Source organism: Anaerocolumna sedimenticola (assembly GCF_009931695.1).
GTDB lineage: Bacteria > Bacillota > Clostridia > Lachnospirales > Lachnospiraceae > Anaerocolumna > Anaerocolumna sedimenticola.
Map to the genome: position 1 here is coordinate 742,501 of NZ_CP048000.1, position 230,686 is coordinate 973,186.

General features: G+C 37.0%; 209 protein-coding genes, 6 pseudogenes, 1 riboswitch and 1 other annotated feature. Of the genes and pseudogenes, 30 read left to right on the plus strand and 185 right to left on the minus strand.

Annotated elements, in window-relative coordinates:
* Positions 1–139: 139 nt before the first annotated feature.
* From tsaD to Ana3638_RS03340, 19 genes are all read right to left on the minus strand, one after another.
* The gene (gene tsaD / locus Ana3638_RS03250) at positions 140–1,162 is read right to left on the minus strand and encodes a tRNA (adenosine(37)-N6)-threonylcarbamoyltransferase complex transferase subunit TsaD (protein ID WP_161836754.1); all 1,023 of its coding nucleotides are present in this window, start codon (positions 1,160–1,162) and stop codon (positions 140–142) included.
* A 158-nt stretch (positions 1,163–1,320) separates the two neighbouring features.
* On the minus strand, positions 1,321–1,920 hold the full coding sequence (locus Ana3638_RS03255; protein WP_161836755.1) for a DUF6715 family protein: 600 nt from the start codon (positions 1,918–1,920) through the stop codon (positions 1,321–1,323).
* Positions 1,921–1,960: 40 nt separating this feature from the next.
* The gene (locus Ana3638_RS03260) at positions 1,961–2,875 is read right to left on the minus strand and encodes a ribonuclease Z (protein ID WP_161836756.1); all 915 of its coding nucleotides are present in this window, start codon (positions 2,873–2,875) and stop codon (positions 1,961–1,963) included.
* A gap of 365 nt (positions 2,876–3,240) precedes the next feature.
* Entirely contained in the window at positions 3,241–3,486 is a 246-nt protein-coding gene (locus Ana3638_RS03265) for a hypothetical protein (RefSeq protein WP_161836757.1), read from the minus strand.
* A 288-nt stretch (positions 3,487–3,774) separates the two neighbouring features.
* Positions 3,775–4,206 carry a ribosomal protein S18-alanine N-acetyltransferase gene (rimI, locus tag Ana3638_RS03270; RefSeq protein ID WP_161836758.1) on the minus strand — a complete coding sequence of 144 codons (432 nt, stop codon included), beginning with the start codon at positions 4,204–4,206 and terminating at the stop codon, positions 3,775–3,777.
* A gap of 82 nt (positions 4,207–4,288) precedes the next feature.
* A complete protein-coding gene (gene tsaB / locus Ana3638_RS03275) occupies positions 4,289–5,002 on the minus strand; it encodes a tRNA (adenosine(37)-N6)-threonylcarbamoyltransferase complex dimerization subunit type 1 TsaB (protein WP_161836759.1) in 714 nt (237 codons plus the stop codon).
* A gap of 102 nt (positions 5,003–5,104) precedes the next feature.
* Positions 5,105–5,536: a tRNA (adenosine(37)-N6)-threonylcarbamoyltransferase complex ATPase subunit type 1 TsaE gene (tsaE, locus tag Ana3638_RS03280; protein ID WP_161836760.1), complete on the minus strand. Its 432-nt coding sequence runs from the start codon at positions 5,534–5,536 to the stop codon at positions 5,105–5,107.
* A gap of 370 nt (positions 5,537–5,906) precedes the next feature.
* Positions 5,907–6,533, minus strand: coding sequence for an ECF transporter S component (locus tag Ana3638_RS03285; RefSeq protein ID WP_161836761.1), 627 nt, complete (start codon positions 6,531–6,533; stop codon positions 5,907–5,909).
* 177 nt (positions 6,534–6,710) lie between these two features.
* Positions 6,711–6,877, minus strand: a riboswitch (FMN riboswitch).
* Positions 6,878–7,020: 143 nt separating this feature from the next.
* Positions 7,021–8,541, minus strand: coding sequence for a TPM domain-containing protein (locus Ana3638_RS25655; RefSeq protein WP_161836762.1), 1,521 nt, complete (start codon positions 8,539–8,541; stop codon positions 7,021–7,023).
* 14 nt (positions 8,542–8,555) lie between these two features.
* Entirely contained in the window at positions 8,556–9,104 is a 549-nt protein-coding gene (locus Ana3638_RS03295; protein WP_161836763.1) for a hypothetical protein, read from the minus strand.
* Positions 9,105–9,143: 39 nt separating this feature from the next.
* On the minus strand, positions 9,144–9,764 hold the full coding sequence (locus tag Ana3638_RS03300; RefSeq protein WP_161836764.1) for a 5-bromo-4-chloroindolyl phosphate hydrolysis family protein: 621 nt from the start codon (positions 9,762–9,764) through the stop codon (positions 9,144–9,146).
* Between the two features lie 222 nt (positions 9,765–9,986).
* Positions 9,987–11,744: a class I mannose-6-phosphate isomerase gene (locus Ana3638_RS03305; RefSeq protein WP_246240744.1), complete on the minus strand. Its 1,758-nt coding sequence runs from the start codon at positions 11,742–11,744 to the stop codon at positions 9,987–9,989.
* A gap of 109 nt (positions 11,745–11,853) precedes the next feature.
* The gene (locus tag Ana3638_RS03310; RefSeq protein WP_161836765.1) at positions 11,854–12,576 is read right to left on the minus strand and encodes a GntR family transcriptional regulator; all 723 of its coding nucleotides are present in this window, start codon (positions 12,574–12,576) and stop codon (positions 11,854–11,856) included.
* Between the two features lie 29 nt (positions 12,577–12,605).
* Positions 12,606–13,514, minus strand: a complete 909-nt coding sequence (locus Ana3638_RS03315; RefSeq protein ID WP_161836766.1) for an ROK family protein — start codon at positions 13,512–13,514, stop codon at positions 12,606–12,608.
* Between the two features lie 78 nt (positions 13,515–13,592).
* Entirely contained in the window at positions 13,593–16,055 is a 2,463-nt protein-coding gene (locus Ana3638_RS03320; RefSeq protein WP_161836767.1) for a glycoside hydrolase family 38 N-terminal domain-containing protein, read from the minus strand.
* A gap of 40 nt (positions 16,056–16,095) precedes the next feature.
* Positions 16,096–16,917, minus strand: coding sequence for a carbohydrate ABC transporter permease (locus tag Ana3638_RS03325; RefSeq protein ID WP_161836768.1), 822 nt, complete (start codon positions 16,915–16,917; stop codon positions 16,096–16,098).
* A gap of 184 nt (positions 16,918–17,101) precedes the next feature.
* Positions 17,102–18,001, minus strand: coding sequence for a carbohydrate ABC transporter permease (locus tag Ana3638_RS03330; RefSeq protein WP_161836769.1), 900 nt, complete (start codon positions 17,999–18,001; stop codon positions 17,102–17,104).
* Positions 18,002–18,101: 100 nt separating this feature from the next.
* Positions 18,102–19,421, minus strand: a complete 1,320-nt coding sequence (locus Ana3638_RS03335; RefSeq protein WP_161836770.1) for an ABC transporter substrate-binding protein — start codon at positions 19,419–19,421, stop codon at positions 18,102–18,104.
* A 314-nt stretch (positions 19,422–19,735) separates the two neighbouring features.
* Positions 19,736–20,458, minus strand: coding sequence for a GntR family transcriptional regulator (locus Ana3638_RS03340; protein ID WP_161836771.1), 723 nt, complete (start codon positions 20,456–20,458; stop codon positions 19,736–19,738).
* 401 nt (positions 20,459–20,859) lie between these two features.
* Between Ana3638_RS03340 and Ana3638_RS03345 the strand changes: the two genes are divergently transcribed.
* The 6 genes from Ana3638_RS03345 (at position 20,860) to Ana3638_RS03370 (ending at position 28,373) form a co-directional block, all read left to right on the plus strand.
* Positions 20,860–23,199 carry a helix-turn-helix domain-containing protein gene (locus Ana3638_RS03345; RefSeq protein ID WP_161836772.1) on the plus strand — a complete coding sequence of 780 codons (2,340 nt, stop codon included), beginning with the start codon at positions 20,860–20,862 and terminating at the stop codon, positions 23,197–23,199.
* A 381-nt stretch (positions 23,200–23,580) separates the two neighbouring features.
* Positions 23,581–24,564, plus strand: coding sequence for an ABC transporter permease (locus Ana3638_RS03350; RefSeq protein WP_161836773.1), 984 nt, complete (start codon positions 23,581–23,583; stop codon positions 24,562–24,564).
* A gap of 14 nt (positions 24,565–24,578) precedes the next feature.
* Positions 24,579–25,505 (plus strand): carbohydrate ABC transporter permease, encoded by a 927-nt coding sequence (locus tag Ana3638_RS03355; protein WP_161836774.1) that lies wholly within the window; start codon positions 24,579–24,581, stop codon positions 25,503–25,505.
* Positions 25,506–25,629: 124 nt separating this feature from the next.
* On the plus strand, positions 25,630–25,866 hold the full coding sequence (locus Ana3638_RS03360) for a hypothetical protein (protein ID WP_161836775.1): 237 nt from the start codon (positions 25,630–25,632) through the stop codon (positions 25,864–25,866).
* Positions 25,867–26,024: 158 nt separating this feature from the next.
* Complete coding sequence (locus Ana3638_RS03365) at positions 26,025–27,323, plus strand: type 2 periplasmic-binding domain-containing protein (RefSeq protein ID WP_408609491.1); 1,299 nt, start codon at positions 26,025–26,027, stop codon at positions 27,321–27,323.
* Between the two features lie 21 nt (positions 27,324–27,344).
* Positions 27,345–28,373, plus strand: a complete 1,029-nt coding sequence (locus Ana3638_RS03370; RefSeq protein WP_161836776.1) for a glycoside hydrolase family 88/105 protein — start codon at positions 27,345–27,347, stop codon at positions 28,371–28,373.
* 117 nt (positions 28,374–28,490) lie between these two features.
* Here the strand turns inward: Ana3638_RS03370 and Ana3638_RS03375 are convergent, their stop codons facing one another.
* The 8 genes from Ana3638_RS03375 to Ana3638_RS03410 form a co-directional block, all read right to left on the minus strand.
* Positions 28,491–28,979, minus strand: a complete 489-nt coding sequence (locus Ana3638_RS03375; RefSeq protein ID WP_161836777.1) for a VanZ family protein — start codon at positions 28,977–28,979, stop codon at positions 28,491–28,493.
* A 145-nt stretch (positions 28,980–29,124) separates the two neighbouring features.
* Positions 29,125–29,763: a YesL family protein gene (locus Ana3638_RS03380; protein ID WP_161836778.1), complete on the minus strand. Its 639-nt coding sequence runs from the start codon at positions 29,761–29,763 to the stop codon at positions 29,125–29,127.
* A gap of 57 nt (positions 29,764–29,820) precedes the next feature.
* Entirely contained in the window at positions 29,821–31,761 is a 1,941-nt protein-coding gene (locus tag Ana3638_RS03385; protein ID WP_334297132.1) for a glycoside hydrolase family 31 protein, read from the minus strand.
* A 178-nt stretch (positions 31,762–31,939) separates the two neighbouring features.
* Positions 31,940–32,800: a carbohydrate ABC transporter permease gene (locus Ana3638_RS03390; RefSeq protein ID WP_161836780.1), complete on the minus strand. Its 861-nt coding sequence runs from the start codon at positions 32,798–32,800 to the stop codon at positions 31,940–31,942.
* 1 nt (position 32,801) lies between these two features.
* The gene (locus Ana3638_RS03395; RefSeq protein ID WP_161836781.1) at positions 32,802–33,695 is read right to left on the minus strand and encodes a carbohydrate ABC transporter permease; all 894 of its coding nucleotides are present in this window, start codon (positions 33,693–33,695) and stop codon (positions 32,802–32,804) included.
* Positions 33,696–33,974: 279 nt separating this feature from the next.
* Positions 33,975–35,330 carry an extracellular solute-binding protein gene (locus tag Ana3638_RS03400; RefSeq protein WP_161836782.1) on the minus strand — a complete coding sequence of 452 codons (1,356 nt, stop codon included), beginning with the start codon at positions 35,328–35,330 and terminating at the stop codon, positions 33,975–33,977.
* 136 nt (positions 35,331–35,466) lie between these two features.
* The gene (locus tag Ana3638_RS03405; protein ID WP_161836783.1) at positions 35,467–38,028 is read right to left on the minus strand and encodes a response regulator; all 2,562 of its coding nucleotides are present in this window, start codon (positions 38,026–38,028) and stop codon (positions 35,467–35,469) included.
* 211 nt (positions 38,029–38,239) lie between these two features.
* A complete protein-coding gene (locus Ana3638_RS03410; RefSeq protein ID WP_161836784.1) occupies positions 38,240–38,446 on the minus strand; it encodes a helix-turn-helix domain-containing protein in 207 nt (68 codons plus the stop codon).
* A 147-nt stretch (positions 38,447–38,593) separates the two neighbouring features.
* Here Ana3638_RS03410 and Ana3638_RS03415 point away from each other — a divergent pair, with 147 nt between their 5' ends.
* Positions 38,594–39,034 carry a helix-turn-helix domain-containing protein gene (locus Ana3638_RS03415; RefSeq protein WP_161836785.1) on the plus strand — a complete coding sequence of 147 codons (441 nt, stop codon included), beginning with the start codon at positions 38,594–38,596 and terminating at the stop codon, positions 39,032–39,034.
* Positions 39,035–39,206: 172 nt separating this feature from the next.
* Here Ana3638_RS03415 and Ana3638_RS03420 read toward each other — a convergent pair whose 3' ends face one another.
* The 3 genes and pseudogenes from Ana3638_RS03420 to namA all read right to left on the minus strand — a co-directional run bounded on the left by Ana3638_RS03420 (position 39,207) and on the right by namA (position 42,088).
* The gene (locus Ana3638_RS03420) at positions 39,207–39,680 is read right to left on the minus strand and encodes a VanZ family protein (protein ID WP_161836786.1); all 474 of its coding nucleotides are present in this window, start codon (positions 39,678–39,680) and stop codon (positions 39,207–39,209) included.
* 132 nt (positions 39,681–39,812) lie between these two features.
* Positions 39,813–40,865: an acyltransferase family protein gene (locus Ana3638_RS03425; RefSeq protein ID WP_161836787.1), complete on the minus strand. Its 1,053-nt coding sequence runs from the start codon at positions 40,863–40,865 to the stop codon at positions 39,813–39,815.
* A 201-nt stretch (positions 40,866–41,066) separates the two neighbouring features.
* Positions 41,067–42,088, minus strand: a pseudogene (gene namA, locus Ana3638_RS27000) (NADPH dehydrogenase NamA).
* Between the two features lie 282 nt (positions 42,089–42,370).
* On the opposite strand from namA, the gene Ana3638_RS03435 reads away from it, so the two are divergent.
* Positions 42,371–43,195, plus strand: a complete 825-nt coding sequence (locus Ana3638_RS03435) for an AraC family transcriptional regulator (protein ID WP_161836788.1) — start codon at positions 42,371–42,373, stop codon at positions 43,193–43,195.
* A gap of 23 nt (positions 43,196–43,218) precedes the next feature.
* Positions 43,219–44,121: a DMT family transporter gene (locus Ana3638_RS03440; protein WP_161836789.1), complete on the plus strand. Its 903-nt coding sequence runs from the start codon at positions 43,219–43,221 to the stop codon at positions 44,119–44,121.
* 9 nt (positions 44,122–44,130) lie between these two features.
* Here Ana3638_RS03440 and Ana3638_RS03445 read toward each other — a convergent pair whose 3' ends face one another.
* From Ana3638_RS03445 to Ana3638_RS03550, 23 genes and pseudogenes are all read right to left on the minus strand, one after another.
* The gene (locus tag Ana3638_RS03445; protein ID WP_161836790.1) at positions 44,131–46,503 is read right to left on the minus strand and encodes a putative bifunctional diguanylate cyclase/phosphodiesterase; all 2,373 of its coding nucleotides are present in this window, start codon (positions 46,501–46,503) and stop codon (positions 44,131–44,133) included.
* Positions 46,504–47,673: 1,170 nt separating this feature from the next.
* On the minus strand, positions 47,674–48,822 hold the full coding sequence (locus Ana3638_RS03450; protein WP_161836791.1) for a Coenzyme F420 hydrogenase/dehydrogenase, beta subunit C-terminal domain: 1,149 nt from the start codon (positions 48,820–48,822) through the stop codon (positions 47,674–47,676).
* An 11-nt stretch (positions 48,823–48,833) separates the two neighbouring features.
* Complete coding sequence (locus Ana3638_RS03455; protein ID WP_202621560.1) at positions 48,834–50,387, minus strand: lipopolysaccharide biosynthesis protein; 1,554 nt, start codon at positions 50,385–50,387, stop codon at positions 48,834–48,836.
* Positions 50,388–50,401: 14 nt separating this feature from the next.
* A complete protein-coding gene (locus Ana3638_RS03460) occupies positions 50,402–51,433 on the minus strand; it encodes a polysaccharide pyruvyl transferase family protein (protein WP_161836792.1) in 1,032 nt (343 codons plus the stop codon).
* 31 nt (positions 51,434–51,464) lie between these two features.
* Positions 51,465–51,839: an LbetaH domain-containing protein gene (locus tag Ana3638_RS03465; protein ID WP_161836793.1), complete on the minus strand. Its 375-nt coding sequence runs from the start codon at positions 51,837–51,839 to the stop codon at positions 51,465–51,467.
* A gap of 179 nt (positions 51,840–52,018) precedes the next feature.
* Positions 52,019–53,065 carry a glycosyltransferase family 2 protein gene (locus Ana3638_RS03470; RefSeq protein WP_161836794.1) on the minus strand — a complete coding sequence of 349 codons (1,047 nt, stop codon included), beginning with the start codon at positions 53,063–53,065 and terminating at the stop codon, positions 52,019–52,021.
* Positions 53,022–54,197, minus strand: a complete 1,176-nt coding sequence (locus Ana3638_RS03475) for a hypothetical protein (protein WP_161836795.1) — start codon at positions 54,195–54,197, stop codon at positions 53,022–53,024. Before Ana3638_RS03475 ends, Ana3638_RS03470 begins: the two co-directional genes overlap by 44 nt.
* 11 nt (positions 54,198–54,208) lie before the next feature.
* Complete coding sequence (locus Ana3638_RS03480) at positions 54,209–55,300, minus strand: glycosyltransferase family 4 protein (protein WP_161836796.1); 1,092 nt, start codon at positions 55,298–55,300, stop codon at positions 54,209–54,211.
* A 28-nt stretch (positions 55,301–55,328) separates the two neighbouring features.
* Positions 55,329–56,084, minus strand: a pseudogene (locus Ana3638_RS24875) (Coenzyme F420 hydrogenase/dehydrogenase, beta subunit C-terminal domain).
* Positions 56,081–56,584 carry a 4Fe-4S dicluster domain-containing protein gene (locus tag Ana3638_RS24880; RefSeq protein ID WP_246240747.1) on the minus strand — a complete coding sequence of 168 codons (504 nt, stop codon included), beginning with the start codon at positions 56,582–56,584 and terminating at the stop codon, positions 56,081–56,083. The pseudogene Ana3638_RS24875 and the gene Ana3638_RS24880 overlap by 4 nt, the downstream one beginning before the upstream one ends.
* A gap of 6 nt (positions 56,585–56,590) precedes the next feature.
* Positions 56,591–57,610 carry a Coenzyme F420 hydrogenase/dehydrogenase, beta subunit C-terminal domain gene (locus tag Ana3638_RS03490; RefSeq protein ID WP_161836797.1) on the minus strand — a complete coding sequence of 340 codons (1,020 nt, stop codon included), beginning with the start codon at positions 57,608–57,610 and terminating at the stop codon, positions 56,591–56,593.
* Between the two features lie 27 nt (positions 57,611–57,637).
* The gene (locus Ana3638_RS03495) at positions 57,638–58,699 is read right to left on the minus strand and encodes a polysaccharide pyruvyl transferase family protein (protein ID WP_246240750.1); all 1,062 of its coding nucleotides are present in this window, start codon (positions 58,697–58,699) and stop codon (positions 57,638–57,640) included.
* Complete coding sequence (locus tag Ana3638_RS03500; RefSeq protein WP_202621561.1) at positions 58,696–59,808, minus strand: glycosyltransferase family 1 protein; 1,113 nt, start codon at positions 59,806–59,808, stop codon at positions 58,696–58,698. The genes Ana3638_RS03495 and Ana3638_RS03500 overlap by 4 nt, the downstream gene beginning before the upstream one ends.
* 1 nt (position 59,809) lies before the next feature.
* Positions 59,810–60,961 carry a glycosyltransferase family 4 protein gene (locus Ana3638_RS03505; RefSeq protein WP_246240753.1) on the minus strand — a complete coding sequence of 384 codons (1,152 nt, stop codon included), beginning with the start codon at positions 60,959–60,961 and terminating at the stop codon, positions 59,810–59,812.
* 463 nt (positions 60,962–61,424) lie between these two features.
* Positions 61,425–62,141: a CpsD/CapB family tyrosine-protein kinase gene (locus Ana3638_RS03510; RefSeq protein WP_161836798.1), complete on the minus strand. Its 717-nt coding sequence runs from the start codon at positions 62,139–62,141 to the stop codon at positions 61,425–61,427.
* A gap of 6 nt (positions 62,142–62,147) precedes the next feature.
* On the minus strand, positions 62,148–62,933 hold the full coding sequence (locus Ana3638_RS03515) for a YveK family protein (RefSeq protein WP_161836799.1): 786 nt from the start codon (positions 62,931–62,933) through the stop codon (positions 62,148–62,150).
* Positions 62,934–62,943: 10 nt separating this feature from the next.
* Entirely contained in the window at positions 62,944–63,675 is a 732-nt protein-coding gene (locus Ana3638_RS03520; RefSeq protein ID WP_161836800.1) for a CpsB/CapC family capsule biosynthesis tyrosine phosphatase, read from the minus strand.
* A 71-nt stretch (positions 63,676–63,746) separates the two neighbouring features.
* Complete coding sequence (locus tag Ana3638_RS03525) at positions 63,747–64,568, minus strand: hypothetical protein (protein WP_161836801.1); 822 nt, start codon at positions 64,566–64,568, stop codon at positions 63,747–63,749.
* A 57-nt stretch (positions 64,569–64,625) separates the two neighbouring features.
* Positions 64,626–65,303: a class D sortase gene (locus Ana3638_RS03530; protein WP_161836802.1), complete on the minus strand. Its 678-nt coding sequence runs from the start codon at positions 65,301–65,303 to the stop codon at positions 64,626–64,628.
* Positions 65,304–65,320: 17 nt separating this feature from the next.
* Positions 65,321–66,091: a hypothetical protein gene (locus tag Ana3638_RS03535; protein ID WP_161836803.1), complete on the minus strand. Its 771-nt coding sequence runs from the start codon at positions 66,089–66,091 to the stop codon at positions 65,321–65,323.
* A gap of 180 nt (positions 66,092–66,271) precedes the next feature.
* Positions 66,272–68,008 (minus strand): Ig-like domain-containing protein, encoded by a 1,737-nt coding sequence (locus tag Ana3638_RS03540; RefSeq protein ID WP_161836804.1) that lies wholly within the window; start codon positions 68,006–68,008, stop codon positions 66,272–66,274.
* A gap of 92 nt (positions 68,009–68,100) precedes the next feature.
* Positions 68,101–69,513, minus strand: a complete 1,413-nt coding sequence (locus tag Ana3638_RS03545; RefSeq protein WP_161836805.1) for a sugar transferase — start codon at positions 69,511–69,513, stop codon at positions 68,101–68,103.
* The gene (locus Ana3638_RS03550; RefSeq protein WP_161836806.1) at positions 69,510–69,713 is read right to left on the minus strand and encodes a hypothetical protein; all 204 of its coding nucleotides are present in this window, start codon (positions 69,711–69,713) and stop codon (positions 69,510–69,512) included. The genes Ana3638_RS03545 and Ana3638_RS03550 overlap by 4 nt, the downstream gene beginning before the upstream one ends.
* Before the next feature lie 312 nt (positions 69,714–70,025).
* Between Ana3638_RS03550 and Ana3638_RS03555 the strand changes: the two genes are divergently transcribed.
* On the plus strand, positions 70,026–70,370 hold the full coding sequence (locus Ana3638_RS03555) for a helix-turn-helix domain-containing protein (RefSeq protein WP_161836807.1): 345 nt from the start codon (positions 70,026–70,028) through the stop codon (positions 70,368–70,370).
* Between the two features lie 60 nt (positions 70,371–70,430).
* Here Ana3638_RS03555 and Ana3638_RS03560 read toward each other — a convergent pair whose 3' ends face one another.
* From Ana3638_RS03560 to Ana3638_RS03620, 13 genes are all read right to left on the minus strand, one after another.
* Positions 70,431–71,300 (minus strand): hypothetical protein, encoded by an 870-nt coding sequence (locus Ana3638_RS03560; RefSeq protein ID WP_161836808.1) that lies wholly within the window; start codon positions 71,298–71,300, stop codon positions 70,431–70,433.
* A gap of 85 nt (positions 71,301–71,385) precedes the next feature.
* Positions 71,386–72,060: a class D sortase gene (locus tag Ana3638_RS03565; protein ID WP_161836809.1), complete on the minus strand. Its 675-nt coding sequence runs from the start codon at positions 72,058–72,060 to the stop codon at positions 71,386–71,388.
* A 21-nt stretch (positions 72,061–72,081) separates the two neighbouring features.
* Positions 72,082–72,873, minus strand: a complete 792-nt coding sequence (locus Ana3638_RS03570; RefSeq protein WP_161836810.1) for a hypothetical protein — start codon at positions 72,871–72,873, stop codon at positions 72,082–72,084.
* A 347-nt stretch (positions 72,874–73,220) separates the two neighbouring features.
* On the minus strand, positions 73,221–75,218 hold the full coding sequence (locus Ana3638_RS03575; protein WP_161836811.1) for an Ig-like domain-containing protein: 1,998 nt from the start codon (positions 75,216–75,218) through the stop codon (positions 73,221–73,223).
* Positions 75,219–75,462: 244 nt separating this feature from the next.
* Positions 75,463–76,188: a CpsB/CapC family capsule biosynthesis tyrosine phosphatase gene (locus Ana3638_RS03580; RefSeq protein WP_161836812.1), complete on the minus strand. Its 726-nt coding sequence runs from the start codon at positions 76,186–76,188 to the stop codon at positions 75,463–75,465.
* Between the two features lie 40 nt (positions 76,189–76,228).
* The gene (locus Ana3638_RS03585; protein ID WP_161836813.1) at positions 76,229–77,074 is read right to left on the minus strand and encodes a hypothetical protein; all 846 of its coding nucleotides are present in this window, start codon (positions 77,072–77,074) and stop codon (positions 76,229–76,231) included.
* A gap of 61 nt (positions 77,075–77,135) precedes the next feature.
* Complete coding sequence (locus Ana3638_RS03590) at positions 77,136–77,825, minus strand: CpsD/CapB family tyrosine-protein kinase (protein ID WP_161836814.1); 690 nt, start codon at positions 77,823–77,825, stop codon at positions 77,136–77,138.
* A complete protein-coding gene (locus Ana3638_RS03595; RefSeq protein ID WP_161836815.1) occupies positions 77,812–78,585 on the minus strand; it encodes a YveK family protein in 774 nt (257 codons plus the stop codon). The genes Ana3638_RS03590 and Ana3638_RS03595 overlap by 14 nt, the downstream gene beginning before the upstream one ends.
* Before the next feature lie 70 nt (positions 78,586–78,655).
* Positions 78,656–79,381, minus strand: coding sequence for a CpsB/CapC family capsule biosynthesis tyrosine phosphatase (locus tag Ana3638_RS03600; RefSeq protein WP_161836816.1), 726 nt, complete (start codon positions 79,379–79,381; stop codon positions 78,656–78,658).
* 13 nt (positions 79,382–79,394) lie between these two features.
* Positions 79,395–80,813 carry a sugar transferase gene (locus Ana3638_RS03605; protein WP_161836817.1) on the minus strand — a complete coding sequence of 473 codons (1,419 nt, stop codon included), beginning with the start codon at positions 80,811–80,813 and terminating at the stop codon, positions 79,395–79,397.
* A 45-nt stretch (positions 80,814–80,858) separates the two neighbouring features.
* Positions 80,859–81,464: a hypothetical protein gene (locus tag Ana3638_RS03610; RefSeq protein ID WP_161836818.1), complete on the minus strand. Its 606-nt coding sequence runs from the start codon at positions 81,462–81,464 to the stop codon at positions 80,859–80,861.
* 365 nt (positions 81,465–81,829) lie between these two features.
* Complete coding sequence (locus Ana3638_RS03615; protein ID WP_161836819.1) at positions 81,830–83,974, minus strand: Tex family protein; 2,145 nt, start codon at positions 83,972–83,974, stop codon at positions 81,830–81,832.
* A gap of 263 nt (positions 83,975–84,237) precedes the next feature.
* Positions 84,238–85,368 carry a phosphotransferase enzyme family protein gene (locus Ana3638_RS03620; RefSeq protein ID WP_202621562.1) on the minus strand — a complete coding sequence of 377 codons (1,131 nt, stop codon included), beginning with the start codon at positions 85,366–85,368 and terminating at the stop codon, positions 84,238–84,240.
* 237 nt (positions 85,369–85,605) lie between these two features.
* On the opposite strand from Ana3638_RS03620, the gene Ana3638_RS03625 reads away from it, so the two are divergent.
* On the plus strand, positions 85,606–86,433 hold the full coding sequence (locus Ana3638_RS03625) for a PocR ligand-binding domain-containing protein (RefSeq protein ID WP_161836820.1): 828 nt from the start codon (positions 85,606–85,608) through the stop codon (positions 86,431–86,433).
* Positions 86,434–86,517: 84 nt separating this feature from the next.
* Entirely contained in the window at positions 86,518–87,417 is a 900-nt protein-coding gene (locus Ana3638_RS03630; protein WP_161836821.1) for a GNAT family N-acetyltransferase, read from the plus strand.
* Between the two features lie 248 nt (positions 87,418–87,665).
* On the opposite strand, the gene Ana3638_RS03635 is transcribed toward Ana3638_RS03630, so the two are convergent.
* From Ana3638_RS03635 to Ana3638_RS03700, 14 genes are all read right to left on the minus strand, one after another.
* The gene (locus tag Ana3638_RS03635) at positions 87,666–88,853 is read right to left on the minus strand and encodes a radical SAM protein (protein WP_161836822.1); all 1,188 of its coding nucleotides are present in this window, start codon (positions 88,851–88,853) and stop codon (positions 87,666–87,668) included.
* A gap of 17 nt (positions 88,854–88,870) precedes the next feature.
* Positions 88,871–90,052 (minus strand): aliphatic sulfonate ABC transporter substrate-binding protein, encoded by a 1,182-nt coding sequence (locus Ana3638_RS03640; RefSeq protein WP_246240756.1) that lies wholly within the window; start codon positions 90,050–90,052, stop codon positions 88,871–88,873.
* Positions 90,053–90,188: 136 nt separating this feature from the next.
* Positions 90,189–90,962: an ABC transporter ATP-binding protein gene (locus Ana3638_RS03645; RefSeq protein WP_161836823.1), complete on the minus strand. Its 774-nt coding sequence runs from the start codon at positions 90,960–90,962 to the stop codon at positions 90,189–90,191.
* A gap of 1 nt (position 90,963) precedes the next feature.
* Entirely contained in the window at positions 90,964–91,824 is an 861-nt protein-coding gene (locus Ana3638_RS03650; RefSeq protein WP_246240759.1) for an ABC transporter permease, read from the minus strand.
* Positions 91,825–91,882: 58 nt separating this feature from the next.
* Entirely contained in the window at positions 91,883–93,061 is a 1,179-nt protein-coding gene (gene metK / locus Ana3638_RS03655) for a methionine adenosyltransferase (protein WP_161836824.1), read from the minus strand.
* Between the two features lie 35 nt (positions 93,062–93,096).
* Positions 93,097–94,383 (minus strand): nitrogenase component 1, encoded by a 1,287-nt coding sequence (locus Ana3638_RS03660; RefSeq protein ID WP_161836825.1) that lies wholly within the window; start codon positions 94,381–94,383, stop codon positions 93,097–93,099.
* Position 94,384: 1 nt separating this feature from the next.
* On the minus strand, positions 94,385–95,848 hold the full coding sequence (locus tag Ana3638_RS03665; RefSeq protein ID WP_161836826.1) for a nitrogenase component 1: 1,464 nt from the start codon (positions 95,846–95,848) through the stop codon (positions 94,385–94,387).
* Positions 95,849–95,900: 52 nt separating this feature from the next.
* Positions 95,901–96,776, minus strand: a complete 876-nt coding sequence (locus Ana3638_RS03670) for a nucleotide-binding protein (RefSeq protein ID WP_161836827.1) — start codon at positions 96,774–96,776, stop codon at positions 95,901–95,903.
* Positions 96,777–97,030: 254 nt separating this feature from the next.
* Complete coding sequence (locus Ana3638_RS03675) at positions 97,031–97,792, minus strand: 5'-methylthioadenosine/adenosylhomocysteine nucleosidase (RefSeq protein WP_161836828.1); 762 nt, start codon at positions 97,790–97,792, stop codon at positions 97,031–97,033.
* Between the two features lie 252 nt (positions 97,793–98,044).
* Positions 98,045–98,251 carry a sulfur carrier protein ThiS gene (gene thiS, locus Ana3638_RS03680; protein ID WP_161836829.1) on the minus strand — a complete coding sequence of 69 codons (207 nt, stop codon included), beginning with the start codon at positions 98,249–98,251 and terminating at the stop codon, positions 98,045–98,047.
* Between the two features lie 39 nt (positions 98,252–98,290).
* Entirely contained in the window at positions 98,291–99,118 is an 828-nt protein-coding gene (locus Ana3638_RS03685) for a HesA/MoeB/ThiF family protein (RefSeq protein ID WP_161836830.1), read from the minus strand.
* A 40-nt stretch (positions 99,119–99,158) separates the two neighbouring features.
* Entirely contained in the window at positions 99,159–99,530 is a 372-nt protein-coding gene (locus tag Ana3638_RS03690; RefSeq protein WP_161836831.1) for a DNA-binding transcriptional response regulator, read from the minus strand.
* A 34-nt stretch (positions 99,531–99,564) separates the two neighbouring features.
* The gene (locus Ana3638_RS03695; RefSeq protein ID WP_161836832.1) at positions 99,565–99,816 is read right to left on the minus strand and encodes a sulfurtransferase TusA family protein; all 252 of its coding nucleotides are present in this window, start codon (positions 99,814–99,816) and stop codon (positions 99,565–99,567) included.
* On the minus strand, positions 99,813–100,679 hold the full coding sequence (locus tag Ana3638_RS03700; protein ID WP_161836833.1) for a 4Fe-4S binding protein: 867 nt from the start codon (positions 100,677–100,679) through the stop codon (positions 99,813–99,815). Before Ana3638_RS03700 ends, Ana3638_RS03695 begins: the two co-directional genes overlap by 4 nt.
* 317 nt (positions 100,680–100,996) lie before the next feature.
* On the opposite strand from Ana3638_RS03700, the gene Ana3638_RS03705 reads away from it, so the two are divergent.
* The 4 genes from Ana3638_RS03705 to Ana3638_RS03715 all read left to right on the plus strand — a co-directional run bounded on the left by Ana3638_RS03705 (position 100,997) and on the right by Ana3638_RS03715 (position 103,358).
* Positions 100,997–101,410: a M67 family metallopeptidase gene (locus Ana3638_RS03705; protein ID WP_161836834.1), complete on the plus strand. Its 414-nt coding sequence runs from the start codon at positions 100,997–100,999 to the stop codon at positions 101,408–101,410.
* Positions 101,407–101,946, plus strand: a complete 540-nt coding sequence (locus Ana3638_RS03710; protein ID WP_246240761.1) for a sensor histidine kinase — start codon at positions 101,407–101,409, stop codon at positions 101,944–101,946. The genes Ana3638_RS03705 and Ana3638_RS03710 overlap by 4 nt, the downstream gene beginning before the upstream one ends.
* Before the next feature lie 23 nt (positions 101,947–101,969).
* Positions 101,970–102,164 carry an ATP-binding protein gene (locus Ana3638_RS24885; RefSeq protein ID WP_246240764.1) on the plus strand — a complete coding sequence of 65 codons (195 nt, stop codon included), beginning with the start codon at positions 101,970–101,972 and terminating at the stop codon, positions 102,162–102,164.
* A 93-nt stretch (positions 102,165–102,257) separates the two neighbouring features.
* Entirely contained in the window at positions 102,258–103,358 is a 1,101-nt protein-coding gene (locus Ana3638_RS03715) for a response regulator transcription factor (RefSeq protein ID WP_161836835.1), read from the plus strand.
* A gap of 6 nt (positions 103,359–103,364) precedes the next feature.
* Here Ana3638_RS03715 and Ana3638_RS03720 read toward each other — a convergent pair whose 3' ends face one another.
* The 12 genes and pseudogenes from Ana3638_RS03720 to trxB form a co-directional block, all read right to left on the minus strand.
* On the minus strand, positions 103,365–103,997 hold the full coding sequence (locus tag Ana3638_RS03720) for a formate/nitrite transporter family protein (protein ID WP_161836836.1): 633 nt from the start codon (positions 103,995–103,997) through the stop codon (positions 103,365–103,367).
* A gap of 175 nt (positions 103,998–104,172) precedes the next feature.
* Positions 104,173–104,823, minus strand: a complete 651-nt coding sequence (locus Ana3638_RS03725) for an MBL fold metallo-hydrolase (protein WP_161836837.1) — start codon at positions 104,821–104,823, stop codon at positions 104,173–104,175.
* A 215-nt stretch (positions 104,824–105,038) separates the two neighbouring features.
* A complete protein-coding gene (locus Ana3638_RS03730; protein WP_161836838.1) occupies positions 105,039–106,247 on the minus strand; it encodes an aspartate kinase in 1,209 nt (402 codons plus the stop codon).
* 119 nt (positions 106,248–106,366) lie between these two features.
* Positions 106,367–107,568 (minus strand): annotated as a pseudogene (locus tag Ana3638_RS26710) (cofactor-independent phosphoglycerate mutase).
* A gap of 260 nt (positions 107,569–107,828) precedes the next feature.
* Positions 107,829–109,046: a homoserine dehydrogenase gene (locus Ana3638_RS03740; protein WP_161836839.1), complete on the minus strand. Its 1,218-nt coding sequence runs from the start codon at positions 109,044–109,046 to the stop codon at positions 107,829–107,831.
* A gap of 258 nt (positions 109,047–109,304) precedes the next feature.
* A complete protein-coding gene (locus tag Ana3638_RS03745) occupies positions 109,305–109,745 on the minus strand; it encodes an ACT domain-containing protein (protein WP_161836840.1) in 441 nt (146 codons plus the stop codon).
* A gap of 374 nt (positions 109,746–110,119) precedes the next feature.
* Positions 110,120–110,605, minus strand: a complete 486-nt coding sequence (locus Ana3638_RS03750) for a chemotaxis protein CheW (RefSeq protein WP_161836841.1) — start codon at positions 110,603–110,605, stop codon at positions 110,120–110,122.
* Between the two features lie 77 nt (positions 110,606–110,682).
* Positions 110,683–111,793, minus strand: a protein-coding gene (gene prfB / locus Ana3638_RS03755; RefSeq protein WP_161836842.1) for a peptide chain release factor 2 whose coding sequence is annotated in 2 segments (ribosomal slippage) — positions 110,683–111,717 and positions 111,719–111,793 — 1,110 coding nt in all. Because the reading frame shifts where the segments join, the coding sequence is not laid out codon by codon here.
* A 214-nt stretch (positions 111,794–112,007) separates the two neighbouring features.
* The gene (gene secA, locus Ana3638_RS03760; RefSeq protein WP_161836843.1) at positions 112,008–114,578 is read right to left on the minus strand and encodes a preprotein translocase subunit SecA; all 2,571 of its coding nucleotides are present in this window, start codon (positions 114,576–114,578) and stop codon (positions 112,008–112,010) included.
* Positions 114,579–115,024: 446 nt separating this feature from the next.
* On the minus strand, positions 115,025–115,552 hold the full coding sequence (gene hpf / locus Ana3638_RS03765) for a ribosome hibernation-promoting factor, HPF/YfiA family (RefSeq protein ID WP_161836844.1): 528 nt from the start codon (positions 115,550–115,552) through the stop codon (positions 115,025–115,027).
* An 890-nt stretch (positions 115,553–116,442) separates the two neighbouring features.
* Entirely contained in the window at positions 116,443–117,738 is a 1,296-nt protein-coding gene (locus Ana3638_RS03770) for a C40 family peptidase (protein ID WP_161836845.1), read from the minus strand.
* A 231-nt stretch (positions 117,739–117,969) separates the two neighbouring features.
* On the minus strand, positions 117,970–118,893 hold the full coding sequence (gene trxB / locus Ana3638_RS03775; protein ID WP_161836846.1) for a thioredoxin-disulfide reductase: 924 nt from the start codon (positions 118,891–118,893) through the stop codon (positions 117,970–117,972).
* 212 nt (positions 118,894–119,105) lie between these two features.
* Here trxB and Ana3638_RS03780 point away from each other — a divergent pair, with 212 nt between their 5' ends.
* Complete coding sequence (locus tag Ana3638_RS03780) at positions 119,106–119,282, plus strand: YjfB family protein (RefSeq protein ID WP_161836847.1); 177 nt, start codon at positions 119,106–119,108, stop codon at positions 119,280–119,282.
* 108 nt (positions 119,283–119,390) lie between these two features.
* On the opposite strand, the gene Ana3638_RS03785 is transcribed toward Ana3638_RS03780, so the two are convergent.
* The 3 genes from Ana3638_RS03785 to Ana3638_RS03795 form a co-directional block, all read right to left on the minus strand.
* The gene (locus Ana3638_RS03785) at positions 119,391–120,491 is read right to left on the minus strand and encodes a CPBP family intramembrane glutamic endopeptidase (RefSeq protein WP_161836848.1); all 1,101 of its coding nucleotides are present in this window, start codon (positions 120,489–120,491) and stop codon (positions 119,391–119,393) included.
* A gap of 6 nt (positions 120,492–120,497) precedes the next feature.
* Positions 120,498–121,148, minus strand: a complete 651-nt coding sequence (locus Ana3638_RS03790; RefSeq protein ID WP_246240767.1) for a class I SAM-dependent methyltransferase — start codon at positions 121,146–121,148, stop codon at positions 120,498–120,500.
* Positions 121,149–121,407: 259 nt separating this feature from the next.
* The gene (locus Ana3638_RS03795; protein WP_161836849.1) at positions 121,408–121,785 is read right to left on the minus strand and encodes a RidA family protein; all 378 of its coding nucleotides are present in this window, start codon (positions 121,783–121,785) and stop codon (positions 121,408–121,410) included.
* Between the two features lie 250 nt (positions 121,786–122,035).
* On the opposite strand from Ana3638_RS03795, the gene Ana3638_RS03800 reads away from it, so the two are divergent.
* Together Ana3638_RS03800 and Ana3638_RS03805 are read left to right on the plus strand one after the other, a co-directional pair.
* The gene (locus Ana3638_RS03800; protein WP_161836850.1) at positions 122,036–122,749 is read left to right on the plus strand and encodes an acyl-[acyl-carrier-protein] thioesterase; all 714 of its coding nucleotides are present in this window, start codon (positions 122,036–122,038) and stop codon (positions 122,747–122,749) included.
* A gap of 99 nt (positions 122,750–122,848) precedes the next feature.
* Positions 122,849–123,790, plus strand: coding sequence for a CvfB family protein (locus tag Ana3638_RS03805; protein WP_161836851.1), 942 nt, complete (start codon positions 122,849–122,851; stop codon positions 123,788–123,790).
* A gap of 154 nt (positions 123,791–123,944) precedes the next feature.
* Here Ana3638_RS03805 and Ana3638_RS03810 read toward each other — a convergent pair whose 3' ends face one another.
* The 41 genes and pseudogenes from Ana3638_RS03810 to Ana3638_RS04010 form a co-directional block, all read right to left on the minus strand.
* Complete coding sequence (locus Ana3638_RS03810) at positions 123,945–124,361, minus strand: flagellar protein (RefSeq protein ID WP_161836852.1); 417 nt, start codon at positions 124,359–124,361, stop codon at positions 123,945–123,947.
* A 13-nt stretch (positions 124,362–124,374) separates the two neighbouring features.
* The gene (locus Ana3638_RS03815) at positions 124,375–125,097 is read right to left on the minus strand and encodes a ComF family protein (protein ID WP_246240769.1); all 723 of its coding nucleotides are present in this window, start codon (positions 125,095–125,097) and stop codon (positions 124,375–124,377) included.
* Between the two features lie 44 nt (positions 125,098–125,141).
* Positions 125,142–126,050 carry a nucleotidyltransferase family protein gene (locus tag Ana3638_RS03820; RefSeq protein ID WP_161836853.1) on the minus strand — a complete coding sequence of 303 codons (909 nt, stop codon included), beginning with the start codon at positions 126,048–126,050 and terminating at the stop codon, positions 125,142–125,144.
* Between the two features lie 213 nt (positions 126,051–126,263).
* A complete protein-coding gene (gene recD2, locus Ana3638_RS03825) occupies positions 126,264–128,486 on the minus strand; it encodes an SF1B family DNA helicase RecD2 (RefSeq protein ID WP_161836854.1) in 2,223 nt (740 codons plus the stop codon).
* Between the two features lie 242 nt (positions 128,487–128,728).
* The gene (locus tag Ana3638_RS03830; RefSeq protein WP_161836855.1) at positions 128,729–129,064 is read right to left on the minus strand and encodes a rod-binding protein; all 336 of its coding nucleotides are present in this window, start codon (positions 129,062–129,064) and stop codon (positions 128,729–128,731) included.
* A 12-nt stretch (positions 129,065–129,076) separates the two neighbouring features.
* Positions 129,077–129,892: a flagellar basal-body rod protein FlgG gene (gene flgG, locus Ana3638_RS03835; protein ID WP_161836856.1), complete on the minus strand. Its 816-nt coding sequence runs from the start codon at positions 129,890–129,892 to the stop codon at positions 129,077–129,079.
* A gap of 31 nt (positions 129,893–129,923) precedes the next feature.
* On the minus strand, positions 129,924–130,697 hold the full coding sequence (flgF, locus tag Ana3638_RS03840) for a flagellar basal-body rod protein FlgF (RefSeq protein WP_161836857.1): 774 nt from the start codon (positions 130,695–130,697) through the stop codon (positions 129,924–129,926).
* Positions 130,698–130,770: 73 nt separating this feature from the next.
* The gene (gene mreB / locus Ana3638_RS03845; protein WP_161836858.1) at positions 130,771–131,760 is read right to left on the minus strand and encodes a rod shape-determining protein; all 990 of its coding nucleotides are present in this window, start codon (positions 131,758–131,760) and stop codon (positions 130,771–130,773) included.
* Positions 131,761–132,247: 487 nt separating this feature from the next.
* Entirely contained in the window at positions 132,248–133,441 is a 1,194-nt protein-coding gene (gene tuf / locus Ana3638_RS03850; protein ID WP_161836859.1) for an elongation factor Tu, read from the minus strand.
* A 285-nt stretch (positions 133,442–133,726) separates the two neighbouring features.
* Positions 133,727–135,847 carry an elongation factor G gene (fusA, locus tag Ana3638_RS03855; RefSeq protein WP_161836860.1) on the minus strand — a complete coding sequence of 707 codons (2,121 nt, stop codon included), beginning with the start codon at positions 135,845–135,847 and terminating at the stop codon, positions 133,727–133,729.
* A 180-nt stretch (positions 135,848–136,027) separates the two neighbouring features.
* On the minus strand, positions 136,028–136,498 hold the full coding sequence (gene rpsG / locus Ana3638_RS03860; protein WP_202621563.1) for a 30S ribosomal protein S7: 471 nt from the start codon (positions 136,496–136,498) through the stop codon (positions 136,028–136,030).
* Between the two features lie 270 nt (positions 136,499–136,768).
* Positions 136,769–137,188 carry a 30S ribosomal protein S12 gene (gene rpsL, locus Ana3638_RS03865; protein ID WP_161836861.1) on the minus strand — a complete coding sequence of 140 codons (420 nt, stop codon included), beginning with the start codon at positions 137,186–137,188 and terminating at the stop codon, positions 136,769–136,771.
* A 224-nt stretch (positions 137,189–137,412) separates the two neighbouring features.
* The gene (nrdJ, locus tag Ana3638_RS03870; RefSeq protein ID WP_161836862.1) at positions 137,413–139,503 is read right to left on the minus strand and encodes a ribonucleoside-triphosphate reductase, adenosylcobalamin-dependent; all 2,091 of its coding nucleotides are present in this window, start codon (positions 139,501–139,503) and stop codon (positions 137,413–137,415) included.
* A gap of 648 nt (positions 139,504–140,151) precedes the next feature.
* The gene (rpoC, locus tag Ana3638_RS03875) at positions 140,152–143,889 is read right to left on the minus strand and encodes a DNA-directed RNA polymerase subunit beta' (RefSeq protein WP_161840429.1); all 3,738 of its coding nucleotides are present in this window, start codon (positions 143,887–143,889) and stop codon (positions 140,152–140,154) included.
* Positions 143,890–144,031: 142 nt separating this feature from the next.
* Positions 144,032–147,862: a DNA-directed RNA polymerase subunit beta gene (rpoB, locus tag Ana3638_RS03880; RefSeq protein ID WP_161836863.1), complete on the minus strand. Its 3,831-nt coding sequence runs from the start codon at positions 147,860–147,862 to the stop codon at positions 144,032–144,034.
* 554 nt (positions 147,863–148,416) lie between these two features.
* Positions 148,417–148,785, minus strand: a complete 369-nt coding sequence (gene rplL / locus Ana3638_RS03885; RefSeq protein WP_161836864.1) for a 50S ribosomal protein L7/L12 — start codon at positions 148,783–148,785, stop codon at positions 148,417–148,419.
* An 87-nt stretch (positions 148,786–148,872) separates the two neighbouring features.
* Positions 148,873–149,367 carry a 50S ribosomal protein L10 gene (gene rplJ, locus Ana3638_RS03890; protein WP_161836865.1) on the minus strand — a complete coding sequence of 165 codons (495 nt, stop codon included), beginning with the start codon at positions 149,365–149,367 and terminating at the stop codon, positions 148,873–148,875.
* 65 nt (positions 149,368–149,432) lie between these two features.
* Positions 149,433–149,566, minus strand: a sequence feature (ribosomal protein L10 leader region).
* A gap of 54 nt (positions 149,567–149,620) precedes the next feature.
* Positions 149,621–150,316 (minus strand): 50S ribosomal protein L1, encoded by a 696-nt coding sequence (rplA, locus tag Ana3638_RS03895; protein ID WP_161836866.1) that lies wholly within the window; start codon positions 150,314–150,316, stop codon positions 149,621–149,623.
* A gap of 123 nt (positions 150,317–150,439) precedes the next feature.
* Complete coding sequence (gene rplK, locus Ana3638_RS03900; protein ID WP_161836867.1) at positions 150,440–150,865, minus strand: 50S ribosomal protein L11; 426 nt, start codon at positions 150,863–150,865, stop codon at positions 150,440–150,442.
* 166 nt (positions 150,866–151,031) lie between these two features.
* A complete protein-coding gene (gene nusG / locus Ana3638_RS03905) occupies positions 151,032–151,547 on the minus strand; it encodes a transcription termination/antitermination protein NusG (protein WP_161836868.1) in 516 nt (171 codons plus the stop codon).
* Positions 151,548–151,562: 15 nt separating this feature from the next.
* On the minus strand, positions 151,563–151,772 hold the full coding sequence (secE, locus tag Ana3638_RS03910) for a preprotein translocase subunit SecE (protein ID WP_161836869.1): 210 nt from the start codon (positions 151,770–151,772) through the stop codon (positions 151,563–151,565).
* A gap of 164 nt (positions 151,773–151,936) precedes the next feature.
* The gene (gene rpmG / locus Ana3638_RS03915) at positions 151,937–152,086 is read right to left on the minus strand and encodes a 50S ribosomal protein L33 (RefSeq protein WP_161836870.1); all 150 of its coding nucleotides are present in this window, start codon (positions 152,084–152,086) and stop codon (positions 151,937–151,939) included.
* 361 nt (positions 152,087–152,447) lie between these two features.
* Positions 152,448–153,467 carry a LacI family DNA-binding transcriptional regulator gene (locus Ana3638_RS03920; RefSeq protein WP_161836871.1) on the minus strand — a complete coding sequence of 340 codons (1,020 nt, stop codon included), beginning with the start codon at positions 153,465–153,467 and terminating at the stop codon, positions 152,448–152,450.
* A 23-nt stretch (positions 153,468–153,490) separates the two neighbouring features.
* Positions 153,491–153,997: a Gx transporter family protein gene (locus Ana3638_RS03925; RefSeq protein WP_161836872.1), complete on the minus strand. Its 507-nt coding sequence runs from the start codon at positions 153,995–153,997 to the stop codon at positions 153,491–153,493.
* Between the two features lie 361 nt (positions 153,998–154,358).
* Positions 154,359–155,216 (minus strand): RnfABCDGE type electron transport complex subunit B, encoded by an 858-nt coding sequence (locus tag Ana3638_RS03930; RefSeq protein ID WP_161836873.1) that lies wholly within the window; start codon positions 155,214–155,216, stop codon positions 154,359–154,361.
* Between the two features lie 13 nt (positions 155,217–155,229).
* Positions 155,230–155,805, minus strand: coding sequence for an electron transport complex subunit RsxA (gene rsxA / locus Ana3638_RS03935; RefSeq protein ID WP_161836874.1), 576 nt, complete (start codon positions 155,803–155,805; stop codon positions 155,230–155,232).
* A gap of 15 nt (positions 155,806–155,820) precedes the next feature.
* Entirely contained in the window at positions 155,821–156,591 is a 771-nt protein-coding gene (locus Ana3638_RS03940) for an electron transport complex subunit E (RefSeq protein ID WP_330587843.1), read from the minus strand.
* Between the two features lie 14 nt (positions 156,592–156,605).
* Positions 156,606–157,247: an RnfABCDGE type electron transport complex subunit G gene (locus Ana3638_RS03945; RefSeq protein WP_161836875.1), complete on the minus strand. Its 642-nt coding sequence runs from the start codon at positions 157,245–157,247 to the stop codon at positions 156,606–156,608.
* A complete protein-coding gene (locus Ana3638_RS03950; protein WP_161836876.1) occupies positions 157,240–158,244 on the minus strand; it encodes an RnfABCDGE type electron transport complex subunit D in 1,005 nt (334 codons plus the stop codon). Before Ana3638_RS03950 ends, Ana3638_RS03945 begins: the two co-directional genes overlap by 8 nt.
* Positions 158,245–158,263: 19 nt before the next feature.
* Positions 158,264–159,583 (minus strand): electron transport complex subunit RsxC, encoded by a 1,320-nt coding sequence (gene rsxC / locus Ana3638_RS03955; RefSeq protein ID WP_161836877.1) that lies wholly within the window; start codon positions 159,581–159,583, stop codon positions 158,264–158,266.
* A 253-nt stretch (positions 159,584–159,836) separates the two neighbouring features.
* Complete coding sequence (locus Ana3638_RS03960; protein WP_330587845.1) at positions 159,837–160,910, minus strand: FAD:protein FMN transferase; 1,074 nt, start codon at positions 160,908–160,910, stop codon at positions 159,837–159,839.
* 226 nt (positions 160,911–161,136) lie between these two features.
* A complete protein-coding gene (locus Ana3638_RS03965; RefSeq protein ID WP_161836878.1) occupies positions 161,137–162,267 on the minus strand; it encodes a hypothetical protein in 1,131 nt (376 codons plus the stop codon).
* 249 nt (positions 162,268–162,516) lie between these two features.
* A complete protein-coding gene (locus Ana3638_RS03970) occupies positions 162,517–163,479 on the minus strand; it encodes a UbiA family prenyltransferase (protein ID WP_161836879.1) in 963 nt (320 codons plus the stop codon).
* 94 nt (positions 163,480–163,573) lie between these two features.
* Positions 163,574–164,578: a polyprenyl synthetase family protein gene (locus Ana3638_RS03975; protein WP_246240772.1), complete on the minus strand. Its 1,005-nt coding sequence runs from the start codon at positions 164,576–164,578 to the stop codon at positions 163,574–163,576.
* Complete coding sequence (locus Ana3638_RS03980) at positions 164,547–166,577, minus strand: NAD(P)/FAD-dependent oxidoreductase (RefSeq protein WP_161836880.1); 2,031 nt, start codon at positions 166,575–166,577, stop codon at positions 164,547–164,549. Before Ana3638_RS03980 ends, Ana3638_RS03975 begins: the two co-directional genes overlap by 32 nt.
* Positions 166,578–166,957: 380 nt before the next feature.
* Positions 166,958–167,125: pseudogene (locus Ana3638_RS03985) on the minus strand (sporulation transcriptional regulator SpoIIID); the annotation flags it as partial.
* A gap of 71 nt (positions 167,126–167,196) precedes the next feature.
* Positions 167,197–168,444: an HD domain-containing phosphohydrolase gene (locus Ana3638_RS03990; protein WP_161836881.1), complete on the minus strand. Its 1,248-nt coding sequence runs from the start codon at positions 168,442–168,444 to the stop codon at positions 167,197–167,199.
* 272 nt (positions 168,445–168,716) lie between these two features.
* Positions 168,717–170,213 carry a recombinase family protein gene (locus Ana3638_RS03995; RefSeq protein ID WP_161836882.1) on the minus strand — a complete coding sequence of 499 codons (1,497 nt, stop codon included), beginning with the start codon at positions 170,211–170,213 and terminating at the stop codon, positions 168,717–168,719.
* Positions 170,214–170,425: 212 nt separating this feature from the next.
* Positions 170,426–170,614 carry a hypothetical protein gene (locus Ana3638_RS04000; protein WP_161836883.1) on the minus strand — a complete coding sequence of 63 codons (189 nt, stop codon included), beginning with the start codon at positions 170,612–170,614 and terminating at the stop codon, positions 170,426–170,428.
* A gap of 206 nt (positions 170,615–170,820) precedes the next feature.
* The gene (locus Ana3638_RS26010) at positions 170,821–172,314 is read right to left on the minus strand and encodes an ABC-2 transporter permease (protein ID WP_161836884.1); all 1,494 of its coding nucleotides are present in this window, start codon (positions 172,312–172,314) and stop codon (positions 170,821–170,823) included.
* A 224-nt stretch (positions 172,315–172,538) separates the two neighbouring features.
* The gene (locus Ana3638_RS04010; protein WP_161836885.1) at positions 172,539–172,910 is read right to left on the minus strand and encodes a GntR family transcriptional regulator; all 372 of its coding nucleotides are present in this window, start codon (positions 172,908–172,910) and stop codon (positions 172,539–172,541) included.
* A gap of 341 nt (positions 172,911–173,251) precedes the next feature.
* On the opposite strand from Ana3638_RS04010, the gene Ana3638_RS04015 reads away from it, so the two are divergent.
* Positions 173,252–174,622 carry a uracil-xanthine permease family protein gene (locus Ana3638_RS04015; protein ID WP_161836886.1) on the plus strand — a complete coding sequence of 457 codons (1,371 nt, stop codon included), beginning with the start codon at positions 173,252–173,254 and terminating at the stop codon, positions 174,620–174,622.
* Positions 174,623–174,983: 361 nt separating this feature from the next.
* Here Ana3638_RS04015 and Ana3638_RS04020 read toward each other — a convergent pair whose 3' ends face one another.
* Positions 174,984–176,402 carry an NCS2 family permease gene (locus tag Ana3638_RS04020; protein WP_161836887.1) on the minus strand — a complete coding sequence of 473 codons (1,419 nt, stop codon included), beginning with the start codon at positions 176,400–176,402 and terminating at the stop codon, positions 174,984–174,986.
* 538 nt (positions 176,403–176,940) lie between these two features.
* On the opposite strand from Ana3638_RS04020, the gene Ana3638_RS04025 reads away from it, so the two are divergent.
* On the plus strand, positions 176,941–177,876 hold the full coding sequence (locus Ana3638_RS04025; RefSeq protein ID WP_161836888.1) for a magnesium transporter CorA family protein: 936 nt from the start codon (positions 176,941–176,943) through the stop codon (positions 177,874–177,876).
* Between the two features lie 146 nt (positions 177,877–178,022).
* Here the strand turns inward: Ana3638_RS04025 and Ana3638_RS04030 are convergent, their stop codons facing one another.
* The 8 genes and pseudogenes from Ana3638_RS04030 to Ana3638_RS04065 form a co-directional block, all read right to left on the minus strand.
* A complete protein-coding gene (locus tag Ana3638_RS04030; protein ID WP_161836889.1) occupies positions 178,023–178,277 on the minus strand; it encodes a hypothetical protein in 255 nt (84 codons plus the stop codon).
* Positions 178,274–178,762: a DUF3990 domain-containing protein gene (locus tag Ana3638_RS04035; protein WP_161836890.1), complete on the minus strand. Its 489-nt coding sequence runs from the start codon at positions 178,760–178,762 to the stop codon at positions 178,274–178,276. The genes Ana3638_RS04030 and Ana3638_RS04035 overlap by 4 nt, the downstream gene beginning before the upstream one ends.
* The gene (locus Ana3638_RS04040; protein ID WP_161836891.1) at positions 178,752–178,973 is read right to left on the minus strand and encodes a DUF3791 domain-containing protein; all 222 of its coding nucleotides are present in this window, start codon (positions 178,971–178,973) and stop codon (positions 178,752–178,754) included. Before Ana3638_RS04040 ends, Ana3638_RS04035 begins: the two co-directional genes overlap by 11 nt.
* A 137-nt stretch (positions 178,974–179,110) precedes the next feature.
* Positions 179,111–179,239: pseudogene (locus tag Ana3638_RS04045) on the minus strand (sporulation transcriptional regulator SpoIIID); the annotation flags it as partial.
* A 303-nt stretch (positions 179,240–179,542) separates the two neighbouring features.
* Positions 179,543–180,028, minus strand: coding sequence for a ferritin-like domain-containing protein (locus Ana3638_RS04050; RefSeq protein ID WP_161836892.1), 486 nt, complete (start codon positions 180,026–180,028; stop codon positions 179,543–179,545).
* A gap of 102 nt (positions 180,029–180,130) precedes the next feature.
* Positions 180,131–181,483 (minus strand): APC family permease, encoded by a 1,353-nt coding sequence (locus Ana3638_RS04055; protein ID WP_161836893.1) that lies wholly within the window; start codon positions 181,481–181,483, stop codon positions 180,131–180,133.
* A 170-nt stretch (positions 181,484–181,653) separates the two neighbouring features.
* Entirely contained in the window at positions 181,654–181,914 is a 261-nt protein-coding gene (spoIIID, locus tag Ana3638_RS04060) for a sporulation transcriptional regulator SpoIIID (protein WP_161836894.1), read from the minus strand.
* 225 nt (positions 181,915–182,139) lie between these two features.
* Positions 182,140–182,613: an acyl-CoA thioesterase gene (locus Ana3638_RS04065; protein ID WP_161840434.1), complete on the minus strand. Its 474-nt coding sequence runs from the start codon at positions 182,611–182,613 to the stop codon at positions 182,140–182,142.
* A 582-nt stretch (positions 182,614–183,195) separates the two neighbouring features.
* On the opposite strand from Ana3638_RS04065, the gene Ana3638_RS04070 reads away from it, so the two are divergent.
* Positions 183,196–184,374, plus strand: coding sequence for an FMN-binding protein (locus Ana3638_RS04070; RefSeq protein ID WP_161836895.1), 1,179 nt, complete (start codon positions 183,196–183,198; stop codon positions 184,372–184,374).
* A 243-nt stretch (positions 184,375–184,617) separates the two neighbouring features.
* Here Ana3638_RS04070 and Ana3638_RS26715 read toward each other — a convergent pair.
* The 4 genes and pseudogenes from Ana3638_RS26715 to deoC form a co-directional block, all read right to left on the minus strand.
* A pseudogene (locus Ana3638_RS26715) lies at positions 184,618–184,914 on the minus strand (transposase); the annotation flags it as partial.
* Between the two features lie 422 nt (positions 184,915–185,336).
* Positions 185,337–185,702, minus strand: coding sequence for a NusG domain II-containing protein (locus Ana3638_RS04080; RefSeq protein ID WP_161836896.1), 366 nt, complete (start codon positions 185,700–185,702; stop codon positions 185,337–185,339).
* Between the two features lie 284 nt (positions 185,703–185,986).
* Positions 185,987–186,919, minus strand: a complete 933-nt coding sequence (cysK, locus tag Ana3638_RS04085) for a cysteine synthase A (RefSeq protein WP_161836897.1) — start codon at positions 186,917–186,919, stop codon at positions 185,987–185,989.
* A gap of 238 nt (positions 186,920–187,157) precedes the next feature.
* Positions 187,158–187,877: a deoxyribose-phosphate aldolase gene (deoC, locus tag Ana3638_RS04090; protein WP_161836898.1), complete on the minus strand. Its 720-nt coding sequence runs from the start codon at positions 187,875–187,877 to the stop codon at positions 187,158–187,160.
* Positions 187,878–188,178: 301 nt separating this feature from the next.
* Between deoC and Ana3638_RS04095 the strand changes: the two genes are divergently transcribed.
* Positions 188,179–188,997 (plus strand): GntR family transcriptional regulator, encoded by an 819-nt coding sequence (locus tag Ana3638_RS04095; protein ID WP_246240776.1) that lies wholly within the window; start codon positions 188,179–188,181, stop codon positions 188,995–188,997.
* 31 nt (positions 188,998–189,028) lie between these two features.
* Here Ana3638_RS04095 and Ana3638_RS04100 read toward each other — a convergent pair whose 3' ends face one another.
* The 4 genes from Ana3638_RS04100 to Ana3638_RS04115 form a co-directional block, all read right to left on the minus strand.
* A complete protein-coding gene (locus Ana3638_RS04100; RefSeq protein WP_161836899.1) occupies positions 189,029–189,277 on the minus strand; it encodes a hypothetical protein in 249 nt (82 codons plus the stop codon).
* Positions 189,278–189,477: 200 nt separating this feature from the next.
* A complete protein-coding gene (locus Ana3638_RS04105) occupies positions 189,478–189,936 on the minus strand; it encodes a hypothetical protein (protein ID WP_161836900.1) in 459 nt (152 codons plus the stop codon).
* 268 nt (positions 189,937–190,204) lie between these two features.
* On the minus strand, positions 190,205–190,651 hold the full coding sequence (gene dtd, locus Ana3638_RS04110) for a D-aminoacyl-tRNA deacylase (RefSeq protein ID WP_161836901.1): 447 nt from the start codon (positions 190,649–190,651) through the stop codon (positions 190,205–190,207).
* An 8-nt stretch (positions 190,652–190,659) separates the two neighbouring features.
* The gene (locus Ana3638_RS04115; protein ID WP_161836902.1) at positions 190,660–191,829 is read right to left on the minus strand and encodes a phosphopentomutase; all 1,170 of its coding nucleotides are present in this window, start codon (positions 191,827–191,829) and stop codon (positions 190,660–190,662) included.
* A 487-nt stretch (positions 191,830–192,316) separates the two neighbouring features.
* Here Ana3638_RS04115 and Ana3638_RS04120 point away from each other — a divergent pair, with 487 nt between their 5' ends.
* Positions 192,317–192,988 carry a phosphatase PAP2 family protein gene (locus tag Ana3638_RS04120; protein WP_161836903.1) on the plus strand — a complete coding sequence of 224 codons (672 nt, stop codon included), beginning with the start codon at positions 192,317–192,319 and terminating at the stop codon, positions 192,986–192,988.
* 48 nt (positions 192,989–193,036) lie between these two features.
* Here Ana3638_RS04120 and Ana3638_RS04125 read toward each other — a convergent pair whose 3' ends face one another.
* The gene (locus Ana3638_RS04125; RefSeq protein ID WP_161836904.1) at positions 193,037–194,053 is read right to left on the minus strand and encodes a glycosyltransferase family 2 protein; all 1,017 of its coding nucleotides are present in this window, start codon (positions 194,051–194,053) and stop codon (positions 193,037–193,039) included.
* A gap of 498 nt (positions 194,054–194,551) precedes the next feature.
* Between Ana3638_RS04125 and Ana3638_RS04130 the strand changes: the two genes are divergently transcribed.
* The gene (locus tag Ana3638_RS04130; protein ID WP_281352934.1) at positions 194,552–194,827 is read left to right on the plus strand and encodes a helix-turn-helix domain-containing protein; all 276 of its coding nucleotides are present in this window, start codon (positions 194,552–194,554) and stop codon (positions 194,825–194,827) included.
* Positions 194,828–194,835: 8 nt separating this feature from the next.
* Here Ana3638_RS04130 and Ana3638_RS04135 read toward each other — a convergent pair whose 3' ends face one another.
* The 5 genes from Ana3638_RS04135 to Ana3638_RS04155 all read right to left on the minus strand — a co-directional run bounded on the left by Ana3638_RS04135 (position 194,836) and on the right by Ana3638_RS04155 (position 200,674).
* Positions 194,836–195,951 (minus strand): aminopeptidase, encoded by a 1,116-nt coding sequence (locus Ana3638_RS04135; RefSeq protein WP_161836906.1) that lies wholly within the window; start codon positions 195,949–195,951, stop codon positions 194,836–194,838.
* Between the two features lie 84 nt (positions 195,952–196,035).
* The gene (locus Ana3638_RS04140; RefSeq protein WP_161836907.1) at positions 196,036–196,368 is read right to left on the minus strand and encodes a cysteine peptidase family C39 domain-containing protein; all 333 of its coding nucleotides are present in this window, start codon (positions 196,366–196,368) and stop codon (positions 196,036–196,038) included.
* A 113-nt stretch (positions 196,369–196,481) separates the two neighbouring features.
* A complete protein-coding gene (locus Ana3638_RS04145; protein WP_161836908.1) occupies positions 196,482–198,569 on the minus strand; it encodes a hypothetical protein in 2,088 nt (695 codons plus the stop codon).
* Positions 198,570–198,586: 17 nt separating this feature from the next.
* Entirely contained in the window at positions 198,587–199,786 is a 1,200-nt protein-coding gene (locus tag Ana3638_RS04150; protein WP_161836909.1) for a class I SAM-dependent methyltransferase, read from the minus strand.
* Between the two features lie 480 nt (positions 199,787–200,266).
* Positions 200,267–200,674, minus strand: a complete 408-nt coding sequence (locus Ana3638_RS04155) for a hypothetical protein (RefSeq protein WP_161836910.1) — start codon at positions 200,672–200,674, stop codon at positions 200,267–200,269.
* Here Ana3638_RS04155 and Ana3638_RS04160 point away from each other — a divergent pair.
* On the plus strand, positions 200,661–201,977 hold the full coding sequence (locus Ana3638_RS04160; RefSeq protein WP_161836911.1) for a hypothetical protein: 1,317 nt from the start codon (positions 200,661–200,663) through the stop codon (positions 201,975–201,977). The genes Ana3638_RS04155 and Ana3638_RS04160 overlap by 14 nt on opposite strands.
* Positions 201,978–202,136: 159 nt before the next feature.
* Here Ana3638_RS04160 and Ana3638_RS04165 read toward each other — a convergent pair whose 3' ends face one another.
* Positions 202,137–202,946 (minus strand): YwmB family TATA-box binding protein, encoded by an 810-nt coding sequence (locus Ana3638_RS04165; RefSeq protein WP_161836912.1) that lies wholly within the window; start codon positions 202,944–202,946, stop codon positions 202,137–202,139.
* Positions 202,947–203,219: 273 nt separating this feature from the next.
* Between Ana3638_RS04165 and Ana3638_RS04170 the strand changes: the two genes are divergently transcribed.
* Both Ana3638_RS04170 and Ana3638_RS04175 read left to right on the plus strand, forming a co-directional pair.
* The gene (locus Ana3638_RS04170; protein WP_161836913.1) at positions 203,220–204,377 is read left to right on the plus strand and encodes an IS91 family transposase; all 1,158 of its coding nucleotides are present in this window, start codon (positions 203,220–203,222) and stop codon (positions 204,375–204,377) included.
* Positions 204,378–204,432: 55 nt separating this feature from the next.
* Positions 204,433–204,612 (plus strand): hypothetical protein, encoded by a 180-nt coding sequence (locus tag Ana3638_RS04175; protein ID WP_161836914.1) that lies wholly within the window; start codon positions 204,433–204,435, stop codon positions 204,610–204,612.
* A gap of 154 nt (positions 204,613–204,766) precedes the next feature.
* Here the strand turns inward: Ana3638_RS04175 and rpiB are convergent, their stop codons facing one another.
* The 8 genes from rpiB to Ana3638_RS04215 form a co-directional block, all read right to left on the minus strand.
* Positions 204,767–205,195, minus strand: coding sequence for a ribose 5-phosphate isomerase B (gene rpiB, locus Ana3638_RS04180; RefSeq protein ID WP_161836915.1), 429 nt, complete (start codon positions 205,193–205,195; stop codon positions 204,767–204,769).
* Positions 205,192–205,650, minus strand: coding sequence for a low molecular weight protein arginine phosphatase (locus tag Ana3638_RS04185; protein ID WP_161836916.1), 459 nt, complete (start codon positions 205,648–205,650; stop codon positions 205,192–205,194). The genes rpiB and Ana3638_RS04185 overlap by 4 nt, the downstream gene beginning before the upstream one ends.
* Positions 205,651–205,724: 74 nt before the next feature.
* Complete coding sequence (locus tag Ana3638_RS04190) at positions 205,725–206,780, minus strand: L-threonylcarbamoyladenylate synthase (RefSeq protein ID WP_161836917.1); 1,056 nt, start codon at positions 206,778–206,780, stop codon at positions 205,725–205,727.
* Between the two features lie 196 nt (positions 206,781–206,976).
* Complete coding sequence (locus tag Ana3638_RS04195) at positions 206,977–207,705, minus strand: N-acetylmuramoyl-L-alanine amidase (protein ID WP_161836918.1); 729 nt, start codon at positions 207,703–207,705, stop codon at positions 206,977–206,979.
* Between the two features lie 187 nt (positions 207,706–207,892).
* Positions 207,893–209,404, minus strand: coding sequence for a glycosyl hydrolase family 18 protein (locus tag Ana3638_RS04200; protein WP_161836919.1), 1,512 nt, complete (start codon positions 209,402–209,404; stop codon positions 207,893–207,895).
* Positions 209,365–209,598, minus strand: coding sequence for a hypothetical protein (locus Ana3638_RS04205; RefSeq protein WP_161836920.1), 234 nt, complete (start codon positions 209,596–209,598; stop codon positions 209,365–209,367). Before Ana3638_RS04205 ends, Ana3638_RS04200 begins: the two co-directional genes overlap by 40 nt.
* Before the next feature lie 545 nt (positions 209,599–210,143).
* Positions 210,144–210,773, minus strand: coding sequence for a hypothetical protein (locus Ana3638_RS04210; protein WP_161836921.1), 630 nt, complete (start codon positions 210,771–210,773; stop codon positions 210,144–210,146).
* Positions 210,774–210,789: 16 nt separating this feature from the next.
* Positions 210,790–212,145: a serine/threonine-protein kinase gene (locus Ana3638_RS04215; protein WP_161836922.1), complete on the minus strand. Its 1,356-nt coding sequence runs from the start codon at positions 212,143–212,145 to the stop codon at positions 210,790–210,792.
* A gap of 365 nt (positions 212,146–212,510) precedes the next feature.
* On the opposite strand from Ana3638_RS04215, the gene Ana3638_RS04220 reads away from it, so the two are divergent.
* A complete protein-coding gene (locus tag Ana3638_RS04220) occupies positions 212,511–213,305 on the plus strand; it encodes an adaptor protein MecA (protein WP_161836923.1) in 795 nt (264 codons plus the stop codon).
* Between the two features lie 304 nt (positions 213,306–213,609).
* On the opposite strand, the gene Ana3638_RS04225 is transcribed toward Ana3638_RS04220, so the two are convergent.
* A complete protein-coding gene (locus Ana3638_RS04225) occupies positions 213,610–213,813 on the minus strand; it encodes a DUF1858 domain-containing protein (RefSeq protein ID WP_161836924.1) in 204 nt (67 codons plus the stop codon).
* A 267-nt stretch (positions 213,814–214,080) separates the two neighbouring features.
* Between Ana3638_RS04225 and Ana3638_RS04230 the strand changes: the two genes are divergently transcribed.
* Positions 214,081–214,248 (plus strand): DUF362 domain-containing protein, encoded by a 168-nt coding sequence (locus Ana3638_RS04230; protein WP_073277858.1) that lies wholly within the window; start codon positions 214,081–214,083, stop codon positions 214,246–214,248.
* A gap of 61 nt (positions 214,249–214,309) precedes the next feature.
* On the opposite strand, the gene Ana3638_RS04235 is transcribed toward Ana3638_RS04230, so the two are convergent.
* From Ana3638_RS04235 to Ana3638_RS04310, 16 genes are all read right to left on the minus strand, one after another.
* Complete coding sequence (locus tag Ana3638_RS04235; RefSeq protein WP_161836925.1) at positions 214,310–214,966, minus strand: helix-turn-helix domain-containing protein; 657 nt, start codon at positions 214,964–214,966, stop codon at positions 214,310–214,312.
* Between the two features lie 299 nt (positions 214,967–215,265).
* Positions 215,266–216,606, minus strand: coding sequence for a replicative DNA helicase (dnaB, locus tag Ana3638_RS04240; protein ID WP_161836926.1), 1,341 nt, complete (start codon positions 216,604–216,606; stop codon positions 215,266–215,268).
* 24 nt (positions 216,607–216,630) lie between these two features.
* Entirely contained in the window at positions 216,631–217,077 is a 447-nt protein-coding gene (gene rplI, locus Ana3638_RS04245; RefSeq protein WP_161836927.1) for a 50S ribosomal protein L9, read from the minus strand.
* 52 nt (positions 217,078–217,129) lie between these two features.
* On the minus strand, positions 217,130–219,190 hold the full coding sequence (locus Ana3638_RS04250; protein ID WP_161836928.1) for a DHH family phosphoesterase: 2,061 nt from the start codon (positions 219,188–219,190) through the stop codon (positions 217,130–217,132).
* Positions 219,191–219,360: 170 nt separating this feature from the next.
* On the minus strand, positions 219,361–220,170 hold the full coding sequence (locus tag Ana3638_RS04255) for a GNAT family N-acetyltransferase (protein ID WP_161836929.1): 810 nt from the start codon (positions 220,168–220,170) through the stop codon (positions 219,361–219,363).
* A 239-nt stretch (positions 220,171–220,409) separates the two neighbouring features.
* Positions 220,410–220,748, minus strand: a complete 339-nt coding sequence (locus tag Ana3638_RS04260) for a hypothetical protein (RefSeq protein WP_161836930.1) — start codon at positions 220,746–220,748, stop codon at positions 220,410–220,412.
* Between the two features lie 70 nt (positions 220,749–220,818).
* Entirely contained in the window at positions 220,819–223,359 is a 2,541-nt protein-coding gene (locus Ana3638_RS04265; RefSeq protein ID WP_161836931.1) for an ABC transporter permease, read from the minus strand.
* The gene (locus tag Ana3638_RS04270) at positions 223,356–224,042 is read right to left on the minus strand and encodes an ABC transporter ATP-binding protein (RefSeq protein ID WP_161836932.1); all 687 of its coding nucleotides are present in this window, start codon (positions 224,040–224,042) and stop codon (positions 223,356–223,358) included. The genes Ana3638_RS04265 and Ana3638_RS04270 overlap by 4 nt, the downstream gene beginning before the upstream one ends.
* A gap of 70 nt (positions 224,043–224,112) precedes the next feature.
* The gene (locus tag Ana3638_RS04275) at positions 224,113–225,345 is read right to left on the minus strand and encodes a sensor histidine kinase (RefSeq protein WP_161836933.1); all 1,233 of its coding nucleotides are present in this window, start codon (positions 225,343–225,345) and stop codon (positions 224,113–224,115) included.
* Between the two features lie 190 nt (positions 225,346–225,535).
* On the minus strand, positions 225,536–226,231 hold the full coding sequence (locus Ana3638_RS04280) for a response regulator transcription factor (protein WP_161836934.1): 696 nt from the start codon (positions 226,229–226,231) through the stop codon (positions 225,536–225,538).
* 312 nt (positions 226,232–226,543) lie between these two features.
* A complete protein-coding gene (locus tag Ana3638_RS04285; RefSeq protein WP_161836935.1) occupies positions 226,544–227,044 on the minus strand; it encodes a DNA-binding protein in 501 nt (166 codons plus the stop codon).
* Complete coding sequence (locus tag Ana3638_RS04290) at positions 227,017–228,558, minus strand: TrkH family potassium uptake protein (protein WP_161836936.1); 1,542 nt, start codon at positions 228,556–228,558, stop codon at positions 227,017–227,019. Before Ana3638_RS04290 ends, Ana3638_RS04285 begins: the two co-directional genes overlap by 28 nt.
* A complete protein-coding gene (locus Ana3638_RS04295; RefSeq protein ID WP_161836937.1) occupies positions 228,545–228,796 on the minus strand; it encodes a hypothetical protein in 252 nt (83 codons plus the stop codon). Before Ana3638_RS04295 ends, Ana3638_RS04290 begins: the two co-directional genes overlap by 14 nt.
* Before the next feature lie 82 nt (positions 228,797–228,878).
* Positions 228,879–229,571 (minus strand): potassium channel family protein, encoded by a 693-nt coding sequence (locus Ana3638_RS04300; RefSeq protein WP_161836938.1) that lies wholly within the window; start codon positions 229,569–229,571, stop codon positions 228,879–228,881.
* Positions 229,568–230,221 carry a potassium channel family protein gene (locus Ana3638_RS04305; RefSeq protein WP_161836939.1) on the minus strand — a complete coding sequence of 218 codons (654 nt, stop codon included), beginning with the start codon at positions 230,219–230,221 and terminating at the stop codon, positions 229,568–229,570. The genes Ana3638_RS04300 and Ana3638_RS04305 overlap by 4 nt, the downstream gene beginning before the upstream one ends.
* A 17-nt stretch (positions 230,222–230,238) precedes the next feature.
* Positions 230,239–230,607, minus strand: coding sequence for a tetratricopeptide repeat protein (locus Ana3638_RS04310; RefSeq protein WP_161836940.1), 369 nt, complete (start codon positions 230,605–230,607; stop codon positions 230,239–230,241).
* Between the last annotated feature and the right edge of the window lie 79 nt (positions 230,608–230,686).

A 230,686-nucleotide genomic window follows, 5' to 3' on the forward strand; every position in this document is an offset into this window, starting at 1 on the left:
TAGCTTTTCTTCTTAACTTTGCTCTTATTATTTTTGTTCTTATTTATCTTTGTTTTATTTATCCTTGTTTTATTTATCTTTGTCCTTATTTAACTTTGCTCTTATTCCTACTTTTCCATCTGCTCTTTATCTCTGTTCTTTACCTCTGTCCAATCTTAAGATTCGGTACAGCATTTAAATCCAATCCATGTCTGGTACCATTTAAATATTCATAATAGGCAGCTGCTCCGATCATAGCCGCATTATCCGTACATAAAATGGGTGAGGGATAATATAATTTTATTCTATGTTGTTTGCAGGCTTCCCCCATAGCTTCCCTTAAGGTTGAATTTGCTGCTACACCTCCTGCAATTGCAACTTTATCCATATGATACTCACTGGCAGCGGCAATGGTCTTAGAGACCAAAACATCCACAACAGCTTCCTGAAAAGAAGCTGCAATATCAGCTGTATTTACTGGCTCATTTTTCATGGCACAGGAATTAAGATGGTTTAAAACTGCTGACTTCACCCCACTGAAACTGAAATCATAAGGGAATCCCTCTATATTGGCCCGAGGAAAAGCAACCGCATATTTATTTCCCTCTTTTGCTAATTTATCTACCTTGGGACCTCCGGGATAACCTAACCCGATAGCCCTTGCTACTTTATCAAATGCTTCTCCTGCCGCATCATCCCTTGTTCGCCCGATAATTTCATATTGGCCATATTCCTTTACGATCACCAGATGCGTATGCCCACCTGAAACAATCAGACATAAAAATGGCGGTTCCAAATCTTTACTTTCAATGAAATTAGCTGAAACATGCCCTTCAATATGATGAACACCGATTAATGGCTTTTTTGTTGCATAACTGATTGCTTTTGCTTCGGCTACACCTACTAAAAGTGCCCCTACCAGACCGGGTCCATAGGTAACACCGATCGCATCTATGTCATCTAAAGTTACTTTAGCTTCATATAAAGCTTCTTTAATTACCTGATTTATTTTCTCAATATGTTTTCTGGATGCAATCTCCGGAACAACTCCACCGTACAATGTATGCAGGGCTATCTGGGATGAGATTACATTCGATAAAACGTTACGGCCGTTTTTCACTACGGCTGCCGCTGTCTCATCACACGATGATTCGATGGCCAATATTAAAATATCTTTTTCCATAACTTATTCTCCTGGTTCCAATTTTTCTTATAAATGAACTTTACCTCAGAATGATTTTATTTCTAAAATCACCTGAGGCAAGGAATATTAGATTCTATTATCATTGAATTATTTTTATTAGATTTTTTAATTTATTATTAATAATTTAAAAAATCCTATTATTCCTCAGAATTGATTTCCTTTTTATCGGTTAATTCCCAACCCATGATTTTCCATTTATCTTCCTTATCCTGCCTGAAAAGAAAATTCTCATAAACCTTTAAATAATCATTATCTTCTTTTGTAGTAAAAGACATTACAATGGAAGCATATTTCTGATTTCCCTTATCCCAATATTTTACTGAATCGCTGTTTTCTATAACATAATTCATGATGTTTTTATTTGCATTCCTATACTCTGTTATTTCTACATTCAAATCAGATAAATAATTCTCTGTTGGATTATTCTGAAGCAGTTCTTCATCAAATAACTGACGAAGCTGATTTGCCAACTGTTCTATCTGTTCTGAATTTAGCTTTTCATTAAACAAACATTTTGTTATTCGGCTGTACAGCTTTAGAACTTCCCTGGGGGAGGGAGGATAATTGCCAGGAATATCTTTTGCCAAAAGCTTTTCTGCTTCGCTCATGGATGAAGCTGATTCTATTTGAAAAGGAGTTGTTCTGGTTCTGATAAAAAAATACAGTGTAATTAAGGTAGCAGAAAAGATACACATAAAAACGATAGTTTTCACCGTTTGTTTTTTTGATTTTTTCATAGGCTGCCTCCTTTAATGAGGTTAAAATACCATCAGGGAATTATTCTTCCGGATTAAATTCTAAAGTGGTGCTCTTTCTATCCTTTCCTGCTTTTGCGTTAGGAAAAATTCCACGGGTATCCTCCATATACATTTCAGGTTTTACTAAAGACGGGCTGAAATGGGTTAACCATAATTCCTTTACGTTTGCTGCCTTTGCTAACCTGGCAGCATCATAAAAGGTCATATGTTTATGATCTATCGCTTTATCTTCCTTATCTTTCTCCCCGTACATTCCTTCACAGATAAACAAATCAGCTTCTTTGGCATATTCGGAAATAGCTGCTATAGGCCTGGTATCGGTACAATAAGTAAGTTTAATTCCTTTTCTTGCTGGTCCTAATACCATATCGGGGGTATAAACAATATCACCTGTTTCTATGGTTTCCCCTTTCTGCAGTCGGTTCCAATACATCTGGGGTACCTTATTTTCATTGGCTTTCTGGGTAAAAAACCTGCCGCCGCGTTCTATTAATATATTATAGCCATAACAGACAACATTATGGTTTACCTTAAAAGCCTGGATAACGTAACCTTTGATCCGGATTTCTTCCATTGGGTTCGTTAATTCGATAAAATGAATATCAAACGGCAGCTCCGGAGCAATAATACGAAGTGCATTTACAACCCTTTCCAACCCTTTCGGACCAATCATGGTAACCGGCTCCGTCCTGTCGGCATTTCCCATGGTTAAAAGCAGACCCGGTAATCCGCTGATATGATCTCCGTGATAATGAGTAAAACATATAATATCTATAGGATGAAAGCTCCAACCTTTCTCTTTGACAGCTATCTGGGTTCCTTCTCCGCAATCGATTAATAAACTGGAGCCATTGAATCTGGTCATCAAAGCAGTAAGCCAGCGGTTCGGTAATGGCATCATACCACTGGTACCAAGTAAACAAACATCTAACATGTAATTTCCTCACTTATTTCTAATTCCTTTAGGTAATTGCGAAACTATTTAGTTTTTTGAATTTAAGTACTTAATACGGATTCATAGTTTAGTTGCCCTCTGGGTAAGATTTAGCTCTGAATTTGTATTAATTGCATGATTACCTTTTATTCTACCCTTTTCTAAGCAAACATACACATATTTCCAAAACCTTTTCTACCTTAATATTAACATAACCTATCTTTATAATCAAGTTATAGAGGAATAAGGTACGTTTTTTATTTATAGTGTACGATTCTTAATGTACAAAAAAGCTGCTGCAAATGCGCTCCCGGTTACTGATTAACAGACAATCCGATGAGTTTATTCGCAACAGCTTACCCCTGCTATAATACTTCTTTTTTACGAACTACTTCAATTGGTATTTTAAAAGTAGAAATTAAATTATCATAACATTCTTCACATATATTAAATTTATGGACTTCTAAGTCATATTTAGAAAAATATCCCCACTCCTTGGCAGCTTCAAAAACATCTTCCTTCATTATCCCCTGCTCCATAATTATCTTTTTTCCACACACGTTGCAACATACGTCCTTATTCATGCGGATTTTCACCTTAACCTTGTCCATGTGTTATCCCTCCTGCTAACTTGGCCCACTTCTTAGTAACATTATAACGTTTTCCATGGTATTTTTACAGTGGGAATTAATGTATCTCAATCTCCTAGTATAATCCAATGCCCTTATCCACACTTACTTTCCCTGTCCCCCTGCAAATTTAAAGGTAGAAGATTTTGGGTTTAATCATAATAGGCAATTGTATACTTCGCTATTGCATGGTATATACAAAAAGACTAAATAGTTTCTTTCATTGCCTGAAATAAATAGCGTAAAAAGCAGATTATCCTCTTTAATCATTTATTGTAACCACATAATCAGGGCATCTTCCGTCGGCTCTTCATAGAAGTTTTTTCTGATTCCGGCATCCTTAAAATCTAATTTGTGGTATAAAGCAATAGCCGATTCGTTACTTACCCTTACTTCCAGAGTAAAAGCTCCTAATCCCTTCTTTTTTCCCTGCCCGATTAGAGCAGATAACATTGCATGACCAATACCGCGACCTCTTAAGCTTTTCTTTACTGCCACATTATTAATCTGCCCTTCTCCTGCAACTCCCCATAATCCACAATAAGCTATGATTTGATCCTCTTCTTCCACAACTAGATAAATATTCTGCCGGTTTTGTATGGAATTTTTAAAATCATTAACGGTCCAGGGTTTTGAAAATATGCTGCATTCCATTTCATGAACCCTTAATAAGTCTTTTTCCTGCATTTCTCTTATTAACATTGGTACTCCTATCTTTATACCGGTTAAAATTAAAATCTTCTTAGGTCCGCTATGCTGCGTTTCTATTCTTATACCTGCTAAATTATTCCTTTTGAGCCCTTTCTTTTTCCATCAGCTCTCTTTCTGCCTGGGATAATCTAAGGTAAACCGGCTCATGGGCATCTGCATTCTCCTTAAGACCTTTCTTATAATAAATAATTCCCAGTGCACCAACTGCTCCGGCTCTTTGCTTTGAGAGATGAACCGGCGCGAAACTAAAAGGAACTGTCATAATTTCTTTTAATTTAGCTTCATGAACCTCCACGCCATCCCCTATGAAGATTACTTCTCTGCCCAGATGGTTAAGTTCTGCCGCAATATCCGTGATACCGACTGCCTTCTGGGGTGTTACAACAACAAATTCTTCACCCTGAAATTCATAAATTCCTGTATAGACCTGGTTTCTTCTGGCATCCATAATCGGACAGATTAACCGGTCAGTTCCATATAAATTATAAGCCAGGGCATCTACCGTAGGCACGTTAATAATCGGTTTATCTAACGCCAGTCCCAATCCTTTCGCGGTTGAGGAACCAATTCTTAACCCTGTAAAAGATCCAGGTCCGCCGGCAACTGCAATCGCATCTAACTCTTTTAAATCCTGTTCTAACAGTTTCATCATATCATCTAACATGGGCAATAACGTTTGTGAATGAGTTTTTTTATTATTTACCGTATATTCGGCTAATAATTTTTCTTCCGTAACTACCGCAACCGATGCTACCAGTCCTGAACTATCTATCGCTAATATCTTCATATTTACTCCATTTCTAAGCATAACTTTATTACGTCCTGACACCTTATTTATTATTTATATCAAGCCTCTTGTTAACTGTTCATCCCGAGTTTTATCTGTGAATTAAACAGTCCCATTCTCTATAGTGATTTTTCTATAATCAAACCCCTTGTCCAAATCTTTCTCAATCGTAATAACCGTGGGATTTGGCGGAAGTATTTCTTCAATTAGATTGGACCATTCTATTAAGCAGACTCCGCTTCCATAAAAATAATCTTCGTATCCCAATTCGTCCATTTCTGTAATATCTCCAATACGGTAGACATCAAAATGATAAAAAGGAAGCCTTCCTTCTTCATATTCCTGTATAATGGTAAATGTGGGGCTGCTTACTGCTTCTTCTATTCCAAGCCCTTTGGCAAATCCTTGTGTAAATACTGTTTTACCGGTTCCCAGGTCTCCTAAAAGGCAATATACCTCACCCGCTTTTGCCTGTTTTCCTAATTTTCTGCCAAGGTCATAAGTATCATCCATTTTATAACTCTCTATAATCATAACATATCTCGCTTTACTCTGGTGGATTTGTTTATCTATGTGCAATTATAGCAGATTGAACTTAAATTACAAGTAGGTCAAAATGATAACCCAAAGAAACACGGCTGCCTTAGTATCTCCGGGTTATAAAGAATAAATCTTAATCCTTTATAACTATTAAAAAAACAAATAGAGTATATCTTAATACAGCAACTGCATTTTCTTGCAGTTTCGTAACGTTAACCTTTAAATTTCTTACAAAATAAATTTTGTAATTATACTGTTAGGCGTTAATCTGTATATGATATACTCTATCATTATTTTTGTGTATGGACTTTTGATCCAAACCATGATAATACTACATATTATTTAAGTGGCCTTATTCCACTTCTTACAAACGGTTTTTTAATAATCGATATGTGTAATGTCCGATAATACCCAAGAAAATACCTTTTACCAAGTTAAAAGGTGTTATACCCAAAAGGATTAAAGTAAATTTATCTTTTATTCCGGGAATCACCGTCGCAGCGGCTAATACATTTTCCATTCCACCATAAAGGGTTGCATATAAAGGAATTGTAACAAAATAATTCATTAAAAAGCCTGCAATTGTCAAGCAAATAGTCGCTATACCAAAAGATAAGAAAGATTTATATTTATTCTTCATTCTTCTGTAGATAATAGCTGCCGGCACAACATAAGCGGCGCTTACGATAAAGTTCGCTAATTCACCGACTCCCGCAGTTTTCGTTGCAGTAATACCTTTAATTAAATTCTTTATTAACTCAATAACAAGTCCGGCCATAGGACCAAATTGAAATGCACCTATAATTGCAGGAATATCACTAAGCTCGAGTCTTAAAAAGCCAATATACGGCGGTGATTCCAATAACATTAATACGTAGGAAAGTGCTGATAGCAGGCCAATTGTTACCAATGCCCTGGTAGTAAATACGCTCCCTTTTGATTTGTTTGAGTTAGACGATTTGAACTTTGTTTCATGAGTCATAGTTGACATACTGTTCTCTCCTTTAAAATAATTTGAAAGGAAAATTCTTGGTTATTTGTATAAAAGTCCTGGGGAATGGACTGCATATCGTTTTCGCTCTTTCGTATGAACGAATTACATTAAAAAAACCTCGAATCTATTGATTCGAGGCTAATGTTTAAAAATTAGTTGCTGATAATTGCAACAATTTATCTTCTCACATCCAGACTTTACTGTCGGTTTTGGAATCTCACCAAATCAACTGATAGACTGTGTTCTCCATGATGTTAACAGTTTAACTTCATGATGTATCAGAATATCAGGTCGCGGACTATACCGCCGGTCGGGAATTTCACCCTGCCCCGAAGAATTTCCTTATTTACTTTTTTAGTTTACAACTTTTTATGATTACTGTCAATATTATTTTTTTTACAGTGTTCCTCCACTGCATTTCTCCTGTTCTTAGGCAGCTGTAAAAGTTTATTAGCATACAGCAGTCTTTACGAAATCTCCGCAATCATTTTTTCCTTCCGGCTCCGCCGCCCCGGCTGCTTCCACCGCCTCCGGTAGAACGTCCGGCACCCGAGGAATGACCTGCCGTCCTTCCTATACCTCCTGAAGATCTGCCGGCTCCGCCGCCCCGACTTGAACCTCCGCCGCCAAAACTGCTTCTGGTTGTGGATCTGCCGGCTCCCGAACTGCCTCCCCAGGAGGAGGACCTGCCTGCACCTTTACTACTTCCCCAGAAACTTCCCCCTGAAGAACTGCGTCCCGCTCCGCCATAATCCATAGGAGGCGTCCCATTTGAGCCCCAATAGCCATTTGATCCATAATGTCTGATATGTCTTCTGCTATATGGATTAAAAGGTACTCCATACTGCCTTCTAAAGCGCCTTCTGCGTCTTCCTCTTAATGATAAAAAGAATAGGAAAAGTAGAAGAAGCCCCCACATACCATAGGCCTCCGGTGGATACTGTTCTTTGTTTAAATTCTCTTGCTCTTTATTGTAACTGTTTTTACTATCTTCTTTATCGTAACTGTTCTTACTATCTTCTTTACCGTAACTATTTTTATTGTTTTTTTGTTCCTCTAAATTTTTCCTAAAAAGGTTATAAAACCGGTCCGCCGTATCCATAGCTCCCTGGCTGTATTTTTTACCTGCGAACTGCGACTCCAAAGTATTATCCAAAATATCTCTCAGAACTTCCTCCGTTGCAAAATTCTCAGCGTCTTCTCCCGGCAGCACCCAGTAATTATCATCCTCCTTATATAAAACCAATAATACATCTTTGCTGCTGCCGTTGATTTCCTGATAAATATTTACGGCATCATCCTGGAAGCTGATACCATCCTTACATTTATCTTTCGTAACAACATAAACTCCTGCTCCATATAATCCATAGGTTTCATTACTCTTTTCATTAATGTATGTTTCCGCTTTTTTACTAAGGATATCTGCTTTATCATAAGTATATTGAATAGCCGGTTCCAAGGAGGACTCCCCGGAATCTTTCGTTTCCGCGGTATCTGCCGTTTTTTCAGGCAATTGTCCGCCTAATTCCTGAATAAATGCTTTGTAGACTTTTTCCGCTCCTGCACTATAATCCTTTGCCGCAAAGTCCGGTTCCAGGTATTCATTAAGGATAGCGGATATCTTTCCGCTGGACAGACTGTCCTCCAGGCCTTCGCCCTGCATAGCCCAATAGTCGTCGTCACCTATGGATAAAAGTATAAGTAACCCGTTATTTTTTTCTTTTGATCCGATGCCCCATTTATTAAAAATCTTATATGCATAGTCTTCCAGGGAGTCTCCGTTTGTAAAATCTACCGTCACCAGGACAACCTGTGCCCCTGACTTTTCATTTAACCGGTTTCCATATTCAATCATCTCATCTTCTGCTTTCGCATCAATGACATCGGCAAAATCATTCACATAAAAAACATCCGTCGGTTTTGGCAATTTCTCCGCAGCATGAGTTCTAAGCGGCATTAACCCAAGCAATAATAAAATTATTATTATTTTATAGAATTTCTTCATTCTATTCCTCCCCATCATTCGTATAATTCCAGTGTTTTAACAAAAGTCATCCTTCTAAGCAGATTTGCAGGAAATACTTTCAAAATACGGTTAAATTCTCTGGCCTTATCATTATAAGAATTATGTGAAATAATCAATTCTCTGGACCGGACATTTACCGGAAAACTCTCCGTATAATATCGATCCCTCTCACTTAATTCCATTACCTTTAAATCATTATATAAAACCGTAGCTATTTCTATCAATTTTTTACCAGTTTTAAATTTCCTTCCCGGATTATCAGCTTTCTCCAATAACTCCCTGCTGTTTAGTATATTGATGATTCTTTCATCGTCCTTATCTATATATCTGCCGGCGACAACGGTTAAATTATAACATTCGTCGGATATGTATTCCAAATCACTGTTTATGCTCTTGCCAGATGCATTTTCTCCGTTAAAAAAGACCTCCTTGACTTCGCTTCTTAATTTTGTAAGCGAATGGTGGGAGCCATATAGAATCGATATTAAAACAAGGATGGAAGTAATAATAACAGCAGTTTTTTTACTTTTTAAATATCTCATTTCCTACCTCCTCTGCTTAAATGGTATGCGGTTCCATTCTTATAAATATTGATCCTGCTTAAGCATGGCTGCCATAACCTCCATATCAATAGAGACATCCGTTACTTCATCTTTATACAGACCATCTAAAATTTTTTGATATGCCTCCGCTAATTTAACCATAAATTCTTCTATCTGTGTCATTGCCGTAGTAAGGTTTTTCCCGCTTCGTCCGCCGGCCTCGAATTCCTTATATGAAATAAGAATTTTTACAGTTTCAGATAAATAATAATTAAAAAACTGACTGGCTTTTGAGGCTTTATTTGGCTCGTTCTTTACCAAATCTAAAATTTTAACCGAAACATTTTCCAATTGCTTAACCTGCCCCGCCATTTTAGTATTAATAATATTTTGGCTTAAAAATTTTAGCATATTAAGATTCTTAGCAGCCGTTTCAAGCATTTCATCTAAATCCCTGTCACCGGTATTAATATACTCGATACCATTTTTTTGATCCTTTATGGTAATCATGTAAGTCCCCGCAAAAAATACCGCAAAGGATAATATTGCTGCTATTACAAAATCCTGAATCCGGTATAAGGGAAAGGAAAAAGAATAAATCAACCAGACTAAACCGATAAGGTAAATGGGAATAACAGATTTTGATTTAAAACGATACAAGAGCTACACCCTTTCATATTTTATTTCATTATTTCAATAAACTATTATAGCAATATTTACCTGTTTCCACAAGTTTATTTAACTTTCGCCCAGCAGAAATGCAGAAAGGCTGTAAGCGCACCATTTCACTGGGCCTACAGCCATTTTTATTCATTTTATCCACTACATAGTACCACAAAATCTTTAAGTTTCTTAACTTGCGTCTCCTGAATGGTATATAAGTTATTTCACCGATGCGGCAATCACGGATACCTCTTTCCCCTCAGACGGACCGCTTGGGGTCATGGTATAAACCACAACACTTGCCGGGATAATAAAGGTTTCCGCATAATGGACTTCAAAAGGCTTAAACTCTCCGTTTTTGCCGGCTATGGTCACCTGCGCCCCTTCCACTAAATTCAGCATATTGACGCTGTCTTTGCAATAACAGGTAACCGTTTTATTAAAAGTATACCGGTAAGTGTCAATAAATTCACGGTTATGTAATCCGGTGTGTTCCAGTGTGAGGCCGTCTTCCTGAAAATAAACCGTTGCCTGGTCAATCAGATTATTTTTAACCCAGGTTGTATCCCTTTCCCACTGGACATTCTTTAAACCATGCTTTATATGGATTGGGCGGGGTTTGCCATCTAAGCCGGTTCTTCCCCAGTCCCATAGCTTAAAGGTAAAAATATACGGTGTTGCACTGATTTCCAGTACCATGGTATTTTTGCCGGAACAGTGGATTGTACCTGCCGGAATCAGAACATGATCATGTTTTTTAACAGGGAATTTATTTACATATTTTTCAGCCGGGAACTCATAATTTCCTTCCTGTGCCTTTCTTAGATCTTCTTCCATCTGTTTTCTGTCAATACCTTCCCTGGTTCCCAGATATACGTATGTTTCTTCGTCTTCGGATGCATCTAATATATAATAACTTTCATCCTGGGTATAATGCATACCGAAAGACTCCTGAATGTACTCCGTAAGCGGATGTACCTGCAGGGAAAGGTTGCCTCCCTCCATGGTATCAAGAAGATCAAAACGTATGGGGAATTCTGCACCAAACCGGGCATGTACCCTATCCCCAAGTAATTGTTCTGGACGGTATAATACCAGATCCATACACGGAATTTCAACCAAAACCTTGCCAAACTTAAGATTCAGGCTGTTCTCTTCCGGTACTCCGTCAAAACTCCAGGCATAATTCGGCGTATTCTGATCCAATCCAAAGACTTCTTTCATCCACTGCCCTCCCCAGACTCCCGGATCAAAATAGGGTTTTAACCGGAAAGGTTCCCTGCTCACCTGATGAAGAGCACTGCGGTAAGCTTTTCCTGTTATCATTTTAGGATAGCCGGAAGTGTTTGCATCAACGACATAATCAAAGTTTTCAAAATGAGATTTTTTATGCCTGTCTGCTAGGCGCCACTCCATAAAATACCCTCGTTTAAATTTACTTAATATCGATTCATCCCCATTGTCACATTTCCAATTAGGCATTCCTTTTCGGTAACGCAGCTGTATCTCCCATCTGGCCAGATCAAAATAAAAGTATACCTCTCCTAAGGTAATCAACCCTGCACCGACACCTGCTATAAAGATAACCCCCTGATTCGTATCCGATATTAATTTCCGTACTTTTTCTATTTTGGACGGTTCATAACAATCTTCTAATTTTTTATAAGTCATTACACCAAATACACGGTCTTCTGTTATGTTATCTTGAAATATCTCTGCAATTTTATTATTTTCAAAAGAGCATTCTTCAGAGTCAATAAATAAGGAGGGATTTAACCTCTTTAATTGACCTTCCAGCTCCTCTTTATCCACTCCGGGATATAAATCAAATACGAAAATACGCTTTCCGCCCGATATCAGTCTATTAATCTCTGACAATATGGATTCGTAACCAGCAAAAGCCTGATCGTCAAACCCATTAATTTCTTTATAAGGCAGCAAATCGTAATTATTATATATTGAATATTTTCCACCCATTTTTTTCTCCTTATATTCTGGTTATACTCCCAATCACTTAACGCCAGCCAGTTTTACTCTACAGTACATCTGACTGAGTTTCCAGAGAGCACCATTTATGCCCTGATGTCTATAATTCAATGGTATATTTATATTTATCCCCAGGGTAATAGCATACCGTATATTCTACCAGTTCATTATGCTGGTCAAAAGTTTTACGGGTTCGTTTAAAGATAGGAGAACCGGACGAAATGCTTAAAAAACTTCCTACTGTCTGACTTGCAAGTGCTGCTTCAAACGTATCCTGGCCATTTACTATTTTAACTCCGTACCCGTTATCCATTAATTTATATAAGGATTCCATATATGCGTCTGGTTCTAAGGGAAGTTCATATTTCCTTGTCAGATAAGTCATGGAATAAACCATGGGGGTACCTTTTGCACATCTGACACGCACCAGTTTATAACACTCCTCCCCTTCCTTTATATTAAGATTGGAAGCTACCGCTTTCGTTGCTTTCTGCAGGCTGATAACACAATAAGTGGTTTCCATCTTAATTCCGTGCTGCTCCATTTCTTCCGAAAAGCTGATAACTCGTTGCAGGTTCTCATCAATTTTTTCAAAGATGACAGTGGTTCCTATACCGCGGGAACACTGCAAATATCCTGCATTTACCAGAGAACTGACGGCCTGGCGGACCGTCACACGGCTGACTCCGTAACGTTCCTGAAGCTGTTTTTCACTTGGCAGAATCTCGCCGGAAAGAAATTCTCCGTTTTCAATCTGCTCTTTAATGATATTCTCAACCTGAAAATATAAAGGAGGTGCTCCCTTTTCTCGGTTTAATTCCATATATTTACCCTCGTTATTCAAACATCTTTTCAGCTTTGCATTTCCGCAAATAATCCTTTTAAAATACTCACTGAAGTATCTTCCGTTAACCGAACTGAAATCTTATGTTCCTTACAATAATCCTCCAATTGTGAACCGAAAAAATTAAAACTTTTCGATACTTGACCGCCAAGAACCAGACAATCCGGTATGAAACTTTTTAAATAAGGAACAATTGCTTCTGCCAGATTAGTTCCGAACTCTTTTAAGGTATAAAGAGCCGGTTCTTCTTTCTTTACTGCCATTTCATATAAATCGATACCCTCTACCGGCCGGTTACAATACTTTTCGGAAATTTTTAGTAACCCCCGGATAGAAATATAATCATCAATAATACTTTCTTTAAAGGGGGTTTTATAGATCCATCCGTTTTCCGGGAAATTGTCCGACTGTTTTTTTAATACCCTGCCATCCTCCGTAAAGGAAGAACCTGCCCCGGTACCAATACACAAATACATAACCCGGTGACAGTTTAAGGCAGCACCATAATGGCACTCCCCGATTGCAAAGGCTTCCACATCATGAATAAAGGTAAAGGCTAAGTCATTATGAAACCATTTTAGAGCTTTTGTTTTTTTAAGCATTTCCATAAGCTCTTTCTTAAAATCACAGTCATAAATAGCATCGTATTTGTTCAGCCCGGTCATTTTGCTGATTCCGTTTTTGTAATCAAACGGTCCTGGAAAAGCCATTCCGATTCCGGCTATCTGTTTTGCGGAATCTTTAATCTGATCAATTAAGACATTAATAATATCCGCAAAATTTTTAAATATTTCCTCTTTCGGCCGGTTTGCCCTGGAGTCAAAAGAATTTAGACCGCTTATCAGTTCGCCTGTTCCTGTCAGAATTCCTGCTTTTATTTTCGTACCGCCTACATCAAACATTAAATAATAATTCATATAATTGCTCCAAACAGGATGCCGCTTAGCAGCATCCTAATTAATTGTAGAAAATCTTAGTCTTTTCAATCAGCAAAATTAAATATAAAAGGAAACCAGCCCTTCATTTGCCGCTTCGCAAACTTTCATCGCTTCTTCTTTGGAAGTTTTATCTGTTGTTATAATCGTATAAGCAAATTCATAAAATCCGCCAAGATCAACCTTGAAATTAGTTTCCCAGTAATTATTCATTACCCAGGAATAAACGGTACTCTGATTCAGCTTACTATCCTTTCCGTCACACAGCTGTATGGGTTTTGCCTTTAAGTCTCCCAAAGTAATAAGCGGCGCATCTTTTACTGATATTATTACATCTTTATCCGCTCCCTCCATAACGACACCATTCTGTAACAGATAGAATTCCTTGTTACTTCCGGGAAGCTGATCGATACCGGGTTTTATGATACAGCCGGTTTTGTCAAGGTATTTCACTTCATCCGTTCCGGCCGTAAAAGGCAGCGATATATATAAATTCTCCGGTTCGTAAACACTTTCCTTATGTATACGTACCATTGCTTCTATCTTTGAGATTTCCTTATATACTTTTAAAAATACACTGTAAAGTTTCGTACCTTCCAGACCATAATCCAGTTGTACCGCAATATATACAGTACCATTTTCAATAACCTGTATATTTTTTAACTTTGAACCATAACGCCTGGTTGAAACACTTTTGCGGTTTCTGCCCATCTTTCTGCGTTCTTCACAGGGATTTGTTCTAATATCGGTTACTTCATAGATACCGGAGAATGGAGCATATAACGTATCCAGCCGAACTATATCTTTCTGATCCCGTTTGTCTATGATGGAACGAATACCGGATTCTTCATCAAATAAAACCTTATAAAAATCTGTTTCAATACAGGAGGTATTTTCTTCATAGGTATCCGGTACTACAACATCACGGACACCTTCGGCACCAATATGTGCATGATTTTTTACCGTATTATTATCCTGTTTTCTTGTGGGATAAATAGCAATTACTTTTTCTTCTTTCGGTTTCATGGCAACGGATACTTCAACCTGAATAGCACGGGCTATTTGCTTAATCTGATGGCTTAGAACTTCATTTGTGTTCAGATCAACCACTTTAATGGGTACATCAAGTCCAAAATCAATTCCGTCCATATATTCCCAAAATTCAATATATACCAGCGCTGTGGCTTTTATTGGAATGTCATGGGGGTTAATGATTTTATATTGCTGGGGCTTATCCTGTTTAATGGTGACTTCTCCCTTTTTTGCTAATATAAGATCAAGATTTTTGGCAATCTCCGTATTTCCATTAATTGCATAGGCAGATTTTTTTAATTCCAAATCCCCTACCATAGTCTCCCAGGGTTCTGAAACGGATGAGGAATATCCCCAGGTATGTTCTGCATATAACATTAAATTTTCGGCAGCATCCTCAATTAAGGCAGAATCTCCCTCATTAGCAGACGGATCTAATTTCTTACATAAGTCATATTTTCTCTGGGCATCCCGGAAATTCTTTACAACGGCAGGAGTGGAGCCGACTCCGTCTGCCCACCAGTCATTCCAGTCACCTTTGTAGGTAGGAATATCCGTACATTTTGCTTTCACCTGATCAAAAAATTGATCCAGAGTCACCATTTTAACAGTTAACTGTCCGGCGAATTTTTCGTTTAATAAATTGACTCTCTTTGCTATTGAGGCACTTGGGGGTGCATTATCCGTAATTGCACCCGATACCATAAACGGTACCAAATCATAAGGATAATTCTCCTCCTCCAGATTGTTAAGGTAACGTTCCAATCTCTCACACAATACCTTAAGTTCCATCTCTTCCGTATCTGCCGGACCGGATTTATACATGGTATTTGCCTGCATCTTTTTTCTATATTCATCGAAAATTAAATAAGAGGTCCCGGCATGGGGTGCAAAATGAAGTTCATTACCAAAGTGATAGTGTTCCCCGTTCCACACTAAAACTTTATTCCCTTTTGGACTTTCCCAGTAAAAAGGTATCTGTTTCTTATATAAAGGGAACATCCCATGATGGGGATGAAGACAGGAAAATAAATTTTCTACCCCGTTTTCGTATAGCGCATCTGCATAACCCCAGGCAAAGCCATTAATATCCGCAGTCATCCCGCTTTTTACCGGCATTCCTGTTTTTTCCCCATATTCTTTCGCTTTCCCTATTCTTGAATTTAAAATATCGTAATTGATAAGCTCCGTCATATTCAAATAGTTGCCGGATAACCCGATTTCACCGCTTTTTACATACTTTTCGAAATCTTCTATATCATTCTTTTTTGCATGGGTATAGAAATTACGGACCTGCCAATAATTCTCACATTGCCATACGAAACCGCTATAGTCTGTTTTATGATTAGCGTGGATGTCATTTAATATATCAATTGCCTGTTTTATAAAATCCTTGTGATAATTAATGATTTTATCCTGGCGCTCCGTATATCCGATATCTGTGTGGGAATGATGGATCAGATATATGTTCCATTTTCTGTTTAATTTCATATCATTACCTTCTTTCTATAAAATAAATATTATTTTAAAATTATTTGCTCTGATAAGCAAAACCGGCTTCAAAATTCTTTTGCAGGAATATAAATAACATTATTGTTGGAATGGACGCGATAATACATCCAACTAAAAGTGCCGGGATATGAGCTTTGCCCATCAAGGATATTGCGGCCATAACAGGCCTTATATTTGAGGATTTTGTAAAGGTGATTCCAAACATCAGGTCATTCCAAGCCCAGGTAAACTGGGATAAAAATACGACAGATAATGGTGCTTTCGCCATTGGTACAAAAATTCTGGTTAAAATCTGCATATCCTTACAACCGTCTATTTTGGCAGATTCACAAATTTCATTGGAAATTCCAATAAAGAAATTCCGAAGCACAAACATACTGAATGGAATGCATATAGCAGTATAAAATAAAATCATACCGGCTCTTGTATCATAGAGATGTAATTTGGAGAACCCTCTATATACCGGAATTAAATAGATCTGGAACGGAAAAATCGTTCCGCAGTAAATAAAAAGGAACCAGAACATTCTGAATTTGATTTCCAGCTTTGCAATTGCATAAGCTGCCAGTGTGGCAATTACTACCGAAAACAGGGCACCGCACAAAGCATAGAAAAAACTGCTTAACATACCCTGAAAAATATCAGCTCCTTTATTTAAATAGGTAAGATTATCTAACAGCATAAAGCTTTTCGGCAAGTCCCATATATTACCTAAATTATACTCCTGTTTTCCTTTTAATGCACCCATAATCGTAAATATTACCGGGAAGATCCAAAGAACTGCAAGTACTGACAGTATGCTGTTTATAATAATTTTTGTTCTCTTTTTTTGCCTTACCATAATTACCTCCTTATATTAGTCTGAATAAGGTAATTGGGAGATTATTGTTATTATATACCGTACAATTAATACAATTTAAGAGCTGAATTTTGCCTTAATAGCAACGGAAGCTATGAAATTGTATTAATTGTATGGTATATTCAAGAAACTATATAATTTCACAATTACCTACTAGTCTGATTTGTTATACTGTCAGGTTATTATCTGAAAATGTGTTTTTCAGATTAAAATATGCCAAAAATAAGATAACAACCGATAAGACAACCGCAACAGCCGAACCAACACCGAATTGATTCCTTATAAAGGATTCCTCATACATGGTTAAGGCCAAAGTTTCCGAACTGCGGTAAGGCCCGCCTTTTGTCATAACCCAGATGGAATCAAAGATCTTAAAGCTGTTGACCAGGGACATTAAAAATACAACTATTGTTGTAGGTTTTAATAAAGGAAAAATAACTTTTGTATACATACTGAATGTTCCTGCACCTTCTATAGAAGCCGCCTCAATAGGAGAAGCAGGAATATGATTCAGCCCTGAAATAAATAAAATCATATTTAATCCGATTCCCTGCCACATTCCCATTCCTATCATAATAAATGTATTTACATAGGGGATTGCGAGCCAGTCACAAACCAGACTGTCCATTCCCAGAAGTCCGAATATCTGCGGTAATCCATAAGTAGATATCATAGAGGCAATAATCATACCTCCTACTGTTGCAGATAAAGCCGTTGGAAAATAGAATATATTCTTAAAACCTGTCAACCAGGAACTCCTCGATATTAATATTGCAAAGAACAATGGAATTACCAGGGAAATCAGTAAGGAGCAGACTACCCAGATTAAGGTATTCATTACGGATATCTTGAAATTAGTATCATGGAACAGATATATGTAATTATCCAGACCTACGAATTTAATAGGTGAAAATCCATCCCAAGAATTAAAGCTTAAATAAATCGTATAAAAGATTGATGTAATGAAAAATAAACCTGTTAATAATACTGCGGGTAAAAGATATAAATAGTTTTTTAAGGTTTTGCGGCTTTTTTTTGTTCTTTTGTTTTCAATCAACTTATCCATTTACTTCCTCTTTCTTATATGGTGTATGACCGATGGATAAAACATCAGGGCCCGGCTGCCCGGGCCGCTTGATGTTACTATGGAACAATTTTGTTTCAATTTATTTTAAACTTTTGAAGACTTCATCTGCTTTCTTCTGGATGTTGTTTAAAACTTCATCCGTATCCGCACCGCTGTACATAAATCTTGACAGTTCATCCAGAGCATAATTTCTGATATCTTCAGGAGTGTTCTCATAATATCTTAAATACAATTGATAGTTGTCAGGTTCCGCACTCATCTTTAAAATATTCTGGATTGTTTTATTGCTTACATCAACTTTACTGGTATTTGCTATACCGTTTTCATTTAACATTACATTTTGCGTATCCGTCTTATAAAAATTACGGAGAGCAGCCAAAGCCGCATCTTTATCTTTACTTGCTTTTGCTACACAAATGGGAGATGCTTCAAAAAAGATTGTGCTTTTTTGTCCGTTCATACTTGGAACCACAAAAGAATCAAAATCGGTTCCAGCCTCCATTCCATATTCAACTACCATTGAATTAGCAGTCGGATTCGGTTCCAGCATAATTGCAATTTCTCCTTTTGCAAAGGTTTTAAATACATCACTGTATAATTGCGGTTTTGCAAAATACCCCTTATCAAACATACTTCTCCAGATTTCCATAACCTTTTTAACGCTTTCATCCGTATAAGCTTTGGTTCCGTTACAGATATCCACATACAGCTGAGGGTCATAAGCTGCGATTAATTGTTCAAACCATATAAAACTTGCCCAGGAATCATTTTTTAAACCAATGGGTGTAACTCCGCTTTGTTTGATTTTTTCACAAGCAGCTAAAAATTCATCAAAGGTTTTTGGCACATCCGTTACTCCTGCCTTTTCAAAAACAGTTTTATTATATAAACATGTGTTATACAAAACACTGTATGGTGCCGCATAAGCTTTTCCATCCACCGTAAAGGCTTCTTTAATATCTGCAGATACTCCATCCGCTATGTAATTATCCCACTCCGCAGTCAAATCAACTAACTTATCATTTTTAGCCAGGGTTTCTAACTGGCTTCCGCTCCACCAGGTAAACATACCAGGTGCGGATTTATCATCGATGGATTGCTGCAGAGAAGTCTGATATGCGGCTACATCCGGAAAATTCACAATTTTAACGTCAACACCGGAGTCGTTTTTCCAAACCAATGATAACTCGTCGATGATAGCCTGATCACTTAATTTGTCAAGCCAGAATTCCGTACTTCCTTCCGCTTTAGTAACTTCTGAGCTTGTGGCTTCTGCTTTTGTACTCTCGGAAGCAGAATTACTAACCCCTTCTGTTTTTGCTCCCCCACATCCGGTAACGATGATACTCATCATTGTTACACTTAATAAAAATGCTGTGATTTTTTTCATTTTGAACATGGTAATACCCTCCATTTTGATATTTATTATAACGTTATAATGTTATAACGTTATAATAAATATTAGCATAGGACCTTTGAAAAGTCAATTGTAATTATTTCTTTTTTTTATCCTATTCTATCCAGGAAAACCCTTTCTTTGCTTTCCGGTTATTGAAAATACTCGCATTGATTCCCTTTACTGGCACATAAATAAAAAACGTCCATTACCGGCACATATTCATCTAACCTTTTTTCATCTGAAAAAATGATTTGAATATATATTAGTAATGGACGTGGTTTATTCATGTGGGTTTGTAATAATCTATTGTGATATTATAGTTCAACCGAGTACTTGTATTTATCTCCCGGATAATAACAAATGGTATATTCAACGGTTTCATTTTGCTGGTCCGTTGTTTTTCTGGTTCTTTTAAAGACAGGGGAACCTACGGATATGTTCAGATGTTTACTAATCTCCTTATCGGCCAGAACTGCTTCAAAAGTATCCTGTCCTTTCACAATTTTAACTCCATACCGGGTATCCAGAAGATTATATAGGGATTCCATATACTGCTTCGGATCCAGGGGAAGTTCATAATTCTTTTTTAAATAGGTAATGGAATATACAATCGGTGAAGTTTTTACACCTCTGACACGGACTAACTTATAGGACTCTTCTCCCTCTTTTATGTCTAATTTTGCGGCTATAATTTTATTTGTTTTTTCCAATGATATTTTACAGTAACCGGTCTCCATTTTCATGCCATGCTGCTCCATCTCTTCGGAGAAGCTGATGACCCGTTTTAGTTTCTCGTCAATCTTTTCAAATACAACTATCGTACCAATACCCTGAGCGGGTTGTAAATACCCAGCATTGACCAGTGAACTTACCGCCTGTCTTACCGTTACACGGCTGACTTCAAAAAGCTCCTGAAGCTGTTTTTCACTTGGTAAAACATCACCGTAAGCGTATTCACCCTTTTCAATCTTCTCCTTAAGAATACTTTCGATTTGAGAGTATAAAGGAGCTGCGCCCTTTTCGTGATTTAATTTCATTCCGTTCATCCTTTTTCTTATAATGATAAAAAATTGCGTTGTTAAAAATACCTATCCGGGATGGCTTGTTTCAATTTACTCCCATATAATCATAACTCATTTTAATATTCTAGCATATTTATGTCTTATCAACAACTTTATTTCATAATATTTATGTGCTTTCTTATTTTAAGAAGCTTCGTCCTCAAATCCAAATTATAATTATGACAGGTGTGATTGCGAGCTGAGGCAAGGCCTGCTTATTCCAAACCTTGTTATCTACTCAATAAGTCTTTCCATATACAAGAAAATATTGTAAAATAATCTTAAAGAAACCAGCTTTACATTACTACCTGTGATTCATAGCAAATGCTTAAAGCATAACCTAATATACCCTAGGGTCAAATAGAGAGGAGTTTATTATGAAGAGAATACCGGTTCAGATCCAATTGTTTATGATACTGTTCCTGGTACTGGTTATTCCCATGTCTATCATATCTTATTACAGCAGTGCCAGCATGATGTCTTATTCGGAGCAGGAAATAGCCGATTCAGCCTTACTTAAGCTGGATTCCGGCATTGCTCTGAATGAATTTGCCTTAAATAATGTAATTGTCGATGTACTTCAGATGGTAAAAGAGAATAAATTTAATACCATAAAAAACATAACTTCTTATACTGAACTGACTTCCGACTATGATACGGTAAACAGCGCCGTCAATATTCTGAACAGTATGAACGAAATACTGTCCAATGACAGTACCGTATATTCGATTATTTTTTACCTGGATAATGCGGATTACGCCATTTCAACCAATAAAGGAATCGTCCGGCTTAAGTATTTTGAAAGCATGGACTGGCTGGAAGCCGCCATGGATAAAATCAACGGCGCCGGAGGAGTCTGGTTCCCCAGGGTGTTAAATAAGGCTACCGTTACTGAAATTGAAAAAGGCTTAAAATATTCCGAATCTATTAACGTCATATCCTACGTTTACCGGCTTAATCGCCTTACCACCTCGACGAAGGGTACTATCATAGTAAACGTAAACGAAACAAAGGTAAGCAGTTTTCTTAATTCCAATAAACATAATTCCGATTCAACCGGTTTCATCACTGATATGGATGGAAATGTAATTTCGCATAAAGATAAATCCCTGATACATAAAAATCTCAGTGAAGTTAATTATGTAAAAGACATCTTAAAGAATAAAGCGGACTCCGGATATTTTTATGTAAATACAGAGAACGAGAGAATTTTATATACTTTCTATAAAACTCCTTTCAACCACTGGATCTACATTACAACCTATTCCATGGATACTTTACTGGAGAAATCAAACGTAGTCAGAACCAATTTTATGATCCTTACCATTGTAATCATTGCCATTGGAACGGTAATAACCGTACTGGTATCCATCGGATTTTCCAAACCAATGAAACAATTGGTTAACTCTATGAAAAAACAGGCAGGTTTTGAGGACAGGGTAAATAAAAATGAACTTGCCTATCTTACGACTGCTTTTGAAAAAATCAGGGAGCAGGAGGATGGCCTGAACCAATTATTAAAAGAGAGAGAAAAGGAAACAAAATATCTGGCATTTCACAATTTACTGACCGGTGAAATTGCAAACAGTACGGAAATGGAAGAAATAAAAAAGGCCTTTCCCTACAGCCATTATATTGTTGCCCTGGTATCTGTCGATAATATAAAATCCTATTTAAAGGAAGCCAATCCCGAGACCAGAAGCTACCAGCGTTATTTATTATTTGATAAATTTGAGAACGCCTTTCCGGAAGAATACCATGTATGCTGTGCCAGATATGAGGCCGGGACCATTGCTATCATAATAAATATGGAATATTATGACCACATCCGGGTGCCGAGGACTTTAAAAAATGTTCTTAACCAGATAAAAACCATAGCACTGGAAGTCCGGGGATATACCGTAACAATCGGGGTAAGCGGAGTCCATAATAGTTATGGGGGTATTAAAGAATGCGTTTATGAAGCCGCAGAAGCGGTAAAGCAGAGATTACTCGCCGGAAGAAACAGCATTATTTTCTGGGAATCCGAAAAAAGGGAAAATAAAAAGTTCCATTATTTCTATAACAGCGAGAAAAAGATTCTGAACTTCTTAAATAACGGTGATTTTGAAAGCTTAAAATCAGAGCTTCGGAAAATCGTCAACCAGATAAAAGAAGAAAAGGATATTTCATACGACAATATCCTGCTGATCTTTAATCAGTTGGTGGGTGCAACAATTAAATTTCTGGTAGAACATAATATTAATACAAGTAAAATTTTCAGGAGTAATATTAATATTTACTCTGAAATCGCCGGTCTGGATACGGTGGATGAAATTGAAGCATATCTGACGGAAATATTCAAATCCATTATGGATTATACGGCTCCAAGCGGTAAGAATAATGAAACAAAATATTGCGAACAAATTTTTAAGTATCTCCGGGAACATTATAAAGAAGATATTATATTGGAAGATATTGCAGAAAAAGTAGGTATCAGTTATTCCTATCTAAGAAAACTTATAAAAGAAGAAACAGGAAAGAGTTTAAATGATAATGTAAATATCCTGCGTATTGAAGAAGTAAAAAACCTGCTGCTTCATTCCGATTTAAACATTTCACAAATTGCAAAAGAGGTGGGCTACCGGAATATCCAAAGCGTAATCCGTTTTTTTAAAAAATATGAGGGTATCTCTCCAAGTGAATTTAAAAACCTTAAACAGGAGGAAAGTATATAAATATACCGGGCTGTATCGTGTGAATCGTCTCGCGAAAAGTATGGGAGCCATTGGAGACTAGCATCCGGTTAAGCTATACAAAATATCCATAAAACAGATTTTAAATAACTGTTTTATGGATATTTTTTGATACTGAACTATCATTTTTGATAAAAAAATGAACTGAAATAGTCATCCGGACATGTTTTTTTCTTTCTAATTTCAGATTAATTTTCAGGAATTCTTTATGAAATTTAAGAAAAATCAACGGTTTCGACAATATCAAAAATGATAAGCAGTGACAAAATTGATACTTTACATCTCTAATAAATCATTATATAGTTCACATATATTATTTATGTATAAAACGCATAAATCCACGTGATAAGGAGGGATTAATTTATGAAAATTGCCAGAGTCACCGGCAAGGAATCCGATCATCTTACTTCTGTTCAAGAAAGTATTAAGAACCGGAATAAGAGAAAAAGTATCCTTTTCTATTTAAGAAAAGACTGGCAGTTATACATATTGTTATTAGTTCCGGTTGCTTTTGCTTTCATTTTTAAGTATGGTTCCATGTTTGGCCTGGTTGTTGCTTTTAAAGATTATAAAATCCTGAAAGGATTTTCAGGCAGTGAATGGGTGGGTCTTTCCGTATTCCGGAAAGTCTTTCAGATGAGGGATTTCGGGAAATCAATCCGGAATACACTGTTATTAAACAGTTTAACACTGATTATAGGCTTTCCGCTTCCTATTTTACTGGCCCTTTTATTAAACGAAGTAAAAAATAAGTACTTTAAAAAACTAACACAGACTTTATTATATCTGCCTCATTTTTTATCCTTTGTTATCATAGGTGCCATTGCTTACCAGATCTTCGGTCTGGCAAACGGTGTTATAAATAATCTTCTTGAAGCAACAGGCCATGTCAGGATTCCTTTTCTTCAGGAGGATAACCACTGGCTAATTACCTATGTCCTCATTAACGTATGGCAGACAATGGGTTGGGGAACCATCATTTATCTGGCTGCCATTACAAGCGTTAATCCGGAGCTGTATGAAGCGGCAACTGTAGACGGAGCCGGAAGACTTGCAAAATGTATCCATGTTACTTTGCCCTGCATCAAAAGCACCATTGTAATCCTGCTGATTATGAATCTGGGCAAAATTATGGGCGGTTCTTTTGAATCGGTAAATGCTTTAATGAACGTGGCAACTACGGAGTATACCAATACCATTCCCGTACTGGTTTACCGGTTAGGTCTCTCAAACGGCAAATACAGCGAAGCAACTGCCATTGGTTTATTCCAGTCCGTAATCGGATTACTGTTAGTAATCGGCTCTGATTTCTTCGCTAAAAAACTTGGCGAAGAAGGAATCTTATAAAGGAGGAAATGCAGATGGCATCAAGTATTAATCCGAAGACCGTTATATCCCCTAAAAAACCCTGGACCAAATCCAGGTTACATAATTTTTTTACGGATCTTTTCATTCATTCCATTTTAGCAGTTACCGCACTAACCTGCCTGCTGCCGTTCATACATGTATTTTCAAAGTCCGTCAGTGAGGAAGCATTTGTAATAGCCAATAAAATTATATTATTGCCGAAAGGTTTTACCTTGGATGCATACCGAAAAATTTTTGCCGATTTCAGTATTTTAAGATCCCTATATGTGTCCATCGTCGTTACCATAGCCTTTACTGTTTTAGGTATGATTATTACCATCTGTGCGGCATACCCCCTTTCGAGGAAAACCTTAAAGGGCCGATCCGTTTTTACCTTTTTGTTTATGTTTACCATGTATTTTGGCGGCGGGATTATCCCCGAATATTTATTGATAAACAACTTAAATTTACTGGATACCTGGTGGGCCATGATTCTCCCACTGGCTTTCAGCCCCTATAACCTGTTGATCATGAAAACCACGCTGCAAAATACCATTTCCGACAGCCTGGTTGAATCTGCAGTCATTGACGGGGCAGGTCAGTTTAGAATATTAAAAAGTATTGTACTTCCTTTATCAAAGCCAATTATCGCCACCCTCTCTTTGTTTTATGCGGTTGGCAGATGGAACGCCTATCAGGATGCCTTATTTTATATAAAGCAGAATATTGATTTAAGGCCACTTCAGTTAAAGCTTTATTATCTGGTTGTTGCGGCAACAGAATCTTTTCAGGCTGCGGCAGAGGGTTCCGCACAGTATACCAGTCCTGAAGTTTTAAAGGCTTCCTGTATTATGTTTGCAACCATTCCCATTCTATGTATTTATCCCTTTGTACAGAAATATTTCGTACAGGGAACCATGATCGGTGCTGTGAAAGGGTAATGCGGTACCAATAAATGGAGTGATGGAGGTGCTGTAAATATGAAATCTATGGTATATCCAATGACATAAGGTCTTACGCAGCACTTTCTTATAAATAATTATTATCAAAGGAGGTAAGTTTGTTATGAAAAAAGTTTTCAAAAAACTGACAACACTTTTATTGATTTGTACCCTGACCATCTTTATGACCGCAGGGTGTAAAAGCAATGAAACAGGTCCGACGGAAGAAACAGCGGCCAATGGGGCAGCAGATGCTACGGCAGAAGAAACTGCTGCAGGAGAAACTACAACAGGTGATAATGCTGCAGGGGAACTACTGGAGCTTATACCGATTATTCATCCGGCTTTAAAGATAACGTAACAATTGAAATTCCTGTATATGACAGAGCCTTTGAGGGATGGAATGTAACCGATAATTATTATACCAGATGGATTCAATCCCAGTTCGGTGATAAGTATAATATAACGGTTAAGTTTGTTGCTATCGGAAGGTCCACCGAAGTAACCGATTATACTCAAATGCTGGCAGCCGATACCGCACCGGATATTATTTTCCATTATGATATGCCCCAGATTCTGGCATACTATGGGGAAGGTGCCATGCAGAAGCTGGATCTTGATGAAATCAAATTCTATGCGCCTACCTACTGGGCTAACATGGGAGAAACCAATACTACCTATGGTAAGGTAAACGGGGATAATTATTTCTTCTTTGCCGACAGGCCGGATGCTTACAACTGGCTGACCTTAATCAGGCAGGACTGGATTGATGCCGTTGGAATGAAAATGCCAACCTGTTTGGAGGAATACAATGAGTTATTAAAAGCCTGGAAAGAAGCCGGTCTTGGAAACGGCGGAGGTAATCTGGTCCAGAACAATTTCACTTATGATTATGCTTTCCGTACCTGGCCGATTGACGAAAAAGAAAGAGCTTTATATTCGGATCTTTCCGTTCCTGCATTTACCTGGGAGCCTACACATCAATATCTAAAGAATTTAAATTATCAGTGCAATAATGGATTAATTGATCCGGAATTTTATTTAAATACGGATGATGCCTCCACCCAGGCAGATTTTGTTTCCGGCAGTTCCGGTGTTTATGCCCTGTATTTATCCAGTTCATCACCTGTAATCGAAAACCTGTTAACCAATGATCCCGATGCCAAGGTTGCCGTACTGGATCCTAAGGCATTAGTACCAAAGGGTGATGAATATAAACCCCAGGGACGTGCTTACTGGCCGTTTGGAATGATTATGGGTATTAATTCAACCTCCAGTCCCGAGGAACGGGCTGCAGTCTGGATGTACCTGGAATGGATGAGCAATACAGATAACCTGTTTTTCCTGCAAAACGGTGTGGAAGGTCAAAACTATACCCTGGATGAGAGCGGTTTAGCTGTTAAGAAAACCGATTTTACAGGCGAATCAAAATTATCGGATAACAATAACAAAGATTATTGGTGTCTGGTAACGGAAAGTGCACAGTATAAGGAGGAAGAGGTAAATTATAAGGCAAACGTCGCCAACTGGGCCCCGGCAGGCTATGAATATTTAATCGAAGATTCTTATCAATATTATAAGGATAATCTGGAATATTCCACTCCGGATGCATTATATTCCGTTGTTTTGGAATCCGTAGCCGAATATAAATCAGATTTGAATGATTTGTGGAAAGAGCTTTATGTAAAATGTGCCATGAGTCCGGAAGCCGAATTTGAGGCAACCTATAAAGAAGCCTGCCAGGAGTTCCTGGATGCAGGATACCAGGCAATTCTGGATGAAAAGACGAAAGCCATTGAGGCCGGAAATTATAATTAAACCGGCTAATGAGAGGATTCTATGCTTAAAATAAATTATGACAAAGATTATATTCTAACTGTAATTGATAAGATTGTACAAAAAACCCTGTCCATGGATTTATTGTGGGATTGGCCCTGCGGAGTTGCTTATTATGGCGTCTGTGAAGCATATAAAGCAACTAAAACGGATGGGTACATAGATATGTTACAAAAATGGACCGACGAATATTTGGAACTGGGATTACCGGACTGGACCGTAAATACCTGTGCAATGGGCCACACCATGATTACCCTTTATGAAGCAACCGGAGACGAAAAATACTGGAATGTGGTTATGAGTAAGGTAGATTATCTCCGTAATCAAACACTGCGTTTCGGTGAACAGGTAATGCAGCATACCGTATCGGTAAATAATGATTTTCCCGAACAGGCCTGGGCAGATACCTTATTTATGGCTGCTTTTTTCTTACTGAGGGTAGGCGCAAAGTTAGATAATAAGGAATTGATTGAAGATGCTTTAAATCAATATTACTGGCATATAACATATCTGCAGGATCCGGTAACAAATCTGTGGTACCACGGATATAACAATATAAACAAGGACCATATGTCAGGATTTTATTGGGGAAGAGCAAATTCCTGGGCTGCCTATACCATGGCACAGGTTAAAAAATATCTGCCGAAATGTTACCTTTATCCCAAATACATGGATATAAACTGTGCACTTAGAGACCAGCTATCCGCATTAAAAACCTTGCAGACAGAGAATGGATTATGGAGGACTTTAATCAATGATGAAGAATCCTATGAAGAAATATCCGCTTCCTGCGGAATAGCTGCTGCAATGGTGGAAAACGGCAATCCCCTTCATTCGAAATATGTCCAGAAAGCTCTGGATGGAATTCTGATTAATATTTCCGATGACGGCAGGGTACTGAACGTATCCGGCGGTACTGCAGTAATGAATGACCGGGAAGGTTACTTAAACATCTCAAAAACCTGGGCACAGGGCTGGGGCCAGGGGCTTGCCCTAGCATTCCTGACCTCAGTACTTACCATACCGAATTAAGGTGTTAGAAACAGCTGCCCCAATCCTCATTTTATCCGACTAACGTCCGGTAAGTACGATTTATTTCCGGCAGCTTATTGCCGGACCGCTAAGAGAGGGGCAGCATTGGTTTATCTTTTATATGTGACTGTTAAAATTTCTGCCAATGATCTTAAGAAAGATACAGAAAAATAATAAGCCACAAGTTATACCGATACTATCAATTAAGACATCCGTAAACTGCCCGGAGCGTTCCGGTACAAATAATTGATGAAATTCATCGGAGCAGGCGTATAAGATACTGATTCCCTCACACCACAAAAACAACCTCCATCTGCGTTTCTTGTGAAGCACATAGAGTGGAAAGGCAACTGTTATGGCTAAGATTCCATACTCCGTCAGATGCCCTAATTTACGGATAGGTGTGTGTATCGATTCTATAATAGACAATTTTTCTCCCGGGGTTAAATCAATATTAGCTATGCTGGTGACCGTATCTATAATATTTTGTGTTAATCCTAAACTTAATCCGGAGGATTGTTCTCCATTCGCAGTAGAAAACCGAAAAATAATAATCATCATAATAACAGCCGGCAGCCAATAAAACACTTTTATTCTATTTTTCATTCATTCACCTGTTATAATTTCATTTATTCTTTTAATTCGATTTAGAAACATTTATTACCGAACCCAAATTATAACAATTATAACAGGTATCCATCATTTGTCAACTTTCCATGAATACTATACGACTGTTCCAATAAAAGAAACCTTAAGTTGTTCTGTGTTTCTCCAATATTGGCTCCATTAAATAAGAAACTGCTAATATAATCCATGACGGTATTAAAATGATTAACACCGGAAAGTAATAAATCAACCCTAAACCTATAGCTAAAATTAAAAGCAAGAAAAGTGTAACGGGCAGATACCGGACCGTCATATATACTGCCAGTTTTAATATCCATCCGAAGTTCATTTCAAATCTGGATAACAGTGGATATGTATAGATTCCAATTCCTATCATCCATATATGAAGAAATAGATAAAATATTATAAAAAATAAACCGAATAAACCGTCTGTGAGTGAATATAAGATTCCTATATTTAACTGTAAAATAAAACCGGTTCCCCCCAGGATAAGTAAAAGGACTGTCCCTTCTTTCAAATTCACTTTAAATGAATGTATAAATTCCTGCAAGAGATATCCCCGGTCCTGCCTGATTACTTTATGAACGGTATAATATAAGGCTGCAGTAGAAGCACCCATAGTAACTAAGGGCAGGCTTGTTATCAGCCAAATAATACTGAGAGCAGCCATATCAAAAAATTTTTCTATGTAATTATAGATACCTCCGGAGTCCGGGGTAAAAAGCCTTTGCTTATCCCTTGTTTTTTTTCCCAATTCACTCACATCCGATCACCAAACTTTCTGAGCTATTGTTAACTGTTTGCAAAATTAATCCAAATTCTAAACAATATTAAGTTCGTATCCGTTTTTTGTAAACAAAGGAATCTCTTCCACGGGTGCGTTAATGCTAACCGTCTGACCACCCGGATAAGTTTCTTTTGTCCAGATATGTGTCCAGTCAGCACCTTTTGGCAGATAGACTTTAAGTTCTCTTACTCCCTGTTCCATAACCGGTGCAACTAATACTTCCGGTCCGAACATGTACTGGGTTTCATTCTCCCAGCAAACCTGATCCTCCGGAAAGTCATAAAACAACGGTCTCATTACCGGCGTTCCATTAGTATGTGCTTCTTCCATAATCTTTGTGATATATGGTTTCATGGCTTCCCTGATAGTTAAGTACTTTTTACATATATTGTAAACTTTGTCACCGTAGGACCAGACCTCATTGGATGCACCGGAAATACAGGTGGCTCCTCCTGTGGTACCGTACTGGGGCTGAAGCGGCCATCGGTATCCATGCAGTCTCATTACCGGGCAAAATGTTCCGTATTCAAACCAACGGATTAAGAGTTCGTGAAATTTTGGATCCCTGATATCCGCACCAAAAAATCCGCCGATATCCGTAGTCCACCAGGGAATACCGGCAATTCCCATATTAAGCCCGGCGGCAAACTGATTTCTTAAGCTGGCAAAAGTGGAGTGGATATCTCCGGACCATACCAGCGCACCATATTTTTGAGAACCAGCCCAGGCACAACGGAGGAGATTAATAATATTCTCCTGTCCTTCTTCTTTCATGCCATCAAAAAAGGTTTTTGCATACATAAGGGGATAAATATTGCCAATCTGTACATCGGGACCTAAATGATACCTGTAATTATCAAAATCATATACGGAATATTCCGGTTCCGCTTCGTCCAGCCAGAAGATTTTTACACCTTTTTTATAATAATTTTCTTTTGCCTTATTCCATACGTATTCTCTGGCTTCCGGATTCGTGGCATCATAATGAACGGTATTTCCCTGAAAATCCATAGAAATGCGAAAACCACGGTCAGTACGGATTAACAATCCCCGATTTCTCATTTCTTCAAAGTTCTCACTTCTGTAATCTACTGTCGGCCAGATGGATACCATTAATTCAATTCCCATATTTTTTAATTCTGCAATCATGGCATCCGGATCGGGCCAATATACCGGATCAAACTTCCATTCCCCCTGGAGCGGCCAATGGAAGAAGTCTACGACAATTATGGAAATAGGGAGATTTCTTCTCTTATATTCCCTGGCAACTTCCAGCAATTCCTCCTGGGTCTGGTAACGGAGCTTGCACTGCCAGAATCCCATTGCATATTCCGGCATCATAGGTACTTTACCGGTTACATTTGCATAAGCTTCTTCCAACTCCGCAGGGGTATCTCCTGCAGTAATCCAGTAATCTAACTTCTTAGTGGAATAAGCTTCCCAGGTTGTAATATTCTTGCCAAAATTTACTCTGCCAACAGCCGGGTTATTCCACAAAAATCCGTATCCCAGGGAGGATAATGCAAATGGTACGCTTGCCTGGGAATTCCGGTGTGCCAGTTCCAAGTCAGCCCCTTTTAAATCCAGAAACGGCTGCTGGTATTGTCCCATTCCAAATATCTTTTCATTAGGATTTGATACAAAACGCATGGACAGCTTATAATCACCGCCAGTGATTGGTTTGAATTCCCGCGCTTCCACTTCTATGGAACTGCAGGTATCTGCAAACATATCTTTACGGTTGCGGACATATTCCTCTAACAGTATTTCTCCTTTCTGATTATAAAAGGTAAGTTTACCGATTTTATTAATCACCGCTTTTAGTTTGCCGTTTTGTATGGAGGCCTGGTATTTTTCAATGGTTACCACAGCATTATTGTCCTCCTGTGGTATCAGTGCCCAGTCTTCTGCGGGCATTCCAGGCATCTTGCTGGCTCTGACTCTTAAACTGTTATCCCCCCAGGGCTCAATCATTACTTCTTCCGCATCATAGCGGTAATAAAGGCTGCCGCCCTGATCCTTAAAATACCCAAATAAAAAATCCTGATTTTGTCCATGATTTTGTTCTGACATACTTAAACCTCTTTTCTTTATGTTATAAAATTAATATCTTATTTTGTGTCTCTTTTAATATTCAGATTTTATTACTTATCTACTCTTTCACCGCTCCTGCTGTCAGACCGCCTATAATGTATTTCTGCAGAAATACAAAAATTAAAATTACCGGAAGGACTAATATTACACCGTAAGCCATAATACAATTCCATTTGGTTCCGTATTTACTCTGAAATTTATGGATATTGGCTGTCAAAGGACGCATTTCAGGTTTTACATTAAAGGTCATGGAATAGGCCAAGTCATTCCAACCGCTTAAAAATGATATAACGGTAACAGTTATAATCCCTGTTTTAATAGTAGGAATCATGATTTTAAAGAATGACTTTATAACGCTGCAGCCGTCAATCCGGGCCGCATCATCTAAGGAAGCGGGAATACTTTTAAAATAAGGCCGCAGTGTTATGACAATAAAAGGTACGGAACCGCTGGCAATGGCGATCGCCGGAGCAATAAAGGTTCCTAAAATACCAAGCTTATTAAAAATCAAATACATTGGGGTTAACATTAACGAAGCCGGAAGCATCTGGGTGATTAAAAATGTTAAAAGGAGAGCTTTTCTTCCGGGCACTTTGTACCGTCCCATACCGTAAGCGGCGGGAATACCAAACAACAAGGATAATGTCATGGAACAGGCTGCTATCACCACACTGTTTCTTAAGGAAACTAAAAAATCCTTATCCTTAAGATTTTCAAGCCAGGGGTCTAAGGTGAATTTGTGTGGATAATAGGTAAGTATTTTACCAAAGGTTTCGGTATCCGACTTAAAGGACATAATAATAAGCCAATAAATCGGAAAGAGGAATACAATGGTAATTAATATGGAAATGAAACAATAGATAGTATTTCTTCGCTGCTGCTTTGAAAAACTCAGGCGTTTACTGTTCCTACCGGCCATCTTAATCCTCCTCCTTTGATATCAGTCTTAAATAAAATAATCCCACCGCAAACAGGCAGATAAATAAAATAATGGCAGAAGCCGCACCTAAGGAAAATTTATATTGGGTAAAAGACAGGTTATATGCATAGGTACCCAAAACATCCGTTGAGTTTAACGGTCCTCCGCTGGTCATTACAAACATAAGGTCAAAGGCTTTAAAGGTATATATGAACCCTAACATTAAAACGGATAAAATGGCCGGGCGCATTAAAGGCAGGATAATATGCAGAAATCTTTGCCTGGGATTAGCACCGTCAACTGCCGCACTATCATAAATTTCATCGGGAATGCCGGTAAGACCGGATGTCAATAAAAGCATATTAAAGGGTATTCCTACCCAGCAGTTCATAACAATAACCGCAATCAAAGCCGTGCTTGTACTGACCAGCCATTCGACCGGTGATTTTATAATACCGATTTTCATTAATAAATCATTAATAACCCCTTCGGAGACACCGAATATATTTTTACCCATTAATGCGGTAACTGACATAGGCATCATATATGCAATCAGAATCAATCCGCGGATGGGACCGGCAAAGGTAAACTTCTTGGAAAAAAACATAGCAAAAATAAAACCTATGGTAAATTGAAAAATGAGACAGCTTATGGTAAATATAAATGTGTTTCTAAATACCAGCCGGAACGTTTCATCCTTAAACAGGAATGAATAATTTTGAAAACCGATAAATACGGAGGTAGCTTTCTTAAAATTCTTAATATCCATATTTTTAAAGCTTAAGATAAAGTTGTAAATAAGAGGATAACCCAGAATAAGTAACATATATAGAAAGCCGGGCAGAATAAAACAAAAACCTTCCAGCTTTTTCTTGGTTGCCATTTTCATTCGCATTGTTCTTACACCTCATTTCTGTATGAAGGGGCTGATGCAAAATTATAAGTTTATCTGACTCTCTGCAACTTGCATCAGCTCCTTACTGCTTCATATTAATTAGGTAATTGGGAAACTATGCAGTTTTTCGAATATACCATACAATTAATACCAATTTTATAGCTTCAGTTGCCCTCCGGGCAAGATTCAGCTCTTAAATTGTATTAATTGCATGGTATATAAATACACTATTGGAGTTTCACAATTACTTATCATATTAATTATAATTATGCTCCGTATTTATTCTGCTATTGGATTCGCAGCAATAATAGGATCCACAACAGCAGCAGCACCCGCCATAGCATCTGCCGGCGATTTTTCCCCGATGAGGGCCGCCTGAACGGAAGAATAAATTGCTTCTGAAATGGTCGGCCATTCCTCGTGAGGTCCTCTTGCTACGGCATAATTCATCCCCTCGGTAAATACGGCGTATCTTTCATCCTTGGTCCAGAAATCTTTTAACGTTGCCGCATCGCTTCGAACCGGAATCTTACCTGCAATTTCACACCAGTCTGCGTTATTTTCTGCTGACTGCATATATTTCAAGAAGTTAACACAAGCGTCCCTTGCTTCTGAGCCGACACATACACCAAAATTTTCACCGCCGATAACGCTGGAGTATTCATTATCTTTCGGCAGTAAGGTATATTTATACTTAAAAGTTCCATTTACATCCGTATCGATAGTGGATACCTGCCAGGTACCGGATTCCAACATGGCAGCTTTTCCTGCGCAGAATGCATTATAAGCATCACCCTGACTCCAGTTTACAACTTCTTTGCTCATATAACCCTGATTTACCAAATCCGTTAAGAAAGATAAGGATTTTACCGCATTGTCGGAACTTAGGGAAGAAACCGTTGCTCCTGCGGAATATAACCAAGGTATGAACTGGAAGGTACCCTCTTCATTACTGATGGCACTCATGGCAAAGCCGTATACGGAGTTAGCAGGATTGGTGGTAGCTGCTGCTATTTCTTTTAATTCATCCCAGGTCTTCGGCGGTTCGGTGAAACCTGCCGCATTTAATAGATCCATATTGCAAACTAACGCTAAACAGTTGGAATTGTTAGGAAGTCCGTAAATCCGGCCCTCCCCGTCTTTGCAGCTGCTAAGCGGACCCTCGTAGAAGTTTTTTAAATCCTCCCATCCGCTTAAATCGTCCGTAATGTCTTCAAATACTCCAAGAGCAATATAAGAAGCCATATCCGGTGAATCCACCATACCGATATCCGGCAATTCACCGGAAACTGCACCTATGGTATATTGTTTCATTAATTCTTCACGGGAAACAAAGGTGCAGGTTATGTGAATCTCGTCCTGCATCTCATTATAGGCATTTGCCAGTTTTTCCAGCGCTTCTGCTTCATTTTCAAAGTAATGCCATACGGATACTTCTATGGCATTACCGGAGTCAGCCGCTTCGGTTGGTTCCTGTGTACCGGTCTCATCAGTTGCTTTTTCAGAAGCCGTATCTTCCTTGGTTTCCGGCACACTTGTGCTTGTGCTTTCTGATTTGCTTTTGCAACCGGCCAACAGAACCAGTACAAAACAAAAAGCCATTAAAAGTGCAAATAATTTTTTAAATCTTTTCATTAATTTTACCTCCCTTTTCTTGGTGTCCTACACCTTAAGCCATGTTTAATTGTTAGCTAATTATACCGAAAAAGAAAAATCCTAAAAACTTAAGCTTTTAAGATATTGGAGATAAATTTAGAGTAAGAATTTAAGATCAGGATAATTTTTTAAGATATTCTGATACACTCATACCTGTTATCTCACGGAATACTTTGTAAAAATACTTGGGGTCGGAAAAACCCACACTGTAGGGAATATCCTCCTTAGGCAATCCTTCATTTAATAACAGTGATATTGCAACCTGGATACGGTAGTTTTTAAGGAACTTGGTAAAGGTAATTCCAATGTCCTTATGAAATAAGTAACTGAAATACTCTTTGGTCATTCCCAAACACTCCGCGAAATACTCTTCACTGATCTTCGCTGCATAATTTGCTTCAATAATCCGCAGGGCTTTTAGTATTAAGGGATGGGCCAGTGGATATTGCTTCTCCAAATCAGCAACAGCCTCTTTTAATTTCTGGTAATCTCTATTATTTAAACGTTCCAGTACGGTCTTAACCTCCTCATAAGTTACCGGTTTCACCAGGAAACCCTTAACTCCGAGAGAAATTGCCTGTCTTGCCGTTTCAAACTGCTCATAGGCACTGATTATTACAAATTCACTATTAACTCCCATGGATCGAACGGCCTTAATTAACGCGATTCCATCCATGTAAGGCATTTTAATATCTGTAAATACCACATCCGGTTTCACAGACAATATCAGCTCCAACCCTTTTCTTCCATCCATTGCTTCTGAAACCACTTCATAATCCTCTGAGATAGAGGTAATCAAATTATGTAAACCTCTTCTGGCCCTTTGCTCATCTTCCACAATCATCACACGCATATTCATCCTCCTCTGACTGTCTGTTGGGAAGGTAAAATATAAATTTTGTTCCGCCCCCTGATGGGTTATCAGTTTAATCTCCATTGCCCTGCCATAATACATGCGCATCCGGGTTACCACATTGGATATACCGATACCAACCTTATTTTTATCCGCCGCTAAAGGATTCTTTATAATACTTTGTATTACCTCCTCCGTTTTTTCATCCATTCCCTGTCCATTATCTTCAATCGTAAGTTTCAGCCTTTTGCCGGCAGCTTTCCCTCGTATGACAATTTTTCCTCCTTTCTGCTTTCCTAAAAAGCCATGTAAAATAGAATTCTCAACGAAAGGTTCCAACATGAGTTTTCTGCAGGGCCACCCCTCGAAAGCTTCCGAAAAATCTATTTCATAATCAAATACGTCTTCCAGACGAAATTTCTGCAGATACAGATACTGCTCAATCCAGGCCAGTTCCTGAAAAAAATAAACATCCTGGTGTTTCTGGTCAAAGGTATACCGCAAAATATTCGAGAGTTTTTTAATTAAAACGGATACTTTATGATTTCCCGCTTCTATGACTTCATAATTGATTGCTCCTAAGGTATTACAGATAAAATGAGCATTTATCTGGGATTCCAGGGCTGCTCTTTCCGCTCTTTGCTGTTTCTTCATGGAGATCACTTTATCCCGGTGGTGTTTTTCAACCTTTTGGTTCATTTCCTGTAAGGCATCAATCATATTGTTATATTCCTCTGCCAGTTTCCAGATTTCATTACGTCCTTCTATTATAATCTTATGGTTAAGGTTCCCTTTCTTAACTTTCAGAATAGATTGGTTAATAGCATTGACCGGCTTTAAGACCAGAAATTTAATTAAAAAGAAAAAGGCTATCATCAGAAATAAGATAATTATGTAAAATACGGTTCCCCTTAAATAAATCACATCCACCTGATGTTTCATTTTCAGCTCATCAATGGCTATATTTATGTTCCAACCAACTTTCTCAATCTTTGCACTGATATTCTGAAGATTTTCCTGAGTTAAATATTCCTCCTGCTTTTTCCCTATGTAAGCTGTGTCTTTATGGTACAATATAATCCCGCATTCGTCCGTAACGTATCCCATTGCCAGATCCTCGCTGTTTTGATGAACCGTATCCAGGAATTCACCCAATACTTTACTGTTAAAAGATAAGACTACGGAATGTGTCACATTGTCGAAAGATTTATCTCCTTTAAGAGGTACGGCAATGTGAAATACATAAAGAGATTTATCCCCCGGATGGGTGAGATAATAACTGTCCGCTTTGTATTTTGGCAGGGTATCTTGTTTTAAGAGTTCAAATAACTGATTATTAATCTGATAGAGAATATCCATGTTATCCTTGTTCCAGAATTTATAATTCGTGTAGTTCTTACGGTCATACTGAAACAGCATTCCTTTATCCGATACAATACAGATATTTTCAATCCACCTGGAGTACTGGGAATACCGGCTTAAGGCATTCATTAAATCCCTGCTGATTCTGGTACTGTTGCTGTCCTGTAACTCATAAGCCTTTACCTCTTCATAAAGATAATTGTCATTGGAAACTTCCGCTGCAATCTGTATAAATTCCTTAATAATTAAATTAAGGTTTTGATTGATCGAAGATAATACTACAATCTCCGTACTGTAAGTTTTATCTTTTAAGTACTTCTTGTACTCCTGTTTCAGATAACCTTGAATTACAATAAAGGTAAAGGTGACTAAAACAAGAAATACCAGTACAAACGAACACCATATATGGGACAGATAGTAGGTTTTTAGCTTTCGGTATAGAGAATTCTTTAAAATACTCAACTTAATCGTTACCTTTCCTTATGATAATTTTTTAATTGATTTTACGGATTTTAGTTACAATTTTATCCGGTAAATCCTCTCATCAATACATAAACAGCATGTCCTTCTTTACTAACAATATTGCGGTTTGTCCGTAAATATGTATTTATTCTTATAAAATAGTTCAGAACAATTTAAACCGCTGTCATGTCAATGACAGTTTCCTTTAACACTATGCCTTTCTGCAGATTTCAGAAACGGGACACCCTAGAACATCCGCTACAGCTTTAACTCTCAATTCACTGACTTTGTTTTCGCATTCTTCCATTCTATATACAGCGTTATTACTTAACCCGGCAAGCTTAGATAATTTATGCTGTGACAGCTTTTTTTCTCTTCTTTTTTCAATCAGTTTCCTAGAATTCACGATAACCATCATAAATCACAACTCCTTTCAACTTATACACTTGTAAAAGCTTTAATCAATTATAAGTTATGCGATTGTAAAAGTCAACGCTTTGATGCATTATTTGTTTTACATTTGTATAAATTTCTGATATACTTTTTTGGGATTGGGGGTGTTTTCATGGATGATCAAAAACAGATCATTGCTAGAAGAATAAAAGAATTACGCTTAGATAAGAGATTAACTCAGAAGGAATTAGCAAAACAAACCGGGCTGAGTGTATCTTCAATTATTGGATATGAAAATGGCTTACGAGAGCCAAATTCCAAGGCTATGGCAGCTTTGGAAAGGTTTTTTCGTGTAAGTGGCGATTACTTGCGTGGAGAAATCGACCGAGTTACTTTTCATAAAAATAGTGATGTTATTGATAATGTACTTAAAGAAAGTCTGGACTTTGTATCAAAAAAAATCATAAACACTGAATCCGACCATACTTCTTCTTTAGAAGGAGTAAGACTATTAATCAATTACTACTTAAGCCTAAATGATACGGGTAGAACAGAACTTCTCAAAAGAGCCTCTGAGCTAACCCAAATATCATCCTATACAGATATGTTTTAATAAAAACATAATATATCATTGTAATTATCTGGTCCTTATTATGTTAAAAAATACTTCCTTGGTTATGGTGATTTTTAAACGGTTATTAAAGGTGTTTCATGGGAACTGTAAAATGCCAATTGCATTTCATTGAAATACCGCATTTTCATTTAGTTTCACTCCTTTCTCATTCTTACGCTGATGTTATGGAAAAAGTAAATAAGTAAGTAAAAAATAATACTCCAAAGATCATGCCAAGACTATCAATAAGTACATCCGTAAATTGACCGGACCGCCCTAATATAAACAACTGATGAACTTCATCCGTACAGGCATAAAAAAATCCAAATGCCATACACCAGACTATTAACCTACCGTTATTGACCTGATATTGATACAACGCAAACGCCATTGAAAGTGCAAGTGCCGCATATTCTGTTACATGCCCTAATTTTCGTACAAAAATATGAAGTACCTGAAAGGATATTTTCTCCTGCGCCGGTTTAAAATCCAAAAAAGGTACACGAATAAAAAAGTTGATAATCTTCTCTGTCAGATTAGAACTCATTGCAGAAGACTGCAGGCCGTTTGCAGCCGAAAAATTATATATTAAAAATAAAATCAGTATGGCAGGCATCCATACCCAAACCCTTTTAAGCTTTTTCATTTATAATCCAATTTTCTTTCTTATTACCTTTAAATTATTTGTATGGCTTTTGCCGCATATATTATTATTCTCCCCAGCTATTTTAATTTTAATCAATATAATACAAAACCGGAAAACGCTGTCTTTCATCCACTAATTCAAACTCTCTTTCCTACGCCTAAATGATACTTTTTGTCCTACCATAAATCTTAACTTCGTATGTCTTATAATAAAATCCAAGGCTGTAAGTACGATACATATGATAACTAATGAAGTTCCCATCTTTATAAAATATAGCTTTTTTGAGAATCCCATAAATTGAAAGATATGTAACTCTTTATATACTTTTTCAATGATCGGAATCAAAATCGTCTGGTGCCATGCATAATACACTAATGAATTCTTTCCAATATACCTAATCGGTTTCATATCAATAGAGTAAGAAAAGATAATCACAAAGAAGATTCCTGCAAATGCTGCTATAAAAGTCAGTGGAGCAAATCCATATCTGCTTTCGTACATTTCCAAACCAGCACCGGCAATTCTTACTGTCTCTGCTCCACATACCAGGTTAAGTACTAAAAACAATATAAGATTAACGATTCTAAGTTTATTTCTAAAAAGAATATCTTGAATTTGATGTATATTTTTGAACAAATAACCAACATAAAAAAAAGAGATTCCGGTTAAACAAACATCTACATTCCAGGGTAATGGGCCTCCCCCAGCCTTATAATACAGTAAACCCGCAACTGTTAGGATAACGGTTATCAATCCCAGTTTTATATAATTATCCTTTACCAGTTTCACGAACAGATAAAATAAAATTTCCAGGAAAAACAGACATGCGATAAACCATAAGGTCCACATTCGGCGTTGTATGATAAAACTTTTTGCTACATTAATATAATCATTTATATTTCTTTGATAGCTTGAATACATTTCCCAATAGGTATACAGGATCATAGGGATTCCCAATGCCATATATGGAATCAGTATTGTTTGAACTTTTCTTAGCAGAAATTCTTTAAAATTATATTTACTGGCCGAGAATACGCAGCCGGATAAGAAAAAAAATAAAGGCATATGAAACGTATAAAATTCATTTCTCAAAAACGATTCTCCCAAGTGCCCAATGATAACAAATAGTATACCGTAACCTTTAGCCATATCAATCCATGTTATTCTAGCCTGTTCCTTTGACATAAAACCTCCATTGTCTTTTCTTATGTATTTAAACATACTTTGAACGATCATAACAAACCTGTTGGAAGTTAATGATTCATTCTATGTTTATTTATATGGTAAATTTTACTCTTAGATATCTGTTAAGTCAATGCGGAATTGGGTAATAACATTTGAACCGAATAAAAATGGAATATTGAGAAAGAACAAAACTATATTAAATTAAATTTTTGCCCTTTTATATGGTTCCGGCCATTCGATGTCTTCACTTAATTCCTTTGCTGCCAACAATGGCCAATACGGGCTGCGAAGAAGCTCCCTGCCTAAAAAGATAAAGTCGGCTCTTTTGTTGGAAAGGATTTCTTCAGCCATTAGAGGCGAGGTAATCAACCCTCCGGCTATGACCGGAAGACCGGTATTATTACGGATTGTTTCCGCAAATTTCACCTGGTAACCGGGATATGTTTCCGGCACTACATTAATTACCGCTCCGGAACTTACATTTACCAGGTCAATTCCTTCGTCTTTCACCAGATTAAGCATTTCTGCCATTATGGTGTCGTGATTCCCTTCTTCCGTGTAATCCTCTGCGGAAACTCTCACAATAATCGGTTTCTCTTCCGGCCACACGGTTTTTACTTCTCTAAGAACTTCCTTTAAGAACCGTACCCGGTTTGTCAGATTCCCCCCATATTCATCGGTACGTTTATTGGTAAGGGGGATAAGAATTCACTGATTAAATAGCCATGGGCCGCATGTAGTTCGATTGTATCAAACCCCGCCTTGTCTGCTCTTTTGGCAGCGTCCTTAAAAGCTGTAATCACAGTTTTAATATCCTCTTTCGTCATTTCTTTGGGATTACGGTAACGTTCGCTAAAAGCAATGGCACTGGGTGCAATACAATCTTCGGATAAAACCTCTGATTTTCTTCCGGCATGACCTAACTGGATACCCATCTTAGCACCAAACGCATGACAAGCTTCAACAATCTTACTTAATTTTTCCGCTTGATTTTCATTCCATATACCAAGATCTTTATCCGTGATCCGCCCTCTGTTCTCCACCCCGGTTGCTTCCATGATGATAAGACCTGCACCGCCTACGGCTCTGGTTGTATAATGTGTATCGTGAAAATGATTGGGCATTCCATTAAGGTCCGAGCAAAACATACACATGGGTGCCATGACAATTCTGTTTTTTAATTCCATATTCTTTAATTTCATAGTTGTAAATAGTTTAGACATAATATCCTCCTTGTTATATTACTTTTAAAATTCTGCTGACCGAATGAATAGGGGCCGCATCCATAACTATATTTTATGGGAATTAGCTATATTATTCCATATTTATTTTATCTTACTAATTTATTTTACCATACTAATTTATTTTAATAATCTATTTCTAATAATTAATTTTTTATAAATTTTATTTTTGTTTGACAAATCGGTTAGGGCAATATCATACAAGAATGTTATTGCCACTTGTGGTACACTAATATCAGATAATCAGGAAAGGCGGACAAATTCATGAAACAAGAGATAAGAACAGTAAAATATGATACCGAATTGAAAGTGGAAGCCTATCATTTTCAGGGTATTATGCAGAAATTCCCCAATCATTTTCACGAGTATTATGTGATTGGTTATATCGAAAAAGGACAGCGCTTTTTATCCTGCAAAAACAAGGAATATACCATAGAGCCGGGAGATTTACTACTGTTTAATCCACGTGATAATCATACTTGCGAACAAATTGACGGTAAAACTCTGGATTATCGTTGTATTAATATCCAACCGGAAACTATGAGCAAGACAATCTTTGAAATAACAGGAAAAGAATACCTGCCCTATTTTGCACCCCAAGTCGTTTTTCATAGCGAATTGGTTGCCGTACTCCGGGAATTACACCAGATGATTATGGATGAGGAAAGAGATTTTAGAAAAGAGGAAATCTTCTTTTTCCTTTTGGAGCAGTTGATTGAAGAATATACGGAGCAGGAAGTCCCTGCCGGAAATATGGAACCGAGCACGGAAGCAAGGGCGATCTGTGAATTTTTGGAAAACCACTACATGGAAAACATTACGCTGAATGACCTGTGCAAGCTGACCGGATTAAGCAAATACTATCTGCTTCGTTCTTTTACCAAACAAAAAGGTATTTCTCCATATAGCTACCTGGAAACCATACGAATTGACAAATCAAAGAAAATGCTGGAACAAGGTGTTTTGCCTATACAGGTGGCTCTACAGACAGGTTTTACCGACCAGAGCCACTTTACCAACTTCTTCAAGAAGTTTATAGGGCTGACACCAAAACAGTATATGAATATTTTTAAGGATACTCGCAGTTGATCTTTACATAGAAGGGATTATTCATGAATAGAAATAAAGAAATTACCGGGCATTTATTGGCATTTATTACAATCTTTATTTGGGGTACTACTTTTATCTCGACAAAGATACTTTTAAAAATCATTTCTCCAATTGAAATCCTGTTTATAAGATTTACAATTGGTTTCATTGTGCTCCTTGTGGTTTACCCTCATAGACTTAAGGTTAAGGAAAGAAAACATGAGTTGTATTTTGCCGCATCTGGTTTGTGTGGCGTCACACTATACTATTTGCTCGAAAACATTGCTCTGACTTATACCTTTGCCTCCAACGTAGGCATCATTATTTCAATCGCGCCGTTTTTTACTGCTATCTTCGCACACCTGTTATTAGATGGAGAAAAATTGAGACTGCAATTTTTTATAGGTTTTGCAGTTGCTGTTATCGGCATCTTCCTGATTAGCTTTGACGGAAGCAATCATTTAAAATTAAATCCACTGGGAGATATATTGGCTGTTTTAGCCGCCGGGGTATGGGCAGTCTATTCTGTCCTGATGAAAAAAATCAGCGGTTTTCATTATAACACCATCCAAGCAACACGGAGAATTTTCTTTTATGGATTGCTACTCCTGATACCCGCATTATTTATATTCGGGTTTGAACCAAATATCAATCAAGTGATGCAACCAGTCAATCTGTTTAACATTCTGTTCTTAGGGTTGGGCGCATCTGCCCTATGTTTTGTAACGTGGAACTCTGCGGTTAAACTATTGGGTGCGGTAAAAACCAGCGTTTATATTTATATGGTCCCGGTCATAACCGTTGTTACCTCTGTTATTGTGCTTAATGAAACGATTACCGGAATTGCTGTGTTTGGGATTGTACTTACCTTAGCCGGATTATTTATTTCGGAGATTAAACCTACTGCTAAACAAAAGGAGTTTTAAGGATGATTCTTAAGCCGTCTTAGTTATAGAATCCCCCAGAAAGAGCTCTTCAAACTGATCTGCAGGGACAGGCCTTCCAAGGAAATACCCTTGTATTTCGTCACAGCCCAATTCGACAAGGATATCAATTTGTTCCTGCGATTCCACTCCCTCTGCTATCGTTTTTATCCCAAGAGATTTTGCTAATATAATAACTGCTTTTACAATCTGAAGGTCATAATGATCCGTGGATATGGCATCAATTAACGGTTTTGCAATCTTAATCCGTTCAAACGGGAAAAACTTCAGGTAACTAAGTGAGGAATATCCGGTTCCGAAATCATCTATGGAAATCGATATTCCCAAACTGCGGAATATGGAATCTATCTGCTTAATCCGCTCTTCCCCCTCGATAGCTAAGCTCTCTGTTATTTCGATATCAATATATTCTGGCGGCACAGCATTCTCTTCCATAACTTTCTTAAGATTCGGCACAAAGGTTTTATGATCTAATTGTTTTGGTGAAACATTAATTCCTATTTTTAATCCGGATCCATAAGTATTATTCCATAAACTGATTTGTTTCACTGCCTTTACCATAACCCACTCCCCAATGGGATTTATTATGTTTAACTCTTCTGCGACAGGTATAAACTCAGCAGGCGAAACCCATCCCAGGTCCTTGTTGTTCCACCGTAAGAGGGCTTCGGCACCTATTAATTTTTTATTCGGAATACTAAACTGAGGCTGATAATATACCTGAAGTTCCTCCTCATAATTTAATCGTTTTAAATGATACTCCAGGTCACTTTTGCGGCTTAGTTTTTCAATATATTTTAAATTAAAGGAAACACAGCGGTTCTTGCCTAGCATTTTCGCCTGATACATAGCGATATCCGCATTTCTCATAAGGGTACTTCTGTCCTTAGCATCGGAAGGATAAATGGAGATACCGATACTTATGGTTAAATGGAATACGTATTGTTCCACTTCTATTTCTTTACTGCATTTATTAATAATATCATTGGATAAACGTTCCATATTGGCATAACCGTATTTGCCATGGAAGCACATAACAAACTCATCTCCGCCTAACCTGGCTAAAAATGAGTGTTCACCTGAAAAGGATTGTAAACGCCTTGCAATCTCAATTAAAACTTTATCCCCTATGTGATGACCATACATATCATTAATGGTTTTAAACCGGTCTATATCAATAAAAATAAGGGCAAGCGTTTCCTTTTCCTCCAGGGATTCCAGTTTCTTTTCCAGTGACTGAATGAAATAACGTCTATTGTAAAGCGTTGTGACGGTATCCTGTTTTGACAGGAAATTAAGCTCTTCATTCTTTTCTTCTAATTGTTTGTTCTTCTCAATAATTTCTTTTGTTCTTTCTTCTATTTTTTCTTCCAGCACCTGGTTCATCTTTTTCTCTTTCATTAAGAGCTGCTCATTATCAATATATAGCTTTACATAGTTCCCCAGTATTTGATGTATTACGATAATTGTAAGAAAGAATAATAAGTCCTTAATGACAAAACCCTCATAGGCAAATGCCAATACGGGACAAATCAGTAACAATAAATGCTTCTTGGCAAAACCTACGTTACAGGCCAGTTCTATATCCGTATTACCGGTTGTAGAATTTCTGTAAGTAAATTCAAGGAAAGCACCGATACCGATTAATATAAAGCTGCCTAAGTAAATAATATCGATTGTGGAATTGGGGTTATATAATTGATTAAAATAGATATAATAATAACGCAAATCGATCAGTGAATACATAAGGCTTCCGCTAGCGATCACTTTTAAGTGTACCGGTATCTTTCCCTTACGTACCGATATGTACCATATGCATATACTGACCATCATAATAATATCCAAGTTTATATTAAATAAATTAATGATTTCATCATTGGCTAAGATCTGGTATAGATCTATTTTCTTATGAAAGTAAATAATCCAAAATAAGAATATTAAAGATAATGCAATTGAACAGGAATCCAATAATAGCTGAAGACTGTTCCATTTTTTTACAAGGTAATATCCATATAAAACAACAGCAGCGCAGATAAAAATATTGGGTATTGTATAAAGATAGGTAAGAAGAATACTTTTCTCCGGGTCCAGGGACGGTATAAAATAATAAACCGCCCACACCACATCTGCTAAAGCCCAGAATATGCAGGCATGTCCAAATAATAACCATACGAATTTATAATGATCCCTGTTATTTTTTCTGATATCCTGATAATTTCTTATCATTATAACAAAAGAAAAGAACCCAATAAATGGAGACAATAGATTGGCCCAATTATCAGTCCGAAAGATGGTGGAAATTATATAAAGAAGATAAATAATGAAAGTAATTACTATGTAAATTTTATTACTTTTTTTCATCATCTTATAAAGGTTCCTTTCTTATAGCATAATTGACTAAAATATAAGGAAATACTTACTTGCATTTACATTATTTAACGATGATTGTTACTTTCATTATATAACAAATTATGAGAATATACAAGAAAATGTCCTATAATATTCAAATACTATAGGATTTTTTGGTATAAATATACATTTTTATAGGGTGTGCAGTCTTTCCTACACACCCCATCCCCAAGAACCTTTTCATAAATTATCAAAACCAGAAATCCGGTATAGGTATATTAATCAGGAAGATGGCAATAATTAGTATAGGTCTAACAGCACATGGCATAATATTGTAACCTGTACTATAATAATAGTATATGCAGTATATTCTCTCAACAGCCAGATTGGAGGAATACCATGCTTGTTATCGCAAGCTTAGTATCATTGATAATTATTTTTGTTTTATATTGCCTGATTAGCAATAGGTCTAGCTATGACCGTAGTATTGATGATGAAGAGCAGATGAAATATTTACAGGAGTATAAGAAGTCTGAGAAGTAATTCGTGAAAATTATTATAATGGCTTTCTTTTAATTTTGTTATGCTCTCTTTTATTATCGTATTTTTCTTTTACCTTTCACCGAACTTCTCACTAATTCATCCTCTATTTTAACCTAACTAAATAGACAAAAAACTTAAGGAAAATTTAATCACAGCTCATATAACAGAGTGTTTAGTAAAATAATTTTCCTTGATATCAACCTAAAAAGTACTTGTTGATACTACTTAAGATGATAGTAATTTTTTTGGGGGTAATCATATGTACCTACCATAGAAAAAGGTTTGGTATGCCTAAAATCAGCTCGAAAATCCCTTATATTTTATGTTTCCGGAGAATATTCATAATAAAAGATCATTTTGATGAAGTCGCCGTGGTTAAGCTTTCCCATTGGATCGCCGAATAGAAGTCATCATGTTCAGTTGATTTAATCAGACAAATTATAGGCAGTTTTTGTATCATTCCAAATCCCACCAAGTTTTTTAATTAAAAAATAAAATTCGCTTTTAGCATACGATCATAGATAACTGAAACCCATTGTTGTTGGCGAATTTTTTGGGTAGCAAGTTTTGTATCCATGTTGTGTTCCTCCGTGAGATAGTTTAAAAAGTGTGAAAAGCCTCTGGCTTTTCTCGAATACAATATCATCTAATCATTTTCTTCACAACAGCTTTGCATTTTCTAAGCACTCGTCTTAACAAACTCGGTTTTAGGACATTCTCCAACTTTAATATAGAGCTTCCATCATTTAATTCCTTGAAAAAATTTTTTCGACCAGAATGCATAGCTACCGATTTTCTGGAATCTGCTGTTGGCGGAAGAATTTTATCTACCTCTGCTTCTTTGAACAACATTTCCGACTCACATAAATCGAATAGTTTCTGTCCTTTTTCAGAATGAATCAACACTACAGATGTTCCTTTATCATCGTCCATATCCGGCATATACTGCCCTATTCCCCAGCTGTCACCGATTGTAATGTCAGAAGGACGGTCAAGACTTTTAAATTTGCAGGCATGACAAGAAGGACGTAAGCAAATGTTCGACAAGAACATTTGCATGAACAAATCTTTCTGAAAGATTTGTTCGTACGCACTTGAATTACTGAATTGTAATTTAAGCGCGTACGATTTCCAGCCAAATTCTTTTTGTCTGAAAATCGTTCGCGTCACAGCTCCGCCGTGATATTTTTCTTGATAGTTAAGATATCGTTTCCACACTTTGGGACTAGGAACTCCATGACAAAGGACATCTACCGTATAGAGTAAATCATATTCTTTTCCAAGATATTGTTTTAATCCTGCAATCTGGCACGCTGTACCGGTAAACAGAACCTTTCTTCCAGATTTCAGATACTGTTCCGCTTGCTGATATGTATTTTCAATCCGACTCTGAAGATATTTGCTTCCTTGTAATCTGCTCAATTCTTCTACTGACTCGATAGCCACATGATGTACCATGAAATCAATATCAAAAGCCGCACCAAATACCACTCCATTGTCTTTCAAAATCTGATCAGCAAACAGTGTAAATAAACCGCCGGAGGAGCTTTTCATACGAATATCATCGTCATTTGCATAAGCCGCATATGCCGCTACTTTCTGCTTATCTTCTTTTGCATTAATTACAGGGCAAACTTTTTCGCAAAAGCCACAGTCAACACACTCATTTTTATTGACGGATGGATAAAGGAAACCTTCTTCATCTTCCACCATTTTAATACAATGCTTTGGACATTTCTGCACACACGCATTGCATCCACTGCAGTACTTTTTATCTGAAATTGAAATCAATTTTATCCCTCCTACGCTCCCAACTTCTTCAGTACCTGAATTTTACCCTTCATCATTTTATCAGCCAGCTTCATACTTCCTTTAAACTCATCCATCCTGTGATAAGCAATCAAGAAAATCAGATTCGGAATGATGCAACAGATTGTTAGTCGCACTATGATAAGCGGAATGTCCGGCAATAGAATTAAGCTGCAGATCCAATAAGTAGTGCAGGTAGAAACAAACACGACTACCACATATAACATAAGTTTTCGCAAATATTCTCCCAACAACTTCTTATCAAATAACACCGTAAACAAATTGTGCAGAAGCCATGGCATACCAACAAAAAACATCGACAGCACCGTTGAAAGAATAATTCCGTAAATGCCCCAGAACTGTACCATTACTAAGTTCATTCCTAAGTTTGCCAAGGCAGTCACTAACGGTCGAAAACGGTCTTCATGCCAGATTCCTGCTGCATCTTTATAAGTATTCAGCAACTGGTTGATTTCAAGCATAAAGAAATAAATACAAAAGCAAATAACTACTGAAAAATCCAACAACAAGTTTTCGCCAACCCAAACTCTCATAAACGGTTGGAACAGACACAGGAAGCAACTAACACATACTCCGGCAATCCAGGCAATGATAAAGGTGAATTTCTGCAAATCTTTGAAGTTCTTTTCTTCGGTTTCGACAATAATGCTATTTCCAATACCGGCGGTAACCGAAGCGAAAACTGTTGTAATTAAGCCGATCATCGCCGTGATTAAATAAAAATAGTTCTGATAGATTGCAAGAACGGTCAAACCCAAAAAGGCTGAAATCACAATCGTATCAGCCGAATTTACAATTACTGCACCAATTTTAGATGTGAATAAATCCCGAATTCTGTGATTAATTTGCTGAATTTCTTCTTTGGGAAGATTGCCTTTTGCTTGAAATTTCGGATACATTTTATCTGACGCAATCGCCGTAATAATATTGGTCATAATCTGTGTCAGTAAAATGATAATCACAAAGTAATAGTAGTTATGGAAAATTGCAAGAACCGCAAATTGCAGCACATATTTTATCGTCTCAGTCAGGATCATTACCTTACTAGTAATATCTACTCTCTGATGCGCCTGAAGTATGCTGTTTTTGTAAGCAAACAGCCAATATGACAAAACCGTTGCTGCCAAGTTCATCAGATAAAGGACATAAACATTGATATCAGACGGAACATTCCCACTAATTAACTTCGGAATAAATGGAAGCAGTACAAGGCCTGCGGCACACACAACCAAGCCAATTACACGATAATATATTTTATATAAACGCATCAGTGCGCAAATTGTAGTTGTATCATCCTCTGCAATGGGCTTATACATGGAATAAACCATTGCAGAACCGACACCCAACTCAGCTAAATTTAACACTTGTAAAATGGATGTAAATAAACTATTTAAGCCTAAATACTGTACACCAAGCAAGTAAATCATTGCCGTTCGCATAACAAACGGAATAATTAGTTGATATGTTTTTAAGATGACCCCATAAATAATATTTCTAGAGGCATTTTTTGTTCGATTTATTTTCATTTTCCATTGTATCCTTAATTTTCTATTGCATCTGTTAAATAAAAAAAAGATTTATTCTTTTCTTGTTCAAGTGAAATGTTAGTATTTTTATAATCCGGATGCATCACCTTTGAAAGATCAAAATCTGGCGAAGAATATCGATGCTCTTGCAATGAAAGCATCTCACAAAGACTATCAATTCGCGATGACATATCCTTTTCCTTATCTGTTCTATCAAAAATCACGAAAGGCTTTTCAAAAATAGTAGAAAAAACTGATGCATGGAACGAATCAGTACAAATCAATTCTGCATTTTTGACAAATCCTAAAAATTCTGCCGGTCCTATTGCATTTTTCCCACCAGAAAGTAGCTTTTTTACATCAATAACAGTAATATCTCTAAACAGTTCTTTTATCATTTGATTACAAGCACTTTGATCTTCACCTAATAAATATTTAAGAACATATTTATTTTTTATTTTGGGTGCTTTTATAATTTTATCCCACTCATCTCTTGAAAGTAAGAGAGTCGGATCAAGTACGAGTTCCGCATAGCAATTCTCAAATTGTTCCACAATCTTTACTGCCTGCTTTTCTCTTACAGAAATTGCTTTAAATCCTTTCATATAATTTTCATATTTTTCGAGCAAATTACTTGGCAATTCACTTACGCCAAAACTTGCTGCATATGAGATCCTTTTCTCTTTGGAAGCAAATGTTAGAAATACATCATCATTTGTTCCTGCAAAGTTCGGATTCCACACCTGATCACTTCCCGCAACGAAAAGATCATAATTTTCAACAATTCTATCTTTATCGCCTTGAACAGCTAAAGAAAACGGACTCCAATATATCTTTTTATCAAATTTTCTAAATTTCCAATCTTTCTTTTTTAAAATTTTCTTAATGAGGTATTTAAAATGGCGAGCCAAGCTACTGTTTTTTTTCCCTCTTTGTAGCGTTTCAACCTCATAGCCAAAATTACGAATAACTTCTTGTAAAGCATAGTTTTGTAATCTATTTCCGAGATTATTATCAGTAATAGTTATAATACCTATTTTTTTCATTCTATATCTTTCTTCCCTTCCGAGCATACTGCTAAACTATCCACTTATTATTTATATATTTACCAGGATTGTTGTAATTAATTACTCGTGCATAATTTCCAACAGCTGTTGCGTTATCAGGAATATCTTTTGTTACTACACTTCCTGCACCTATGGTAACATTATTTCCAATCTTTACATTCTCTACAATACAAACATTAGGAGCAATATATGTATTATCTCCTATTATTGCTGCTTGTCCATCATTCGTACCTATAGTTGTAAATTGCGATAGGTTGACGTTGTTCCCGATAATTGCTGTTTTATTAACAACAATTGGACCTCCGTGACCAATATATAACCCATATCCTACTTTCGTAGTTCTTGGTAATTGGATATGTCTTTTAGTTCTATTTAATCCCCACATTAACAGACCTACACATCTCACCCCCCCTGATTATCATTACATAATCTAAATATATATTGAAACCGGAAGGTTTTATTGCGAATGATAGCTTTAACAAATGTAAGCATATCATATTTACCATAATACCTCATAAGATCACTCTTTATATATTCATTCATAATATTCCTCACAATATACTGTTATCTGCATTTCTGATGTCTTAACTCTCTAAATATACATAAGGCGGCTTCTACATGGTTCAATCCTTTAATCATTGTCCATGCAACCGGTATGGACTGTTTGTGAATCTTTTTCTTATCATAACACACAGATTGTTTGAAATCATAATTTCTATTTTTAATATACCGTAACATTGCACTATAGATTTCATACAAATCATTTTTCTTTTTAAACAAATTGTGTGCAAATTGATAGTCGAATTGCAAATACTGATTTAAAAGTATTGTATCAACATCCACATCTTTCGTTTGAATTTTTTGAAGCATCGCTTCCAATTCTTTGCTCTGAATCTCTTTCAGGTTACTCTTGTACTTTCCAACAGCAGAAAGAGCAGAGATTTTATAATAGCTCCAATAACAATCGACCAAAAGAACTTTGCCACATACTTGAAAGTAATCTGCCAGAAACACAGCATCCTCTCCGAGTGGTAAACCTACCGGAAACGTGATTGCATTTTTTCTAATAACATCCGCAGAAAGTAATTTTCCCCAAACCGCTCGGAACATTTGTCCCGGATAAAATTCCTTAACTCGAGTATTGTATAATGCTTCAATCAATACACTGTGCATTTGATTGCTCTGATATATTTTTTCATCTGGAACGATTGCTGGATATTTTTCTATTTTTCCGTCACAATCACTATAATAATTCCAGCAGACAGTATCACAGTCTTTCTCTTCAGCCAATATTAATGCACTTTCAATTGCTTCCGGTGCCATTCTATCATCTGCATCAAGGAAGACTATCCAAGTTCCTTTTGCTACCATTATTCCAGCATTTCTTGCTGCTGATACCCCAACATTCTCTTGATGAATAACAAAAATTTTATCATTATTTTTTTCTAATAAATCGCATATTTCCTTTGTTTTATCTGTTGAGCCATCGTCGACAATGATCACTTCATAATTTGTATATGTTTGTTCTACCAGATTATCAATGCACTTTTTTATCTCATATTCTACATTAAATGCAGGAATGACTATAGATACCAGCTCTTGCTTTTTCAACTTGTTCACCTCTCTTAAAAACAGGCTTTCCCGATCTAAATAATAGCGCAACCAGAAAAATCGGAAAGCAGTTAAACCCATTAAGACCGTGTACTTCCGTTATTCCATATAAAGCCCATATAATAATAAAAACGCTTATTTTCAAGTCCCCCTTTTTAGCAAGCAAGTAGAATAAACCAGAAAGCATTCCTATCCAAACCAATCCCTGATTTACTGCCAAGTACGTATAAAGATTGTCAAAAGTAAATCCGTTTAGCCCCCACTCTGAATCCCACACAACATTATATTTTGTAATGTCCTGTCCAAATAACGAATAACCAAAGTGTGAAACACCATATGCCCCTAACTTAATTCTACCAGTAAGTAATGTATTTATAGACATTGCAAATATGTTTCCCGACAAAATAAGTTTTACAAAAAAAAGTGTGACTCCTGCGCAAATCGGAACAATAAACTTAGCGATTATATTCATCAAATTTTTGAATGAATATTTGGTTTTTGAAACCAACAATAACATACAAAAGAAAATTGTAATTATGAAACTGGTTCTTGTCTTTGTAAAATACATAGCTACTAAAGCAACAAAAAAAATCCCGAATATATGCTTAATTTTAATTTTTTCGTAATTTAACCACGTCCATAAAATCAACAAATTAAAAAGATAAATGGAAAAAGAATTTGGATGTCTAAAACCAAAGCAATATCTATCCACCCCATTAATAAGCAATACTAATGAGAGATTTCCCAAAATAAACAGCAGTACCGCTATACACGTATGAACCACAAAAAAGAAAAATTGCAACTTAAAAATAAGCGTAAAAATTTTATCCAAATACTGCCCACGAATGGCCAGGCATACAATAATTGTAATTAAAAAACCATAGTTTCCAGTTTTTAATACGCTAAACAATGATACTAAAGTTACAATGCCATAAAGGAGTAAGGTTTTAATTGAAAATCTTTCTTGGACGATTGAAATCACAAAACAAACTACCGACATCACCGTAAATATAATATCGAAAACATCTTTATATGGTATAATTGCAGATTGCAAAAAAGAAGTTTTTAAACACATAATTAAAATCCCCCATTGCAAAGCTATCTGTACTTTGGGAACTCTCAACACACCCATAATTATCCCTCCTATTTTTGACTTAGAATTTCATCAAGATTTTCTGCAAAAGATTCAACAGAAAAACATTTAGCTGTACTAATTGCATTCCTTCTAACGATTTTCTTTTCCTCCGTATCATATTCATTAATACTAGATAACAATAATTGGGCAAGTTCTTCATATGCACCTTTTTCAAACAAATAACCATTAACCATATGTTTGATAATCTCTGGTATAGCTCCGCTTTTAGAACCAATGCAAAGTATGCCTGCTGCCATTGCCTCAACAATAGTAATTCCAAATCCTTCTTCTAGTATAGGCGCATGGACGAAAATATCTGCTTGTGCAAGTAATTCTGGAACATTACGACAATTTCCCAAAAAAGTAACTCTCTGACCTAAGCCTAAATCCAGAACTTGTCTTTCTAAATTAGAACGATACTCACCATCACCGACAATAGAAAAATTCCAATCTACAATTTCAGGCAACCTCTTTAGCGCTTTCAATATTACCTGCACGCCCTTCTGTTCAATTAGGCGTCCAACATAAATTATCTCCGCAGGGCTGTGCTTTGGATGTAGTATGGTAGCCATTTTTTCTACATCGACTCCATTGTAAATTAGGGTGATTTTATCCGCTGAAATATGAAACTGTTTTATCAAACTTTCTTCTACGAATCGTGAAATTGCAACCACACAATCTACTTTTTGAAATGATTTTTTTATCAACCATTTTTTTATAGTTAAGCCTCTATTTCCATTCCCACCCTGCATATCCCCCGCATTACAATGTGCATATGCAACAGTTTTAATTTGCGGGAACCTCTTTTTTAGTAGCACCAAATAAAAAAGTAAAATAGGTGATGTATGATGTTCTACAATCGCATCTATTTTTTCATCTTTACATACTCTATAAATAGCTCTCAATGTCCCATACAAGTCTTTCTTTGATAATTTAAGTTCAATTACGTTTAAGTTGGCATTTTTCATTTCTTCAGTTGTTGCACCGCCATTCCATGGGAAAATAAACCTATTGTCGATATTTGAAAAAACACCATAATCCTTACACAAAGTCTCAATACCACCTGTATTGCCTGATGCTAATAAGTGTAAAAATTTCATAGATAAATCTCCCTCCGTCTAAACAGCGTTACATAAACCTATTTATTATTTTCTTTAATTTCAATCTTAAACTACGCGGCAACGCATTGTATACCATATGTAATACAATCTGACTTTTAAAATTCTTCTTAAAGAACTTCTCCACCAAAGGATACTTTCCCTGCTTATACAGTTCTAGTGCCTGTTCCCTATCTCTTGCTTTTTTTGATGGTCCCACATGCTGATGATTGTGATGCTGCACCTTTTCAAAGGTCGATGGATTATCTAAAGAATTGCACAGTTCCTTCCCTTTTTCAGTATTTACCAAAACGCAGGATATACCAAACCTTTCATCATAGCTGTCTTTATTCAGTAACTCAGGATGTTCGGCTTTAATCCCCCAGTAATCGCCAATTGTCAAATCACTGATGCGATTCGGTCCAGTATATTTGCATGAATAACAATTTTCACGATATGTATAGCCATCCAAGAACAACGTGTTATACGAATTCAATTTTGCCGGCACATAGACACTACGAACTCTTCCATGATGATCTTTCATGTCTATTCTGCCATTCATTCCCTAACCTTTTTTCTTGTCACGGAATGCATAACCAGTTATTTCTTTTGCTTTTCTCTTATCTTTTTCAATTTGGTTATATCCATCAAAAAATTCCGCATTTGGAACTCCATGACAGATTAAATCAATTGTGGTTAAATTCTCATAGTTCTTTCGTAGAAATCTATATAATCCTGCTATCTGACATGGTGTACCAGAGAACAGAACCTGTCGTTCTTGCTTCAGAAACGTTTGGGCTTACTAAAACAATTTCCAATGCTACTCTGAACATACTTCGAACCTTGAAGTTTCGGCAAATTATCTACAGTTTCAATAGCAATGTGATATGGATTAGCATGACCGTTTTCAAAAGTAAGAGTAGCACCGAAAACAACTCCGCCTTCCTGCAAGAACTTGGTTGTACGAACCGCTGAGAACGCCCCGCCAGAAGCAGAATTGATTAGCTGCTCTTTATTACGATTAGCTGCTACAAGGACCTGCATTGGCTCACTACCAAAACTATTATTTTGATAAACACAAACCTTCTGGCAAGCACCACATTCTACACATATTTCTCTATCTATTTGAGGATATAGATAACCATATTCATCTGGCTGCATCGTAATTGCTTGTTTAGGACAAACATTCATACAAGCAGCACAAGCACAGCATTTATCTTTACTTTCAAAAATACAATTGTGTCCATGTACTTCTTCCTGGTATCTTGTTCCAACAGGAAAAATCACAAACCTCTACCGCTTAAGGACTTTCTTAATAAAGTCCGCCAAACCGATTTCTCCACATACTTTTTTTGTTACATGAAGAAGCTTGCCCTTTATATTATTTCCTGCATATGTTTTCAGCACAGTTTCAAACTCTTGTTGCTCCAGATCTCTTATGAATTGCTCACGCAAGTCAGGACGTTGTGTCGGATTTTTTAAATTATGCTGATATTTTACATATGCATCAGAAGTACATTCTTTTATATGCATTCCAGTGTCATCATTCACCATCTGTTTTATGCACTCAATTATCTGAGATCCCTTTTGTGTATTGACTATGATCTCTGACACCCCATTTTTCTTAGGAAATTCAGGCATAACTCGTTGAATCCCCCAAAAATCTCCTATCGTAATGTCAGAGCATCTATCCAAATTAGCAAACTTACAGGAATAACAAACCTCTCTCAAAGGTAAAGCCGTAAAAAACAATGTTGTGTATAGTCTTGACGCATGTGTATTGACTACTGTTTTCCCATTCTTAAAGTGCACTTTAACCGGATATTGAATCCATCTGCTACCTTTGTATCTGAATTGGAAATCATCAATCGAAGCTTGGTATTTACGTTCCAGCCAATTTTTGAATTTTTCCCAAACAGAAGGCATTACGGTACCATGGCAAATAATATCTATAAGAAGTAAATTTGAAATTTTCACCTCGTGTACTTTGCAGTAATGCTTTACAGAATACACCTGGCATGGCGTTCCTGTGAATAACACTGTTTTTCCTTGCTGTAAGTCATCCATTATCAAAGGCAAGATACCATCCATATTACTTTGAACGTATTTACTGCCTCTGAATTTTCGAACCTCATCAAATGTTTCTGCTCTCTGATGCGTAACTTTTAAATCTGAATCAAAAGCTGCTCCATAGGTAATTACCCTCCCCCGCAAATTTTCAAGTGATTGGTAGATTGCCGTAAAAGCTCCACCAGATGAGCTGTCTTTTAAAATGCTCTCCACATTTCGGAAAGCATATACTGTCTGAACCATTTAGACCCTCACCCTCCCTATTCGGACTTATTTTATCGCCTTTTGTAAAAATTCCTTACTCTGCTCTATTTTTACATTAGCAACCCTGTCAAACGCTTGGTAATCGACACCTCGTTTCAAAATACTTAAAATGTGATTTGCCGAACCATCTGCTTGACGATCAGATAATCCGAACTCTTTTAAAAGTGACCCAACCTTTTTGATTCTGCTGGGGTTTGTCATGTAACAAGTAAAATCCCTATGACTTAGCATTGAGAACACCACTCCATGAAACGTTCCCGTCACAACATACTTGGCATGACGGAACATCCATACCCATTGAAACGGTGTTAAGTTGACAGTTGTCTTTGTATATTTCTTATCGTTTTCTCCGGCACCATATACCGCATAGCCATTTGTCTTGGCATAATCAAAAATTACCTCTTTCTGCTCTTTAGACAAACCATCGCAATAATAAAACATAATGTATGGCTGATTGATGCCAGGAACTTCTTCGTCAGGAATATATGCTAAAAAAGTTGGGTCTACTACCCGGTAAATTTTCTCATTTCTAATTCCTGACGCTAACTGCTCTGTCAATTCGTCTCTTGCAGAAACTGCTCTGAATTTCTTGATGCCATTTACAACGTATTCAGGTGCGTCCGATCCACTTATGTTTCCAACGCTAGGAGCATAGGCAATCAATTTATTGCAAGATAATCCTTCTCCAAATTTGATTTTAGCGTTTCCCTTGGTTTCTCTATAATTCCATACCTCATCACTTCCAACAATAATGCAGTCCAATTTCAACGCATTCACCTCGCTTGTTTTATAACAACGTTTTGTCAGATTCATGTGAGCTTTTCTGGCATTTCTAAAAGTGCTCGGAAGCTTAATCTTCTGCAGCCAATTTGAAATATTTTCTTTGTCTTTATAAAATCGAAACCACCCACCGACATTAATAATAAAGTGTCTCAAATTTAAATCATCAATGATGTAAACTTCGTCATTTGGTCGCAGTTCTAGGACAGCTTGCTGCAAAGAGTATGCCTGCAAGAAAGCCCCAAAGTTATTGATATAATGATGTGTTAAAATACCTATTTTCATCATGTTTCCTCTGCTAATTTCAAATACCTATTCTGAAGTTTTATCGCTTCATTTTTAATATCATAGTTCTTTTCGCGAATCAAAGCGGAATTATCACTCCGTTCTTTCATGCTTAATGCACTTTGAAGTGCTTCAACCCACCCGGACATAGGCGCTTTTAATGGAACAAACTGTGCTTTGTCAGAAAAACCAATTTCCTTTGTAACACAATCAGAAAAAACACATGGAAGATCTGCAGTTTGAGCTTCTACTCCGACAACCGGAAGACCCTCCCAAATAGATGGCAGAACAAATACATCGAAAGCTTGATACCATTCGTTTGCATTTCCGACATTACCAACGAACAGTACTTTCTCTACTATATCAAGTTCTCTTGCTTTTTGTTTCATGGATTCCATTAATTCGCCATCACCCAATAATACGAGATAGGCTTGATTGTCCTTTTCAGATAATTGTTTAAACACTTCCAGTAAAAATGAGTGATTTTTTTGTGTCATAAATCTACCCACATGTCCAATAACATTCTTATTTTGCAGTTTATATTTTTCTCGTAAATATTTACGAATGTCTGCATTAAAAACAAAGTGTTCAACTTCAATTGCATTGGGAATTAATTCATAATCGCCGTCATCAACCACTCGTTTTCCAAAATAGCATTCTGCAGCTGCAATTCCACAGGTAAAATTATGATTGATATTTGCTTTTAATCGGCTTTTACAAAACAGTTTAATCGGCAGTTTCCAATCTTTTGTAATACTCGCCCCATGCGCATGAAAAATCCTAACAGGAATATGATTGACCTTAGCTGCATGAAGTGTATAAACACCTAAAGCTCCGTTATGAGCCTCGACAATTCTATACTCCGGATTTTCCGCAAATAAGTTTTTCATATATGCTAAATACTTTGGATATTTAGCCGGATTTAAGCCAGATGTACGGTAAATTTTCCCACCCATGTTTTTTATCTCATCATCATAAGCACCCGGCTTTGTTTTGTTGCATAAAAAATCAAACTGTATTTTATCTCTATCTATATGTCTGTAATAATTCATGAGCATTGTTTCAATACCAGCTCTATCCATATTACTGACTGAGTGTAATATTCTAATCACCTTAATTCCCCCTATATAAATCCAATGTTCGATTAACTATGTAATCCCAGTTATATTTATTACAAATAAAATCAGAGGCTTCATTCTTATACTTATCCACAAGTTCCGGTTTGTCACAAAGCATTTGCAACTTATCATGCAAATCGGCAACATCACTTTTCTTAAAGGTTACAGCCTTTTCCTCAACCACCTCCGCGCACTCGGCAATATCCGAGGTCAGGCAACAGTTGCCATAGCTCATTGCTTCCAGCAGGCTCAATGGCATACCTTCCAAATCACTCGGCAAGGTATAAACATAAGCATTGCTATATAACTCTTCTAACAACTGCCCCTGGACAAATCCGGTAAAAATAATTCGATCATCGCCAGCAGCCATAGTTTTGAGTTGTTCCATATATTCTCCACTATCCGAAGCACCACCTGCAATAACAAGCAGCTTATCTGTCTTTACCTGCTTAAATGCCTCAATCAAATAATGATAACCTTTTTCCGGGACAATTCGTGCAAGGCTCAAAAAGTAACCTTGCTTAGCAGCTAAAGGATACTTTGCTTTCAGCAATTCCAAATTTCTCTGAACCGGTCTGTTCACTCCATTCGGAATAAACCGTGTTCTCCGACCGTATATGGCCTGAAAATAATTCTGAACGCCTTCGCTGAGCACAATAATTTCATCCGCAAATTTAACGGCACATTTCTCACCCAGCATAATATATGTACGAGCAAACTTACCCCATTTGGCACGTTGGTGATCCAAGCCATGCACAGTTGCAATACAACTCTTTCCAAACAGCTTTGGGAGCCATAACATTGTACACGGTCCCTCTGCGTGGAAATGAACCACATCATAGTTTCCAAATGCAGCTTCTAAAGCAGCAAAAAACGATGAACTCATTGCTGCCAAGCCTTTTTTATCAATTGTACAGACCGACTTCAGGTGAACACCCTTATACTCGCTCAGCGCACTATCGTCGAATTCCTTGCCGCTTACATGATGCCCCTTTCGGTTGTAACAGGTCACTTGATGTCCCTGTGCAGCGATCCTGGTGGATAATTCTTCTACTACGATTTCAATTCCGCCTTCTCTCGACGGAATACGCTTATGCCCCAACATCGCTATCTTCAAATTTTTATTTTTCATTTTTTTATTAGCCATTTACTTTACTCTCCCTCAAATATTCCCAAGTCGGGAGCATTTATATTGCTATCCAAATCCCGGTGAAAACCGATTTTGAAAATTTTTTCTCTCAATAACACGACGAACAGCGGGTAGAATTACTCTATCCGCTGTGGCATACCTACCCTCCTTATGTCGGTCAAAAACCCCGTATTTACGGGGTTTTCGTTCATTTTCCGGGTAAGAAAATATGAACTTGGAGATGAGCCTTTCACTCCTGAATATCTCCTTGTTCCTATTATACCACATCCATAATATGACATAAGGGTATTATGCCGTATTCATATTATGACGTATACATATTATTCCATATCCATATTATGACTCATTCATCTTATACTAAAGTAATTATAGCTGATTTACTGATAAAAAATCTGAAAATCTTGTGATTTTTTCGACCTATCCTTAATATTACAATTTCATGTTTTACACTACTACACCATCACTTCTCATCCCCATATGTTCCATAATACTTCCCGTAATACTTCCCATAATATTTACCATAATACTTCCCGTAATACCCGTTCTTTTCCATCGCAACCTTATTCAACACAACACCAAGAATCCGACAATTGGATTTCTCCAACTGTTGCTTCACATCTCTGGCGAATCGATAACTTATGGCATTGCTTTCCACCACCAGGACTGCTCCGTCCGAAACCTTAGCTACTACGGCACTGTCGATAACGGAACCCAGAGGAGGCGTATCAATCAGGATATAATCGTAATCCTGCCTTAACTTCTCTACCATGTCGATAAAGCGCTGGTGTTCCAGAAGTTCTACCGGATTGGGTACTACCGGACCGGAGAATACGATATCCATGTTCTCAATATCGGTGTTCAGAAGAACTTCATCTAACTGCTTCTGGCCGGAGAGGTAATGGGTCAGGCCTCCCTCAATCGCACCGGCTTTATATCTGCCTACCAGGACGGATTTTCTTAAATCGGCATCGATTAGAATTACCTTTTTGCCGGTTTCCGCAAAAGATACGGCCAGGTTAAAGGAGACACTGGATTTTCCTTCATTGGGTGTACAACTTGTAAAGGCCAGGACCTTCATCTCGTTCCCGCAGAACTGAATATTGGTTCTTAATGTCTTATAGGCTTCGTTGGCCCTGTAATCCAATTCTTCCCGTTTTGCAAATGTTATCTTGTCCATTCCTGCTTACCTGCCTTTCTTCGCCGTATTTATCTTGGAACTTTTTTTACCAAGGATCTGCTGCCGTCTTCTCTTCTTTTTATCAAGCTCTGCCGTCTTATTGGCTCCGGATTCAATAGGAATTAGTCCAAGGGTGTTAAGGCCTAAGTACCGCTCCACATCTTCCGTATCCTTAATGGTATCATCCAGGAGATGAAGTACAATAACGATAGCACCTGCTAAGAATAGTCCGACAACCCCGCCGATCAGTGTATTTTTCAAATTATTAGGGCTTGCGGGATGGGGCTGTATATATCCTTCTTCCACGATGGCAGGTTCCGTCGTATCCATGATTTTGGCGATCTGGCTGGAGGATACTGCCGCGAATTCATCCACTATTTTTTTAGCCAGGTAAGGATCCGGATACTTTGTTGTGATTTCGAGGATACGGGTGTTACTCGGATTTTCGATTGTAAGGCAGGAAACCATCTCTTCATAGGTCATATTAAGGCCCAGGTTATTAATTACCTGGGTTACTACAGGACGGCTCTCAACTAATACCATATAATCCTTGGTAAGCTGGGTTCCCAGCTGCAGGTCATCCAGGTTTAAGTTTGTCAGGGATGTGGATTTACTTAATATGTACAGCTTTGTGGTAGAATTATAAATCGGTGTGATACAAAAATTGCTGATCAAACCGGCTGCCGTTGCTGTCAAAATTCCGGTCAATAATATAATCCATATGCGGGATTTTATAACATAAAAAAGCTCCAGTAAGTCAATTTCTATTTCCTCGTTCGTATTTTGTTCCATTCGTACTCCTTTATATGTACTTATCCTCTAGTATTTTTATCGGGTTTTCCATAATTATCCTCTTTAGAAGTGCAGAGTTTATGCTTTTTTCTAAGTTCTTATAGATATCTTTCATCTTCGGCGGCCGGTGTCTCGTATTATGACAGTCACTGGCAATAAAATGAACCAGGCCTTTCTTTACCAGCTTTTTGTTATAAACGGCCTCCCTGTTAAAGAATCCACCAAGCAAACTGGCACTGTTCATCTGTATACAGGCTCCAAGGTTAATGATGTCCTTTATCCGTTCTTCTTTTTTTCTCAGACAGTGATATCTCTCCGCATGAGCCAGAATAGGAACATATCCGGCCAGTATAAGCTGTCCCAAGCCCCTGTATATTGTCTGATAGGATTCACCCAGGGAAAACTCCACCAGAATATATCTGCTGGCTGCCAATGTTAAAGCCTCGCCTGTCTCCAGAGCTTTTAAGATGCCGTCACTGTAATACAACTCGTTGCCAAGTAAAATCTGTACTTCCATGTTAAGCCTTGACGCTTCCATCTGTACTTGCTCCTGAAGCTCCAACAACACCGTCACCGGTTTATTCTCCGCTCCGCAGGCATAGTGCGGTGTTGCTATAATTGTTTTGATTCCCTGCTGCTTCGCATGTAAAAGCATCTGTACGGTTTGTACCATATTTCCGGCTCCGTCATCAACCCCCGGAAGAATGTGCGTATGTATGTCAATAAATTCATTTGTACACATAAAAATTCCCTGCTTTCTCTTAAGTCCTTAACGGCTAATGAAGTAAACCGTTTCTCCAAAACCCTTACCGTTTAATCGAAATACCGCTTTTTGAGATATCCGGTCAGGATAATTAAAAATATCGACAGCAGGATTCCAAATCCGCTTAAATAAAGGAATACCTGAAGATTCCCTTTAAAATAACCGGTTATAAACCTTTTGTAATAATCAGGTGATGCCACGATCCCGTTACTAACTTTTGATATAAGTAAATAACAGGAGAAGATTGCTATACTGCAGCTTGAGGCTGTCAAAGCATAGGTTATGTAACGGATCCCTCTGTGCCTGTACCGGTGCATTCGAATCAATAAAACACTTAAGAATACAGCCAGGCATAAGATCATGGGAAAAGCCTTTATCAGTATATTCCTGTAATATATTTTATATTCCCCAAGATACCGGATAAACCGGAATTGAATTACCCGTTCATATTCCTGTCCTATAGAAGATATCAAGGCATCAATGCCTGTATCAAACTCCTCTGTCCGTTCTATGGAATTACTTTTCAGATATTTATCTATATTCTGTTTCAATACAGTGGTAAGCTTCTTAGTATCCGGCGCAGCCGGTTCACCTGCCAAAGCCTCTTCCATGTAGTTTCTGCCGTCTAAATATACTCTTTCCAAAGTAATCACTCCGGAGAGCAGCTCTGTTGGCATACCTGCATCTTCAAGAATAGCGGAAGCACTGTTGTCTAATTCTTTTTGAACTTCATAATAATATCCGCTTTCATTTATCTGATCCAAGATAAGCCGGTTATTAAAAACACTAAGCTGCAGACCAATTAATACAAACAGGGCTGAAAAAGATAAGGATAACATAAAAGAAAAAATGCAGCTTAATAACTTTTTCATATATATGGAAATCCTTTCTTAATTATATTTTTACTCGTTTGATTTTAGCTAGACTATTCACTCTGTTCCTCCCAGTTTCGATACTGCTTTTGTATCCTGTATTCTGTCACAGTATACAAAAAAGCGTTCCTCCTTGCTACCTGTTAACTGGCCAAATGGATAACAGGTGTACAATATAAGCTGCTCTTTGGTTTCCGATAAATCATAAGCCGTGTTGTCGAAAACATCCGTTACTTTTGTACCGGTTACCTTATATTCAAATTTACCATAATTGGTTTTAATACTTATCACATCGCCATTTATAATATTTTCAAGAGGTTTAAAATAGGTCCCGTCATGTCCGCCGATTAAGATGGGCTTTTCTTCACCGGGTAACCCGCTTGCCCTATATTGCCCGGCCCCTTTTTCCAGTATTTCTTCACTGTCACCATAGTAAATAGGTGCTTCCAGTCCGATTCTGTCACAGTTTAAATTACCATAATGGGTTCCCTGTGACGGTATCCGTATTCTTTCGTTTTCCGAACTGTCCTCCGTAAACAGTCCAGATTCCGATAGATTGGAATTAAACTCATTGGAATAATCCGGCGAACCTGTTTCAATAATCATATATAGATGTGCTTTCATGAGACTCAGCACCGGGGCACCTCCGATGAATAATGTCAGGTATCCCAAAAATGTAAATAACACCGGCATTGCAATATAAGAAATTATTTTTCCTGTTGTCCTGTTCTTCAATCTGTGAACTCCTTGCCCTAACTTAAGAATCCCCATCGGTATGCTGCTATTATGCAAATTCCCAAAATGATACCCATTCCTGACAGCACCCAAACTGTCCGGTTGATATTAAACCCAGTATTTTTAATTACGGTATCAACGACCATAAGGCTATTGCCCTTTTCATCCGTAATGGTAATCTTACCGTTATATTTATCAGTAACTGTATTGGTTACCGGTTGTTTTCCTATCCATTTACTTAAATCTTCTCCGGTAGTATCCGTAGGTTTTTCCGGTGAAGCAGTAACTGCTTCATCCTTTTCTTCTGTTTTTTTTGTATTATCTGAACCGGTACTGCCCGGTTTCTTTCCGTTCTTAATTGTACCTTTCTGATTCATATCAGCCTTGTTATCCTTTTCTGCTGTATTGGCTTTCTCATCTTCTTTCGCATTAACCCCTTCCTTATCAGCCATACCATCCTGCTTTTCTTCGGCAAGTTTTTCTTTCTCCTGCCCGGATACCCTTATTAAATATCCTTCTTCTATTCCACTCTCTACATTGGCATACATTTCTGCAACAGCCTCATCTCTTTGAGCTGCCGTTAAGTCTACCCCGTCTTGGCTCAAATAATTGATCAGTTCCTGCACATAAGCGGAATCGGCCTGATATGTTACACCATCTTTCTCAAACTGACCACCGGCCCTGCCCACAAGGTCCGATTCATATTGATTCAGTTCTCCTGCCTGTACTGTCCGTACATTTCCGGCTATTAAAAAGACAATAACTACTACCGGGATAATCTTCTTCATTTGTTCTTCACTCCACTCAAAAGCAATCCTGCTTATTTGTTTCAAATCAGCCTTAATCATCAGCGTATATTAAAAAAACTCATACACCATAGGAAGCTGGGTGTGAGGGAATACCCATACTTCATATGGTATATGTGTTAATCGGTCTTTTATTAACCTATTCTATCTTTGACACTCCCTTTAATATATAACAGTAAAGGATAAATTGTCCGGTGCATTACTAATATGCAGTGTCTTATTATCGGCACTCTTAGATATTTCATAAGAATTGCCAACCTTTACAGTCCCGGAATTTTCATCAATATCAACCTTATAAGACTTACCGTTTAAAGGTCCTTCTAAAAAGCTTACAGTCTTTTCGGTATCGCCTTTAACACCGCTTACATTTACTTTCTGGGTTACACTTACACCTTGAACCAGACCCGAATAAGTTTTGGTCGTATCCGTTGTATTCTTCCATTTTTCTATGGTAGACCCTTCATTACGTAAGAAGCCCTGCAGTTCAGCAAGCATCGAGCTGTCTACTGTATAGGTAATACCATAATACGTTACTTCTACCTTTTTTAACTTCGTATAAGCTACCGGTAACGTATAGGTTCCGTCTCCGGTTTTTCTTATAATTGCTATAGTGGAGGAATCTCCGTGAGAACCACCGCCACCGCCGCCGCCGGAGCCGCCAGAACCTTTGCTTCCGGTTACTTCTTCTGTCTTAGCAGCATCACCTGTTCCAATTATAACAGTAATCTTTACATCACCTTTTATTTCCGGTACAGCTTCTGCTGTTGCAGCCGTAACTGTAGTTGCTTCGGCTCCCGGTAAAACTGTTAAAGTAAATTTTGCATTGGATACTATAACCAATGGTATACTTGTAGTAATACTGGCACCTGCAAAATTATTGATAACCGGTATCGGTGCAGTAGAAGTACCGGTTATGTTGATAACCGCATTGGAATCTACAGTCAATCCATCGATAATTCCGTTATTGACAAGATCTAAATCCGTATTGATACCATTTACGAAGATAGAAGCCTTTCCGGTACTATCGATAATAATCCTTATCTTAGGAGCAGATACGGTAATGTGATTACCTGCCGCCCTCTCTGTCCAGGTTGAAGCTTTGATTGCTTTAATCTCTACTTCTTTAAATACACCATTATTGGTAACATCTGCGTTTGGTGCATCTACTACAAGTTTCTGTTTGCCGTAGCTGCCCTGAGGAATCGTAAAGGAAATCGCTTCCTCTGTCTTTAAGGTGATCAGTCCTGCACCGCTTCCAAGAAGAGCCTCCAATCCTTTTTGTGTTGTAACGATACCGTCTTTATCTATGACCTTAATCGTTACTTTGTCACTCTTACCGCTTTTGGTGGTTGCAGTAACGGTAACAGTACCCTCTTTTAATGCAGTAAATTTACCCCATTTCCCGAACTTAACAACTGATGTGTCACTGCTCTTCCAGGTTGTTGGATCATTGGAAGATGCCGGTGTTAATGTCCTGTTTAAATCATAAACCTGCCCTGCGTTTACCTTTGTGACTTTATTATTTATCACAATTTTCGTAGCAGGTTCTATAACGGTTACCTTGCAGGTAAGATACAAAGATGTCTTTTTCGCTTTTACAGTACAATAGATCGTTGTGCTGCCTTTTTTAACACCTGTAACCACACCCTTACTGTCTACGGTTGCAACTTTCTTATTGCCGGTCTTCCATTTGTAAGTTGAGTTTTTAATTGGATTTTTAATTCCCAGCTCAACTTTCTTTCCTTTTAATACGGAAACTGTCTTGGAGATTGCCGGCTGTGCTGCTGCCTGTGCAGATATAGGAGAATAGCAGGTAATGATTAATGCAACTACCATTACCACTGCCAGCAGTTTTCCTGCTGTAATTCTGAACTTATCTGCATTTTTACTCCTTGTCATGCCCTATTCACTCCTTTTTCAGATAACTTAATATCTGTTATTATTTATATTCTACGGCAGATAAATCTTCCGGGAATATCACCTCATTTGTTTCAGCTGGCTCCCCTGCCTGTTAAGACGGTAATAACCGTTTTTATAATCAATTTAATATCCAGGCCCAGTGACCAATTATCAATATATTCCAAGTCCATACGTACCACTTCTTCAAAGTTGGTAATGCTGCTTCTTCCACTGGTCTGCCATATACCGGTAAGTCCCGGTTTCAACGTAAGTCTTCTTCTGTGCCTGCTTTCATAATTTAAAAATTCGTCTTCCGTAGGAGGTCTTGTCCCAACAAGACTCATATCTCCCATCAATACGTTTAAAAACTGGGGAAATTCATCTATACTGGTTTTTCGGATGAATTTTCCAACTTTAGTGATTCTGGGATCCTCCGAAAGTTTAAACATAAATCCCTGCATTTCATTTTGCCCAAGCAGACTTAACTTTCTTTCTTCCGCATCCGGATACATGGAACGAAATTTATATATCTTAAACCTTCTGCCGTTTTTACCGATCCTTGTCTGGGAGAAAAATACAGGACCGGGGGATTCCATAAGAATTGCCGGAGCAATAAAAATGGTCAATAAACCGGTTATCAAAACGCCGATCATTGCCCCTATAATATCTATGAAACGCTTTATAACAAGTTTGGAAGCCTGGTATTCTTTTTTATTAAAAACTAACACATGGTATCCTGAATAGGACTCCACTTTCTTTTCTTTAATATTTAAACCGAAAGTATCTATATTGAGCTTTACCTTTATTCCCATTAACTCCAGTTCTTCAATTATTTCCTCCAGATACAGCTGCATTCTGGGAGGTACACTGATGAATACTTCATCCACTGTTTCATACCGTATCGTCTCTAAAAAATTATGTATCCCGGCCTTAACCGGTATACCCAGAATCTCTTTGCCGGTCATATCTTTTTCTAGTATTGCAATGGATGTTATTTTTTGCTCCGATAGATTTGCACTTTTCATTTTAGGAATTATCTCAAGAGCTTTCCGATACGTAGTAATCAGCATAATCTTGCTGCTTCGTTCACTTTCCTTAAAGTAAGTCAGCATAATTACTTTATAATACTGCCTGGCCAAATAATTAAGGCACATATAGAACACAAAAAATTCTATGAAAAACAACCGCGCATATATGATTCCCCTTTTTGATAAAAAGAGTATCGTACTTACGCACAGAACACTCAACAGATTACGGGAAATTACCATCTTTAATTCCTGAGTAAACCCTCTTCGAAAAAAACCAGTGCTGGAATCGGTCATATAAAATACAGCAATATACACCAGTATACAAACAATAAGTAATATACTATAATTTTCACTTTTTATGTATTCCAATACTACCCCAAAACGTGCAAACGCTGCCAAAGCATAAGCTAAAATCAGCGTGGCCACATCAAGTAATAATAACCTGATACTGGGTGGTTCTTTACTATAGCTTTTCATTTACTTGTCTCACATTCTTTGGCATTATTCAGCACTCTTTTATCGGAAGTACTAAACAAATGATTTCTATTTGCAATCTTTATACAAATTAATAGAGCTATAACAAAAAAAAGTAAAAAAATAATAGCCGCATCCGGTCTGGCCCCCAATAAATAACTCGGTCTGCCAATGGCAAACAATAAATCACCGATGATATTCATATATTTCTCTCCTTCTGCTGCTCATAGCAAATTTAACGGCACCGCCCATACTATTCCTTTCATGGGACTGGTACTTATTTCATGCTTAAACATTAATTCATCCTTAATTTTACATAATAGTATAAAATATACATTTTATACTATAATAGTATCCTAATAAGATATTGTCAAGTGAATTTTTGCGCATTTGTATCCATTTTAGACCATAATTCTCTTTTATTTGACACAATCATATGATAAATTACATAAATATTCAAAATACGACATTGGCAATTGATATTCATATCAAAATCTAAATATAGGGTGGCTATTATGAATCGTGTAAAACAATTGAGAGAAGAAAACAATTGGACCCAGGAATACTTGGGCAGCCTGCTAAATGTAAAAAAAGCGGCAGTATCCAAATATGAAACCGGAAAGGCAGCGTTAACGGATGATACCATCTGCAGATTAGTGAAAATATTCCATGTTTCTGCGGATTATCTTCTTGGAATAAGTGATAAGAGAAATCTTCTTCAAAACAGTTTAACGGAAAGAGAAATTGCTCTCCTGGAATATTATAATGCTTTGACCTCAAAGTACAAAGATATTGCCATTGGAACCCTCGCCTCTCTTACCAACCAGCAGGATAAAGCACTTTCACCAAAAAATAAATAATAATATCGGATACATGAAACAATAATAGACGATTCCGTTGTCAAGGTTCGAGGAACTTTTTCATCCCCTCTTTTTCAAATAAAAGATACTAATAAGCAATCCGCTTAATACTGCCAGCCAGAAAGCACCGATATAAAGAAAAATAATAATATCCCACCTAAGGTAACTTACGATAAAATTATAAAAGTACAAGGGGGCTATATGAATATTCTGATAGATACCTGACAATAGAAGATAAGCGGGAATAAGAAACAGCATAATGGCGGCAGCAGTACAGCTGTAAGCGATATACCGCAGGGCCCGGTGTTTATAATACTGCATCTTTATAAGGGTTATGATGATTACAGCTATCAGTAAAAGTATGATTGGTACGAACAGTTTAATCAATTTCTCATATATTCCTTTATATTTAATAAAGTATTTTACAAATGGAAATTGTAAAAGTCTTATATACTCCTTTGTTAATGTCGTTGATAATTCGCTGATTCCCTCATTTACTTCTTTTGTCTTTTCAACTTTATTATTGGCAATATATTCTTCCATGTTAATCTTAAGGGTGGCTTCTATCTCAGATTCATTGATAGTACTGACGTTTTCATGCAGCGCCGCTTCTATATTTTGTTTTGCATCTATGTACACCCTCTCCAGTGTAACTACATTCGTTAATATCTTTTGCCAAGGCAGTCCGGTTGGTAAGAGGTCACTTACCAAATTATCTTCTATCGTATCCCTGACTTTTTCATAATATCCGGATTTATTTAATTGGGTTAATATAACGTCCTCGTTAAATACACCGACATAAACCCCAAATAAAACTGATATACACAACATTAACATAGACAGTATAAATGCCAGTGTAAGGCTTAAGCCATTACGCAGCCTCTGCCTTTTTTTATGTTTTATTTTCTTTTCTAATTGTACATTATCCATGTGATACACCTATCGTTTCTATAATATGTAATCTTTCTTACCCCATTTATAAAATACCTCTAACTTTATTTAACTTACTTTTAACCTACTTATAAACAATCTCAGGCCCGGATGCCTTATCCGCATAAACAAAATATCTTTGATTCTTGATTCCTACAACTGCCCCAAAGGGATAGCAGGTGTAAAGGATTAATTCTTCTTTGTCCTGATTTAGATTATAAGCACTGGTATCCGCTGCGCTTTTAATTTCCATGTGGGTTACTTTGTAATTATAGATACCGTAGTTTGTAGTAATTACAAGCATATCCCCCTCTTTCACGGATTCCAGAGGTTCAAAGTAGGTACTGTCATGGCCGCCGATGAGAATCGGTTTATTATTACCGGGTATAAAGCTTCCGATATATTGGCCTACTCCTTTTTTTAATACCTTATCGGAATCGCCGAAATAAACAGGAGCCTTAAGATTTACCCGTTCACAGGTAAGATTGGCATAAAGAGTTTCATATTCCGGCAGTTGAACCTCTTTATTTTGAATGTAATCCACTGCTTTTACACTATTTTCGTTGTAGATGGAATCCAGCTCAGACGTAAACTTCGGAGTACTGTTGGTAAATACCATACCTGCTACGGAAGATACCATGTCAACTACCGGCCGCCCTGCCATATAGATTAAGCTATATCCGATTACGGTATATAACAATGGTATATAGAAATATTTAGTTACATTATGAATCCTATGTCTTTTCGTGTGTTTGCTCATATTATCTCCTTACAACTTCCGTTAACTACATCTATCTTCTTCCTCCCGTAAGGTAAACAGTCCATAATACTTTGCCGTAACGATACAGGTTATAATAAGGGAAATCAAAACCGCACCAACAACTAAGGTACCATTAAATCGGAATCCGGTGTTTTTAATAACCGTCTCTGCAGACATTACCGCTTTTCCTTTCTGATCGATCACCTTTACTTCATTTTGGCTTAAATCATAGGATACGGACACTCCCATCCTGGAAGATATTTCTTTAGCCGAATTAATAAGCTCCTCTAAGGACATGATGGTATAATTCAGAGTGTTCTGTGCTATTTCCGATTTAGAATTTCCTATGCTGTTTAAGGCTTTGGAAGTACTTTGAATAACTAAATCCTTCCTATCCGTTTCAGAATTATTACTCTCTGACTTGCTGTTAGCAGCCTTACCTTTATTATTACCGCCTTCATTCTTGTTACCGCCTGCTGCTTCGTCACTGTTTTCTGCTTTTTCCTGCTCTTTTTCACTTAAGTTTAAGTAACCCCTTGCTACTCCCTGGGGAGCTAACTCTGCCATCTTGGCAAATATCATACTTTTCTGTTCATCTGTGATATTTACCCCATCCTGGTTTAGGTAATTGATTCCCTGATTAATATATTTGGAATCAACGGTATAGTATTTTCCGTCTACCATAAAACCTGCCCTGACTCGATTAATGATTTCCTGTTCGTTGCTGTTAATTCCGGATGCTCCGTAACAAACCTGACTGCTTAGAAAAAGGAGCAGGATAAAAAAGCATCCGCTATATATTATTTTTCTCATAGATTTCTTATTTCCGGATAATACTGTTAAAGCCCTTTCTCAGAATAAACTGAGAATAATCGTATTTTCCGCCTGACTCCTTTCTATTATCTTTTCTTTTATAGGTAATTGCAAAACTCACATATTGTATCTATATACCATGCAATTAATACAATTTCAGAGCTGAATTTTGCCCATAGGGCAACTGAAGCTAAAAACAAGTATTAATTGTATGGTATATCCAAAAAACTATATCGTTTCCCATATCCTAAACTTTCCTTGCAATAGAAAGTTCCTCTCTTTATAACTATCATGAGGGGAACTTTCTATCTACACTATCCGGTTTCTATATCTCATGTATTTTTTATTTATTCATAAACCTTCGTTGGTTCTATCCTCTTACCACCTATACGAACGGTAATCCTGGATGTTGTATTACCTTTTACGGTAACCGTACCGGCATCACTGTCCACCTTAATATAATATACGGAAGTAGCTGCAGAACCGTCTTTGTTTTTGATTTGAATTGGATTATACCCTTCCCCATTAACTGCTTTTACAACAATAATATAATTGTCTTTTGGATAAGGGAAATCAAAATTAATAGGTTCAACTTCAAACTTAAATATATTTGCCAGGTTATTAATCGTAATCGTTACTCCCTCTACCTTAACGGTAGCTGGACCGGATTTGGCGTCAGATGCATAAACTGTTTCTTTTACAGTTTTGCTACCGGAGCCGCCGCCACCGCCGCCACCGGAGGATGGATTACTGGGTTGTGGTATTTCATGGGTTCCTCCGGGTTCAACGTCTTTCCCGTCAACGACGGTACCGTTTGAATTATCTCCCACTTCTACAGTTGCACCGGGTACATCAACACTGTTATTATTACCTTCAATTTTAACGTTAGTAACGGTACCGTCACCGGTTATGGTTGACTGATTGCCTTGGGATAAAACAGTACCTACCGTACCGCTATCTGTAACATGAACCGTTGTATTATTACCGGTAGATACGATATTACCTACCGTGGAGGTAACTATAATGCTGCTGCCCTGACCGGCATTATTAATCGTTGTAACCGGTTTATTACAGGTTACGGAAGCTCCATTAGAAGCAGCGTCAATATTAAGAGTTGCAGCGGTTACATTAACAACTGCTGCTAACTGACCTGTTACTGTTAAACTTCCAACTGTAGATTTCTCTGCTTCGGTCGTTCCTGCATCATTCAGGGCCAGACTCTGACCCGTAGTACCCTGAGCAGACAGACTGGTAATCTCACAAGCTTTCATGTTAATATCTACCTTGGCATTTGAGGCTGCGGATACGAAAAGAGCACCCTTATACCCTTCCAAAGATAAGCTGATATTTCCTGTGTCTTTTGCATCCAGTTTAATTTCCTGTACTTCACTTCCGTCACCCTGTATGATTTTTATGGAAGTTTCCGTAATTATAATGTTGATTTTCGTATTGCCTGTTACATTAATTACCGGGATTTTAATCTCATCTGCAAGAGATAAGCCGTAACTTAACCTGGTCTGTGGCTGTTTTGACAGATCTTTCACATTAACATTCTTAATATCACATTCATTTAAATTTAAAGCATACCCTGCATTATTCTCAAGATTTAAGGTTCCGGCAATTCTTAATTTATTAAAATTAATCTGAGCCTCCCCTACTGAATTATCAATGGATACATTTCCGTATACCTGACCGGAAACCGTTATTTTTCCGTCTATTACATCCTTACTTGTTAAAGAAAGATTGTTAAGAACGGTTACTTTCATTTTGGCACTCTTTTTACTGCCGTCCATTGCTGCTGCCGTTATGGTTGCAGTACCCGGAGCGACTGCTTTTATTTCGCCTAAAGCTGAAACAGACACTACTTTCTTATTGGATGTAGTAAATTTAAGCGTTTTATTGGCGGCGTTCTTAGGTAGGACTACTTCCTCTGCCCAGATCTTATCGCCAATTATCATTTCCTGGGCTTTTTTCATGGTAATGGAGGATACTTTTACAGAAGGATTAACTTTTACGGTACATACCGCTTTATATTCTTTCCCTTGAATTTTACCAGTTGCGGTAATGGTAACACTGCCTTTATTGAAAGCAGTAACAACTCCTTTTGTTGATACCTTCGCTATGTAGGTATTACTACTGGTCCACTTAACGGCTACTGCTTTACCGTTTTGATCCTTTGCTTTTAACGTAGTACTGGCCCCTGCTGTAATCGTTACCGATGTTTTACTTAAGTTAATCTTAGCTGATTCTTTCGCAGATACTATACCGGTATTCATTGATATTCCGGCTATTATCATTACTAACATCACGATATACGCTGTTATTCTTGAATATTTTCTTTTCAACACTGCACCTCCGCCTGATTTTATTGTAAATATTTACCAGCTCCTAAAAGTATAAAACAGTTCATTTTTAGAAGCAAGTGAAACTTTGCATAATGATCCAATTCTTATCGCAGAAATTTTTATATTATACACGATTAATCAATAATATAACGGCATAGTTTCTGATTGGTTTTAAAAGTTTATAAAGTCATCTTTATCGACATTTCCTTACACGTCTTATTTTCATTAAAGCTATATTTTCATATTATATGTATTGATTACGGATTATTTTCTTCTGGTTTTCCCGTAATAGTTCATTGGTATATGCTTCTCCGTATTTTTTAGTTAGATAAGCGGCACACTTCTTTAATCTGGGTGATTTTTCTTCATCACTATGGGAATCCGTAGCGATAATATGAACCAGATTGTTTTTTAATAACTTTCTGGTTATCCTTTTATAAGTAAAACCGTTATCCCCTATAATACTTTGTGCATTTATCTGAACATATGCACCCATATGAATTACTTCCTGAACCTGCTCTAAATCTTTGACCAGATTATCATAACGTTCTATATGGGCAAGGATTGGGATATAACCGTTTATCAGAATTTCCTGAACTGCTTTTTTCATATATGGATAATCTGCCATAACCGAAAATTCCACCAGGAGGTATCTTGAATCTGCCAAGGCAGGTATCTGCTTATTTTTTAAAAGTTTGATACATTCATGGCTGTAATAAATCTCACCTCCCAGATTCAAAATCATCTCTGGCAAAGATTTATTCAGTTCTTCCGTTACCCTGTTCCGGCAATCTATGAGCTCAGGCAAGGATGGTATTTTACCACCCGTGTAAAAATGCGGAGTCGCTATTATGGTTCTGATTCCTTCTTCGTATGCGATTTTAAACATATTGATGGTCTGTTCCATACTTTCAGCTCCATCGTCTAGTCCCGGTAAAATATGACTATGTATATCAATATATCCTTCCATATCCACTCCTTTGTATTTACTTTCTAGAGGGCAATCATTACTATCTCACATCAAGCCACAGATATTCTTTACCGGATTCATTATTATCGGAATCAATTGCATAATATAACAGTACATAATCACCGGCCTTATCCATATCAAAGTACCCTATAATATGAATTCTTTGAAACAAGGAATTATTGTTATCTTTATCATCCACTATCTTATCCACATAGGACAGGGCGTCAAACCTCTCTCCCCTCTTCAACTTAACTTCGTGGGTTTTTAATATCAGGGACGGATACTTTACGGAAGCAGATATTTTTATTTGATTTAAAGCAGAACCTGTTGTTACCGGATTGCCTGTTACCTCGGAGGGGTTCATACCCTTGACATTACCGGCTCCCGCCGTTACTCCGGTTCTCTGAGCAGCCTCTGTTGTTTCCACTCCCTGGGAATCCTCAGGTGCATTTGCCGCAGTTCCTTCCGATAAAACTTTCGTATCTGCTTCTTTACCGGCCGTATTCTCCCCATTCGCTTTCGAATCCGTTACAGAGGTTATTTTATTCCCCTGGCCGGCGGTTTTTGGCTTGTACGGCACTATCACCTCTTTCTTGGTAATATTATTATTGGAATCTTTAGCAACATAAGTTATCTTTGCTGTAAAACTGTCTAACATAGGCAGAATATTCTCAACCATAACGGTGTTTGTGACATCGCCATCCTCTGCATCCTTTGCAGAAACATGTTTCAGTAAGGTATCCTCCGGTTCATCTTCCGTATAAACAGCGGAATTCTCCGCATAGGTAATTATCGGACCGGTTTTATCTTCCGCTGCCAGTAACCGGACTAATATACTAAGTAACAGAAATATCCCTATACCGGACACAATCATAAACTTTTTCATACTTACTCCCTAAAACATACCGCAGGTTGGCCTGCGATACTGCCATAACTATTAAACCAACCTATTTCCCATAATAACTTCCATAATAAGATCCGTAATATGTTCCATAATGCCGGTTATGTTTTAATCCTACTTTATTTAATACCGCACCGAGAATGCGGCAGTTACCTTTCTCCAGCTGCTTTACTACTTTCTGTACAAATTTATAACTGGTTGCCTTGGCCTGTATCACTATAATAACCCCATCGCAGAATTCTGCCACATTGGCACTGTCAATCACAAGACCCAGGGGTGGTGTGTCGATAATGACATAATCATATATTTCACGTTGTGATTCGACTAACTCCTTAAACATATCACTTCCCAGAAGATCCGCAGGGTTCGGCGGGGTTGGTCCGGTAAATACCACATCCAGATTCTCGATATTCGTATGGTATATAATTTCCTCTAATTGATTCATTCCGGACAGATACTCAGATAATCCGTTGGTAGCTTTATCCAGCTTTAACCGCCCAATCAGAACCGACTTTCTTAAATCCGCATCAATAAACAGTACTTTTTTACCGCCTTCCGCTATGGAAGTAGCCAGCTGAAAGGATACCACCGTTTTGCCTTCATTGGGTGTACAGCTGGTAATACAAATGGTTTTCACGCTTTTACCGCAGAATAAAATATTGGTTCTTAAGGTATTGTAGGCTTCATTGCTGCTGAAATTGAAATTAGTAGTACGTTCAAAATTAATAACTTGCATTGCTTATACCTCCCTTATACCCCTTTTTATAAGCCCTTTTCAGTGCTGCCCTGACTTTTTTGGATTCGACAATACTCTCTTCAATGGGAATGGTCCCAAGCGTCGTAAGCCCCAAATACTTTTCAATATCCTCACTTTTTTTAATGGTATCATCTAACAGATAAATAAGAAGTATAACAAAAATAGAAAGAATTATTCCGGCTGCTCCGCCGATTAACACATTATTTAAAAAGTTAGGGGAGGAGGGCCCGGTTGGTATATTACCCGGTTCTACAATATTGGCTTTTTCCATCTCCATAATGGATACCATACGTTGGGAGGATACTTCACCGATGGAATCCGCTAATTTTTTAGCTATGTAAGGGTCACTGTATTTTACCGTTATCTCCAGGATACGCGTATCGGTGGGAGTATTTACCGTGATTGCATTACTTAACTCTTCATGGGTCATATTAAGGCTCAGATCACTGATTACCTGTTCCGTTACCGGTCTGCTCTTAACCAGTACCTGATAATCCCTGGTAAGCTGGGTGCCGGTCTGCAGGTCGGAATATGTGGTGAATTTCTCTGTGTCCTGCCTGTTAATAACATATATCTTAGTAGTTGACTCATAGACGGGTTTTAATAAGATCTTGGTAAATATCCCGGCTGACAATGCACATATAATTCCGGCAAAAACAATAATCCAAACTTTATCGATTAAAACAAAAAATAATTCTTTTAAATCAATTTCAATTTCGTCTCTACTTTCCTTCTCCATTTATCACACATACCTTTCGTTTTTCTAAGCCGTATATATGCCATATGGCCATTCAGAAATAATTCCTTTGTTATATTTTCACATTATGAATAAGCTTTTTTGTATTTTCTATCAATAATTGGTTAATCACCTGATCTCCGCATTTTTTACGGATCCTGTTAAGGCCTTCCGACATCCTGGGAGCCCTGTTATAATCAGAATGGGAATCCGTGCTTATAATATGCACCAGGTCATATTTAATTAAATTCATACAAAATGCCATTCTTTTATCTGTTATTTTCCTGTTGAAACTGGCTATGTTCATCTGCATATAACACCCAAGATGGATTAAGTCATAAATACCCTCATAGTTGCGGTACAAACAGTCATACCTTTCTACATGGGCAAGAATCGGAAAATAACCGTATATCAGCAAACGGTGAATTCCGGTTTTTATGGTTTCATAGGTATCCGTTCCGGCAAATTTCACAAGAACATATCTGGTACCTGCAAGTGTAAGTGCCTTCTCCTTTCTTAAGTGTTCTATAATATCTTCACTGTAAAAAACTTCATTACCAATATCTATGGTAAAATTCTCATCAATTTTTTCTGCTTCTGCCTGTACTGCCTTAAGTTTATTATAAAGTTCTTCCTTATCGGCATTTCTGCAGCCCACGCTGTAATGAGGTGTCGCTATAATATATGTAATTCCTTCTTCGTAAGCTATTTTCAGCATGTTTTTTGTCTGTTCCATACTGACCGAACCATTATCCACCTGGGGCAGTATATGGCTATGTATGTCAATTAATTGATTCAAGCCTTTTTCACTCCTACCTCGATCCTCTTCCGAATAAAACAACCCATAATGTTTTAAACAATATCTTTATATCGATAAGAATAGACCAGTTGTCAATATATTCCAAATCCAGTTTTACCACTTCTTCAAAGTCGGCTATATCACTTCTTCCGCTTACCTGCCATAATCCGGTTAAACCGGATTTTAGGGCAAGACGCCTCTTATGTCTTCCTTCATATTGAAGAAATTCATCTTCCGTGGGCGGCCTGGTTCCTACCAAACTCATATCTCCTTTTAAGATATTTAGGAATTGAGGAAATTCATCCAGACTGGTTTTACGTAAGAAATTGCCCACTTTGGTGATTCTGGGATCATTTTTTATTTTAAACATGAATCCGTTCATTTCATTTTGCGCGAAAAGCTCCTGCTTTCTGGCTTCCGCATCCACATACATGGAACGGAATTTATAGATCCGAAAGCGTCTGCCGTTTTTACCCACTCTTATCTGGGAAAAGAAAACAGGTCCCGGCGATTCAATCATAATGGCAGGTGCAATAAATATGGTTAAAATAACAGTTAAAATACAGCCTACCAACCCGCCGATAATATCTAAGATACGTTTAAGCTGCAGCTGGCTTTCATCAAATAATTTAGAACTGAATGTCAGGACATGATAACCGCTTATTTCCTGAATAATCTTTTCATGAATCTTTAGTCCAAAAGTATTAATACTTAAATTAGCCGTAATTCCCATATTTTCAAATTCCAGTATGGTTTCCTCCAGATTTAAATTAAATGGGAAATCATTTGGGATATGGATAAATACTTCATCCAATACCTGATGTTTGGCAACTTCAAACATATCGATAAAGTCGGCTTTTACTTCAATCCCATCAATAACTTCACCAACCATATGTTTATCCAGAATCGTTAAATACGTAACCTGATACTCCCAGTCATTTTCCCTCTTTATTCGGCTTAACACTTCTTTCACCTGATTCGAGGTAGTTATAATCATTATTTTCTTGCTGGAGGAACTTTTTTTATAAAATGCCAGAAGTATGATTTTATAGTATTGTCTGGCTATATACATAATCAGAATATTTAACAGGAAAAAACAGAAAAAAAATAACCTGGAATACGTCGTACCCTCTTGAAAGATAAAGATAACCGCAGTGGAGGTAACTGCCAGGATACAGTTTATCTTAATAACGACTATCATTTCTTCCCAGTATCCTCTTTTAAATAATCTGCTGTAACTATCATAAAAATAATAAATGGCCGTATATAATAAAAGCACATAAACCGATGCAAAGCTGTATACGTTATTGTACCAGTATCGTGTTATGTTACCGTACCGTATCCATGTAGCCAGCAGGAAGGAGATTACAATACAGCACAGATCCACAAACAATAAGTACTTATTGGGCGTATCCTTCTTCATTAAATCCATTGTAGGTCCCATCCTTCAAAAATAGTTGATACTTTTTCGCAATCATTATATTGATAAACAGTAATAAAATATAAATGTCACGGAAATGATTAAGGTATTCCATTGAAATTCCGGCTGTTGTGCATTTTTTTCAGTTTCATAAATGATTTTACCTGACGAATCTTGTACCTCCATTATATTGCCCTGTGTACTAACGGATAATTTCAGTCCGCATATATGATAGATCTCGGAGGATATACGAAGAGCCAGTTCCCTGCCGTCAAATGACATCTTGGTAAAATCATTTTTTTGTTCCAGTTTCATCAATGCCAAAAGCTGTGCTATCTTATTGGCAACCTCTGTTAATTCACTCTCTTCTAAGTTCACATTCGAGTTTTTAAAATAATTTTCAAGTTGACTTATGTAGGTAGCGTATTCATTACCTGCCATATTCTTTTGGCTTTCTAATTGGTTTAAGCTGTTTTCTAATACGGTAAGAACGGTTTTTTCTGTTATATTGTTCTTTTCTTCCTGTATTAAACTTCCTTTGTTGGTAATGGATGGAACGCTTATTTCATCTTTTGTTTTCAGATTTCCTACCAAGATCACAATGCTCATAAGGATTATCAGCATACTGAAAGTTACCAGTGTAGGTGCAGTTTGTTTCGACATACTTTGCCCCCTTTATCAGAAAGTATGAAACCAATTTAATAATTGGTATTCTTTCCTGTCCTGAAACAATTATATGTAAATTTTTAACAGTTCCTTAAGATTATAATGCAGCTTCTGATATTTCACAAGATAAAAATCCTGAGAAATAGGGCTTTTCACCGCAATATAAAACAATATCCAAGTAGAAGATTTAGAATATGACGGCATACATATTTTAATTATCAAATTCCTTCTATTTTTTCAGATGTTAATAATAGCAGCTATAACACTGCTGATCTCCCCTTACAATCCATAAAAAATCCTTTGCTGTCATTAACAGACAGCAAAGGATTTTACCTAAAATAATATGAAATTCTTAATTTAAATTACAATATCATGGTCAGCTGTATCCGTTTCTTAGCCACGTCCACACTCATCACTTTGACTTCCACAATATCTCCCACACTGACTACTTCCAGCGGGTGTTTTATAAACTTCTTGTTGGTAAGCTGGGAGATATGAACCAGTCCGTCCTGGTGCACCCCAATATCTACAAAGGCACCAAAATCGATGACATTACGAACTGTTCCCTTTAATATCATACCCTCCGTAAGGTCTTTCATATCCAATACGTCGGTGCGGAGAATCGGTTTTGGCATCTCATCACGGGGATCTCTTCCCGGTTTCTCCAGTTCCTTAATAATATCCGTAAGGGTAATCTCACCGATTCCTAATTCTTTCGCCATAGCCTTTTTATCTTTAATCTGTTTTCCTAATTCGCTTAATTTACCGGCCTTAATATCATTGGTAGTATAAGATAGTTTTTCAAGCAGGTTTTTGGCAGCTTCATAAGATTCCGGATGGACGCTGGTTGCATCCAGAGGATTTTTACCATCCAGTATTCTCATGAAACCGGCACACTGTTCAAAGGCCTTCGGCCCCAGTTTGGCCACCTTAAGGAGCTGGTTACGATCGGTAAATCTTCCGTTTTCCTCGCGGTAGGTTACGATATTTTTAGCGATGGTTTTGGTAATACCTGATATATATTCTAACAGGGATGCGGAAGCAGTATTTAAGTCAACTCCGACTTTGTTCACACAATCTTCTACAACACCGGTTAAAGCTTCCGATAACTTCTTCTGGTTCATATCATGCTGATATTGCCCTACACCAATGGATTTGGGATCTATCTTAACCAACTCCGCCAACGGATCCTGTAATCTTCTTGCTATGGATACCGCACTACGCTGTCCCACATCATAATTAGGGAATTCCTCCGTAGCAAGTTTACTTGCGGAATATACGGAAGCACCAGCTTCATTGACAATAATATATTGCACATTACTGTTAATTTCTTTTAACATATCTACAATAACCATTTCCGATTCCCTGGATGCGGTGCCGTTGCCGACGGAAATGAGAGTGATGCCGTATTTCTTAATGAATCCTGCTACAATTTTTTTAGATTCTTCCACTTTATTCTGAGGGGCGGTTGGATAAATTACGATTGTATCCAGTACTTTACCTGTGCCGTCTACCACAGCTAATTTACAGCCGGTACGAAAGGCCGGATCCCAGCCAAGTACAACCTGTCCCACAATAGGCGGCTGCATCAGAAGCTGTTCTAAGTTCTTACCAAATACCTTAATAGCTCCGTCCTCCGCCTTTTCCGTCAGGTCGTTTCTTATCTCACGTTCAATGGCAGGAGCGATAAGGCGTTTGTAACTGTCCTCGATTACATTGATTAGGATATCCGTAGTATAAGGATTCTCTCTTTTTATGGTCTTAGTCTGAAGATATTGTAATATTCTATCTTCGGGAGCCGTAATCTTAACCGTTAATATCTTCTCATTTTCTCCCCTGTTAAGGGCCAGTACCCTGTGTCCAGCCAGTTTTGTAAGCTTTTCCTCAAAGTTATAATACATCTCATAAACGCTCTCAAGAGTATCATCTTTCGCCGTACTGGTAATGAAACCTTCCTCGAAGGTTACCTTACGGATATAGATTCGGTAATCTGCTTCATCGGAAATATTCTCTGCAATAATATCCATTGCACCTGTTATAGCCTCTTCCACGGTATTAACATCCTTTTCCGGATCCAGAAAACGTTCCGCTTCTTTTTCAACGGGCTGGTTCGTCATCTGTAACAGAATAATATTGGCTAAAGGTTCCAAGCCTTTTTCTTTGGCAATGGTTGCCCTGGTTCTTCTCTTCGGACGGTATGGGCGGTATAAGTCTTCCACCACCACTAAAGTAGTGGCAGCTAATATTTGTTCCCTTAATTCCTCCGTTAATTTTCCTTGTTCCTCTATGCTGGACAGAACACTGGCCTTTTTCTCTTCCAGATTCCGAAGATATAAAAGTCTTTCGTGCAGATTTCTTAAAACCTCATCATTTAAGGAGCCTGTAACTTCTTTACGGTAGCGGGCGATAAAAGGTATGGTATTACCCTCGTCAATCAATTTGACTGTTGCTTCTACCTGTTCCAATCTAATTCCCAGTTCATCCCTTAATTGCTTTAAAATATCCATGTTGTACTCCTTTAGTTCTAAACATTTTCTTAACACAAAACCATACATTACATCATATCATCCAAATTCAGTAAAATCAAGTGTTACTGCATGTACAGCGACCATATTACCATGGATTATAACTCTAAATGAATCCTTAAAAAATAGTGCCGCCTACTATTTAATCAAATGACTGTCCTTATGACATATGATTAAATAGTAAGCGGCACGAGCCGGTTTCAATCCCAAAAGTAATTATAGCATTTCTATATAATCAGTTCTATTTATAAGCTGCTTTTATCCTGTATTTGATTCACTATGTTTTCCATCTCTGCCCACTTTTTCTCCATATCTTCCACCAGCTTTAGCTGGGTTCTGCAGCGGTCAAGATTATGTCCCTCACGGTGAATGCGAAAATACGTATCTCCACTCAGATAATCCGTTAAAAACCGCATACCGCACTCCAAGGTCATTAGTTTTGCACCCATGGGAAGCATTTCGATTTCTTTTTCCGTCAGGCTTTTATTACAGCCTTTTAAAAACCCTGAGGTATATAACTCAAACAATGATAAATTGAGTGATACCTTGGATAAATCCCGTTCATCCTCGGCTGCATTATTAGCCCCGAAACGGATGGAGTCGCCGAAATCATATAAAGAAAGCCCGGGCATAACCGTGTCCAGATCAACCACACAGATACCTTTTCCCGTATTAATATCCATCATGATATTATTTAATTTAGTATCATTATGGGTTACCCGAAGGGGTAATTCCCCTTTTCTTAACAGATTAAGACATACGTTCATATCCTGCTCCCGATTTCTTATGAAATCAATTTCGTAAGAAACTTCCTTTGCCCTGCCGCAGATATCCTTTTCTACCGCTTCTGAAAATGTCTTAAAACGAAGGGGTGTGTTATGGAAATCCGGGATGGTTTCATGGAGTTTTCCCGCATCATAATCAGACAACTGATTTTGAAATGCCCCAAAGGTATATGCACACTGGTAGAAATCTTCCGGTCTCTCCACCTGCTCATAACTTACCGCCTCGGTTATATATTCATAAGCCCGCCAATAACAACCGATGCTGTCAATAAAAAAAGGTGCTCCCGTTTTAGTAGGAATAACATTCATGGTTTCCCGGTGAATATCCCCGTTTCTTTCTTTGATTTTTTCTTTTAAAAATGAGGTGACACTGCAGATATTCTCCATTAATTGTTCCGGATTTTTAAATATCTCATGGTTCATTCTCTGTAAGATGTACTTTATGTAATCTCCGTTTTCCTTTTGAAACCATACCAGAAAGGTGTCATTGATGTGTCCGTTTCCATTCCGTTCATGTTTTATATAATTTCCATCAAAATCCATTATTTCAATAGCTTCTTGAATTTTTGCGCAATATTCCTCTCTTAACATGATAACCTCCTCCTATTTGGTTATATTATTTCCATAAATTGTCGGGGTAAATCCCTTTCTTTTTAAGTTCTAAAATTGTTTTAATTGTATGATATATTCAAAAAACTATATAGTTTTGCATTTACCCGAATATCCTCTATTTTGATTATATGAAATTTTATTTGCAAAATCTCTAAATAATCGTATAATAATTAGTAATATCTTACGCTTTTATCAATTATACTAAAAAGGTGATTTATGGAAGAACAAATCAGTTTATTCTCTGTATTAAAAGAACTGCATACAATCTCAGGTTTCAGAATATCCGTTTATGATACGGAACAGCATGAAATATGCGCTTATCCAAAGGAATTAGGCTATTTTTGTACTTGTATTCAAAAAAGTAAAGAGGGAAAAAACAGCTGTCTGGAATATGATTTTAAGGCATTTGAAGAGGTTAAAAAAACAGGTCAGACCTATATTTACCAGTGCCGATTTGGTTTATATGAAGCAGTATCACCACTATACCATTTTGGAGTGCTGTCCGGCTATCTGATGATGGGGCAAACCATTGATAACAGTTTAGAAAGTACGGATTATGTGTATTCCAAAGGGCTTACCTGCATTACTGATAAAGAACAGCTGAAAGAAGCCATTCACCATATCCCGATCAGTTCTAAAGATAAGATAGTATCCTGTATTTCCATCATGAAAATATGTGCATCCTACATAACTTTCCATAACGGCTGGAAACCTGCCGATAAGGATTTATCTTCCCGAATAAAAAAATATTTAAATCGGAATTACGCATCGAAAATTACACTGGAGAATCTGTGTAAAGAATTTTATTGCAGTAAGACAACCCTGACTTCTACTTTTAAAACGAACTATGGGATATCCGTTATGGACTATCTCACCGGTATAAGAATTGACCAGGCCAAAGCATTACTTCAAAATGATTCTTTATCTATGAAAATAATTGCACAGACCTGCGGATTTTCCGACCAGAATTATTTTACAAAGGTCTTTCTTAAGCATTGCGGTGTCACCCCCAGCGGCTACCGGAACAACCTACACGGATTCTGACGGTAATAATAAATTGACACATACTTTTACTGGTCTTATAATGAAAGAAGTTAATTATAGCGATAAAAAAGAAAGCAGGTTACAATGAATCAGATAGAACAAGATCAATTTATTATATTAAAAGAATTTCTGACCCCCAAAGATTGTGAAGATATTAAAAAACTGCAGGAAGTTTGTTTTACTTATGACCCTGTGAATTTAAAACTGGAATTAGATTATAAACTGTCTGTACCGAAACACGCTGAGAAGGGTATAAAAAAAATAACGGAATTTTTATATTATGCCAACGGGGTATTGGTTTCTTATCTTGGAATTTGTATGTTTGGTGGAAATGTACCGGAACTAAACGGCATGACTCACCCTGAATGGAGGAGAAGAGGTTTGTTTACAAAACTCTTTTCCCTGGCCCTTTCTGAGTTAAAAAGGGATAATCCTGAAAAGCTCTTATTATTAACGGATGAAAACTCGGAATCGGGCAAAGCATTCATTCAGCATATATCAGGTATTTACGGTTTTTCCGAATACCGTATGAAATATTATGCTCATAATATTTCTGAATTACCCCCTTGCGGGCATCCGGCTATCCAATTAAAAACAGTAGAAAAATCCGATATTAAGGAAATAAGCAGACAGAATGCCATCTACTTTGGCACTACGGAAGAAAGTGAAATTCTTGCTATGGACGAATCCATGTTAACAGATGGTATGTATCTGGTTCGACTTAAGGATTCTTCCATCGGCAAAATTTATGTAGAATACGGAGAGAATTCTGCTTTTATTTATGGCTTTGGAATACTGCCGGAGTTTAGAAGAAACGGATACGGTAAAGCTGCTTTCCGGGCCGTTATGGATATTATTAAAAGTAAGGGTATTGATGATATCCAGCTGGATGTGGAAAGTAAAAACAGAAATGCTTTGAATTTATATAAATCTTTTGGATTTCAAGAAATGTCGGTAATGAATTATTTTGAGTATATGCTCTGAAAACAATACAAGTGGGGCCGGTGTTAGGTTACCACCCCTCTTGCATTATGCAGTCTTGAAGCAAACTATCCGTAAATCCTGGAATTAACCTTTGCTTTCCGTATCTTCTTAATATTCATCTGAAAACCATAAAGGTCATACAAGAAGCAGAGATATCTGCTATTGCTTTAGCCCAGAATACGCTTATCTTTCCCTCTCCCAGGTGGTTATGTATAATTTGCTCCAATTAACTCATTCCTTTACAATCTTTATTTGTTAAATACCGGCAGCCTTTCTTCTTCAATCCGAAAAATATCATGGACTAAAAAGTCGGCAGAAGGGGATACATCAAAGTATTCCTCGAAGGTAAAGCCAGCCTGTTTGAAAATCTTATAAGTCTTTTGGGCTAAGTCTAGATGCCATTCCGGATAAGGAGTCCTGTGGCCTTCCAGCTTCGAACCCGGGTTGGGATTCCAGGCATTGGTAAGACTTAAGATTCCTTTACCGGCAAAATATTCCACCCCCTCTAAAATCTTCTCCTTTGGTTCAATTCCGGAAACAAAACCGGTTCTTACCTTACCTTTCCCGAATACGCCTGCGGCATACTCCAGGGCATCCACCCAATGCTGCCAGCCGCCGCATTCGGATTCTTTTCCGGGGCAGATGGTTTTAAATATGTTTTTATCCCAGATTTCAATCTGTATGGCAATGGTTCGGTAACCGGCTTCCTTATATTTATCAATGACACTTAAATCCTTGGGTGCACCGATGACTGCCGTACCGTTGAAGTCTTCCGCCCCTACATGTTCCTGTATGGCTTCCGCTACATCGATGTAATAATCCACTTCCCGCCTCTCCGGAATAAAACCTCCCGTAATATTTACATGTTTACCATTGTCATACTTGTAAGCTGCCGCCACCGTCTCCCCGATCTGTTTCGGATTTTTCCATTTAATGTTTTCGACTTCCGCATAGGTATTCTTAGTAGCATTGGCATTGCAGAATAAACAGTCCAGACCGGTGTCCTTTAAGGCACATTCATTACTATAGGCAACCCCAACGGTACCGGTAGGATTAAAACCGGCCACATGAGACATTGCAGTTCCGTCGGAGGTCTTTAATCCGTAATAATACGGCCTTTCAAAAAATTTAATGGGGAACTGCTCCTTGCCCCGATCCAGTAAGTAGAACTCACCGTCACGGAATTCCAGGGACACTTCGGACCTGGGGTCCCAGTTAAAATTGTAATTAAGTCCGTTGGGAGATGTGAAACTGCAGGGAAATAAAGTCCCTACATGATCTACATGATCCATCTCAAATAATCCGTGAATCTGTTCCTGGTATTTGGTTCCCAGCTCCAGATTTTTAAAAATGGACGGCTTTACATTGATCCCTTCTACATTCACCTTTGATTTAAGTGCTAATTCCTTATATAAAATATCTTTTAAATTACTCATTTACCTGCCTCCTGTCCTTATTCTCCCAGTTCACTGTATGCTGCATCTGAGAAGCTGCTGTTGACCCATTCTTCAAAATTAAATTCATTTTCAATTAATCCATTATCCAATAAAAACTGTATGGTATTCTTTCCACTTGCAATCTCTTTTTCATCACCTATAATACTGTAATAGTTGTTATGTTTCGGATACAGGTATTCATAAGAAGTTTCCGTATCTCCGGTAGTGGTCCACTGTTTTAACATGACCGTATCATCTGATTTCGCTAATTTCTGAGCTTTCACTAATGCCCTTAATAACGCTTTTATAATATCCGGATTATCGTTAATGTAAGCCGTTCTGGCAATACCGTAACCTCCGCAGTTCCATTCCGGATGTTCCCTGTAATCCACCAGCACTCTTCCGTATCCTTTCTCAATTAAATTGGACAGGGTGCTGCCGCCGACTACCGCAGCATCAACACTGCCGGACACCAGTGCTTCTGCCGAACCCTGTGCATTCAGATTGACGAATTCCACATCATCAATGGACAATCCATTTGCACTCAGTATATCGATAAATACCTTGTGCATGAAAGCACCTTTTTGCGTTGCTATCTTTTTCCCTTTTAAGTACTGTACGGTTTTAAAATCAGAATCTTTAGGCACTACCAGGGAAGCTCCGCTGTTTAACCCGTTAAACACGATTAACTGGGTATCAATTCCTGCTGATTTGCCGATAATGGCAGGAACATCTCCAAGAAAACCGACATCCAGGCTGCCACCTGCTAAGGCTTCATTAATAGCCGGACCTGCGCCTGTCATAGGGACAAAATCTGCTTTCACCCCGATTGCACCAAGTTCTTCATCAATAAAACCCTGATCTCTTGCAAGGCCTAACGTATCCGAATTGATTCCGGTACCGGTTACATCCACAAATCCGATCTTTACCGTATCCGCTTTATGGCCGGTTGGAAGATTGGAGGTTTCATTTGTTGATGCCGTATCAACTGTAGTTTCTTCCGTTGTTTCAACGGACGAATCCGTATCTGCAGCTTTTGTATCTTCCACTTTACTTTCACTGCCTTCTTCCGTTTTTGAATCGACCTGGGCGGTAATATCAGTATTTGTATCAGTAACTTTCTTGCTGCAGCCCGCCATCAGGGACATAACTAATACAAATAATAATGTTAATGCTACAATTTTCCGTTTCTTTCTCATAAAATTCCTCCTATTCTTTGTCTTGATATTCCGTTCGCGATTACCCTGGCTTTGATATAAAGTTCCTGGTACAAATGATCTTTTAAATTACTCATAGATTACCTCCTCTTAACACTGTCTCTCCCCAGACAGTATTCTATATACTGTATTCCAGTTCCTGTTTCTCATCCTCGAAGAAATACTGGTATACTTTATTTGTTAGGTAGGCAAAATCCGCACTACCCCTGATTTTTGATCCGGCAGTATCCACATCTATAATTGATTTTATCTCCCCCGGTCTTGCCGACATGACAACGATTCTCTGTCCCAGATACACCGCCTCATCGATGTCATGAGTAACCAAGATCATGGTTGTCTTTTCCTTCTCCCATATTTTAAGAATTTCTTTCTGCATCTGGATTCTTGTTAAAGCATCCAGGGCTCCGAACGGTTCATCCAGTAATAATATTCTGGGGTTGGTGACCAGTCCTCTGGCTATGGCCGCCCTTTGGGCCATTCCGCCGGATAACTGGTGGGGATATGCATTTTCAAAACCATCCAGTTTTACCAGATTAATGATATCCGTAACGATTCTGTTTTTTTCCTGTTTTGATACATTCGTTAAACCAAAGCTAATATTATCCTGTATGGATAACCAGGGTAACAGCCGGTGTTCCTGAAATACCATCCCCCTGTCAATATCCGGGCCTGATATCTTTGTTCCGTTATTGGTGACACTCCCGATCTCATAATCCACCAGGCCTGCAATAATCTTAAGCAAAGTACTCTTTCCGCAGCCGCTGTGGCCGACTATGGTTATAAATTCACCCTCTCTTATAGTGAGGTTAATATTCTTTAAGATTTCCACTTTCTTTTTATCCACCAAAAAGTGCTTATAAAGCCCCTCGATCTTTAACAAATCCTCTGCCATTTCAAGCCCTCCTCGCTTCAACCCAGGGTGTTACTTTTTTTGCTATATAACTTAAGATACGGTCCATTAAGATACCTATAATGCCGATTAAGAGCATACCAACAATCATAATATCCGGTTTCATTAAATTTCTGGCATCGCTGATACGGTAACCGATTCCTTTACTGGAAGCAATTAATTCTGCGGCGACCACCGCCATCCAGGCGATACCAAGACCAAGCTTCAAGCCGACGAAAATCTGAGGAAGGGCGGAGGGCAGATATACCTTGGTGAATATCTTCCAGCTGCTTAAGCGGTAAAGCTTTGCTACTTCGATATAACCCTGAGGTGTACTTGTGATACCACTTAAGGTATTTACCATAATCGGGAAGAAAGCTCCTAATACAATTACTACAATCTTGGATAAATCCTCAATACCGCACCAGAGTATAATCATGGGAATCCAGGCCATCATAGGAATCTGCCTGATCGTATTTAGGGTTAACATAAATATGCTCCGTATCGTTAAAGACATTCCCATAAGGGTTCCCATGGTAACTCCTAACAGGGCAGCAAAGAAAAATCCCTCTATTACTCTTTTTACACTTACACTGACATCGGCGGTCAATTGCCCGTTTACAGCCTGTTTCACAAACGCAGCACCCACGGCACTGATCTTAGGCAAAATAGCTTTTGGAGTATTCGTATAATTCGTTACGTAATACCAGCCGATGATGATAAGAATTGGTATGATACCACTTAATACCAGCTGTTTTGTATTTTTCATTTTTATACCCATTGCATGCCGCAGACCAGTCTGCGGTTCTGCCATTTTTAAAGGGCCGGAAGATAACGGCAGCAGCAATTTATATCCTTTATCCAATATTTCTTCCACCCGTCCTGTTCTTATGCCTCCCTGCGGCATCCATATCCATTAAGTACTATAGGTATTTCTTAATTTCATCAGCTTTATCAAGCCGTTCCCAGGGAAGATCAAGATCCGTTCTTCCAAAATGCCCGTAAGCTGCAGTCTGTTTATAGATAGGTCTTCTTAAATCCAATGCATTTATAATGGCAGCCGGCCTTAAATCAAATATTTTATCAATGATTTCTACAATCTTATCATCACTTATTTTACCTGTTCCAAAGGTATCTACAGCAACGGATACCGGTTTAGCTACACCGATGGCATAAGCAATTTCTACTTCCAGCCTATCTGCTGCTCCGGCGGCGACTAAATTTTTAGCCACCCATCTGGCTGCATATGCTGCTGAGCGGTCAACCTTCGTGGGATCCTTGCCGGAAAAGGCTCCGCCGCCGTGTCTTCCGGTTCCGCCGTAGGTATCAACAATAATTTTTCTTCCGGTTAGCCCGGCATCGCCCTGTGGACCGCCGATGACAAAACGTCCGGTAGGATTTACGTAATACTTCGTATTTTCATCTAACAGCTCCGCCGGTATGACTTCTTTTATTATGTATTTAATGACATCTTCCTTAATCTGCTCCAAAGTCACTTCTTCACTGTGCTGGGTGGAGATTACTATGGTATGGATCCTTGCTACTTTGCCGGTTTCGTCAAATTCCACGGTAACCTGTGATTTGCCGTCAGGCCTTAGATATTTGAGTCTGCCGTTTTTTCTGACCTCTGCCAGTTTTCTTGCCAGCCTGTGGGCAAAGGATATGGCAGGAGGTAAATACTCCGGTGATTCGTTGGTGGCATATCCGAAAATAATTCCCTGATCCCCCGCACCTGTACCAAAATCTTCTTTTACTCCCTCCTGCTTGGATTCAAAGGCTTTGTCAACACCAAGGGCAATATCCGGGGACTGCTCATCAATGGAGGTGAGAACTGCAATCGAATCCGCATCAAACCCACCGGAGTTTTTGGTATATCCGATATCCCTGATTGTATTTCGTACTATCTTAGAGATATCCACGTAAGCCTCTGTTGTTATTTCTCCCACCACTAAAGCCAAACCGGTTGCAACGGTCGTTTCTGCCGCAACTCTGGAATAAGGATCCTGTTCAATCAACGCATCCAGAATAGCATCCGATATCTGGTCCGCAATTTTATCCGGATGTCCTTCCGTTACTGATTCTGATGTAAATAATCTGCCCATACTAATTCCTCTTTTCTTTTATTTATTTCTTTTAATCAGCTCTTTATTAATAAGTTACTTACTTCTTCTAAAAGGGTTATGGCCCCGCTATATCCAATATCACTTCTGTCTATAATCACCTTACCATAGGCCGGATAGGATATGATATAATTAGGAATATCCAATTTCCCTGCAGTACTGTTCTCCAGACCGCTGCCAAACAGAAGCTCCACATTACTGTTTTCTAAAATCTCGTCAATCTCATTGCTGTCCTTGCTAAAATATACCCGGTTCACATATTTTCCGAGATGTTTTATAGCCTCCTCCCTGTTTTCTTCCTCTGAAAAATCCGTAATAATGGCAATTTCTACTTCCATTCCCAAATATCTGGTCAAAAATGCGGCATACCGGATCACCGTACTTTCATCTCCTACAATGGCTGCCGTTTTTTGAAAACCGTACTCATAATAATATTCTGTGATCTGTTCCAGAGCATGTATAAAATGTTCTTTCTCTTTCTCGTGATAAGTCTTAATTATGAAAGGATCAATTCCTAATTTCTCTCCGAGTTCCAAAAGAAAGTGCCCAACCGCTTCCTCCCCCAGTAACGGTTCTTTCACATACAAATATGGTGTACCAAATTTCTCTTCTGCTTTTTTTGCGGCACTTAACCCCCACTTGGAAACTACCACATTAAGTTCTGCTTTGGGTATATCCTTCCATTGTGCGATATCCTGCCCGGATCCAAACAGAGTGTTGGCTTTGAGTCCAATGTTGTTTAAAATTCTTTCCAGCTCTTTTAAGTTTCCCTGCCAGTAGATATCCTGTTTCGGCAATATTCCAAAGATAGTAACAAGACCTTTTTCAATTTTATTTTCGTCTGTGTTATGTGATATTTGATTCAGGAGGGCATCCAGAATTCCGACATAACCGGTAAACTGGTTCCCTCTAAAACCTGCTGCCTTATAATAAATGGCATTTTCGCCCTGATCAATGATTTCCTGGGTCATGGATACAATATCATCCCCTACCATTTCTGCTTCACAGCCGGATATGGTAACATACAAATTTCCATTGATCACTTTAACCGTATTTTTAATCTGTTCTCTTAATCTGGAGGTACCACCAAAAATAACCTGTTTTTCATATACATTGGAGCAAGGAACGGAATATCCTTTTAAATATCCCGTATTGCCGCCTCCTGCTTTCCCTGCAAGGTAATTTTGGATTCCGCAGCCAGGCGTGGTATGCAGGATCGGTACAACTCCTTTGATTTCTGTTAAAGTCTGGAGGGCCCCCTGAAGATTACATCCATATCTGCTTTTTTCTATGCTGCCAGACATCCTATTTCACCTCCTGCTTGATATACCAGTTTGCACTTTTTTTTAACCAGGATTCCCGGTAAGGAATACTTGAGTTTAGAGCCATATAATCTACGAAACCAGTCCTTTTTTCCACTTTTAGAATCGCCTGAATCAATTGAATGGCCCCTTCATAGCCGTACAGGATTTTATTCGTTACGGTAATTGGTATTATTCCAAGGCTTGCTGCAAGCCCGGCCTGTTCAGTTCCTCCTATGTAAAAATCCGGTTTATTTTTATTTAACAGATTGGCCAGTTCAAAGGGCTGCCCGTCACCTGCTATAATAAGAACATCCTCCGGTAAAACCTTTAACCATTCTTTGTTTAAACTGTCAATATGACTGACGGAGATACCGCTTACCTTACCGCCCAGTTCTTCTACAAATTCCGCAAGCCCCGCGGCCACCGATAATTCCAGATCAATAAATACTTTCTTTCTTGCCAGAGGTTTCTTACTAATATATTTTTTAACTCTTTCTTCTTCAACCATAATCAGGTCATTCACTTTATCCTGTTCTCCGATTACTTTGCCGAGCTCTAAGAGCCATTCACCGGTTCCTCTTAAACCGATGGGAACCGTACTTCTTATTACCGGTATCTGAAACTTCTCATTTAAACCGTTAAGCAGTACATCCGCTTCCTCCTCTGCTATGGCTATGGAAGCTTTGGCCAGTCTGGTACGTTTTATGTCTTTTATGGTGGCAAACTGTGGAATCAGATTATATTTAACTTCCAGCTTTTCTAATAGCCTGGTAATCTCTTTTATAGATTTTTCATTTTCAGTAATACTGATAAGATTAATAAAATCATCCGTATTGTTACTGTTTATTTCATTTCCTTTATTTTTCCCTTCATTTTTCCTTTCATATGTCTTTTCCGTTATACTGTCCTCATCGATATATCTGGCCAGACTATGTAACACGATATCCGTTCCGTTAATTCCTGCTTTTGTTTTAAATCCATCCGTATAGATAGAGATAATCTTCGTATCAAATTCTTCTTCCAGTTCCAGTATGATGGAATTAATATCGTCATTATTAATGGCTACCACGGGGGTTGCTACTACAAATATAACCTCCGGCCTGTATTTGTAATATACCTGTTCTATGGTTGTTCTCAGCTTATCATCGCCGCCCATAATAGTATCTCTTTCGTTTAAATCCGTGGAATACCAGGTGCCATTCGAATTATCTTTATATAAGTATAATTCTGCCGCACTGCATCCAATGGCACCGTGTATGATTACCGGTGTATCTTTAATATGGCTTAATAAAGCAAGTGCATGTATAATTTCATCCTGATTTCCCTGGGAAAAGGTTCTTATCCTCTGCCGTATCTCCGTTACCCTTAAATCTTCCCGGAGTACTTTATTAATTCCCTGATAAGCGGTAATGGTTGATGCTCTTTTTTCTCTGGAAATAACCTTTTTTTCATCCAATAGTCCCATATCTTCCTCCTAGATCATATAATCGTTATCTTCGGGCTTATTGCTCGTGGGGTTATATACCTGCTGCTCCTGCCAATACACCGGTTTCAAGATCATAAATCTTATCTCCCCATTCTTTTGCCCAGTCCCTTAATTCGGTTACGGCAATAGGATTCGGAACCACCAGTTCATCACTCTCTGCTATATGCTTAGCCAGATTTCTATATATGTCCGCGTGAGGGTCTTCCGGATGCGCTTCTATTACGGTCTTACCATACAGTTCACTCTGGGATACCACTAAAGAGCGGGGAACATACCCGACTGCTTTGGTTCCTGTCCGGTCGGCAAAGTCATTGATAATGGCTTTGGAATACCCTGCGGATAATCCGTTCCCGATGATACCTCCCAGTTTTGCACCACCGGAGGGCGCATATTTATTGATTGCTTTAAATAAATTATTAGCGGCATAGATTGCCATAAAATCAGAAGAACTTACCACATAAGCCCTGTCGGTAATTCCATCCCGGATAGGAACCGCAAAACCGCCGCACACAACATCTCCCAGTACGTCATATAACACAAAGTCCGGTTTAAATTCCTCGAAAAGGTTTAATTCCTGAAGCAGGGATACCGCTGCATTAATTCCACGGCCGGCACAACCGACACCGGGAACCGGTCCGCCTGATTCAATACACAGGATTCCTTTATATCCCACAGCGGAAATATCCTCCAGATGTATCTTTTTTCCGTCTCTTAGACTGTCAAGTACTGTTGGTAAGTAATTATTTCCCCTTAATGTATTGGTGGAATCGCTTTTCGGATCACAACCGATCTGAATTACCTTATAACCTGCTTCCGCTAAAGCCGCACTGATATTAGAGGTCGTGGTGGACTTTCCAATACCGCCTTTCCCGTAAATTGCAATGTGTTTGCCTATTTTTTTGCTCATTCCTATTCTCCTTTAAAAAAGAAGATTTTAGAACGCAGAACCTAACTTACTCTTATCTGCTTCTAAAACCTCCAGTTGTCTGGTTAGTTTTATCCTTCTCCTATTTAATAGGCCGAATTTATGATGTTGATTATAGAGTCCACCTTTTTAAATGTCAATTACCAAGCGGGAATCAATAAAGATTTTCCTGGTTACAAATAAATATTATCATGTATTCCTACTAGTATAGTAAGAATACTATTTTGGTGTATTGATCAACCTAACTCACTTATTAGTTGTTTAATAATTCCTCTTGTAAAATATCCGGCGGTTTTTTCCAGAAACCGTTTTATATTATAATGGGCATTTTCATCCGCATTATCTGAAATTACCCTAAAAACCACAAAGCTTACTCCATATTCGTAACATATCTGTGCTACAGCGGCACCTTCCATCTCCACGCACTGAAGATCCTCTATCTGGGAATTTAATGCATTTATCTTATTTCTATCGGATATAAACTGATCCCCGCTTGCAATGGTGCCCACCACTACCTTTGGCACCGTGATATTAAATTCTTTTAATAGCTTAAGGTCGAGTTCCTTCTCCAACTGGTGATTAATGTAGTGTTCGGCGGACTCTTTTGCCTTTTTTAAAAGGGGAGGCTCCGTCTCGAAGTAAATTTTTTTAAGTAATGGTATTTCAAATCTTAAAGCCCCCGGTATCCCGGTTGAGTCCATATCATGCTGGACCAATTTTTTAGCTATGACAACATCACCTATCTTTCTCTCTGAATTTCCGCCTCCTGCGACACCGGTAAATAAAACCAAATCCACTCCATAATGCTGAATTAAGGTAGTAACTGTGGATGCTGCCGCAACTTTACCACATCTTGAATAAACAAGAATAATCTGCCTGCCAAATAAGCTGCCTTTATAATAAGTTCTTTTTCCTATGGTTTCCTCCGACAGAATTTCTATCTCCTCCATCAGAAGTTTGATTTCTTCTTCGATTGCACCAATAATACCTATTTTCATATTTTTTCTTTTCTCCCTCCGGTGTATTAGCTATTTATAATATAAAAAAAGGCTTTAGAACAGAATCATTACTTAAATCCTGTTTCTAAAACCTCAGGTCGTCCAGTCAGTTCCATCATTTCTAATTACATTGCATAAGTATAAATTATCCGGTCTAAAATTTATGAGGCAATTATTGAATTTATATAAAATTGTGTCAACTGATATAAGTGAATACATAAAGATTTTCCTGGTAATAGTTAAATTCTCTCTTTATTTTCCTCCACCCATGTAATAAAGGCATTCTACAATATCCTTATCTTTAATTACATAGGTTCCATAATCCTCACGTGAAATTATTTCTTCATTTACCTGTACTGTTACATATTCCTGCATTTCAACATATCCTTGCCCTAACAGTCCAGCAATAGTGATTTCTCCCTCAAAAGTGGTCTCCTTACCGTTCAAAATAATAGTCATTTCAAGCTCCTTTCTATTCCTTCCAAAATGTTGCATCCCTTATTCCAGATTTTTTCTGTCTGTGATACTGCAGGCAGCTATTTCATAATCAATCAGTTCCTGTATCGTTGGATTCTCACCACAGATTGCACAAGATTTATCGGATGCAAGTTTTATTTTTCGGAATTCCATCTTTTTTGCATCATAAGTTAGTAATTGTCCTGTCAGAAGGTTTCCTACACCGGTTATATATTTGATAACTTCCGTAGCTTGAATAGTACCGATCACTCCTCCCATAACACCTAAAACACCAGCCTGCTGACATGTGGGAACCGCATCCGGAGGCGGTGGATTCTTAAATACGCAACGGTAACAAGGACCTTTCTCCGGCACATAAGTCATGGTCTGTCCCTGAAATCTTATGATTCCTGCATGAGAAAATGGCTTTTTTAACATAACACAGACATCATTGATTAAAAATTTAACAGGAAAATTATCTGTTCCGTCAAGTATAAAATCATAATCCTGATCCTTTATAATATCCTTAATATTATCCGCTGTTGCTCTTTCCTGATATGTAATAACATTAACATCGGGGTTAATGGCATTGATACTTTCTTTTCCTGAGATAACTTTTGCCTTACCTACATCTTTACTGCTGTGGATAACCTGTCGCTGTAAATTGGATAAATCAACGATATCCCCATCAACCAGACCGATGGTTCCGATACCGGCAGCTCCCAGGTAAAGGGCCGCCGGTGCACCCAAACCACCGGTTCCAATAATCAGTACTTTTCCGTTCAACAGCTTTTCCTGGCCTTTTACGCCAATATCTTCAAGGATGATATGCCTTGAATAACGTTCAAGCTGTGCATTTGTAAACTTCATATTTTCCTCCCATTCCTGCGTATTTTATACGCAAAGGTAACTAGACCTTTCTGTTTATGATATTTCTGACCAGAATTGCAAGCTGGTGAAGGTTTTCTTTTAAAAGGTAAGCGCAGCACCCATTTTTCATGGCCAACTTTATGCTTTCCGGTGAAACATCTTCTGAAACTATGATAAAAGGAGTACGGGGTGATATTTTATTTCTTGTAAATAAAGCCTGGATAGCATTAAAATGAGGTGTCGAATTATCCGATAAAATAATATCCCATTGTTGTTTTAGCGCACAAATCATGGATTCCTCACTGCTCACAAACTGACTTTCAACAATGAAACCTCCCCGTTTCAGCTCAAGAACATTCAAATCTGCTATATACTTAAATTCTTCAATAATTAGAACTCTGATATCCTGCATGACAAACCCCTTTCACCCTTATATTTCAAGCAGCTCAATCTGCCATCCCACCCTTTATTACTTCTAAGGTATAGGTGCCGTCCTGATTCTTATTCAGGCTTATAATCTTATGCTTCTCATTTTTTAAACTTCTGGGTACATTCTGTACCGGTTCCCCGTCATTTAATTTAATCTGTAGTATCTGTCCCTTTTCCAATTCTTCCAGCGCTACTTTCGTTTTTACAAAAGTTATGGGGCAGACCACATCGGTAATATCTACAAATCCATCCGGTCGTCTAGTACTCAACTTATTACCTCCTCTATTTTTTCCTTAAGTTTATCGATTCCTATCCGGTCTATGGTAAAGCGAAAACGTTCTCCCTGTCTGCCGTATTCTTTAAAAAAATCAATTGCCGTATCAATTACCTGGAATAAAGTCTCTTTTTCGGTTATCAAAGGTATTAAAGATTCTCCCGTGGTTATGGTATTACCGAACAGACCTCCAAAAGATGTAATATAACCGCTTGCTCCGGTCCAGTTATCCATAGGGCAGGATTTTATACATTTTCCGCAATATACACATTTATCCTTCTCAAACTCCAGCTCTTGCGTTTCTTGATTCACCCGGATACAATCAGCCGGACAGACTGCTTCACAGACACCGCAATAGGTGCAGTTTTCTTCCTCCCATTCCGGTAATATACCGCCTTTAATACCTATGTCATTTTCTTCTGCTTTTAAACAGTTATTTCTGCATCCGGTAATTCCGATTTTAAATTTATGAGGCAGGTCTTTTGCAAAATATTTTGCATCCAGCTCCTTTGCAAGAATACTGGTCTCAATAAGTCCGCTTAAGCAAATACCGTTTCCCTGACACGCCGTGATAGTTCTTACCCTGGGGCCGCAGGCACCTGGCTGTAATCCCACTTCTGCCAATTCAGCTTTCACTGTATTGATATCCTTAAAATCAATAAACGGTATCTCTATTCCCTGCCTGGAAGTCATATGTACATAACCCTGTCCATACTTATCTGCAATTTCACTTATTTTCGCTATTTGTCCGGCTTTTAATTGTCCTCCGACCACCCTAAGGCGCAGCGAAAATTTTTCTTCCTGTTTCTGTCTCATGAAACCGCCTTTTTTCAGTTCCTTATACGCCTGTTCATCCATAACTTACCCTCCTTAATTACAGTACTCTGCCTATTATGCAGCTGATTATGTTTTTCATTATAAAATGTCAAATCTTATCTGACAATGAGACTATCTTTAGGTTTTGGCCAGAGAATCTTTAGCATTTGCAAACGGAAATTGACTTTACGAAATAACATATTTAATATTGACAGAAAGAAGAACTCATTATATAGTTAAACTATATTATTCCTATAAGATTACAGGGTATAAATATAAGAACTTTAATGGATTGTTCTCTGGCGTCAGTATTCTATTTAAGACGATAAAATAATAATTATTGATACGAGGGAATTTATATGATTATTTTTAGCGAAAAACAGATTAAAGCTCTATTTACATACTGCATTGAGGGATTACCCAATGAATGCTGTGGTTTACTTGCAGGGATTATTGAAGACGGGATTAAAACTGTCACCCACATTTTTTATTTAAAAAATACGGACCAAAGCCCGGAACACTTTTCTATGGACATCAAAGAACAGTTTCAGGTAATATCCCAGATTCGTAAAAATAATTTACAGTTAGTCGGAAATTTTCACAGCCATCCGTCAACACCATCCAGACCTTCTGCAGAAGACATCCGCCTGGCCTTTGACCCAAATTTGAGTTATGTTATCATTTCTTTACAGGAGAGGGAAAACCCGGTTATTAACAGTTTTAACATCAAAGACAGTAAAGCTGGTAAAGATCAATTACAAGTTATGGAGTGAGAAAGATAGAAACTTTTGAAAATAATAAAAAAGCAGAAAATGAAATATATATATCCGCAAATCATAACAGTGATCTGAGAATCTTTAACTCCAGTATCTCCCACGAGATCAAAGCTCCGATCCGGGCAATCGATGGTTATGCCAGAATATTTCTGGAAGACTATGGGACCGATACGGATAAAAACGGTGTAGAACTTATTGAAAATATCAGGAGTATCTGTAATGATACCCTGCTGTTAATTAATAAACTTCTTGATTACACGAAATACGCCGAAATGGATCCGATCAAAGAACCTGTGGATTTAAAAAACATAATCCAATCCGTATTTCAAAAGCTTGTGGGCAGCTATTCTCCGTCCAATACCGCGCTGCTTCAATTTGAAAGTAATCTACCGATCATATTGAGTGACCGTTTTTTGATGGAACAGGTAATTACCAATATACTATCCAACTCTCTTAAATTTACCAGAGGGAAAGAGGAAGCAGTCATTACCGTTGGGTTCCGGTACGAAGATTCCCTTCCAATTTTTTTATAAAAGATAATGGTGTTGGTTTTGATATGAAGTTTTCAGAAAATCTCTTTGGTATGTTTCAGAGAATGCATTCTGTCGACGATTACGAGGGAAGCGGTTTAGGCCTTGCCCTTGTAAAAAAAATGATAGAGAGCCTTGGCGGAAAAGTATGGATTACCGGTGAAGTCGGAAAAGGTGCATGTACTTACTTCACCCTAAACCAAGAAGATATATTAAAATGAGAGACCTTACTAAGTTTATTACATAAAATATAATTTCAACTGCGTATTAACGGATATAGAATCAATGATTCGGTATTCAGAAAAGAGGTCAGCATGTATAAAACTCTCATAGTAGATGATAGAGAAATCTTTTTACTGGAATTAAAGCGAATGCATGTATGGGGAGAATCCTCCGGTTTTGAGATTTTCGGAAAAGCAAACAACGGACGTCTTGCCCTGGATTTATTACGTGAATCGACTTATGACCTGGTAATAACCGATATTCGTATGCCAATTATAGACGGCTTGCAGCTTCTTTTTGAAATAAAAAAGGAGCATCTGTGCCCCTGTGTTATCTTACTTAGCGAATACAGCGAATTTCAATATGCCCGACAGGGAATCATCTACGGTGCTTTTGATTATCTTGTGAAACCAGCCCGTGAAAAAGAACTGATTCCCCTGTTAAAAAGGGTCAGAAAACATCTGGATTCCATTCCTGTCAACAAAGCTGCCCTGTTGTCCTCCTCCGAACCAGAAGAAGATATCTGGTCCTATCCTGTTTCTGAAGAGAAATCAATACTCAACTATTTTAAAGAAAAAGATTTATCATTAATTCCTTTATTCCAGAATACCCTGGACCATATTTATGAGGCAATGAAAGACAATTTGATAAAAGCTGACTTAATGATAAAAAAATTATACCATAACATAATCTCTTCGGTATATACCGAATACCCATGGCTGTCAAATTATATCCACATCCATTATTTTGAAGAAATAGACTATATACACGAGGGCAATTCAGACTCATTTAAATCCTTTTATATCAGAAAAATAACCTATCTGATCCAATTTATTAATAAACTGGATCCTGCTATTCATGATAATAATCTCAAAGAAATCATTGCCTATATCCTGGAGCATCCGGAATCAGATATAAAACTAAAAGTGATGGCCGCCAAATTTTTTACCAATAACACCTATTTAAGTAATACCTTTTTTACCAAGACCGACATTCATTTTAATGATTATATTACTATGATTAAAATGTCCAGGGCGGAATATTTGTTTAAATATACGGATAAGAAAATATATGAAATCAGTTACCAGCTTGGATATAAGGATATTAACTATTTTTCAAAACAGTTTAAAAAGATTTATGGTTTAAACCCCAAAGAATACCGGAATACAGATATCAGTGATTATCAGATTTAAACCGGATTATTCACGCAGACATCCTAACTTATCATGATCCAATACCCTGGAAGCAATCGGCAATAAGCATCCACCGGCCATATTACCAATGGCAATTACGATTATGTAAATAAAAGCTTTTCCGCTCCAGGCATTTGCCAGGGAAAAGTAAAACATGTCCGCAATACTGTGCTCATAACCCGATAATATAAATACCATAATCGGCAGTATTAATGCTAAGTGTTTTCCCACGCTGTCTTTAATGGTCTGAAAACCGATTACTGCGATACACATCATCAATCCGCAGGATACAGCCATGATAAAAGTACTGAAGATTGTATCCGATAATTTTAACTGAACCAGTTCAGAAGTGTGTTCCACCAGCTTTACCTGTTTTGTGCCACGGTATAAATAACCCATTCCCACGGTTCCAACTGCATTTCCCAATAAAACAATTAATATGGTTAACAGGAATTTCGGCTTTTCATTGGGGATATAACATACTTTACCCGTATATAAATTCAACCCGAAGGTATAAATGGTAAATAACCCTATGGAGAACAGGAACGATCCTGCTATATGATTTTCCAAGGTCAGATAAATCGTTCCCCCAATACTGATTGCTATACCTGCCATAATTGCTTTTATAAATGTTTTCATATACTTATTCTTCCTTTGAATTTTTGTCTATAAATTATTGTCTTTTAATTTCGATCTTTTAATTTCTGTCTTATATTTTATCTTTAGATTTCTGTATAAGATCCGCTAATCAAACCACGACACATTATATCATAGCATCTTTAAAAAATATATATGAAATATTTACATGATAATATTAATCAATAATCATTTCCAATATTTTATCAAATATTTCCTTTTTCAAAATGGTATTATGGCCGGATACACAAAATTCAAAATCCAGATTTTTATATTTCTTTAAAGTTTCCATATATACAGATTTTTCACACTCTAAGCCAGGAATCAACTCTTCCATTGTATCACCGATATTGTCACCTGCATTTATTACGTTATCAACTTCGTCCAACACACTTATGGAATCTTTGGTATGCCCCGGTGTATATAAAATCCGGATTCCATCTTCAGGAAAATACAATTCATTCTCAAATGTAAGGTTGGGAAGATACTTGTTGGTTTCACCATGAAGATACTGAAACCTCTTTTGTAACATATCCTCCCAATTTTGATCCATACGCTCTCTGCACAAATAATGGGATATTATAATAGAGTCACCCATCATATGGTTACCCCATATATGATCCCAATGAAAATGAGTATTAATCACTATTGTTGGTTTCTTATCCTCTTTTATGTAGTTTATTACCGGTAAGATGCTAAGAGAGCCTAACCCGGTATCAATGATGTAATTATACTTATCTCCTAAAATCAGGTGAAGATTAAGATCCCAACCGTCCGGAATGTTATAAGTAAATATGATATTTCTGCTTTTTATTTTATTAATCTTCATAATGTTTTCTCTTTCATTAGAAATGATAAAAGAGATCTGGCTTGCCAGACTCTAGCGCTGACGCTGTTACTTTAGTGACAATATACATCTGGCGCGTCATGTGCATCCTGCCTTGCTGACTATTTATCTTATAGGATTCCATTACCTATAAGCTAAAAGCCGGAATCTTCGAAAGTAAAATCAATTTCCAAAGGTCCCGGCTTTTTATATTAAGCTTAATTTAAGCTGAATTTATCATGAACCGCTCTCATTGCTTTTTCAACATAAATTTCATCGATTAATACTGTAACTCTGATTTCGGAAGTTGAAATCATTTTAATGTTTACACCAACATCATATAATGCTTCAAACATTTTGGCAGCTACACCGGCGTTGGACATCATACCGGCACCAACGATGGACACTTTCGCTACGGATTTCTCCACATCAATCTTCTGGCATTTTAAACTTCCCTGTCTGTGACGCTCTAATATTCGGGCAGCTTCCTCTAAACTGTCTTCCGATACGGTAAAGCTGATGTCCTTAGTACCGTCACGTCCAACGGATTGAAGAATAATATCTACATTAATATTATATTTTGCCAGGTGATTAAATAATTTAAAAGCTACTCCAGGTTGATCCTCTAATCCAATCACTGCAATACGGGCAGTATTTTTATCTGCAGCTACGCCGCTAATAAGCATTTTCTCCATTTTAACTTCCTCCTTAACTACGGTTCCTTCTGATAAATTTAAACTTGAACGTACGACTAACTGTACTCCATATTTTTTTGCCATTTCTACTGATCTGTTGTGTAATACTCCTGCACCTAAAGAAGCAAGCTCTAACATTTCATCATAGGTTATTTCATCTAATTTCTTAGCATTCGGTACAAGTCTCGGATCAGCTGTAAATACTCCGTCGACATCGGTATAAATTTCACATGCATCGGCATTTAGAGCTGCAGCAAGTGCTACTGCTGTTGTATCAGAGCCGCCGCGGCCAAGAGTGGTATAATCATCAAATTTATTAATACCTTGGAATCCGGTAATAATAACTACCTTTTTATTTGCAAGTTCATTTCTGATTCGTTCGGAATCAATTCTCTTAAGCCTTGCGTTGCCATATACGGATGTAGTATGCATTGCAACCTGAAATGCATTTAATGATACAGCCGGTACTCCTAAGGAATCCAAAGCCATTGCCATTAAAGATACGGAAATCTGTTCTCCCGTTGTTAACAGCATATCAATTTCTCTTTTTGATGCATAAGGGTTAATCTCCTTCGCCTGGGCTAACAGGACATCTGTTTGTTTTCCCATAGCAGATAATACAACCACCACCTCGTTGCCCTTTTTATAATCTTCAATAATTCTACCCGCAACATTAAAAATTCTTTCCTTATCGGCTACTGATGTTCCACCGAATTTTTTAACAATAAGCATACGCTGCCTCCTATATTAATTTTCGCTTGCATCTGTAGGTTAATCCAACAGATAATTTTGCTTATATTTGTTCTTTTGAACCGTAGAGACTGAATAGCCACAATTAACTTTTGTAAGAATTATACTTCAAACAATTTATTAATTATTTCATAACCACGATTAACAATATTACCACTTTCCCTTGCTTCTGCTTCATTGTAGTTCCAGGAATTATTAAGCTCCTTAGTACTATCATAGAACATATAGGGTACAGGATCACTTGTATGGGTACGACAGTGAATGGGGGTCGGATGATCCGGCATGATTATCATTCGGTAAGGAACTTTACTTAAATCCATCTGTTCTTTTACTACTCTAATAACCTTATCATCCAAATACTCTACTGCTTTTATTTTATTCGGGATACTGCCCTGATGACCCATCTCATCAGGTGCTTCTATATGAATATATACAAAATCACAATTTTTTTCAAGTAATTCTTTTACTCCTGCCATGGCTTTTCCAACATAATTGGTATGAAGCGTTCCATCTGCGCCTTCCACTTCCACAACTTTCATATCAGCTCCTGCTGCAATCCCTTTTAATAAGTCAACCGCTGATATCATAGAACCTTTCTTATGGAACTTTTCTTCAAAGGAGGTTAAGGCCGGTCTGGTTCCTGCTCCCCAAAACCAAATGGAATTAGCTTTATTTAAGCCTTTTTCAGCTCTTTCTATATTAAGCGGGTGATTATTTAAGATATCATAACTTTTTTTCATCATATCTTTTAGATATTCATCCTGTGGCAAATATGTTCCTATTACCTTACCTAAGATATCATGGGGGGTACCAATTCCACTGCTTCCCCCTTATCCCATATGGTAAGATGCCTGTAGCTCGTCCCAACATAATACTTATATGTGTCATTTTCTAATTCCTTCCTGACCGCTTCCAACAGAATCGCCGCATCTTCTGTTGATATTTCGCTGGAACTGTGATCAATGATGGTTTTTTCTTCATAGGGAAGGTTATCGTCCGATACGGTAACGATATTACACCTTAATGCAATATCCGTCGGTTTCATATCAACACCGATACTTAATGCTTCCAGTGGTGAGCGGCCGGTATAATACTGTCTGGGGTTATATCCAAGCACGGATAAATTAGCGGTATCACTGCCCGGTTTCATTCCCTCGGGTATTGTATAACATAATCCGATTTCTGACTTTTTCGCTAATTGATCCATGGTTGGTGTAACCGCATATTCTAATGGAGTTTTTCCTCCTAATTCTTCAATTGGTTCATCCGCCATTCCATCGCCCAGTATAATAATGTACTTCATTTTTTACTCCTAACTGCGTGCCTGGCACGCTTCAAATCAGAGGTGAAAATTTATTTTCACTTTGCACCTATTGCAGACCTGTCTGCGGTACTGCCATCATAGATAGTTGAAAGAATCGTATCTGGCATTCCTTTCACTAATTATATTTTCTTTCAACTTTAGCTCACTAACTGCGTGCCTGGCACGCTTCAAATCAGAGGTGAAAATTTATTTTCACTTTGCACCCATTGCAGACCGCCGTCTGCGGTACCCTCCGGCTGTTAAAACATGACACGGATGATACTTATTATCTTATCAATGTTTATTGCTTTTTCCCGGTAGATTTCTTCACTCATCTGCAACGTAATAAATGCATATTCGTTATCTACACCGGGCGCTTTCACTTCTTCCACATGACCAAAGATATAAGCAACCTTTTCTTTCATTTCATCACTGTTATCTGCTATTCTAACAAAAAATCTATGTTTTGCATTTTTTATGTCCGATAATTTTAATTTCTTACTGCTCCATAGAGTCATGATATTGGTACCAATATGTTTTGCAGCATCCACCACATCTGCCACCACCGCACTGGCTGTTGGTAATTTACCAGCACCACTGCCATAAAACATAACATCACCGATTACATTACCTCTTACAAATATCCCGTTAAATACATCATTTACACTGAATAAAGGGTGCGTCGGTTTGATTAACATCGGGGCTACCATGGCATATACATGGTCCTGTTCTTTTCTGCTGGTACCAAGTAACTTTATGCTGGCTCCCATTGCTTTTGCATACTTAATATCAGCATCTGTTATTTTGGTGATACCCTCGGTATAAATATCTTCAAAATCCACCTGCATTCCAAATGCCAGGGAAGATAATATTGCTATTTTTCTGCAGGTATCAAAGCCTTCTATATCTGCTTGGGGATTACGCTCTGCATAACCTTTCATTTGCGCTTCTTTTAATACAGAATCAAAATCTGAACCTTCATTACTCATTTTGGTTAATATATAATTAGTTGTTCCATTTAAAATACCGGTGATTTCTTCAATCTCATCTGCAGTTAAGGATTGGTTTAAAGGACGGATAATAGGAATACCGCCGCCGACACTTGCCTCAAATAAGAAGTTTACCTTTTTTGTTTTAGAAAGCTCTAACAGTTCGGCGCCATGTTTTGCAACTAATTCTTTATTGGAGGTACATACGCTCTTACCTTTTAAGATTGACTCTTTTACAAAGGTATAAGCAGGTTCAACACCACCCATAACTTCTACGATTATTTTAACTTCCGGATCATTTACAACTATGTTATAATCATGGACTATTTTCTCTTGAATGGGGTCTCCAGGGAAATCCCTTAAATCCAAAATATATTTCACATTAATCTCTTGTCCGCAGCGTTTATTTATACTGTCCCCATTTACGTTAAGTACTTCCACAACACCGGATCCTACTGTGCCATAACCTAATACTGCTATATTAACCATAAAATCTCCTTTCTGCATACCTCAATCAGTAAATTGCGAAAACTAAATAATCTTTTGAATATACCGTACAATTACTTTTTTCCGGCTTTATTGGCCTTTCGGGCCGGATTTGGCGCTGAAACTGTATTAATTATACGGTATCCAGATAGAATGGCTTAGTTTCGCAATTGTATCTATCTAATTAATTCATTCCTTTTAACCTATGACATTCCACTCTATACAATATGACTGCAAATTCTTTCAAATGTCGTAAACCGATTACTCTCTCGCTAATATTTTTAAATAATGAATACCATCCAAAGCTTCTATTTCATCAAAAATAACCGCAGTATCACTAATATGCCCCGGAATCTCAATGCTAAGTGTTAAAGAAGCAATACCATTAACCGGAATACTCTGATGAATGGTTAAAATATTAGCCTCATTTTTAGCCACACAATTTAGTACGCAGGATAATAATCCCGGTTTATCATCAACCTGAAGCATAAAAGTTATGGTCTTACCTCTTGCATTCTCATGAAATGGGAAAATGTCATCTTTATACTTATAGAAAGAACTTCTGCTGATTCCAACTATATCAGCAGCGTCCTGTACCGTAAAAACTTTTTCTGAGTCCAGAAGCCTTTTTGCCTCAACAACTTTAAGCAGGACTTCCGGAACTGCCTTTTTCTTAACTATGAAATATTTACTTTCATCCATACTTTGGCTCTCCTGAGTGCTTATTTTCGGATATTTTGGCCCCGATTTAACGGGGAGTTACTTCCTAAAATTTGTTAGGGTTTTATATGTATGTACAGGGAATACACATGTCTTTCACAGGAAGATATATTAACATACTTTCCTATTAATTGCAACTACTTTTTTGAATAAATTCTCATAACTATTCAAATTTTTCGATTAATTATAGAATTTCAAAGGGGATTCGCCCTAATAATAGATGCAAAAAGAGATTGTCTCCTATTCATTTTAGAGACAATCTCTTCAAAGAGCAAACACTGCAATTATTCATTGACAAGATTCAGTCCGATTCTGAAAGCTGCCTTCCTTTAAACATCAGAATTGCAGAGTTTGCTTTATTGGTTGGCCATGAGGCTTTGAATATTTTCCTGTTCATTTGATGATAATATTCCGTCATGATCTAACAGAAGTATCATCCTGCCGTTAATATTTGCCACACACTTGATATAGGAAGTGTGAATGCTTTTTACAATGGTTGGTGTTTCACTGATATTCTCAGCAGATATCTCCAGTATTTCTTTTACCGCATCTACTTCATAAGCCAGGAATATACCATTTGATTTTGTAATTATCAATTTTGTATTATCATCCATTTCTTTCTCTGCTAAGCTAAACTTCCTGCGCAGAGAAAATACCGGAATAACATCCCCTCTAAGATTGATAATTCCCCGGATATAGGATGGTGCATTAGGAATCGGTATCAAATCGGTATACTTTTCAATCGCATTAACTATCATGATATCCAATCCGAATTCTTCATCACCTAAAGTAAATATAACCTGCTTTGTTTGATTTTTCTGTACGTTTTTTGTTATCTCCATCTTTCGTACCCCTTCTTTCATCCATCAGTGATTCAGCCAAAGTGATAACTATCACACTTCGCTAATTAGATCATTTATTATTTATTTATACTTAACCATTTTAAGTATTCATTAATAAACGGATCCAGATTACCATCCAGTACGCTTGCCGCATTACCTACTTCCGCATTGGTTCTATGATCCTTTACCATGGTATAAGGCTGCATAACATAGGATCTGATCTGGCTTCCCCAACCGATTTCCTTAATTTCACCCCGGATACCGGATTCTTTTTCCTGATTTTCCTGCTGTTTTAAAAGATAAAGCTTTGCCTTTAACATCTGCATGGCTTTATCTTTATTTTGAAATTGAGAACGTTCATTCTGACATTGTACCACAATACCGGTTGGTATATGAGTAATTCGAATCGCCGATGAGGTTTTGTTAACATGCTGTCCACCCGCACCACTGGAACGGAATGTATCAATCCTTAAGTCTCCTTCATCGATTTCAATTCCGGTGTCCTCTTCAATATCAGGCATAACATCACAGGATACAAAGGATGTCTGTCTTTTTCCTGCCGCATTAAATGGGGAAATACGAACCAGACGGTGTACACCTCTTTCGGATTTTAAATGGCCATAAGCATTCAAGCCGTTAATCTGTAAGGTAACGGATTTAAGTCCTGCTTCTTCTCCATCCAGGAAGTCCAGCATTTCTGTCGTATATCCTTTTTTATCCGCCCACTTTTGATACATTCTGCAGAGCATACTGGCCCAATCACAACTTTCCGTACCTCCGGCTCCCGCATGTAAGGTTAATATGGCATTATATTTGTCATATTCTTCGGATAAAAGAGTATTCAGACGCAACTCATCCAGTTCTTCCTTAAATTTATCTAACATTTCTTCTATCTCTGGAATCAGGGACGGATCATTTTCTTCGTAACCCATCTCAATCATTGTAGCAATGTCATCATAATCTCTTTTTAATGCATTATATTCCTCAACAATATCTTTTAGATTCTTTAATTCCTTGACATATCCTCCGGACTTTTCCGTAGAATCCCAGAAATTAGGTTCCTCCATGATATGTTCTATCATGTCGATTCGATCTAATTTACCTGCAAGGTCAAAGTGAATCCCCCACTTCAATTAATGGCTGTTCGTAGGTACTAAGACTATATTTTAACTGATCTAATTCAACCACTATTTCACCTCTTTCATATATATTATTTTATGTTAGGTAATTGCAAAACTCTAAAGTTTTTAATATACCATACAATTAATACGAATTTCATAGCTCCAGTTGCCCTTAGAGCAAAATTCAGCTCTGAAATTCGTATTAATCACATGGTTTATAAATACAATAATTTAGTTTCGCAATAACCTATGGAAATGGTTTTAACGTATGCCACCAATGGTTAACTTCTTCCGCAGCAATATTTATACTTCTTACCGCTTCCGCATGGACAAGGATCATTTGGTTGAATCTTTTTACCAACACGTCTTACAGGCCCTTGCTGTACCGTATCATCTTTATTGGTACCGGTTACTTTGGCAACCTGTTCTCTTTCCACATTCTGTTCAATACGGACATGCATCAAAGCTTTAACCGTATCTTCACGGATTGCATCTGTCATTTCATCAAACATTTCAAAGCCCATAAATTTAAATTCAACTAGCGGATCTCTTTGTCCATATGCCTGCAGACCAATACCCTGACGTAATTGGTCCATATCGTCAATATGATCCATCCATTTTCTATCAATAACCTTTAATAAAATAACACGTTCAATTTCCCTGAGATGTTCTTTTTCAGGAAATTCTGCTTCTTTTGCTTCATAAAGACTAACCGCATCTTCTTTTAACTTCTGAATCAGTTCATTTTTCTTATAATATTTCAAATTGGAAGGATCCTGTACAATCGGTTCCAGAGGAATAATAGGTATTAATAAATTGTTTAATTCATTTAAATCCCATTCTTCCGGCAGCTGATCGTCACTGATACTGGTGTTAACGCAATCTTCCACCGTATCGGTTATCATTTTGAAGATGGAATCCCTCATACTTTCACCGTCAAGAACTCTTCTTCTTTCGGCATAAATAATTTCTCTCTGGTCATTATTAACCTGGTCATACTCTAACAAATTCTTTCTGATACCAAAGTTATTATTCTCTATTCTTGTCTGAGCTTTCTCAATGGCGTTGCTTAACATCTTATGTTCAATCTGTTCCCCTTCCGGTAAACCTAAGGAATTGAACATACCCATTAAACGTTCGGAACCAAATAAACGCATTAAATCATCTTCCAGGGAAATAAAGAAACGGGATTCACCGGGGTCACCCTGACGTCCGGCACGACCTCTTAACTGGTTATCAATACGTCTGGATTCATGACGTTCCGTACCGATAATCTTAAGTCCGCCGGCATCTACTACTCCTTCGCCTAATTTAATATCCGTACCACGTCCGGCCATATTGGTAGCAATGGTTACAGCGCCTGGCTGTCCTGCATCAGCGATGATTTCAGCTTCTAATTCATGAAATTTCGCATTTAAAACCTTATGCTGTATATTTTTTTTCTTTAACAATTCGCTGATTTCTTCCGAAGCTTCAATTGTAATCGTACCTACCAGTACTGGTTGGCCTTTTTTATGAGATTCAATAATTTCATTTATTACCGCATTTAACTTCTCGCGTTTGGTCTTATAAACCGCATCCTGTCTGTCAATACGGGCTACCGGTAAATTCGTGGGAACTTCAATTACGTCCATTCCATAGATATCTCTGAATTCCTTTTCTTCCGTTAAAGCAGTACCGGTCATACCGCTCTTCTTACCGTATTTATTAAAGAAGTTCTGGAATGTAATGGTTGCCAGAGTTTTGCTTTCCCTTTTTACCTTTACTTTTTCCTTTGCTTCTATCGCCTGGTGAAGACCGTCGGAATAACGTCTTCCCGGCATGATACGTCCGGTAAATTCATCTACGATTAATACTTCATCATCTTTAACAACATAATCTTTATCACGGAACATTAAATTATGAGCTCGTAATGCTAATATAATATTATGCTGTATCTCTAAGTGCTCCGGATCCGCAAGGTTTTCAATTTTGAAAAAGTTTTCTACTTTTGCAACACCTTCTGCAGTAAGGTTAACATTTTTATCTTTTTCATTAACAATGAAATCGCCTTCTTCTTCGATCTCTTCTTTCATTAATGCTGCCATCTTGGTTAATTCAGCACTTTCTTTACCACGTACCAGCTGTCTTGCTAAAATATCACAAGCTTCATATAATCTGGTGGATTTACCGCTTTGTCCGGAGATAATAAGCGGAGTTCTGGCTTCATCAATTAATACGGAGTCAACTTCATCGATGATTGCATAATGAAGCCCTCTTTGTACCAGCTGCTCTTTATAAATAACCATGTTATCTCTCAGATAATCAAATCCCAATTCATTATTGGTAGCATAGGTTATATCGCAGGCATATGCTTCTCTTCTTTCGTCGTTATCCATACTATTTAAGATAACACCAACTTTAAGTCCTAAAAATTCATGAATTTTTCCCATCCACTCGGCATCACGTTTTGCCAGGTAATCATTAACGGTAACGATGTGAACACCCTTGCCCTCTAAGGCATTTAAATAAGCGGGAAGGGTTGAAACTAAAGTTTTACCTTCACCGGTTCTCATTTCTGCAATTCTTCCCTGATGCAGAATAACACCACCCATTAACTGAACCCGGAAATGTCTGAGCCCTAAAACTCTTTTTGCTGCTTCTCTTACTACTGCATAGGCCTCCACCATGATATCATCCAAGGTTTCGCCGTTTTTAAGTCTATTTTTAAATTCGATTGTTTTATTTCTTAATTCTGCATCGGAAAGATTTACTATAGTAGGTTCAAGCGCTTCAATTTGATCTACAATAGGAATAATTAATTTTATTTCTCTTTCACTGTGTGTACCAAATATCTTAGTTATAAAGCTCATATTCGTTTCACTCCTGTATTATTCTGTAATCAGTAAATGATAAGTTTAGTGTTATGGCTTACCCCAGGCAGCCTTGAATGACGCATAAAAATCAGCGGAAATATTATAATAAATTCTCGCCGGACCTATTATAATACTTTAAAAAAACTGAATAAACAGTTTCGTTTTCACAGTTCAACCTATATTGTATCATTTACGCTTATACTATTCAACACTTTTCGTAAAGTATACCCTATTGGAAATATTTTCGCAAGCAAAAAGTCTATCAAAGCAGCGTCATAACCAATCATCAAGAGTTCAAATGCGCGTTTGATTTATTGCAAGCATGCTTACCAATTCTTACTTTACTATCACAGAAATTATTAAAGGGGGCTTCACAGCCCCTTAATTCAATAAGATCGTATTCCCTTTCTTATTGGTATAATAACCATACCATAACGCTCGGCTTAATATTCCGGCTCTATTAATCCATAAGTATTACCCTTACGTTTATATACTACATTTACTTCATCTGTTTCCGCATTCCTGTATACGAAAAAATTATGTCCTAATAATTCCATCTGTACGCACGCTTCTTCCGGATCCATCGGTTTTATGGCAAATTTCTTGGTTCTGATAATCTTAATGGTATCATCTTCTTCGAATTCATCATCCATAAAATTCTGGTTTAAGTTAGCTGCGGCCTGTTTTTGTTCTATAATTTTATTTTTATATTTTCTTAATTGACGTTCAATTATTTCTTCTACTAAATCAATGGATACATACATATCATTACTTGTCTGTTCTGCACGTACCATACTTCCTTTCATAGGAATTGTTACTTCTATTTTCTGCCTTTCTTTTTCTACACTCATTGTTACATGGATTTCAGTATCAGGAGTAAAATATTTTTCCAGTTTGCCGATTTTTTCATAAACAGCAGTCTTAAGACCCTCTGTTACTTCAATATTTTTACCGCTAATAATATAACGCATATGAATCAACTCCTTTTAACTTTCTTATATAACTTTGTATCTGTATTATAACACAATTCGCAGGAGGTGACAAGCTATTTCCTGGTTTGTGAAAATACGTATTAATATTTATCTTTAATACTACAAATTTATTTATTATTTTTTATAATAATCCTATAAATCGCAATTTTTCGCCCAATTATTATTAATTGTACAACATATTTCTAATTTATTTGACAATAGATATATAAGTATCCTTTCTATCATAATATGAATTTATTCCCAATTTTATCATTACTTACAAAACAAATATTCGCGCTTGACAGCCTGTTCCTGTTCGACAGGGGTGGTTATTCGTTGTGGATAATGTGGATAACTTGGTGCATAACTTCTTTTTCGTGTAAAATCAAGCTTTCAAATTGTGGATAACTTTTGGATAACTACACAGGTAACGACACTCATATATCCACACGTCAAAGCATATACTATTCTTTTGTGCAATTTGTATATACTATATTTTGTCAAGAGCATTCTCCCAACGGATTATTCCAGGTATGAATTAACTACGATTTAATAAAATTCATACAATTTTTGAAACATTTTACCACATTCTATACAATAGGAAAGAACAACTTCCTATTGTCTGATGCACGGCGCGAAATCAGCGCCTTTTATCGGAAGATAAAAAGCATCTTCCGATAAGTTATATTATGCGTAATATTGACTGAAAAATTCATCTTTTTCAACAAAGAACCGCCGCAAAATATTATCTGTACCCAAAGCGGTGCATTTTCTCTCCGGTTCGCGTGCTCGTTGGAATTATTGCAAGCAAGCTTGCTAATTCTCACTTTGCTTTCGCGGAAATAAAAAATGCTGATTACGAATTAACATAATCAGCATTCTTAATATTCTTAATTTATAACTCTTCTTGCTTTATAAGGTGTACGGTAATCATAATTGGAAACCTTGATACCATCTCTTGGATTGCTTGCATGTACTACCCTGCCGCCGCCGATATATAAAGCAACATGTCCAACACTTCCGCTGCTGTTAGTGTAGAAAATCAAATCCCCTGGCTGAAGATTACCCATACTTACTTCGGAACCGGCTGATTGAGACTGGCTGCTGGAGGTTCTTGCAATACTATAACCAAAATGAGAATATATAGATTGCACAAAGCCTGAACAATCTGTACCACCGGTTAAGCTTGTACCACCATAGACATATGGATTACCAACAAAGTTTAGTGCATAATCTGCAATTTCATTTCCGGTTGAACTACCGGAACTTGAATTGTTATTATCAGATGATGAAGAATCATTTCTGGATTGTTCAGCATCTTCAGCTGCGTTTTCGGCATTTTCTCTATTCTGATTCTCTCTTTGTCTTTCTTCTTCCTGCTGTTCGGCTAATTTCTCCAGGCGTTCCTGCTCAGCCTTCTTAGCTTTTTCTTCTGCTTCTAATTTAGCTTTTTCTTCTTCAATAGAAATAGCATATTTAAATTCTACTTCTACTTTTACCAAATCTTTGGATACATATCCTGTTATCTGTTCCTGTATATCATTGGATTCATCTTCATCAACTAAAATTTCTACCCAATCTTTAAATTCTTTTTTTATGTAATACTTATCTCCTTCAGGAATTAATGCAACTACATCTGTATCGGTACTTTTGCCTTCCCTGACACGAACACCTTTTGCTGTTACAACTGCATATTTACTTGCAACATCATCTATCAGCTTTTCTGCATCTTCACCAATAGCTAAAAACTCAGATTTAATATATCCGTCTACATTACCGGAATGAATTTTAACCCAGTCGCCTTTCGTTTCAAGAATATCCGCAGCGCATCCGGGATAAAGCTTGCCAACTACTTCACTTTCCTGATCCGGCTTGCTCCTTATATTAACATAACTGCCTTCATCAGCGATAGATATCCCAAGATTGGCATAAGGTGATTCAATCTTAGTTTCTTCCGAAGTGCTTAATTTTGTAACCTTTTTTGTTGATAAGGTTTCTAACAATTTCTCTGCATCACCGGTTTTCTTATCTGCTGTAGCTGTGTAATAATTATCTAATACAGGAGTAATACCTGCAATTCCTATATCCGATGTACTCGTTGCTGCTTTTGCTGTAATGCCATAGCCTAATGATAACAACAATGCCGCTGTACATAAGGATGCTTTAAGAGCAATACCTTTTATCATATGAAAAGTGACCTCCTTGTAAAGTCATATGAATGTAATAATCCATTCATAATAAGTCATCATTTGTTGCATTTCTACGAATAAATGTTACAAATTTATTAAATACACTGAGGCCATTATATCAAATCATTCTACTCCTGTCAACCGAAATATGGCAAAAACACTCATATTTTTTATCCATTTTCACTAAAACCGACATTGTTTTTATTATTTTATATGCAATTTTCTTAATTACAGCGTATTTAAGTACTTTTCTACTGCTGTAATGGCATTTGCTCCATCGGAAGCTGCCGTAATAATCTGCCTTAATTCTTTGGTTCTTATATCACCGGCTGCAAATACTCCCGGTATATTAGTTTCACAATTTTCACTGGCTATGATATAACCGCCGGCATCTGCCTGGACAACGGATTTATACACTTCCGAATTCGGTATATTACCTACAGCAATAAAGATTCCATCAACAGATAATTCAGTACATTTTTCTGTATTCACGTTTTTAACCGTAATCTGTTCAACCTGTTCCTTACCTTTTATTTCTTCGACAACACTGTCCCATATAACTTCTACATTATCTAGTGACATTAATTTATTAATATAACTTCTTGCTGCCCTGAATTCATTCCTGCGGTGGATAACATAGACTTTTTTGCATAATCTGGCCAGAAATATGGCATCTTCCACTGCAACATCCCCCCCGCCTACAACTGCGGTTGTTTTGTTTCGGAAAAATGCACCGTCACAGGTTGCGCAGTAAGAAACACCCATACCGGATAATCTTTCTTCTCCTTCCACCCTAAGTTTACGCGGGTTGGCACCGGTAGCTATAATCGCCGTTTTACTCCTGTATTTGGTTCCGTCATCTAATGTGATTATTTTTATTCCGTCTTCCAGACTGAAGTTTACCACCTCACCGGTGATGAATTTCATATCCATACGGTCACAATGCTCCCTGAATTTGGTTCCTAACTCAAATCCGCTTATACCGGGAATACCCGGATAATTATCCACCTCATAAGTATTAATAATCTGTCCGCCGCTAATGGGTGCCTTTTCAATAATAATCGTATCTAATTCCGCTCTTCCTGCATATAGTGCTGCTGCTAAACCTGCCGGACCCGAACCGATTATAATTAAATCATAAATTTTATCCATATTAAAATTCCTCCATTCATTCTTTTTCTTTCATGTATACCATTTTTCATCACCCTGTGTTATAATAAAAGGGTATTGTAAAGATTCACAAAATCATCCTTTGAATAACGGATAGTAGTTATATTATACCACATTATATTAAATATTAAAAATCTTATTCCCTTCAATACTGCACTTTTAGAGGGAACCGTAGCCGGAAAGGAGAACTGCTTATGGATATTTCAATGGCATCCATGTTACAAAGTCAGTCACAAATAATTACACAGGTTAGTACGGCAGTACTTAATATGAATCTGGATACTGTAGAAGGAATGGGCGACAGCCTTGTTAAAATGATGGAGCAGTCCGTCAACCCTAATGTGGGACAGAATATCGATATCAAAATATAACTGCACTTTAAATGGAATAAACAAATAATATTATTTAACCTGAATTACCGATAAAGCCCGGCTTTTAATGGACAACCATTTAAGCCGGGCAATTTTTAATTCTTTATATTAAAATAAAAACAAACGTATCACTGTATAAAAGTTTTCTGCATTCTGTTCCGGTACTGCAGGAGCAAATATTTCATTTACCAGCATAAGAGTTACACATATGATTATACCGGTAATCAGACTTACCGTGATTAATTTTCTTTTGGTTTGTGGTATCTCATAGAAAGAATCCTGCAGGCTTATATCCCCTTCTACGGTATAATTATCTGTCTGTGAGTATCCAACTCCCCCTCTGTTATTTCTCTTAAATATACTTTTCAAATGTTCCCATCTGCCGGAATTCTTTGCAATTGTCTTAAATACAATAAAAGCTAACACAGTAGTAATTACTGCTGTTATTCCATAGCTCTGAATGACATATCCTAAAGTCATGTCGTCAAGAATACCGGAATTCATGGATTTCATCAATTCGTCCGCATTAAACTTGTCGGGGCCATATAAGGTTTCCAAAAACTGAAACAGTTTCGGATATAAAGCCATAATTACTACCGATGTCCCATTAATAAAGAAATGTACAATCATCGTTGCCAGTATGGAATCCGTTGCTTCAATCAGAAGGGCAAAAACGATTCCCATGGCAAAGGCATAAGAAAACTGGTTTAAATTACCGTGTATGATGCCAAATAAAAATCCGCTTAAGAATACTCCTTTTAAAACATTTACCTTACTATACTCATTAAAAAATATACCACGGTATACCGACTCCTCTAATATACACGGCACAAAAGCCACCATAATAAGACTTAAGAAAAAGCCATTATTTTCAACAATGTTGTTCATAATATCCGTGGTATCATTTTGCACATACAACATGGATATGGCATTGATCAAGTTCATTAAAGGTGTTATCAGGTAGGCAAAGATAATAATCAAAATAATATTGGATATCTTTAATTTCTTAAACCGAATAGCCTGGGCAACATTAACTTTTTGTGTAATAAGATAAATCAATGAGGGAATTACAAGAATAATCTGGGACATTAAAAGTATCAAAAAATAGTTCCCGGTAAATTCAAAAATCCAGGTATTTATCACGGATCCCACTATGGATAAAAGAACCGTTATTAAAAACACCCGGTTCACTGACTTTATTCTATTCATAAAGCTTTACACCTGCTTTTCATCATCTATTTTCTTAACTAATACATTTAACCAAACCTCTTCACCATGTTCATTTCTGACATCGGGAGTTTTCCATATCTCCATTATCTCAAGTTCAGTAAATTTATTAATGATATCTTTCATTTCTTTTGTTCTAAAATCATTAAAATACCGTCCATTTCTAAAGCCTGAAAAATCACCATGTTTAAAGGACATATATAATACGCCGCCCGGCTTTAAGCATTTTATTACTTTGCCAAAGATTTCTTCAAATTCATCCGGCGTTATATGTAAAAGTGATGCGCATGCCCAAATACCGTCGAATACTTCATCAAAATCCAGTTCAGTGAATTGCATATGCAGAACATCCTGTCCAATATGTATGGAAGCTAATTCACATAATTCTTTTGAACCATCTATCGCAGTTACATCAAAACCTCTTTGAATCAGATTTAAGCTGTCTCTACCGGAACCGCAGCCCAAATCAAGAATTTCTCCGCCTTCTGGTAAATAACTGATAAATTTATCTAAGATATCTTCCATATCTAATTCCACTGTACTTTCAAAGTATAAATTCGCGTACTTATTATAATAGTCTATCGAGTCCAACAAAACCCATCCTTTCAATCCCAATACGGTCACATCCGTTAGAAACATGTTAAGCCAGTTTCTCCGGTACGCGCGCTCGTTTTAACGTTAAAATTGTTTCATAATGAGCAGTAACGCCAAGCTTACTTTACAGACTGACAAAGCACTTGTAAACGCTCACATTACTTTCGCGCAAATAAAAATCGGTATTATGATTTAGCTAAAAACTTGTTATTAACCTGCAATATTATTATTATAGCAAACAACAGATAAAATATCCAGTATATTACACCGGAATTTTATTACATTACTGCTAATTAAATGTATATCATAAAGCAGCAATTGCTTCAATTTCTATCAGAACATCTTTGGGAAGTCTTGCAACTTCTACGCAAGATCTGGCAGGGCAGTCTTTTGTAAAGAACTTAGCATAAACTTCATTCATTGCTGCAAAGTCATTCATATTTTTTATAAATACAGTGGTTTTTACCACATGATCCATACTGGTACCGCAGGATTCCAATAAAGCTGATAAACTTTTTAAGACACGTTCTGCCTGTACCGTAATATCACCCTCTACTATTGTTCCATCCTCCGGATTAATAGGAATTACACCGGATGTATAAACCATATTGTTTATTTCAATAGCCTGAGAATAAGGACCGATTGCTGCGGGTGCTTTCGTTGTACTAATTACTTTTTTCATATTTTCTTCTGACCTCCATATTATAATTTTCCGTTAATATAACAATTATATACCAACTGTTTCAGGATTTCACCTCTTTTCTGAAATAACTCCAATTTCTGTGTTTTACAGGCTGAATTGTAACAAATGACCTCGCGGTACCATAGGCTGAACTGTAACATGGTTTCAATTATTATAAATCTAATAATTTTGTATCAAATTATTTAAAATAATGCTATAATAAATGGTAAACCAACTAAGGAGTTATATTATGTACAGTTTTAAAAGCCGTGTGCGCTATAGCGAAGTAGATAAAGAGAAAAAAATGGATATGTACTCCATTATCAATTATTTCCAGGACTGCAGCACTTTTCAGTCAGAAGATATTGGTATGGGACTGGCATATTTAGAGAAAAATAAACGTGTCTGGTTAATGAACGCCTGGCAGATCATTGTTAATCGGTTTCCCTCTCTTGGAGAAGAGATTACTGTTTCTACCTGGGCTTATGATTTTAATAGTATGTACGGATACCGCAATTTTATGATCGAAGACACTAACGGTCAGATATCCGCGGTCGCAAATTCCATCTGGGTTTATATGGATACGGAAAATTATCGCCCCATAAAGGTTACCGAAGCGGATATCCGCGGTTATAATCCTGAAAAAAAATTTGAGATGGATTATGCTCCCCGAAAGATTAATATACCCAAAAATCTTGACAGTTTAGCAGAATTTCCCGTTATCCGAGCCAATATCGACACCAATAATCATGTTAATAATGGGCAATATATAAAAATGGCAGAGGAATTCCTGCCAAGCGGTTTTAGAATCAGACAAATGAGAGCAGAATACAGAATGTCAGCGGTTTTAGGCGATATTATCGTACCCATGGTATGCAGGGAGAACAGTACATATACGGTGGTTCTTGCAAATCAGGAAGGAAAACCGTTTACTATTATTGAATTCAAACAACAGGAAGAATAGTGAATTATAGCTAAATTCACTTAGAAAAAGCCAGTAAAATGGCTTCTTTCATGGGATTTTATGCCGCAGCCGGCGGCAGAAAGAGAGGTATTAGTTTTAATGATAAAATTAGGTGAAGTTCAAACTTTAGAAGTTATAAAAACCACTGACTTTGGAGTTTATCTTGGTGAACCGGGTAAGGATTACAGTTCCGCAGATTCTTCAATTGCAAGCCGCCCAAAATGGGAAAACAGGAGTTATAACGGAAATCGGCCGGCCAAATCAGGACAAGGCATACATGTAAATGACCTAAGTAAAATTTTATTGCCGAAAAATCAAGTATCAAGCGGAATTAAATTAGGCGATCAAATCGAGGTCTTTATATATAAAGATTCAGAAGACCGTCCTATTGCCACAACAACAATTCCGGTTCTGACATTAGGTAAAACTGCTCTTTTAAGAGTTAAAGAAGTAACCTCTATCGGTGCTTTCTTAGAATGGGGTTTGGCTAAGGATTTACTGCTTCCGTTTAAAGAACAGACTGCCAGAGTTCATTCAGGAGAGGATGTTCTGGTATCTCTTTATATTGATAAAAGTGAACGGCTATGTGCAACAATGAAAGTTTATGACTATCTGGACTGCAATTCCCCTTATCAAAAAAATGATAAAGTTATTGGTACGGTATATGAAATTGTAGATAGTTTTGGAGCTTTTGTGGCAGTGGACAACCGTTATTGTGCATTAATCCCCACGAAAGAATTATATCGTCCTTTAAAAGTAGGTGACAGTGTGGAGGCAAGAGTTACACAGGTGAAAGTTGACGGTAAACTGGATCTAAGTATCAGGGAAAAATCTTATGTGCAGCTGGATTCCGATGCGGAATTGATTTTTAACAAATTACAGGAAGCCGGCGGTTTTCTTCCCTACCATGATAAAACAGATGCAGAGGTTATTAAAACCCAATTTAACCTGAGTAAAAATGCATTTAAAAGAGCTATCGGAAGACTTATGAAAGAAGAAAGAATAACCATATCGGATACCGGAATTACTGAAGTTAAGTAAGTGGTACCATTCTGCAACAATAACCGATTAGTTATAAGGAAAAGAGGATGACAGTAACTTATTATTACTGCCATCCTCTTTTTATACTTTAAGCTTTACTAAATTAATAATCTGCAGTTTAATAAACTTAATAATTTAATCCGATGTTTTCGAGTTATTTTCTGTCCAGAAACCTTATTTTACCGTTTGGATCCTTAAAATCCTTTTTCTTATACTGAGGTTCTTCTTCCTCCTTGTACAAGCTTCCAAAATTATTTACCAGCTTATCTTTGCAAGCCTTACAGAACCTTCCGGTTTTAATCATGGTACCGCAATTTTCACATTCAATACCAATCGGGGAATCTGGAGAAAATGCAAGCCGCTCTTCCCTGATCCACTTCTGGATCTGCATGGTAGAAACATCATTTTCTTCTGCTACTTCTGCAATTCCAGCCCCGGGGTGATTATAGATATATTCCTTAACTACCGAAAACTTTTCATCAAGGGCCTTTAAACAAGCATTGCACAGAGGCGGCTGCCCGCTGATATAATTATATAATTTCCCGCAACTTTTACAGTTTCGTACATCCATATCTTTCTCCTCCTTAGTATCCTTTACCAATACAAATACTTAGAAAATAAACTTCTTTTATACCATTTTGTAACAATATATTCGAACAGGCTTCAATAGTACTGCCTGTGGTATAAATATCATCTATTAACATTACACTATGAATCGATTTTAATATCTTATTACTCTCCTCCGCCGAATAAGTAAATGCTTTTTCTAAGTTTTTTAACCTTTCTTTATCATTTAGTAGTTTTTGAGGCAACGTTTTTTTATCTCTTTGCAGGAGATGGGATAATACGGTTATATTCAGTTTTTTACCAATACCCTTTGCTAAGATATCTGCCTGATTATAACCTCTTTGCATTAACTTCGATTTATGTATCGGTATCGGTACCAATACCTCCGGAGCTATTGATTTTATTTCATTACCATAATGTTTAATTATCTCATCAATATAAAAGTCACTATATTCTCTTCTGCCATGAAATTTAAAATCTGCTATGGATTTTTTCATGGATGAGTCATAAACCCACATAGCATAACCTTTACTATAATGATGGTTCTTAGTCTCGCAGTCATAGCAGTATTCCCTTTCTTCCGATTCTATGGGTTTACTGCATTTTTTACAGCGAGGTTCTTCGATTGGCTTTAACTTTAATTTACAAGGAGGACATACCAACTGTCCTCTGGGTTCCACAATTTCACCGCAAATTGGACATCTTCGCGGATATAAAATAGTAACGATAGATTCTAACAAAATTATCCCCCTGTGCTATACTCTCCCCTGTTATACAACTCGTTTTAAAATAATTTTTCCGGATAAACTCCCTGATTGATTAAAGTTCTGAAAGATTCCACTACCATTTGTTTATCTTCTTTATAGGTAACACCGAACCATTTATCATTGGAGGATAAAACATGTACTACTGCTTTATCTTCCTTTACTAATCTTCCGACTTCCTCAGGAAGTAAATACTCTGATTTTAATTCACTTCCATGTTCCTTTAAGAATGTAATGAAACCTGTTTCCAGTTCATCAAAAAGTCCTGTTGTAAATCCCCACATGTTCATAGATACGGCACTATTTAAATTAATTTCAATTTCACCGCCTTTGCCGTCAGAAGCCACGGCCATATCTCCCTTTTGCTCGATTTCTCTCGTTTCAACAATATCTACCAGGAAGCCGTTCTCATCAACCTTACAAACTCCTCTGGTAACCGTGCCATTTTCACTTAGGGTATTTCCCAATACAAAACCAGCCATACAGAAATTATTCTTATCGTTTGATTCTAAATTAGCCAGATAATCATGCACCTTAACAAAGGCCTCTTTACCGTAATAATCATCTGCATTAATAACCGCAAATGGCTCTTTTACAACATCTTTGCAGGATAAGACTGCCTGTCCGGTTCCCCAGGGTTTTGTTCTGTCTTCCGGTTTACTAAAACCTGCCGGGAGATTATCCATTTCCTGAAATACGTATTCAACTTCAATTATTTTAGAGATCCGATTGCCAATAACTTCTATAAAATCCTGTTCCAGGTCTTTACGGATAATAAATACCACTTTATTAAAACCTGCTTTTATGGCATCGTAAATGGAATAGTCCATTATAATTTCTCCGCTCGGCCCCACCGGCTCTAACTGTTTGATTCCTCCATATCTGCTTCCCAGGCCTGCCGCCATAATGACTAACGTAGTTTTTTTCATAATTTTCCCCTTTCGTTTCCGATATCTACAAATTCTATATTATAATGTATCTTTTGTACAAATCCAATAAGTTTATATTCTTATTTTATTTATGTCATTTACCCTTTTGGATTTTATTACTTCTTTGTCTTTAAGTAAAACATTCTCTAAATAAAGTAAATTTATATCTTTATTATAACCCAGACTTCCACATTTTGCATCAGTAAATTGTCCTTATTTCAGATATAACTCCCTGATCCGTTCAGAAAGTCCGGAGAATCTTTTCTGTTCACTTTCATTATCTATCATCATCTGTACGACATCCTGACTGCCGACAATGGTAACACAATTTTTGGCTCTGGTGACTGCTGTATATAAAAGGTTCCGATTAAGCAGCATTCTGGGACCGGTTAATAAAGGCATAACGACTGCCGGGTACTCGCTTCCCTGTGACTTATGGATGGTAATCGCATAAGCCAATTCCAATTCTTCCAACTGGCTAAACGTATATTCAACCATTCTGCCCTCATCGAACTCTACCGTTACCTGCTCGGCAAATAAATTTATCTCTTTTATAATTCCCGTATCACCATTAAAAATTCCTGTACCATTTTCCGTAGTAATTCCATATCTGCTCTTTATCTCCCAGGTCAGCTGATAATTATTTTTTATCTGCATAACCTTATCCCCTTCTCTGAAAATGCAGTTATGAAATTCTTTCTCTTTTTTATCCGGTGAGGGAGGATTAAGAAATTGCTGTAACACCTGATTTAACCGTTCCACTCCTAATTCCCCTTTTCTCATGGGCGTTAATACCTGAATATCAAAAGAAGTCGCATTAACATATTTAGGCATTTTATCGCGTACCAGAGCAACAATTACCTGAATGATTACGGTTACATCATCCCGTTTCAATAAGAAGAAATCCTTGCTTTTATTATCCAGATTAATACGTTCTCCTGCATTGATTTTATGGGCATTAACAATAATATCACTTTCCGTCGCCTGTCTGAAAATTTTTGTCAATTTAACCACGTTAAATTGATGGGAATTAATAATGTCCTTCAATACATTACCTGGACCTACGGAGGGAAGCTGATTGACATCCCCAACCAGAATTAATCTGGTACCAACGGTAATCGCACGCAGTAATGCATACATAATACTAATATCCACCATGGACATCTCATCGATGATAATAACATCCGTTTCCAGCGGATTTCCTTCATTTCTCTCAAAAATTAATTTATTGTCCATATCACCGGACATTTTTGAGATTTCCAACAACCGATGTATGGTTCTTGCTTCATAACCGGTAGTTTCCGTCATACGCTTAGCGGCTCTTCCTGTCGGTGCAGCTAATAAGATATCCATTCCTTCCGCTTCAAAAAAACGGATAATAGCGTTAATCGTAGTTGTTTTACCGGTACCGGGACCTCCTGTCACTACCAAGAGCCCATTTCTGGCAGCTTCTATTACCGCAGTACGCTGCATTTCATCTAATTCTATCTGAAACTGTTTTTCAACAGCTTTTAATCGATAATCAATTTCTATTAATGGTAAATCATATTTAATATTCAAATCACAAAGCATCTTGGCAGAATTTAATTCCAGATAAAATAAGCTGGCACCATAGATCTGTTTATAACCCTCACTTTCCCGGATCATTAGCTTTTTATCCATAGCCAGGTCTATAATATGATGTTCGATTCCCCTTACATCAACCCCCAGAAGTTCTGCTGTTCTGGCTGCTAACACATCTTCCGGTAAATATACATGTCCGGCAGTACTTGCCTGGAGCAAGGTATATAAAATACCAGCTTTCATACGATAATCAGAGTCTGTTCCGATACCTATTTTTGCAGCAATCTCATCCGCAAGTTTAAATCCGATTCCGCTTATATCCTCTGCCAGCTTGTAGGGATTTTCTTTTACAATCTGATACATTTTGGCGCCGTATTCTTTATATATTTTAACTGCCAGAGCAGTAGTAATACCAAATTGCTGAAGAAATAACATAGCTCCCCGCATGTCTTTTTTATCATCAAACTGTTTGGCAATTTCCCTTGCCATATTCTCGCTGATTCCTTTTACTTCGGCCAACCGTTCCGGTTCCTCTTCAATGATACGGAATGTATCCTTTTTAAACTTTCTTACAATTCGGGCAGCCAGTGCATTGCCAATCCCTTTGATTGCACCGGAACCTAAATATCTCTCCATAGACTGCAAATCTTCCGGCTCCATAAATTCATAACTCTGAACCTGGAATTGCTCACCATACAACTGATGCGCAGTGTAATTTCCGGTGGCACGAATAAATTCACCCTCGCTTATAAAAGTAAATGTTCCGACACAGGTCATTTCTACATCATCGTTTACCAAAGTTAAAACCGTATATCCATTCTCAGCATTCCTAAATACAATCTTATCTACATACCCTTCTAAAACTTCAGACAATTTATTCCCACCTCCTTATCCTGCTCTAAAAACTAATCCCCTTGCCAGATAACCGTAATTACCATTCTGCTGCAATTTAGCTTCCATCACAGTAACAATAACGCCTAGAAGGAAAGCCTGAACCTATATATCTGCTATAAACAGAGATTTCATAACAGCGTAAAATCTCAGTTATAAGTAAAAATTAATATAGGTTAGTCATATTTCTAGGCGTATTGCTATATAAAGACTATTTATGTATTTTATTTATTTCTTTTCATGGATTCGTAAAGCAGCTGTGCAATACCTAAATCTCCGCTATTTGTTACTTCATCCGCATATTCCTGATAAAGCCTGTCTCCGAAATAATCAAGATATTCATTATCTTCTTCATTTTTCGGAACTGTTTTCTTCATTTCTTTGAACACCTGCTCAACGAAATAAGATTCAAAACTCTTGCAAACATCCATTAACTCTTGATCCGAAGAGTTTTTGATGTTACCATTCAATTTTGCTTCCAGTTTGCTGGTGTTATTCGAGGTGTTAAGTGCGGAGGAAGCAGTAGTAAATACGGAATCATTTCCGATTGAAAAACTCATATTCTACCCCTGTTATCTGCGAAGATTGTTAGCCTGCTGTAACATTTCATCTGCTGCAGTGATTGACTTGGAATTCATCTCATACGCTCTCTGTGCAACAATAAGATCTACCATCTCATTTACTGCCTGCACATTGGAGCCCTCCAAAAATCCCGTCTTAATTACACTCTTCTTCAGATTAGCATCTTCATTCTCTAATCGTGCGGTACCGGAAGCTGCCGTTTCTTTTAATATACTATCGGAAGTCTTCTCTAGTCCGGCAGGGTTATTAAATTGGGCAAGACTGATTTGAATTCCCATTGGCTGTAATTTATCATTCTCATCGGGATATAGCAGGTTACCGCTCTCATCGATTTGCAAATCCGCAGTATTAATATTGGAATCCAATACTATAGGAGCACCTGTCGTATCCAGAATAGGATATCCTTCTGTTGTCGCTAACGTAATTCCATTGGCACCAACCGATAGACCAAACGCACCGTTTCGTGTATAACCAATGCTTCCATCGCTTGTCTGTACCCTGAAAAAGCCATTACCCTGGATACCGAAATCAAAATCATTTCCAGTTTCATTTAAATTACCTTGTGTATACTGGGATAAAATAGCAGAATTCCTTACTCCTAATCCAACCTGTATTCCTGAGGGTTTGTCCTCACCATTGGAATCGGTTGATTTTGTTTGTATCGTTTGATATAACAATGTTTTAAACTGAGCATTTTCTTTTTTATATCCTGTTGTATTAATATTAGCCAGGTTATTCGAAATGGTATCTACATTCGTTTGCTGTGATATCATACCGGAAGCGGCTGTCCATAATGAACGCATCATAGGCATATATCCTTTCTTATGTGAAAATTAATTATATTTTACCTACTGAATTAGCTGCAAGATCCAAAGTACCGTCTACGGTCTGAATCACTTTTTGATTTGCTTCATAAGCTCTAGTGACAGCGATCATATCAACCATCTCGGAAACAACATTTACATTGGACTGTTCGGTATATCCTTGTCTGATTTTAGATGTCCCTGTTGTTTCATTCGCTCCCTCAAGAGCTACATACATACTGTCACCTTGTTTCTGCAGGTAGTTATAATCCTCAAAATCAGTCGTTATGACTTTATCAATATAAACACCATCTGCATATACGGAACCATCTGCATCGATTGTTACATTCGCTGTATTAACCGGAATTGCAAGCTCTCCGCTCTCACCTACCAAAGTATTACCATTAGCATCCACCAGTTTTCCATCCTGGTTCATGGTAAAGGAACCATCCCTGGTATATTTAATGACTTCATTTCCATCCTTATCTTTCGTGGAAATATTAAAAAATCCTTTTCCTTCGATTGCCAGGTCATATGGGTTGCCGGTTTGTCTGAAAGAGCCTTGTCCATAATTAGTATAAACTTCACCCAACTTCACTCCAAGGCTCATTTTACCTATCGCTTTGTCATTATATTGTTCGGACGAATCTTTGATTTTTAGGGTTAATAAATTATCAAAAGACTGATTGGTAACATTATCTTTTTTATAACCAATCGTCGCTGCATTAGCAAGGTTATTAGATATAATATCCAGTCTTTTTTGTTCATTAGCCATTCCTGTCCATGCCGTATACAGACCTCTTACCATACTTTACTCCTATCTCCCCGTCACTTTGGGTTTATAAAGTTGTCTTTATCTTATGTCATAACCTATATATCGGCTAATCTCTCTTTCCACTTAAGAACTCTACAAATTTTCCTGTACCAATTGCTACGGCAGTCATTGGATCTTCTGCTGTCATGGTATTAATTCCTGTCTTGGATTCTATTAATTCTTCCAGTCCGTAAAGCAAACAGCCGCCGCCTGTTAACACGATACCACGGTCAGCGATATCCGCTGCTAATTCCGGCGGAGTTTTCTCAAGTACACTGTGTACCGCTTCCACGATCTGAGAAGTAGTTTCTTTTAAGGCCTCTTCTGTTTCATCAGAAGTAACTGTTATGGTTTTAGGAAGACCGGTAACTAAGTTACGTCCCCTTACATCCATAGTTACTACTTCCGGACGTTTATATGCGGAACCTATTTTAATCTTAATATCTTCTGCTGTTCTTTCACCAATTAAAAGATTATGTTTTTTACGCATATATCTTACAATTGCTTCATCAAAATCGTCCCCCGCTATTTTAATGGAAGTACTTACTACTGTACCGCCTAATGAGATAACTGCAATATCGGAAGTTCCGCCCCCGATATCTACGATCATATTACCGCAGGGTCTGGAAATATCGATTCCTGCACCGATAGCGGCTGCAATAGGCTCTTCAATGATTGCAACTTCTCTTGCGCCTGCCTGATAGGTTGCATCTTCTACTGCTTTCTTCTCTACTTCAGTAACACCGCTTGGAACGCAAACACTGATTCTTGGCTTACGAAAACGCTGTTTTCCAACTGCTTTCTGTATAAAATACTTAAGCATCTTCTCGGTTACGGTATAATCAGAAATTACACCCTGCCTTAACGGACGCACTGCAACTATATTACCCGGAGTTCTACCAAGCATTAATCTTGCTTCTTCTCCGATCGCTTTAATTTTATTGGTGTCTCTGTCAAAAGCAACAACGGATGGCTCCTTTAATACAACACCTTTACCTTTTATATAAACCAAAACACTAGCTGTTCCCAAATCAATTCCTATATCACTGCCTAACATAATTATCTCCTTTCACTTCCTAATCATATTCTGCCCGTAACTCTGGCCCAATATGATGTGTTACGGACTTTTATTCTATTCATTTGTACAAATGTCATTATTACGACATCTTCCAGCCTTTACTCTGTATTGTATAATCTAATTTTTTCCAATACGCTGTCAATTAAACATACTTGATTATATTATATACATATTTTTGGAATATTTCAAAGGAAATTTTTAAAAAAATATCTATTTAGACTATTTTTAAGAAAGACTTAAGAAATTGTTTAAATTTAATTAGACAGCGGAAAATTTCGAATAAAGTGCAATTATACAGACACTTTCACGGAAACCGGAAGAAACACGCTTTACGAGTTTCTGCGGTTCGCGTGCACGTTCGAACTATTGCAAGCAAGCTTGCTAATTCTCACTTTGCTTTCACGGAAATAAAAAACCCCAAACTTTTATTCCTAAAAGTTTGGGGTAATATTTTATTTATGCAAAATTATGCAATAATAGTAGCAACTTTACCTGAACCAACTGTTCTACCACCTTCACGGATAGCGAAGCCTAAACCTTGCTCCATAGCGATAGGATGAATTAATTCGATTGTCATTTCGATATTGTCGCCAGGCATACACATTTCTACGCCTTCTGGAAGATTACAAACACCAGTTACGTCAGTTGTTCTGAAATAGAACTGTGGTCTGTAGTTGTTGAAGAAAGGAGTATGACGTCCACCTTCATCTTTTGTTAATACGTAAACCTGAGCAGTAAATTTCTTGTGGCATTTGATTGTGCCTGGTTTGCAAAGAACCTGTCCTCTTTCGATTTCGTTTCTTTGAACACCACGTAAAAGTGCACCGATGTTATCACCAGCCTGAGCTTCATCAAGAAGTTTACGGAACATTTCGATACCGGTTACAACTACTTTACGAGTTTCTTCTTTAATACCAACGATTTCAACTTCTTCAGATACATGAAGAACACCACGTTCAACACGGCCTGTAGCAACAGTACCACGACCTGTAATGGAGAAAACGTCTTCTACTGGCATTAAGAAAGGTTTATCTGTTTCTCTTTGAGGATCTGGAATCCAAGAGTCAACAGCGTCAAATAATTCGATAATTTTATCGCCCCATTCTCCTTTAGGATCTTCAAGAGCTTTAAGAGCAGAACCTTGGATGATTGGTGTATCATCGCCAGGGAATTCATATTCAGTTAATAAGTCTCTGATTTCCATTTCAACTAATTCAAGAAGTTCAGGATCATCAACCATATCACATTTGTTCATAAATACAACGATATAAGGAACACCTACCTGACGGGATAATAAGATGTGCTCTTTTGTCTGAGCCATAACACCGTCTGTAGCAGCAACAACAAGGATAGCTCCATCCATCTGAGCAGCTCCTGTGATCATGTTCTTAACGTAATCGGCATGTCCTGGGCAGTCAACGTGAGCATAATGTCTGTTCTTTGATTCATACTCAACGTGAGCAGTAGAGATTGTGATACCTCTTTCTCTTTCTTCCGGTGCCTTATCGATCTGGTCGAATGCAACTTCTTGGCCTGTACCTAATCTTTCATGAAGAGTCTTAGTAATCGCTGCTGTTAATGTAGTTTTACCATGATCTACGTGACCAATGGTTCCGATATTACAATGTGGTTTGGTTCTTTCGAACTTAGCTTTAGCCATTTTATAAAGTCCTCCTTTAATTAAATGCTTTCGATAAGCATGTGCTTATTTGCATTGCCCGTTTTGGGCTATTTGGTTTGTCTTATATGCCTAATTATATTTCAATTTAGAAATATTTTCAAGCTAAAATAATGAATCGCGCAAACTTTTTGCGTATTATTCATTTTAAACAAAGAATGAATTCATTAGTTTGTGATTTCCAGTCACATCGGTTCTCGCGAACAACTCGAAAATTCTATCAAAGCATTTTATATGCTTTTTTCTCGGACTGACTGAATAGTTACATTAGTTTTTACCTTTAGCTGCTAATACTTTTTCCTGTACATTCTTAGGAACTGGTTCGTAGCTTGAGAAGAACATGGAGTAAGCACCACGGCCCTGAGTTCTGGAACGAAGAGCGGTTGAATAACCGAACATTTCAGACAAAGGAACAAAACCTCTGATTAATTTGGTTCCGTTAATATCTTCGGATCCTTCGATACGTCCACGACGTGAACTGATATCACCGATAACATCACCCATATAATCATCCGGTACAGTAACTTCAACTCTCATGATTGGCTCAAGGAGAACTGCGCCTGCCTTGTGCATCGCATCTTTAAATGCCATGGAACCGGCAATCTTGAATGCCATTTCGTTGGAATCGACTTCATGGTAAGAACCGTCATAAACAGTAGCTTTAATACCAAGAACCGGATATCCGCCAAGGATACCTGCTTTGGAAGCTTCTTCGATACCGGCACCAACTGCAGGGATGTATTCCTTAGGAATAGCACCACCAACAACGGTTGATACGAATTCGAATGTTTTCTCTGCGTTTGCATCCATAGGCTCAAATCTAACTTTACAGTGTCCGTATTGTCCACGACCACCGGATTGTTTAGCATATTTGCTATCAACTTCAACTGCCTTTGTAAAGGATTCTTTGTAAGCAACCTGAGGTGCACCTACATTAGCTTCTACTTTGAATTCTCTTAAAAGTCTGTCTACGATAATTTCAAGGTGAAGCTCACCCATACCGGCAATAATAGTCTGACCTGTTTCTTCGTTGGTATAACATCTGAAAGTAGGATCTTCTTCTGCAAGTTTTGCAAGAGCTTCACCCATTTTATCCTGACCTGCTTTTGTCTTAGGTTCAATAGATACTTCGATAACCGGTTCAGGGAATTCCATGGATTCAAGTATTACAGGGAATTTTTCATCACAGATGGTATCACCGGTTGTTGTGGTTTTAAAACCAACTGCTGCTGCAATATCTCCTGAATATACTTTTTCAAGATCTTCTCTCTTATTCGCATGCATCTGTAAGATACGGCCAACACGTTCTTTCTTGCCTTTTGTTGAGTTAAGTACATAAGAACCGGAGTTTAATGTACCGGAGTAAACACGGAAGAAAGCAAGCTTTCCTACGAAAGGATCGGCCATAATTTTAAATGCCAATGCTGCAAAAGGTTCTTCATCAGAAGATTTTCTGTGAACTTCATTACCTTCATCATCAACACCTTTGATATCAGGAATATCAGTTGGTGCAGGCATGTATTCGATAACTGCATCCAATAACTTCTGAACACCCTTATTCCTGTATGCGGAACCGCAGGTTACAGGGATAAGTTTAACATCTATGGTAGCTCTTCTAAGAGCTGCTTTTAATTCTTCTGTAGTAGGTTCTTCACCTTCTAAGAATTTTTCGATTAATTCATCATCTGTTTCACAGATTAATTCAATCATTTCTGCTCTGTATTTATCAGCTAATTCCTTCATATCATCCGGAATCTCTCTGATTGAAATGTCTTCGCCCTTATCATCATTGTAATAATAAGCTTTCATTTCAAACAAATCAATAACACCGATAAATGTGTCTTCCTTACCGATTGGTAATTGGATCGGCACAGGAGTCTTACCTAATCTAGTTCTGATCATGCTTACAACGTTGTAGAAATCTGCACCTGAAATGTCCATTTTATTAACAAATGCCATTCTTGGTACATTGTATTTATCAGCCTGACGCCATACTGTCTCGGATTGAGGTTCAACACCACCCTTTGCGCAGAATACACCAACTGCACTATCAAGTACACGTAAGGAACGTTCAACTTCTACAGTGAAGTCAACGTGTCCCGGTGTATCAATAATATTGATACGATGTTCTAAAGCACCAGGAATCTTCTTATGTTCGAATTCCTGAGTCCAGTGACAGGTTGTAGCGGCTGAAGTAATTGTGATACCTCTTTCCTGTTCCTGCTCCATCCAGTCCATGGTCGCAGTACCTTCATGAGTATCACCGATTTTATAGTTTACACCGGTATAATATAAGATACGTTCGGTAAGTGTTGTCTTACCGGCATCAATATGAGCCATAATACCGATATTCCTAGTTCTCTCTAATGGATATTCTCTTCCAGCCAAGGAAATTCCTCCTTAATTCAAGTGGTTCACCCATTCGATCAAATTTGATAAACAGGTTATATCAATAATTACATTGTAAAATGTTAAAAGATAGCTGCTTTTGATAATATACCACTAAAGGCAGTAATTATACCAAATGTATGATTACTACCAGAAGTAATGTTATTATCTATATTTATCTTACCAGCGATAATGTGCAAACGCTTTATTTGCATCTGCCATCTTATGCATATCTTCTTTTTTCTTAACAGCGGATCCAGTATTGTTAGCTGCATCCATAAGCTCGTTAGCTAATTTTTCTTCCATTGTCTTTTCTCCTCTTTTACGAGAATAAAGTGTAAGCCAACGAAGAGCTAACGCTTGTCTTCTGTCCGGTCTAACTTCGATTGGTACCTGGTATGTTGCACCACCGATACGTCTTGCTTTAACTTCCAATACCGGCATGATATTGTTCATAGCTTCTTCAAAAACTTCAATTGCTTCTTTACCAGTTTTAGCAGCTACTCTGTCAAATGCTCCGTATACGATCTTCTGTGCAGTACCTTTCTTACCGTCAAGCATAACGTTGTTAATAAGCTTGGTAACGATTTTGCTGTTGTAAATCGGATCTGCTAATACATCTCTTTTTTGTATATGTCCTTTACGTGGCACGTTTCTTCCCTCCTTAATAATCCTTATCGAATTTCAATAAGATTTTCTTAAATCATCGGTACTCACATATCCCCACCATTAGGGGCAGTACAGGGTTAAACCCGTACTTTCATTGTGTTCGCGCTCAGTTTAACTCTCTTTCAAATCTATTCCGTCTACAGGGAAACAAGTTTCTTATAAGTCGGTGATAAAATGCAACCCAAAAATTTTATCTGAAATCTGAAATTAAAAATTAACCCGGCACTTAATGATTAGTGAAAAAACCTTGAATTATTTACCTGCTTTCGGTCTCTTTGCTCCGTATTTGGAACGAGCCTGTCTTCTCTTAGCAACACCTGCTGTATCAAGTGTACCTCTGACAATGTGATAACGAGTACCAGGTAAATCCTTAACTCTACCACCTCTGATCAGAACAACACTATGCTCTTGAAGGTTATGTCCTTCACCTGGGATATAGCTTGTTACTTCGATTCCGTTAGAAAGACGAACTCTGGCAATTTTTCTAAGAGCTGAATTAGGCTTCTTAGGTGTAGCTGTTCTAACCGCTGTACAAACACCTCTTTTTTGTGGTGCTGAACTATCAGTAGATCTCTTATTTAAGGAGTTAAATCCTTTTTGAAGAGCTGGAGAAGTAGATTTCTTCTCAATTGTCTTTCTACCTTTTCTAACTAATTGATTAAATGTAGGCATTAATTTTCACCTCCTGATTATTATTCGAATTACTTGGGCTGCCTAACGTTTCTTTGCATTCAATGCACACAAATATCTGCGCCATATAAAATCGCGCTTACTGATTATACTTTATATTTTAAATCTTGTCAAGGGTTATCAGTAAAATCTTCACAGTTTTCGGCTGTTACTGCATATATTGGATAATCCGATTGCAGGAAGACCCCAAGGTATGATTGAAAATTCTATCTGATCGGGCAGAAGCCGTTATAACAATCTCCGTCTATCAGGTCCTGGGTCTCATTTACATCAAACTGTGCCAATAAATCATAATCGATTGGTTTTATTTTACTTAGTCGGTTTTCATAATCTTCTTTGGTAGTCCTTTCAAATGGAAGCAGGGGATAGGTTTCCTCATATAACGGAAGGAACGTAACCCCAACACCATAGTCAAAGTTTTCATATAACCATTCTGCAACATCATCCCATTCATTTTCCCTTACATGAACGGTAATGGAGGTATTATGATCCGTCCAGCTTAACATGGATAATTTGTATAATTCAAGTTGTTCTATAGCCCCTACGTCATATTTTGTTTTGCCCTCCGGTGCTTTTACCGGGAATTCAATTACCTTAATGGTACAGTCTTCGTCCCTTTGCCCTACTTCATTATAGATAGGATAACAGCCTTGCTTTTCAATCATTTTATATAGAGGATCCGATGTGGCAATTCGGATTCTTCTAATAAAATAGTTGGAATGTGCAAAATGTATTCCGCTGCTTACACAAGGTAAAGTGGATAAAGTACCCTCCGGTTTTATTGTAGTCATAAGTTTAGGTACGGAGATTTTAAGGATATCACAGTATCGTTTTCCCTCCATATGAACTACCTCTCGTAAATGTCTTAGGAGTGTACCAAGTTCTTCATAAGTCATCTTGGTTTTGTTCACCATATCCATAATACCGGTTAAAGATATTCCAACAATTCTGTCTTCTTTCATTACCTGATTCCAATCAGGTAGTTCTACTTCAACCAGTGTCATACGAATTGCAACCCGTGTTGATAATTTAAGGACTTCCTCCAGCTTCTTAAGTTCTAGTTCATCCTCATCATTCACAAAAGAAAGAAGATTATTGGTAGTAAGGTTACAGCATTGTTTGGATTTTAACAGAATTTCACCACATGGATTCAACCCCTCAAAAGTACCTTTTCTACGTTTGGCCTCCGCTCCATTAATGAATCCCGGCTCCCCGTTAATCCGGATGGAATGGAGCATTTCTTTAATTCTCGTAAGAGACGGCCTCCCAGAATAAAGAACAGAATTATTGCTCATTTTACGGTGGGATATATCGGTATTTTCAACCCAATTGCCATCAATAACAGTATAGATATCCTTTTTAGCGTTAATAACCTCTTCTTCATCTTCTTCACAAATAATCATCATAGCACTGCGTCTGACACCGCCGGACACTACATTTTCACTGATTATGGTGGCTATATCCAGAACATCGATGGACTTTAATTTATTATCGTCATTATTAAGTATTACCTTATTTATCTTTTCAAACATTCTTTTTAATGACTTATGACCGGAAGCTCTGCCTCCAAACCGGCGTAACCTCTCACCCTCCGGCCTTACATAACTGTAATCAATGATAATCGTATCTATACCATCATATTTCTTTTCCGTAATTAATTTAAAATAAATCTCAAGAGCATTACACCAGCCTTCTTTACTGTCACCTACTTTAATCCTCGCAATATGCGGATTATCACGGTTTATATCCAAAACCGTATTCTCCATTAGCTCTTTCTTAGTTTCTTTACGAATATTTTCGAGATAGATTCCCTCCAGTTTTACCGTTCGGACATAAGGCATCTTGGCGATTAAATTTTTGTCAATACGAATACCGACTCCACAGCCTAACATAAGCAGATAAAAAACATCCACAAAATCACACAGGCTCTCAATCATGGTAAAACAGCAGTTGTAATTCGATAGAGGATATTCCTTTACAATTTCGGTCCCTCCCATATATAAAGTTCGTCCGGAGGTAAATGTTCTCAAATTATAAAGATTATCAAATAATTGCTCCGCTTCGTTTTGTTCTTCTATGGGGTCTATGGATATACCCAGATTCTTTTTATATTGTATTCCTAAGTCTATATTGTACTCCGTTGTTCTTAATACGGTTTCAAACCAGTTTTCTCTTCTTTTCTTATCTTCTATATAACGGGAATAAGTTCGTAGATACACAAACTCCCCAATTGGACTTAATGGTGCTTTTTGATTTTTATATTTATTTAAAAATTGTTCCGTTAATAAACCTGCCATACTTATTCCTCCGATCGATTCAGAAAAAATATTCCTATCCTATTATGAATACTTCCTCTGAAAAATACTCTGATTATTATTATATGGTACAAATCCCGGTCCGAAAAAGCCTTTGATTTCAATCTTGAATTTTATTCACTTAATAGGTATATGTACTATATATTGTGTTACATATTATATATCAATACTATATGTATGTCAATAACTGATTTGATGGCTTACATATCCATCTGTTTTATTATTACTTTTTTATTATTTTTCTTCTACTTTTTTACATTATTTGTATCAATTTTTTATAATTTGGCATGATTTATCATTTCATATTATTTTTTCTTTTCGTATTACTTTTTATGATTTAGCTCTTTTTTCTTTTCGTATTATTTTTTATGATTTAGCTCTTTTTTCTTTTCGATTATTTTTAAATTCTTTATTCTATGATTTTTTCTGTATGTGTTACAATAATTTATGTGCTTTTACTGCATCCTTATTTTTTCCTATGTATTCAATATAATACTCATTTTAATCTGATTTTGTTATTATTTACCAATGCTTTATTATACTATGAGACAAAAAAAATCTGCTAAAACGAACTCTTATCCCTTTCGTTTCAGCAGACCTTTTATTATATTAAATTAAATGTTACTGTTATCAGTCGTTATCTTCAGAATTATTATCAATTACAAATTCTTCATCCTCAAAGTCATCTTCTGATAAATCTTCATTATCATCAAACTCATCCACTTCGATACCGTCTATATCATCCATGGTTGATTCGTTATAGCGGAAGCTGTCATACTCCTCATCTTCATAATCTTCGGAGATCAATAATTCCTCATCCATGTCACTGTCTAATTTTACGGAACGATATCTCTTCATACCGGTACCGGCAGGAATTAATTTACCAATGATAACATTTTCTTTAAGACCAATTAACGGATCGATCTTACCATTAATCGCTGCTTCCGTTAAGACTTTTGTCGTCTCCTGGAAAGATGCAGCAGAAAGGAAAGAGTTGGTTGCCAAAGATGCCTTGGTAATACCAAGCATTACCTGTTTTCCTTCAGCCTTTGGTAATCCTTCTGATTCCAGTTTTTCATTAATATCATCAAAGTCTAAGGTATCTACTAATTTACCAGGCAATAATTCGGATTCACCGCTGTTTTCAATACGGATCTTCTTAAGCATCTGACGCACAATAACCTCAATATGCTTATCATTGATTTCAACACCCTGCAGACGGTATACACGCTGAACTTCCTGGATCATATAATCCTGAACGGCACGAACACCTTTAATCTTAAGGATATCATGAGGGTTAACACTACCTTCTGTTAACTCATCACCGGCTTCTAATATATCACCGTCTAAAACTTTGATTCTGGATCCATAAGGTATTAAATAAGCTTTGGATTCAGCGGTTTCTTCATTAGTCACAATTACTTCACGTTTTTTCTTAGTATCTTTAATGGTTACAACACCGCCGAATTCAGCGATAATTGCAAGACCCTTAGGTTTTCTTGCTTCAAAAAGTTCTTCAACACGAGGAAGACCTTGTGTGATATCATCACCGGCAACACCACCGGTATGGAAAGTACGCATGGTAAGCTGTGTACCAGGTTCACCGATAGACTGAGCAGCAATAATACCTACTGCTTCACCAACCTGAACTGCTTCACCGGTAGCCATGTTGGCACCATAACATTTAGCACATACACCAATATGAGATTTACAGGTAAGAATGGTACGGATTTTAATTTTTGCATTAAAACCGGCTTCCTGAACTTTCCCCGTAGCTACAATTCTTGCCGCTCTTCTTGGTGTAATCATATGGTTTGCTTTCACAATAACTTCACCGTTATCATCCTCAATGGTTTCACAGGAATATCTTCCGGTGATACGTTCTTCCAGGCTTTCAATCACTTCATTGCCATCGGTAAACGCCTTAATCCACATACCAGGAGTTTCTTTGCCTTCGCAGCAATCCACTTCACGGATAATTAAGTCCTGAGATACGTCAACCAGACGACGTGTCAGATATCCGGAGTCGGCGGTACGAAGAGCAGTATCGGAAAGACCCTTTCTAGCACCATGGGCGGAGATGAAGTATTCCAATACGTCAAGACCTTCACGGAAGTTTGATTTAATAGGCAACTCGATGGTACGGCCGGATGTATCCGCCATAAGACCACGCATACCTGCAAGCTGTTTGATCTGCTTATCGGAACCACGGGCACCGGAGTCAGCCATCATATATATATTATTGTATTTATCAAGACCAGTAAGAAGTGCCTCTGTAATATCATCATCGGCTACCTTCCAGGTATCAATAACTGCTTTATATCTTTCATCTTCCGTCATAAGACCACGGCGGAAATTCTTGGAGATTTCTTCTACTCTTGATTCTGCTTCCGCTATAATGGTTTTCTTCTGAGGAGGTACTGTCATATCGGAAATAGATACCGTCATGGCAGCTCTTGTAGAATACTTATAACCAAGGGCTTTAATCGCATCCAGAGTTTCAGCTGTTTTAGTCGCACCATGGGTATTAATGCATTTCTCCAGAATCTTCTTTAACTGTTTCTTACCTACATGGAAGTCAACTTCAGGTAATAAGAAATTATCCGGATTGGAACGGTCAACGAAACCTAAATCCTGGCTGATGATCTCATTAAAGATTAATCGGCCTAATGTAGATTCAATTGTTTTAGTTTCCATTTCACCCATGTTATTGATGCCGGATCTTCTAACCTTAATCAAGGCATGTAAAGTAATAGCACCATTCTCATAAGCAAGAATTGCTTCATTCACACTCTTAAAGCAATGTCCTTCTCCCATATCACCAGGCTTTTGCAAGGTCAGGTAATAGATACCAAGTACCATATCCTGGCTAGGAACGGCAACGGGAGCACCATCAGAAGGTTTTAATAAGTTGTTTGGAGACAACAGCAGGAATCTGCATTCTGCCTGAGCCTCAACAGATAATGGCAGATGGACAGCCATCTGGTCACCATCAAAGTCGGCGTTGAAAGCGGTACATACCAACGGATGAAGTTTAATTGCTTTACCCTCAACCAATACCGGCTCAAAAGCCTGGATACCAAGTCTGTGAAGTGTTGGAGCACGGTTTAACATAACCGGATGTTCTCTGATTACTTCTTCTAATACATCCCAAACTTCCGTCTGAAGTCTTTCTACCATCTTTTTAGCTGATTTTATATTATGGGCAGTTCCTCTGGCAACCAGTTCTTTCATAACGAAAGGTTTAAATAACTCAATTGCCATTTCTTTCGGAAGACCGCACTGATAAATCTTTAATTCCGGACCAACAACGATAACGGAACGTCCTGAATAGTCAACACGTTTACCTAGTAAGTTCTGACGGAAACGTCCCTGCTTACCCTTTAACATATCGGATAAGGATTTTAATGCACGGTTTCCCGGACCGGTAACCGGTCTTCCTCTTCTGCCGTTATCAATAAGAGCATCTACTGCTTCCTGAAGCATTCTCTTTTCATTACGAACGATAATATCCGGAGCGCCGAGTTCAAGAAGCCTCTTTAAACGATTGTTACGGTTGATAATTCTTCTGTATAAATCGTTCATATCAGAGGTAGCGAAACGCCCGCCGTCTAACTGTACCATAGGTCTTAAATCCGGAGGAATAACAGGAACTACGGAAAGAATCATCCAATCAGGTCTGTTACCGGATTCTCTGAACGCTTCAACAACTTCAAGCCTTTTGATTATTCTTGCTCTCTTCTGTCCCGTTGAATCCTTTAATCCTTTTTTAAGGTCTACTGATTCTGCTTCCAGATTAATTGCAAGTAAAAGTTCCTGGATTGCTTCGGCACCCATGCCAACTCTGAACTTATTACCGTATTTTTCGTAAGCTTCTCTATATTCTTTTTCGTTTAAAACTTGTTTGTATTGTAAATCGGTACTTCCTTTATCCAATACGATATAAGCAGCAAAATAAAGTACTTTTTCCAGAGTCCTTGGAGATAAGTCTAATATAAGACCCATTCTGCTTGGAATTCCTTTAAAATACCATATATGAGACACCGGTGCCGCTAGTTCAATATGGCCCATTCTTTCCCTGCGGACACTGGCCTTGGTAACTTCAACACCACACCTGTCACATACTACGCCTTTATATCGGATTTTCTTATATTTACCGCAATGACACTCCCAGTCTTTACTTGGTCCAAAAATCTTCTCACAGAATAAACCGTCTTTTTCCGGTTTTAAAGTTCTGTAGTTTATAGTCTCAGGTTTTTTTACTTCGCCTCTTGACCATTCTCTAATTTTCTCCGGAGAAGCTAAACCAATTTTTATGGCGTCATAGGTAATTTCCCCGACATTTTCATTATTTACTACTTCTGGCATCATCTGGCACTCCCTTTCATAGTAACGGATTATAGATGGAATCCGTCTTTTTACATTAGACATCCGCTAAAACGGATGTCTAGTATGCTAATGGAATTGATTATATACCTAAAATAAACGTATACAATTCCATTAGTTATAATTATTCTTCAAGGTCATCATCCATATCACTAAGGTCAACGGTATCTTCATCAAAGGAATCAAAGAAACTCTCTTCTTCTTCAGCAGATGTCTCACGATATCCTGCCTCACCGTAATCTTCATCATATCTGAAATTATTGTCACCCTCAATTAATGGTGTTAAATCTCCATCGCCGTAGTCTATATTCTCAGTCATCTTAACTTCCTGACCATTTTCATCCAAAACAATAACATCAAGCGCCAATGATTGTAATTCCTTAAGAAGTACTTTAAAGGACTCAGGAATACCTGGCTCAGAAATGTTTTCACCTTTAATGATCGCTTCATAAGTTTTAACACGACCGGTAACATCATCGGATTTAACAGTTAATATTTCCTGAAGTGTATAAGCAGCACCGTATGCTTCCAGTGCCCAAACTTCCATTTCACCGAATCTCTGGCCACCAAACTGTGCTTTACCACCGAGAGGCTGCTGAGTAACCAGTGAGTATGGACCGGTGGAACGTGCATGGATCTTATCGTCTACCAGGTGATGAAGCTTTAAGTAGTGCATGAAACCTACGGTTACAGCTCCATCGAAGAATTCTCCGGTACGGCCGTCACGAAGTCTTACCTTACCGTCACGGTTTATCGGAACACCTTTCCATTCTTCTCTATAGGCTTTGTTATTATTTAAATAATCCAATAAACCTGGATCTAATATATCTTTATATTTTGCTTCGAATGCGTCCCACTCCGTATTGACATAATCATTGGCTAATTCCAGAGTATCCATAATATCAAACTCATTAGCGCCGTCAAAAACCGGTGTGGCAACTTTAATTCCAAGGGCTTTCGCGGCAAGACTTAAATGAATCTCAAGCACCTGTCCAATATTCATACGGGAAGGTACACCCAGAGGATTTAATACAATATCAAGAGGTCTTCCGTTTGGTAAAAATGGCATATCTTCAACAGGTAATACACGGGAAACAACACCCTTGTTACCATGACGTCCGGCCATCTTATCGCCAACCTGGATTTTTCTCTTCTGGGCAATATAGACACGTACCGTCTGATTGACACCGGGTGATAATTCATCGCCATTTTCTCTGGTAAATACTTTGGCGTCAACGATTATTCCGTACTCACCGTGAGGAACTCTTAAGGAAGTATCCCTTACTTCTCTGGCTTTTTCACCAAAAATTGCACGAAGAAGTCTTTCTTCCGCGGTCAGTTCGGTTTCACCCTTAGGTGTAACTTTACCAACTAAGATATCCCCGGCACGTACTTCCGCACCGATTCTGATAATTCCTCTTTCATCCAGGTCTTTAAGAGCATCATCACCGACACCCGGAACATCTCTTGTGATTTCTTCCGGTCCCAGTTTCGTATCTCTGGATTCTGCTTCGTATTCTTCAATATGAACAGAAGTATAAACATCCTCTTGAACCAATCTTTCACTTAATAATACGGCATCCTCGTAGTTATAACCTTCCCAGGTCATAAATCCGATTAAAGGATTCTTACCAAGTGCCAGTTCGCCCCCGGAAGTAGATGGACCATCTGCCACTACCTGGCCGGCTTCCACTCTGTCACCTTTAGTAACTATAGGTCTTTGGTTAATACAGGTACCCTGATTACTTCTGGCAAATTTTAACAATTTATATGAGGTTTTAGTTCCATCATCGTTCTTTACAACAACTTCCTTGGAAGTTGATCTTTCCACCAAACCTGCTTTTTTGGAAACAACACAGACACCGGAGTCAACTGCGGACTTCATCTCAATACCGGTACCAACTACCGGTGATTCGGTTATTAATAACGGTACGGCCTGACGCTGCATGTTAGAACCCATTAAAGCACGGTTAGCATCGTCATTTTCCAGGAAAGGAATCATGGCAGTAGCCACGGAAAATACCATCTTAGGTGACACGTCCATCATATCAATCTTGGACTTTTCAAACTCGGAGGTTTCTTCTTTATAACGACCGGATATATTCGTACCAACGAAATATCCATTTTCATCCAACGGCTCATTTGCCTGTGCTACGACATATTTATCTTCTTCATCCGCAGTAAGGTAAACTACTTCATCTATTACCTTGGGGTTCGCAGGATCTGATTTATCTACTTTACGGTATGGTGCTTCAATAAATCCGTATTCATTAATTCTCGCATAAGATGCCAGTGAGTTAATAAGACCGATATTCGGACCTTCAGGAGTCTCAATCGGGCACATTCTGCCGTAATGGGTATAATGAACGTCACGAACTTCGAAACCTGCACGATCACGGGACAAACCACCTGGTCCCAATGCAGATAAACGTCTTTTATGAGTTAATTCACCTAACGGATTATGCTGATCCATAAACTGTGACAGCTGGGAGCTTCCGAAGAACTCCTTAACTGCGGCAGTTACAGGTTTAATATTAATTAATGATTGAGGGCTTACCCCTTCCAAATCCTGAGTAGTCATACGTTCCCTTACTACACGTTCCATTCTGGAAAGGCCGATTCTATATTGATTCTGAAGTAATTCACCGACTGCCCTGATTCTTCTGTTACCTAAATGGTCTATATCATCTGCACTGCCAATACCATATTCGAGATGAATATTGTAATTGATAGATGCAATAATGTCTTCTTTTGTAATGTGTTTTGGTATTAATTCATTAATGTTCTTTTTAATTGCTGTCTTGATATCTTCTATATCTTTAAATTCATCTAAAATGCCTTTGAGTACCGGATAATAAACTTCCTCCGTAACTCCCAGTTCTTCCTTATCGGCATCAACATAGTAAGCCAGGTCAACCATTAAGTTGGAAAGGACTTTAACATTACGTTCTTCCGCTTGTACAATAATGGAACGGACTGCAGCATTCTGAATCTCATTTGCAATTTCTTCTGTAATTACGGTGCCTGCTTCTGCAATAATTTCACCGGTTTCTTTATTAATTACGTCTTCCGTCAGCGTAAAGCCAACAACACGGTTCCTAAGTGCCAGTTTCTTATTAAATTTAAAACGGCCAACTTTAGCAAGATCGTATCTTCTTGGATCAAAAAACATACTGTTAATTAATGATTCCGCACTTTCTACGGATAGCGGTTCACCCGGACGTAATTTTTTATACAACTCAAGTAAACCATCCTGATAGTTATCAGATGGATCTTTTGTTATACTTGCTGTAATTTTAGGTTCTTCACCAAACAATTCCTGTATCTCAACATTACTTCCAATGCCCAGTGCACGGATCAAAACGGTAATCGGTACCTTTCTGTTACGGTCAACACGGACGTAGAAAATATCATTGGAATCTGTTTCATACTCCAGCCATGCACCACGGTTAGGAATAACAGTTGAGGAATACAATCTTTTACCAATTTTATCATGTCCAATTGCAAAGTATATACCGGGGGAACGTACTAACTGGCTAACGATAACTCTCTCAGCACCGTTAATAACGAAAGTTCCAGTCTCCGTCATTAATGGTAAATCGCCCATAAAAATATCGTGCTCATTGATTTCATCGTTCTCTTTATTGTGAAGTCTGACTTTAACTTTAAGAGGAGCTGCATAAGTTGCATCTCTTTCCTTACATTCTTCAATTGAATATTTGACATCATCTTCACACAGCACAAAATCCACAAACTCTAAGCTTAAGTGACCGCTGTAATCTTCGATTGGAGAAATGTCATTAAATACTTCCTTAAGTCCTTCATCTAAAAACCATTGATATGAGTTTTTCTGAACTTCAATAAGATTTGGCATTTCCAATACTTCTTTTTGCCTCGAGTAGCTCATTCTTACGCCGTTACCAACTTTGATTGGACGTATCCTGTTTTTATCCATTGACGTTTTCACCCCTTGAAATTTTATTTAACATGTGACCTCTGCCAAAGCTTCTGCTTTTGCATAGGCCCTTGTCTGATATCCGTAAATATTTCCAAGAAATAGCAGTTTTCCACTTTTAACCAACATGTTTAGAAATATTATAGAATAATTTTGTGAAAATACTTTTCATTTTCACATATATGTGCTATAATAGATGTTGTAGGTATATCATAGCACAATAGTGCATCTTTCATATTATCACAAGCTTTTCAAGATGTCAACATATTTTTGTTGACTTTTTCTATTTCTGCATAATATTTAACAAATAATCCCTTAACTAAATTGTATACCCAAAAATTCTAACTCTATACCGTAACCCCTACTTTTTATTTCATAGGGAAATTCGGAGAATTTTCCTATGAAACCGGAAAAACAACGCTTTGCGTGTTTCTCCGGTTCGCGTGCCCGTTCGAATTATTGCAAGCAAGCCCTCTAATTCTCACTTTGCTTTCGCGGAAATAAAAAAGTCTGTCCCAAAAGTTTGCAGGGACAGACTTGATGATAGTCTTAAACTATTTGATTGTAACTTTAGCACCTTCAGCTTCAAGTTTAGCTTTAATATCAGCAGCTTCATCTTTGGAAGCAGCTTCTTTAAGAGTCTTAGGAGCTCCATCAACAAGATCTTTAGCTTCTTTTAAGCCTAAGCCAGTGATTTCACGAACTACTTTGATAACTTTAACTTTGTTAGGACCAACATCAGTTAATTCTACGTCAAATTCTGTTTTTTCTTCTTCAGCTGCTGCTGCGCCTGCTGCTGGTCCGGCTACTACCACACCTGCTGCTGCAGAAACACCAAATTCTTCTTCACATGCTTTTACTAAATCATTTAATTCTAATACGGTTAAGCCCTTAATAGCTTCAATAAATTCTTGAGTTGTCATTATGAAATACCTCCATTTATATTTGTTTTACAGTTAATTTAATGTAACTTTCAATTTACCCGAGAAATTCTCAGTTACCATACTATCTTATGCTACGCCTTCTTGCTTCTCAGCGATTTGCTTAAGAACACGAGCAAAGTTGGTAATAGGAGACTGTAAACTTCCAAGTAATTTGGAAATAAGTACTTCTCTTGATGGGATTGTTGCGATTTTCTGGATACCTTTTTCATCATAGTAGGTTCCTTCAACAACACCGGCTTTGAACTCTAACTTAGGAGAAGTCTTCATTGCGTCATTGATGATTCTTGCAGGAGCAGTTGCATCTTCAATACCAAATGCTACGGCAGTTGGTCCTTCTAAATGCTTAAATAATGCTTCGTATACTGTTCCTTCAAATGCACGTTTTAACAATGTATTTTTGTAAACCTTATATACAACACCTGCTTCTCTTAACTGTTTACGAAGTTTTGTGTCTTCTTCTACAGTAAGCCCGCGGTAGTCTACAGCAACAATTGCTTTAGCGTTATTCACATAACCCTTAATTTCGTCAACGACAGGTTGTTTGATTTCTACTTTTGCCATTCTAGTACACCTCCTTATAGATTTTGCAAAAAATTCTTTTCTTTTGCTTCACTGCTTTGGGGTACGACGATATAAAAAAATCCCTTACTGCAAGCAGTAAGGGATTCTAAAAGTCATCTAAAGATTTTTATCCCTCGGTAGGCGTTTTTTCCTTATGCCTTGCGGCACCTACTGTCTTCGGCAGTTATTGCATTCAAAAGTATAACATTAATCTATTATAGTGTCAACCATAAATCAAATTTTCTTTGCAAAATTATTGACTTAATTTAGCTGTATTTAATTTTACACCAGGTCCCATAGTGGATGCTAATGTAACGCTTCTAAGATATTGTCCTTTTGCAGCAGATGGTTTTGCTTTATTGATTGCACCGATCAGCGTATGGAAGTTGTCCGCTAATTGATCTTCGGTAAAGGAAGCTTTACCTAACGGCACATGAATAATATTTGTTTTGTCTAATCTGTACTCGATCTTACCTGCTTTAATATCATTAACAGCTTTTGTTACATCCATGGTAACAGTACCGGCTTTCGGGTTTGGCATTAAGCCTTTAGGTCCTAATACACGTCCTAAACGACCTACAACACCCATCATGTCCGGAGTTGCAACTACAACATCGAAATCGACCCAGCCTTCGTTTTGAATCTTAGGCACTAATTCTTCACCGCCAACATAATCTGCTCCTGCTGCTTGTGCTTCATTTAATTTATCACCTTTTGCAAATACAAGAACTTTAACAGTTTTACCTGTTCCGTGAGGCAGAACAACTGCACCACGTACCTGCTGGTCAGCATGACGTCCGTCAACACCAAGTCTGATGTGAGCTTCTACTGTTTCATCAAATTTAGCAACTGCTGATTTTTTAACTAAACTAATTGCTTCTGCTGCATCATAAAAACTTGCTCTGTCGATAAGCTTGGCAGCTTCAGCGTATTTTTTTCCTCTTTTCATTCTATTAACCTCCTAGTGGTAGTATCGGGAGTATACATAACCCTTGTTATGCCTAATGAAAATTGCAAAGCAATTTTCCATGGCAGCCTTGCTGCCATTACCCTCCCACGTAATTGCTATTACTTAGTCAACTACAGTGATTCCCATACTTCTTGCAGTACCGGATATCATACTGATTGCTGAATCAATATTTGCTGCATTTAAATCAGGCATCTTAAGTTCTGCTATCTTCTTAACTTCTGCTTTTGTAATAGTAGCAACCTTGGTCTTATTCGGTACAGCAGAACCGGACTTAAGATTACATGCTTTCTTTAAAAGAACTGCAGCAGGCGGAGTTTTTGTAATGAAGCTGAAGCTTCTGTCCTGATATACTGTAATTACAACAGGAATAATCATTCCTTCTTGATCTGCTGTTCTTGCGTTAAATTCTTTTGTAAACTGTACAATGTTAACACCATGCTGACCTAAAGCTGGTCCAACCGGTGGAGCTGGTGTAGCCTTTGCAGCAGGGATTTGTAATTTAATGTATCCTGTAACTTTCTTTGCCATTATAGCATACCTCCTAAAATTGTGGTGTTATCGGGAGTATACATAAATTCTTATTATGCATTGTGAAAATTGCGAAGCAATTTTCCAGGTTGCAACGCAACCATTACCCTCCCACCATCTAGATTTACTTTATCTGCAACGGAATTTAGGTATTCTAGATGTTTGTTTACATTTTTTTGATATCAGTGAAACTTATTTCGACAGGAGTTTCACGACCAAACATATCAACACTGATTGTGACGATTTGTTTATGAGTATTAATCTGCTTAATGATTCCTGTAGTATTCTCCCACACACCGGAGATTACCTCAACGGTATCACCAATTTCGAAATCTATCACAATATCGTCTTTTTTGATTCCCATTGACTTCATTTCTGCTTCCGTTAACGGAACTGGTTTCGATCCGGGACCGACAAATCCTGTGACGCCTCTCGTATTACGAACTACGTACCAAGTATCATCGTTCATTTCCATGTTAAGCAAAACATATCCAGGGAACATTTTCTTCTGGACTTTTTTCTTAACGCCGTTCTTCACCTCAATAACATCCTGAAGCGGAACGGAAACCTCTAAGATTTGATCTTGAAGTTTTCTGTTTTCAATTGTTTTCTCAATGTTGGCTTTTACCTTATTCTCATATCCTGAGTAAGTATGAACAACGTACCAATTCGTCTTTGACATATAATCACCTATATCCTATTTGATAAGAACATCTATACCGTACTTAATACCTAAATCCAATATAGAAATTATTACACCTAAAATTACGGATATTACAATGACTGCCACCGACTGCTTCGCAAGTGATTCCCTGTCCGGCCAAACAATTTTGTTAAATTCGGCTTTCAGGCCTTTAAACCAACTTTTCTTTGGAGCTTTCTCTGTGGTATTAGCAGTTTCTCCCATGTTTTCACTTTCCTTTCTTAACAATGCAGTTATAAAGTCGCTAAGCACCCAAAAATATCCCATATTACATATTTTGAGTACCTTGGTTCCTAAGAGCCGCAGTGACAAAATAGTCGCTTAAATTCTTTATATAAATGCTCTGCTTGTATAGAAGATTAGACATCTTATTTTGTTTCTTTGTGTAATGTGTGTGACTTACAGAACTTACAATATTTTTTTGTTTCCATTCTGTCTGGATGTGTTTTCTTTTCCTTTGTCATGTTATAATTACGTTGTTTACATTCTGTACATGCCAATGTGATCTTTACGCGCACAACTTCCACCTCCGCTTAAATTTTAAAATTATGTGAACTATCATTTTACTCTTAATTTGTTGATAATTAAGTTTTTTTGTAAAATATACGGTACACAGGTTTTTAGGCATAAAAAAAAGACCTCTTCCATCGCTAGTCTAATATAACATACTCTATAACGTACGTCAATATTTTTTTTAAAATGCTATATAATTATAGTACTTCTTAAGAAATATTTCAAGTTTTATTTATAAAAAAGTGAAATACAGGTGAACGTTTGATCCGGAGGAATCATCCTGTATTTCAGAAAAAATAAAACCAAGGTATGAAACTATGATGACTTATAGGAATAAACCTTAGTAATTTTCATATATTTATTGATTTAATCAGCCTTATTCAGGTTGCGGACAGATGCACCCTTAACCAGCTGAACTTTAAGATAAATGGTATCCAACGAGGTAGACATTGGATTTTCTATTAAATTAATAAGCTGCTTAGCTGCTTCGGAACCTATCTTATCCGTATCCTGCTTTATCGTTGTAAGTTTCGGTTCCAGTGCCTGGGCAACAGAGATTCCGTCGTAGCCTGCTACCGATATGTCCTCCGGAATTTTAAGTCCCATCCGTCTTGCCGTATTCATTACTCCTAAAGCCGCATAATCATCCGAGGCAATAATACAGGTTGGCGGATCCGGTAAGTTTAAAAGGCGCAGTGCCAATTCTTCTGAAGATTCCGCGCTTCGGTATATACCCTCTACAAAATATTCCTCCGGGACCGTTATACCATTTTCTTTTAAAACATTATGAAAACTTACCAATCGGTTATGGGTAACGGATGATTTTGTTCCATGAATATATGCTATCTTTCTATGGCCCTGATCTATTATATATTGGGTCAGCTGTCGCATACCCTCCACATTATCGGATAAAACGGATATTGCTTCATTAAATGCATGATCTATGGTAACAACCGGATAGTCGCTGTTTACTAATTCCAGAACTTCCGGTTCCGTAAATTCCGCACAGGCAATAAATACCCCGTCAAAATTCCGTAAACGGCAATGGTCCAGATAGGTCATTTTTCGATTGCCTATATTATGTTCGATAAAAGTGATATCATATCCTCTTTTTGCCGCTTTTTCTTTAAAGGAAGCTAAAATATGTGCAAAATACTCATTACGTAAACCATGTTTAGTAAGGGTAGAAAATAATACTCCGATATTATAAGTCTTTTTCATCTTTAACGCCCTTACATTGGCATCCGGAAAATATCCGGCCTCATGGGCTGTTTTTATAATCATTTCCCTTGTTGCTTCACTAATGTCCTGATATCCGTTTAATGCTTTGCTCACAGTAGAAACCGATACACCGCACCTTAGTGAAATATCTTTTATTGTAGCCACTTTTTTCACCACCGTCTTTCCCTCTATGTGTTAAGTATTTTCATTTGTACTTTTAACAGCCAAGCTCCAAGTAACCCTATCAGAAGCCCCGTGATAATACCGGATATGAGTAAAACGGGCAGATAATATACAATACTTTGTGTTTGGAGGACAATGGCAGCCACTACAATCTGTCCGATATTATGGCTGATCCCTCCGGTAATGCTGACACCAATCATACTAAATACTTTTGTTTTTTTACAAATACACATAATCAGCCAGCTTAAAATTCCCCCTGACAGACTGTATAAAATACTGAACATGTTTCCAAATGTAAATCCAACCAGTACAATACGTATACAGGATATAACAAAGGCTTCCTTTACTCCCATTGCGTATAATGCCGTTAAGACCACTATATTCGCAAGCCCGAGTTTAACTCCCGGAATTCCCACGGAGAAGGGAATCAGCACTTCTATATAGCTAAATACAAAAGCCAGAGCAACGAACATTCCGTAAAATGCCACTTTTTTAGCTTTAGAATTTTTCATCTGTAACCTTCCTTTCATATATCCACTCTCATTAGGTAATTGCGAAACTATTTAGTTTTCTGAATATACCGTACAATTATTATAATAGTGGAGTTTCGCAATTACTTAATCTACTCCCATATACATTATATCTGACTGGATACAGACAAACGGGGCTGCTGCAATAATTCACTTATCGGACTCAGGGCTGGAATTCCGTTGATATTCTCTCCCAAGTAAGATCGATTATGAATTCTGCAGCATCCCCCTTCATAATCCAGCATACACCTTAATACTTTCTGCATTCATGTGGGTTAACATTCTTGCTATAGCACACAAACAGTAAAAAATCACGCAGCTTGTTTTTAATTCTGACAGAGCGCTATTTCAACTCTGACAGAATTACCTTAGTAGGACATTTCTCTGCACATTTACCGCAATTCGTACATTTACTGTAATCAATCCGTGCAAGATTATTCTCAACTTTTACTGCATCAAACTCGCAGGCTTTCACACACATCATACATCCGATACAGCCAATACTGCAGCCTGCTTTTACATCTTTTCCTTTATCCTTTGAATTACACCTTACAAAATGTCCCGTGTTATACGGTACTAATTCTATTAAATTATTCGGACATTCTTTGATACATAAACCACAGGCGGTACATTTTTCTTTATCTACAATTGCAACTCCGTCTACTACATGGATTGCATCAAACTGACAGACTTTAACACAGGAACCGAAACCGGTACACCCATACCCGCATTGTTTCGGACCTTTTCCCGGCGTAAATGCGGCTTTTTTACAATCTTGTATACCATAATAATTATATTTAACTTTCGTTTTATCACATGTTCCGGCACATTTTACAAATGCAACTTGCCTTTCAGTTTCTTCTACATTAGTTCCCATTACTTCTGCTATCTGGCTATGGACTTTGCTGTTTGCTACAGGGCAGGCATTAGCTGCTGCATTTCCTGAGGCAATTGCCTGAGCCAGATTATCGCAGCCCGCAAAACCGCAGGCACCACAGTTATTTCCAGGTAGCAGCTCCCGTACCAGCTGTTCTTTTTCATCTACTTCAACTTCTAATTTTTTGGCGGCAAGGCCAAGAAACAGGCCGATGATAATTCCGGTTGCACTGATTAGTAAAGTTGCAATCCCAACCCCGGTTAAATTAAGGGCTAAAACAGGGAAACTATTTAATAGAATACCATTTATAATTGTTATATTCATCTATTCCCACCTCCTATAATAAACCGGAGAAACCAAAGAATGCAATAGCCATAAGTCCTGAGGTAATCAGAACGATGGGCATTCCCTGAAATGATTTCGTGATGTCGTTGTGTTCAATTCTTTCCCTTATACCTGCCAAAAGGATAATGGCTATCAGGTATCCAACCGCTGTTCCCACACCATTTACAATACTGGTAATTATGCCATAATCTTTTTTAACATTAATGAGTGCTACACCTAATACGGCACAGTTGGTGGTAATTAAGGCAAGATATACACCGAGTGCGTTGTATAGAGTAGGACTGTATTTTTTAATAACCATTTCTACAAACTGCACTAAAGCTGCAATAACCAAAATAAATACTATTGTCTGTAAATATTCCAGCCCACTGGGTACTAATATTAATTTATAGATTAAGCTGGCGCAAAGTGATGCAATGGTAATTACAAATACAACTGCAAAACCCATTCCGGCAGCTGTTTTTATTTTTTTAGATACGCCGACAAAGGAACATAAGCCAAGGAACTGACTTAGTACGACATTGCTGACTAATGCGGATCCTATAAAGACCAGTAATAATTCTCCCATCTAAATCCTTCCTCCTTATTCTTTATCTGCTTTTTCATTTATTTTATCGAACTCTAGCTTCTCTCGGTTTACCATACAGGAAATCCCGCCGCAAGCCTGGCAGTTGCCGCCGCAGGCAAGATTTGATTCCGGTGCGGAACCATTGGTAGCTGATTTTAATTTAAACTTATTCTGAAGTGCGGTTAATACGGCCAATACAAAGAAAGCTCCCGGTGCTAATATAAAGATAATAGCGGGTTCATAAGACTTAGGCATAACCTGAATATTAAAAGCCGTACCGTTACCAAGTAATTCTCTGAATAATCCGATAAATAGCAAACCTATCGTAAATCCAAATCCCATTCCCAAACCGTCCATAACGGAAAGTCCCACAGAGTGTTTATTTGCATAAGCTTCCGCTCTGCCGAGGATAATACAGTTTACAACGATAAGCGGAATGTAGATACCCAGGGAATCATATATGGCAGGGACATACCCCTGTAATAGGAACTGAACAATGGTTACAAAAGATGCAACAATTACAATATAGGAGGGCATTCTTACTTTATCCGGAATTATATTTCTTAATAAGGATATTAATAAGTTAGATGCTACCAATACCGCAGTAGAAGATAATCCCATTCCGATTGCATTGCTTGCAGAGGTTGTAACGGCTAAAGTAGGGCATAAACCAAGCATTAAGATAAAGGTAGGATTCTCTTTTATAAGTCCGTTCATAAAAGGTTCCAAGTAATTTTTCTTTTCTTCTTTTTGCATTTTGTTACTGTTTTCGTTATTCTGACTCATCCTATCCCCTCCTGTTAATTTCCTGCTTCCACCAAATCCGTAATGAAGCATAATCCTGAATTTACTGCGTTTGTCACTGCCCTTGTGGTAATTGTGGCACCGCTTAAAGCATCGATTTCATTTTCATTTTTCGCACCGGTTTTGGTATAAGCAAATTCCGTAACTTTTTTGTCTGCAAACTGGCTTTTAAATTCTTTTGCTGCGGCTTTCGCACCAAGACCTGCCGTTTCATTCATGGAAAGTATTTCCATTCCTTTGACTGTACCATCCATAGCATAACCTAAGGATAAGGAAATAGCACCGCCGTAACCCTCCTGGGTGGTAACTACTATAACATAACCCAGTTTGTTACCGGCTTCATCCGTTGCAATTAATGCTTCATCTATGGTTATATTGGTATAACCCTTTGACTCTAATACTTTTGCAGCTTCCCCGATTTTAAGAGTCAGTGCTTCCTCCTCTTTAAACTCGGAAGCACCCGGAAATACCGTACGGTAAGCCTCCATCTTAGCCTGCAGATTCTGGGCCTCTATTGCAGGGAGTGTAATTTCATGTACAAAGCCCAAAGCAAAACCTGCAATTAATGTGATGGCAAATAGTATTAAGGCATCCTTAAATATTGTGCCTTTTTTACCTGAATTTTTTTCCTTACTCATTTGCTTTGGCCTCCTTTCCAAACATGTTTGGCAGAGTGACTTTCTCAACCAGAGGAACTAATAAATTACAGAATATAATTGCAAAGGATACTCCTTCCGGAGATGCCCCGAATAAGCGGAATAATCCGGTCATAATACCCAGGATAATACCGTAAACTATATGCCCCTTTGCAGTTATAGGACTGGTAGAGTAATCCGTAGCCATAAAGAAAGCGCCTAACATAAGACCGCCTCCGAACAGATGGCCAATTAAGAAATTCGGGTCTAGTCCTTTTCCGCCGAATAACATAAGGAATACGGAAAAAGAAGCCAGATACATCACCGGAATTCTCCAGGTTATGACTTTCTTTAAAAGTAAATAAGCAGCACCTATTAAGATTGCGGCTACACTGGTTTCTCCAATGGTTCCGGCTGTTCTGCCGATAAAAAGATTCATCAGATCAACGGATTCCCCCGCACGTATGGCTGCAAGCGGGGTTGCACCGGATACACCATCTATGGCAATTACTCCTTTATTTAAATACTGCAAGAAATTTGGTGCGGAATCGTTATTTGTAATTGCGGATATTTGAAAATTATTCATTCTGCCCGCAAAACTGATTAATAAAAAGCATCTTGCAGCCAGCGCCGGATTCATAAAGTTCTGTCCAATACCGCCGTACAGCATTTTTACAACAAGAATAGCAAATATACTGCCTACTACCGGGATCCATAAAGGCACGGAAGCCGACAGATTAAGAGCTAATAATAAACCTGTAACAACAGCGCTGTAATCACCCGTTGTCAGAGGTTTTTTCATAGCTTTTTCGTATACATATTCCGTTAAAACACTGGTTACAATAGACGTTAAGATAATCAATAAAGCATTGATTCCAAAGTTAAAAATTCCAAAGATACTGGCAGGAATCAGCGCAATCGCCACATCCTGCATAATTGATGTTGTGGTTACCCTGCTTCTTGTATGGGGAGAAGCGGATACATTATACAAATTGCTCAAAATCGGCACCTCTTTCTTTCTACTTTTTTCTGCTGCTAAGAATGTTTGCTCTCATCTCTTTAAAAGACTGGTTTAAGTTTAATTTTGCAGGGCATACAAAGGTACAGCTGCCACAGTCACAGCATTCCATTCCGTTAAATTTAATAAAGTTCTCACTATCGAACCGCTGTGAAAATTCATATAATTTCTGAGGTACAATACGGCTGGGACAGGCCGCGGCACATCTGCCGCAACGAATACAGGCAGAAGACTGCATTCTCGATGCCCTGTCTTTGGCATATGCAAGCAGAGCAGAGGAGGTTTTTGTAACCGGAATGTCTAGGGAATATAATGCCTGACCCATCATTGGCCCGCCGGAAATAACCTTTTCCGGTTCTTTATTAAATCCTCCCGCAGCTTCAATTAATTCTCTATAATTCGTACCTATCTTCACATTAAAATTCCTTGGATCTTTTATGGCGTCTCCTGTAACCGTAACAATCCTTCTCATTAAAGGTGTTGATTCTGCAACTGCCATATATATTGATATGATAGTATCAACGTTGTTTACAATGCATCCGGCATGCAGCGGCAATAGAGAAGAATTTATTTTACGGCCGGTAGCTGCAAATATTAAAAAACGTTCTCCACCCTGAGGGTATTTGGTCTTAAGAGGTTTTACCTCGATTCTGGATTCTCCTTTTATAAGTTCCTGCATCTTTTCAATAGCATCCGGTTTATTATCTTCTATGGCGATAATCCCTTTTGCATTAGGGAACAGACAAAGTTCAATTTTAAGACCTTCTACTATTTTCTCAGGCTCTTCCATTAACATTCTGTAATCGGATGTAAGGTAGGGTTCACACTCAGCTGCATTAACAATGACATAATCAATCTTGTTATCATCTTTTGGTGTTAACTTAATATGGGTGGGGAAAGCCGCACCGCCAAGACCAACAAGACCTGCTTCCTTAATAAGGTCTCTGATTTCAGTTTGATTCAATTTGGTATAATCTCTCTTTTCACCTAAGCCCTCTATTGCCTTATAATTATTATCATTTTCAATAATAATAGCCGATGCCATAGTTCCGGAAACTGTTAATCTCGGTTCTATTCCTTTGACTGTACCGGATACGGAACTGATCACATTGGCTGAAACAGGACCGTCTGCTTCTCCAATCTTTTGTCCCATTAAAACATAATCACCCTTAGATACAAGCGGCATTGCCGGTTTACCAATGTGCTGAGCCAATGGGTATACCATCTCACCTTTAGGCATCAGTACCGTAGTTGGTTTATCTTTTGATAATTCCTTGCCTTCATAGGGATGAATGCCGCCTTTAAATGTCGCTGCTCCCATTTCGAATTCCTTCTTTCTTTTTTGATATTAAAAATGTATAAGTGTTTAGAATAATTACAGTCACGTATATTAATACTAACATAAAATGATATATTTTTATAGCTTTTTTTATAGACTATCGCATAATTAAACAGTTTTTTGGGAATACTTTGGTACCTAATGGAATATATGTTCGTATCGGGCATTGAACTTCAATGAATATTCAAAAAGCCGATTTCCACAAATTCACTTGGAAACCGGCTTCTATAATTTGCTATTTATTACTTACATAGGATTTTTTTACATAAGATTCAAAATTCGTACTATATTTTATATCGCCATTTTTAAACACCCACAGGGCTTCCGTATCCGGAATACTTTCAATTAATTTTCGTCCTTCCTCAAACGGCATATTTATAACTTTAGCCAGAGCATCCGCCATTCCGGAATCTTTTGTCACTATAGAAACAGATAAGTAATCGTTTGCCGGCATTAAGGTATCCGGGTCAATAATATGATGATACTGTTTTCCATCTACCGTATAATATCTTTCGTAAACACCGCTGGTCACCAGTGACATATTCTTTAAGTCTAATATATATAAATATTTATCTTTGCTTTCCAAGTCAGGATTTTGAATACCAATACTCCAGGCTTCACCAGTATCTGCTTTGGGATCTAAGGTACGTACATTACCGCCGACACTTATGGAGCCGCTTTTAAAACCATTTTTATATGCTATGGCAGCAACCTTTTCCGTTGCGAACCCTTTACCTACCGCCCCGACATCCAGGCTCATTTCCGGGTCCTCCAGATACACGGTTGAATCCTTTTCGTTAATAACAACTTTATTTATATCCGTATGTTTTGCTTTTTCTTTAAGTAAATCCATAGGAGGCAATTTGGCATTCACAGGATCATCCACACCCCTGGTGCGGTAATCATGCCAAACACTAAGTACAGCGCCGAATGCAACATTCATCTGACCGTTAGTAAGTTTGTAGGCTTCTTTTGCAAATTTTAATAAATCTATTATTTTCTGATCAACTTTAACCGGTTTTTTACCTGCATTATCATTGATTGTTTTAATATTATTAATACCGTCATAATCGTTATATATATCATAAAGCTGATGATATTCTTTTAAATTATCATAAATCATCTGAGCATAATTCGTAAATTCTTCTTTATCCTTTGCATAACCCGTAATTGTTGTTACCGTATCAAACAACTCCAGAAAGCTTGCATCGTAACGCTTTAATTTTGCGGAATATGATAATTTTGTACAGCCTGTTAAATTAAAGATAAAAACAATGATTAATAAACATGCTACTAATTTTTTGTTCAATTTAATCACCTCATTTAGTAAATAAGGCAGCGGCCGCTGCCTGTCAAGAAAATTGGGCTGCTGCAAAATCTTAAATTTAATGAAGCTGAAAGAAGTTTCATGTTGTAATTTTTATGCGAAATACAACACATATTCTTCCGCAAGCAATAAAATTTAAAAAATTTTGCAACAGCCCTGATGTAATTATTACACTGAATTTTGTAATAATACAATAATTTACATTATATTATTGTGCTGAATTTGCAACTGCTTTTTCAATTGATGTTACGAAGTTTTTGATATCAATTGTTACAGAACTTGTTAAGTCAGCAGTTGTAGGAGCACCTTCTTCATTAACGGAAATTCCTTTTAATTCATCAACTGTCTTACCAACAGCATACTGAGCAAAAGTATTTGCTTCTTCATACCATTCTTTTCCAAGTCCGGATGCTTTCTTCATACCGTAAGCTTCTTTTAACTCATCTTTTGTCTGAGGAGCAACTGTGATATCGTTAGTGATTTTACCGGTTGCATCGAAGTTTACGATACCCTGGGAAGCATCAATAAGACAGCTTGTGATCTTTCCGGCAGCATCTGAAGTAGTTACGATGTAATAAGAATAAGCCTGAGCTACACCATCAGCGTCAGCTGCAGCGTCTTTGGAGTTTTCCATGTTAGTTGAAACACCAAGGCCAAGTTTATCAGCATCTGTAGCACCTAAATCCTGTGCATTAGCAACTGCTTTTTCCACAGCGGCAATGAAATCGCCAATATGTACTGTTACGGAAGAAGCTAAATCTGCATCTGTTGCAACACCTTCTTCATTTAATGCAATTCCTTTTACTTCATCAACTGTTTTTCCTGTTACATAATCAGCAAAAGCATTAGCTTGTTCATTCCATTCTTTGCCGATACCGGAAGAACCTTTCATACCATAATCAGTACCAAGTTCCTGTTTTGACTTAAATGTAGATTCAATCGGTGTTGTTAATTTACCCTCTTTGGAGAAATTAATTTTTGTCTGAGCCATATCAAGTTTGCAATCTAAGATTTTACCATCCTGGCCAACTGTTACCGCTACTACTACGGAATTTGTCTGGTTTACACCATCAGCATCGGCAGTCGCAGATGTTGATGAACTGATATCATTGATTACTGCAAGACCTGTTTTAACCGGTGTGCCAGTGCTTGCTGTTTCTTCTGTTGTTGCAGCTGCTTCTTCTGCTGTTGCTGTTTCTTCTGTTGTTTCTGCTGCAGTTGTTGGTTCTACAGTAGGTGTTGTTGCATCACCACTAGTTTCGGATGATTTTCCGCCGCATCCAGTAATCATTGTAACTACTAGAATTAAGCTAAGTAATAAAGCTGATAATTTCTTCATATCATATTTCCTCCTAAATAATTTTTTTTATTTCAATCCAATTTTTATTGATATAAAAACCGGAAGAATAAACCAGAATTGTTAAAATACAACACATTGATAAAAAACCTACAAATTAAGCGGTAACAAAGCGTCAGCAAGCTGACACTTTCGCGCCCGGGCGGATAGCTTGCAATTATATTTCCTTTCCGCGAAGTGCACATCCCGCCCTAAGTGTTATTTAAAAGAGAAAATCGCAGAACTTTCCTGTTAAATAAAAATACTGATTAGAATCAGCAACGCATTGCTTCCCATAATTATAATGAAATTTTTGATTGCTAATATAAATGTTGTAGATTTTTCCTGTTTATTAAAAAATTTATTTATATTCCTCTGTACTGCAAACAAAGTTAGTAAGGATAACAGACAGACAGGGGAAAGTATTTTAAATATTACCATGATAACGACTGCGGCATACGTCCCATAATAAAGCAAGGCAAACAGCGTAAGTGCTTTTTTACCGATGTAATAAGGCAAAGTATGTCTTCTTACGGTAATATCTTTTTCCAGATCACAGATATTATTTGCCAGCATAATATTTGCAGTCGTGCAAAAAGGTATAACAGCAAATAGCAAAAGAGTTAAAATTGGTACTACCTGTAATGTGAAAGAAATTGTACTTAAATTTAAATTAAGTGTGATATAAGTACCTTTTGGTGTATTTATATAGAATATAATAAAAGGAATTAATATTCCGTAAAACGCTCCGGACATAACTTCACCCAAAGGCTGTCTGGATATTGGCACCGGACCATACGTATAGAAAATACCGCATAAAAAACAGATCCCACCGGTTATTAAAATTACAATATCCGTAAAATAAGCCAATGTTAATCCAAGTATAATACTTGAACCCAATAATATATATATTATAATCAGGGCTGTTTTCCGTTCAAAGGGTAATATTTGCTTATTCCCCGGTAATATTTGCTTATTACGCAGCAATATTTGTTCATTACGCAGCAATATTTGCTCATTACCCTTTGAGTCAATATAATTATTTATAGCGGTCGTTGTTAAATCAAATAAAAACATTGCAGTGAAAAACAGTAACGTAAGATTCCAGTTTATTTCCTGTCCCTGATACTTAAGAAAAGCAATTGCCATTACAAATGTAAACGTACTGGTGATTTTCGTTCTGATCTCAACGTAGTGTAAGAACTTTTTAATCATGAATCTTCCTCATATCTTTTTGTCAGTCAGGTCATTATATTCGCTATATATCCTACAATTAATACAATGTCTATCGTTTTAGTAGCCTTTAAAATCAATTTACTCTGGATGCTTTATTTAATAAGGTCATAAGTTTCTCTTTCTTATTATCCGAAACCTCTATGTCATTTATGATTTTCAGAGCCTTATTGTAATATTTTTTTACTACCATATGAGTAAAGTTCAATCCCCCGGCTTTTGAAACTGCCTCATTAATTTCAGCTCTTGATATGCCTGAACTTGCTGCCTTTTCACTGAACCCCTTTATGTTTTTTAAAGCCTGTATAAGCGGAAGTGTAATTACACCCTGTTCATAATCAGATTGCACCGGCTTTTTTGCTGATTCGGTCGTATCTTCAAAGTCGATACAATCATCCGTTAATTGAAAAATCATACCAACAAGATATCCTAATTGTTTGTACTTTCTGCATTCTGACTTGTCACAGTCCGAAAAGATTGCGCCTGCATGAAAGGATGCTTCAAATAAAGCAGCAGTTTTACCGGATATAATTTTTAAATATTGATAGACAGATAAATTTAAATTGGAATTGTTTATATGCTGATTTAATTCACCCAGACATACTTTTCCCATATAATCAGGCATGTCTAAATCCAGGTAGTCCTGTTTATCGGATATGGAACCAGCCAAATTCAGTGCCGTACATAAGAGGTAGTCTCCGCATATAACTGCGGTTCTTTTTCCGTATTTTTTCTGAAGAGTTACATCACCTCTCCGTAGATCCGCATTATCAATGACATCATCGTGTACCAGGGTAGCAAGATGCAATATTTCTATTGCAGCTGCAATTTTAACGGCATTAGGATGAATCAGCCCGTTTTTATCCTCTGCACAAATAATTACAGACATTGCACGGATGTACTTGCCTCTCGATGCCATTAAATGTTTGGTATATCCCCTGATTATAAGCGGTGACTTAGCTAAAACCGTATCCGATTCCTTTTTCACCATCTCGAGTGCATCATCAAATTTTATCAACTGAATATTGTCATTCACTTTTGTTTTATCATTAATCATTATAAATGTACAACTTTCTAACAAGTGGTATTCTCTTCCATAATTTCTTAAGTCCAGGCATTGCATAATAATCAAGTCCCAAGGATCTTCCGCCTCCGATTAATACAGCTATACCAGCAAATATCATCCAGAATGTATTTAAATATAATCCGGTTGTCGTTACAAACATAAAGTTAAGTATAAGTGAGAATGCTGCGGCAGGAGCCGTAAATAATCCTCCCATTAATGCAAGGCCGATTAAAATTTCGGAAAGTACGATGAATACCTGCATAACAATCTGTACACCGGAATTCGGCAGTATTAACGTATTAACAAACCAGTTCATAACCGGAATATCTAATTTAAAAGCATAATCACTGATTGTAGAACTTGCTAAATCTTTACCGGTTACAAATATAACCTTAACTAAACCTAATATATCCCAATGAACTAATACCTTGCCAACTGCATCGGCAACTGCTCCTGCTGCATCGGCTGCTGCTCCTGTTGCTGCTGTTACCGCATCCGCTGCGGGTGCTGCTTTTTCAGCTGCTGCAGTGGTAGCGCTTGATACGGCATCCGTACCGCCAGGTGTAGCTGTGATACCTAAAATACTGTTATACCATGAGTTAGCACCACCGAAAAAGTCGGTAAGCATAGCTTTATTAAACCAGCCCTCTACAATTTTCATAATACCTTCAAATACCCATACTGCACCCAGCCATACTCTTAAAGGAACTAGCAAAAAGCTTGGAGTTCTGTTGGAGAAATGACCGCCGACAAAACTTCTGCAGTTTCTGATTGTAAAGAATTCATGTTTTACATAACTGAATATTTTATTCCATCCAAGAACCTGGATAAAATAAATGATATTTATAAAATGTTTTGCAAACATGGCAAGGAATGACGGCAGGCTGAAGAAATGCCCCGGCAAACCAACATGGGCAACGCCATAACGTCCCCCGATACTAACCATAACTCCATGGAAAGCAGGTTTATAAACTTCCATCTTGCCTTGTCCGGTAATCGCACATGTTATATTATGTGCTGCTACATCTGCACATTGTTCGCAGTTTTCAACCATCTGAGGAACCGGACGTTCTTCTCCTTCCGGAATATAGAACATATTATCACCGGTAATGTACACACTTTCATCCTTGGTTGAACGCAGGTAAGAATCTACCTGAACCCGTCCGCCTCTGGTTAATTCCAAAGTACTTCCGGAATTCTGAGTAACATCCGCACTTTGTATACCTGCTGCCCAGATAACGGTACCTGCCGTATTGTGTAATATCTTATCATTCTGTTTTAATTCAATATAGTCAGTTCCAACACTGCTTACGGTAGCATTCATAATCAGCTGAACACCCATTTTATCCAGACGTTTCGCAACTTTATTAGAAAGCTTCTCCGGCAGATTCGGAATAGGTCTGCTTAACCCATCCACATCAAACATGGTTACATCATTTTTATTGATACCATATTTTTCACACAGGATTGGTACATATTCCGCCAGTTCTCCAATCATTTCAACACCGGTAAAACCTGCACCGACTACATAGAAAGATAACATCTTTCTTCTTTCTTCTGTATTTGGTTCACATGCGGCTTTGCGGAATGTATTATGAATATGATCTCTTAATATAACTGCATCTTCATAGGACCATAACTTAAATGTATATTCTTCAGCCCCAGGTACCCCATAAAAGGTAGGTTTGGATCCGGCAGCCAATACTAGGATGTCATACTTGTAAGAAGCATTTGCACCAAGAACAGTTTTACTGTTATAATCAATACTTGTTACCGTATCGAGTTTCACATCAACATTTCTGCCTGCAAAAACTTTTTTCAGGCTGATTTTTATACTGTCCTCATCTACACGGCTGGCCGCAACTTCATGAAGCTCTGTCAGCATAGTGTGAAATGGATTCTTATCAATAATTGTAATACTTACATTACTGCTTTTCTTGAATTTTTTTGCTAATTTCTTAGCTGTTAGGATACCGGAATATCCTGCACCGATAATTACTATCTTTTTCTCCATCTTCTTCTCCTTCGCCAAAATTACAGATGAATTGTATCAAATTTATCTGAATCCGTCAATTGTATTTGTTAAAATTTTAATAAGCATTCTCAAATTTTGCAAAATCAGCAAATACAATTTTACGCATTTTTTGATGATATCATTATAACATATTATTTAATAATTTAATACTCTTTATTTACTAAAACTGTTAAATATCCAGATCACTTACATACCTTTCCATCACTGCATAATAATGGAATGAGTGATTTGTTTTGTTTTAAAATTCTATGAAACGTTAAAAGGAATCGGTTAAAAAACCGGTTCCTTTTTCTATTATCCTATATTTAATAATAATTTTTCCAATTTTCTTTAGAGGCTGCATATTACTTTTAAATTGCTTAGTAGACCTGGTTGTATTTTGATTTATGAAGGTATTTTTCTTTTGTGGCTAAACCTCCTCTTATATGCCTTTCAGATTTGTTGAGGTCCAAAACGACTCTGGCTCTGTTGGCAAGGGATGGATTAATCTGTCCAAGACGTTCCGTAACGTCTTTATGTATAGATGTTACGAAAACGAAAGTAATTTTTAAAATTATTCATGAAATTCTTTCTTACAAGCTTTTTAAAGCTTTCAAGCTTAACCATGCAGCTTATCCTGGTATATGATATCCCAATTCATATCGGTGCATACCTGAATACAGATGTCAACAATCTCAGGGTCATAATAGGTACCGGAATACTTCTTTATTTCTTCCAAGGCATAGGTTATGCCTAAAGCAGGTTTATACGGCCTGTGAGCTGTGATTGCTTCTACAACATCAGCTACCGAGATAATTTTTGCTTCCAAAAGTATATCTTTTCCAAAAAGTCCGTTTGGATAACCCGTACCGTCTACCTTTTCATGATGCTGTAAAACAATATCCGCAACCGGCCAGGGAAACCCTATTTTACTTAAAATTTCATAAGCTATTGCCACATGTGTTTTAATTAATTCAAATTCCGCATCGGTTAATTTATCCGGTTTTGCTAAAATCTCCGCCGGTATTCCAATTTTGCCTATGTCATGCAGCATTGCCGCTACATATAACCCTTCAAAACGTTCTCTTTCCAATTTAATTTTAGTGGCGATCCGGCATGCTAAATAAGCAACTCTTCGCTGATGTCTTGCGGTATAAGTATCCCTTTTTTCTACCAATAATCCCAGGGCTGTAACCGTATTCATAAAATTCTTTTTTTCAACCGGTGTAATTTTCAGTTTTCTGAAGCTTTCTTCTTTATTAATTCTTTGCTGTAATTCCCACAGGTTAAACTTAAGCTCGTTATTAACTGCTACCAGTTTATCATAGGATATTTTCATCTCAGCATAATTATCCAGAAGTTTATGACCTATTTCATGCCCTTTCATCTGCCTGGAGAGGAAATCGCTTATTAAATGAATATTCCGTTCTATAAAATCAATTAATTTATTAAAATCTTTACTATTTAATTGTAAAACACCGGATTTCCCATACTCTGATGATTCCGTTGCTTCTGACACATTATTATATGTTTTTTCCTCTTTAATATCACATAAAAATATATTAGCGATAACGGAATCAATTATGTATACCGGTATCCTAAACATGTTTAAACCACAAATACAACTGATTTCCCTTTCACTTTGTAAACAGGTATCGTTGTTTTTCCAGTATTCCTTTAAACATAAATTTTGAAACTCCTGATAATTACACCCAATATTGGAACAGGCAGACATCCAGCCGGCGCTATCTATAACTTCTCCGTTTATGTTAACAATTGATATTGGTACATGAGTAAACTTATAAAAATCATGTATTAATTCTTCCAACAAATTATTACCAATCAGTTCCTTGATATTATATGACATTCTTATAACCCCCGACAAAATTGTTATCAGACAATAGAGAAAATGAAGTTCTATTTTCTATTGAAACAAACCCTCCCACGGTTTACGTTATGGAAATTACCAGTATAACTTTAATAATTTCTACAACTTATATACAATTCTGTAATATTTTTGCTTTTTAGACAAATTATACCATTATTCTAACTCTATAATCAAGTTATATCAGTAAAAATGCATAAAAAAAGTTAAAACACTATCACCTAAGAAATATGATAGTGCTTTAAAGCTAAAACTTATGGATCTTTTTCTTTCATATCCGAATATACCCCCAGGTATATATCAATATTCCCATTTATATCTACCTCAATCCTATCCAATAAATTTCTAAGTAATAAAACGGAAGCAGCATTACTATCCTTAAATAGCTCCTCAAGATATAAGGGCAATTCAAGATTACAGGCAGGCGGGTTATAAATCTTTCTAATTTCCTGCACTGTCTGCCGGCACTCTTTTATTTTTTCATAAATGGAATTTATCTTATTTTTTAGCTCTTCCATGGTCAAAATATCATTGGCGTACATCTCCATGTATTTTTGTTTTTCTCTGTTAAGTTTATTAATTCTTGCCGCATTTTCTTTTTCTTTATCCGAAAACCTCTCTTTTCTTTTTAATTTCTTATTATATTCTTTTAAGAAATTCCGGCAGGTTTCAGGATTATTTTTTAATATGGTAATAAAGTAGCTTTTTATGGAATCCAATAATTTTATTTCATCTATGGAAGTTGTATTACTGCAGAAGTTGGTACCATTGCTGTTACGTCCATTGCATACCCAGGTTACATATGTATTTTTATAGGTTCTCACCAATCTGCGAAAAGTTGATCCGCAGCATTTGCATTTCACTAACTGACTTAATATATATCTACTGGAACCGGTATCTTTGGGGAATGCGTTCATACGTTTATTCCGGATCTGCTTTGCCTTTATAAAGACGGCATCGGATATAATTCTCAAATCAGGATTCGCTATAATCATCCATTGACTTTCATTCCTGCTTTTTCGCTTACCGGTTAAGAAGTCTTCAATTTCCTGTTTTCCGTTTATTACTTTCCCCACATAAATTTCATTGGACAGAATACGGTTCACCGCGTTTTGGGTCCAGGAGCAGTTTCTCTTTGTACGAATTCCCTCCTGGTTTAAAATAGAAGCGATACGGTTTGTCCCCAGGTTTTTATTGGTATATAGGTCATATATCCGGCTTACTACGGCTGCTTCTTCCTGGTTTATATTAAGATGAAAATAATCACCGGGAATCTTATCATATCCATAGATTAAGTTTGGCACCCGTCCATGTTCGGCATTCTGTTTTTTACCAAAGCGGACACGTTTTGAAGTGTTGGCACTCTCCTCCTGGGCTATTGCGCTTAACATCGTTAACATAAATTCAGAGCTGTCCGAGGAAGTCTGATCATAATTTACAAATATGACCCGTATATTGAGGGCTTTCAATTTTCTTATACTTGTCAAAAAATCAACCGTATTTCTTGCCAGCCTGGATATATCCTTAATCAGGACTATTTCAAACTTTCCCAAACCGGCATCGGCTAACAGTTTTAATAATTGGGTGCGGTTTTTTATTTTGGTACCGCTTTTCCCTTCATCCGCATAAATATTAACTAATTCATATGCATTTCTCGCGGCATATTCGGCAAAGAAATTCTGCTGACTCTCCAGACTGTCCAGTTGTTCATCCTTATTTGTAGATACTCTGCAATAAGCCACCGCTTTCATTGATTGTCTCCTTTCCTTGGTACTTATTGGCAGGTAATTGCGAAACGCCGGCATTGCATCAATATACCATGCAATTGATGCAATTTCAGTGCTGAATTTTGCCTATCAGGCAACTGAAGCTCTGAAATTATATCAATTGTATGGTATATTAAGTAAGTTATATAGTTTCGCAATTATCTGGTACTTATTAGGCTTTTTGCCTCTCTCGTATCTCATTCCGGTTCCTCCAAAGTATGAAGTATTAATCTGGCTAAAAATTCCGCCGTATCCAATTCTGAGTTTGGATTGTGAAAAGTTATCTGTAATTCAGCGTTTTTATTTTTCTTCCTTTTTGCTTGTCTTTCTTTTTTATGTTCCGGGTCATTCCGAATATTAAGTTGATATTGTTTCTGTAATTCCATTTTTTCTGCCAATTTGCATTTTTTACATATTATGATTGTATTATTTTAGATATGCTTGTTTTAATATGAAATCTTAAGGCAGTCCATGCAAAAAAACAGTGCCCGATTCAACAGGCACTGTTTTTGATATAGGATTGAGGTACAATTTGAAATTAAAGCTTATATTACCGGTTGCATATAAAATGATTTGAGTGTCAAAAACCCTTTTAAAATTCTTTTTTGTTAAATATTTTAACAGATAGGTTATAGGATATAAAGACAGCTATCAATACAATAACCGGGAAAGCAAATCCTAACATTTTTAACTGTTCCATACTGGGTTTTGGTATATTTAAATTATCCAATAATTTAATCAGTCCCACCACCATTAAAAAAGGAACTGCAAATACTGCAAACATCATGATTCGTGCCTTTTCCACTCCATATTTAAATAGTAAAGGCAATAAAAAACTAAACATAAAAATTGCTATTAAAGCAATAATACCGCTAGCTATAAGGTTTTCCATGGGATTTTGGATTTTCATCGCAACTGACATGATAATAGCTGCTATTCCGGATAATATCGTTCCGGACAGTACCGTGAAGATTAAAAATACATATTTTGATAATACGATATCTTTTCTTACCAGCGGCATAGTTAAGGCATATTTATCCCATTTTGCAGTCTCATCATAAGACATGGAAGTTATAACCAACATGGAGGACATCATAACAATCATCCCCACTAAATAAGACGGGCTTTTTAAGTTAATTGCAAAAAAAGCAAAAAGTATTACAGTTAAACCGATTTGTTTTACGTATTTTCTTATATTATATAAATCTTTAATAAATAATCCTGCCATAACCCTATTCCCCCTGACTTTAAATAAAATGATTTCTTCAATAGACGTACTGTCAATAATTAAGTCGTTCCTAAACCGTTCCAGTTCTTTTTTATTATCAACCATAACCTCATACCCGAACTGACCTTTACGCACCCCTGCTATGTGGCTTTTATCCAACTTATCATAATCCTCTTTTCTGCAGCGTACAATTCCGTAATTATAAATCAGGTCATCTTTACTTTTACTGAATACGATTTTGCCTTCATGGATAAAGGTAATATAATCTGCAATTTTTTCTAAATCACTGATTATATGGGAAGAAATGAGAATGGTATGTTCTTCATTCTGAATAAAATCCAGGAAAATATCCAGTATCTCATCCCGGACAATAGGATCCAGTCCGCTGGTAGCTTCATCTAATATGAGAAGTTTAGCACCATGGGAAAGTGCTGCGGCGATTGACAGCTTCATTTTCATTCCCCTGGAAAATTCTTTAATAATCTTATCTTCCGGCAGCTTTAACCGGTTTGCGTATTTTTTAAAGGTATTTTCCTCCCAATTGGAATATATCTTACTCATTATCTTAGATATATGTCCCAGGGTCAGGTTATCATGAAAATAGCTTTCGTCAAAAACGACTCCAATCTGTTCTTTTATTTTTCGTTCATCCTGAATATGGTCCAGACCAAAAACCTTAATATTACCTTCATTTTTATGAATTAGATTTAAAATTAATTTTAAGGTAGTTGTTTTACCTGCTCCGTTCTCCCCAATGAAACCCATGATACTTCCTCTTGGCACTGAAAATGATATTTTATCTAATTTAAAGTTTTTGTATTGTTTCGTAACACCATCTAATACGATTGCATTTTCCATATTTTACACCCACCTTATCTCGCAGGTTATCCTGCGGTACTGCCACAACGAAAACGGGGCGAATGAATCACCTGGTGGCAACCTTTCTTAACGATATTTTCTTTCACACTTTTTGCGACATGACTGCCCACGAAAGCCTCAATTGGACATAAAGAATATACGGTATTGCAGTTTATTTTCACTCTTACATCTCATCCCAAAACCTGTGACGGTACTATTTATTCTTACTCATTATAAATCACATCCAATATATCATGTAATTCTTCCAGTTTAATTCCGCTTACCTTAGCGTTATCCACCGCTTTAAGCAGATATTCTTCAATTACTTTAAGCTGTTCTTCCTTTACCAGCTCGGTATTTGTTTCTGAAACAAAACTTCCTTTTCCAACCAGAGTGGTAATAAAGCCGTCTCTCTCTAAATCTTCATATGCCCGCTTTGTGGTAATTACACTGATTCTTAATTCCTTAGCAAGCAGTCTCATCGATGGCAGGGACTGTCCTGACTTTAATTCTCCGCTTATTATCATATTTTTAATCTGATTGGTAATCTGCTCATAAATCGGTTTACCACTTGAGTTACTGATAATGATATCCACCCAGTCACCTCTTTCATGTGTTTATTGTATATACCTTATATATACATAATACTCATAATATACATTTTGTCAAGAATAATTTTGAATTTGAAAGAAAAAATAAATTTTCTCTTAAATAAAAAGGGTCCTGGCAGGGCCTGTTTTTCTTGTGGCCAATCTATAAAACTACTTTCAAATATTCTGATAATATACTGATTATTTTGCATATTTCAGGTCTTTTTCTGACATTCTAACCCTATAAAATCCCTGATGAAAATTACAGTAAATATTTTTAAAAAAACCTCTTTACAAAGTCTATTCTTTATGTCAAAATATAAAAAATTATAGGAGGTAACAAATTAATGTCATCAAAAAATCAATCTATCGGCTACTTGCCAGATGAGCGACCCCCGTTTCTGGAATTGTTCCTATTTGCATTACAGCAAATCGTAGTTATGTTCCCCGCAACGGTTCTGGTAGCACTTATTACAGGTTTCCATGTATCCACTACTATTTTTGCCAGTGGTTTGGCAACACTCACTTTCCTTCTTGTTACAGGAAGAAAAATACCATTATATTATGGTTCCAGTTTTTCTTATATTGCAGCTATCGCATCTATTATGAGTGCTGAAGCATTTTCTAATTACAGTCTTAATGACAAAATCTCTGTTGCTCAATTTGGTATTGTAATGTCCGGTTTCGTTTCTATTTTCGCCGGTGCCATTATAAGAAAAAGTGGTAAAGCAGCCATCGAAAAAGTCCTTCCCCCAACTGTTACAGGCAGTATAGCTATTATTATTGGTTTATCACTTGCATCAAATGCAATGACCAACGCAGCAAGCCATCCGGAAGTAGCAGCTGATCAGGCAGGTTTAGCAGGTAACTTAGCTTGGGTTATCGCTCTTATTACCCTTATTTCCACAATTTTATATTCCGTATACTTAAAAGGTAAGCTGAGTCAGCTGCCTATTCTTTTTGGCCTTTTTACAGGTTATATCGTTGCAGCGATTCTAGGTGCGGCTACAGGAATTCCTTTTATTAACCTTCATACTGTTGAATCAGCAGGAATTTTCAACTTACCGGTATTCACTTTACCAAAGCCGTCAATGGCAGCTGTTGCAGCAATTATGCCTATTGCAATTGCAACCATACCGGAATCTACGGCACATGTTTACCAGCTTCATATTTATGTTAATGACCTGGCTAAGAAAAAAGGCTCCAAACGTTATGATATTGATGATAAGCTTGGACTAAATCTGATCGGTGACGGTATCGGTGATATTGTATCCGGCTTTATCGGTGGTCCTGCAGGTACAAACTACGGTGAGAACATCAGTACCATGGCATTATCTAAGATCTTCTCCGTTCCTGTATTAATTGCAGCTGCTATCATTACCATGGTTATTTCCTGCTTTACACCATTAATTAACGCGGTATACTCCATACCTACTGCAGTTATCGGCGGATTATCCATCTACTTATTCGGTATTATCGCTGCTCAGGGTATTACTATTATGATGGACAGAAAAGTGGATATGTTTAAATCCAAAAACTTAGCAGTTATCGCGGTTATCTTAATCATCGGCTTAGGCGGCAGTTTCGGTTTTGAAGGCGGCATGATACCGATGTTTGGAATTCAGTTTCCGGCTATTGCTTCCGCAGCGGTTTTTGGTATTGTTTTAAATCTTCTTCTTTCTTTTGCAGATAAAGATATAACCTCTACAGAAGAATAAGTAATATAACGAAATGTACGTATTCTAACAGTAAGTAGTAAAAAGAAGCAGAGGTGCTTCCTAAAAGGATTCCTCTGCTTCTTTTATGCATTTAAATAAAGCTTCCTCATTTATTTACATTACTTATAACTTGTTGTTTTAAAACCGCAGCGGGCTTGCTGCTTTGCGGCCGAGTGGTTATACAGCAATGTCTTCTTTTTACGCGAACCATGTACCATAAGGCCCCGCTATTCATGTGAAAGGGTTACCCTTTCCAAATTAAAAATACTCTACATCCTAAGGGAAATAATAAGACTTATTATAATTTCCTGTTGAATATAGAGTATTAATCTTAATAGAAATTGAAAGCTTAACTAGTTGATTATAATAAAGATAAAATAATAAAGTTTAGGATAAACAAACCTGTTGCAACCCAAAGAACCGGATGTATTTCTTTTGCTTTACCTCTGCAGATTTTAACTAAGCAGTAGAATATAAATCCGCCTGCAATACCATAAGAAATACTGTAGCAAAATGCCATAAAGATTGCTGCAAAAAATGCAGGAATTGCTTCATCTAAATCTGTCCAGTTAACTTCCTTAAAGGATGCTAACATCATAATACCAACAGCGATTAAAGCAGGTGCGGTAGCCTGTGCAGGAACGATTCCTACAATAGGAGCAAGGAACATGCTGATAAGGAATAAAGCGGCTGTAACGACGGAAGTTAAACCAGTACGTCCGCCGGCACCAATACCTGCAGCACTTTCAACATAAGTGGTTGTATTGGAGGTACCAAAGATAGCACCAATGGAGGTAGCGATAGAGTCGGCAAATAATGCCTTGTCCATCTTGGACTTAAATCCGGAACCGTCCTGAAGTGCTTTTTCATCAGCATCATCAAAAATTCCTGTTCTCTTACCTGTTCCGATGAAAGTTCCAAGAGTATCAAATGTATCAGATAAACTAAATGCAAAAATCGTCATTAAAACCAGCGGTATTTTAGCTGCATCACTGAATAAGGATAAAAGACCTGCCTTACCAAAAGCTGCACCAAAGGTTGTGCCAAGCTGGGTGAAAGAATCACCTAAACCAGGTGTTGCACTAAGAGCTGATAAATTTACAACACCCATAGGAATTCCAATAATTGTAGTTGCAGCGATACCGATTAAAATTGCGCCTTTTACTTTTAAAATTAAAAGTACAAACATAATTAAAATTCCGATTAACGATAAAATAACTGCGGGATTGTTAAACTTTACTAAAGCTGGTACGATACTGCTGTCAGCAACAACGGTACCTCCATCTAATACAACATTTTTACCCGGGTCAGAGGTAAACTGAAGAAGTCCTGCATCTTTAATACCAATATAAGCTATAAAGATACCAATTCCGCCGCCGATGGCATTTTGTACGCTTGCTGGAATTGCTTTAATAATTAATTTACGTATTTTGGTAACGGTAATAAGGATATTGATTAAACCACATAAAAATACCATTGCCAAAGCCTGCTGCCAGGAAAATCCCAAACCAAAACATACTGTGTAAGTAAAAAATGCATTTAATCCCATACCCGGAGCCTGTGCATATGGCACATTTGCAAAAAGTCCCATAACCAAGGTACCTGCAACGGATGCTATGATGGTTGCCAGAAATACCGCTCCGCTAGGTATTCCAGTCTGGCTTAACATCTGCGGGTTAACAAAGATAATGTAGGCCATTGCAAAAAAGGTTGTAATACCGGCAGCTACTTCCGTAGATACTGTAGTGCCACTTTGCTTAAGTTTGAAAAATTTTTCCATAACTTTCTCCTTTTAACTTGTTTTATCTTAAGAGTTTTCCTCTTAATTTTAAATAATTGTAATAAATTTTATAAAACCTTAATAACATGGTATATTATACATGATTATTTTTCATATTTAAATAACTTTTTTACAAGGCCTTTATTAAAAAAATAATCAATCACTTATATAATGCTTATATATAAACAAAAAACGTGTTCCTATTATCAAGATGCACGGCGCAAGGTCAACGCCTTTTATGGGAAATTTGAAAAACAATTTCCCATAAGTTTATTATTGCTGATTGTTTTCCGATTATTTAAATACTGAAAATTATTTTCAATTTTCTGGAAGTATGGTATACTCAGGATAATATCGTTAGGTAATTGCGAAACAGAATTATGGAATCTATATCCTATGCACTGATACAATTTCAGAACTGAATCTTGTCCACAGGGCATCTGAAGTTATGAAATTGTATCAATTGTATGGGATATTCGGCAAGCTATATAGTATCGCAATTACCTAAGGGTAATATCGAGATGAAAGGAAACAAACCATGTATTATCAGATACAAAGCGAAATATCTCCCATAAACCTGCAGGACTATAACCCGGATATCCTGACTTTCGGAATCATTACCCTGGACGAATTGGAAGAGTGTTATGAATGTTTTGGTTTTGCTCTTGCTACCGTTATGGAATGTAAAAATGATACCCATGAAATTCATGGTGAGATTGAAGTTTATGATGATTACCATTTTGGCATTATAACCGGAATAGAAACGAAACATTTTATCCGTGTACAGGACCGAATCGGCATCTATATAAAAAGCAATTTATTTCTGATCGTAGTTATTGAAGACCAGGATGACAGTATGAGAGTGGAATTATTTGAGTCATTAAAACATATCAACCTTTCAAAAGTAACCTTGGAGCGTTTAATATATGGTTTCCTGGAACGGCTGATTCTCAATAACTATTCCACATTGGAGAAAATCGAAGAAGAGATTAGTAATCACGAAGATAAAATTAACGATAACCATCTGGACCGGAATTTCAACTATAAAATAACCGGAATCCGAAAAAGACTGCTTCTCTTAGATAATTTTTATGAACAATTAATTGTAATCGGTGAAGAATTGGAAGAAAACGCTATTGATATTTTCAATGCGGATAATCTGAGGTATTTTAAATTATTTACAGACCGGGTTACCCGTCTTAGCAATAATACCAGAATGCTTCAGGACTACAGCGACCATGTAAGGGACTCTTATCACGCCCAGCTGGATTATAATTTAAATAATATCATGAAGATGTTCACCGTGGTTACTACCATTTTCCTTCCCCTTACCCTGATTGTAGGCTGGTATGGCATGAATTTTACCTATATGCCTGAGCTGCATTGGAAATATGGTTATTTATTCGTAATTGTAATAAGTGTAATTGTTGCTGTTTTATGTATCTTTTATTTTAAAAAGAAGAAATTTTTATAAGAGGTACCTAAAATTCATAAACTTTTATTATTTATGCCCGGATACCAAAAATGCTGGTGTAATGTAAAAAGCGAATTCTTGTAGTTGTGTAAACCTTTTCCGGCTACAAGATTAACAGCTTATTAATTAAGCACCAGCCTTATTATTTATTTACTATTATCATTATAATTTTCATTTCTTTTTTCCCGGAAAAACTCATCTACGATGAATTCAGCACTTTCGCACCACATAAGAGATCCTGTTTTTTGTAATGCTTCATAGACTTTAGACTGGTAGAATTCATAAAGGCAATCGTCAAATGGTTTCTGGGTCTGATCAGCTATTAAGCGGACTACGTGTTCTATTTTCATAATAATATCCAGCGTAATATCCTGTCCTTTATATATATACCGATTTATCATGCTATTGTAATCCTCCCTAGATACTCCAGACATTCTAATGCTTTTTTCGTATGTAACGAAACCTGGTCATGAGCTTCATAAGTTCTCAACTGTTCAATTGCCATTTCCTCATTATAAATTCCTGCTACATATAAAGCCACGGTTCTCATTGTATTATCATTGGCTACCGGGCCAATTACTATATCATAATCGTGTTGTATTCCGCCGCACATCCGGTTATTTTTAATCATGGTAAGCCACTCTCTGGTTAACCCGCAGAATGTTTTCACTTTTAAGCCGGGACCCGGCTTTAATTTAAACTTCATGACATATCTGCCTTCCCCTCCATAACGAATGTACATATTCTCAGCCCAATTCGCTGCATAATCCTCCACTGTGGTAGTATAAAACCCTTTACCGAAATCCCGTTTATCCTTAGAATGATTCAGATCAACCTGGTCAAATACAACATTGGTGCCATGGAATACAATCCTTTCATCCATCATTTCGCTCTCTCCTTAAAACATCTTCCACAAAATAAATGCTTTCTTCCAGACTTTGTGTATGCAAAGCCTGATATTGAGAACGAAGTAAAGATATAATACCCTTTTTTGAAAAAAGTTCGTATACCTCTTTTGCTGTTAATTTATGATTGTATGCATAACCCTCAATTGCTTCCACAACCATTAAATTCATATCTCTCTCTGCCTGGTTCAAAAACGCCACTCCAATACATTTCCCTATTACATTTATATTAATCTAAAGACAGATAATGAACTTAATTTATAACTTATTGTTAATAATTTTGCTTAGAATAAACAAGAATTTTACTAGATACAGAGAAAAACGTTCGTATCTGTTACATCTGTATGTACGGTTGATTTCGAAATGCCGAATTGTTTGGCCGTCTGCCTCACGGTTGCATTATTATCAATTATGTAATTGGCAATTTCTACTGCCCGTTCTTCTATATAGCCTTTCAAAAGGATATCCCCCTATTGTACTTGTTTCTATATTGTATGCGTGAATGCTATAAATTATATCCGATTTTAGCGTTACTTCCTTAGCCGAAATAACAGCCATCCGTCTGGACTGTTTTATAGAAAAGGTGTTCTAAAAATAACTTTTATCCGTAAAGTAAAGGGCTGCTGCAATGATCTTATTATATTTAACCGGCGTATAGAATATAAGTTTATTCCTCCGCAAGGTTTACAATTTAAGATTATTGCAGCAGCCCCTTATAGAAAAGCTTTCCTTTATTTTAAATAACAATGCTAAGTACAGATTTAATAATCTTCCCTTATTCCAAATTCAGCCGATTCCACCCATTCTTCCGGCCTGGTCGTTAATTTTACCAGTTCCTCGAGAATAATACAATGAATATCTTCCTGCTTTATTAAATACTGATAGGTTTCCTTTTCCTTATCCGTTTCAGCCGTATCATGGAGGTTTTTATAAAATTTCAGACTTTTTTCTTCCATCTCAAGAGCCATCCGGTAGGAATCCAACTGATTTGGAAATTCCTTTATCTCACTTTTAAAATCTCTTAGCTGAGTAAATAATTCTCTTGCTTCATCCAGAATGTTTTTGTCTTTAATATCCAGATCAAGAACATCTGCTTTTCCTAATAAAATCTCCGTGTGCTTTTGTTCTTCTCCTGCCAGTATGGTAAAAACAACGCTTAAGCTGTTGTCTTTATTCTTTTCCGCCTGGGCTTCATAATATTTTTCAAGGTCAAACTCCAGTGAAAGTGCCAGTTCTAAAGTATCCATATGCATCTGCTCCTTTTCTTTTGATTTTATATCTTAACCATATCTGTTTTTCCTTTTTTTGTCAAGACTGCTTCAATATTGAGATGCAGATTCCAGATAAAATTATCTTTGATATTTCTTTTTTGAATAGTAATAATAGTAACCAATTCCGCCTACAATAAGGCAAATCAGCATAAATACAGGTACATACAGTGGATTGGAGACAATTCCTCCAATTAATATAATTACAGAACCCAATATCCCAAAAACCGGACATATAATTCCTTTAAATTTACTTTTTATTAGTTTATCCTTCTTCATTTTCATAACTTTCAAATACAATATAATATAACATACGTAACTAAATACAATTGCTATTTCACTTACATCACTGCTTCCGATGATACCGCTTTTTTGTGTAATATAGTGAAGTACCATCCATATAAGAGTAATAATATAGCTTAAAAGGCACGATTTTAAGGATAATTGATACTTGGGATGTATTTCAGCTATTTTCTTAGAGCCAGGTATCATATCTTTACTGGCAAGTGCCTGGGGCATTCTTAAACTTCCCAGGGTTATTCCATTTACAACTCCTAAAATTGAAATAATGATAAAAATCAAAATAATTTTACTGCCATGATTGCCTAAGAGAATCTCTCCGGCTTTATTTACGGCATCATTACCGGTTGACATAATGTAGCTGGTACCCAGCATATTGGTGATTCCAAGAAAATACAGAAGATAAACTCCCAATACTACGAGTGGTCCTATTATTAAAGCAAGGGGCATATTCTTTTGCGGTTTTTTTACTTCATTCGTTATGCTTGTTGCAATAATCCAGCCATCATAAGAAAAGGCTATGGGCGCAAGAGCGGCAAGCCAGCCAAAACCTACATTGCTTTTTCCTATAATTTCAATACCCTTGGGAATTTCAGGATTAGCAGAACCTAAAAAAACACCTAATAAAGCGATACCCAATAAAGGGATCAGTTTAATTATGGTTGTGAGATTTTGAAAATATCCCCCAAGTTTCAGAGATAAAATATTAATTAAAAATAATAAGGTCATAAAACCAAAACCGATCGCTATTTGATTTTCTAAGGTGCCCTCAAACCCAAAAAGCGAAGCGGTATAAATTCCGGATACCCATGCAACAACTGCAGTGAGAGAAGGAAAATAGATAAATGTCTGAAACCATCCAAAACCACAGGCTGCTCCTTTCGATATAAATTCTTCGTAATATCCGACAAAACCGCCGTTCTTTTTCGTTCTCATCGAAAGCTCTGTAAGTGTCAGACTTCCAAAAATAATACTAAATGCTCCAATACATAACACCAGGATACCTAAGCCTATATTTCCTCCAGTGTACTTTAATACATCATCACTTTTAAAGAAAATACCGGAACCAATCACGATACCAATGATCATGGTGGTAGCGGTTAATAAACTGTAATGTTCTTTTCTATTTTCCATAATTTCTCCTGTTTTTTTTGAGTTTTATCCATTGTTTTTTATTATTACTATTTGTATCCTGTAACATGAATTCGTTATACATCTATTTTTTCCCAGATTGTCTCAAGCCGACTCTGGTAAGAAAATATCAGGGTGTCTTCGATCCATGCTTACAAAGACACCCTTTGGTTTTACATTGCCTCAACAATACTCCGATATTTCTGCCTTGTTGCCAAACCGCCGCGAATATGCCTCTCCGACTTATTCGTCATAAGTATTTCATTAACGGCATGGTATAACTGCTTATTGACATAAGGTAAACGGTCTTGCAAATCTTTATGAACAGTGGATTTACTGATTCCGTATTTCAGAGCCGTTTCTCTTACAGTCGCTTTCGTCTCAATGGTATAATAAGCCAGCTCGATTATTCTATCTTCAATGTATTGCTGCATCCTATGGGCCCCCAAGCTTGTTTTTTCTAATATATGCTTGTTTGTCCCATGTTATGTCTAGTACAGCCTTGCATAAATTTCGCTTACTATCAGTGCTTGATATTTACGCTGGGATAAGGCGAAGTAATGAGACGTAGCAATGGCTACGCTGATTGACGACACGCAGTACCTGCGTAAATAGCAGGTGCTGAGTTAAGTGAAATCTATGCAAGGCTGTACTATTTACTAATACCCTTCTGTTCTTCTTATTTTACGTAATTCGTTGCGTTTTAATGCACCCTCCCATTCACCACGCTGATTTTCCGTTTCAACGCTTAAGCGAGGTACACGGGTTGGTTTTCCTTCTTTATCCAGAGCCACAAAAACCATATAAGCCCGGTTTATCGGTCTGCGGATTCCAGATAATTCCTCAACATAAGTATCTACCCTGACCTCCATGGAGGAGTTCCCGACATAAGTAACCCTCCCGATCAAAACCAGAGTATCATTCTGATAAGCTCCCTCTTTGAATTGCAGGTTGTCAATAGCAGCAGTAATAACATCACATTCGGAATGTCTTCTGGCCGTTACTCCGCCCACTATATCGATCCATTCCAGGAGTTTACCGCCAAACAATCTTCCGGTTCCGTTAATATGCTGAGGCATCAGCAGCTGTATTTGTTCCGTAAGTGAATCTTCCACTCGTTTTATTTTTTCCATTTTAGAACCATCTATATTTTCTTTCACTTTTTTGCTCCTTGTATTGAAACTGTGATTGATTTCGGTAGTTGATAGGATTGAATTGAGTGAAAAAATCCAATTCGTGCTGGAATGAGAACGGGAGAAGATTTTTTACACTTAATTCTAATATTTAAATTAATTCAGACATTATATTATATACTGCTTTGCCGTTAATTGTCCACCTATTTCTTTTTGCCTGAATCTGGGATATTCAGGGAAAGCCTTTACTGCATAACCATATTATGATAAAATACCTAACAAGTCCATATCTATTATTTTATCCTAAAAAATAAAATAACACCTCGTTAACTAATGAATTTTAACCCAAGAAAGCAAATCAAATCTGCTTAATGGGAGACAGGATTTTCATGTACCTTTGCGGTTATAAACGGCAATGTTGCATTCGTGTGAATTGTCTCGTAAAAGACACGCGAGCCATTAAAAATTTATTAAAGAAAGGAATGCCATACATAGATTCTTTCACCTGTGAAACTTGTTTCACATTTTATTGTATGGCAGTAACACATCTGTGAGCAGATATGTTATGCAATGGGTATTTAAATGAACAAAAACAAGAAAATGATAGGAATAGTAAGTGCTGTTATTATAATTTTGCTGGCAATCATAATATGCGGTTTTCTTTTTTTAAACCAGACCGAAAAAACTTCCGGTATGGACGCTGATAATCCCGGCGCAATTGATCTCACCGGTTATCAAAATTCAGGCGATGCCGTAATCAAATCCGCATCTTATATCTACACAGATGACGGTAAAATCGGAGGTTATCTGGTTACTGTTTCAAGTAAGGGTTATAGCGGAAATATTCTTATGGATATTACCTTTGATAATACCGGTAATACGGTTAAATCAATCACTATAAAAGAACAGAAAGAATCCCAGGGCTACGGAGATAAGATTACGGATAATACTTTCTTAAGTCAGTTTAACGGTATAACTGCCCCCGTTTCATTAAAAGGGCAAGTAACAGCCGATACCTCTACTGCCAATTCAGATGAAGTACAAACGGCAGAAACAGGATCTGATTCAAATGAAACTATGGATTCTGAAACTACAGATGTTAGCACTGCTGATAGTGATACTACAGAAGATACTTCTTCTACCTCAGAAACAGGCAATATATGGGCTGATGGTACATACGAAGCGGAAGAGGCAGAATTTGATGATCAGGGGTATAAAGATAAAGTTACATTGACGATTCAGGATGGTAAAATGTCGGAAGTGATCTGGGACGCTTATAATGAAAAAGGGGAATTAAAAAGCGTTTTATCCGCAGATGGTATTTATGTAATGACTGAGCACGGACCCACCTGGCAGGAACAGTCGATTGCCATAGCAAATTACTTACTTGAAAAACAGTCCGTTGATGCCTTTTCCGTAAGTGAAGAAGGAATAACAGATTCCGTATCCGGTGCCAGTATCTCGATTAATGATTTTATCAGCTTAGTTAAGGAATGTTTATCAAAAGCAGCTCCTGAAACAGTTGTAGAAACTGTAGAGAATACTTCGGATAATACTGCTGACACTACGGATTCCATAACTTCAGATACTACAAAAGATTCCGAATCAACAACCTCTGAGGTCACCTCAACAGAAGAGGATTCATCTACGGCACCGGGACAGGTTGATGCCGTATCCGGAGCCACGGTATCATCAACTGCGGTTGTTAATGGCATTAATCAGGCACATTCTTTTATAAAAGATTTTGTAAAAAACAAATAGCCTTATTACAGAAAAGGGACTGTCGCTTTAACGATTGAAAATCGTAAGGCGGCAGCATCCTTTTTGTCTAAAAATACTTTTTTTCATCTATTTCATCTTGAGTTGAGTTGTGTTTGTTAAAAATAAAGTACTTTAATAAATCTAAATATAGAACTTCGAAATTTTAATTAGATAACTTAAAATTTATACACTTTTAACTGGAAATAAATGCATTCCAGTCTTTCCATTTTGAATCTTCTGATGTAGTTTCTTTATGTTAATATCCCTTTTGCAATTAAGTACCATGGATCGTGAAGAATAGTCACCATTCATGTAAGAGTAAAGTATAATCTTTAGAAGTGTTCTTGGCGATACCGTATTTTCTCTTACTCTTTCGTAAGTAAAATATAGGTCAGTTAAATTTATATCCTCCACAAACTGACTTAGTAATCGAACGGAATCATCTTCTGAGATTACACATTCAAGATTTAGCGGAAGTTTTAATTGATATCCGCTCTGAGATGAAGTATAAATTTTAGGTAAATTATTTTGTAACCGCATACAAATATTTTACCATAAATCCCCACCTTTTCGAAGTTTGGGATTTATTTTTTGATCTAAAAAGTAGGACGGCGCCTCAGAAATCTGGAATGTTTATCACATAGATTTGTAAAAGACTAGCGTGTGATTATTAATCCATTAAGAGACCGTTTGCCGCCATCGGTACTTAGGTTGTGGCAGAATCACTTATCTGCCACGACCTTATGTACCGCTATGTGCGGCAACCGAGTGAGAATGTGTCTCTGTTGGATAATAATCACACGCTATTTTGATACCCTAAAATGTGATAAACATCTCTAACCGGAAGAAAACACGCTTTGCGAGTTTCTTCGGTTCGCGTGCGCGTTCGAATTATTGCAAGCAAGCTTGCTAACTCACTTTGCTTTCGCGGAAATGAAAAAGGGCGCCGCATTAGTCCTAATTTATTGAGCTACTGCATCTACTTCATTTTCTATAGAGCTTTCTATTTCTACAACCACTTTATTAGGAAGACATACTATGGTTTCTCCATCCTTATCAATCTGCCTTTGGTCGACACAAAGCTTGTCCGGACAATTTGCATCCACGACATCAGCATGGCCGTCTTTTATGACAAGAAGATTTCGTCCTTCTCCCACTCCTTGAATTTCAAAGGTTGTATCTTTATTCAAAGGTAATTCTTTATATACTTTCCCATCTACTTTTACCACAACCATATCCCCGTTCTTCTTCGAGAAATTCATGTATAGCAAACCGGCAGCGGCAAATACTAATATAACAATAATTAATATGATATCATTCCGTTTCATTACAACACCAAACCTTTCTGCTTATTAAGACACGTAAGTCTTAATAAGCTTTCCCTATTATACAATGATGTCCGCTTGTTGTGCAATGCATTCTTGTTAGAAACTTTTAAAATACTTGACGGAAAATTTTCTTGGCGCTTTGATACCGGTATATTAGACAAGGGGCCGATGCAAAAATCCTTTAAAGTACTCACCCAACCCAACATGCGGTTCGTAATTTAATATTTTTGTATCAGCCCCTTTAAATCAGGGAGTTTTGGCTCTTATGATTATGCCGGTAAGTATTATTCGGCAAATAATGGAGTAGATAAATATCTTTCTCCGGTATCCGGAAGTAATACTACAATTGTTTTTCCTGCATTTTCAGGACGTTTAGCAAGCTGTGTTGCTGCCCAGGTTGCTGCTCCGGAAGAAATACCTACTAACAGGCCTTCACTTTTTGCGATTACCTTGCCAGTAGCAAAAGCATCTTCATTATCAACGGTTATAATTTCATCATAAACTTCCGTATTCAGAACTTTCGGTACAAAACCTGCACCGATACCCTGAATCTTATGAGGTCCCGGTGTACCCTTTGATAAAACAGGAGAAGCACTTGGCTCAACTGCAACAATTTTAATATCAGGATTTTTACTCTTTAGGTATTCGCCAACACCTGTTATTGTACCGCCGGTACCAATACCAGCTACAAAGAAGTCTACCTTTCCATCGGTATCTTCCCAAATTTCAGGACCGGTAGTATTTCTATGAACCTCAGGGTTAGCACTATTGATGAACTGGCCCGGAATAAAGGAATCAGGTATCTCTTTTGCTAATTCTTCTGCTTTTGCAATGGCACCGTTCATACCTTTCGCTCCTTCGGTAAGAACTAATTCTGCACCATAAGCTTTCAGAAGATTTCTACGTTCAATACTCATTGTTTCAGGCATGGTTAAGATAATTTTATACCCTCTTGCTGCTGCTACAGAAGCAAGACCGATACCGGTATTACCACTGGTAGGCTCAATGATGGTTGCGCCTGGTTTTAAAATGCCTTTTGCTTCCGCATCATCGATCATTGCTTTTGCAATTCTGTCTTTTACACTTCCTGCAGGATTAAAATATTCTAATTTTGCCACAATTTTAGCCGTAACGTCATTTGCTTTTTCATAATTTGATAATTCCAAAAGGGGGGTTCTTCCGATTAATTCTGTTAAACTGTTTGCTATCTTTGCCATAATACAATTCTCCTTTATTTTTTATTTTTAGAAACTTTATAATTGAATTCATTAAGACCATTTTGTTTATATATAATCTATCACAGTACTTACCAATTGTCAATGATTATTTTTAATATTTCATATATGATTACTATGAATTATTATAAGTTTCAAAATTACACTCTGATTATTGTATTATTCTAGTTATCTTTTTATTCAAAATTACCAACTATAAAAATAAGCAGATACTTTTTATTTACTTTTTCTCTTCCTTAATCCCAAGAACAATTGGTGTAGAGCGGTAACCAATGCCCATTCTGTCAATTCCCAGATCAATCAGCTTAAAGAAATGCTCCTGGTCACGAATTCCACCGGAACCTTTTACCTTGCATCTACCTTTTGCCGTATCCATAATAGCAGTAATTACTTCTACAGTAGCTCCGTCACTCTTTCCGCCTGTAAAGAAGCCTGTTGATGTTTTTACAAAATCAGCTCCCGCAGCGATAGCAGCCTCCGTTGCTTTTTTAATCTCATCAATAGTAAGAGCATCTGTTTCAAAAATAACCTTTACTAATGTACCGTACTTGTGGCAGGCATCTACAACAGCCTTAATATCTTTTTCTGCTTCTTTTAACATTCCGCTTTTAATGAAGCCATAGTTAGCTACTATATCCAAATCCTGAATATCGCCTTCTTTACATATTATATCTGCCTGTGCTACCTTTGCTTCTGTTGAACTAAGTCCAAACGGAAAGTCGCAGACTACACAAATTCCCGTGTCTGTTCCGTTGCACATCTCCCTTGCAATTGATAAGGATGCAGGGTTAATACAAACAGTTGTACAACCATAATCAATACCTTCCTGAATGTATTTGCGGATTTCATCCTGGGTAAATTCAGGTTTCAAAACTGACTGGTCAATATAAGCAGCTAATTCCTTTGTCGTCATTTCTTTTGCTTTTTTTGCTGGTATCATAGTAATTTCCTCCAATTAATGATTTTGTATCGTATAAAAATATCATACTGCCCAACCTCGGTATATACTTCTTGTAGTATATGTATTAAATGTATGATACATTAATCATATTCCTATTTTATGTCTAAGTCAAGTATAATCATCTTTATTTTGAAATATCATTATTATTAGTGAAAGGAACTGTAAAGGCTATTACAATGTTGCAATTATATGATACATATGATATGATTATTGCGTTAAATAATCTCTATTTTGCCAACAATAAGCTTTTACAGGATACGATATAAGGATGGTAACTATTATGGATATGGATAAAGAATACTTTAGATCAACCTTTCATCTCTCCCCTAATACCACTGCACCAATCTACACTCAGCTTGCAGAGTATTTAAAATACCAAATTCAATCCGGCTTATTAAAGCCTGGTGACAAAATGCTCGGTGAAAATGATATCGTAGAAATCTTGGATATCAGCAGAACAACAGTAAGACTTGCCCTAAACCGCTTGGTAGAAGCAGGTCTTATTGTTCGGTACAGAGGGAGGGGGTCATTTATTGCTGAACCGAAACTCAGACGCAGCATAAACTACCTTTACAATTTCACTGAGAATATCCGGCTCTCAGGAGCCATCCCTTCCTCTGAAATTAATCGGTGTGAAGTCGTTTCTGCTGACGAAGAAATGAAAGAGAAGCTTAAGCTTGCTACTGTAGGACAGAAGGTTTTTGTGCTTGAAAGACTTCGCCTTGCTGATGGTGAACCATTGATAATTGAAAACACTTTTATCCCATACTATTTGTGTACCGGAATTGAAAAAACTAATTTTTCTAAGGCATCTCTCTACAATGTTCTTAAAACCCAATATGGAATAAATGTTAGTCATGCGGAGGAAACCATTGAAGCTATCATAATTAATAAAAAAAATGCATCTATCCTTAAATGCAAAAATAGAATGGCGGGATACTCCATTGAGAGAACATCCTATCTGGATTCCGGATATATTTGTGAATATACCTCATCTGTGACCAGGGGAGACAGATGTGTATTTAAACTTGATTTATATAACAGTAATAACACTAGAAGTGGCTCAATTGATTTTGAGAGGAAATTGAGTATTTCATAGAACCTGTGGTCCATTAGAATTGCCTCATATATTATTTTTGTTCCGTTTCCGTATCATGAATTACTTTTGTTATAATCATTACCGTAATTTTTCCCTGAATCTGCGGATGATTGGTAAGTAAGTCATAACTGACCGCCCTTGCGGGTTTCAGCATTTCATCGCTGGTTTCCTCATTTATTCCAAATGGCACGCTGAAATAATAATCAGTTTTAATTTCTAATGTACTTTCTTTTTCACCGTTCGCACAAATTTCCCGATTTATTTCCTCTGGTAATTCCAAGCTGCTTAAATTTATCTCAGGGATTTCTTCCGAATGAGGTAAAAATTTACCAATAGCAATTGTACCTTTTACTACACCTTTCTTAGCAGAGGTTACCGTATTATAACCGCTTAATCCGGTTAAATTTTCAGGTATTAATTCATGAATTTTATCAGGGATTCCTATATCAGGGATACCAATTCCCCAGGCGCCGTTATGATTTACCAGGCGCCAATAAGGATCCTCCCTGGTATAAAAAAAGGTATACTGCCCAGATCATAAATACCCACTTTGGCACTCTGAGATGGTTTCTTATTTTTCTCCCTGGTCAAACGGTAATCAATAGCCAGGTTAACCAGCCCATTATTGAAATCACCTAAATTAAACGCCTCGACTCCGCTGATATCCAGGGTTTTATAATTGTGCTCGATATAAGCCTCCAGGGGGTATCCAATATCCTGCCTGATATTATTTAATAAATCCATGTCTTTCCCATTTGAAAGTAATTTAATTTTAAAATCATCCGAGTGATCTTCTGAAAAAATATAGTTAATGCCATTTGATTTATTGAAATCCGTATCTGCATCCACCGTCGCAGCGTAACTGACACAGAGACTGCACATACTTAAGACTATTACAAACAGGATAACCCAATTATGGATCAAATTATTCCCTTTCATGATAACCCTCCAAAACCTTAGTTTTTTCTAACACATTTGTCTCATCCAATTATTTACAGCAACTAATTATACCGTAAATCTGAACTGGTTACAAACGAAAACGGGGGAAATCGTTCGACGGCAGCATCACACCTTTTCTGATGAAATGCAACGGCTTTTTACCAGAAATCACCTATTCAATCCTATATTTTGTTTAATCCTATCCGTAATAGTAATATTCTGCTTTGTGAATAACAACGAATCTAATCTGTTCTTAAGTAAATGTGGATTAAAATGCCGTATCATCCAACACAATCGTAAATGGTCCGTCATTAATCAGATCTACCTGCATATCTGCTCCAAATTCACCGGCTTCCACTTTACCCAATATTTCTTTACATCTCTTCAGAAAATACAGATATAGTTCCCCGGCTTTTATAGGATCGGCAGCCTGTAAAAAATTAGGCCTGTTACCCTTTTTACAGTCCGCATACAAGGTGAATTGGGATACAGCCAATACTTCTCCTTTTATATCACTCAGTGATAAATTCGTTTTACCCTGTTCATCCGCAAAAATCCTAAGCTTTAAAAGTTTATCAATATATTTATCAATTACTTCCTTTGTATCTTCCTTGCCTATACCGATTAACAGTAAAAGTCCCTTACCGATTCTGCCGATACAGTTTCCATCCACTGTCACAGAGGCCTGTGTTACCCTTTGTATTACAATTCTCATAATAACTCCTATTTTGCTATTTCTTTTAAAAAGGAAGTACCTGCAATATTTCCCTGAATATCTAAATAATCCAATATAGTTGCTGCTATATCTGCAAAAGTACTTCTGGTACCTAAATTAATACCCTGTTTTACGGACATACCATAAATTAAGCAAGGAGTATATTCCCTGGAATGGTCTGTGGATTCTGTGCTTGGGTCACAGCCGTGATCTGCAGTAATTAATAGAATATCTTCTTCCCTTAATCCTGCCATAATATCAGGAAGCTTGGTATCAAAATAAGTTAATGCAGCCGCATATCCCTCTACATCATTCCGGTGACCATAAACCATGTCAAAATCCACTAGATTAGTAAAGCATAATCCCTCAAAGTCTTTTTTCATATATTCAAGGATACGTTCAATCCCCTCTGCGTTGTTCGCAGTCCTGACCATATCTGTAATACCCTGTCCTGCAAATATATCATTTATTTTTCCAACGGCCAGTACATCCAGATTTTTTTCTTTCATTTCATCCAGCATGGTAGCTTCAGGTGGTGTAAGGGAGTAGTCATGCCTTCTGGAAGTCCTTTTAAAATTGGGGGCTTTACCTTCAAACGGTCTGGCAATAATTCTTCCTACGCCCCAATCATTCACGCATAAACTTCTGGCTATTTCACAATAACGGTATAATTCCTGTATAGGTACAACTTCTTCATGGGCTGCTATTTGAAAAACACTATCCGCCGAAGTATATACAATCAAATCTCCGGTTTTCATATGTTCTTCCCCATAATCTTTAATAACCTCCGTCCCGGAATATGGCCTGTTACAGATTACTCCTCTGCCGGTACGCTTAGAGAATTCCTGGAGCAAAGCATCCGGAAAACCATTAGGGAAAGTAGGCATAGGATTTTTAGAAATAACACCGGCTATTTCCCAGTGTCCAATGGTGGTATCCTTACCCTTAGAAGCCTCCGTCATACGTGCATAAGCTCCCAAAACTTCCTGGGCTCTGTGTTCTTTCATATCAACCCCATCCAAATGAAATAATCCTAATTTAGCTAAGTTGGGAACATGAAAAGCCTTACTTACTGATACGGCTTTTAATGTATTACTTCCGGTATCGCCAAAATCAGAAGCATCCGGCATTTCTCCAACACCAAAACTATCTAAAACAATTAAAAATACTCTTTTCATAATTTACACCCTTTGCATACCGAAGACTGGACCGCGGTACTGCCACATATCCGGAAGAAACACGCTTTGCATTTCTCCGGTTCGCGTGCGCGTTTGAATTATTGCATGCAAGCTTGCTAATTCTCACTTTGCCTTCGCGGAAATAAAATGTGAAACAAGTTTCACAGGTTGAAAGAATCTGTTTGTGGCATCCTTTCTTTATTATATTTTCTTTCACCCTTCACGTTATTATGATGCTTTTTCTTTACACTTAACACTCACATACCACAGGTCTGTCTGTGGTATATCTTAAATCCATTCTGGGCAATCACATTTAGATTTTCAATTCTTACATTTTCCTTAAATTAATTGAATATTCTTTAATAGATATTGTGATATGAAACGCTTTGTGCTATAATCGCCAATGAGTAATAATAATATATTTGTACTATAATAACTATACTGTCTATGGATATGCTTATGTCAAATTCCAGAAAGGTTGATTTAGTTGAAAGATTTAATTCAAAAATATAAACACGGTTGGATATTATCGTATTTCTTTATTTATATTGCCTGGTTCTTCTTACTTGAAAAGAAAGTAACAACTAATTATGCACCCGTTCATATATGGTTGGACGATTATATTCCCTTTAATGAATGGTTTGTAATACCATATTATCTATGGTTTCTCTTTATATTTGCAACTGTAGCTTATTTTTTCTTAACTTCAAAGGAAGATTTTTATAAAGTAACAGCCTTTTTATTTATCGGAATGACCGTATGCCTTATTATTTATACAATTTGGCCGAATGGACAAAACTTAAGGCCTGATTTGTCTACAATCGGCAGAGATAATATATTTATCCGGATTGTTAAAGCTCTTTATGCTACCGATACCTCAACCAATGTATGCCCAAGTATTCATGTATTTAACTCTATCGGTGCCAACATAGCCATCCATCGGAGTGAAAAGTTAAAAAACTATAAATTGTTAAGAATAGGTGCTACCATTCTTACTGTTTTAATTTCTCTCTCAACCATGTTCTTAAAACAACATTCTGCTTTTGACGCGATCACTGCTATTGCATTAAGTATAGTAATGTACTATTTTGTTTATGGCTGGAGTGACAGTAAACAGGCAGCTAAAGCTAAAGAAAAGAAAGTGTATGCGCAGTATTAATTTTTAATACTATAATAAATCATGGTTAGAGTATATGGTTTCAGTTTATTAACTGAAACCATATATTTTTCTCGAAATTTTATATCCGACTTCAACTATTTTACGTCCTGCTTTACCTGGCAGATTCATGGATCTTCCTAAAAACCGGTTATGAATTTTAACGTACAGCTTTTTATTCGCCTTCTCTAAATAATCCCAAAGTTCTTGTTTCTTAGCCAGACTTTCCTCCGTATTTTCTTTGATCAGAAAAACGGAAGAAACCGTCATCATCATACACAGATATTTAATCATATAATTGCGAAGCTTTTTATTTTTGATTAATATAACGTCCGTATCATCAATCATTATTTTCGTAATATAAATCTGCTGGTCAATCCGTTTAATCATATTTTTTTCATTTACTGACTGGTCATCACGTCCTATAAAGTAACGGTACAGATTCACATCCATATAATACATGGTTTTTACATAGGGCAGGGGATGGTACACAAAGATATTATCCACGTAAAAAGTGTGTTTCGGTAATTTCAATCCACAATCTTTTAATAATTTGGTACGATAAATGGCAGCATGCATAATGATATGCTGGCTTTGCTTAAAAAATATAATATCATTCCAGGAAAAAATCCGATCCTGCGGCAGAGCAGTTTTATAATCCATAACTTTATGCTTATTGATGCTTGGTTTTTCATAAACATAATTCGCAAGCATAAGATCCAGGCTTTGTCCATCTTCAACTAATTCCCTTAACTTATCAAGAACCTTTCTAAGGGCCGTTTCGTTTACCCAGTCATCACTGTCAACAACCTTAAAATACAAACCTTTCGCATGTAAAAGACCGGTATTAACTGCTTCTCCGTGTCCTCCGTTTTCCTGGTGAATCGCTCTGATTATTTCCGGATATCTGGCGGCATACTCATCTGCTATTTTTGCAGTATCATCCACAGAACCATCGTCAACAATAATGATCTCTATGTCATTACCGCCGGTTAGTAATGTTTGGATGGCATGTTTCATATAAGCAGCTGAATTATAACAGGGTATTGCCACACTTAATAGTTTCATTTTCTATCTTCCTCCTAATGATTAAAAATCCATATATAATTATAGAACATTAAATTTAAACATAAAATAGTATTCCAAGAAATTAAGAAATATTAACTTTTAGTAAGGTAAATGTAAGAAATATTTCATTGTTTTGCCATATACCCAATGATATAATAAAAGCGGATGAGGAATACCAAGTAAATTTATATACTAATTTAATTCTTAGCATTTTTAGTAAGGAATATTCTAACTATTCAGCACTCCGAGAAATTCGTAGAGTTTCGGGTTAATCGGCGCATAGCATTCAAGCATTGTAAGACATGCTTGAGAGAAACAGATTTTGCAGTTTTGTGTGCATAAATACATACATGCGCTGTTCTTTAGAACCGGTGTGATTGAATAGTCACGAAATATTACAAATAATTTCCGGAGGTTATATATGTCATTCGGCGCAAATTTAGAAAAATTGAGAAAAGAACATAAAATCAGCCAGAGTAAGTTAGGGGTACCCTTGGTATAACCCAGCAGATGATCAGCAGTTATGAAAAAGATATCTCCTCCCCTAACATTGAAACTCTTGTAAAAATAGCTGATTATTTTGAAATTTCCATCGACAGGTTAGTTGGTCATATGATTAAATCAGAGAATCCTGAATCCCCCAAAGTACAATTTGACCATTTATTTGATTCCTTTTCTGCTCAGGATAAGGAACGCTGTCTGCTTATATTAAAAACTCTTCTCCTTGAACGGGAAATGAGCAATGAAAAAACACTTCTCAAAAAAACAAATTAATCATATATTTATTTTAAATTTTCCGGATTTAAGCATTCTAATTCAGGGATTACAAAACGTCCGTCTTTCCGTATTAATACATCATCAAAATAGATCTCACCGCCGCCGAATTCAGGAGTCTGGATACATACTAAATCCCAATGAATAGCTGATTTATTGCCATTTGGAGCTATCTCATAACAATTACCCGGAGTAAAGTGGAATGATCCCATAATTTTTTCATCAAATAAGGTATCTTTCATTGGTGTTAATACATATGGATTAACTCCGATGGCAAATTCTCCAATATATCTTGCCCCTTCATCCGTATCAAATACTTTATTAATTCTATCCGTATCATTGGCAGTTGCATCAATAATCTTACCGTCTTTAAAGGTCAATTTAATATTTTCATAAGTAAATCCCTGGAAAACAGCCGGTGTATTATAAGAAAGGGTGCCGTTAACAGAATTTCTCACCGGAGCAGTATATACTTCACCATCCGGTATATTGCATTCACCGGCACAAGGTATATTAGGAATTCCTTTTATGGAGAAGGTGAGGTCGGTTCCTGGACCTACAATTCTAACCTTATCTGTTTTATCCATATATGCGACCAGACTTTCCATTGCTTTTCCCATCTTAGAATAATCCAGATTACATACATTAAAATAAAAATCCTGGAAGTTTTCCAGACTGGTATTCGCTAATTGTGCCATAGCGTAATTTGGATAGCGTAAGACTACCCATTTGGTTTTACTTACACGAATATCATGATGAACCGGAGTAGTGTAATATTTTTCATATAATTCCATATTTTCTGCGGGAACATCGGATAATTCCGATGCATTGTCCGTACCACGAACACCCACATAACAATCCATCTGATCCATTTCTTTCGCATCGACTTCTGCCATAAGGATTAACTGCTCTTTCGTACAATTTAAGAGTACTTCTCTTTGAATCGTCTGATCGGTAAAATGCGGGAATGGCAACCCGCCGGCCAAATATACTTCTTTTATGATTTGGCTTGCCAGCTCTTTTGTAGAATTACCAACGTAATGTACATAAACCTTTTCCCCCTTTTTTACACTCATTGAGTAATTTACTAAATTATGAGCTAAAACTTTAATTCTTTCATCCATATTACATCTTCCTTTCTCAAACAGAATGCTGTAAAAAGCAGGCAATTCTTGTTTTATTAAAATTTATTTGATATAAATAAAAACTTATTTATTATCTGTTAAATAACTGAAAAACAGATTTCCCGCCTGTTCAAACATTGCTGTACCGTCATTCAGTCCAATCTTTTTGGATTGGTGAAGATTCGGGTCAATTACAGTTATATTATAGGTATCATACCCTATAATTAATACAGCATTATCCTGATCTTTCATACCGATAACCGGAATATTCTTATCAACATAATAAAGTACTTCATTCAGGCTACATCCGGTTAAATTTAACACGGAATTACCAATATTCCGGCTAAGCATTTCATTAACCGTACCGGATTTCAAATTTCCCGAACTAAAACCGCCGCTTCGGTAATTAAGCAGCATCTGAACACTTGCTTTAACACTGTCGATACCTCCGGACGTATAAACGGGCGTAATATTGATTTCTTTTACACTGCTCCTTACACCACGTTCCCATATTTTCTGCTGGTCTTTATTTAATACAACCCCTGACGTATTATAAGCCTGATTAATAGCATCTCCGGCTTGTTCATATATTCCGGCGATACCCCGAGAGCATAAACCGTATAGGGTTCAACTACTGTCTCCGAATCTTCTAACCGAAGGGTTGTATCTTCATTAATTATTGTATTAATCGTACTGTAATACCTTGGTTTTTCCTCTATTTTAAAGCCGGATGGCAGTGAAATATAGAACTCGGTCAATGTTTTCTGCGTCACTCTGGAGGTTAATCCGATTGCTTCCACTTTACTGGTTATGGTATTTAAGATATTATCTGGTTCACAGGATTCAAATTTATTTGTACCTTTTTTCTTCACACGTTCTAATGTTATCACATTCCCATTTACGGTTATTCCCGATACGTAATAGCCATTCTTTGAATATTCTTTAAGAATCTGAGACTTGGAATCAGCTATATTTATTTTATACATGGGAACCAATAAGCTTCCGTCTATTTGCTCTGAAATACTATTATGTTTAACAAAGCCATAGATAAAATTGTTATCTATTTTACCAAGCAAATTTATATTATCACCGGCAGATGCCGTAATCTTTTGTTTTGTACCGCTTTCCAAATCCAAAATAATAATTTCAGTCGATTTTTTCGGATTGCTGTTATTCTGCCATGCAATAAAATGGTCCTGCTTATTAACAACATAGTCCTCACTGCTTATGTCGGATGCGATAACCGTTAAAGCTTTTGTAATCAGGTTATAGGAGTAAATTTTATGGTTAAGAGCAAAATAATAAACGTCCAGTTGGTTTACATAACTAAAACTATCCAGTTCTTCTTTTAACATCTGGTAAGTAACATTCATCGGTATATAAACTAATTCTTCTATACGGTTTTCCGCGCTGTAATATTTATACAAAACAATGCCTACGCGTCCTTCATAAACACCCCGGTTCATGTAACCATATACACAAAAGTCAATATTACCGTCATCGTCCATATTCAGAATTTTTACATCGTGTTCATCATAAGTATCCCTGACATAATCCGTATTCTTTTGTCGGAAAGAAAATACCTTAACTGCCTGGTTTTCTGCTAAATTGTAATACCATAATTCTCTTTGGCTTACAAAAGAAAGTTTATTATTATCTGTACTGGTAACCAGGTTGGTATCTTTCTTATTGGTAATACCAAGCTTTAATTCACTTTTAGTTAAACTGGTTAAATTGATATCAAATACGGATTCCATAGTTCGTTCATAATTTAAAAGATATATCCTTGATGTTGTATAACGAACACGGTAAAATTCTTTCACATAATAATACTCTTCACTGGATTCCGTTTCAGCCGAAATCATATATTTTAGCTCAACGGAGGCTGTATCATCATTTATTTCATTAATAGTTGGTATAATTTCTCCCATTACTTTCGGCTTTAGATTTCCCCAACGTACTAAATCAAAACTGGAATGTATATTAACATAAGATAAAGAAGTATTATCCGCATCCCCGTCGGGTTCCAGATACATTACAATATTCTCTGCCTTTTTTCTATCCATTATGGCATTATGAAAATCCATAACAAAATCCATCTTTTCCTCATAGTGGGAGGAGGGCTGCAATTTTACTCTGGTATAATAATTCATTTTTCTACTTTCGCTGGTAACCAGAGTAATTTTAACCGCATATTCATTTCCTTCTTCTAATTCCGATTTAAATTTAATCCTGGCTGTTTTTTTATCTTCTTCTTTTTCTAAAGCATTTATGGTATCCGTCTCTAATAAATTATTATCCGCTACGGAACGTAATTCATAAATTACACGTTTTACATCGTTTTCTTTCCCATCAATTACCACATCAAAACTTTGGTTCGCATCCAAGGGAGTAATAGAATCTCTGACCAGATTGGCATTCAGGTTATTGCTATAACCATGAAGCAGGTTCATTTCGTTTTTATCCATTCTTATAGTCAGTATGGGAAAAGAAGTTTCACCCATTTCAATGGTTTTTTGTATATCAAACACTTCCTCTTTAATATCCCGCCCGAAATAAAATAAAGAGGCAGCAAAGACAGCCAATAAAATAATAATCCTGTATAATAATTTTAACATAATTTCACTTCACTTCCTTACTGCTTTCGTGGTATAAAATGATCAGATAACAGCTTATATAAAGTAGGCTGGACTCCCAAAAATTTTCTTAAGTCTTCATAGGAGTTTAACTTATCCTCTAACGCCGGATTATTTGTCTTGCTAATTTGTTTTTTTACAGCACGAATTAGAATATTTTTTGGTGTATGCTCCATATCAATAAATTCAAGTATTTGGGTTTTGTAACCGATAATATCCAGCAGTTCAGCCCTTAAGGCATCCGTTGTCAACGCTGCGATACGCTCTTTAATCAGCCCATAACGGAACAAAGGTTTTAACATATCATTTTCTATTTGAGAATTTAATTCATGCTGACAGCAGGGTACGGATAAAATCACATCCGCATTCCATAATACGGCTTTATATAAGGCATAATCCGTAGCCGTATCACAGGCATGCAGGGTAACTACCATATCAACTTTATCTACACCCTCATAAGAAGCAATATCACCTTCAATGAAAGTTAATTTATCGTAACCGTAACGGTAAGCCAGTTTATTGCAATCGTTAATCACCTGCTTTTTTAAATCCAGTCCGATTACTTTTATGGGATATCCCTTTAATTCTTTTAAATAATAATACATGGCAAAGGTTAGATAAGATTTACCGCACCCGAAATCGATAATCGTTAATTCTCTCGTCTTATCCAAATGAGGTATAATATCCTCCACAAACTCCAAAAATCGGTTGATTTGCTTAAACTTATCATATTTCGATTTAATAATATTCCCCTCAACTGTCATTACTCCTAAGTCTATAAGAAAAGGAACCGGTCTGCCTTCTTTAAGAATATAGACTTTCTCCCGGTTATGGCTTAAGACAGGACTTAGTTCCTCTATTGTATCTTTTTTATTGAAATCCTTTACTTTTATGGCAGCTTTACCTTTTTTGCTGATTAATATAGTTATCTGCTTCGTCTGTGTCCTCATAAGTACCTGTTTCATAAAATTTTCTAACCATTCGGACAATCGGTTAAGCAGCTCACCCTTAGTATAGTTACTATGGAAGACCTGCTTATTCTTAAATTCAGAAACCTGAAATATGAACTTATCTTTCAGTAATACCGGCCGGATCTTTATTTTATTTATCTCCGAGTTTGCCGGCGGATTACTAAGTATCATATCTATAAAATTTATATCTAAATTATTACTAATTATTTCGAGTATATTCTGATCCATTCTATATTTACCCTTCGTTTACATTGTAACACAATACTTGTTCAGATATGAGAAAGAATTCTTAAAAATTAACCACTTATTTCTTAAGAAATAATAATATTGTTTCAATTCTCCATTAAGTATTTTATCATACTAGTTAAAATATTCCTACTATTTTTACAAACTTCCTGTTCTTAATTTATGCACGGTTCGCCTCACTGAGCATATATTGGTAAATAAAATGATATTGAACTCTAAGGAGGATATAATGAAATATTCCTTGCCTGAATATTCACCCTTTAATAATCCAAATGATCAAGAATCGAATATTAGCTTCAAAGGCAGTATGAAGGCTGCATCTAGAAAAGGCATACCAAATTATACAACTGGATTGCCAAGTAATTCAACTGGATATTATTATAAACCGTTAGCTAATCCATATTACACGGACATGGATGATAATACGATACAACCTTTTCCAGAATATTCCACTATGCAGACTCAACCTAGGACTACCAGTCCTATGATACCGGATACCATGATTCCAGGAACAACTCCTTCCAATGGCACTCCTTCTACTACTACACCTACAATGCCTGGAAGTACTACTCCTTCAATGCCTGGTCCGGCAGCTCCGGGCATGCCCAGGACCACTCCTACTACTCCGGGTACTACGACGCCGGGTATGCCTAGAACTACTCCTACTACTCCGGGTACTACAACCCCGGGTATGCCTGCTCCTACCACACCAGGCGCTCCTCGAACTACACCCCCTGTTGTTCCTGCCAGACCAGCTACCCCGGCTACTCCGGCTATCCCTGCCACTCCGGGTATGCCTGCCACTCCGGCTACTCCTGCCACTCCGGCTACTCCTGCCACTCCGGCTACTCCGGGTATGCCTAGAACCACTCCTACTACTCCGGGTACTACAACCCCGGGTATGCCTAGAACTACCCCTACGACGCCGGGTACTACGACGCCGGGTATGCCTAGAACTACCCCTACTACTCCGGGTACTACGACGCCGGGTATGCCTAGAACCACCCCTACTACTCCGGGTACTACAACTCCGGGTATGCCTAGAACCACTCCTACTACTCCGGGTACTACGACGCCGGGTATGCCTAGAACCACCCCTACTACTCCGGGTACTACGACGCCGGGTATGCCTGGAACCACTCCTACTACTCCGGGTACTACGACGCCGGGTATGCCTAGAACTACTCCTACAATGCCGGGTACTACGACGCCGGGTATGCCTGGAACTACTCCTACGACGCCGGGTACTACAACTCCAGGTATGACTACCCCTTCCATGCCGGGTACACCAAGAACTACAACTCCGGCTACTCCGGGCATGCCCAGGACTACTCCTACTACTCCGGGTGCAACTATTCCATTAACACCGGGTGCTCCTAGAACTACACCTCCTATGACTCCACCCACTCCAGGTATGCCTGGTACTGCCCCTGCTACACCTGGTATGACACCGAGACCCACTACACCAGGAATGCCATCAATGCCGGGTACACCAACTCCTGGTTCACAGCCTGGAACTACTACTCCGACTATACCATCTACTCCCGGTGCAACCAGCCAAAATATGGCTTTTCAGTCAAATGCCTATAACAAACCATATTATCAGGAATCATATAATAGCTATGCCAGTAATAAAGCGGATTATGATAATTCCGTATTTCCGGTATATGGGAACAACGGAATTTATATATCCGATATGAACCCTTACCGCGTACCTATGGGAGTTCCCATGATGCCGTTATATGGATATGATAACTGTGAAGATGCAGATAAAGACTGGGACTATATGAAACAAATGTATCCGGTTGTTGCCAAGAAGTTACTTAGGGAAATCGAAGATGAATGTGACAAATTAGAATATGATGGCAGCTGTATGTTTGATGAATATCCTGATAAAGTCTATTTAGGAAGGATTACAGACAGAATCTATAGTAAGTTCCAATATATGGAAGATGATGATGAATTAGGTGCTGAAAGTATCTCCTCTATAAAACCAAATTACGATAATAGGGACAAATCGGTTAAATCCAATCAATTCGATATTGACCGGGATTTCCGACGTGATCGCAGATTCCGTCGTCCAAGATTTTTAAGAGATTTAATTGAGGTATTATTATTTAATGAATTCCTGAACCGCCGCAGACGTTTTAGGGGAAGAAGACGTTGGTTCTAAAACCGATTTCTTACTATCTATAAACAAATCTGCTTATAAGAATATCAAGATGTCCTTGTCTTACGGCTCTTATTTTTAAAAAGTTTCTCCCCTTTATAGTAAACTACAAAGGGGAGTTTTTTTATAATACCAGCCGATTCTAACTAATCGATTCTAATCTTAATAACCTCCGTTAATAACCGGTGTTCCCAAATATACATGAGTTGTGTCTGTTGCTTCATCATAATTCATAGCTACATGAATGTTTATCTTTGTACCTAATGAAGTTACATATTCATCTAACAGGCCGCTGTATGCGTAAATAGTAAATAAATTCTCTTTCCTGTTTTCATAAGCAATCTTTCCTTCCAGATTTTGTATCATGTTATCTGCAATCTTATTCATATTATCCAGACTTAACTTACCCTTATAATCACTGGATAACTGCATCGTTGTCTGAACATCTTTGACATCCAGATCTTTGAATACTTCTTTTAACAAATCACGGTATTCTAATAGATTATCCATGTTTTTATATAGTTTAAGATTAACCATAAGATAATGATTCATCTCGTCTGATCCGGAAGAATTTTCCCTTTTTATACTAACTATCTTAATTAAAGTCTCTGCGTTTTTACCTATTTTTTCGGTATATACTTCACTATCATCACCGTTTTTGTTTACGGTTACTTCTTTCTCCACATTAAGTCCAATTTGATTAGCGACATATAGAATAAGTTCCTTTTTATCTGTTTCACTTAAATATCCTGTTCCATAATCAGCTGCCATTTCAAGCTCAAATGATGAAACTTCCGAATTCGTGCTAACAAAAGCTTCAAGGATATTACTTTGCGGCCGCAGCATTGTATTAACTGCAAGCTGCATTATAACAGCAATCCATAATATCCCGATAACATATATTGTTAATTTTGACTTTTTTTTATATAACAATTGTTTCAGCTGCTTTGATAGACTACTTGTTGCATTCATTTTGGTAACCTCCAAATTTTACGGGCACTGCATTTCCTTGTACCGTTCATGTCAAAATCAAGTTCTGATGACTGAGTAACAAAAAATAAATCTTTTCCAGTATTCTATCCTTAATTTAGAAATTTATACAAATGGAGTATATAGACCAAAAAACAAAAGGATGCAATTTTCTAAAGATAAAAAAGTGTCTTCGACACATCAACTCCCCTAGCCCTCATTCATGAGGGGAATCTGGGGGTTTCTTTTTTTGTCATTTTGTTTCATAATAGTCATATGAATATATTACAGAAGATTTTCAATGACAATTATGAAATAATTAAATATTCTCTTCATCCTCGTCATGTTGTTATGGAAAACATTGAAAAGATGATTAACTGCGGCGATCCTTCCTTTGGTGGTGCCATGTACGGCTGTTCCCATTGCGGTGAACTTAAATTCGTTCCTTTCCGCTGTCACTCCAAGTTTTGCCCTACCTGTGGCAGCAAATACTCCAACGATCGTTCTACCACGATATCTTTTAAGTTAATTCGTTGCACTCACCGCCACTGTGTTTTTACTATTGATGAAGAACTTCGTCACTTCTTTTTGGAAGACCGTTCCCTTCTTAACTGTCTTTTCCAGGCGGTCCGTAGCGTTGTTCTTGAACTGTTCCACAAGATGAACAAAAGTAAGAACTATGTTCCCGGTTTTGTCTGTGTTCTACATACTTTTGGCCGTCCTCTTGAATGGAATCCTCACATTCACTGTCTACTTACCGAAGGTGGATTCTCCGATGATGGATTCTGGCGTGTTGTAAAACATTTTAATTACTCTTATTTTAGAAAAGCTTTTCAGACCGCTCTTCTTAATGAAATGGAGAAGCATATCGGTCCATCTTTCAAAAAAACCAAGGCCGCCATCTACAAGAAAGATAAAAATGGTTTCTATGTTTACGCAAGACCAAATCTTTGTGACCCTAATACCGTTGTAAAATATATCAGTCGCTATCTTAGTCGTCCTGTTATTGCTACTTCAAGAATTGACTCCTACGATGGTGAAAATGTAACTTTTCATTATAACAAACATGAGGATAATTCTTATGTTCAGAAAACAATTCCTGTATTAGATTTTATTAAGCTTCTTATCCAACACATCCCCGAAAAGAACTTTAAGATGACGCGCTATTATGGTCTTTATGCTCGTCATCGCGAGTTAGATAAAAGCCTTACCAAAGCTGTACCAAAATCCAAACACAAGATAATTCTGGATTTTAATAAATGGCGTAACCTTATTCTTTTGTCCTTTGGTTACGATCCTTTAAAATGTCCAAAGTGCAATCATACCATGGAGTTTCTGGAACTCTACTTTAACCACAAACGTGTATCTCTAGTTGAACTTTACGAAAGGGCAATGGCAAAGTTTCACTGCCGCTCCAGCGGTAAAGTTACTTGATTTTCTATCCCATCTGGTCCATACTTAAATCATTCTAAGATGGGAGGCACTACTAATGGATCCAAAACAACTAGAGGAACTCAGACAAAACTATATCAAAAATCCTCCAGAAGGAATGACGGCTAAGCTTGTTCGGAACATGACTGATTCTGATCTGCTCGACATGCATTATTTTCTTACCGAGGATGAGGACCTTGATGAGGACGAATTTGAAGAAGGTTTTTATATCTTCTAGCAATATCGTCTGTTTCCTATGCCCGCTTTTAGCGGGCATATTTAATACACAGGTTCTCCGGAGGAGAACTTTCCTAATAAATAAAAAAAACGCGCTTCGCGAGTGTGACAGTTCGCGTGCGCGTTTCTATTAAGTAAACAAAAGTAAATTCGAGTTAATCCTCTATCAAATTAATTCTTCTTATATGCCTTTCATCATTGGAAAACGGTGTATCTAAAAAGGTATCCACTATTTTAAGAGCTAATCCAGGTCCAACCACCCTTGCACCCATTGCTAATATATTGGCATCATTGTGGGATTTCGTTGCTTCTGCACTAAAACAGTCATGGCAGAGTGCTGCTCTTATTCCTTTCACTTTATTAGCCGCTATGGAAATACCAATTCCTGTACCGCAAATCAATATTCCCAGTTCACATTCCTTACTTAAAACTGCTTCTGCAACCTTTTTTGCATATACAGGATAATCACAGGATTCTTTTGAATAAGTTCCATAATCCTTGTATTCTATATTCCTTTCCTTTAAATGTTCCATTACTTCCTTTTTCAGTTCAAAGCCGCCATGATCACTGCCGATTGCTATCATAATGTTTCCTCCTCGTTAAGTTTATATACGGTTTTTTTCACTAAACGTGCCAGTTCAACATAACATTCTTCATAATCAATTAATGTACCACCGTACGGATCTGTTACATCCCCATTTTCTCCTACAAATTCTTTTATGGTATAAACATTATCCGTATTCTCAAAATTATCTATAATACTTTTTTTCTGCTTATCCGTCATGGTTAAAATAAGGGTATTCTCATCAATATCAGAATTTTTTAAACCTTTGGATATATGTCCTTCCAGCTGCAGATTATGGCTTTTTAATACCGTGTCGGCTTTTGGATTGGAAGGTTCGGAAAATAAAACTACCAGCCCCCTGGACATCACCTTAATATCACTGTTGGTTTCCAGACTTTTATATATTGTTTCTGCCATTGGACTTCTGCAAGTATTACCGGTACATACAAATATGATTTTTTCATATTTTATCATATAAACCTCTTTTCTGGATATTCAATTCGAAAACCGAATTATCCGTATATAGCTGCTATATAGATTCTGCCAGGTTAAACTTTTTCTATATGATATCCTGCTGCTTTTAACAACCGATTCATAATAGCTTGTCCTAACCTGTTATTTTCAAAACTTTCCGTAAATATATAATCTGCTCCTTCTGAATCAAAATCCCTTAAAATTTCAAATAAACCTCTTGCTATGGTACTTTCATCTTTCCTTGTTCCTATAGTTTTTACCGACCCTTTCTGATAGGAAGAGAAAGTTTCATCCGTTGCTATGATACCTACCTTAAACCCAGCTTGAAGTTTTTCTTCAGCTGATTTATTAATCGCATCTATCACACTTTTTGTATTTCCCTCGTATATGGTAAGATCTCCTTTGGGAGCATAATGTTTATATTTCATACCCGGTGCTTTCGGTTTCAAATCAGGGTCCTGCACACGGGATAAAACTGCTTTATCGTATTCTACCTCACCAACTACCTGCTTAATCATTTCTTCTGTAATGTAACCGGGTCTTAATATAGCAGGTATCTTAGAAGTAACATCAACGATCGTAGATTCCAAGCCAATCTCAACCTTACCACCGTTAATAATCATATCAATAATTCCGTTCATATCTTCTATGACATGTTCTGCCTTAGTCGGACTGGGCCTTCCGGAAACATTAGCACTTGGAGCCGCTATATAAATACCGGACCTGCGTATCAGTTCGTATGCTATTGGATGAGACGGCATTCGTATAGCTACCGTATCCAGGCCGCCGGTTGTACTATAAGGCACCTTACTGCTCTTATTAAAGATTAAGGTAAGGGGTCCCGGCCAAAAGGCCTCGGCCAGTTTTCTGCCATTTTCCGGACAATCGGCAGTTAATTCATTTAAAGCATTAAAATCAGCAATATGAATAATTAAAGGATTATCCGACGGTCTTCCCTTGGCGGCATAAATCTTACCGGATGCTTCCGGATTCAATCCGTCCGCCCCTAAACCATAAACCGTTTCCGTTGGAAAAGCCACCAACCCTCCCTTTTTAAGAATCTCTGCTGCTTCTTTTAATTCCATTGTATTAAAATCATTACTGTCTATTGTTACTATCTTTGTTTTCATTCTTATTCCAATCTAGCTCCCATTGCACAAATCAACTGTCGGCATATTTTCTGACTGACATAAACATCCGGTTTAAGGATATGCCATTGTATAATCAGGGCAATTAATCTGCTGTATAAGCTTTAAGTACAATTCATAGAAATTATATCTACACATTTACGCACATTATAACACTATAATTTTGATTATGCTATCATTATTTGTCGAGAAGATTATTCAGGTAGGAAATTAACCCCAGATGGATTGCCCATGCCATCTTATCCTGATATTTTTCGTCTGTTAACAAGGCTGCCTCGGCATAATTGGATAAATATCCGCATTCTACAATTACTATCGGACAATTTGTCTTTCTTAACATATAGTAACTGTCATTGGCTTTCGCAACCCTCTTATTTCCGTCCTGTATACTTTTCTTTATCTGATCCTGCATAATTTCAGCAAATTCTTTTCCCGTATCGGAGCTGGTATAATAAAAAACCTGAGCACCTTTTATGCTTTCCTGTGTAAAACTGTTCTGATGTATACTCACGGCAAGAACCGCATTGCTGTTATTAATAATTTCCACACGTTTTCTCATATCTGCAGATTTTTTATTGGAATCACCTGAAGAATAAAGTCCGCTGTCATCACTCCTGGTCATAATGACTTCAATATCGTTCTGTTCCAAAAGCTTCTTCAGTTTTAACGTTATAGATAAATTAATATCTTTTTCCAGTGCTCCGTTAACTCCTACCTTACCTGGGTCCATACCTCCGTGTCCCGCATCTAATACTATGGTAACTTTCTTTTTTGTCTTCGGTGAGGGTGTGGCGGTTCCGGCCTGCTTCATAACATGAATAGCCGGCTCTGCTAACAAAAATACGGATAAACTTATCATAATCAAAAATAATACGTTAAAATACTGTTTAAAACCTTTCCTTTTCATATAATATACCAGTGTCATAAGCTTTAATATATTCTATGAAAGGAATTTCGCTGCTATGAGTTTTGTATGAAAAAGATACTGCTTTACATCTTCTTTTTCATATAACATTTGCAGCCATGTTGCGTTAGCTACCCCCCAATTTGTTCCAGTTGACTGGTGGCAGTGCCGCATATGAAAGCAGATAGTTTTACTTTAAATATTTATTAATAATCTCCCAGATACTTTCTTTTTCAAGACCAAGCTTCCAGCAGGCTATTCCTGCCACGCCGGCTTTATTAATAAGCTTTAGCTTTGCTTCGATGGAATCTTCCTCTTCCAGCCAGATTTTATAGGTAGCTCCATCTTTCTTATATTCACCATAATATTGTCCGGTTTGGTCATCCCATTTTACTTCAACTCCGTTATCATCAAGCAATGCCTGGGCCTTACTCATTCCGTATGCTTCGGAAGTAACGGTAATTTTACCGCTTTTATCCGGAGCCTCTTTCCACATTCTTGTGTAAAAAGGGATACCTATAATAACTCTCTCACCAGGAACCATTTCCAGTATATTGTTAATCGCGTTATCCACAAATCCAATAGAAGCCACGGAGCCGCTTTCTTCTGAGCCACCGTGATGCTCATCATAAGCCATTATAATTACATAATCTGCTACCAAACCTTGTTCTTCCCTGTCATAATAAGCTGAATAACTGGTTGGAACATAATTATCAATGGATAAAACAATGCTGTTATTTCTGCACATTACGGAAAGTTCACGGATAAATTCTATATAATCTGCACCTGCTTCAGAAGATATTTTTTCAAAATCAATATTAATACCATCTAAGTTATATTGTTTTACCGCATTTTTTAAATTCTGAATTAATTTTTCCCTGCTGGAAGTATGGGAGAGTAAATCGGTCATACTTATATCCGTGCTGAAATCATCCACCAGTCCCCAAACCTCAAGGCCAAGAGCATGCGCCTGTTCTACATAACTCTCTTCTGCAAGGGAAGTAATGGAACCCTCATTGTCTGATATCTTAAACCAGGTAGGTGACACTGTGGTAACTCCCTGGGTTTTCTCAATAAGATTACCCAGATTGTTATTCGCATCCATATTAGTAACCTGATGCCATACCAAATTTATACTTCCATCTTTTTTAATGTGCTTATATTCAGGTGCTTTATAATCACTTTTTAATGTGTCATAATAAGATTTAGCCGCATACTTATTCTTCACATAACCAATAATACCATCCTCTGTCATAACCTTACTAAAACCACCCTTTATTACTTCATTGGGATCAACATAGGTCAATGGCTGATCTGGTTCTAATTGTACCAGAATATCACTTTTGATACTTGGTTCATATCTTAGCTGGGTCGCTTTTTTCACAGTTGTCGCTAAATAATCTCCCCATTGGTAATTAATAACAACCCGATCAGGCTCTTTATAATACTCATATGACATGTCCGAAAACTGTTTTACAAAGTCTATGGCAATATATACCGTATTATCTTTTGTTACCGTAATCGGATACTCCGATTGCTTTTTCTTTTCATTTACAAAATAAAAGGAACTGTCTGCTTCCGTTTTAATAACTTCAGTCGGAGTGGTATAGCTTAGTATATTTTCATTGGAATCCCAATAAAACCTTTTATTTAATATCCCGCTTACCGTATCAAAATCAAGATAAACCTTTTGACCCTGCAAGAGAGCTTTTTTTCATATATCTGATTTTGCATTATTACCATAACTTCATTCTTATCTAATTTATAATATTCCGTAAGATCCATTGCTTTATCACTAGGTGTAATCTTCTTGATAATAGCGGCGCCTATGACTACAAAAATAATAACCAAAGCAATGGAAGTACCGATGATTGCCTGTTTTGTTCTTCTATCCATACTTATCCTCCTGGGCTAATATAGAGTACTTTTTTAGTACTTCACACCTTTTCTATTATAACATTTAATTTACACACCGTCATTATTTAAATCGACTATTTTTTAGTTAAATACTCATAACATTTAAATTGAATAAATTTTAAGTCTGTTAAACTCGAAGTTCATCGTATGGATAGTGATATTTGTCGTATAACATGTTTGAATGTCAAAAGAAATAAAGGGCCATAGCAAAATTTAAGAAAAATAAACTCACTTCTAAACGTAAGTTCAAATCTTAAGAATTTTGTAACAGCCCTATAATTCAGAGTATTTTATTTGGTTTTTTTGTTTCTGCCTAATGTATTGAGGATACCTTTTGACAGACCCGTTAAATATGTATTTTTACCCAAATTATTTTATTTTAAACAAATTGGTGCATACGACAATTTACAGTTACAATAGTTTATTATTTGGATAAGAAGGCCATTTGTGATATGTTATACTTATCCGAAATATTTGCTTAAAATAAAACGATTACTCTTATTTTCTTTTAAATAACTACTTACTCATTGAAAAATTTTTGAAAATAAATTAATTACTGATACAGTTAAAAAAAACGGATCCGGTTCATATGGAATTCCATAAACTTTTCTATGAAGCTTTTTTGTAACCCTGTTTATCGTAGCTTGTTCCGAAAAAGGAATAACATAAGTCCACTGCTCACTATTTCTTAAATGTTTTGTGTTTTCTATAAACTGTTCCATTTCATGCTCTTTCCAGACTGACAGGCTGCTGACCACAATTTTTTTATCACAGCGTAAAAATTCACTTTTGTTTTTTACCATATCCGTTCCCAAATCCAGTACTATGCAATCATATTGATCCCCTATGATTTCCGGAATACCCTGCAGGTTTCTTTTCTTATAAAAAGTTACCCTGTGAATTGTGAAAAAATCACGGTTATATATATCCTCGCCAGGATCATAGAAATACTGTTGTAAATATTGAAAGTCACTTCCGGAACCACATTCTAAAAAAGCTGTTTTACGTCCCAGATATTCGCTGAAATAATTACTAAGCATAATCCCCAAATGAGTAACTCCCGCTCCGGGGTGTGTCCCTATTAATCCTATTATGAATTTACCTTGAATTTTTTCCTTTTTTATTTTTTTCATTAATATAGGTTCTCTCTGCATTGCTGCTCCTGTTTCCCTAAGCCTTTATCAGACTCTTTATTAAATCATTCAGATATTCGTTATTTTTTTGCATAAATGGATCGGGCTCGTAAGGGATCCGGTAACAATTAAGCTTATCCATATGTTTTATGATTTTACCAAACTGATTACCATCTAAAAAGTTAAATAAGTACTTAATATCTTCCTGTTTATTTAGAAGCCTTAAAACTTCCTCCGTATTCCCTAATTCCCACTCTTTCCCGCCGGATATGATTAATTTTATATCTGCCCTTAAATAATCCTCCAGATTATTTGTATCCAGACATCCGTAATCCATAACCGTAACCGGATAATCTTGTTTATTAATCGGTAAATTCAAAGTGAAATTCGGAAGTATATTACAGTTAAATATCTGACAGATACCATCTTTTGTCTTTATATTCTGATACCTGTTTAGAATTTCAGAAATGTGGTTAGAATCGTTTCTTTCCATATATAAAGCTTTATTACCATATTTATTATAATAAGCTGTGATAAGGATAGACAGATGTGTCGTACCTATTCTGTGCTGAGTTCCTGCCACCGCAATACTTATGGATTCCTCGTTTATTGATCGGCAGATAATTTTTTTGTGATTTATTTCTAATAGTTTATTTTTTAGTACGTATACGGAAGGATATCTTAAGAAGGGATGCTGCCTGAGACATTGTTCTATAATACGCTGCAAGGATTTTGAATACCTTTTTATGTATTTGTTCTGATACCCTTTTAAGAGCTTGCAGTCATAGGTAGTTCCCGCTGCCATATAATAAAGCAGAGCACCAATTCCATAAATATCCGTCCTCTCATCCGGTGTATGACCAGTATATAATTCCGGTGCGGCGTACCCTTTCGTTCCGAATGAAAATTTTCTTTCAAATAAGTTATTTTTAAAAACGGAGGCTCCGAAATCAATGAGTTTTACCACATTATCAGAAACGATAATGTTCTCCGGTTTTAAGTCTAAATATAAAATTGGATTATCCAGGGAGTAAAGATATTGTAATAAATCACATATTTGTATTGCGAATTTCAGGATAAGATTTTCTTTTAACTGTCGGTATTGTTGTCTGAATACTTTTAAAGATGTGCCCTCGATATACTGTTCTATGATATAAGAGTTAAAGACATCCTCTTCAAAATCATAAATGACAGGTATACAGGAATGTTTAAGATTTTTAAGAATATAAGCTTCATTCAGTAATTGTTCATGTTGGATATGATCCTTACTGATACGCTTAATTGCTCTAAGGGATTTTAACTTTATATGTTCCGCTAAAAATACTTCAGCGCTACCCCCTCGTCCTAACAATTTAATGATTCGATATTTCTGAAACCATATCTGGTCTGACATTATCTCCTTTCTTATTAGAATAAATCCTATAACTTATGACTTTTTTCCGCTTAAATCAATGGAGTAATCCTAATACTTATTATACAATATAACATATCTATACACAACAATTTTCCATTCGACTCTTTTACCAAACTTTTCTTATTTCTTTGTTAATAATGTTAATAAGCAGCTCTGTCATATTATGGGAAATGAAGTAAATATTTAATAAATCTTTCATAAATAATCATATTGACTTTATTTCACATTTAAATTATACTTTGTTTACAACATAGCTAAATGGTGTTACTTTACCTTATTTTAAAGCATGTTGTAACTTTTAATCTATATATTCCAGGCCAGCACATAGAAAAGGATGTGATTCTATGAAGATAGAGAAAATTAGTGACCGCCAGATTCGCTGTACTTTAAGCAGAGATGATTTAGTTGATCGTGAATTACGTATTAGTGAGCTCGCTTACGGAAGTGAGAAAGCAAAGGCCTTATTTCGAGATATGATGCAGCAAGCAAACTATGAATTTGGTTTTGAAGCAGAGGATATTCCCTTGATGATAGAAGCCATTCCGGTTTCGCCTGAGTGTTTAATTTTAGTAATAACCAAAGTTGAAGATCCAGACGAATTGGATACCCGTTTTTCCAAGTTTTCACCGGATACGGATGAACATGAAGATTTATATGAAGACGAAGCAGATGATTCTTATGCAGATGAAATTATAAATTGTTTTGGTCAAATGGATGATTTAATGGGTGAGAATTCTGAGGAAGAAAAAGATGATTTTGTTCCCCTGGCCGAAGCATTATCCATTAATAAAGAGGATACTCCCGAGGAGGATTCATCCAGTCAGAAGAGTGTTTCTTTTCAGACTAATTTAGTAAAAGTATATTCCTTCAAAACACTTAATGAAGTTACAAAATTAGCAAGCGTGATTTTTGCTTATTATAAAGGAACTAACAGTCTATATAAAAATCCTGTTAACTCCATATACTATCTAATCATTACAAAATCTGACCATTCACCGGAAGAATTTAACAAAATCTGTAATATTATATCGGAATACGGAAGATCAGAACGTACCACTTATGCAAGCCCTTATTATTATGAAGAACATTACGAAGTAATTATAAAGAACAATGCAGTTCAGATATTAGCAAGTTTATAATCATTCTTAACAAAGTAATAGGATAATAAACCTTATGAAACAAGGGCCTCCGACAGTGACGGAGGCCCTTGTTTATTCGGACAAAGTGTTTTTGCTTATTATGTTTCGGACAAATTCTGCCGAACCGCAAGAAACACGCTTTGCGAGTTTCTTCGGTTCGCGTGCCCCTTCGAATTATTGCGAGCAAGCTTGCTAATTCTTACTTTGCTTTCGCTGAAATTACCAAAACAACCCGGAATAAGATATTATTCCGGGTTGTTTATATTAATTATGAATATTTGCTTTCAGCATAATTTGGTATTTATTATTTTGTGCTAAGATATTCGTTAATTGTTTCTAATAATTGATCTGCATCCATACCATGAACCATAGCAGCTTCTTCCAAGGATTCTCCCTGAGAGGAAGGACAACCAACACAATGCATACCGGATGCCATTAAAATAGGGATAATACCCTGATCTACTCTGATAATTTCACCAATTGTCATGTCTTTTGATATTTGAGCCATGTATATACCTCCTTACGTTTATTATAAACGATTATATTTATTTGTATGTGAACTTCTTCATTATAATCTATGTTCCAAATCCCGTCAAGGGTATAATTTAGGATACCAAAACAAACAAAATGTGCAGAATTTTCTAATGATTATTAAGTGGTATTTATACAATATATTCTTTCAAAAGCCCAACATGAAATTTATATAGATTTAACTTGTATTATATCTGATTTTATATTAAAATAATGAAGAAAACTAAATAGGAGGTACATAATCATGGCATATAAAATTTCTGACGAATGTATTAGCTGCGGCGCTTGTGCAGGCGAATGTCCTGTAGGAGCTATTTCCGAAGGCGCAAGTCATTATGAAATCGACGCTGATGCTTGTTTGGATTGTGGAGCTTGTGCAGCTACATGTCCAACCGGTGCTATTGAGGCTTAATATATTCAAAACTAAGAGGCTGAATAAATGGATATTCCATTTATTCAGCCCCTTATTATTTTTACTTTTTTGAAAAAAGTCCTTTTTTCTTTTTCAGCCGGTCTATCTTTGCTGCAGCGAATTCGGTACGCCCATTTTGTAATTCACGTAATGTCCGATCAAATTGTTTAAATCTCTCTTCTTCCCTTTCTTCTTTCATCCGCAGTAAAAAGTCCATTTCTTTAATTACGCTTTTCGTTACCACATCACTTACGGAATCCGATAAAACGTCATTATTATCCCTGATGGCGTCCGTAATCAGGCTGTTCATAATCGACTTAAACTGATCCAGTTTATTTACTGATTTTTCCACAATATCATCCTGTTCGTTACCCCTTGCTCCTTGAACAGATAAAGAAGCCTGATTACTTTCTCCAACAATAGCATCCATATACTTTTTATCCCATTCCTGTTGCATCTTTTCTACTTCCTCTTTATCCAAATTACTTAATTTCTGAATTTCAGGCAAAAGCATTTTAATTGCACGCAGCTGGTATCCTTTTTCTTTCAGGATTTTAACCGCTTTTAAGACCTCTATATCCTCTTCTCTATAATATCTGTGCCCCATTTCATTTCTAAGTATATGTAAATCTAACTCTTCCTCCCAATATCGTAATGTATGCTGTTCAATATCTATTCTTTTTGAGGCCTCTGATATCATATATCGAGTTTCGCGCATAGCTCTTCCTCCTCTGTTAATTGTAATATTTTTACACTTTTTAATTATATCACAGCAATACATCAATGCAATAGACCTGGAGTACTTTCTCAATTAATTTGTCGACAGGGATTGGCAGAAGCTTGTCCAGCTCTCCACCCCTTGACATTTTCCAACGGCAACCACCATTTTAAACCGAAATAAAAAAACTCTGTCTTTGAAATAAGTTAAGAGTATTTCTTACTCACTTATACCAAAAACAGAGCCATTCTTATGGTTATCAGATCAATATGTAATAACTCCACATTACTGATAAAAATTTATGAATTTCCTTGCCTTTCCAAATTAGCAAATTTCGTATATTGAGACAACCAGGCCAGTTTTACCGTACCGGTAGGACCGTTTCTTTGTTTACCAATAATAACTTCAGATATTCCTGCTTCCTCCGAATCATGATTATAATAATCATCACGGTATAAAAACATAACAATATCCGCATCCTGTTCAATAGCACCGGATTCCCTAAGGTCGGATAACATTGGTCTTTTATCGGGACGCTGTTCAACTGCACGGCTTAACTGAGATAATGCAACGACCGGGACGTTAAGCTCCCTTGCCAGGCCTTTTAAAGAACGGGATATCTCTGAAATTTCCTGCTGTCTGGATTCTGATTTCTTTCCACCGGTCATTAACTGTAAATAATCTATGATTACCAGTCCCAGATTATGTTCCAATTTAAATTTCCTGCATTTAGAACGAAGTTCGCTTATGGAAATACTGGAAGTATCATCTATAATCAGATTGGAATTACCGATTACCCTTGCACTTTCCACCAGCTTTAACCAATCGTCATCACTTAAATCGCCTGTCCTCATAGATTGGGAATTAACCTTAGAATGCATGGACATGATACGTTTTACCAACTGATCCTTGGACATTTCCAAGCTGAATATGGCGGTAGTTACATTATTTCTTAATACAACATGCTCAGCAATATTTAAAACAAATGCTGTTTTACCCATGGACGGTCTCGCAGCGATTAAAATTAAATCCGATGGCTGTAAACCTGCTGTTTTATAATCCAAATCATAAAATCCTGTAGCAACACCGGTTACACTGCCTTTATTCCTTGCCGCTGCTTCAATACTCTCCAGGGATTTAAACACAATTTCTTTAATACTAACAAATTCACCGGAATTTCGTTTTTGAAGGATATCAAACATCTTCTTCTCCGAATCTTCCAGAATCGTCTCTAACTTTTCTTTATCCAGATAACATTCATTTGTAATAGATTCCGTTACTTTTATTAATTGTCTTAAGGTTGATTTCTCCTTAACAATGTTTGCATAGTACCTGACATTGGCTGATGTCGGAACAGAAGTAATCAGATCTCTGATAAATTCCAAGCTGCATAATTCCGGTGGTACATCTTTCTCTTTTAATTTATTCTGAAGGGTAATTAAGTCAACCGGTTTACCCTCATTAAAAAGCTCTAGCATGGCATCAAACAAGACACCATAACGATTTTCATAAAAGTCTTCCCCTGTTATTAGCTCAGAAGCCGCCACAATTGCATCCTTATCCATTATCATGGATCCGATTACCGATTGCTCTGCTTCTGTACTATGAGGAAACACCTTTTTTATAAATGCCTCATCCATCTGCCTTTCCTCCTGATATCCCCTTTATTGCTCACTTACCTTTACCTTAAGTTCTGCTGTTACCTGGGGATGGAGTTTTACAGGAACCGTATGGGTTCCGATTGTCTTGACAGGTTCCGGAAGGTGTAATTTTTTCTTGTCAATATCGATTCCGCATTGGGCTTTCAGTGCCGCAGCAATTTCCTTTGAGGAAATGGAACCAAAAGTTCTTCCGCCTTCTCCGGCTTTAATTTTAACCTCCAGGGTTTTTGTTTCCAGATTTTTACCTAACGCCTGAGCTTCTTCCAATAATTCTTTTTGTCTTTTATCTTCTGCTGCTTTCTGCAATTTTAAATCATTTAAGTTTTTTGCATTAGCCTCTAAACCTAACTTTTTCGGTAATATAAAATTTCTGGCATAGCCATCACTTACATTTACTAATTCACCTTTTTTTCCTAAGGCTTTCACATCCTGTAATAAAATAACCTGCATATCTATTCTCCTTTCAAATAAAAACGAGTTTTAGGTTGCAACTACCTAAAAACTATAATTCTCCTTCTTGTTTCATAGCCGACAGAGTTTCTTTTAAATCATCAATTGCTTCTGCCAGGGTGGAATTGGCAAACTGGGCACCTGCGACACTCATATGCCCGCCGCCGCCAAGTCGTTCCATAATCAGCTGCACATTAACTTCATCTATGGAACGGGCGCTTAAATATATTTTATCATTAAATTCTGTAAAAACAAAAGATGCACGGATATTGGTAATATTAAGCAGTTCATTGGCTACCTGTGCTCCCAATACCGTTGGACTGTAAATTCCTGCACTGGAGCATACCGTAATAGCAAAATGTTCCAGGTAAACTTCGGTCGCACTGATTGCTTCCGCTTTGGTCTTATATTCACCCATTTCGCTGCGGAAAGCTTTGCGGATACGGGTAACATCCGCACCGTTACGTCTTAAAAATGCAGCTGCTTCAAATGTCCTTACGCCGGTTTTCGTAAGAAAATTGTTGGTATCAATCATTACACCGGCGTACATGGCGTCTGCTTCCACCTGCTTTAGTCTCAGCCCGTCCCCGATATACTGCAGGATTTCCGCTACCATTTCACAGGATGAGGAAGCGTAGGGTTCAATATAGGATAAAACTGCATTTTCAATTGCTTCCCCTGTCTGACGGTGATGATCCAATATAACTATAGTCTTTGTTAAAGACAGCAATTCCTTGCACTCCGTATAATTGGGCCGGTTTACATCAACGATAACCAGAAGTGTGTTATTATCTACCACACCCATTGCCTGATCGCTTTTCAAAAACATATCTTCTTCATAATCCGGATTATTAATAAATCTGGTCATTAACGGACGGACGGAAGTAGTTACTTCATTTATGACAATATGAGCTTTTTTATTTAAAGTTTTAGCAATACGGTAAATACCGATTCCAGCTCCAAAGGAGTCTACATCCCCAATGGCATGTCCCATTATTACTACCTTATCTTTTGCTTCCACAAATTCCTTTAAGGCATGGGCTTTTACTCTTGCCTTTACCCTTGTACTCTTCTCCAGCTGTATACTCTTACCGCCATAATAAAGAAGTTTATCTCCTTCTTTTACGACAGCCTGATCACCGCCCCTGCCCAGAGCTAAATCAATGGCTGCTCTTGCATATTCATAACTTAGCAGGTAGGAATCCGTATTTACACCAAGTCCGATACTGATGGTTACAGACATTTCATTACCGATATTTACGGCACGTACTTCCTCTAACAAGCTGAATTTACTTATTTGCAGCTGCTGCAGGTATTTCTGTTTAAACATAAAGATATATTTATCTTTTTCGAGCTTCTTAACGATTGCATCGATACTCTGCATATACTTATTAATTTTACGGTCAACTAAAGCGATTAACAAGGAACGCCTTACTTCATCAATACTTTCTAAGGCTTCTTCGTAATTATCGATATATAAAAGCCCTGTAATCATCTTCTGCTCGTAATTTTCCCGAATCAGAGTCTTTATCTCCGTTTCATCATAGAGATACATGGCAATCAAAGTATTGGAATCATTTAATCCCATATCATCTTCCTGATATTCAAAGGGTGAACTGTCTGAAAAATCAACGGCGACTATTTTTCTTAATATTATCTTATAATAACTGTTATTTCTTGCCGCATTCACAGTTTTATCCTGCATATCCTTTGGCAGAACAGAAACAGTGATTTCCGGAAAAATGTTGGTTATTGACTTACGGGCTGATTTTTCATTCTCTATGATATCCAGGAATTCATTATTCCCCCATAGGAGTCTTCCTTCATAATCCAGAATCGCATAAGGTAAAGCCATCTCTTTTAATAATTGTTTTTGGACCTGACCATAGTCAGCGGCATAGCGAATTAAATCACCTATTATAACAGGTCGTTTAAAAAAGTACAAAAGCATTGCCAACACGATATATAGTATTGAGAAACCTAGCATTACTAATCCGGCTTTATTATCTATTAAGTATATAAACAGATTCATGCATGCCAATAACATTGACAGCATAATCGGCCAGCGCAGATATGCTTTCAACGCTCCCTTTACTTTAATGTTCCTTTTCATTCTACCATGCTCCTTATATAATCAATATCGGCGATAAATCAGCTTAAAAAGTTAAAAATAGCCCTAATTTTCCTTATAATTTTATTGTGATGTACATTATACCATTTATAACGGTTAAATTAAAGTTATTTTTATAATTTAATGCTGGAAGGAATGAAAGGGGGGTGTTGTTAACCGCTTACCAGGTTGATTTCAACATCATCATCCGGAACAAACCCAACACTCTTATATAATCCTATCGCATTTTCATTACAATCATCCGCCATTAAAAACGCTCTCTTGGCTTCTCTTTCCTTTCCAAACTTTATACCTTGTAAAATCAGCTTTCTACCGATTCCCTTTCCCTGGTAATCGGGATGTACTGCAATTTCCCGAAGCCATAATACAGGACCATTTGTACTGTCATAATCATAAACGGCAACAAGTGCAATTCCAACTATTTTATCTGATTCTTTATGTATTAAAATACTGCAGTGCCTTGAATTACTATCTTTGGCATTGGGGTTTTCTCCCTTTATCCAGCTCCTGATTCCCTCTTCACTTTCGCCGTGAAATCCTCTGCTCTGATTTCTACAGGATAAGGTCACCTCGGAAGCCTGTTTGCATTCCTTTTCCTGTAACAGACAATAATCCCCATATCCCTTTATTTTCGTTATATCCTGAATCCAATATCCGCGAAATATAGCATAGTCGGAAAAACCATTCTCATTAAAATAATCTTTCCATTTTGCGGGGATAAAAGAAATCAATATGTTAGGACCCAGCCTTTTTACAGCAGAGACCAGATCCTCTGCGATATTAGCTGCCCAGGAAACCCCGAAGCAACCGATTTCTGAATTTTCTCCATATATAAGAAGTATGGATTCATCCTTTTGGATTAATTGATAATTCTGAACATTTTCATATTCCAGATATTCAAAAGAATTATATTTATAGGTAACCGATTCCTTTTTTAGATTATCAAATTCTTGCTTCGTCATATTTACTCCTTTCAGACTTATGTGAAATTATTCCATATCCTGATTTTATTATATCACAGGTTAATAATCGTTTATACCTCTGAAAGTTAGAATTAATAGGTAAAATCCTCTTAAGGTAATGTTCCGGCATAAAGCAAAATAGCCTGCTGTATGTGCAGCAAGCTATTTTTTCGGAGGTTTTAAAAAGCCCAGTTTTTTTCTAATATATATTAATCTCTTCCCCTCAGGATTAGGATATTTTAGAAAACATATGCACCAATGGTACCAACAAAAGTTGCCTTATAGGTACCGTTTGATTGAAGCATTGTATATTTTAAATTTAATGTTCCGCTGCATTCGGCATCCACACCGGAATTATATTCGCTGTACTCAATAGAGTCCGGTACATCATAAAGCGATGCATAAGTTTTAGTAATCGTTTTAGTATAAGAATAATACCATGCGTATGGAGTTACTACACTATTAGTCTCAAATACTTGCGCACCTTTTTCGGTATCAACTGTTTCTGCAGCATATGCAGTGGCGCTGAAAGATAATAACATAACTGCTGTCAAAAGAAATGCCATAACTTTTTTCATATAAAATATCTCCTTTGTTTTTTTATTTATAATCATTATAACTATGCAATCTTACATGGATGTGACATTTTTAGAAATTATCTTTTATTTTTCGATACCGCCATAATGGATAATAAGATATGGCTATATTTAATAATAAATAGCCAAGAATTAAATATACAACATATACCCAGGGCATCCTACAAAAATACATCACATAAGTGTATTTACCCGCTTCCAGTATGCTGCCGCTTTTAAATAAACCACCGAACTCCTTTAAATATATGGCAGTAAGAGATATAAATATAATAGCAATACCAAGTACAACCGCTAAAAAACTGTTTTTTAAAATATTATAAAGATATAAAAACTGTAACTTATTCCTATCCATTCCCAATATATTAAGTATATAATTTCGTTTATTATCTGCTTCCATTCTGGATATCTGATTATTGCACTGCACTGTAATGGTAATAATAAGGACAATGGAATTCAGTAATAAAGATATAAACAGACTAATCCTGGCATTATATTTTGCATCTTCTTTTTGAATTCTGATATTTTGAATAATATATTCCTTTTCCAACTTGGATATCTCTACATCGGTTCTTTCATAATTTGCGTTCCTGTTAGCATATATCTGCAGGTATTCATAGCTTTTTATATCCTTAGCCGAAACTAACTTTTCATATATGGAATCATTACAGATAATGGAGTATGGCTTTGATAATAAAGCTTGAGAATTCTTATGCTCAATCTCGTAGATAATTCCTCCGATTTTTACTTTAACCTCTCCCCTGGCGCCATTTATGATTATTTCATCTCCTATTTTTAGGGTATCTTCCGTCACACGACTGAGTGATGACTTTGATATCTGCAATGCCGCATCCAAACTATTTAAGATAATACCATCAGGCATCTTGTAATATGCCGGCAAGTATACGATTACTTCATTCCCATGTAAAAAAGCATCCGCCGACAAATTACCCTCATCTATCTCATCAAGATAAAACTGATAATCCCTTTCATCCTGTAACAAACCGAAAACCGTAGCAAATGTTCCTGATTTCTTTGCATATCTAGGATAATAGTTAAACTTTAAACAATCTGCGTATTTGCTTTTTTCTATTCCGTTCCAGGTAATGGGCAGATACTTAGTAATTTGGTATGCTCTGACATAAGCAATTCCATAAATATTCCTGATTCGTTCCACTTCTTCTTCGGACATATGGACCTGAGGTTCATAGTAGGTAGCCATGTTTCCATATTCATAATCTGCTGTAAATGTATTTTTTATATAAGTATAATCTTTGTATTTTTGGTATGTCCAATAAGCAGTACTGACAAGTACCAGAAAAGTACTGATAGTAAGGCAAAAATAAACAATAGCTTCCCTGGAATGGAAACGGTTGAATATCTTCACCATATTTCTTACGGTTAACGGTCTGAATTTTCTTTTGTGAAGTGGTATTATTCTATTTACCGGCTGTAAATTCAAATTACCTGTTAACGGCATCTGTCTGATCCGCAGTACAGAGCATAAGGCAAACAGAATGGTAAAACCTATGAGAATAAGTAATAATGTTATTAATTTCAGGCTGTTTATCGAAATGATAAATTCCTGAGGAAAAAATGCACTCACTAGTTGATAACCCAAATAAACGGCTAATAAGACAATAATAATTCCGGCTGTATAGGCTATAGAAAAAACAATTAACAGTTCTTTAAAATAAAGTGAAAAAATCTGGGCTTTACTTGCTCCCAGACAACGCATAATTACAAAACTTTTATTATGCTTCTTTTGGGAAGAATATAATATTTGAAAAATAAAAAAAGCTGAGGTTATGGTAACAAGAATTATCAAAATTGAGTCGGATAGGAATGTTTCGAATTCTCTGCTTTTTTTAATATACTCAAAATACGTATAATCATTTTTAATAAATTTCCCTCGGTTTAAAGTAAGCATAGACAATTCATCGGTATTTTCTACGAATTTATTTTTAATAATTCCAAAAATATTTTCAAAAAACACAGGGGTTTTAAGGGAGGTATCCGTAACGAAGAAAGATATCAGCTGATTACCGTCCGTTTTCCATATGGAGGAATAATTTTTTAATACACCGGTGAGGATAAAATTCCTGGTTATTACCTCCTGGCTGTTATTATTATGGATACGGATTTTCAGGGTTATTTCCTGTCCCAGTACATACGAATACCCCATCATGGATAGATAAGCCATCTCTATGGCCACCTCGTTGTCCTTTACGGGTAGTCTTCCGTCCAGAAGAGATAGTCCCATATGTGCCGTATTTTTATCCACGGAACCGATTACTCCCAAAGTACTCCCGTTACTTCTTAATACCTCCCCATAACCGGTCATCTTACCGATACTTTTTATTGTTCCATGATTTTTAAGATCCTTATATAAACTATCATCCGTATTATAAACAGATATATGCCAGCTGCCGTAGATATCTTTACGCTGCTGTTCTTCGGTTTTAATCATGCTGTCATGCAGAACGGTAACGGTAATGGTAAAAGTACAGGCTAAAACAATTACAGTAAATAAAGATAGATACGACTTTTTATATTTTTTTAAATTTAATCTGACTAATTTATTAAAATAGCTCATATCATTTCACCAACTGAATCCGATACAATTTTTCCGTCCTGCAGGGTTATTACCCTGTTTGACTGTCCGGCAATTTCCAGGTTGTGGGTTACCAGTAACGTTGTTTGATTGAATATTCGGTAACAATACTGAAGAGCATCTATAACCTGCTCTCCGCTTTTAATGTCCAGATTACCGGTTGGTTCATCTGCTAACAGAAGATCAGGTTTCACAGATAAAGCCCGTGCCAAAGCCGCCCTTTGCTGTTCACCGCCGGATAATTCATGGGGATATTTGTTTTTTTTATCTCCCATTTCGATAATCTCCAGGACCTCATCAATGAACTTCATATTCGGTTTACTTTGGTCCAGATAGGAGGGCAGGCAAATATTCTCCAGGACCGTAAATTCCGGTATTAAATTAAATGCCTGGAAAACGATTCCTATCTTTTTTCGTCTGATTCTGGCTAACTCCTTATCTTTACGTACATAAAGATCAATATCCTCCAGGATAACTTGTCCTTTATCCGGAATTAAAAGCCCGCCGGCTATATTAAGTAAAGTAGACTTACCGGAACCGCTTCTTCCTATAATCGTTGTAAAACTTCCCTTATCAATGGAGAGATTTATTCCATCCAGAGCTGTAACCATACCGGTTCCTTTTCCGAATGTTTTACTTATGCCCTCTAATTTTAATATACTCATCTGTCTCCCCTCCATTCCCAGTTATTCATTAGGTCTTGTACCTTTTTACTATACTATAAGAAGCTTGCATTTATCTTACATCAGAGTAAATATTATACACTTCTGTTCCTTTTAATATCGGAAGCCATATTTCAAATGTGACTCCGTTTCTCTTATTGTTTTTTACTCCGATCTGACCAAAATGCCGTATTACGGCCTGTTTCGCAATCGCTAACCCTAACCCGTTGCTGCCGTCTTTCTGTCGGACACTGGAAACAAAACGTTCAAATAAAACAGGCATATTTTTTTCTTCTATTCCGTTTCCATTATCTTTAATAAATAACCTTAAATCATGGCTGCCGCTGGTATAGGAAACCATAATTTCAGAGTCCTCCGGTGAGTGTTCAATGCCGTTCTTAAACAGATTCACCAATGCTTCTTTCATCCAAAAGGAATCAAACCGGAATCTTGCTTCCTTTTCGCCCTTTACATGAATAGTTATATTTTTGCTGTCCAAAAGCGGTTGTATATCCTCAACACATTCTTCAATAAAAGCGAGAATATTATGGTCTTTTACTTCTAATTTTGTATTGCAGGATTTTAACATACCGATTTTTAAATAAGAATTAATTAAAATATTCATTTTCTCTAACTGCTTTAATCCTGTCTCCAGACGCTCCGTATTTGATTTGACATTTTCAAAGATATATCGTTCCACACACAAACGGGATACCGTAAGCGGTGTTTTCAATTGATGGGATAAATCCTCCATAAAATCGTGCATTTTAGCTTTCTCCTGATGAACCAGAAGAATATTATGTTTAGAATTCAGATAAATTTTATGCAGTTTACCCATAATACGATTGGTGTAATTATTTGATTCCTCGAAAGAGGAGGCAGGGTTATTAAAATCGTCCAGATATGTCTCCAGTCTCTTTAGAAACTTCATATGGTTTTTAAACAGGATTGTAAGGCAGAATAGCAAGAAGAGTATAATAGTAAGTTCAAATATGGATAAATATGTAATTTCCTCATTTATGGAATCCTTAATAAGTATCTCACCGCTAAGACGGTATCCATATTTTTTTAATAGTTTAGTACCTGCCGCATAGGCTTTATGGTCATCATTCATTACCGTATCGATCACGGATTTATTCATATCACCATAAGCCTCAGACATAGCCCCTAAGACAGATACAATTCTCTCTGTGTAACTGTTTTTAATAGTATAAGACATATAGCTGACATTTATAATATAAAACGTAAATACCAAGAGGCCTATTCCCAGAACAAATTGTCCGTCTAAAAAATAATTTTTTTTCATATATTCTCTCCATTCCTGCGTATGATTTTTGCCCATCTGAAGTTTTTTCAACCTTACCCTCATGATGCCGCTTATGTCCCATCTCAAACAATAGGGGAATGCTCTTTGGGCATAAATCCCGAAGAAAAGCTGCCTTTGCTATTCTTCTAATGGCTCGAAGTACTTTGTGAGACTATTCACATTTACCCCTTTAATTTCTAATAATATCCACATTCCACCGGTAGCCGTAATTTTTAACAGTTTCTATGTACCCCGACCCACGGTATGTTTTTAAGGATTTTCTAAGTCTGCTGATATGAACATTAAGAGTATTTTCTTCGATGAATTTGTTTTTACAATCCCAGATTCTCTCAAACAGCAATTCTCTTTTTATAATACGACCGTTATTTTTTAATAAAATTTCACATAAGTCAAATTCAATGCTTCTTAATTTAATTTCTTCTTCATTTAAATATATTTTTCTGGTATCAAAGTTAATTGATAGATCACCGCTGAATACAATCTGCGTATCTTTTTGGGTCTGTAACTCATTTCTCCTTAATTGAGCTTCCACTCTCATTAATAATATCCGGATGGAAAAAGGTTTTGTAATATAATCATCCGCACCGTTTTTCAGTCCGGTTATGATATCCTCTTCTTCATTACATACCGTTAGCATGATAATAGGATTTGTAAAAAATGTACGGATTTCAAGGCAGAATTCAAAACCGTTGCAATCAGGTAACTGAACATCTAAAAGGCATAAATCTATTTTGTTAAACTTAAAGTAACATAAAGCAGATGAACGGCTCTGTGCGCAAAAAACCTGATACCCAACCGAAGTCAAAAGTTCCTTTACTTCATTTTGCAGTTCCGTATTATCTTCAATAATTAAAATATTGTACAAAATGATACCCCCAGAAAAGAATTCTTCCAAACAGGATGCTTTTAAAGCATCTTTCACATTTATTCCTAGGTGTATCATAATACATAATCTGACATTTATCAACTTGTTAATGGGAATTATTAGAGGGAAAACAGATAGAAATTAGATGAAAATAGATATGATAATCCTTAAGAACATTACTCGGTATTTCTTATTATAAGTTTGCTGGAAATTAGTTATTATACCGTTTATCCGTCTTTCCTGGTTAACAATAGTGAAGCATAATAATCTGTAATTAACCAGAAAAGACGAATCACACAATTAATCAGAATGTTAAACTCTTTTCTTACCTAACTTTTTATGAAATATTACTAAAACGAGGGAAGCTAACATTACCAATATAATTGCAGTTATTATTTTTACCGGATTTATTTGTTCCTTTACCCGGTACCCTGCTTTTACGATTTCCAATGAAGTACCATGTAAATCTGCTTCACCGCCGTGTTCCGTACAGGCTCTATGAAATAAACCTGTTATTTTTACCGTATCGCCTGCATATTTGTAATTTCCATAGTGAATAACATGATCTGCCTCATTTTTACTAATCCATATGCCGATTGCATTGGTTCCGTCATTGATATTTATCCAGGAATATTCTCCCCTGTCCATACGTTCCCCAATCGCTTCACCCTGAACCGAAACTTCCTGTCCATCCAGCTCTTTTGCATTTTCAATGAGATCGTTTATCTCCGTTACAGACTCTGCCTTTGCTGATATTGATAACAGGTTGGTTAAAATTAAAAAAATCAGGCCCGCTGTAATAATCTTATGCATGTTTTTTTAACACCTCCCAGAATATAACCTATTAATGCAAATACAGACAGAAATTCCAGCCTGCCTAAATACATTGCAATGATGTAATATATCTTCATAAAAACCGGCATGGAAGGCGCTGTAACACCAATGGACAATCCGACATTACCGGTAACGGAAGCGGATTCAAAAGCGGAATCTGCTAACGAATATCCATAAAATGAACCAATCATGGTTCCTATGGTAAATGTAATCATGTAACAACATATGATAGTAGCAGAAGACTTAATTAAACCGTCTTCTAATATATGGTCCTTAATATGATGGTATTTATACACTTTCATACTTCTCTCCGATGTAAGAAGTTTTTTAACATCCATAATCAAACCTTTAAAAACAATACCTACCCTTAGACCTTTAAATCCACCTGCCGTTGAGCATGCGGAACCGCCGATCAGCATAACAATTATCATAATCAGAACCCCGAAATCTCCCCATTCTAAAGCAAACTGTCTGGCATAAATAGACCCTAATCCCGTTGTCGTATGAGCTGAGACTACATTGAAAATAATTCTTCTAAAACCTGCCACCGCATCAGGATACACATTTAGTTTCGATAACCCGATCAATGCCAACATGCAGGATATAAATGATGTTATAAAGAAACTTTGAGTTTCTATATTTTTTACTATTTCTTTTCGCTTACCCTGCCATATGGCATAATGCAGACCAAAGTTAAATGAACCAAGTATAAATATAACCATAGTAACCGATTCATATAATATACTGTGATAGTACATAATGTTTTGGGTATAAGGGGCAAATCCTCCGGTACTCCATGAGGATTCAAACATATACAGTGCATGCAGAAATGCCGATACAGGTTTCAGTCCAATAAACATACCGATTATCCACAGGGAAAACGTACCAATAATAAGGTATACCATGCTTATTTTCCATATATATCTCGCAGTTCCTTTTACATTAGGCACCAATTCAATATCTTTACCTTCTCCAACATACATTTTATAAGCTCCGCCGATTTCTCTAGTTAAAAAAGAAAGCGCCAGAACAATCATTCCCTGCCCGCCAATAAAAGTTAACATATGTCTCCACATATTGAAGCCATTGGAAAGATGGTCCAGGTCCTGCGTAAGAACTAACCCTGTTGTTGTAAATCCACTCATTACATCAAAGCAGGCATCTATAAATGAGTTTGTATGCCCGCTTAACCGATACGGAATTGCACATAAAACAGTTAAGATAATCCAGGATAGTGCAGCAATAACAAAACCATGCTTCCACCCAAAATCCGGTCTGTTTTCCTTAAATTCCGCTCCAAACAGAATCAATGACAAGGCAATAATTGTTGCTATTGCACCACTGATTATAAAATCCATCATCGGATTCCATTCCCTAAACAGTATGGATGTTACGATGGGTATAATCATAGATGCGGCTACGATTAGAACTATGTATCCGGTATAATAACATATGATACCTATACTGAAAGTTCTTTTTTTATTTATATTCATCGCTTACACCCATTGCAATCTGCAATTGCATACCGCAGACAGGTCTGCGGTACTGCCACAAATAAAAACGATTGAAAGAATCTGTATGTGGCATCCCTTCTTTTATTATATTTTCTTTCATCTTATCAAACATGATGCCGCAAGGCGGCATCTCTAACCATTGGGGAAGACGTCTGGAATGAGCACCCTCCGTGCTCGTTTCGGATTCTCCTAGCGTTAAGATGTTTTTTCTTAACATGTTCACCTCATAATAATGAATGCTGCTGAAAATATTAATAAAATATAAAAAGCAGCCGCACCTAGTTCAGATATGATTCCTTTTATTTCATTTTTGATAAAGTCCATCTTTTATTCCCTCCATCATATAATTCAGTAACAATAATTGATAAGATTGATTTATTTGTGATTATTACTACCTTATCATCGGATAAAATACAGGTGTCTCCTCTTGGATATATAACTTTTTCACCCCGTAATATTGAGACAAGTACACATTCACTTGGCAAAACTAAATCTTTCACCTTTCTGTTACACCAAGAATTATGCTCATTTATTGATAATTCCGCCAGAATCATGGACCCACGTTCAAAGGTATTGATAATCCTGTAATCCTCTTTATCAAATGAATATTCTATTAAACCTGCTATTACTTCCGTACTGCAAACCGTATTATCGATACCCAGAGTTTTAAACATAATGGTATTTTTAGGATTATTAACACGGGCAATCGTTTTTTTCGTATGAAAACTTAATTTTGCAATCTGACAGATAACAAGATTTTCTTCATCCGTTCCCGTAACAGCCGCGATGATTTCTGCATCTTCGATTCCTGCATCTTTTAATACCTCTAATTTGGTACCGTCTCCCCAGATTACATCCGCATTATAGTCTTCGGCAATTTTCATACATATTTCCTTATCCCGCTCGATCAGAGTTACTTCATACCCTCTTTCTTTTAAAGTTCTTAAGAGGTTATACCCTATTTTCCCTCCGCCAATAATAATTGTTTTCATAGGAATACCTCCTTGCATAAATAATTTATTAATTTTTCCTTATCATTTTTATGAACCGTACAAAATATCCTGTCTCCTTTATTAATCCGGTCGTCTTTTTTCGGAAGACTTACCGCTCCGTCTTTCATCAGGCCTGATATGATGCAATGGAATTTATCTTCAATATTAACTACAGTAACATCTTTTTCCTTGCCTACAAGAAGCTCAATAATTCCATAATTGTTATCTAAGGTTGAAATTATTTCTAAACTTTCACTGGGCAGCTGATTTTTTAGTATTTCAATCTCATATTGAATCGGATTAATGGTAGAAATACCAAGTTTATTATAGAAATAGCTTTTATCGGGATCATTTATTCTCGCAATTATTTTAGGTACCATATATATTTTATCTGCAATAAGTGATACCGTTATATTTATATTATCATCCGGAGAAGCTGCTATCAGTGCATCTGCCTTTTTTATACCTGCCTCCAGCAGTTTATCACTGTCAAATTCAATGCCTTTGATACGCCTGCCGTTAAACCCGCTGCCCAAACCATTTAATTTATCACCATCCCGATCAATGATACAAATATCATTACCGTCGTCAGATAATCCTTTCGCAAGATTACTGCCCAATCTTCCGCAACCAATTATGATTATATACATATATTATCCTCCGCACATTAATTAGCTTCTTTTAAATGTGTTTCTTTTGTTCCTTGATTGCTTATATCAGTATTCACATCACCAAAATCAACTTCGATATTTTTATATGGAAATAAGGTACTGACCCGTTCCAAATTAACACTGGCCGGTTTATATGTGGGATTCAGTACATATGAGATTCTGTAATGTTTCCTGGCTAAGTCATTCTCTCCTTTGAATTCATACCAGATTCCGAGAAGATTATGGGGCTCCGCAGCATTAGGATCAATATTGATCGCTTTCATTATAAGTTTATATGATTCTTCATACTCATTATTTTTAAGATTACTGACTGCATCTTTCATATACATACGTAATTTACCTGACATCATTTCATAATCATACATATTTTTACACCCATTACATCCCGTTTACCTTTCAGCGGGATTGCCACAAATAAAATGAGTGAAAGAATCACATCGTGGC

What these genes read in the sequence shown, in the direction of transcription:
- Ana3638_RS03795 (WP_161836849.1), bottom strand. Translation starts at nt 121,785, where the DNA reads ATGAAAAAAGTAATTAGTACAACGAAAGCACCCGCAGCAATCGGTCCT.
- Ana3638_RS03310 (WP_161836765.1), bottom strand. Translation starts at nt 12,576, where the DNA reads ATGGAATTAAACCGAGAAAAGGGAGCACCTCCTTTATATTTTCAGGTT.
- rplI (WP_161836927.1), bottom strand. Translation starts at nt 217,077, where the DNA reads ATGCAGGTTATTTTATTACAGGATGTGAAAGCCTTAGGAAAAAAAGGT.
- Ana3638_RS03330 (WP_161836769.1), bottom strand. Translation starts at nt 18,001, where the DNA reads ATGGATAAGTTGATTGAAAACAAAAGAACAAAAAAAAGCCGCAAAACC.
- Ana3638_RS04015 (WP_161836886.1), top strand. Translation starts at nt 173,252, where the DNA reads ATGTCATCAAAAAATCAATCTATCGGCTACTTGCCAGATGAGCGACCC.
- Ana3638_RS03445 (WP_161836790.1), bottom strand. Translation starts at nt 46,503, where the DNA reads ATGATGAAAAAAAGTAATAAAATTTACATAGTAATTACTTTCATTATT.
- Ana3638_RS03930 (WP_161836873.1), bottom strand. Translation starts at nt 155,216, where the DNA reads ATGAATATAACAATTATAAATGGTATTCTATTAAATAGTTTCCCTGTT.
- Ana3638_RS03360 (WP_161836775.1), top strand. Translation starts at nt 25,630, where the DNA reads ATGAAAAAAGTTTTCAAAAAACTGACAACACTTTTATTGATTTGTACC.
- Ana3638_RS03725 (WP_161836837.1), bottom strand. Translation starts at nt 104,823, where the DNA reads ATGAAGATTAATAAAATAAAAAGCAGAAATATCATATTTACTTATAAC.
- Ana3638_RS04220 (WP_161836923.1), top strand. Translation starts at nt 212,511, where the DNA reads ATGAAGATAGAGAAAATTAGTGACCGCCAGATTCGCTGTACTTTAAGC.
- dtd (WP_161836901.1), bottom strand. Translation starts at nt 190,651, where the DNA reads ATGAGAATTGTAATACAAAGGGTAACACAGGCCTCTGTGACAGTGGAT.
- Ana3638_RS04230 (WP_073277858.1), top strand. Translation starts at nt 214,081, where the DNA reads ATGGCATATAAAATTTCTGACGAATGTATTAGCTGCGGCGCTTGTGCA.
- Ana3638_RS03705 (WP_161836834.1), top strand. Translation starts at nt 100,997, where the DNA reads ATGATTATTTTTAGCGAAAAACAGATTAAAGCTCTATTTACATACTGC.
- hpf (WP_161836844.1), bottom strand. Translation starts at nt 115,552, where the DNA reads ATGCGTTATATTATTAGCGGTAAAAATATTGAAGTAACAGAGGGTCTT.
- Ana3638_RS03770 (WP_161836845.1), bottom strand. Translation starts at nt 117,738, where the DNA reads ATGATAAAAGGTATTGCTCTTAAAGCATCCTTATGTACAGCGGCATTG.
- Ana3638_RS03260 (WP_161836756.1), bottom strand. Translation starts at nt 2,875, where the DNA reads ATGTTAGATGTTTGTTTACTTGGTACCAGTGGTATGATGCCATTACCG.
- Ana3638_RS03675 (WP_161836828.1), bottom strand. Translation starts at nt 97,792, where the DNA reads ATGAAAATAGGTATTATTGGTGCAATCGAAGAAGAAATCAAACTTCTG.
- Ana3638_RS04020 (WP_161836887.1), bottom strand. Translation starts at nt 176,402, where the DNA reads ATGGAAAAATTTTTCAAACTTAAGCAAAGTGGCACTACAGTATCTACG.
- Ana3638_RS03505 (WP_246240753.1), bottom strand. Translation starts at nt 60,961, where the DNA reads ATGGCTAATAAAAAAATGAAAAATAAAAATTTGAAGATAGCGATGTTG.
- Ana3638_RS04215 (WP_161836922.1), bottom strand. Translation starts at nt 212,145, where the DNA reads ATGTCAGACCAGATATGGTTTCAGAAATATCGAATCATTAAATTGTTA.
- rimI (WP_161836758.1), bottom strand. Translation starts at nt 4,206, where the DNA reads ATGTTAATAAGAGAAATGCAGGAAAAAGACTTATTAAGGGTTCATGAA.
- Ana3638_RS03640 (WP_246240756.1), bottom strand. Translation starts at nt 90,052, where the DNA reads ATGAGAAAGAAACGGAAAATTGTAGCATTAACATTATTATTTGTATTA.
- Ana3638_RS03580 (WP_161836812.1), bottom strand. Translation starts at nt 76,188, where the DNA reads ATGGAAGGATATATTGATATACATAGTCATATTTTACCGGGACTAGAC.
- Ana3638_RS04125 (WP_161836904.1), bottom strand. Translation starts at nt 194,053, where the DNA reads ATGAAACTATTAAGTGTGGCAATACCCTGTTATAATTCAGCTGCTTAT.
- Ana3638_RS03455 (WP_202621560.1), bottom strand. Translation starts at nt 50,387, where the DNA reads ATGAAAATAAATCGAACAAAAAATGCCTCTAGAAATATTATTTATGGG.
- Ana3638_RS03540 (WP_161836804.1), bottom strand. Translation starts at nt 68,008, where the DNA reads ATGACAAGGAGTAAAAATGCAGATAAGTTCAGAATTACAGCAGGAAAA.
- Ana3638_RS03830 (WP_161836855.1), bottom strand. Translation starts at nt 129,064, where the DNA reads ATGAGTTTTTCAATCGGAAATGATTCCGTATTTACTACTGCTTCCTCC.
- rsxA (WP_161836874.1), bottom strand. Translation starts at nt 155,805, where the DNA reads ATGGGAGAATTATTACTGGTCTTTATAGGATCCGCATTAGTCAGCAAT.
- Ana3638_RS04080 (WP_161836896.1), bottom strand. Translation starts at nt 185,702, where the DNA reads ATGAAACGGAATGATATCATATTAATTATTGTTATATTAGTATTTGCC.
- Ana3638_RS03560 (WP_161836808.1), bottom strand. Translation starts at nt 71,300, where the DNA reads ATGGATAATGTACAATTAGAAAAGAAAATAAAACATAAAAAAAGGCAG.
- Ana3638_RS03315 (WP_161836766.1), bottom strand. Translation starts at nt 13,514, where the DNA reads ATGAATTATTATTTAATGTTTGATGTAGGCGGTACGAAAATAAAAGCA.
- Ana3638_RS03475 (WP_161836795.1), bottom strand. Translation starts at nt 54,197, where the DNA reads ATGGGTGTGTTGAGAGTTCCCAAAGTACAGATAGCTTTGCAATGGGGG.
- Ana3638_RS04140 (WP_161836907.1), bottom strand. Translation starts at nt 196,368, where the DNA reads ATGCTGCTTAATTACCGAAGCGGCGGTTTTAGTTCGGGAAATTTGAAA.
- cysK (WP_161836897.1), bottom strand. Translation starts at nt 186,919, where the DNA reads ATGGCAAAGATAGCAAACAGTTTAACAGAATTAATCGGAAGAACCCCC.
- Ana3638_RS03605 (WP_161836817.1), bottom strand. Translation starts at nt 80,813, where the DNA reads ATGGATTTAATGAAGAAGGATACGCCCAATAAGTACTTATTGTTTGTG.
- tsaD (WP_161836754.1), bottom strand. Translation starts at nt 1,162, where the DNA reads ATGGAAAAAGATATTTTAATATTGGCCATCGAATCATCGTGTGATGAG.
- Ana3638_RS03350 (WP_161836773.1), top strand. Translation starts at nt 23,581, where the DNA reads ATGAAAATTGCCAGAGTCACCGGCAAGGAATCCGATCATCTTACTTCT.
- Ana3638_RS04210 (WP_161836921.1), bottom strand. Translation starts at nt 210,773, where the DNA reads ATGCAGAGAGAACCTATATTAATGAAAAAAATAAAAAAGGAAAAAATT.
- Ana3638_RS03305 (WP_246240744.1), bottom strand. Translation starts at nt 11,744, where the DNA reads ATGGGTGGAAAATATTCAATATATAATAATTACGATTTGCTGCCTTAT.
- Ana3638_RS03570 (WP_161836810.1), bottom strand. Translation starts at nt 72,873, where the DNA reads ATGAGAAAAATAATATATAGCGGATGCTTTTTTATCCTGCTCCTTTTT.
- trxB (WP_161836846.1), bottom strand. Translation starts at nt 118,893, where the DNA reads ATGGATAAAATTTATGATTTAATTATAATCGGTTCGGGTCCGGCAGGT.
- Ana3638_RS03370 (WP_161836776.1), top strand. Translation starts at nt 27,345, where the DNA reads ATGCTTAAAATAAATTATGACAAAGATTATATTCTAACTGTAATTGAT.
- Ana3638_RS04310 (WP_161836940.1), bottom strand. Translation starts at nt 230,607, where the DNA reads ATGTATGATTATGAAATGATGTCAGGTAAATTACGTATGTATATGAAA.
- nrdJ (WP_161836862.1), bottom strand. Translation starts at nt 139,503, where the DNA reads ATGGCAGGTTTATTAACGGAACAATTTTTAAATAAATATAAAAATCAA.
- Ana3638_RS03990 (WP_161836881.1), bottom strand. Translation starts at nt 168,444, where the DNA reads ATGTCATATAATATCAAGGAACTGATTGGTAATAATTTGTTGGAAGAA.
- Ana3638_RS03390 (WP_161836780.1), bottom strand. Translation starts at nt 32,800, where the DNA reads ATGGCCGGTAGGAACAGTAAACGCCTGAGTTTTTCAAAGCAGCAGCGA.
- Ana3638_RS03805 (WP_161836851.1), top strand. Translation starts at nt 122,849, where the DNA reads ATGATAAAATTAGGTGAAGTTCAAACTTTAGAAGTTATAAAAACCACT.
- Ana3638_RS03535 (WP_161836803.1), bottom strand. Translation starts at nt 66,091, where the DNA reads ATGAAGAAGATTATCCCGGTAGTAGTTATTGTCTTTTTAATAGCCGGA.
- Ana3638_RS04150 (WP_161836909.1), bottom strand. Translation starts at nt 199,786, where the DNA reads ATGGATCAGAATATACTCGAAATAATTAGTAATAATTTAGATATAAAT.
- Ana3638_RS03365 (WP_408609491.1), top strand. Translation starts at nt 26,025, where the DNA reads ATGCTGGCAGCCGATACCGCACCGGATATTATTTTCCATTATGATATG.
- deoC (WP_161836898.1), bottom strand. Translation starts at nt 187,877, where the DNA reads ATGATACCAGCAAAAAAAGCAAAAGAAATGACGACAAAGGAATTAGCT.
- tuf (WP_161836859.1), bottom strand. Translation starts at nt 133,441, where the DNA reads ATGGCTAAAGCTAAGTTCGAAAGAACCAAACCACATTGTAATATCGGA.
- rsxC (WP_161836877.1), bottom strand. Translation starts at nt 159,583, where the DNA reads ATGGGAGCAGCGACATTTAAAGGCGGCATTCATCCCTATGAAGGCAAG.
- Ana3638_RS03925 (WP_161836872.1), bottom strand. Translation starts at nt 153,997, where the DNA reads ATGAAAAATTCTAAAGCTAAAAAAGTGGCATTTTACGGAATGTTCGTT.
- rpiB (WP_161836915.1), bottom strand. Translation starts at nt 205,195, where the DNA reads ATGATAGCAATCGGCAGTGATCATGGCGGCTTTGAACTGAAAAAGGAA.
- Ana3638_RS03645 (WP_161836823.1), bottom strand. Translation starts at nt 90,962, where the DNA reads ATGGCAGAGGATTTGTTAAAGATCGAGGGGCTTTATAAGCACTTTTTG.
- Ana3638_RS04070 (WP_161836895.1), top strand. Translation starts at nt 183,196, where the DNA reads ATGAACAAAAACAAGAAAATGATAGGAATAGTAAGTGCTGTTATTATA.
- Ana3638_RS03780 (WP_161836847.1), top strand. Translation starts at nt 119,106, where the DNA reads ATGGATATTTCAATGGCATCCATGTTACAAAGTCAGTCACAAATAATT.
- Ana3638_RS03685 (WP_161836830.1), bottom strand. Translation starts at nt 99,118, where the DNA reads ATGAAGTTTACAAATGCACAGCTTGAACGTTATTCAAGGCATATCATC.
- Ana3638_RS03670 (WP_161836827.1), bottom strand. Translation starts at nt 96,776, where the DNA reads ATGAGCAAAAAAATAGGCAAACACATTGCAATTTACGGGAAAGGCGGT.
- Ana3638_RS03415 (WP_161836785.1), top strand. Translation starts at nt 38,594, where the DNA reads ATGGATGATCAAAAACAGATCATTGCTAGAAGAATAAAAGAATTACGC.
- Ana3638_RS03345 (WP_161836772.1), top strand. Translation starts at nt 20,860, where the DNA reads ATGAAGAGAATACCGGTTCAGATCCAATTGTTTATGATACTGTTCCTG.
- Ana3638_RS03395 (WP_161836781.1), bottom strand. Translation starts at nt 33,695, where the DNA reads ATGCGAATGAAAATGGCAACCAAGAAAAAGCTGGAAGGTTTTTGTTTT.
- Ana3638_RS03555 (WP_161836807.1), top strand. Translation starts at nt 70,026, where the DNA reads ATGAATCGTGTAAAACAATTGAGAGAAGAAAACAATTGGACCCAGGAA.
- Ana3638_RS03410 (WP_161836784.1), bottom strand. Translation starts at nt 38,446, where the DNA reads ATGATGGTTATCGTGAATTCTAGGAAACTGATTGAAAAAAGAAGAGAA.
- Ana3638_RS03620 (WP_202621562.1), bottom strand. Translation starts at nt 85,368, where the DNA reads ATGTTAAGAGAGGAATATTGCGCAAAAATTCAAGAAGCTATTGAAATA.
- Ana3638_RS04305 (WP_161836939.1), bottom strand. Translation starts at nt 230,221, where the DNA reads ATGTATATAATCATAATTGGTTGCGGAAGATTGGGCAGTAATCTTGCG.
- Ana3638_RS03375 (WP_161836777.1), bottom strand. Translation starts at nt 28,979, where the DNA reads ATGAAAAATAGAATAAAAGTGTTTTATTGGCTGCCGGCTGTTATTATG.
- Ana3638_RS04285 (WP_161836935.1), bottom strand. Translation starts at nt 227,044, where the DNA reads ATGCATAAGATTATTACAGCGGGCCTGATTTTTTTAATTTTAACCAAC.
- Ana3638_RS03995 (WP_161836882.1), bottom strand. Translation starts at nt 170,213, where the DNA reads ATGAAAGCGGTGGCTTATTGCAGAGTATCTACAAATAAGGATGAACAA.
- Ana3638_RS04105 (WP_161836900.1), bottom strand. Translation starts at nt 189,936, where the DNA reads ATGAAAGGGAATAATTTGATCCATAATTGGGTTATCCTGTTTGTAATA.
- Ana3638_RS04225 (WP_161836924.1), bottom strand. Translation starts at nt 213,813, where the DNA reads ATGGCTCAAATATCAAAAGACATGACAATTGGTGAAATTATCAGAGTA.
- Ana3638_RS04050 (WP_161836892.1), bottom strand. Translation starts at nt 180,028, where the DNA reads ATGGATACTTTAGAACTGGCACTTTCACTGGAGTTTGACCTTGAAAAA.
- Ana3638_RS03800 (WP_161836850.1), top strand. Translation starts at nt 122,036, where the DNA reads ATGTACAGTTTTAAAAGCCGTGTGCGCTATAGCGAAGTAGATAAAGAG.
- Ana3638_RS03440 (WP_161836789.1), top strand. Translation starts at nt 43,219, where the DNA reads ATGAATAGAAATAAAGAAATTACCGGGCATTTATTGGCATTTATTACA.
- Ana3638_RS03730 (WP_161836838.1), bottom strand. Translation starts at nt 106,247, where the DNA reads ATGCTTATTGTTAAAAAATTCGGTGGAACATCAGTAGCCGATAAGGAA.
- Ana3638_RS03700 (WP_161836833.1), bottom strand. Translation starts at nt 100,679, where the DNA reads ATGGATGAACAGGCGTATAAGGAACTGAAAAAAGGCGGTTTCATGAGA.
- Ana3638_RS03630 (WP_161836821.1), top strand. Translation starts at nt 86,518, where the DNA reads ATGAATCAGATAGAACAAGATCAATTTATTATATTAAAAGAATTTCTG.
- Ana3638_RS03515 (WP_161836799.1), bottom strand. Translation starts at nt 62,933, where the DNA reads ATGGAACAAAATACGAACGAGGAAATAGAAATTGACTTACTGGAGCTT.
- Ana3638_RS03435 (WP_161836788.1), top strand. Translation starts at nt 42,371, where the DNA reads ATGAAACAAGAGATAAGAACAGTAAAATATGATACCGAATTGAAAGTG.
- Ana3638_RS03965 (WP_161836878.1), bottom strand. Translation starts at nt 162,267, where the DNA reads ATGAAGAAATTATCAGCTTTATTACTTAGCTTAATTCTAGTAGTTACA.
- Ana3638_RS03285 (WP_161836761.1), bottom strand. Translation starts at nt 6,533, where the DNA reads ATGTCAACTATGACTCATGAAACAAAGTTCAAATCGTCTAACTCAAAC.
- dnaB (WP_161836926.1), bottom strand. Translation starts at nt 216,606, where the DNA reads ATGGATGAGGCATTTATAAAAAAGGTGTTTCCTCATAGTACAGAAGCA.
- Ana3638_RS03715 (WP_161836835.1), top strand. Translation starts at nt 102,258, where the DNA reads ATGTATAAAACTCTCATAGTAGATGATAGAGAAATCTTTTTACTGGAA.
- Ana3638_RS03385 (WP_334297132.1), bottom strand. Translation starts at nt 31,761, where the DNA reads ATGATTGAGCCCTGGGGGGATAACAGTTTAAGAGTCAGAGCCAGCAAG.
- Ana3638_RS03550 (WP_161836806.1), bottom strand. Translation starts at nt 69,713, where the DNA reads ATGAATATCATCGGTGATTTATTGTTTGCCATTGGCAGACCGAGTTAT.
- Ana3638_RS03520 (WP_161836800.1), bottom strand. Translation starts at nt 63,675, where the DNA reads ATGTGTACAAATGAATTTATTGACATACATACGCACATTCTTCCGGGG.
- Ana3638_RS04195 (WP_161836918.1), bottom strand. Translation starts at nt 207,705, where the DNA reads ATGAAAAGGAAAGGTTTTAAACAGTATTTTAACGTATTATTTTTGATT.
- Ana3638_RS04185 (WP_161836916.1), bottom strand. Translation starts at nt 205,650, where the DNA reads ATGATAAAATATGAAAAAATCATATTTGTATGTACCGGTAATACTTGC.
- rplA (WP_161836866.1), bottom strand. Translation starts at nt 150,316, where the DNA reads ATGAAAAGAGGAAAAAAATACGCTGAAGCTGCCAAGCTTATCGACAGA.
- Ana3638_RS04175 (WP_161836914.1), top strand. Translation starts at nt 204,433, where the DNA reads ATGGATCCAAAACAACTAGAGGAACTCAGACAAAACTATATCAAAAAT.
- rplK (WP_161836867.1), bottom strand. Translation starts at nt 150,865, where the DNA reads ATGGCAAAGAAAGTTACAGGATACATTAAATTACAAATCCCTGCTGCA.
- Ana3638_RS03610 (WP_161836818.1), bottom strand. Translation starts at nt 81,464, where the DNA reads ATGTCGAAACAAACTGCACCTACACTGGTAACTTTCAGTATGCTGATA.
- Ana3638_RS03970 (WP_161836879.1), bottom strand. Translation starts at nt 163,479, where the DNA reads ATGATTAAAAAGTTCTTACACTACGTTGAGATCAGAACGAAAATCACC.
- Ana3638_RS03810 (WP_161836852.1), bottom strand. Translation starts at nt 124,361, where the DNA reads ATGGATGTACGAAACTGTAAAAGTTGCGGGAAATTATATAATTATATC.
- Ana3638_RS04235 (WP_161836925.1), bottom strand. Translation starts at nt 214,966, where the DNA reads ATGCGCGAAACTCGATATATGATATCAGAGGCCTCAAAAAGAATAGAT.
- Ana3638_RS03980 (WP_161836880.1), bottom strand. Translation starts at nt 166,577, where the DNA reads ATGGAGAAAAAGATAGTAATTATCGGTGCAGGATATTCCGGTATCCTA.
- Ana3638_RS04160 (WP_161836911.1), top strand. Translation starts at nt 200,661, where the DNA reads ATGCCTAGAACCACTCCTACTACTCCGGGTACTACAACCCCGGGTATG.
- Ana3638_RS03510 (WP_161836798.1), bottom strand. Translation starts at nt 62,141, where the DNA reads ATGGACAAGATAACATTTGCAAAACGGGAAGAATTGGATTACAGGGCC.
- Ana3638_RS04300 (WP_161836938.1), bottom strand. Translation starts at nt 229,571, where the DNA reads ATGAAAACAATTATTATTGGCGGAGGGAAAATAGGGTATAACCTCTTA.
- Ana3638_RS03420 (WP_161836786.1), bottom strand. Translation starts at nt 39,680, where the DNA reads ATGAAAAAGCTTAAAAGGGTTTGGGTATGGATGCCTGCCATACTGATT.
- Ana3638_RS03945 (WP_161836875.1), bottom strand. Translation starts at nt 157,247, where the DNA reads ATGAGTAAGGAAAAAAATTCAGGTAAAAAAGGCACAATATTTAAGGAT.
- tsaE (WP_161836760.1), bottom strand. Translation starts at nt 5,536, where the DNA reads ATGATTATAGAGAGTTATAAAATGGATGATACTTATGACCTTGGCAGA.
- Ana3638_RS04290 (WP_161836936.1), bottom strand. Translation starts at nt 228,558, where the DNA reads ATGAATATAAATAAAAAAAGAACTTTCAGTATAGGTATCATATGTTAT.
- Ana3638_RS04030 (WP_161836889.1), bottom strand. Translation starts at nt 178,277, where the DNA reads ATGATAAATCGGTATATATATAAAGGACAGGATATTACGCTGGATATT.
- Ana3638_RS04250 (WP_161836928.1), bottom strand. Translation starts at nt 219,190, where the DNA reads ATGAAAAGGAACATTAAAGTAAAGGGAGCGTTGAAAGCATATCTGCGC.
- Ana3638_RS03790 (WP_246240767.1), bottom strand. Translation starts at nt 121,148, where the DNA reads ATGTTTCTAACGGATGTGACCGTATTGGGATTGAAAGGATGGGTTTTG.
- Ana3638_RS03820 (WP_161836853.1), bottom strand. Translation starts at nt 126,050, where the DNA reads ATGAAAAAAACTACGTTAGTCATTATGGCGGCAGGCCTGGGAAGCAGA.
- Ana3638_RS03740 (WP_161836839.1), bottom strand. Translation starts at nt 109,046, where the DNA reads ATGGTTAATATAGCAGTATTAGGTTATGGCACAGTAGGATCCGGTGTT.
- Ana3638_RS04055 (WP_161836893.1), bottom strand. Translation starts at nt 181,483, where the DNA reads ATGGAAAATAGAAAAGAACATTACAGTTTATTAACCGCTACCACCATG.
- rplL (WP_161836864.1), bottom strand. Translation starts at nt 148,785, where the DNA reads ATGACAACTCAAGAATTTATTGAAGCTATTAAGGGCTTAACCGTATTA.
- Ana3638_RS03750 (WP_161836841.1), bottom strand. Translation starts at nt 110,605, where the DNA reads ATGGAGATAACAAAAAACGTACAGAAAAATCAAACAAAGCAGGTTATA.
- Ana3638_RS04025 (WP_161836888.1), top strand. Translation starts at nt 176,941, where the DNA reads ATGTATTATCAGATACAAAGCGAAATATCTCCCATAAACCTGCAGGAC.
- Ana3638_RS03340 (WP_161836771.1), bottom strand. Translation starts at nt 20,458, where the DNA reads ATGAAATTAAATCACGAAAAGGGCGCAGCTCCTTTATACTCTCAAATC.
- rpsL (WP_161836861.1), bottom strand. Translation starts at nt 137,188, where the DNA reads ATGCCTACATTTAATCAATTAGTTAGAAAAGGTAGAAAGACAATTGAG.
- secA (WP_161836843.1), bottom strand. Translation starts at nt 114,578, where the DNA reads ATGAGCTTTATAACTAAGATATTTGGTACACACAGTGAAAGAGAAATA.
- Ana3638_RS03425 (WP_161836787.1), bottom strand. Translation starts at nt 40,865, where the DNA reads ATGTCAAAGGAACAGGCTAGAATAACATGGATTGATATGGCTAAAGGT.
- Ana3638_RS04165 (WP_161836912.1), bottom strand. Translation starts at nt 202,946, where the DNA reads ATGAATGCAACAAGTAGTCTATCAAAGCAGCTGAAACAATTGTTATAT.
- Ana3638_RS03490 (WP_161836797.1), bottom strand. Translation starts at nt 57,610, where the DNA reads ATGGTTCAGACAGTATATGCTTTCCGAAATGTGGAGAGCATTTTAAAA.
- Ana3638_RS03265 (WP_161836757.1), bottom strand. Translation starts at nt 3,486, where the DNA reads ATGGACAAGGTTAAGGTGAAAATCCGCATGAATAAGGACGTATGTTGC.
- Ana3638_RS04000 (WP_161836883.1), bottom strand. Translation starts at nt 170,614, where the DNA reads ATGGAATTACAGAAACAATATCAACTTAATATTCGGAATGACCCGGAA.
- Ana3638_RS03495 (WP_246240750.1), bottom strand. Translation starts at nt 58,699, where the DNA reads ATGATGAAAATAGGTATTTTAACACATCATTATATCAATAACTTTGGG.
- Ana3638_RS04260 (WP_161836930.1), bottom strand. Translation starts at nt 220,748, where the DNA reads ATGAAAAAAGTTATGGCATTTCTTTTGACAGCAGTTATGTTATTATCT.
- Ana3638_RS04255 (WP_161836929.1), bottom strand. Translation starts at nt 220,170, where the DNA reads ATGACGAAGCAAGAATTTGATAATCTAAAAAAGGAATCGGTTACCTAT.
- Ana3638_RS03615 (WP_161836819.1), bottom strand. Translation starts at nt 83,974, where the DNA reads ATGGATATTTTAAAGCAATTAAGGGATGAACTGGGAATTAGATTGGAA.
- Ana3638_RS03660 (WP_161836825.1), bottom strand. Translation starts at nt 94,383, where the DNA reads ATGTCTGGCAGCATAGAAAAAAGCAGATATGGATGTAATCTTCAGGGG.
- Ana3638_RS04190 (WP_161836917.1), bottom strand. Translation starts at nt 206,780, where the DNA reads ATGAAAACAAAGATAGTAACAATAGACAGTAATGATTTTAATACAATG.
- flgF (WP_161836857.1), bottom strand. Translation starts at nt 130,697, where the DNA reads ATGGTAAGAGGTCTGTATACGGCATGGACAGGAATGGCTAATGAACAA.
- Ana3638_RS03690 (WP_161836831.1), bottom strand. Translation starts at nt 99,530, where the DNA reads ATGCAGGATATCAGAGTTCTAATTATTGAAGAATTTAAGTATATAGCA.
- Ana3638_RS04035 (WP_161836890.1), bottom strand. Translation starts at nt 178,762, where the DNA reads ATGATGGATGAAAGGATTGTATTCCATGGCACCAATGTTGTATTTGAC.
- Ana3638_RS03295 (WP_161836763.1), bottom strand. Translation starts at nt 9,104, where the DNA reads ATGAGATATTTAAAAAGTAAAAAAACTGCTGTTATTATTACTTCCATC.
- mreB (WP_161836858.1), bottom strand. Translation starts at nt 131,760, where the DNA reads ATGTTAGGCAGTGATATAGGAATTGATTTGGGAACAGCTAGTGTTTTG.
- Ana3638_RS03320 (WP_161836767.1), bottom strand. Translation starts at nt 16,055, where the DNA reads ATGAAATTAAACAGAAAATGGAACATATATCTGATCCATCATTCCCAC.
- tsaB (WP_161836759.1), bottom strand. Translation starts at nt 5,002, where the DNA reads ATGAAGATATTAGCGATAGATAGTTCAGGACTGGTAGCATCGGTTGCG.
- Ana3638_RS04275 (WP_161836933.1), bottom strand. Translation starts at nt 225,345, where the DNA reads ATGAAAAAAAATTATTTTTTAGACGGACAATTTGTTCTGGGAATAGGC.
- metK (WP_161836824.1), bottom strand. Translation starts at nt 93,061, where the DNA reads ATGGGCAGATTATTTACATCAGAATCAGTAACGGAAGGACATCCGGAT.
- Ana3638_RS04205 (WP_161836920.1), bottom strand. Translation starts at nt 209,598, where the DNA reads ATGGATAGAAGAACAAAACAGGCAATCATCGGTACTTCCATTGCTTTG.
- Ana3638_RS03460 (WP_161836792.1), bottom strand. Translation starts at nt 51,433, where the DNA reads ATGAAAAAAATAGGTATTATAACTATTACTGATAATAATCTCGGAAAT.
- thiS (WP_161836829.1), bottom strand. Translation starts at nt 98,251, where the DNA reads ATGACTATTATTTTGAACGGTAAGGAGACCACTTTTGAGGGAGAAATC.
- Ana3638_RS03635 (WP_161836822.1), bottom strand. Translation starts at nt 88,853, where the DNA reads ATGAGTAATTTAAAAGATATTTTATATAAGGAATTAGCACTTAAATCA.
- Ana3638_RS04115 (WP_161836902.1), bottom strand. Translation starts at nt 191,829, where the DNA reads ATGAAAAGAGTATTTTTAATTGTTTTAGATAGTTTTGGTGTTGGAGAA.
- Ana3638_RS04270 (WP_161836932.1), bottom strand. Translation starts at nt 224,042, where the DNA reads ATGAGTATATTAAAATTAGAGGGCATAAGTAAAACATTCGGAAAAGGA.
- nusG (WP_161836868.1), bottom strand. Translation starts at nt 151,547, where the DNA reads ATGTCAAAGACGAATTGGTACGTTGTTCATACTTACTCAGGATATGAG.
- Ana3638_RS04265 (WP_161836931.1), bottom strand. Translation starts at nt 223,359, where the DNA reads ATGAGCTATTTTAATAAATTAGTCAGATTAAATTTAAAAAAATATAAA.
- Ana3638_RS03525 (WP_161836801.1), bottom strand. Translation starts at nt 64,568, where the DNA reads ATGAAAAAGTTATTAAGCTGCATTTTTTCTTTTATGTTATCCTTATCT.
- Ana3638_RS24885 (WP_246240764.1), top strand. Translation starts at nt 101,970, where the DNA reads ATGAAGTTTTCAGAAAATCTCTTTGGTATGTTTCAGAGAATGCATTCT.
- secE (WP_161836869.1), bottom strand. Translation starts at nt 151,772, where the DNA reads ATGGGAGAAACTGCTAATACCACAGAGAAAGCTCCAAAGAAAAGTTGG.
- Ana3638_RS03565 (WP_161836809.1), bottom strand. Translation starts at nt 72,060, where the DNA reads ATGAGCAAACACACGAAAAGACATAGGATTCATAATGTAACTAAATAT.
- Ana3638_RS04170 (WP_161836913.1), top strand. Translation starts at nt 203,220, where the DNA reads ATGAATATATTACAGAAGATTTTCAATGACAATTATGAAATAATTAAA.
- Ana3638_RS04295 (WP_161836937.1), bottom strand. Translation starts at nt 228,796, where the DNA reads ATGTTAAGAAAAAACATCTTAACGCTAGGAGAATCCGAAACGAGCACG.
- rplJ (WP_161836865.1), bottom strand. Translation starts at nt 149,367, where the DNA reads ATGGCAAAAGTAGAAATCAAACAACCTGTCGTTGACGAAATTAAGGGT.
- Ana3638_RS04145 (WP_161836908.1), bottom strand. Translation starts at nt 198,569, where the DNA reads ATGTTAAAATTATTATACAGGATTATTATTTTATTGGCTGTCTTTGCT.
- Ana3638_RS03940 (WP_330587843.1), bottom strand. Translation starts at nt 156,591, where the DNA reads ATGAGTCAGAATAACGAAAACAGTAACAAAATGCAAAAAGAAGAAAAG.
- Ana3638_RS03325 (WP_161836768.1), bottom strand. Translation starts at nt 16,917, where the DNA reads ATGGTAAGGCAAAAAAAGAGAACAAAAATTATTATAAACAGCATACTG.
- Ana3638_RS04065 (WP_161840434.1), bottom strand. Translation starts at nt 182,613, where the DNA reads ATGGAAAAAATAAAACGAGTGGAAGATTCACTTACGGAACAAATACAG.
- rpoC (WP_161840429.1), bottom strand. Translation starts at nt 143,889, where the DNA reads ATGCCAGAAGTAGTAAATAATGAAAATGTCGGGGAAATTACCTATGAC.
- Ana3638_RS03595 (WP_161836815.1), bottom strand. Translation starts at nt 78,585, where the DNA reads ATGGAGAAGGAAAGTAGAGACGAAATTGAAATTGATTTAAAAGAATTA.
- Ana3638_RS04135 (WP_161836906.1), bottom strand. Translation starts at nt 195,951, where the DNA reads ATGGATGAAAGAATTAAAGTTTTAGCTCATAATTTAGTAAATTACTCA.
- Ana3638_RS03590 (WP_161836814.1), bottom strand. Translation starts at nt 77,825, where the DNA reads ATGCAAGTTATTAATTTTGAACGTACTACTAATTTCAATTTCAGCAGC.
- flgG (WP_161836856.1), bottom strand. Translation starts at nt 129,892, where the DNA reads ATGATGCGTTCATTATGGACAGCCGCTTCCGGTATGATATCACAGCAA.
- Ana3638_RS03355 (WP_161836774.1), top strand. Translation starts at nt 24,579, where the DNA reads ATGGCATCAAGTATTAATCCGAAGACCGTTATATCCCCTAAAAAACCC.
- Ana3638_RS03335 (WP_161836770.1), bottom strand. Translation starts at nt 19,421, where the DNA reads ATGTTCAAAATGAAAAAAATCACAGCATTTTTATTAAGTGTAACAATG.
- Ana3638_RS04095 (WP_246240776.1), top strand. Translation starts at nt 188,179, where the DNA reads ATGGATATGGATAAAGAATACTTTAGATCAACCTTTCATCTCTCCCCT.
- Ana3638_RS03480 (WP_161836796.1), bottom strand. Translation starts at nt 55,300, where the DNA reads ATGAAATTTTTACACTTATTAGCATCAGGCAATACAGGTGGTATTGAG.
- Ana3638_RS03745 (WP_161836840.1), bottom strand. Translation starts at nt 109,745, where the DNA reads ATGGATGAAAGTAAATATTTCATAGTTAAGAAAAAGGCAGTTCCGGAA.
- rpoB (WP_161836863.1), bottom strand. Translation starts at nt 147,862, where the DNA reads ATGGATAAAAACAGGATACGTCCAATCAAAGTTGGTAACGGCGTAAGA.
- Ana3638_RS03625 (WP_161836820.1), top strand. Translation starts at nt 85,606, where the DNA reads ATGGAAGAACAAATCAGTTTATTCTCTGTATTAAAAGAACTGCATACA.
- Ana3638_RS25655 (WP_161836762.1), bottom strand. Translation starts at nt 8,541, where the DNA reads ATGAAGAAATTCTATAAAATAATAATAATTTTATTATTGCTTGGGTTA.
- Ana3638_RS03255 (WP_161836755.1), bottom strand. Translation starts at nt 1,920, where the DNA reads ATGAAAAAATCAAAAAAACAAACGGTGAAAACTATCGTTTTTATGTGT.
- Ana3638_RS03665 (WP_161836826.1), bottom strand. Translation starts at nt 95,848, where the DNA reads ATGGGACTATTGGATGAAAAAAAGGTTATTTCCAGAGAAAAAAGAGCA.
- Ana3638_RS03585 (WP_161836813.1), bottom strand. Translation starts at nt 77,074, where the DNA reads ATGAAAAAGTTTATGATTGTGTCCGGTATAGGGATATTTCTGTTACTT.
- Ana3638_RS03465 (WP_161836793.1), bottom strand. Translation starts at nt 51,839, where the DNA reads ATGTGGGGATTAAATAGAACTAAAAGACATATCCAATTACCAAGAACT.
- Ana3638_RS03545 (WP_161836805.1), bottom strand. Translation starts at nt 69,513, where the DNA reads ATGAAAAGCTATAGTAAAGAACCACCCAGTATCAGGTTATTATTACTT.
- Ana3638_RS03720 (WP_161836836.1), bottom strand. Translation starts at nt 103,997, where the DNA reads ATGAAAACATTTATAAAAGCAATTATGGCAGGTATAGCAATCAGTATT.
- Ana3638_RS26010 (WP_161836884.1), bottom strand. Translation starts at nt 172,314, where the DNA reads ATGGAAAATGCAATCGTATTAGATGGTGTTACGAAACAATACAAAAAC.
- spoIIID (WP_161836894.1), bottom strand. Translation starts at nt 181,914, where the DNA reads ATGCAGCAATACATTGAAGATAGAATAATCGAGCTGGCTTATTATACC.
- Ana3638_RS03400 (WP_161836782.1), bottom strand. Translation starts at nt 35,330, where the DNA reads ATGAAAAGATTTAAAAAATTATTTGCACTTTTAATGGCTTTTTGTTTT.
- Ana3638_RS03785 (WP_161836848.1), bottom strand. Translation starts at nt 120,491, where the DNA reads ATGAATAGAATAAAGTCAGTGAACCGGGTGTTTTTAATAACGGTTCTT.